At 48.9% G+C, this 230,686-nt stretch carries 207 protein-coding genes and 2 tRNA genes (1 of these 209 cut by a window edge); 96 read left to right on the top strand and 113 right to left on the bottom strand.

Translation table 11 applies throughout. The features are described 5' to 3' along the window. Window positions 1-398 (top strand): transposase (locus tag SPL68_RS13785; RefSeq protein WP_323815753.1); only part of this gene is annotated, 398 nt, incomplete at its 5' end. Window positions 399-548: 150 nt separating this feature from the next. Here the strand turns inward: SPL68_RS13785 and hisD are convergent. From hisD to SPL68_RS13810, 5 genes are all read right to left on the bottom strand, one after another. Beyond that, on the bottom strand, window positions 549-1,856 hold the full coding sequence (gene hisD / locus SPL68_RS13790) for a histidinol dehydrogenase (protein WP_323815754.1): 1,308 nt from the start codon (window positions 1,854-1,856) through the stop codon (window positions 549-551). A gap of 102 nt (window positions 1,857-1,958) precedes the next feature. Next, entirely contained in the window at window positions 1,959-2,594 is a 636-nt protein-coding gene (gene hisG / locus SPL68_RS13795) for an ATP phosphoribosyltransferase (protein ID WP_323815755.1), read from the bottom strand. 27 nt (window positions 2,595-2,621) lie between these two features. Continuing rightward, the gene (murA, locus tag SPL68_RS13800) at window positions 2,622-3,887 is read right to left on the bottom strand and encodes a UDP-N-acetylglucosamine 1-carboxyvinyltransferase (protein WP_323815756.1); all 1,266 of its coding nucleotides are present in this window, start codon (window positions 3,885-3,887) and stop codon (window positions 2,622-2,624) included. Between the two features lie 68 nt (window positions 3,888-3,955). After that, entirely contained in the window at window positions 3,956-4,210 is a 255-nt protein-coding gene (locus tag SPL68_RS13805; protein WP_323815757.1) for a BolA family protein, read from the bottom strand. A gap of 149 nt (window positions 4,211-4,359) precedes the next feature. Further along, window positions 4,360-4,992, bottom strand: a complete 633-nt coding sequence (locus SPL68_RS13810; protein ID WP_323815758.1) for an MlaC/ttg2D family ABC transporter substrate-binding protein — start codon at window positions 4,990-4,992, stop codon at window positions 4,360-4,362. Window positions 4,993-5,302: 310 nt separating this feature from the next. On the opposite strand from SPL68_RS13810, the gene SPL68_RS13815 reads away from it, so the two are divergent. The 11 genes from SPL68_RS13815 to yjgA all read left to right on the top strand — a co-directional run bounded on the left by SPL68_RS13815 (window position 5,303) and on the right by yjgA (window position 13,446). Beyond that, window positions 5,303-6,271 (top strand): KpsF/GutQ family sugar-phosphate isomerase, encoded by a 969-nt coding sequence (locus SPL68_RS13815; RefSeq protein WP_323815759.1) that lies wholly within the window; start codon window positions 5,303-5,305, stop codon window positions 6,269-6,271. Window positions 6,272-6,286: 15 nt separating this feature from the next. Next, window positions 6,287-6,847, top strand: coding sequence for a KdsC family phosphatase (locus SPL68_RS13820; protein WP_323815760.1), 561 nt, complete (start codon window positions 6,287-6,289; stop codon window positions 6,845-6,847). Window positions 6,848-6,849: 2 nt separating this feature from the next. Further along, entirely contained in the window at window positions 6,850-7,461 is a 612-nt protein-coding gene (gene lptC, locus SPL68_RS13825) for an LPS export ABC transporter periplasmic protein LptC (RefSeq protein WP_323815761.1), read from the top strand. Beyond that, window positions 7,448-8,050 (top strand): lipopolysaccharide transport periplasmic protein LptA, encoded by a 603-nt coding sequence (gene lptA, locus SPL68_RS13830; protein ID WP_323815762.1) that lies wholly within the window; start codon window positions 7,448-7,450, stop codon window positions 8,048-8,050. The genes lptC and lptA overlap by 14 nt, the downstream gene beginning before the upstream one ends. A gap of 5 nt (window positions 8,051-8,055) precedes the next feature. Continuing rightward, the gene (gene lptB / locus SPL68_RS13835; RefSeq protein WP_323815763.1) at window positions 8,056-8,781 is read left to right on the top strand and encodes an LPS export ABC transporter ATP-binding protein; all 726 of its coding nucleotides are present in this window, start codon (window positions 8,056-8,058) and stop codon (window positions 8,779-8,781) included. A gap of 201 nt (window positions 8,782-8,982) precedes the next feature. Continuing rightward, complete coding sequence (locus SPL68_RS13840; protein WP_323815764.1) at window positions 8,983-10,641, top strand: RNA polymerase factor sigma-54; 1,659 nt, start codon at window positions 8,983-8,985, stop codon at window positions 10,639-10,641. Window positions 10,642-10,816: 175 nt separating this feature from the next. Further along, a complete protein-coding gene (gene hpf / locus SPL68_RS13845; protein ID WP_323815765.1) occupies window positions 10,817-11,107 on the top strand; it encodes a ribosome hibernation-promoting factor, HPF/YfiA family in 291 nt (96 codons plus the stop codon). A 94-nt stretch (window positions 11,108-11,201) separates the two neighbouring features. Continuing rightward, window positions 11,202-11,651, top strand: coding sequence for a PTS IIA-like nitrogen regulatory protein PtsN (gene ptsN, locus SPL68_RS13850; protein ID WP_323815766.1), 450 nt, complete (start codon window positions 11,202-11,204; stop codon window positions 11,649-11,651). A 28-nt stretch (window positions 11,652-11,679) separates the two neighbouring features. Continuing rightward, window positions 11,680-12,549, top strand: coding sequence for an RNase adapter RapZ (gene rapZ, locus SPL68_RS13855; RefSeq protein WP_323815767.1), 870 nt, complete (start codon window positions 11,680-11,682; stop codon window positions 12,547-12,549). Between the two features lie 3 nt (window positions 12,550-12,552). Then, window positions 12,553-12,825, top strand: a complete 273-nt coding sequence (locus SPL68_RS13860; RefSeq protein ID WP_323815768.1) for an HPr family phosphocarrier protein — start codon at window positions 12,553-12,555, stop codon at window positions 12,823-12,825. A 102-nt stretch (window positions 12,826-12,927) separates the two neighbouring features. Then, window positions 12,928-13,446: a ribosome biogenesis factor YjgA gene (gene yjgA / locus SPL68_RS13865; RefSeq protein ID WP_323815769.1), complete on the top strand. Its 519-nt coding sequence runs from the start codon at window positions 12,928-12,930 to the stop codon at window positions 13,444-13,446. An 88-nt stretch (window positions 13,447-13,534) separates the two neighbouring features. On the opposite strand, the gene SPL68_RS13870 is transcribed toward yjgA, so the two are convergent. The 7 genes from SPL68_RS13870 to SPL68_RS13900 all read right to left on the bottom strand — a co-directional run bounded on the left by SPL68_RS13870 (window position 13,535) and on the right by SPL68_RS13900 (window position 22,631). After that, complete coding sequence (locus SPL68_RS13870) at window positions 13,535-17,674, bottom strand: YhdP family phospholipid transporter (protein WP_323815770.1); 4,140 nt, start codon at window positions 17,672-17,674, stop codon at window positions 13,535-13,537. Window positions 17,675-17,746: 72 nt separating this feature from the next. Then, window positions 17,747-19,216: a ribonuclease G gene (gene rng, locus SPL68_RS13875; protein WP_323815771.1), complete on the bottom strand. Its 1,470-nt coding sequence runs from the start codon at window positions 19,214-19,216 to the stop codon at window positions 17,747-17,749. Next, window positions 19,213-19,854: a Maf family protein gene (locus tag SPL68_RS13880; RefSeq protein WP_416377430.1), complete on the bottom strand. Its 642-nt coding sequence runs from the start codon at window positions 19,852-19,854 to the stop codon at window positions 19,213-19,215. The genes rng and SPL68_RS13880 overlap by 4 nt, the downstream gene beginning before the upstream one ends. Before the next feature lie 39 nt (window positions 19,855-19,893). Continuing rightward, on the bottom strand, window positions 19,894-20,382 hold the full coding sequence (gene mreD, locus SPL68_RS13885; protein ID WP_323815773.1) for a rod shape-determining protein MreD: 489 nt from the start codon (window positions 20,380-20,382) through the stop codon (window positions 19,894-19,896). Then, window positions 20,382-21,299 (bottom strand): rod shape-determining protein MreC, encoded by a 918-nt coding sequence (gene mreC, locus SPL68_RS13890; RefSeq protein WP_416377433.1) that lies wholly within the window; start codon window positions 21,297-21,299, stop codon window positions 20,382-20,384. The genes mreD and mreC overlap by 1 nt, the downstream gene beginning before the upstream one ends. A 52-nt stretch (window positions 21,300-21,351) precedes the next feature. Then, window positions 21,352-22,386, bottom strand: coding sequence for a rod shape-determining protein (locus tag SPL68_RS13895; RefSeq protein ID WP_323815774.1), 1,035 nt, complete (start codon window positions 22,384-22,386; stop codon window positions 21,352-21,354). A 47-nt stretch (window positions 22,387-22,433) separates the two neighbouring features. Then, window positions 22,434-22,631: a hypothetical protein gene (locus SPL68_RS13900; RefSeq protein WP_323815775.1), complete on the bottom strand. Its 198-nt coding sequence runs from the start codon at window positions 22,629-22,631 to the stop codon at window positions 22,434-22,436. Window positions 22,632-22,904: 273 nt separating this feature from the next. On the opposite strand from SPL68_RS13900, the gene gatC reads away from it, so the two are divergent. Genes gatC through cysZ form a run of 6 tightly spaced genes read left to right on the top strand, consistent with a single transcriptional unit; the run spans window position 22,905 to window position 27,813 of the window. Beyond that, the gene (gene gatC, locus SPL68_RS13905; protein WP_323815776.1) at window positions 22,905-23,192 is read left to right on the top strand and encodes an Asp-tRNA(Asn)/Glu-tRNA(Gln) amidotransferase subunit GatC; all 288 of its coding nucleotides are present in this window, start codon (window positions 22,905-22,907) and stop codon (window positions 23,190-23,192) included. Between the two features lie 39 nt (window positions 23,193-23,231). Further along, window positions 23,232-24,686, top strand: coding sequence for an Asp-tRNA(Asn)/Glu-tRNA(Gln) amidotransferase subunit GatA (gene gatA / locus SPL68_RS13910; protein ID WP_323815777.1), 1,455 nt, complete (start codon window positions 23,232-23,234; stop codon window positions 24,684-24,686). A 12-nt stretch (window positions 24,687-24,698) separates the two neighbouring features. Continuing rightward, complete coding sequence (gene gatB, locus SPL68_RS13915; RefSeq protein ID WP_323815778.1) at window positions 24,699-26,144, top strand: Asp-tRNA(Asn)/Glu-tRNA(Gln) amidotransferase subunit GatB; 1,446 nt, start codon at window positions 24,699-24,701, stop codon at window positions 26,142-26,144. 12 nt (window positions 26,145-26,156) lie between these two features. Beyond that, entirely contained in the window at window positions 26,157-26,453 is a 297-nt protein-coding gene (locus SPL68_RS13920; RefSeq protein ID WP_323815779.1) for a PA4642 family protein, read from the top strand. A 17-nt stretch (window positions 26,454-26,470) separates the two neighbouring features. Continuing rightward, window positions 26,471-27,070, top strand: a complete 600-nt coding sequence (gene rrtA / locus SPL68_RS13925) for a rhombosortase (RefSeq protein ID WP_323815780.1) — start codon at window positions 26,471-26,473, stop codon at window positions 27,068-27,070. Further along, window positions 27,067-27,813 (top strand): sulfate transporter CysZ, encoded by a 747-nt coding sequence (gene cysZ / locus SPL68_RS13930; RefSeq protein WP_323815781.1) that lies wholly within the window; start codon window positions 27,067-27,069, stop codon window positions 27,811-27,813. The genes rrtA and cysZ overlap by 4 nt, the downstream gene beginning before the upstream one ends. Before the next feature lie 32 nt (window positions 27,814-27,845). Here cysZ and SPL68_RS13935 read toward each other — a convergent pair whose 3' ends face one another. Further along, window positions 27,846-28,625, bottom strand: coding sequence for a DUF481 domain-containing protein (locus SPL68_RS13935; protein ID WP_323815782.1), 780 nt, complete (start codon window positions 28,623-28,625; stop codon window positions 27,846-27,848). 247 nt (window positions 28,626-28,872) lie between these two features. Here SPL68_RS13935 and SPL68_RS13940 point away from each other — a divergent pair, with 247 nt between their 5' ends. Both SPL68_RS13940 and SPL68_RS13945 read left to right on the top strand, forming a co-directional pair. Then, a complete protein-coding gene (locus SPL68_RS13940; RefSeq protein ID WP_323815783.1) occupies window positions 28,873-30,234 on the top strand; it encodes a hypothetical protein in 1,362 nt (453 codons plus the stop codon). Window positions 30,235-30,344: 110 nt separating this feature from the next. Then, complete coding sequence (locus SPL68_RS13945) at window positions 30,345-31,469, top strand: helix-turn-helix transcriptional regulator (protein WP_323815784.1); 1,125 nt, start codon at window positions 30,345-30,347, stop codon at window positions 31,467-31,469. Here the strand turns inward: SPL68_RS13945 and SPL68_RS13950 are convergent. The 4 genes from SPL68_RS13950 to rhlB all read right to left on the bottom strand — a co-directional run bounded on the left by SPL68_RS13950 (window position 31,466) and on the right by rhlB (window position 36,284). Continuing rightward, the gene (locus tag SPL68_RS13950; RefSeq protein ID WP_323815785.1) at window positions 31,466-32,719 is read right to left on the bottom strand and encodes a response regulator; all 1,254 of its coding nucleotides are present in this window, start codon (window positions 32,717-32,719) and stop codon (window positions 31,466-31,468) included. The genes SPL68_RS13945 and SPL68_RS13950 overlap by 4 nt on opposite strands. 83 nt (window positions 32,720-32,802) lie before the next feature. Next, window positions 32,803-33,612, bottom strand: coding sequence for a DODA-type extradiol aromatic ring-opening family dioxygenase (locus tag SPL68_RS13955; RefSeq protein ID WP_323815786.1), 810 nt, complete (start codon window positions 33,610-33,612; stop codon window positions 32,803-32,805). 60 nt (window positions 33,613-33,672) lie between these two features. Beyond that, complete coding sequence (locus SPL68_RS13960) at window positions 33,673-34,545, bottom strand: DMT family transporter (RefSeq protein ID WP_323815787.1); 873 nt, start codon at window positions 34,543-34,545, stop codon at window positions 33,673-33,675. A gap of 83 nt (window positions 34,546-34,628) precedes the next feature. Beyond that, window positions 34,629-36,284 (bottom strand): ATP-dependent RNA helicase RhlB, encoded by a 1,656-nt coding sequence (rhlB, locus tag SPL68_RS13965; RefSeq protein ID WP_323815788.1) that lies wholly within the window; start codon window positions 36,282-36,284, stop codon window positions 34,629-34,631. Window positions 36,285-36,628: 344 nt separating this feature from the next. On the opposite strand from rhlB, the gene SPL68_RS13970 reads away from it, so the two are divergent. Continuing rightward, window positions 36,629-37,324, top strand: a complete 696-nt coding sequence (locus SPL68_RS13970) for a type 1 glutamine amidotransferase (protein ID WP_323815789.1) — start codon at window positions 36,629-36,631, stop codon at window positions 37,322-37,324. Between the two features lie 37 nt (window positions 37,325-37,361). Here SPL68_RS13970 and SPL68_RS13975 read toward each other — a convergent pair whose 3' ends face one another. Both SPL68_RS13975 and SPL68_RS13980 read right to left on the bottom strand, forming a co-directional pair. Beyond that, complete coding sequence (locus SPL68_RS13975) at window positions 37,362-38,051, bottom strand: VIT1/CCC1 transporter family protein (RefSeq protein ID WP_323815790.1); 690 nt, start codon at window positions 38,049-38,051, stop codon at window positions 37,362-37,364. Window positions 38,052-38,093: 42 nt separating this feature from the next. After that, window positions 38,094-38,576 (bottom strand): DUF3465 domain-containing protein, encoded by a 483-nt coding sequence (locus SPL68_RS13980; RefSeq protein ID WP_323815791.1) that lies wholly within the window; start codon window positions 38,574-38,576, stop codon window positions 38,094-38,096. 188 nt (window positions 38,577-38,764) lie between these two features. On the opposite strand from SPL68_RS13980, the gene SPL68_RS13985 reads away from it, so the two are divergent. The 4 genes from SPL68_RS13985 to SPL68_RS14000 all read left to right on the top strand — a co-directional run bounded on the left by SPL68_RS13985 (window position 38,765) and on the right by SPL68_RS14000 (window position 41,407). Continuing rightward, the gene (locus SPL68_RS13985) at window positions 38,765-39,082 is read left to right on the top strand and encodes a hypothetical protein (protein WP_323815792.1); all 318 of its coding nucleotides are present in this window, start codon (window positions 38,765-38,767) and stop codon (window positions 39,080-39,082) included. A 14-nt stretch (window positions 39,083-39,096) separates the two neighbouring features. Beyond that, the gene (locus tag SPL68_RS13990) at window positions 39,097-39,726 is read left to right on the top strand and encodes a TetR/AcrR family transcriptional regulator (protein WP_323815793.1); all 630 of its coding nucleotides are present in this window, start codon (window positions 39,097-39,099) and stop codon (window positions 39,724-39,726) included. A 214-nt stretch (window positions 39,727-39,940) separates the two neighbouring features. After that, complete coding sequence (locus SPL68_RS13995) at window positions 39,941-40,264, top strand: hypothetical protein (protein WP_323815794.1); 324 nt, start codon at window positions 39,941-39,943, stop codon at window positions 40,262-40,264. A gap of 186 nt (window positions 40,265-40,450) precedes the next feature. Beyond that, window positions 40,451-41,407: an acyltransferase family protein gene (locus SPL68_RS14000; RefSeq protein ID WP_323815795.1), complete on the top strand. Its 957-nt coding sequence runs from the start codon at window positions 40,451-40,453 to the stop codon at window positions 41,405-41,407. A gap of 45 nt (window positions 41,408-41,452) precedes the next feature. Here the strand turns inward: SPL68_RS14000 and SPL68_RS14005 are convergent, their stop codons facing one another. The 4 genes from SPL68_RS14005 to SPL68_RS14020 form a co-directional block, all read right to left on the bottom strand. Further along, window positions 41,453-41,914, bottom strand: a complete 462-nt coding sequence (locus tag SPL68_RS14005) for a GNAT family N-acetyltransferase (RefSeq protein ID WP_323815796.1) — start codon at window positions 41,912-41,914, stop codon at window positions 41,453-41,455. A gap of 46 nt (window positions 41,915-41,960) precedes the next feature. After that, the gene (locus tag SPL68_RS14010) at window positions 41,961-43,064 is read right to left on the bottom strand and encodes a tetratricopeptide repeat protein (protein WP_323815797.1); all 1,104 of its coding nucleotides are present in this window, start codon (window positions 43,062-43,064) and stop codon (window positions 41,961-41,963) included. After that, the gene (locus SPL68_RS14015; protein ID WP_323815798.1) at window positions 43,064-43,891 is read right to left on the bottom strand and encodes a 3-keto-disaccharide hydrolase; all 828 of its coding nucleotides are present in this window, start codon (window positions 43,889-43,891) and stop codon (window positions 43,064-43,066) included. The genes SPL68_RS14010 and SPL68_RS14015 overlap by 1 nt, the downstream gene beginning before the upstream one ends. Window positions 43,892-43,999: 108 nt before the next feature. Next, window positions 44,000-45,157 (bottom strand): transglutaminase domain-containing protein, encoded by a 1,158-nt coding sequence (locus SPL68_RS14020; protein WP_323815799.1) that lies wholly within the window; start codon window positions 45,155-45,157, stop codon window positions 44,000-44,002. 504 nt (window positions 45,158-45,661) lie between these two features. Between SPL68_RS14020 and SPL68_RS14025 the strand changes: the two genes are divergently transcribed. From SPL68_RS14025 to SPL68_RS14035, 3 genes are all read left to right on the top strand, one after another. After that, on the top strand, window positions 45,662-47,062 hold the full coding sequence (locus SPL68_RS14025) for a CmpA/NrtA family ABC transporter substrate-binding protein (protein WP_416377434.1): 1,401 nt from the start codon (window positions 45,662-45,664) through the stop codon (window positions 47,060-47,062). A gap of 82 nt (window positions 47,063-47,144) precedes the next feature. Then, window positions 47,145-48,122 (top strand): ABC transporter permease, encoded by a 978-nt coding sequence (locus SPL68_RS14030; RefSeq protein WP_323815801.1) that lies wholly within the window; start codon window positions 47,145-47,147, stop codon window positions 48,120-48,122. A gap of 85 nt (window positions 48,123-48,207) precedes the next feature. After that, window positions 48,208-49,068, top strand: coding sequence for an ABC transporter ATP-binding protein (locus SPL68_RS14035; RefSeq protein ID WP_323815802.1), 861 nt, complete (start codon window positions 48,208-48,210; stop codon window positions 49,066-49,068). Window positions 49,069-49,162: 94 nt separating this feature from the next. On the opposite strand, the gene bdpA is transcribed toward SPL68_RS14035, so the two are convergent. The 20 genes from bdpA to ppc form a co-directional block, all read right to left on the bottom strand. Further along, window positions 49,163-50,680: a BAR domain-like protein A BdpA gene (gene bdpA / locus SPL68_RS14040; RefSeq protein WP_323815803.1), complete on the bottom strand. Its 1,518-nt coding sequence runs from the start codon at window positions 50,678-50,680 to the stop codon at window positions 49,163-49,165. An 85-nt stretch (window positions 50,681-50,765) separates the two neighbouring features. Further along, the gene (locus tag SPL68_RS14045) at window positions 50,766-51,698 is read right to left on the bottom strand and encodes a polysaccharide deacetylase family protein (RefSeq protein WP_323815804.1); all 933 of its coding nucleotides are present in this window, start codon (window positions 51,696-51,698) and stop codon (window positions 50,766-50,768) included. A 48-nt stretch (window positions 51,699-51,746) separates the two neighbouring features. Continuing rightward, entirely contained in the window at window positions 51,747-52,154 is a 408-nt protein-coding gene (gene gloA2 / locus SPL68_RS14050) for an SMU1112c/YaeR family gloxylase I-like metalloprotein (RefSeq protein ID WP_416377431.1), read from the bottom strand. Between the two features lie 227 nt (window positions 52,155-52,381). Further along, on the bottom strand, window positions 52,382-53,608 hold the full coding sequence (locus tag SPL68_RS14055) for an EAL domain-containing response regulator (protein WP_323815805.1): 1,227 nt from the start codon (window positions 53,606-53,608) through the stop codon (window positions 52,382-52,384). Then, window positions 53,605-54,651: a protein-glutamate methylesterase/protein-glutamine glutaminase gene (locus tag SPL68_RS14060; RefSeq protein ID WP_323815806.1), complete on the bottom strand. Its 1,047-nt coding sequence runs from the start codon at window positions 54,649-54,651 to the stop codon at window positions 53,605-53,607. The genes SPL68_RS14055 and SPL68_RS14060 overlap by 4 nt, the downstream gene beginning before the upstream one ends. A 76-nt stretch (window positions 54,652-54,727) precedes the next feature. Continuing rightward, a complete protein-coding gene (locus tag SPL68_RS14065; protein WP_323815807.1) occupies window positions 54,728-55,234 on the bottom strand; it encodes a chemotaxis protein CheD in 507 nt (168 codons plus the stop codon). Between the two features lie 5 nt (window positions 55,235-55,239). After that, window positions 55,240-56,061 (bottom strand): CheR family methyltransferase, encoded by an 822-nt coding sequence (locus SPL68_RS14070; protein ID WP_323815808.1) that lies wholly within the window; start codon window positions 56,059-56,061, stop codon window positions 55,240-55,242. Window positions 56,062-56,074: 13 nt separating this feature from the next. Beyond that, complete coding sequence (locus SPL68_RS14075) at window positions 56,075-57,703, bottom strand: methyl-accepting chemotaxis protein (protein ID WP_323815809.1); 1,629 nt, start codon at window positions 57,701-57,703, stop codon at window positions 56,075-56,077. Window positions 57,704-57,791: 88 nt separating this feature from the next. Continuing rightward, window positions 57,792-59,450, bottom strand: coding sequence for a methyl-accepting chemotaxis protein (locus SPL68_RS14080; RefSeq protein WP_323815810.1), 1,659 nt, complete (start codon window positions 59,448-59,450; stop codon window positions 57,792-57,794). Window positions 59,451-59,498: 48 nt separating this feature from the next. Beyond that, a complete protein-coding gene (locus SPL68_RS14085; RefSeq protein WP_323815811.1) occupies window positions 59,499-60,008 on the bottom strand; it encodes a chemotaxis protein CheW in 510 nt (169 codons plus the stop codon). After that, a complete protein-coding gene (locus SPL68_RS14090) occupies window positions 60,005-62,200 on the bottom strand; it encodes a chemotaxis protein CheA (RefSeq protein WP_323815812.1) in 2,196 nt (731 codons plus the stop codon). Before SPL68_RS14090 ends, SPL68_RS14085 begins: the two co-directional genes overlap by 4 nt. Before the next feature lie 10 nt (window positions 62,201-62,210). Further along, window positions 62,211-62,516 (bottom strand): STAS domain-containing protein, encoded by a 306-nt coding sequence (locus SPL68_RS14095; RefSeq protein ID WP_323815813.1) that lies wholly within the window; start codon window positions 62,514-62,516, stop codon window positions 62,211-62,213. Window positions 62,517-62,603: 87 nt separating this feature from the next. Beyond that, window positions 62,604-62,966 (bottom strand): response regulator, encoded by a 363-nt coding sequence (locus SPL68_RS14100; RefSeq protein ID WP_323815814.1) that lies wholly within the window; start codon window positions 62,964-62,966, stop codon window positions 62,604-62,606. A 9-nt stretch (window positions 62,967-62,975) separates the two neighbouring features. Next, window positions 62,976-64,229 (bottom strand): methyl-accepting chemotaxis protein, encoded by a 1,254-nt coding sequence (locus tag SPL68_RS14105; RefSeq protein WP_323815815.1) that lies wholly within the window; start codon window positions 64,227-64,229, stop codon window positions 62,976-62,978. A 260-nt stretch (window positions 64,230-64,489) separates the two neighbouring features. Continuing rightward, the gene (locus tag SPL68_RS14110) at window positions 64,490-66,622 is read right to left on the bottom strand and encodes a hypothetical protein (RefSeq protein WP_323815816.1); all 2,133 of its coding nucleotides are present in this window, start codon (window positions 66,620-66,622) and stop codon (window positions 64,490-64,492) included. Window positions 66,623-66,669: 47 nt separating this feature from the next. Then, the gene (locus tag SPL68_RS14115; protein WP_323815817.1) at window positions 66,670-67,341 is read right to left on the bottom strand and encodes a hypothetical protein; all 672 of its coding nucleotides are present in this window, start codon (window positions 67,339-67,341) and stop codon (window positions 66,670-66,672) included. Further along, window positions 67,331-67,795 carry a hypothetical protein gene (locus tag SPL68_RS14120; RefSeq protein WP_323816058.1) on the bottom strand — a complete coding sequence of 155 codons (465 nt, stop codon included), beginning with the start codon at window positions 67,793-67,795 and terminating at the stop codon, window positions 67,331-67,333. Before SPL68_RS14120 ends, SPL68_RS14115 begins: the two co-directional genes overlap by 11 nt. Then, the gene (locus SPL68_RS14125; protein WP_323815818.1) at window positions 67,758-68,258 is read right to left on the bottom strand and encodes a pilus assembly FimT family protein; all 501 of its coding nucleotides are present in this window, start codon (window positions 68,256-68,258) and stop codon (window positions 67,758-67,760) included. The genes SPL68_RS14120 and SPL68_RS14125 overlap by 38 nt, the downstream gene beginning before the upstream one ends. Continuing rightward, the gene (locus tag SPL68_RS14130) at window positions 68,255-68,698 is read right to left on the bottom strand and encodes a type IV pilin protein (protein ID WP_323815819.1); all 444 of its coding nucleotides are present in this window, start codon (window positions 68,696-68,698) and stop codon (window positions 68,255-68,257) included. The genes SPL68_RS14125 and SPL68_RS14130 overlap by 4 nt, the downstream gene beginning before the upstream one ends. 573 nt (window positions 68,699-69,271) lie before the next feature. Continuing rightward, window positions 69,272-71,887, bottom strand: coding sequence for a phosphoenolpyruvate carboxylase (gene ppc / locus SPL68_RS14135; protein ID WP_323815820.1), 2,616 nt, complete (start codon window positions 71,885-71,887; stop codon window positions 69,272-69,274). Window positions 71,888-72,705: 818 nt separating this feature from the next. Here ppc and SPL68_RS14140 point away from each other — a divergent pair. From SPL68_RS14140 to maoP, 3 genes are all read left to right on the top strand, one after another. Next, entirely contained in the window at window positions 72,706-73,893 is a 1,188-nt protein-coding gene (locus SPL68_RS14140) for a lytic polysaccharide monooxygenase auxiliary activity family 9 protein (protein WP_323815821.1), read from the top strand. 434 nt (window positions 73,894-74,327) lie between these two features. After that, the gene (gene rpsT / locus SPL68_RS14145) at window positions 74,328-74,597 is read left to right on the top strand and encodes a 30S ribosomal protein S20 (protein WP_062061190.1); all 270 of its coding nucleotides are present in this window, start codon (window positions 74,328-74,330) and stop codon (window positions 74,595-74,597) included. 301 nt (window positions 74,598-74,898) lie between these two features. Next, window positions 74,899-75,297, top strand: coding sequence for a DUF413 domain-containing protein (maoP, locus tag SPL68_RS14150; RefSeq protein ID WP_323815822.1), 399 nt, complete (start codon window positions 74,899-74,901; stop codon window positions 75,295-75,297). 95 nt (window positions 75,298-75,392) lie between these two features. Here maoP and SPL68_RS14155 read toward each other — a convergent pair whose 3' ends face one another. The 3 genes from SPL68_RS14155 to gntR form a co-directional block, all read right to left on the bottom strand. Then, window positions 75,393-77,756, bottom strand: a complete 2,364-nt coding sequence (locus tag SPL68_RS14155; protein ID WP_323815823.1) for a GH36-type glycosyl hydrolase domain-containing protein — start codon at window positions 77,754-77,756, stop codon at window positions 75,393-75,395. A gap of 83 nt (window positions 77,757-77,839) precedes the next feature. Then, window positions 77,840-79,462, bottom strand: coding sequence for an MFS transporter (locus SPL68_RS14160; protein WP_465038331.1), 1,623 nt, complete (start codon window positions 79,460-79,462; stop codon window positions 77,840-77,842). Window positions 79,463-79,528: 66 nt separating this feature from the next. Next, entirely contained in the window at window positions 79,529-80,569 is a 1,041-nt protein-coding gene (gntR, locus tag SPL68_RS14165; RefSeq protein WP_323815825.1) for an HTH-type transcriptional regulator GntR, read from the bottom strand. 151 nt (window positions 80,570-80,720) lie between these two features. On the opposite strand from gntR, the gene SPL68_RS14170 reads away from it, so the two are divergent. The 3 genes from SPL68_RS14170 (at window position 80,721) to SPL68_RS14180 (ending at window position 82,208) form a co-directional block, all read left to right on the top strand. Continuing rightward, window positions 80,721-81,290 carry a gluconokinase gene (locus tag SPL68_RS14170; protein WP_323815826.1) on the top strand — a complete coding sequence of 190 codons (570 nt, stop codon included), beginning with the start codon at window positions 80,721-80,723 and terminating at the stop codon, window positions 81,288-81,290. 106 nt (window positions 81,291-81,396) lie between these two features. Further along, window positions 81,397-81,690 carry a hypothetical protein gene (locus SPL68_RS14175; protein WP_323815827.1) on the top strand — a complete coding sequence of 98 codons (294 nt, stop codon included), beginning with the start codon at window positions 81,397-81,399 and terminating at the stop codon, window positions 81,688-81,690. Between the two features lie 53 nt (window positions 81,691-81,743). Then, window positions 81,744-82,208: a GNAT family N-acetyltransferase gene (locus tag SPL68_RS14180; RefSeq protein ID WP_323815828.1), complete on the top strand. Its 465-nt coding sequence runs from the start codon at window positions 81,744-81,746 to the stop codon at window positions 82,206-82,208. Between the two features lie 79 nt (window positions 82,209-82,287). Here SPL68_RS14180 and SPL68_RS14185 read toward each other — a convergent pair whose 3' ends face one another. Together SPL68_RS14185 and SPL68_RS14190 are read right to left on the bottom strand one after the other, a co-directional pair. Continuing rightward, window positions 82,288-84,171 (bottom strand): phytase, encoded by a 1,884-nt coding sequence (locus SPL68_RS14185; RefSeq protein ID WP_323815829.1) that lies wholly within the window; start codon window positions 84,169-84,171, stop codon window positions 82,288-82,290. 239 nt (window positions 84,172-84,410) lie between these two features. Next, window positions 84,411-87,263, bottom strand: coding sequence for a TonB-dependent receptor (locus SPL68_RS14190; RefSeq protein WP_323815830.1), 2,853 nt, complete (start codon window positions 87,261-87,263; stop codon window positions 84,411-84,413). A 244-nt stretch (window positions 87,264-87,507) separates the two neighbouring features. Here SPL68_RS14190 and SPL68_RS14195 point away from each other — a divergent pair, with 244 nt between their 5' ends. Then, window positions 87,508-88,443 (top strand): GGDEF domain-containing protein, encoded by a 936-nt coding sequence (locus SPL68_RS14195; RefSeq protein ID WP_323815831.1) that lies wholly within the window; start codon window positions 87,508-87,510, stop codon window positions 88,441-88,443. A gap of 5 nt (window positions 88,444-88,448) precedes the next feature. Further along, window positions 88,449-89,537: an AraC family transcriptional regulator gene (locus tag SPL68_RS14200; RefSeq protein WP_323815832.1), complete on the top strand. Its 1,089-nt coding sequence runs from the start codon at window positions 88,449-88,451 to the stop codon at window positions 89,535-89,537. A gap of 17 nt (window positions 89,538-89,554) precedes the next feature. Here SPL68_RS14200 and SPL68_RS14205 read toward each other — a convergent pair whose 3' ends face one another. Continuing rightward, on the bottom strand, window positions 89,555-90,340 hold the full coding sequence (locus tag SPL68_RS14205) for an AraC family transcriptional regulator (protein ID WP_323815833.1): 786 nt from the start codon (window positions 90,338-90,340) through the stop codon (window positions 89,555-89,557). Window positions 90,341-90,486: 146 nt separating this feature from the next. Between SPL68_RS14205 and SPL68_RS14210 the strand changes: the two genes are divergently transcribed. Then, window positions 90,487-91,704 carry an MFS transporter gene (locus SPL68_RS14210; RefSeq protein WP_323815834.1) on the top strand — a complete coding sequence of 406 codons (1,218 nt, stop codon included), beginning with the start codon at window positions 90,487-90,489 and terminating at the stop codon, window positions 91,702-91,704. A 141-nt stretch (window positions 91,705-91,845) separates the two neighbouring features. Here the strand turns inward: SPL68_RS14210 and SPL68_RS14215 are convergent, their stop codons facing one another. Continuing rightward, window positions 91,846-92,583: a lysozyme inhibitor LprI family protein gene (locus SPL68_RS14215; protein WP_323815835.1), complete on the bottom strand. Its 738-nt coding sequence runs from the start codon at window positions 92,581-92,583 to the stop codon at window positions 91,846-91,848. A 181-nt stretch (window positions 92,584-92,764) separates the two neighbouring features. Beyond that, window positions 92,765-93,691 (bottom strand): LysR family transcriptional regulator, encoded by a 927-nt coding sequence (locus SPL68_RS14220; protein ID WP_323815836.1) that lies wholly within the window; start codon window positions 93,689-93,691, stop codon window positions 92,765-92,767. Window positions 93,692-93,844: 153 nt separating this feature from the next. Here SPL68_RS14220 and SPL68_RS14225 point away from each other — a divergent pair, with 153 nt between their 5' ends. The 6 genes from SPL68_RS14225 to SPL68_RS14250 all read left to right on the top strand — a co-directional run bounded on the left by SPL68_RS14225 (window position 93,845) and on the right by SPL68_RS14250 (window position 101,126). Further along, window positions 93,845-94,102, top strand: coding sequence for a DUF2798 domain-containing protein (locus SPL68_RS14225; protein WP_323815837.1), 258 nt, complete (start codon window positions 93,845-93,847; stop codon window positions 94,100-94,102). A gap of 87 nt (window positions 94,103-94,189) precedes the next feature. After that, a complete protein-coding gene (locus SPL68_RS14230; RefSeq protein ID WP_323815838.1) occupies window positions 94,190-94,852 on the top strand; it encodes an SDR family oxidoreductase in 663 nt (220 codons plus the stop codon). A gap of 151 nt (window positions 94,853-95,003) precedes the next feature. Further along, window positions 95,004-95,996 carry a Gfo/Idh/MocA family protein gene (locus tag SPL68_RS14235; RefSeq protein WP_323815839.1) on the top strand — a complete coding sequence of 331 codons (993 nt, stop codon included), beginning with the start codon at window positions 95,004-95,006 and terminating at the stop codon, window positions 95,994-95,996. 65 nt (window positions 95,997-96,061) lie between these two features. After that, window positions 96,062-98,302 (top strand): DUF3857 domain-containing transglutaminase family protein, encoded by a 2,241-nt coding sequence (locus SPL68_RS14240; RefSeq protein ID WP_323815840.1) that lies wholly within the window; start codon window positions 96,062-96,064, stop codon window positions 98,300-98,302. 9 nt (window positions 98,303-98,311) lie between these two features. Next, on the top strand, window positions 98,312-99,763 hold the full coding sequence (locus tag SPL68_RS14245) for a tetratricopeptide repeat protein (RefSeq protein ID WP_323815841.1): 1,452 nt from the start codon (window positions 98,312-98,314) through the stop codon (window positions 99,761-99,763). Window positions 99,764-99,815: 52 nt separating this feature from the next. Beyond that, window positions 99,816-101,126, top strand: a complete 1,311-nt coding sequence (locus SPL68_RS14250) for an NAD(P)/FAD-dependent oxidoreductase (protein ID WP_323815842.1) — start codon at window positions 99,816-99,818, stop codon at window positions 101,124-101,126. Window positions 101,127-101,188: 62 nt separating this feature from the next. Here the strand turns inward: SPL68_RS14250 and SPL68_RS14255 are convergent, their stop codons facing one another. Next, complete coding sequence (locus SPL68_RS14255) at window positions 101,189-101,701, bottom strand: GNAT family N-acetyltransferase (RefSeq protein ID WP_323815843.1); 513 nt, start codon at window positions 101,699-101,701, stop codon at window positions 101,189-101,191. 329 nt (window positions 101,702-102,030) lie between these two features. On the opposite strand from SPL68_RS14255, the gene SPL68_RS14260 reads away from it, so the two are divergent. From SPL68_RS14260 to SPL68_RS14275, 4 genes are read left to right on the top strand one after another with little or no spacing between them, the layout of a single operon-like run. Then, window positions 102,031-102,684: a heteromeric transposase endonuclease subunit TnsA gene (locus tag SPL68_RS14260; RefSeq protein WP_323815844.1), complete on the top strand. Its 654-nt coding sequence runs from the start codon at window positions 102,031-102,033 to the stop codon at window positions 102,682-102,684. After that, window positions 102,681-104,546, top strand: a complete 1,866-nt coding sequence (locus tag SPL68_RS14265; RefSeq protein WP_323815845.1) for a Mu transposase C-terminal domain-containing protein — start codon at window positions 102,681-102,683, stop codon at window positions 104,544-104,546. Before SPL68_RS14260 ends, SPL68_RS14265 begins: the two co-directional genes overlap by 4 nt. Continuing rightward, on the top strand, window positions 104,543-105,430 hold the full coding sequence (locus SPL68_RS14270; protein WP_323815846.1) for a TniB family NTP-binding protein: 888 nt from the start codon (window positions 104,543-104,545) through the stop codon (window positions 105,428-105,430). Before SPL68_RS14265 ends, SPL68_RS14270 begins: the two co-directional genes overlap by 4 nt. A gap of 1 nt (window position 105,431) precedes the next feature. Next, a complete protein-coding gene (locus SPL68_RS14275; protein WP_323815847.1) occupies window positions 105,432-106,415 on the top strand; it encodes a TniQ family protein in 984 nt (327 codons plus the stop codon). On the opposite strand, the gene SPL68_RS14280 is transcribed toward SPL68_RS14275, so the two are convergent. The 8 genes from SPL68_RS14280 to SPL68_RS14315 all read right to left on the bottom strand — a co-directional run bounded on the left by SPL68_RS14280 (window position 106,412) and on the right by SPL68_RS14315 (window position 115,028). Further along, window positions 106,412-107,299, bottom strand: coding sequence for a hypothetical protein (locus tag SPL68_RS14280; protein ID WP_323815848.1), 888 nt, complete (start codon window positions 107,297-107,299; stop codon window positions 106,412-106,414). The genes SPL68_RS14275 and SPL68_RS14280 overlap by 4 nt on opposite strands. Then, complete coding sequence (locus tag SPL68_RS14285) at window positions 107,292-109,007, bottom strand: ORC-CDC6 family AAA ATPase (protein ID WP_323815849.1); 1,716 nt, start codon at window positions 109,005-109,007, stop codon at window positions 107,292-107,294. Before SPL68_RS14285 ends, SPL68_RS14280 begins: the two co-directional genes overlap by 8 nt. Then, the gene (locus tag SPL68_RS14290) at window positions 109,007-110,020 is read right to left on the bottom strand and encodes an HD domain-containing protein (protein WP_323815850.1); all 1,014 of its coding nucleotides are present in this window, start codon (window positions 110,018-110,020) and stop codon (window positions 109,007-109,009) included. Before SPL68_RS14290 ends, SPL68_RS14285 begins: the two co-directional genes overlap by 1 nt. An 8-nt stretch (window positions 110,021-110,028) precedes the next feature. Beyond that, a complete protein-coding gene (locus SPL68_RS14295; RefSeq protein WP_323815851.1) occupies window positions 110,029-111,084 on the bottom strand; it encodes a DNA cytosine methyltransferase in 1,056 nt (351 codons plus the stop codon). Between the two features lie 76 nt (window positions 111,085-111,160). Then, entirely contained in the window at window positions 111,161-112,858 is a 1,698-nt protein-coding gene (locus tag SPL68_RS14300; RefSeq protein WP_323815852.1) for a hypothetical protein, read from the bottom strand. 55 nt (window positions 112,859-112,913) lie between these two features. Then, window positions 112,914-113,948 (bottom strand): lipoyl synthase, encoded by a 1,035-nt coding sequence (gene lipA / locus SPL68_RS14305; RefSeq protein WP_323815853.1) that lies wholly within the window; start codon window positions 113,946-113,948, stop codon window positions 112,914-112,916. Window positions 113,949-114,067: 119 nt separating this feature from the next. After that, window positions 114,068-114,754 carry a lipoyl(octanoyl) transferase LipB gene (lipB, locus tag SPL68_RS14310; protein WP_323815854.1) on the bottom strand — a complete coding sequence of 229 codons (687 nt, stop codon included), beginning with the start codon at window positions 114,752-114,754 and terminating at the stop codon, window positions 114,068-114,070. 1 nt (window position 114,755) lies between these two features. After that, window positions 114,756-115,028, bottom strand: a complete 273-nt coding sequence (locus SPL68_RS14315) for a YbeD family protein (RefSeq protein ID WP_323815855.1) — start codon at window positions 115,026-115,028, stop codon at window positions 114,756-114,758. A 212-nt stretch (window positions 115,029-115,240) separates the two neighbouring features. On the opposite strand from SPL68_RS14315, the gene SPL68_RS14320 reads away from it, so the two are divergent. The 6 genes from SPL68_RS14320 to SPL68_RS14345 are packed head-to-tail and all read left to right on the top strand — an operon-like array spanning window position 115,241 to window position 122,351. Continuing rightward, window positions 115,241-115,918, top strand: a complete 678-nt coding sequence (locus tag SPL68_RS14320) for an RDD family protein (protein ID WP_323815856.1) — start codon at window positions 115,241-115,243, stop codon at window positions 115,916-115,918. A gap of 9 nt (window positions 115,919-115,927) precedes the next feature. Next, a complete protein-coding gene (locus tag SPL68_RS14325) occupies window positions 115,928-116,917 on the top strand; it encodes a stage II sporulation protein M (RefSeq protein ID WP_323815857.1) in 990 nt (329 codons plus the stop codon). Then, window positions 116,914-118,515, top strand: coding sequence for a DUF4129 domain-containing protein (locus tag SPL68_RS14330; protein ID WP_323815858.1), 1,602 nt, complete (start codon window positions 116,914-116,916; stop codon window positions 118,513-118,515). The genes SPL68_RS14325 and SPL68_RS14330 overlap by 4 nt, the downstream gene beginning before the upstream one ends. Continuing rightward, window positions 118,512-119,915 (top strand): DUF4350 domain-containing protein, encoded by a 1,404-nt coding sequence (locus SPL68_RS14335; protein ID WP_323815859.1) that lies wholly within the window; start codon window positions 118,512-118,514, stop codon window positions 119,913-119,915. Before SPL68_RS14330 ends, SPL68_RS14335 begins: the two co-directional genes overlap by 4 nt. Before the next feature lie 25 nt (window positions 119,916-119,940). Further along, window positions 119,941-120,984 carry an AAA family ATPase gene (locus tag SPL68_RS14340; protein ID WP_323815860.1) on the top strand — a complete coding sequence of 348 codons (1,044 nt, stop codon included), beginning with the start codon at window positions 119,941-119,943 and terminating at the stop codon, window positions 120,982-120,984. 20 nt (window positions 120,985-121,004) lie between these two features. Then, a complete protein-coding gene (locus tag SPL68_RS14345) occupies window positions 121,005-122,351 on the top strand; it encodes a DUF58 domain-containing protein (protein WP_323815861.1) in 1,347 nt (448 codons plus the stop codon). A gap of 4 nt (window positions 122,352-122,355) precedes the next feature. Here the strand turns inward: SPL68_RS14345 and SPL68_RS14350 are convergent, their stop codons facing one another. Then, window positions 122,356-123,171 carry an endonuclease/exonuclease/phosphatase family protein gene (locus SPL68_RS14350; RefSeq protein ID WP_323815862.1) on the bottom strand — a complete coding sequence of 272 codons (816 nt, stop codon included), beginning with the start codon at window positions 123,169-123,171 and terminating at the stop codon, window positions 122,356-122,358. Window positions 123,172-123,345: 174 nt separating this feature from the next. Between SPL68_RS14350 and SPL68_RS14355 the strand changes: the two genes are divergently transcribed. Continuing rightward, entirely contained in the window at window positions 123,346-125,037 is a 1,692-nt protein-coding gene (locus SPL68_RS14355; RefSeq protein WP_323815863.1) for a phospholipase D family protein, read from the top strand. A 39-nt stretch (window positions 125,038-125,076) separates the two neighbouring features. Here SPL68_RS14355 and SPL68_RS14360 read toward each other — a convergent pair whose 3' ends face one another. The 11 genes from SPL68_RS14360 to SPL68_RS14410 all read right to left on the bottom strand — a co-directional run bounded on the left by SPL68_RS14360 (window position 125,077) and on the right by SPL68_RS14410 (window position 135,701). Next, window positions 125,077-125,454, bottom strand: a complete 378-nt coding sequence (locus SPL68_RS14360; protein ID WP_323815864.1) for a YfeK family protein — start codon at window positions 125,452-125,454, stop codon at window positions 125,077-125,079. Window positions 125,455-125,559: 105 nt separating this feature from the next. Beyond that, window positions 125,560-126,303: a DUF805 domain-containing protein gene (locus tag SPL68_RS14365; RefSeq protein ID WP_323815865.1), complete on the bottom strand. Its 744-nt coding sequence runs from the start codon at window positions 126,301-126,303 to the stop codon at window positions 125,560-125,562. 91 nt (window positions 126,304-126,394) lie between these two features. Continuing rightward, on the bottom strand, window positions 126,395-127,609 hold the full coding sequence (locus SPL68_RS14370) for a D-alanyl-D-alanine carboxypeptidase family protein (protein WP_323815866.1): 1,215 nt from the start codon (window positions 127,607-127,609) through the stop codon (window positions 126,395-126,397). A 116-nt stretch (window positions 127,610-127,725) separates the two neighbouring features. After that, the gene (locus SPL68_RS14375) at window positions 127,726-128,625 is read right to left on the bottom strand and encodes a septal ring lytic transglycosylase RlpA family protein (RefSeq protein ID WP_323815867.1); all 900 of its coding nucleotides are present in this window, start codon (window positions 128,623-128,625) and stop codon (window positions 127,726-127,728) included. Window positions 128,626-128,647: 22 nt separating this feature from the next. Continuing rightward, window positions 128,648-129,667 (bottom strand): lytic murein transglycosylase B, encoded by a 1,020-nt coding sequence (gene mltB, locus SPL68_RS14380; RefSeq protein WP_323815868.1) that lies wholly within the window; start codon window positions 129,665-129,667, stop codon window positions 128,648-128,650. Window positions 129,668-129,698: 31 nt separating this feature from the next. Beyond that, window positions 129,699-130,853, bottom strand: a complete 1,155-nt coding sequence (gene rodA / locus SPL68_RS14385) for a rod shape-determining protein RodA (protein WP_323815869.1) — start codon at window positions 130,851-130,853, stop codon at window positions 129,699-129,701. After that, window positions 130,846-132,867 carry a penicillin-binding protein 2 gene (gene mrdA, locus SPL68_RS14390; RefSeq protein WP_323815870.1) on the bottom strand — a complete coding sequence of 674 codons (2,022 nt, stop codon included), beginning with the start codon at window positions 132,865-132,867 and terminating at the stop codon, window positions 130,846-130,848. Before mrdA ends, rodA begins: the two co-directional genes overlap by 8 nt. Before the next feature lie 44 nt (window positions 132,868-132,911). Then, the gene (gene rlmH, locus SPL68_RS14395; RefSeq protein ID WP_323815871.1) at window positions 132,912-133,388 is read right to left on the bottom strand and encodes a 23S rRNA (pseudouridine(1915)-N(3))-methyltransferase RlmH; all 477 of its coding nucleotides are present in this window, start codon (window positions 133,386-133,388) and stop codon (window positions 132,912-132,914) included. 6 nt (window positions 133,389-133,394) lie between these two features. Continuing rightward, window positions 133,395-133,727: a ribosome silencing factor gene (gene rsfS, locus SPL68_RS14400; RefSeq protein ID WP_323815872.1), complete on the bottom strand. Its 333-nt coding sequence runs from the start codon at window positions 133,725-133,727 to the stop codon at window positions 133,395-133,397. Between the two features lie 42 nt (window positions 133,728-133,769). Next, complete coding sequence (gene nadD / locus SPL68_RS14405) at window positions 133,770-134,408, bottom strand: nicotinate-nucleotide adenylyltransferase (RefSeq protein WP_323815873.1); 639 nt, start codon at window positions 134,406-134,408, stop codon at window positions 133,770-133,772. A gap of 39 nt (window positions 134,409-134,447) precedes the next feature. Continuing rightward, entirely contained in the window at window positions 134,448-135,701 is a 1,254-nt protein-coding gene (locus SPL68_RS14410) for a glutamate-5-semialdehyde dehydrogenase (RefSeq protein WP_323816051.1), read from the bottom strand. 237 nt (window positions 135,702-135,938) lie between these two features. Between SPL68_RS14410 and SPL68_RS14415 the strand changes: the two genes are divergently transcribed. The 5 genes from SPL68_RS14415 (at window position 135,939) to SPL68_RS14435 (ending at window position 140,500) form a co-directional block, all read left to right on the top strand. Beyond that, window positions 135,939-136,490: a glycine zipper 2TM domain-containing protein gene (locus SPL68_RS14415; RefSeq protein ID WP_323815874.1), complete on the top strand. Its 552-nt coding sequence runs from the start codon at window positions 135,939-135,941 to the stop codon at window positions 136,488-136,490. 115 nt (window positions 136,491-136,605) lie between these two features. Next, window positions 136,606-136,980 carry a PepSY domain-containing protein gene (locus SPL68_RS14420; protein WP_323815875.1) on the top strand — a complete coding sequence of 125 codons (375 nt, stop codon included), beginning with the start codon at window positions 136,606-136,608 and terminating at the stop codon, window positions 136,978-136,980. Window positions 136,981-137,051: 71 nt separating this feature from the next. Next, the gene (locus SPL68_RS14425) at window positions 137,052-137,729 is read left to right on the top strand and encodes a response regulator transcription factor (RefSeq protein WP_323815876.1); all 678 of its coding nucleotides are present in this window, start codon (window positions 137,052-137,054) and stop codon (window positions 137,727-137,729) included. After that, the gene (locus tag SPL68_RS14430) at window positions 137,716-139,296 is read left to right on the top strand and encodes an ATP-binding protein (RefSeq protein WP_323815877.1); all 1,581 of its coding nucleotides are present in this window, start codon (window positions 137,716-137,718) and stop codon (window positions 139,294-139,296) included. Before SPL68_RS14425 ends, SPL68_RS14430 begins: the two co-directional genes overlap by 14 nt. Window positions 139,297-139,552: 256 nt before the next feature. Beyond that, on the top strand, window positions 139,553-140,500 hold the full coding sequence (locus SPL68_RS14435; RefSeq protein WP_323815878.1) for a DegV family protein: 948 nt from the start codon (window positions 139,553-139,555) through the stop codon (window positions 140,498-140,500). Window positions 140,501-140,704: 204 nt separating this feature from the next. Here the strand turns inward: SPL68_RS14435 and SPL68_RS14440 are convergent, their stop codons facing one another. From SPL68_RS14440 to SPL68_RS14455, 4 genes are all read right to left on the bottom strand, one after another. Then, the gene (locus SPL68_RS14440) at window positions 140,705-143,425 is read right to left on the bottom strand and encodes a di-heme oxidoredictase family protein (protein ID WP_323815879.1); all 2,721 of its coding nucleotides are present in this window, start codon (window positions 143,423-143,425) and stop codon (window positions 140,705-140,707) included. A 331-nt stretch (window positions 143,426-143,756) separates the two neighbouring features. Then, a complete protein-coding gene (galE, locus tag SPL68_RS14445; protein WP_323815880.1) occupies window positions 143,757-144,785 on the bottom strand; it encodes a UDP-glucose 4-epimerase GalE in 1,029 nt (342 codons plus the stop codon). A 192-nt stretch (window positions 144,786-144,977) separates the two neighbouring features. Then, window positions 144,978-145,625, bottom strand: a complete 648-nt coding sequence (locus SPL68_RS14450; RefSeq protein WP_323815881.1) for a TorF family putative porin — start codon at window positions 145,623-145,625, stop codon at window positions 144,978-144,980. Between the two features lie 260 nt (window positions 145,626-145,885). Continuing rightward, the gene (locus SPL68_RS14455; protein ID WP_323815882.1) at window positions 145,886-146,884 is read right to left on the bottom strand and encodes a DMT family transporter; all 999 of its coding nucleotides are present in this window, start codon (window positions 146,882-146,884) and stop codon (window positions 145,886-145,888) included. Window positions 146,885-147,304: 420 nt separating this feature from the next. On the opposite strand from SPL68_RS14455, the gene SPL68_RS14460 reads away from it, so the two are divergent. The 3 genes from SPL68_RS14460 to SPL68_RS14470 all read left to right on the top strand — a co-directional run bounded on the left by SPL68_RS14460 (window position 147,305) and on the right by SPL68_RS14470 (window position 150,439). Then, window positions 147,305-148,549: a multifunctional CCA addition/repair protein gene (locus tag SPL68_RS14460; RefSeq protein ID WP_323815883.1), complete on the top strand. Its 1,245-nt coding sequence runs from the start codon at window positions 147,305-147,307 to the stop codon at window positions 148,547-148,549. A gap of 67 nt (window positions 148,550-148,616) precedes the next feature. Next, on the top strand, window positions 148,617-149,405 hold the full coding sequence (locus SPL68_RS14465; RefSeq protein ID WP_323815884.1) for a pteridine reductase: 789 nt from the start codon (window positions 148,617-148,619) through the stop codon (window positions 149,403-149,405). 68 nt (window positions 149,406-149,473) lie between these two features. After that, entirely contained in the window at window positions 149,474-150,439 is a 966-nt protein-coding gene (locus SPL68_RS14470) for a magnesium transporter CorA family protein (RefSeq protein ID WP_323815885.1), read from the top strand. On the opposite strand, the gene folK is transcribed toward SPL68_RS14470, so the two are convergent. Genes folK through tsaD form a run of 3 tightly spaced genes read right to left on the bottom strand, consistent with a single transcriptional unit; the run spans window position 150,440 to window position 152,360 of the window. Next, complete coding sequence (gene folK, locus SPL68_RS14475) at window positions 150,440-150,952, bottom strand: 2-amino-4-hydroxy-6-hydroxymethyldihydropteridine diphosphokinase (RefSeq protein ID WP_323815886.1); 513 nt, start codon at window positions 150,950-150,952, stop codon at window positions 150,440-150,442. Then, on the bottom strand, window positions 150,949-151,320 hold the full coding sequence (gene folB / locus SPL68_RS14480; RefSeq protein WP_323815887.1) for a dihydroneopterin aldolase: 372 nt from the start codon (window positions 151,318-151,320) through the stop codon (window positions 150,949-150,951). The genes folK and folB overlap by 4 nt, the downstream gene beginning before the upstream one ends. An 11-nt stretch (window positions 151,321-151,331) precedes the next feature. Further along, the gene (gene tsaD, locus SPL68_RS14485) at window positions 151,332-152,360 is read right to left on the bottom strand and encodes a tRNA (adenosine(37)-N6)-threonylcarbamoyltransferase complex transferase subunit TsaD (RefSeq protein ID WP_323816052.1); all 1,029 of its coding nucleotides are present in this window, start codon (window positions 152,358-152,360) and stop codon (window positions 151,332-151,334) included. 215 nt (window positions 152,361-152,575) lie between these two features. On the opposite strand from tsaD, the gene rpsU reads away from it, so the two are divergent. From rpsU to SPL68_RS14510, 5 genes are all read left to right on the top strand, one after another. Continuing rightward, the gene (gene rpsU, locus SPL68_RS14490) at window positions 152,576-152,791 is read left to right on the top strand and encodes a 30S ribosomal protein S21 (protein WP_133685095.1); all 216 of its coding nucleotides are present in this window, start codon (window positions 152,576-152,578) and stop codon (window positions 152,789-152,791) included. A 139-nt stretch (window positions 152,792-152,930) separates the two neighbouring features. After that, window positions 152,931-153,386, top strand: coding sequence for a GatB/YqeY domain-containing protein (locus SPL68_RS14495; protein ID WP_323815888.1), 456 nt, complete (start codon window positions 152,931-152,933; stop codon window positions 153,384-153,386). Between the two features lie 43 nt (window positions 153,387-153,429). After that, window positions 153,430-155,478 (top strand): DNA primase, encoded by a 2,049-nt coding sequence (dnaG, locus tag SPL68_RS14500; protein WP_323815889.1) that lies wholly within the window; start codon window positions 153,430-153,432, stop codon window positions 155,476-155,478. A gap of 149 nt (window positions 155,479-155,627) precedes the next feature. Further along, the gene (gene rpoD / locus SPL68_RS14505) at window positions 155,628-157,487 is read left to right on the top strand and encodes an RNA polymerase sigma factor RpoD (RefSeq protein ID WP_323815890.1); all 1,860 of its coding nucleotides are present in this window, start codon (window positions 155,628-155,630) and stop codon (window positions 157,485-157,487) included. A 146-nt stretch (window positions 157,488-157,633) separates the two neighbouring features. Beyond that, a tRNA-Ile gene (locus SPL68_RS14510) sits at window positions 157,634-157,710 on the top strand. Between the two features lie 8 nt (window positions 157,711-157,718). Here SPL68_RS14510 and SPL68_RS14515 read toward each other — a convergent pair. The 8 genes from SPL68_RS14515 to mrcB form a co-directional block, all read right to left on the bottom strand. Further along, window positions 157,719-159,302 carry an ABC-F family ATPase gene (locus SPL68_RS14515; RefSeq protein ID WP_323815891.1) on the bottom strand — a complete coding sequence of 528 codons (1,584 nt, stop codon included), beginning with the start codon at window positions 159,300-159,302 and terminating at the stop codon, window positions 157,719-157,721. Between the two features lie 208 nt (window positions 159,303-159,510). Next, window positions 159,511-159,936: a type 2 periplasmic-binding domain-containing protein gene (locus SPL68_RS14520; RefSeq protein WP_323815892.1), complete on the bottom strand. Its 426-nt coding sequence runs from the start codon at window positions 159,934-159,936 to the stop codon at window positions 159,511-159,513. Between the two features lie 12 nt (window positions 159,937-159,948). Further along, a complete protein-coding gene (locus SPL68_RS14525; RefSeq protein ID WP_323815893.1) occupies window positions 159,949-161,136 on the bottom strand; it encodes a DNA topoisomerase IV in 1,188 nt (395 codons plus the stop codon). Window positions 161,137-161,240: 104 nt separating this feature from the next. Next, the gene (locus tag SPL68_RS14530; RefSeq protein ID WP_323815894.1) at window positions 161,241-162,851 is read right to left on the bottom strand and encodes a methyl-accepting chemotaxis protein; all 1,611 of its coding nucleotides are present in this window, start codon (window positions 162,849-162,851) and stop codon (window positions 161,241-161,243) included. 223 nt (window positions 162,852-163,074) lie between these two features. Further along, window positions 163,075-163,410 (bottom strand): hypothetical protein, encoded by a 336-nt coding sequence (locus SPL68_RS14535; RefSeq protein WP_323815895.1) that lies wholly within the window; start codon window positions 163,408-163,410, stop codon window positions 163,075-163,077. A 25-nt stretch (window positions 163,411-163,435) separates the two neighbouring features. After that, entirely contained in the window at window positions 163,436-163,984 is a 549-nt protein-coding gene (locus tag SPL68_RS14540; protein WP_323815896.1) for an RNA polymerase sigma factor, read from the bottom strand. Between the two features lie 5 nt (window positions 163,985-163,989). Then, window positions 163,990-164,808, bottom strand: coding sequence for a DUF6249 domain-containing protein (locus SPL68_RS14545; RefSeq protein ID WP_323815897.1), 819 nt, complete (start codon window positions 164,806-164,808; stop codon window positions 163,990-163,992). Between the two features lie 261 nt (window positions 164,809-165,069). Continuing rightward, window positions 165,070-167,421, bottom strand: coding sequence for a penicillin-binding protein 1B (gene mrcB / locus SPL68_RS14550; protein WP_323815898.1), 2,352 nt, complete (start codon window positions 167,419-167,421; stop codon window positions 165,070-165,072). 232 nt (window positions 167,422-167,653) lie between these two features. Between mrcB and SPL68_RS14555 the strand changes: the two genes are divergently transcribed. Continuing rightward, window positions 167,654-168,655 carry an adenosine kinase gene (locus SPL68_RS14555; protein WP_323815899.1) on the top strand — a complete coding sequence of 334 codons (1,002 nt, stop codon included), beginning with the start codon at window positions 167,654-167,656 and terminating at the stop codon, window positions 168,653-168,655. A gap of 58 nt (window positions 168,656-168,713) precedes the next feature. Here SPL68_RS14555 and SPL68_RS14560 read toward each other — a convergent pair whose 3' ends face one another. Then, window positions 168,714-168,893, bottom strand: a complete 180-nt coding sequence (locus SPL68_RS14560) for a PLDc N-terminal domain-containing protein (protein ID WP_323815900.1) — start codon at window positions 168,891-168,893, stop codon at window positions 168,714-168,716. 283 nt (window positions 168,894-169,176) lie between these two features. Between SPL68_RS14560 and SPL68_RS14565 the strand changes: the two genes are divergently transcribed. Next, entirely contained in the window at window positions 169,177-171,354 is a 2,178-nt protein-coding gene (locus tag SPL68_RS14565) for a TonB-dependent siderophore receptor (RefSeq protein ID WP_323815901.1), read from the top strand. Window positions 171,355-171,413: 59 nt separating this feature from the next. Here the strand turns inward: SPL68_RS14565 and SPL68_RS14570 are convergent, their stop codons facing one another. The 6 genes from SPL68_RS14570 to hemA form a co-directional block, all read right to left on the bottom strand. Then, window positions 171,414-171,854 (bottom strand): DUF1294 domain-containing protein, encoded by a 441-nt coding sequence (locus SPL68_RS14570; RefSeq protein ID WP_323815902.1) that lies wholly within the window; start codon window positions 171,852-171,854, stop codon window positions 171,414-171,416. Between the two features lie 104 nt (window positions 171,855-171,958). Next, the gene (locus tag SPL68_RS14575) at window positions 171,959-172,519 is read right to left on the bottom strand and encodes a TIGR00645 family protein (RefSeq protein WP_323815903.1); all 561 of its coding nucleotides are present in this window, start codon (window positions 172,517-172,519) and stop codon (window positions 171,959-171,961) included. A gap of 83 nt (window positions 172,520-172,602) precedes the next feature. Beyond that, on the bottom strand, window positions 172,603-173,355 hold the full coding sequence (locus SPL68_RS14580; protein ID WP_323815904.1) for a HesA/MoeB/ThiF family protein: 753 nt from the start codon (window positions 173,353-173,355) through the stop codon (window positions 172,603-172,605). Then, on the bottom strand, window positions 173,352-174,212 hold the full coding sequence (gene prmC / locus SPL68_RS14585; RefSeq protein WP_323816053.1) for a peptide chain release factor N(5)-glutamine methyltransferase: 861 nt from the start codon (window positions 174,210-174,212) through the stop codon (window positions 173,352-173,354). Before prmC ends, SPL68_RS14580 begins: the two co-directional genes overlap by 4 nt. 105 nt (window positions 174,213-174,317) lie before the next feature. Next, complete coding sequence (prfA, locus tag SPL68_RS14590; RefSeq protein WP_323815905.1) at window positions 174,318-175,400, bottom strand: peptide chain release factor 1; 1,083 nt, start codon at window positions 175,398-175,400, stop codon at window positions 174,318-174,320. Beyond that, on the bottom strand, window positions 175,400-176,725 hold the full coding sequence (gene hemA, locus SPL68_RS14595) for a glutamyl-tRNA reductase (RefSeq protein ID WP_323815906.1): 1,326 nt from the start codon (window positions 176,723-176,725) through the stop codon (window positions 175,400-175,402). Before hemA ends, prfA begins: the two co-directional genes overlap by 1 nt. Window positions 176,726-176,915: 190 nt before the next feature. Here hemA and SPL68_RS14600 point away from each other — a divergent pair, with 190 nt between their 5' ends. The 9 genes from SPL68_RS14600 to ychF all read left to right on the top strand — a co-directional run bounded on the left by SPL68_RS14600 (window position 176,916) and on the right by ychF (window position 184,684). After that, window positions 176,916-177,449 (top strand): 3'-5' exonuclease, encoded by a 534-nt coding sequence (locus SPL68_RS14600; RefSeq protein ID WP_323815907.1) that lies wholly within the window; start codon window positions 176,916-176,918, stop codon window positions 177,447-177,449. A 66-nt stretch (window positions 177,450-177,515) separates the two neighbouring features. Continuing rightward, a complete protein-coding gene (locus tag SPL68_RS14605) occupies window positions 177,516-179,318 on the top strand; it encodes a tetratricopeptide repeat protein (RefSeq protein ID WP_323815908.1) in 1,803 nt (600 codons plus the stop codon). Beyond that, on the top strand, window positions 179,315-179,926 hold the full coding sequence (lolB, locus tag SPL68_RS14610; RefSeq protein ID WP_323815909.1) for a lipoprotein insertase outer membrane protein LolB: 612 nt from the start codon (window positions 179,315-179,317) through the stop codon (window positions 179,924-179,926). The genes SPL68_RS14605 and lolB overlap by 4 nt, the downstream gene beginning before the upstream one ends. Next, window positions 179,923-180,768 carry a 4-(cytidine 5'-diphospho)-2-C-methyl-D-erythritol kinase gene (gene ispE / locus SPL68_RS14615; protein ID WP_323815910.1) on the top strand — a complete coding sequence of 282 codons (846 nt, stop codon included), beginning with the start codon at window positions 179,923-179,925 and terminating at the stop codon, window positions 180,766-180,768. Before lolB ends, ispE begins: the two co-directional genes overlap by 4 nt. A gap of 30 nt (window positions 180,769-180,798) precedes the next feature. Beyond that, window positions 180,799-180,873: transfer RNA gene (locus SPL68_RS14620), tRNA-Gln, on the top strand. A 265-nt stretch (window positions 180,874-181,138) separates the two neighbouring features. Continuing rightward, the gene (locus SPL68_RS14625) at window positions 181,139-182,068 is read left to right on the top strand and encodes a ribose-phosphate pyrophosphokinase (protein WP_323816054.1); all 930 of its coding nucleotides are present in this window, start codon (window positions 181,139-181,141) and stop codon (window positions 182,066-182,068) included. A 106-nt stretch (window positions 182,069-182,174) separates the two neighbouring features. Then, on the top strand, window positions 182,175-182,789 hold the full coding sequence (locus SPL68_RS14630) for a 50S ribosomal protein L25/general stress protein Ctc (protein ID WP_323815911.1): 615 nt from the start codon (window positions 182,175-182,177) through the stop codon (window positions 182,787-182,789). 118 nt (window positions 182,790-182,907) lie between these two features. Then, window positions 182,908-183,519 carry an aminoacyl-tRNA hydrolase gene (gene pth, locus SPL68_RS14635; protein WP_323815912.1) on the top strand — a complete coding sequence of 204 codons (612 nt, stop codon included), beginning with the start codon at window positions 182,908-182,910 and terminating at the stop codon, window positions 183,517-183,519. 73 nt (window positions 183,520-183,592) lie between these two features. Continuing rightward, entirely contained in the window at window positions 183,593-184,684 is a 1,092-nt protein-coding gene (gene ychF, locus SPL68_RS14640; RefSeq protein ID WP_323815913.1) for a redox-regulated ATPase YchF, read from the top strand. Between the two features lie 78 nt (window positions 184,685-184,762). On the opposite strand, the gene tagF is transcribed toward ychF, so the two are convergent. Next, complete coding sequence (tagF, locus tag SPL68_RS14645; RefSeq protein WP_323815914.1) at window positions 184,763-185,359, bottom strand: type VI secretion system-associated protein TagF; 597 nt, start codon at window positions 185,357-185,359, stop codon at window positions 184,763-184,765. Window positions 185,360-185,458: 99 nt separating this feature from the next. Between tagF and SPL68_RS18445 the strand changes: the two genes are divergently transcribed. The 3 genes from SPL68_RS18445 to SPL68_RS14655 all read left to right on the top strand — a co-directional run bounded on the left by SPL68_RS18445 (window position 185,459) and on the right by SPL68_RS14655 (window position 188,892). Further along, on the top strand, window positions 185,459-185,608 hold the full coding sequence (locus tag SPL68_RS18445; protein WP_416377436.1) for an HNH/endonuclease VII fold toxin-2 domain-containing protein: 150 nt from the start codon (window positions 185,459-185,461) through the stop codon (window positions 185,606-185,608). A gap of 205 nt (window positions 185,609-185,813) precedes the next feature. Beyond that, on the top strand, window positions 185,814-186,809 hold the full coding sequence (locus SPL68_RS14650) for a beta propeller repeat protein (RefSeq protein ID WP_323815915.1): 996 nt from the start codon (window positions 185,814-185,816) through the stop codon (window positions 186,807-186,809). A gap of 610 nt (window positions 186,810-187,419) precedes the next feature. Further along, entirely contained in the window at window positions 187,420-188,892 is a 1,473-nt protein-coding gene (locus SPL68_RS14655) for a glycoside hydrolase 5 family protein (protein ID WP_323815916.1), read from the top strand. A gap of 82 nt (window positions 188,893-188,974) precedes the next feature. Here SPL68_RS14655 and SPL68_RS14660 read toward each other — a convergent pair whose 3' ends face one another. Together SPL68_RS14660 and SPL68_RS14665 are read right to left on the bottom strand one after the other, a co-directional pair. After that, window positions 188,975-190,687 (bottom strand): phosphoethanolamine transferase, encoded by a 1,713-nt coding sequence (locus tag SPL68_RS14660; protein WP_323815917.1) that lies wholly within the window; start codon window positions 190,685-190,687, stop codon window positions 188,975-188,977. Then, on the bottom strand, window positions 190,674-191,309 hold the full coding sequence (locus SPL68_RS14665; RefSeq protein WP_323815918.1) for a phosphatase PAP2 family protein: 636 nt from the start codon (window positions 191,307-191,309) through the stop codon (window positions 190,674-190,676). The genes SPL68_RS14660 and SPL68_RS14665 overlap by 14 nt, the downstream gene beginning before the upstream one ends. A gap of 269 nt (window positions 191,310-191,578) precedes the next feature. Here SPL68_RS14665 and SPL68_RS14670 point away from each other — a divergent pair, with 269 nt between their 5' ends. The 8 genes from SPL68_RS14670 to SPL68_RS14705 all read left to right on the top strand — a co-directional run bounded on the left by SPL68_RS14670 (window position 191,579) and on the right by SPL68_RS14705 (window position 202,674). Next, the gene (locus SPL68_RS14670; protein WP_323815919.1) at window positions 191,579-193,585 is read left to right on the top strand and encodes an LTA synthase family protein; all 2,007 of its coding nucleotides are present in this window, start codon (window positions 191,579-191,581) and stop codon (window positions 193,583-193,585) included. Window positions 193,586-193,681: 96 nt separating this feature from the next. Then, window positions 193,682-194,452: a co-chaperone DjlA gene (gene djlA, locus SPL68_RS14675; RefSeq protein ID WP_323815920.1), complete on the top strand. Its 771-nt coding sequence runs from the start codon at window positions 193,682-193,684 to the stop codon at window positions 194,450-194,452. 101 nt (window positions 194,453-194,553) lie between these two features. Next, a complete protein-coding gene (locus tag SPL68_RS14680) occupies window positions 194,554-195,720 on the top strand; it encodes a pectinesterase family protein (RefSeq protein WP_323815921.1) in 1,167 nt (388 codons plus the stop codon). A 23-nt stretch (window positions 195,721-195,743) separates the two neighbouring features. Then, window positions 195,744-196,733, top strand: coding sequence for an alpha/beta hydrolase (locus SPL68_RS14685; protein ID WP_323815922.1), 990 nt, complete (start codon window positions 195,744-195,746; stop codon window positions 196,731-196,733). 188 nt (window positions 196,734-196,921) lie between these two features. Beyond that, window positions 196,922-197,503, top strand: coding sequence for an RNA polymerase sigma factor (locus tag SPL68_RS14690; RefSeq protein WP_323815923.1), 582 nt, complete (start codon window positions 196,922-196,924; stop codon window positions 197,501-197,503). Then, complete coding sequence (locus SPL68_RS14695; RefSeq protein WP_323815924.1) at window positions 197,503-198,681, top strand: FecR family protein; 1,179 nt, start codon at window positions 197,503-197,505, stop codon at window positions 198,679-198,681. Before SPL68_RS14690 ends, SPL68_RS14695 begins: the two co-directional genes overlap by 1 nt. Window positions 198,682-198,783: 102 nt before the next feature. Further along, the gene (locus tag SPL68_RS14700) at window positions 198,784-201,819 is read left to right on the top strand and encodes a TonB-dependent receptor (protein WP_323815925.1); all 3,036 of its coding nucleotides are present in this window, start codon (window positions 198,784-198,786) and stop codon (window positions 201,817-201,819) included. A gap of 381 nt (window positions 201,820-202,200) precedes the next feature. Continuing rightward, window positions 202,201-202,674 (top strand): hypothetical protein, encoded by a 474-nt coding sequence (locus SPL68_RS14705; protein WP_323815926.1) that lies wholly within the window; start codon window positions 202,201-202,203, stop codon window positions 202,672-202,674. 4 nt (window positions 202,675-202,678) lie between these two features. Here SPL68_RS14705 and SPL68_RS14710 read toward each other — a convergent pair whose 3' ends face one another. From SPL68_RS14710 to SPL68_RS14745, 8 genes are all read right to left on the bottom strand, one after another. Next, entirely contained in the window at window positions 202,679-203,383 is a 705-nt protein-coding gene (locus tag SPL68_RS14710; RefSeq protein WP_323815927.1) for a hypothetical protein, read from the bottom strand. Next, a complete protein-coding gene (locus SPL68_RS14715; RefSeq protein WP_323815928.1) occupies window positions 203,380-204,036 on the bottom strand; it encodes a hypothetical protein in 657 nt (218 codons plus the stop codon). The genes SPL68_RS14710 and SPL68_RS14715 overlap by 4 nt, the downstream gene beginning before the upstream one ends. Before the next feature lie 249 nt (window positions 204,037-204,285). Continuing rightward, window positions 204,286-206,763: a TonB-dependent siderophore receptor gene (locus tag SPL68_RS14720; protein WP_323815929.1), complete on the bottom strand. Its 2,478-nt coding sequence runs from the start codon at window positions 206,761-206,763 to the stop codon at window positions 204,286-204,288. Window positions 206,764-206,865: 102 nt separating this feature from the next. Further along, window positions 206,866-207,861: a FecR domain-containing protein gene (locus SPL68_RS14725; protein ID WP_323815930.1), complete on the bottom strand. Its 996-nt coding sequence runs from the start codon at window positions 207,859-207,861 to the stop codon at window positions 206,866-206,868. Further along, window positions 207,858-208,391, bottom strand: coding sequence for a sigma-70 family RNA polymerase sigma factor (locus SPL68_RS14730; RefSeq protein ID WP_323816055.1), 534 nt, complete (start codon window positions 208,389-208,391; stop codon window positions 207,858-207,860). Before SPL68_RS14730 ends, SPL68_RS14725 begins: the two co-directional genes overlap by 4 nt. Window positions 208,392-208,535: 144 nt before the next feature. Further along, window positions 208,536-211,052 carry a TonB-dependent siderophore receptor gene (locus SPL68_RS14735; protein ID WP_323815931.1) on the bottom strand — a complete coding sequence of 839 codons (2,517 nt, stop codon included), beginning with the start codon at window positions 211,050-211,052 and terminating at the stop codon, window positions 208,536-208,538. 152 nt (window positions 211,053-211,204) lie between these two features. Then, complete coding sequence (locus SPL68_RS14740; RefSeq protein ID WP_323815932.1) at window positions 211,205-212,188, bottom strand: FecR domain-containing protein; 984 nt, start codon at window positions 212,186-212,188, stop codon at window positions 211,205-211,207. Then, complete coding sequence (locus SPL68_RS14745; RefSeq protein WP_323816056.1) at window positions 212,185-212,688, bottom strand: sigma-70 family RNA polymerase sigma factor; 504 nt, start codon at window positions 212,686-212,688, stop codon at window positions 212,185-212,187. Before SPL68_RS14745 ends, SPL68_RS14740 begins: the two co-directional genes overlap by 4 nt. Window positions 212,689-212,906: 218 nt before the next feature. On the opposite strand from SPL68_RS14745, the gene SPL68_RS14750 reads away from it, so the two are divergent. Both SPL68_RS14750 and fumC read left to right on the top strand, forming a co-directional pair. After that, window positions 212,907-213,275 (top strand): hypothetical protein, encoded by a 369-nt coding sequence (locus tag SPL68_RS14750; RefSeq protein ID WP_323815933.1) that lies wholly within the window; start codon window positions 212,907-212,909, stop codon window positions 213,273-213,275. A gap of 95 nt (window positions 213,276-213,370) precedes the next feature. Further along, window positions 213,371-214,756: a class II fumarate hydratase gene (gene fumC / locus SPL68_RS14755; RefSeq protein ID WP_323815934.1), complete on the top strand. Its 1,386-nt coding sequence runs from the start codon at window positions 213,371-213,373 to the stop codon at window positions 214,754-214,756. A gap of 130 nt (window positions 214,757-214,886) precedes the next feature. Here fumC and SPL68_RS14760 read toward each other — a convergent pair whose 3' ends face one another. The 6 genes from SPL68_RS14760 to SPL68_RS14785 all read right to left on the bottom strand — a co-directional run bounded on the left by SPL68_RS14760 (window position 214,887) and on the right by SPL68_RS14785 (window position 221,409). Next, a complete protein-coding gene (locus SPL68_RS14760) occupies window positions 214,887-217,370 on the bottom strand; it encodes a TonB-dependent receptor (RefSeq protein ID WP_323815935.1) in 2,484 nt (827 codons plus the stop codon). A 113-nt stretch (window positions 217,371-217,483) separates the two neighbouring features. Next, window positions 217,484-218,455 carry a FecR domain-containing protein gene (locus SPL68_RS14765; RefSeq protein WP_323815936.1) on the bottom strand — a complete coding sequence of 324 codons (972 nt, stop codon included), beginning with the start codon at window positions 218,453-218,455 and terminating at the stop codon, window positions 217,484-217,486. 6 nt (window positions 218,456-218,461) lie between these two features. Further along, window positions 218,462-218,998 (bottom strand): sigma-70 family RNA polymerase sigma factor, encoded by a 537-nt coding sequence (locus SPL68_RS14770; RefSeq protein ID WP_323815937.1) that lies wholly within the window; start codon window positions 218,996-218,998, stop codon window positions 218,462-218,464. Between the two features lie 48 nt (window positions 218,999-219,046). Beyond that, window positions 219,047-219,361, bottom strand: coding sequence for a DUF3325 domain-containing protein (locus SPL68_RS14775; protein ID WP_323815938.1), 315 nt, complete (start codon window positions 219,359-219,361; stop codon window positions 219,047-219,049). Further along, window positions 219,354-221,093 carry a PepSY-associated TM helix domain-containing protein gene (locus SPL68_RS14780; protein WP_323815939.1) on the bottom strand — a complete coding sequence of 580 codons (1,740 nt, stop codon included), beginning with the start codon at window positions 221,091-221,093 and terminating at the stop codon, window positions 219,354-219,356. Before SPL68_RS14780 ends, SPL68_RS14775 begins: the two co-directional genes overlap by 8 nt. A gap of 28 nt (window positions 221,094-221,121) precedes the next feature. After that, complete coding sequence (locus SPL68_RS14785; protein ID WP_323815940.1) at window positions 221,122-221,409, bottom strand: iron uptake protein; 288 nt, start codon at window positions 221,407-221,409, stop codon at window positions 221,122-221,124. 202 nt (window positions 221,410-221,611) lie between these two features. Between SPL68_RS14785 and moeA the strand changes: the two genes are divergently transcribed. Then, entirely contained in the window at window positions 221,612-222,841 is a 1,230-nt protein-coding gene (gene moeA / locus SPL68_RS14790) for a molybdopterin molybdotransferase MoeA (protein ID WP_323815941.1), read from the top strand. 43 nt (window positions 222,842-222,884) lie between these two features. On the opposite strand, the gene SPL68_RS14795 is transcribed toward moeA, so the two are convergent. Then, window positions 222,885-224,696, bottom strand: coding sequence for a catalase (locus SPL68_RS14795; protein ID WP_323815942.1), 1,812 nt, complete (start codon window positions 224,694-224,696; stop codon window positions 222,885-222,887). A gap of 230 nt (window positions 224,697-224,926) precedes the next feature. On the opposite strand from SPL68_RS14795, the gene SPL68_RS14800 reads away from it, so the two are divergent. Beyond that, window positions 224,927-225,049: a hypothetical protein gene (locus tag SPL68_RS14800; protein WP_323815943.1), complete on the top strand. Its 123-nt coding sequence runs from the start codon at window positions 224,927-224,929 to the stop codon at window positions 225,047-225,049. Window positions 225,050-225,159: 110 nt separating this feature from the next. After that, entirely contained in the window at window positions 225,160-226,116 is a 957-nt protein-coding gene (locus SPL68_RS14805) for a hypothetical protein (RefSeq protein ID WP_323815944.1), read from the top strand. Between the two features lie 36 nt (window positions 226,117-226,152). On the opposite strand, the gene SPL68_RS14810 is transcribed toward SPL68_RS14805, so the two are convergent. Continuing rightward, window positions 226,153-226,524, bottom strand: a complete 372-nt coding sequence (locus SPL68_RS14810; RefSeq protein WP_323815945.1) for a YidH family protein — start codon at window positions 226,522-226,524, stop codon at window positions 226,153-226,155. Between the two features lie 261 nt (window positions 226,525-226,785). On the opposite strand from SPL68_RS14810, the gene SPL68_RS14815 reads away from it, so the two are divergent. Continuing rightward, window positions 226,786-227,940 (top strand): MdtA/MuxA family multidrug efflux RND transporter periplasmic adaptor subunit, encoded by a 1,155-nt coding sequence (locus SPL68_RS14815; protein WP_323815946.1) that lies wholly within the window; start codon window positions 226,786-226,788, stop codon window positions 227,938-227,940. Window positions 227,941-228,037: 97 nt separating this feature from the next. Next, window positions 228,038-230,686: the 5' portion of a multidrug efflux RND transporter permease subunit gene (locus SPL68_RS14820; RefSeq protein WP_323815947.1), read on the top strand. Its footprint extends 426 nt past the window's final position; 2,649 of the gene's 3,075 nt are visible here — the first part of the coding sequence; the start codon lies at window positions 228,038-228,040; the stop codon falls past the right edge of the window.

Below are 230,686 nucleotides of genomic sequence, written 5' to 3' on the forward strand. Positions count from 1 at the left end.
ATCGCTTTCGCTGTCCCAATGGCAAGGCCTTGATGCGCAAACAAATGAATAAGGGCGCGATCATTTACGCAGCACAAGAAAATGATTGCCATGCGTGTCCGTTGAAATCGCAGTGCACGCAAGCCAGCAGGCGTTATCTCAATATACATACCCATGAAGATGCTTTTGTGCGTATGCAGGTTCGGCTGCAACAGCGACCGGAGATGATGAGTTTACGTCGTGCCATCGTTGAACATCCGTTTGGCAATCTCAAACAATGGATTTTCGGTAATGGCCGATTTTTATTGTGGGGATTAGCCGGTGCCGAAACCGAAATGGCGTTGGGTTGTATGACTTATAACCTGAAGCGGGCGATAAATATTTTGGGTGCTGAGAAAATGATGACATTGCTCGTCTGAGGGCGATGTTAAATCAGAAATGCGTGCCGTCTAAAAGCAAAAAATGCCCCGAGGTCATCGGAGCATTTTATCGACCAACAATGACTGTGGGTTTTGACACAGCCTCCAAAGCGCCCATTTTTATTTGCATCATTTCACCGTATTTTCGGATTAATCCAGAATTCGATATTCCGCAGAGCGAGCATGCGCCTCTAAATATTCACTACGCGCAAGCACCGATGCCGTTTTGGACAACTCCGATGCACCCGCCGCCGAACACATAATCACCGAGCTGCGCTTTTGGAAATCATAAACCCCCAGTGGCGATGAAAAACGCGCAGTGCCTGATGTCGGCAATACGTGGTTAGGGCCTGCGCAGTAATCCCCCAAAGCTTCCGGCGTAAAGCGCCCCATAAAAATGGCACCGGCGTGACGCACTTTCGGCAGCCAAGCTTCGGGGTCGGCAATCGACAACTCCAAGTGCTCAGGGGCAATGCGATTACTCACCGCGATTGCCTGCTCCATATCAGCCACTTTAATTAAAGCGCCGCGATTTTTTAATGACACGCTCGCGATACTTTCACGCGCCAACGTCGGCAATAATTTTTTAATCGATGTTTCAACCTTATCCAAATAATCTGCATCCGGGCACAACAAAATGGATTGTGCTTGCTCGTCGTGCTCAGCCTGACTAAATAAATCCATGGCAATCCAATCCGGATCGGTTAAACCATCGCACACCACTAAAATTTCAGAAGGGCCTGCGATCATATCGATCGCCACTTGACCAAATACCGCGCGCTTAGCGGTAGCAACATAAATATTGCCAGGGCCGACAATTTTATCAACCTTGGCAATCGACTCAGTTCCGTAAGCCAGCGCGGCAACGGCTTGCGCACCACCAATGGTAATAACGCGATCCACACCGGCGATTGCAGCAGCCGCCAAAACCATTGGGCTGATTTCGCCATCGGGCGCTGGCACCACCATAGTCAGCTCATCAACACCGGCAACCTTTGCGGGAATCGCATTCATCAACACCGACGATGGATAAGACGCTTTGCCGCCGGGTACATATAAACCCACGCGCTCCATGGCTGAAATTTGTTGGCCGAGCACAGTGCCATCGGCTTCGGTGTAACGCCATGAACTTTGCAATTGGTGCTGGTGATAATTGCGAATACGCTCCGCCGCCACTTCCAGTGCAGCGCGCTGCTCAGGAGTAATTTGTGTAAGCGCGTTTTGCAATTGCGCAGGCGTAATAACAAATTCATCAATGCTCTGCGCATTGCGGCGATCAAATTTATTAGTGAATTCGACTACCGCTGCATCACCGCGCGTTTTCACTTGATGCAGAACATCATCTACCACTGCGGCGACACGTGTGTCGCTGACCGATTCCCACGCGAGCAATTGATCCAACTTTTCGTTGAAATCACTTTGGCTGGCATCCAAACGGGTGATGATAGATTCAGACATGGAATTCTCTTTTCAAAAACTAAGGGGCAAAGATACAGAGTGGATAATGCCGCCGATCAATTGCAAATGCACATTGGCATTTGCAATTGGGGGCATAGAAAATTAATCCGCCGCAACTGCCTTGGCGATATGGTCGATGATGCTTTGAATTTGCACGTGCTTCATTTTCATCGAGGCTTTATTCACGATCAGGCGCGAGCTGATGTCGGCAATAAAATCGCGCTCTTCCAAACCATTCGCACGCAGGGTATTGCCGGTATCGACAATATCCACAATCTCATCGGCCAAATTCATAATCGGCGCAAGCTCCATAGCGCCGTACAACTTGATGATGTCGGTTTGGCGACCTTGGGATGCGTAATACTGCTTGGCGATATTCACATACTTGGTTGCCACACGGATACGACCTGCAGGTAGCGCTTCGCCTTTCACACCGGCAGTCATTAATCGGCAGCGCGCGATATTCAAATCGAGCGGCTCGTACAGACCTTCAGCGCCGTTTTCCATCAGTGTATCTTTGCCGGATATACCCATATCCGCCGCGCCAAATTGCACGTAAGTTGGCACATCGGCACCGCGCAGCAGTAAAAAGCGCACATTGGGCTGGGTAGTTTCAAACACCAGCTTACGACTTTTTTCCATATCTTCGAGCGGGCGAATATCCGCGGCTGCCAACAGTGGCAAAGTCTCTTCCAGAATGCGCCCTTTGGTGAGCGCGATGGTCAGGGTTTGACTCATTAGTTTTACCTTTTATGAACCTTGCTCTTATGAACCCTTTACGCGGCGCACACTGGCACCCAGGGCTTGGAATTTTTGTTCGATAGCTTCGTAACCTCGGTCGATATGGTAAATGCGGTCGATCAATGTCTCGCCATCAGCAACCAAGCCCGCAATCACCAAACTCGCCGATGCACGCAAATCTGACGCCATTACCGGCGCCGCTTTCAAACGATCAACACCGGTGACAATTGCGGTGTTGTGTTCAAGCTCGATATGCGCCCCCATACGGTTCAACTCAGCGACTTGCACCAAACGGTTTTCGAAAATCGTTTCGGTGATGTGGCTTACGCCTTCGGCAACCGCATTCATCGCCATAAATTGCGATTGCATATCGGTTGGGAATGCAGGGTAAGGCGCGGTTTTCAAACTGACTGCTTTCGGGCGCTTGCCGTGCATATCCAGTTCGATCCAATCATCGCCGATAGTGATGTCGGCACCCGCTTCTTGCAGCTTCAAAATCACCGCTTCAAGAATATCAGCGCGCGTATTGGTTAATTTGATTTTGCCGCGGGTCGCTGCTGCTGCCACCAAGTAGGTGCCAGTTTCGATGCGATCGGGCATCACTGCGTAATCGCAGCCGTGGAGTTTATCCACACCATAAATAGTCAGGCTGGAAGTACCTATACCTTCGATTTTCGCACCCATCGCCACCAGCATATTGGCCAAGTCGACAATTTCAGGCTCGCGCGCGGCGTTTTCCAGTACGGTCTTACCTTCGGCCAGAACCGCTGCCATCAACAGGTTTTCGGTACCGCCAACGGTCACCATATCCATCAGGAAATGGCAGCCTTTCAGGCGACCATTGGAGCGCGCGCGGATATAACCGCCATCGATCTCGATAGTTGCCCCCATCGCTTCAAGGCCACGCAGGTGAATATCCACTGGGCGCGAACCAATCGCACAGCCACCAGGGAAAGACACATTGGCTTCACCGTAACGAGCGAGCAGTGGCCCGAGCACCAGAATCGAGGCACGCATGGTTTTTACCAGCTCGTAGGATGCGGTGTAGGAGTTGATGGTGTTAGGGTCAACGATAACGACGTGCTCGCCCTGAATCTCAATAGTCAGGCCGAGGGTGCGCAGCAACTGCACCATGGTGGTCATGTCTTTCAAGTGCGGCACATTGCTTAAACGCACTTCGGAATCAGCCAGAATCGTCGCCGCCAACAAGGGCAGACCCGCATTTTTGGAACCGGAAATACGCAGCTCGCCAGAGAGCGGCCCGCTGCTGCTAATCAAAAACTTATCCATCACAACCCTGAAAACAAAGAAGGAAAAAGAGACCCGTGCCGGTTTATAACGGCATCAAACCAGAAAAATTACTGCTGTTGTTGCTGTTGCGCCCACTGCTCAGGTGTGAACGACTTGATGTAATCCACCGCGTGGATACTGCGATCAGCAAATTGCGCACTCAGGGTAGACAGCACTAACTGCTGCTTTTTGACGGGAGTCAAACCGGCGAAGGCCGGACTGACGATAACCAAGCCAATGTGATCACCCATAACGTCAACGGATTTCACATCGCAATCAGGGATTTGGCTTTCGATCAGCGCTTTGATTTGTTCAGCTTGCATAGAATTACTCAATAATAAAGGTGCAGCGATAAATAAGGCGCGAAGTTTACCGGAATGTCGCTCGTATCGCACTCAAAAAACCACCCCTGTAAAGCAAAACCCCCAGCACTGGCTGGGGGTTTTAAGGATTAGCTCACCGGCAATCTGATTTAGGCATCAGCCAACCAGTTGGCGATCACTTTATCGATATCGCCATTGTACTTCTTCAGACTAGCCTTGAATTGCCCACTGAAAGACTTTCCGAGATTGACGCCATTTAATACCACATTGATCAATTTCCAGTCGCCACTCTTTTCTTTGCGCATGGTGTAATCCAGCTTATGGGTAGCGCCTTCAACTGCTACTTCTTGCTTGACGACAGTGCGAGCAGGATTCACTTCATTAACACCAGCAATAGTGACTTTGCTATCAGCGTAACCAAGCACACCTTTGGCCAAAGACTTCACCATGCCATCTTTAAATACGCGCTGGAACTCTTTGCGCTGATCAGGAGTGGCCTGCTTGTAGGCCGGCCCCATTACCGAGGCTGCGATAAACGGGAAATTAACAACACCATCGAGCGACTCTTCAACTTGCTTGAAGTAGACATCATCGGCGGTCTTGCCTGCGTTTTTAGCTTTTACCAAGCCGAACAATTCTTGCGCAACAGACTCAACAATCGCCTTTGGTGACTGAGCTGCTGACTGGGTTGCAGCAGCGGGCGCTTCTGCCATCGCAACGGTAGAAAACAATAGAGATAAGCCGAAAAATGCACCAGATACTGTGGTGAGCAGATATTTCATCGTAAAACCTTCCATTAAGTGGTGGTCATTAAGTACATGCGGTCACCCTGCGATTGCCACGCAACCGGGTCAAGATAACCAAACCTCAGACAACGCGATTTCCTTATGGTGCCATTCTTTATCAATAGCTTATTGGACGTGGCAATTTATTGGGACGAAAACGCGGTCAGCAAATTTGCGGGGCGCACTATAGCACTCCACCGTTAGCGGGATAAGAATCCGGCAGGAAAAAAGACGTAAACATCCCTCGCCATCCCCTTACTGAAAGTTATAATGCCGGACTGAACTCCCCCAAGCTCTGGAACCGCCTATGACCGCGTTCGATTATGTCAGCTCCGCCCTACGCACCATCCGCCTCGAAGCGGACGCAGTAAGCGCCTTGAGCGAACGTATCGATGGCCAGTTTACCGCCGCTTGCGAGATGATCCTGAATTGCAGCGGCCGCATTATCGTCACTGGCATGGGCAAATCAGGCCACATAGGTAGCAAAATCGCAGCAACCTTGGCCAGTACCGGCACCCCCGCTTTCTTTGTGCATCCGGGCGAAGCCAGCCACGGCGATTTGGGCATGATCACAAAAAACGATATTGTACTGGCCATTTCCTACTCGGGCTCATCCAACGAAATCGTCACCCTGCTACCGCTATTCAAACGCGCGGGAATCAAGATCATTAGCATGACCGCCAATGCCCAATCCACTTTGGGCGAAGTGGCAGAAATCAATCTGGACATCAGCGTCGTACACGAAGCCTGCCCGCTCGACCTTGCCCCCACATCAAGCACCACTGCCACCTTGGTCATGGGCGATGCACTCGCCATCGCTCTGCTGGAGGCGCGCGGCTTTACTGCGGAAGACTTTGCCTTTTCCCACCCCGGCGGCGCGCTCGGACGCAAGCTCCTGTTGCGCCTCACCGATGTTATGCACAGTGGTGACAATATTCCGCGCGTATCGCCCGACACCCAAATGCTCGATGCACTCATGGTGATGTCCGACAAAGGCTTTGGCATGACTACGGTAATGGAAGGCGATCAGTTACTCGGCATATTTACCGATGGCGACCTGCGCCGCTGCATTGATCGCGGCGTTGATATCCGCACCGCCAAGGTTGGCACATTAATGAATACATCCCCCAAAATGCTGCGCGAAAACACCCTTGCCGCCGAAGCACTAGCACTAATGGAACAAGCAAAAATTAACGTATTACTGATTACCAACGAACAAAAAAAGCTGGTTGGTGTCGTAAAAATCAATGACCTGCTGCGCGCAGGGATTATCTGATCAATGGAAACCCGCATGACCTCTAACCTGCTCACACCTCAAGAAGTAAATCAACGCGCAGCGCAAATCAAACTACTATTACTCGATGTCGATGGTGTACTCACCGATGGCCGCCTCTACTTTGGCAACAATGGTGAGGAGTTTAAATCCTTCAGTACCCTCGACGGCCAAGGCATGAAGGCGCTGCAAAAAAGCGGTGTAAAAGTCGGCATTATCACTGGCCGCACCAGCCACTTGGTCGCGCGCCGCGCGAGTGATCTCGGCATCGAAATACTGGTACAAGGGCGCGAAGACAAGTGGGAAGCCTTGCAAGAGATATTACAAAGCCATTCCTATGAATTGAGCGAGATCGCATTTATGGGTGATGACTGGCCCGATCTGAGCGTAATGACTCGTGTAGGACTTGCGCTCACCGTGGCCAACGCTCATACGAGCGTGGCAACTCGTGCCCACTGGCAGAGCCGCGAGCGCGGCGGCGAAGGCGCTGTGCGCGCTGCTTGCGATCTCATCATGCAAGCGCAAGGTACTTTTGATGCAGCACTTGCGCCCTATCTAGCTAATCACGGCAAGGATTAGTCATGTCATTAATGCAGCGCATGAATAAAATCCACCAACATATACCAGCGCCTTGGTTGGTCGCTCTAGTACTGGCAATCGGTTACTTCGCCTTTTCTCTACGCCAAAAACCTGAGCTGGCCGAGCACAATTACAACACCAGCAGCTTCCCGCAGTTTTATATGGAAGATATTAAAACGCGCGAATTCGATCCCCAAGGCAAACTGCACTTTCAGCTGGAAACACCGCTTGCCACTCACTACCAGATTAATCCCGAAGGCCCAACCGCCGAGGATTACACACTGATCGCGCAGCCAAAAATGGCGTTTTACGATGTCGAAACCAACGCGCCCTGGCAGGTTACCGCCGAGACCGGCCGCAGCGAAACCAATGGGCACTTGCTGCGCCTAATCGATAACGTTTTGATTCAGCAGCAGACGCCAACACAGGGGTTAATTCAAATCACCACATCAGAATTACTGGTGCGCGCACGCGAACAATTCGCGGAGACCGACAAAGCTGTTAAGATGCGCAGCGCTAAAGGTCAGATAGATGCCATAGGTATGGATGCCGACCTGGCTCAGAGTCGGCTGCAATTAAAGTCCCAGGTTAAGGCTGTTTATGATCCCCGCTAAATTCCGTACTTTTTTATCCCCATTGCTGTTGGCGATGACGTCTGTAGTAATTGGCTACAGCACCACCACTCAAGCATTACCCGATGACAGAAACGAAGTCATTCGCGGCTCGGCCGACAACCTGACCGTTGACCAAAAAAATGGCGTCGCCACCTACACGGGCTCGGTAACAATTTCACAAGGCTCATTAAAAATTTCAGCCGATTCGATTGTGATTCACACCAACCCCGACAGCAGCGTGGAGAAGATGATCGCCACTGGTAGCCCTGCGCGCTTTCAGCAGCAACCCGATCATGATCAAGGCATAGTCACCGCTGCCGCAAAACAAATCACCTATACACCCAACAATGAACACCTGATATTGATTGAGGATGCGTCGGTCGAGCAAAACGGCGCAGTCATGAGTGGCCCGCACATTGATTACGATCTGCTTAAAGAAGTGATGAAAGCCGCTGGCACCAAGAGCACAACCGGTCAAGGTCAACGCATCGAAATTGTTATTCCGCCCAAGGGTGGCGACATCGAGATTATCCAGCGTGGCAACAAAGCCCCACGCTCCTCCCAATCATCTTCCAACGCTGCGCAATAATCTTTATGCCTAGTCTGCACGCACGCCACCTCGCCAAAAGCTACAAAAAACGTCAGGTTGTTATCGATGTGTCCATCACCGTAGAAAGTGGCCACATCGTCGGCCTGCTAGGTCCTAACGGCGCAGGCAAAACTACCTGCTTTTATATGATTGCAGGCTTGGTTCCTGCCGATAACGGCACTGTTTTTATCGATGATCTCGATCTCACCAATCTGCCAATTCATGGCCGCGCTCGCGCAGGCATTGGCTACTTGCCGCAAGAAGCGTCGATTTTCCGCAAGCTCACAGTGACCGATAACATCATGGCGATTCTGGAGACGCGCAAGGATTTGGATCGCGCGCAGCGCAACGAAAAACTGGAGTCGCTGCTGAACGAATTTCACATCACTCACATCCGCGACAGTCAGGGTATGGCACTGTCTGGCGGTGAACGCCGCCGGGTGGAAATCGCTCGTGCGCTGGCAACTGACCCTAAATTTATCCTGCTCGACGAACCCTTTGCCGGGGTTGATCCTATTTCGGTAAACGATATCAAAGAGATTGTTCGCCACCTGAAAGATCGCGGCATCGGTGTCCTGATTACTGATCACAACGTACGCGAGACACTGGATATCTGTGAAACAGCTTATATCGTGAGCGAAGGCCACATTATTGCCGAAGGCAATGCCGACACCGTACTGAGTAATAGCAAGGTGCGCGAAGTTTATCTAGGCGAACACTTCCGCCTCTAAAGCCAGAATTTCAAATGTTTGTGTGTTACCAAACACCGTTCAACAGCACCATAGGCAACACACAAACAACTTGACAAGTAACAATCTTTATTCATTAGGCACAAAGCTTGCTTAGCCGTATTGCTTGCGCGCCAAACCCTGACTAAACTCCACCTATCTGATGTTTTTCATCCTGCTTTATAAGGGTTTGTCGTTCACATAATGAAGCAATCTCTCCAGCTCAAACTCGGTCAACAGCTGACCATGACTCCCCAGTTGCAACAGGCTATTCGCCTTTTGCAATTATCGACATTGGACCTGCAACAAGAGATTCAGGAAGCGCTCGATTCCAATCCTATGCTGGAAGTCGAAGAGGGCTATGACTCTCCCAGCTCATCCACGGAATACGAAGGCAGCGAACAGGATCAGACGGATTACACGCGCCAATTGGAAATCGCCGCCGAAGCTGGAACCGACCACGGCACCGACTTTACCGCCAGCGAAAACTTCTCATCAGCTACTGACAACTACAACGAAAGCAATAACTACAACGACAGTGGCGACTCTTTTGGTGAAAGCGAAAGCTTCAGTGGCGATACCGAATCCTTTGGTGATAGCGATGTGTACGGCGAAGGCGACAGCTTCAGCGCCGACAGCGGTGACTGGAGCGACTCAATCCCAAGCGACCTGCCGGTAGATACCAGCTGGGATGATGTTTACCAAGCTTCTTCAAGCGGCAGCGGCAGTAATTACGACAACGAAGACAGCGATTTTGAAAGCCGTCGCGCCGCAACTGACTCCCTCTATGATCACTTGATGTGGCAACTGAATCTGACTCCCATGTCGGATCGCGACCGCATTCTGGCCATGGCCATTATTGATGCAGTAGAACCCAGCGGCATGCTCTCCATCAGCATCGAAGAAATCTTCGAAGGCATGGGCAGCGATTTGGAAGAGCTGGAGCTGGATGAAGTTGTTGCAGTACAAAAACTCCTGCAACAGTTTGACCCTTGCGGTGTGTGCAGCCAAAACCTGTCCGAGTGTCTGCTGGTGCAATTGCAGCAATTTGACCCCAAAACACCACTTCTAGACTCAGCCAAGCTGATCGTAAAACAGTATTTGCCGGTGCTTGGCAGCCGCGATTATCGCCAGTTAATGCGCCGCACCAAACTCAAAGAAGCAGAATTGAGTCAGGCGGTCGCGTTAATCCAAAGCTTAAACCCACGCCCGGGCGACATGATTGCCACCGGCGATACCGAATATGTCGTGCCCGATGTATTCGTGGAAAAGCGCGATGGCCGCTGGATTGTTGAGCTAAACCCGGATATCGCCCCGCGCTTACGGATCAATGCCGACTATGCCTCCATGGTCAAGCGTGCCGATTCCAGCAGCGACAACACCTTCCTGAAAGACAACCTACAAGAAGCGCGCTGGTTCCTGAAAAGCCTGCAAAGCCGTAACGAAACACTACTCAAAGTAGCGAGCTGCATCGTCGAAAAGCAGCGCGGCTTTTTGGATTACGGTCCCGAGGCGATGAAACCGCTGGTGCTGCACGATATTGCCGAAATTGTAGAAATGCACGAATCCACTATTTCGCGTGTGACCACCCAAAAATACATGCACACCCCACAGGGTATTTTTGAGCTGAAATACTTTTTCTCCAGCCATGTCAGCACCGATAGCGGCGGCGAGTGCTCATCCACGGCGATTCGCGCCATCATCAAAAAACTGGTGAGCGCCGAAAATCCCAAGAAGCCACTGAGCGATAGCAAAATTACTGATTTACTTGCGGAGCAAGGTATCCAGGTTGCGCGCCGCACCATCGCCAAGTATCGGGAATCGCTCAATATTCCACCGTCTAATGAACGCAAAACGATTTAATTAGCTCCCGTCAAATCACAACGGGAACTAAACATATGATTTCGGGTACGCAATGAGATAGCCCGTAGAAATCACAGGTTAGAACACCTATCAAAAGTTCGGATGAGAATGAATGGATGTATGCGAGGGTTGCGCAACCCGCAACCGTTTTTGTTTCTAGCGAGAGGAAGTTTCTATGCAAATAAATATCAGCGGTCACCACGTAGAAGTTACTGATTCGATGAGAGATTACGTTACCGGCAAGCTGGATCGACTGAACAATCACCACGACCGCATCACGAGCACCAATGTCATCTTCTCGGTAGACAAATTAATCCAAAAAGCTGAAGCCACTATTCATGTTAGCGGCAAAGATATATTTGCCGATGCAACTCATGAAGATCTGTATGCCGCAATTGATGCATTGGTCGATAAGCTCGACCGCCAATTGATCAAGCACAAAGAGAAGATGCGCAGCCACCGCTAACCCGCGGACGCTCACATCATTAATAGACCCGATGCCGCCACCCTTACCCAGGGTGCCGGCATTCCTTATTGAGAGATGCCCAGCATACCTTGCCATGCAAATTCAATCCCTGATTAGCCCCGGCCGCACCCTGTGCGGTATTGAAGCGGGCAGTAAAAAACGCGCTCTGGAAATTTTGGCCAATACCATTGCCCAGGATATTCCTGACATTGACGCCGACGAACTCTTCCGCAGTCTGATTGGCCGCGAACGCCTCGGCTCTACTGGCATTGGCCACGGCATTGCCATCCCCCACTGTCGCATCGAACACTGCAGTGGCACGGTTGGCGCCTTGATTACCTTGGCTGACCCAATCGAATTTGATGCTATCGATTCACAACCTGTCGATATTCTGTTTGCCATGTTAGTGCCGCAAGATGCGCACAGCGAACACTTGCAAACACTCGCTGCCTTGGCTGAAGCGCTGAACAAAAGTGACTATCGCCAACGCCTGCGTGCGGCAAGTAGTAATGAAGCACTGTTTGAAGCTGCACTTACCAATTAAATAGATTTTTCATTATCAGGATTTGCTTATGCATCTGGTGATTGTCAGCGGCCTGTCCGGCTCGGGGAAAAGTACAGCGCTTCACGTCCTTGAAGACGTGGGTTTCAACTGTATTGATAACCTGCCCGTTAGCCTCCTACCCGCATTAGTCGCCCAGATTCAAATCCACAAAGATGACCAACACCGCTTTGCGATTGGTATAGATGTGCGCAATGCATGGCAAGATTTGGCGATCTTCCCGCAGATGATTAGCACGCTCAAAGAGGCGCACCTGCCCTTCCAAACCCTGTTTCTGGATTCGCAGCCAGCGGTATTAATTCAACGCTTCAGTGAAACCCGCCGCAAACACCCGCTGTCTGACAAGCACACCAGTTTGGAGGAAGCAATCAGTGCAGAAGATGCACTGCTAGAGCCGATCCGTGACTGCGCCGATCAGGTAATCGATACCAGTCATCTTAATCTGCATGAATTGCGCGACTTGGTAAAAGAGCGCGTGGTTGGCCGCAGTGAATCGACCATGGCGATTTTGTTTGAATCCTTTGGTTTCAAACACGGCGTACCTGTTAATGCAGATTTGGTATTCGATGCCCGCTGCCTGCCCAATCCGCATTGGAAGCCCAGCTTGCGCCCACAGACAGGTAAGGACCAGGAGGTCATCGATTTTCTTGAAGAGCAGGTGACCGTGAAGGAGATGTACGAGGATATCGAGCATTATCTGGCCCGCTGGTTGCCGCGCTATCAGGCTAATAATCGCAGCTACATCACTATCGCTATTGGCTGTACTGGCGGACAACACCGCTCAGTGTACTTATCCGAACGCTTACAAAAACACTTCGACCAGATATTTAGCGATGTGCAGGTTCGTCATCGCGATATTAACAAACACAAAAAACACTAGATCATGTACACCGAAACTCTCGACATCATCAACAAACGCGGTCTCCATGCCCGCGCGGCCGCCAAGCTTGCAACTCTAGCCAACCAGTATCAGGCCAAGGTGCAGGCGCGTGTAGGCGAAGGCAACTGGGCCGATGCCAAAAGTGTGATGTCATTAATGCTACTGGCCGCCAGCCAAGGCACCCCTTTAGAAGTCAGTGTGGAAGGCGATGACGCCGAGGCTGCACTCTGCGCGATACGCGCGCTTATCGCCGACCGCTTTGAAGAAGGCGAATAAATCGCCTATTGTTTAACCAATGCCAGCCGCAAAGGTTGTTGTTCTGCACCAACTGCTCTAAGCTGCGCGCCCTTTTATTGATTCAGCATCGACAGCACTGCCATGGTTTACAACTACGACGATATCAATCCCGATGATTACATCCTGAGCAAATCGCAGGTCAAACGCGATATGCACGCACTACAAGCGCTGGGTGAAAGCTTTATCACCATGAATGAAAAGCAACTCGCCCAGATCCCGCTGAGCGAAGAGATGCTGGATGCGATTTATATCGCGCGCAAAATGCCACCCAAAGAAGCGCGCCGCCGTCAGATCCAATACATTGGACGCTTGATGCGCGAAGGTAATCACGAAGAAATTAAAGCTGCGGTGGACAAGTTGCAAAACCGCAGCGATCAATACGTGCATCGTCAACATCAGGTAGAGCGTTATCGCGACTTGCTGATTGAGGGCGACAAGCAAATCTTCCAAACACTTGTAACCTCTTGCCCCGGTATTGATGTTCAACACCTACGCCAGTTGATTCGCAGCGCGCAAAAAGAGCGCGAAGAAAACAAGCCGCCTGCAAGCGCACGTAAACTCTTTGGCTTTATTCGCGAAGCACTTGAAAGTCAGGATTAAAAACCTGCTGTTCAAATACCAAAAGGGCGCCATTGAGCGCCCTTTCTATTATTTGCTGTTGCTTGCTACTCATTCCTGATTTCCGCGGCTATTGATCAGGAGGCTTTTGCTCGGCAGCTTCCTCTTTATTTACGCTCTCACGCAGACTTTTTTCGCTTTCAAACAGGCGATCAAAACGCATTTTGGGATCATCCCAACTGCCGGTAATCGTGTAGCTGACACTGGTTGCCTGATCCACCTGCTTCTTGAACAGCTTGCTCACCACATAGATACCCGCCGCTGCAGGTAAACCTGCTGCCAGCACCGCATAGAAAGTCACATTGCCTGCTACCGGCAAAGTGGCTACCAAGCGGGTATTCAGGGTTTCTTTGCGCATATTGATGGTGCCCGCCATCTGCATGCCGCTGGACGGTGTTTGCACTACCAAGGGCTCTTCAAACACCAGAGTGCCCTGATTAAAACGCACCTTGCCCTTGATGCTGTCATAGGCGAGGCCGCTTTTATAGAGATCGGAAAAGTCAAAACGCAGGCGCCGCGCGAGGGTATCAAAATTCAGGATCGACATAAGACGCAATAGGCCATCGCCTGCACTGGCATCGCGTTTAAAGCGGCCATTATCGATTTGAATAGTCATATCGCCCCCAAGATTTACCAGAGCAAAATCCTGCGGCGAACCGGACCAAAACAGATCTGCGCGAAAATGTGCCGATTGGCTTTCCAGCGTATCCGGCTTATCCCACGCCTGCAAAACGGCAGCTAAATCGCCTGCACTCAGATCACCAATAAAGCGCGATTGCACCCCCACAGGCGTGTTTTGCCAAATTAATTTGGCGCCCGCCTCTGCCCCCTCAACGCCTTTGGCGCCACTAACCGTCACGCCGCGGATACTGCCTTGAATGTTATCGATCACCACTCCCTTGTCATCGGGGCGCAACAGGAGCGACCAGCTGCCGAAGTTGTCCTCATCCACCATCAAGGAGGCCACACTGATATTAGCCAAAGGTAGCTTGCGCGGATCAATCACCTCGACCGGTTTCGCAGGCTCTGTACCAACTTGTTCCTGCCCCAACATAGCCTTGGTCAGCGAGAGTCGTTTCAGATCGATCTCAAGGGGAAGATAGGTGCGCTCTGGCACCACAACCCGGCCGGACACCACGGCGTTATCCACATCCAGCTGCCAACCCGTCTGTACTGGCACTGCCACCACATTCAGATTTTCAAGGGTTGTCGAGCCTAGCTCGTATTGCCCCAACATAAGTTCTGCCCGGAACGGCAGACCCGCCACCTTTCCTACTACATCAGATTCGGAAGTAATTGAGGCATTGGCTTGGGATGTATTCGCTTGTGGCGACAGAGCATGAGCCACTGCCGGTGTCAGTTGCTCGCTATAGCTCAAGTAGCGCGCCTGCACAGCTTTCCATGCATCCAAATCTATCGATGGCAAAAAGCCGGAGACTAAAAATTGCGGCTGATCAGCCAGTTTGGCCTCACTTGCCAGAGCGATATTGGCATTGAGCAGACTGTTATTGCGCCCGCGATCTGTACGCAACAAGGCGTGTAGATCATTGTTGTAACGCACATCTATCTGCGCCTGACGCTCCTGCATCCAAAACTTGAATTCAAACGGTCGCTCGCTGCTAGCCGATTTGCCATAGGGCGCGGGTAAATCAACACTCACCCCCGCGAGATTGCTGCTAACCGTCACCTGCGCAAACGCGTCATCGGCGAACTCTTCGGCTGTCCCGGCGCTATTCATCGATTCTTCAGGGCTTAGCTCAACCAGATTTTTAGCGCGCGCAGGGCGATGATTTAGCTGTACCTGTGCGTGATAAGGCAGGCGACCATTCAGGAATAACACCTCGGGGCGCTGACTCCAGTAGGCGATCTTTTGCGCATCCACCGCCCCATTTACATCGACAAGGGTTTGGCTGTAAGTATCGAGTTTGCGTGTGCTCAACACCGCTTCGACTGGCTCATCAAACAGTTGCGCTTTGATGGTATCGCTGCTGATACCAGTCTCGCTGCTGTAGCGAATGTTACCGCTAAGATCATTCAGCGCCAGATTAAGGTTTTGCAGTTCAAACCGCGCTACATCCAACTTCACATCTACCTGCTGACGCCCGCCGGATGGCTGGCTTTCGCCAGTGCCAATAGGAATCTCCAAGTCCAGGGTAGCTTGCATCTCGCCCTGCATTGACCAGGAGTCCATGCTGCTACCCAAATACTGGCGCAACATGCCTTCGCGCAATACGCGGATGCCGTCACTCGCCGCACCGGAGATTTCACCATCCACCTGCAATAGAGAACCGCCGCCTTTGGCTCGCGGTGTCACATTCACCTCGGCATATTTCACCCGACTGGTGTGGATTCCGGCGCCCTGCACACTGGCTTCGACTTGGGTATCGGTAACCAGCAAGCGGCCATCCAACTGGGTCAACGCGGGCCAACCGGGGTGATAGTTAAGCTCTGCGTTTTCCAAATCCAGATACAGCTGATAAGTGCGCGCCATCGCATTCTTGGTATTAAGCGTACCGCGATAGACAAAACCCGCCTCGGTAGCAATACCCGGGTTCTGTTCACCGATGCTCTGCTTTAACCAGTTGCGCAGCGTTTGCGGGATCACCGCTGGTGTGTATTTTTGGTAGAGATTGGCGTTGAGCTGGCGCGCACCTATCTGTAAGTACAAATCGATATCGCCGCTATTGCGCTGCCAGGGAATGGATAGCCACATATAACCGCGCGCCAGCTCCTCACCTTTGCGAAACTCCAGCTGGCCACTATTGACGTAAATCTGATTATTTTCCGGCTGCAAGTGCCACGCGATCTGCCCTTGCGAGCTATCGAACTCCATAGGCGCATCATAGGTGGGCGAATAATGCATGGAGAACTGTTGATGGCTGTCGATATCGACAAAGCCGCCCTTCTGACCGGCTTGAACGTAACCATCAACACCGGTCAGCGCGGGTACTCCCATCCAGGCAGCGGATGCCACCTGTTTTAGATTAGCCTTTAACTGCCAGTCTTTAGGCTGCTGCAAAGGCAAGGTCAGCTGAATATTATTTAACTCACCGCGCGGCTTGAGCGTCTGAAACACCTCTTGGATTTTGCCTTTGCCAAGCACTCCGGCGCTGTCGAGCACACTGCTCAGACCGGCCAAATCCAGCTTATCCATACTGATATTGAGCGGCTTTTTAAACCCGGTAGACGCCACCGCTAAATTGACATCGGCGATTTTCTGCTCGTTCATCGCAGCAGTAATTTGCTGTAACCCTAACCGCCATTCACCGCCGGGCAACCAATAGCCGGTCAGTTCAGTAGAGAAATCATCCAGCGCCAGACGGCGCTCCCCCAAAGGCAGCGACAAGCGCTGTAAACCCAAGCGCCCACTCAGATCATAACCCTTGCCATCGGGGCGACTTTCAAACCAGATATTCGCATCCACCATACCTTCGCTCAGCAGACTGCCTTTGGCGCCATTTAGCAAAAACGCGCTAGTTGCCGCAATAGGCTCACTGGTGGGAAAGCGATTGAGATGCACATATCCCTTGCTGCGGAAGTTCTTTTGGTCGCGCGGGTCGCCCTTACCTTCCATAATCAAATAGACACTGCGCGCCTGCTCATCGACATCGACCTGCAATGCTAGACGATGGAAATCATCGGTGTTTTCAAGTAATAGATAGGGGGAGTCCAGCTGGATTTGATCGCCCGAAGCGAAGTGAAAACTGAGGTGACTGCTTTTGAATTCAATGCGAGTGGAAAGCAACAGCATGTCCAGCAGCGAATCCAGTTTGACACCCGGCTTATCCTGCTCGGTGCGTTTGGGCAAACCCTGAATATGCCAAGCACCTTCAGCAGTTTGCGCAAAGGTCATATCCACTTGATTGAGCGAGAGATTGCTCCACACCAAGCGAAAATTGGTGAGCGAGGCGAGAAGATCCAAGCGCAGGCGCGCCTGTTTTAGCGCGACTATCGGCTGCTCGGTTTGGCTGGTGATACTGAAATCCCGCACTACCAAACTGGGCTTTAGGCCATCCCAATCCGCCTGAATTTGGCCGATGCTGACCTGCGCATTGAGTTGGGAGGAAAAATAGCGGGCGATGCCCTGATTGTAGCCGTCTAACAAATGGGAAAAGCTACGCCCGGATTGCACCAGCACCGCTAATAAAATCAGGGTCAGGGCAATCAGGAAATAGGACCATTTCACCAATTTGCGTAACGCGCGTGTCATTGCGGCTATTTATTCCGGGTTCGGGGTTATCGGGCAAAACAATTGCGATTAAAAACAGATTCTTATCAAAAATCAGACCAACACAATATCGTATTGCTCTTGCTGAAAAAGCGCCTCAACCCTGAATTCAATGGTTCGCTTGATAAAAGCTTCCAAATCGGCCACATAAGCGGCCTCCTCATCCAGCAGGCGATCAACCACCAGCTGCGATGCCAATACTAAAAACTTCTCGTTGTCGTAGGTGCGCGCCATGCGCAGAATTTCGCGGAAAATCTCGTAACACACAGTTTCCGCCGATTTCACCTGACCGCGCCCCTGACAAACCGGGCATGGCTCACACAGCATTTGCCCGAGGGATTCGCGCGTGCGCTTGCGTGCCATTTCCACCAACCCCAATTCCGACACGCCAGTAATGCGGGTTTTGGCGTGATCCTTCTCCAGCGCTTTTTCCAAGGTACGCAAAACTTGGCGTTGATGCTCAGGATCTTTCATATCGATAAAATCGAGAATGATAATCCCGCCCAGATTACGCAAACGCAACTGGCGCGCAATGGCCGTAGCCGCTTCCAGATTGGTTTTGAAAATCGTCTCTTCCAGATTGCGATGGCCGACAAACGCGCCGGTGTTTACATCCACCGTGGTCATGGCTTCGGTCTGCTCGATAATCAAGTAACCATTGGACTTGAGCGGCACACGCGGTTCCAGCGCGCGGTGAATTTCCTCTTCTACGCCATATAGCTCCAACAGTGGACGATCACCACTGTAGAGGTCAATCAACTCAACCAGCTGCGGCGCGTATTGCGCGGCAAATTCCTGCATTTGCTGCCAGGTCAGGCGCGAATCCACACGCACGCGATCAATAGGCGCGCGGGTCATATCGCGCAGGGCGCGCAGATAGAGCGGCATATCGCGATGAAGTTCCGCAGGCACTGCAAGACCGGGCAACTTCGCACTTAAATCATCCCAAAGCTGGCGTAAAAACGGGATGTCCGCATTGATCGCCTCTGCATCGGCACCTTCGGCAACTGTGCGCACAATAAAACCGCCAGTGATGCCCTGCTCGGCTACCGCCGATTCTACCGCCTGCCGCAGACGCTCGCGCTCTGGCTCATCTTCAATGCGTGTAGACACACCTATGTGGCTGGAGTTGGGCATGTACACAAGGTAGCGCGATGAAAGGGTCAAATGGGTTGTCAGGCGTGCGCCCTTGGTGCTGATTGGATCTTTGGCGACCTGCACCAGCAGCGTCTGACCTTCGCGCACGAGGGTGCGGATATCCGGCACTTCGGCACGGCGCACCTCCCCTTCGGGCGGTTCGGGCATCATGTCAGCGGCATGGATAAAACCGGTGCGTTCAAGGCCGATCTCTACAAATGCCGCCTGCATGCCCGGCAATACTCGCACTACCTTGCCTTTATAGATGTTACCCACGTAGCTCTCGCCGTGGCTGCGCTCTATGTAAAACTCCTGTACCACTCCGTTTTCAACCAGCGCGACACGCGTCTCCACCGGGGAGACGTTAATTAGAATCTCTTCGCTCATGCCTCAACTCTCGACTCAACTCTGGCGGCCGTCCACCAAGGGATGTTGAATTCCTGCAGCAACTCCAAAGTTGCCTCAATTGGCAAACCAACCACACAGGAATAGCTGCCGCGAATCTCTTTTACAAACACCGCGCCCTTGCCTTGAATGCCATAACTGCCGGCTTTGTCTTGCGGTTCACCGGTTTCCCAGTAAGCGCTAATTTCTGCATCGCTCAGGTCGCGAAAAGTCACATCGGTGGTGGATACTCGCAATGCTTGTTGTACCCCACTGTGCAACGCCACAGCGGTAATCACTTGGTGAGTACGGCCAGAAAGCTGACGCAACATCTGCTGCGCATGGGCTTGATCGCGCGGCTTTTCGAGAATCTCGCCATCGAGCAAGCCCAAGGTGTCAGCGCCCAATACCGGGGCTACAGGCAGTTGCTGCTCTAGCAAGCGCGCATAACCCGCCGCGGCTTTTTCACGCGCCAAGCGCTGCACATAAGCGAGTGCTTGCTCGCCAACCATTGGCTGCTCTGGGATGCTGGCGGAGATAACAGCATGATTTACGCCGATCTGGCACAAAAGTTCACGCCTGCGAGGGGATTGGGATGCGAGGTAAAGATCGGGAGTTGCATCAAAAACCACTGTGACCACCCTGAACGCCCGATGGCGCGAAAATTAGTTATTGTGCACTTAGTGATGACGGTAGCGATGCGTCATACCATCCAGCCACCATGAACACAGCGGCCAGATAAGTGCGCTGGTCAAGGCAGGATACAAAAATTGAACGCCCGAGAGCGGCCGCCCAGCCATGCCCTGCACCCAGTTATCGGTTAGCTGGGCGATTCCCACCAAAATAAACACCCAAGCCGCTTGGCGCAGAATCGAAAAATTGCGCACTCGCTGATAGGACAAAATACAAATGTAGGCGACTATCACAAGCCCCAAGCTGTGCTGCCCAAAGGGCACACCTTCGAGCAGATCCTGAAATACGCCCAATGCACATAACAGGGTAAAACTCACGGTCGTTGGCATCAGGAAAATCCAGTAAATCGCCACCACCAACACAAATTCAGGCCGCCACCAGCGCATATCCATTGGCAGCGGATAAACCGATAACAACAGCGCCACTATCACACTAACAGCGATAGCAAAATAAAGATTGAGCTGCGGGCTGAGCATCAGCGCGCTCCGCCAACTGAACTGGCCGATGCTGATGCAGGCGCGTCATCAGCACCTGGTTCAGGTGAGCTCAGCGAGCCGGGCACGCTCGCCCTGTCGCGATTTTCAAATACCAATAATAGATGACGACTGCGATCCAAACGCGCCATAGGTTTGGCAATTACCGTCAAGAAGGCTTTGCCCGGGTCGCGCACGACCTGAAGCACTTCGGCCACCGGATAGCCGATAGGAAATCTATCACCCAAACCGGAACTGACCAGCAGATCGCCAGTGCGGATATCGGTATTGGCCGACACATGGCGCAGGCTCAGACTGTTCAGATCACCCGTACCTTCGGCGATGGCGCGCACACCATTGCGATTGACCTGTACCGGAATCGCGTGGGTCGAATCAGAGATCAACAGCACCGTACTGGATGTCTCACCCACCTCAATTACCTGCCCCATCAACCCAAATGCATCCAGCACTGGCTGGCCTTTAAAGGCGCCATCGACACTACCGCGATTGATAATGACTTTGTGGCTGAGCGGATTGGGGGAAACGCCAATTAATTCGGCGATCAGGACGGTATCTTGCAACATCTGGCTGGCATTGAGCAGCTGGCGCAGGCGCACATTCTCTGCCGCCAAGGACGCAAGCTGTTGCAATTTACGCTGATGAATTAACAACTCGGTTTTGAGCGCTTCGTTCTCCTGTTGCAAATCTGCGCGGGAGACAAAAGCATCTTTACTCCAGTCATTAACCTTGAGGGGAACATCGGTGACTTGATAAAAAGGCGCCACAACCTGCGCGAGTTTTTCACGCAGCGGTTCGAGGCGATTGGTATAAAGCCCAACCACTACCAGCACCATCATTATCAGAATGAAAACAAAGGCACGACTGGTGGCGGATGAGCCTCGGGCGAAGAGCGGTTTAATGGTGACTTCTCCTGTGGAGCTAAAGCCTACCCACGGCAGGCTTTACAACATATCAGGACGACAACAGATCAATATTGCGCTTGTCGTTCATCTCCAGCGCAATACCACCACCACGAGCCACACAAGTCAGCGGCTCTTCAGCAACAATAAAAGGAAGACCGGTTTCGTTGGACAGCAAGCGGTCGATATCGCGCAACAATGCGCCGCCGCCGGTCAGGACTACACCGCTTTCGGCGATGTCAGAAGCCAATTCCGGTGGTGATTGCTCCAGCGCGCTTTTCACAGCTTGAACAATACCAGCCAGTGGATCTTGCAGAGCTTCGAGGATTTCATCGCTGCTCAGGGTAAAGCTGCGCGGTACACCTTCAGCCAGATTACGGCCACGCACGTCGATCTCGCGAATTTCGCTGCCGGCAAATGCACAGCCAATTTCTTGCTTGATGCGCTCAGCAGTCGCATCACCAATCACGCTGCCGTAGTTGCGGCGCACATAGTTAACGATGGCTTCATCAAAACGGTCGCCACCGATACGCACAGAGTCGGAGTAAACCACACCGTTCAAGGAGATAACGGCGATCTCGGTAGTACCACCACCGATGTCCACCACCATAGAACCGTTGGCTTCAGAAACCTTCAGACCAGCACCAATCGCGGCCGCCATTGGTTCTTCGATCAAGCGAACTTCGCGCGCACCAGCGCCGAGGGCTGATTCGCGAATTGCACGCTTTTCTACTTCGGTAGACAAACAGGGAACACTGATCAGAACGCGGGGGGATGGGCTAAACCAGGAGTTTTCGTGAACTTTGCGAATAAAGTGTTGCAGCATTTTTTCGGTGACTTGGAAGTCGGCGATTACACCGTCTTTCAGCGGGCGAATTGCAGTGATGTTTCCCGGAGTACGGCCCAGCATACGCTTGGCTTCAACCCCTACCGCTTCAACAATCTTGGTGCCGTTGTGATGGCGAATTGCTACTACCGAAGGCTCATTGAGCACTATGCCGCGACCGCGCACATAAATCAGGGTATTTGCGGTACCTAGGTCGATAGAGAGATCGTTGGAGAAAGCTCCACGTAAAAGTTTCATCATGACGGGACGAGGCCTTAATAGAATGAGTTGAAATAGAATTCTTGTCGTTATCGACGTTTGATCAGCACGATCAGCACCAGATCAATATTTGCACCAAGACTTGCGACGGCGCGCAGCTGGCGTGAGTCATTTCCCTGAATAACAAACTCCACCTTCTGGCGAAGATTCCCTGCGAAATTTTGAGAAGCGCGCAGTATAAGTGAATTTTCGCTTTTTATCCGACCTAAATTGCGCTTAAAGTTCAATTTAATCGCTAATTTCGCCGACGTTTATTAACTGAATCACTCACTCAGGCTTGCGTCTATTTTTTGTGCGGACCCGCAACCAAAAACTCGTATTGGCGAGACCGACAAAATCCGCGGCACTCTATCAACCGCAGGGATTCAGGGCAAGGCGCAAATGTGATACCTTTGGCGCCCGTTTTTATCGAGATAGCGCGGTTTTGCAGCAATTCGCCGCCCGTTCACTCTCTGACGATTTTTAATTTTTCACCCTTATTCTGCTGGAGCTAATACCCAATGGCTGTAGACCGTTCCGATATCGCCAAGCTTGCCAAGCTGGCGCGTATCCAGATTACCGATAAAGCCGCCGATGAAGCGGCCAAAAGTATCTCCGATGTGCTGGCACTGGTTGACCAGTTACAGGCCGTTAACACCGATGGCGTATTGCCCATGGCTCACCCGCTCGATGCGGTGCAACGCCTGCGTGCAGATGTGGTGACCGAACCTGATCAGCGCGCCGCGTTTCAGGCAATTGCGCCAGCAACACAAGATGGTTTGTATTTGGTACCTCAGGTTATCGAATAACAATTTATTTCTTCCAAAGAAAAATCAGGATATTTCGCAATGCATCAATTCACCATTGCCGAGCTGGTAAAAGGTCTGCGCAACAAAGACTTTTCCAGTACCGAAATTACGCAACATTATTTAGACCGCATCGCGCGTTTGGACAAAACCTACAACAGTTACATCACCGTCACTAACGACATCGCGCTGCAGCAAGCTGCAGTGGCAGATGCGCGCCTGGCCGCAGGTAATGCGCCAGCACTTTGCGGTGTACCTATCGCGCACAAAGATATTTTTTGTACCACTGGTGTACGCACGTCTTGCGCATCAAAAATGCTCGATAAATTTATCGCCCCCTATAACGCCACCATCGTAGAAAATTATTTAAATTCCGGCGTGGTGATGTTGGGTAAAACCAATATGGATGAATTCGCGATGGGCTCATCCAACGAAACTAGCTGGTACGGCCCGGTAAAAAACCCTTGGGCAATTGATTGCGTTCCCGGCGGCTCATCTGGCGGTTCAGCTGCGGCAGTTGCTGCGCATTTAGCACCTGCAGCAACAGCATCAGATACCGGTGGTTCGATACGTCAACCGGCTGCACTCTGCGGATTAACGGGCATTAAGCCAACCTACGGTCGCGTTTCTCGCTGGGGTATGATTGCGTTTGCGTCGAGCTTGGATCAAGCTGGCATTTTGTCGCGCACTGCGGAAGACGCCGCGATTTTGTTAAACGATATGGCGAGCTTTGACGCGAAAGATTCAACTTGCGTTGAGCGCGATGTACCTGACTACACCGCTGATTTGAATAAGCCATTAACCGGTTTGCGCATTGGTGTACCTAAAGAATATTTCGGCGATGGTTTGAACCCGAAAACTGCCGCGCTCGTTGAAGATGCTATTAAAGTTTATGAAAGTCTCGGCGCAACTATTCACAGCGTCAGCTTGCCGCACACACATCTGGCAGTACCTGCGTACTATGTGATCGCACCAGCAGAATGTTCGGCCAACCTGTCACGCTTTGACGGCGTGCGTTACGGTCATCGCTGTGAAAACCCAACTGACTTGAATGATCTGTATATGCGCTCGCGCAGTGAAGGTTTTGGCGCAGAAGTGAAGCGCCGTATTCTCGTCGGCGCTTACGCATTGTCTGCCGGTTATTACGATGCCTATTACAGCAAAGCGCAAAAAATTCGCCGCTTGATTAAGCAGGATTTTGTTGATGCATTTGACAGTATTGATGTCATCCTTGGCCCAACTTCACCATCGCCCGCATTCCAATTTGGTTCAAAAACCAAAGATCCAGTAGCTATGTATCTGGAAGATATTTACACCATCGCGACTAACCTCGCGGGCTTACCCGGCCTCTCCATTCCTTGCGGATTGGTGGATAACAAACCTGTTGGCTTGCAATTGATTGGCAACTTCTTTGCTGAATCACAATTGCTCAATGCTGCACATATGTTCCAGCAAGCCACCAACTTCCACCAACAAACTGCCCCTGGCATTGAGTAAGGAGTCCTGTCTATGCAATGGGAAACTGTAATCGGGTTGGAAGTTCACGTACAACTTGCCACCAAAACCAAAATTTTCTCTGGCGCGAGCACCGCATTTGGCGCAGAGCCAAACACTCAAGCCTGTGCAATTGATTTGGCATTACCTGGCACTCTGCCGGTTGCCAACGAAGAAGCCTTTCGCTTCGCCACTATGTTTGGCTTGGCAGTGAATGCAGAAATCGGTAAGCGCTCGGTGTTTGAACGTAAAAACTATTTTTATCCTGACTTGCCGAAAGGTTATCAGACCACTCAGCTGGCCGAACCCATCGTCGGTGCAGGTTTTGTGGATTTGGAATTGGAAGGCGGCCGCACCAAACGTGTTCGTATTCACCACGCACACTTGGAAGAAGATGCGGGCAAATCTTTGCACGAAGATTTTGTCGGCATGAGCGGAATCGATTTAAACCGCGCCGGCACTCCGCTGATCGAAGTGGTTACCGAACCGGATATGCGCAGCGCTGAAGAAGCCGTTGCCTTCGCTAAAAAATTGCACTCTATCGTTACTTCACTGGAAATTTGCGACGGCGAAATGTCGCAAGGCTCAATGCGTTTTGACGTGAATATTTCAGTGCGCCCGAAAGGTACCGAAAAACTCGGCACCCGCACTGAAACCAAAAACCTCAACTCGTTCAAATTTATGGAAGAGGCGATTGAGCTGGAAGTTGAACGTCAGATTGATGTTTTGGAAGACGGCGGAAAAATTATCCAGGAAACTCGCCTGTACAACGGCGACACAAAAAAAGCACGCAGCATGCGCAGCAAAGAAGACAGCAATGATTACCGCTACTTCCCCTGCCCTGATTTGTTGCCAGTGATTCTGGATGATGAGTACATCGAAAACGTACGCAAACAAATGCCGGAGCTGCCAGAGGCCAAACGCGCGCGTTTTGTTGAGCAATATGGTTTGAGCAGCTACGACGCAGGCCAGATCACTATGGATAAATTCAGCGCGGCATTTTTTGAAGCATCGGCCAAAATATCCGGCGAGCCAAAACTCACCGCCAACTGGATTATGGCCGACTTGGGCGCTTATCTGAATCGTACCGAGCAACGCATTGATCAATCGCCAGTTACACCAGAATTACTTGCAGGCTTGGTAGTGCGCATTAAAGACGGCACCCTCTCCAGCAAAATCGCGAAGCAAGTATTTGAAGCGATTGCAAACGGCGAAGGCGATGCCGACACTATTATCGAAACCAAAGGCTTGAAACAGGTTTCGGATACTGGCGCGCTGGAAAAAATTATCGATGACATAATCGCAGCCAATACCGTACAAGTAGAAGGTTACCGTGCAGCACCGGAAGACAAGCGCGCGAAAATGCTTGGATTCTTTGTAGGGCAAGCGATGAAAGCATCAAAAGGCCAAGCGAATCCGCAAGTGTTGAATGAGCTTTTAGCGAAGAAATTAAACGGTTAAGAGATTGAGAAAATGAGCTTACGTAAAGACAAAGAAAAAGTCCTTGGCGAAACTTTCGACGATGCCCGTATCGCCACCTTTTTGGACTTTCCTGCTCCAGCAGGTGTTAACCCCGATTACCATTTGCTTGAAAAAGCCTATCGCGGCATGCTCGGCAGTAACTTTGCCACCTTCGTAAAACAATTTATCGAAGCAGGTAAAGACATCAACGCCGTTGGCCCCGAAGGCAAAACTTTTCTGCAAACAGTGAAAGCCCATCGCAATGGCGAAGAGTATGCCATCGCCCTGGAAGCCGCAGGCGCTAAGTAAGCTACTGGCGCAAACTGATGCTGCAAATTCTGCCCGCTAAAAAAGCAGCCCTTGGTGGCTGCTTTTTTTTAATCGTGTTGATGCTCCTGCTCAGTCTATTTGAGCAGCCTGTATTTTATCTGCTCAGTCTGGAGCCGGAAAAAGTAAGCCAAGGTGAAATCTGGCGTCTGCTTACCGGGAATTTTGTGCACTTTGGCTGGATACATACCGCCATGAACTGTGCAGCACTATTGCTCTGTACTCTGGCATTTTTTACTGAAGACTCACTCAAACAGCTTTCATTGTTATTACTCTGGTGCTGCGCTGCTGTCGGTATCGGAATCTATTTGTTCAACCCCGAATATTCACCCTATGCAGGATTATCCGGCGCCATTCACGGTTTGATGGTTGCTGGCTTGTTGCAGACACGCTCCTATCCCCTATGGATTCGCATTATTGCGCTCATTGCTGTTGCAGCAAAATTAGCCCATGAAAACAGCGCGAATTATGAAGCCACAGATTTGCAGGCGCTGCTGCCTGTCGCTGTGGCGGTGGAATCCCACTTGTATGGCGCAATTGCAGGTTTAACCTTTGCTGGCGCCGATTGGTTTATACAACGATTAAACAGGAAGGCATGATGCAAGGCTCACCAACTACCGCCATCAATTATTTTTTTGCGGGTGCAAGATTGATCATCAAGCCCGGTTATCGCCGTTTTATTTTGATTCCGTTGCTGATTAACCTGGTGATTTTTGTTGTCGTTACTGTTTTGCTATTTACCCTGTTTAAGGATTTTTTCGCATTGGCATTGGAGTGGTCGCCAAGTTGGCTGGATTGGTTCACTTGGTTACTGTGGCCGCTGGTAGCGTTTATTTTTTTAGTCGTTTACGGCTATAGCTTTAACATTATTACTAATTTTTTAGCGGCGCCATTTTTTGGTTTACTCGCGGAAAAAATAGAAACCGAATTAACCGGCATTGCACCGCCCGATGAGCCTTGGGGGCAATTAATTCCACGCACACTGCAACGCGAAGCAATAAAGCTTTGGTATTTTATTAGTAGAGGTGCATTGGTTTTACTGGTGTTTGTCCTGCTCTTTTTTATTCCCGGCGCCAATTTGTTAGGCGTAGTGATTGGCGCGCTATGGAGCTGCTGGTGTATGGCAGTGCAATATGCGGACTACCCCGCCGACAATCACCAATTAAGTTTTCGCACACTGCGCCGCCGCTTGAACAAACAGCAACTGACAAGCTATTCCTATGGCGGAATTATTTTATTCGGCAGTATGGTGCCGGTGTTAAATATTTTTGTAACGCCTATCGCCGTGGCCGGTGCAACACTTTATTGGATCAAAGAAGTGAAGCACCTACCTCCTCAATAGAAGAGGCAGATCTTAGATATTGGCGATAGCGATCAAAACGTCCACTGAATCGACGTTTGGTATTCAGTATTTACCTTATGGTTATTAATTGGTGGATCAACATCAAAATTTTGTGCAGGTTCACTATCGTAAGTCAGGTTGTACTGAATGGTGAGCGCAAGCCGGTGGGTGAGATCGATTTTTACACCTAACTCAGTTAATGCACGCAAATCAGAATATTCCCCTATACGCGGTTGGAAATAGCTTGTGTTCAGGAAAGATATGTTTTCAGTCATCTGGTATTTGTAGGTGTAGTAGGAATTAATCCTCCAAAACTCATTCTCTTCCTCGTAACTAACCAGATCCAAAACTTCTTTTTCATGGAAGGCACCCAGCCCCACGGTGAAAGAAAATACATCTACCTTTTGCCAGACTAAATAGCGCCCGCCGCCGCCCATCAGTGTGCGCGATTTCAGGTTGTCGAACTCATCTTGCTCCCATTGCAACAATCCCTCTACAGACCAGCGCGGGGTCATGATGTGTGTCCAGCGACCATGAATAAAGGTATTGTCGGTATCCTTAACATCGCGGGTAGAACCGTATTCGCCGTCAACAAGAAATAGGAACACCTCGTCGTGTATGCGGTATACGGCTTTAACCGTGCCATCGTAGTCCTTCTCCTCATCGTTTCCGGTCTTGCCATCCAGGCCTAATTTGACCGAGAGATCGAGCCCCTGCTCTGGCAGATTGGGTCGCTCGCTCTCAATATTGGAGATCGCACTTGCGCCAGTAGCTGCGCCCAACAAAAAACAACCTGTAATAAATTTATACATATCTGCGATCCTTTCAGCGTTACAAGTTTTTGATCGTTAATCTTCCAGGGCACTACCATCCACAGACATCAGCTTGGGTTTAGTGAATTGCCCTGTCTAAACAAACAACTATTCACCAGTTATAGCAGGTGCGGCGACACCTAATTAAAAACCGCTATTTCAATCATTTTATCTATCAAATGGTAGATGTCCATAATTCACCAAAAGGCAATTATAGACGCCAACTTCTAAATTAATGGGCCTCTCTATGAAACACACTTCACTCCTCTTTGCTGCCATTCCCGCTCTACTTGTCGCCTGCGGTGGCAGTGGAGGAGGCAAGTCGAACAGTAGCGATACAACATCCAGCTCCAGCACTATCACAAGTTCCAGTAGTATCAATTCCAGTGATGCCAGCCTAAGCAGTAGCAGCATTGCAACAAGCAGCGCCCAAAGCAATAGCAGCTCCGCCACCACTGCATTCACCCAAACCGGCTATTTGCTTGACAGCGCGCTGGCCAATGTCGATTACCAAACAGCCACGCGCTCGGGTGTGACTGGCACCAAAGGTGAGTTTTACTATGAGCCAGAGGAGGAGGTTAGCTTTAGTATTGGTGATATGCCACTTGGGCAGGTGACCGGACAGGCGATAGTCACCCCTTTAACACTTACGAATAACTCAAAAGATAGCCAAGCAGTACGCAACATGGCACGTCTGTTACAGACTCTGGATAAGGATAGTAACCCCGCCAATGGCATTACTATTACCAATTCCGCCAAAAGTGCGGCAGTCAGTCTGGATTGGAATTCCAACAGCACCAGTTTTGAAAGTGCAACACTGGGCTTAATCAGCAACGGAGGGCAGGATCAGCTGCCAAATGCGCTGATTGATGAAGAACAGGCTCTTGATCACCTGCAAGAGACACTCACTCAGATAGATAGCTGCCCGGGAGAGCGCCGCTATCAATTACAGGGCACAGATGTCGTCGTGCAATCATTGATAGAAGCGTCCGATGAAATTGAGCTATCACCCATCACCGGTACCCTGACCCTGAGCGAAGAAGTACTGGAAAATAATATAGGCACAGGCGAGCGCACCTGCATCATGGCAGCAACCGAAGGTTACAACTTTGATAGCAATAGCTGCCTGGTCTTTAGCGGCTCACTTACCTTTCTCCAGAGCCCTCCTGCCGTCAGCGGCACTATTGCGCGCAATAGCGCTACACTATTTTTTGCCCATGGTGGAGTAGGCTCGGAATATGGTCAGGAAGTTGTGGATGCCTACTTTTTTGCCCAGGCAGAAACACCCTGCGCTATTGAGCCGGTAGCGTCAGGTACTTATGAATTAAACGGTGTTGAGTACGTATTTGTAGCGGCTCAAGGCGAAGAAGAAGCAGCTTGGGAAGCCTATATTGTTTCTGCGGAAATGACCCTAAGTGACGACCAATGCACAGTTACCTCAAGCGAGGGCGATTGGAGCTGCAAGGTTGTCGGGAATAACTTTTATGGCTTGGGGGAAGCTCACGCTATTACGGGCACCATCACCAATAACAGCCTCACCTACGTCATCAAATACAATACTAACGATGGAGAATCATTCTACGGTTACGCCCATGGCGCGCGCCGCTAAGCAGTCTGATTTCACTGCGCCTAAAACAATTTGAATCTAATCAATCACTTGCATTAAAAGCTCAGGGAACTAGACTCCCCGTTAAGATAATTTTTAACGGGGAGTCACGTGTGAATGAACAGTTTTTAGATTTTATTGGCGATATATATGAAGCCTCTTACCGACCTGAACTCTGGGAATCTGTATTTGCCAACCTCTGCGCGCAAGTCAACGCCAAATCCGGCGGAATTTTTTTGTGGGATCATGCCAACGATATTCAGAGCATAGTTGCCTGCTACGGACTCCCCAAACTCGCGCAACTCTCTTATCGCTTTGGCCTGGCCAAGTACGATCACGCCTACAACCTTATGGTCGAAAAAGAAGTGGGGCAAGCCCAACATATTTTGACCCACCAAGAGATGCGAAAAACCAATCCGCTCTTTTACCGCTTTTTGCTAAAGCCCAATAATGTGGGCTACGTTTCTGGCGTCAACCTCCACAAAGATGAAGAGCTTTACATTGGCATGGCGATCCATCGAGGACTGGATGCCGAACCTTTCGGGAAGCAAGAGCTGGAAATCCTACAGCTGAGCTATCCACATTTTCAGCGCTCCATTCGCATCCAAATGGAGTTTCAGCGTATAAAACAAAAGCAGCAAAGTCTGAATGCCGCCCTGTCACACTTGTCGCTGGGCGTCGTCATTTTGAATAAGGATGGTTTAATTGCGCACTGCAATCCGGTCGCAGAAGCGATTATTGCTCCTCAAAAAGTATTGATGCGCAATCACAATTGCTTAGTCGCGCACTATCCCGAAGAGCAACAACAATTGCAGCAGTTGATCAATGATTTACTAAAAGCGGATCCACAAGATATAGAAACCCGCACGTGTGCACTGGCTTTACAGCACCCGGAACGGCAGATTCCACTGACGGTGATGTTAAACAAAATTGATGGTAATAACAGTTGGGTTAGATCACTGGAAGAACAACAGGGTATTGCCGTGTATTTATCCGACCCCTTAACCGCGCTGCAAACATCCCCCGAACGCTTAAAATCACTTTATCAACTCACCCAAGCCGAAGCCAAAGTCGCAATAAGCATTGCCAACGGTCTCGATCTGCAAGAGGTCGCTGAGTTTAACGGCACGACTATCGGCACAGTACGCAGCCAACTACGCCAAATTTTCACCAAAATGGGAGTCAACAAGCAGCAGGATGTAGTCCGGCTGCTATTGCATTCAGCGCAAGTGTATTAATCGCCATCATCCACAATCATATTGCCGCCAGCTTCTTTGGCGTGGCGCAAATAAATATTCGCGTGCGCAATTTGTTGATCAAGGCTTTGGCACATGTTGCTGGTAACGCCCGCGCTAAAATAAAAACGCATAACTTCACCATTTATCACGTAGTCTTCTCCAGCCAGCAGCTGTTTGACCTTACCAAGAAATGCCGCTGCCCTTTCATGATCAAGGCCGGGCATAAGCACATAAAAATCATCGCTATCGGCGCGTGCAAATAAAAATCGCCCGAGCATTGTTTGCAAACTGGCAGCAATATATTTGAGCGCGACATCGCCCCAAGCATTGCCGTGTTTTTCATTAATATCGCTAAAGTGATCGATATTAATAATTGCCATCGACAGCGGCGCTGCTTTTTCTTCGGCGTTTTTATACAGCTCTCGCGCCGCATTGAAAAAATAGGAGCGATGGTACAAACCGGTGAGATGATCGCGCTGGGCGTTGTAGGTGATCTGCTCCACCAGCTCAAGGGTTTCAATGTTGTGCGTAATGCGGCAGTAAAATTCTTCCGGGTGAAACGGCTTGCGCAAAAAATCATTGGCGCCGTGTTTAATAAATTTGGCCGAGAGCGCCTCGCTACTTTCACCTGAAACGCCAATCATAATCAGATCAGTTTTGTCGTATTTGTAACGCAAATTGCGCACCAATTCAAAACCATCCATTTTCGGCATGTTGTAATCGGTGATGAGCAATTTAACGTCGGGATTATCGAGCAGGACTTTAATCGCATCTACACCATCAATCGCTTCAACAACTTGAAATAAGTGGCGACGAAATAAGTTGGCCATGTGTTTGCGCGACATATCCGAGTCATCCACCACCAGCACTTTAATGTGCTGATTTTTTTCCAGACGACTGATCATGCCGATGGCTTTGTTATAGGCGTAGCGCCCTTCTTTGGTGACGTAATCGACTATGCCTTTGTTGAACAATTGCTCGCGGCGCTGCTCGTCGTAACTGCCGGTAAGCACAATGGTGGGGATTTTTTTGCTGAGTACAAAATCGACTACCTCGCCGTTTGGTGCATCGGGCAAATTCAGATCGACCAGTGCGGCAAAAAACTCTTCTTGTGCTTGATCATATAGAGCCATCGCCTGTGCCAGCGTCGCTGCGTATACGGCCTCATAAGGCAAGGAAGATGCCTGCACCAGATGGCGCATAATCTTCATTACCATTTCGCTGTCTTCAACTATTAGAATTTTTTTCATGGGGCTAACTCAAGGTTCATAAATACCCATTGAGTCTAGCCAACAATCAGAAATATGCGCCAAAACCGCCGAAGAACTGCGGTTTAACGCCAGATGTAGCCGGATATCGCCGTATTAAACAGCAGCCCGTTGAAATTTTGCTCAGCACAAAAGGATGCTTGGCTGGCCGCACCAAAACACACATGCAGTGGCAACAAGTGTTCTTCGCGCGGATGACAAAAACGCGCTTGCGGTGCAGAGATCCAATCGCGCAAACGATCTTCGCGCGCAGAATTAGTCAATTGGCTAGAAGTGAGTGTTTCCGTCAACCAATCATCAAAGGCTTCACTTTTGCCTTTAACGGCAGGATCGCCAGAGAAAAACGCGCGCATGTTGTGAAACGACATACCCGAGCCAACAATCAATACACCCTGCTCGCGCAGCGGCGCCAGTGCTTTGCCAACAGCGATATGTGCAGAAGGATCAAGCGAGGCTAGCAGAGATAACTGCACCACCGGAATATCGGCAGCGGGATACATCAACATCAGTGGCACAAAGGTGCCGTGATCGTAAGCGCGTTGATTGTCCAAGCGAGAATCTATCGACTGATTTTGCAGTAGCTGCTGAATATGCTTGGCGAGTTCAGGATTTCCGGGCGCGGGGTAAACAAACTCATAGGATTCCGGCGGAAAACCGTAGTAGTCGTACAACATCCCCGGCGCAGGAGAATGGGTGATGCTTACCACCTCTTCCTCCCAGTGCGCAGTCACCACCAAAATCGCGCTTGGGCGAGGCATGTCCGCCGCAAGCGATTGCATAAAATTCACCAGCTCGCGGTGATTGGCATCGCCCAGTAAAGGCATAGGGCCACCCCCATGCGGAACAAAAACGACCGGCATAGTTGATTCAGTCACTTAGGCTTTCCTCTGTTGGTGTTTGTGTTGGCGCTTATGTTGTAACGCTTAAGTCTTTAGCTACCGCAATTGGCTGGATGTTTTGTGCTCGCGCACTGATTCATAAATCGCGGCTGCCATAATAATCCCCCCGCCGATCAAGGTCGCGCTATCAGGATAAGTATGTAACACCGCGATTTCATATCCCACCGCATAAACTGGCTGCAAACAAGTGACAAGACTAACCGTTTTGGCTTTCAGGTAGCGCAGTGAATATCCCAATAGCGTATGGGTAATTGCAGTAAAACCAATGCCAAGGCTCAGCAGCAACCACCAATCATGATTGCTGGGCTCGTGCGGTGACAGCAAGAGCACTGGCGTCATCAGTAGCGCAACAACTAGCACCTGATAACTCATCGAGCGCGCTGCGCTTTGTTTTTTAAACCAATGCCCCAGTAATAGATTGCGCACAGCAAAGGTGAGCGCCGAAATTACGCCCCAGAAAACGCCTTGGGTGGTGTTATTGTCGATATCAAATTCGGGCACCAAACAAAAAATCCCGACCAGCACCAAAAATCCACTCACCACATCACGCAGATCCAGACGCGTGCGCTTGAGCCAAGGCTCCATAAATACCGTCACTACCGGATAGGCGTAGAGCGAGATCATGCCCACCGCGATACTCGATACCTGCATCGAATAAAAGAAGGTCACCCAGTGCGCCGCCAGCAGCACGCCGAGGATAAACATGCGCCCGAAATCGCGCACCGACTTCAAGCCAATATGGTATTCGCGCCACCAAACCCAGAGGAACAACACGATTGCCGCAATCCAGGTGCGATAGCCAGTAATGTCCCACGCCGGCAATTCGATCAGTTTGGAGAAAAGACCGGTCGCGCCCATTAAAAATGCGCCCAAATGCAGGGTTAACAAGGCAGATTTGGAAGAGGACATAACCGTTCCGGGCGATGATTACGCCCGGCAGGACACCGGGCGCTGGTCAGATAATGATTGTCAGGCGTTGCAATAAGAGACGATTAATTGCGCGGTCTACGGCTGCGGCTGCCGCCGGAGCGATTGCCGACCGAGCGATTGTTGTAGCGATCCTGAGTGCGCGCACGTGCAGGTGCGGGCAGGCTTTCAGGCGGTGTCAGCATCAAGCCTTCGGGCGGTTGTTCGCACTTGATTGGCTTACCCAGCAGGCGTTCAATCGGCTCAAGCAACAAAGCGTCATCTTCACAGGCGAAGCTAATAGATGTGCCGGTTTTGCCTGCACGACCGGTACGGCCGATGCGATGCACATAATCTTCCGGCTCTTCCGGCAGGGTGAAATTCACTACGTGGCTAATACCGCTGATATGAATACCGCGCCCGGCCACATCGGTTGCAACCAATACTTTCAGCTCACCGGATTTAAACGCATCCAAAGTGGCAACACGTTTGTTTTGGGCAATCTCCCCCGAGAGCAAACCGGCCTTGATACCGTGGCGCTCCAGTTTTTCTTGTAGATCGCGGCATTCATCGCGGCGGTTGGCAAACACAATCATGCTCTCGGCATGTTCTTGCTGAATCAGGTTGTACAGCAGCGTGTATTTCTCTTCGGTCGATACCAGATACACATGCTGATCAACGCGCTCATTGGCCACAGACTCAGGCTCGATCTCCACCGTGACAGGTTTGTATGTCCACTGCTCTACCAAGTTGCGCACATCGTCAGTAAAGGTGGCGGAGAAAAACAGCGTCTGGCGATCTTCACGTTTAGGCGTTTGGCGCACGATTTGGCGCACTTGCGGGATAAAGCCCATATCCAACATGCGGTCAGCTTCATCGATAACCAACACTTCCAGCTGGTCGAGATACACATCTTTATTGCCGCAGAAATCGAGCAAGCGACCGGGTGTTGCGACCAGAATATCCACCAAGTCGTCGTGCAGACGGCGCTGCTGCTTGGTGTAATCCATGCCTCCTACCAGCGTGTGAATTTTCAAATCGGTGTATTTGCACAGAGCTTTGGCATCCTCGGCAATCTGGATCACCAGTTCGCGGGTCGGTGCTATTACCAGCGCGCGGGCTTCACCGGCGTAGCGTTTTTCGGTGATAGGATTTTTGAGCAGATCATCGATGATGGCGGTTAAAAACGCCGCCGTTTTACCAGTACCGGTTTGTGCCTTGCCTACTACATCCTTACCTTGTAATGCGTGCGGCAGGGATTGCGCCTGAATCGGCGAGCAATACTTAAAGCCAAGGTCAGCAACTGCGCGCATGATCGGCAGCTCCAGATCCAGATCGTGGAAACGGGTTTTACCTTCAGCCGGTTCAACCTCAAATTGGGAAATATCCCAAGGACCATGATCAATCTTCGCTGGGCGCTTAGGTGCGCGATCTTGCGCGGGTTTAGACGCCTTGGGCGCTTTCTCTGCGCGGCTATTCTCAGTGCGACTGTTCTCTACGCTGTGATCTTTGTGTTCGCCTGAGCGCTGACCGCGACCTTGAGCATTGCTGCGATCCTGAGAGTTATTACGCCCTTGGGAGTTGTTGCGGTTGCGGGATTTGTTGCGACTATTGCGATCCGAATGGTTTTTGCTGGAAGAGGACTTGTCACTCGCAGGTTTGGCATGGGCATCTTTTTTTTCTGCAGGCGCCGCGCCCGAGCCAATCAACTTTTTAAAGAAATTACCGATCAATCTATTCACCAAATGTTATTACAGCCCGAGGCTTGAAGAGGAAGTCACGCAGACATCCCTATGGAAACACTGGCTTACGACCTTGGCGCGCCAGCGGAAGGAGTGCACAAATAGATGATTAATTGCACACAAAAACTGCGCCCGAGTATACACCAATCGTCAGACAATCAGCGGATTTGGCGCCATTGCGATGGAATTAATCCCCCTAAATGGCAAGATTTCTGCATAATCGCGCTGCTTTTATCGCCAAACTCTCGCTAACTATTGCCAAACTTCGATAAAAACCCCAAACGCACCATTTCGCTGCATCTATCTCTTAGCTCCACATACGCACAACACAAAGGAACCGCCCGATGAGAATTCACAGTTTGCAACATGTCCCCTTTGAAGACATTGGCAGTATGGCCAGCGATTTTGCCGCACGCGGCTATTCAGTCACCAGCACTCATTGGTATAGAGGTGATGCGGCACCAGCACTCGACAGTTTTGATGCGTTGATTGTAATGGGCGGCCCCATGGGCATTTACGATGAGGCGATTTACCCTTGGTTGGCAGATGAAAAAGCGCTGATCAAAAGCGCCATAGACGCAGGGAAAATTCTGCTCGGCATTTGCCTTGGCGCGCAGTTGATTGCCGATGTGCTGGGCGGCAAAGTGACGCGCAATACCTATAAAGAAATAGGTTGGCTGCCGCTGCAAATCACTCCTGTAGCGGCAACTCATCCACTCGCACAGGTTTTTACCCGCTACCCGGAGGTCTTCCATTGGCACGGCGATACCTTTGCCCTGCCGCCGGGCGCGCTGCATTTGGCCAGCAGCCACGGCTGTGCAAATCAGGCTTATGTATTTCAAGAGCGGGTCTACGGCTTTCAATTTCACTTGGAAACCACGCCTGCATCGGCGCAGGCGTTAATCGAACATTGCAGTGAAGATATTGATGGCTCGCGCTACACCCAATCGGCGCAGGCGATTCTGGCGAGTGAAGCAAAGTTTGCGCAGATCAATCACGCCATGAGTGAAGTGATCGATATCGTTTTTGCTGCACTATAAGAATCGCGCCGCAAAAACCCAGGTTAAAACGCTATTGTCAAAGCACTACGCCAAATAGATGCCCCGCAGCAGAGGTTAACGCCATAGCTGCCGCCCCCCAAAAACCGACACGCGCGGCGCCAATCCACAGATTGGCGCCGCCCACTTTAGCCGCCAAACCGCCCAGCAGCACCAACGCCAGTAGCGATACAGACACTATCGCAAACGACAGGTATTGCGCCGGGTGCAGCAATACCACCAACAGCGGAATCGCCGCACCTGCAGCAAAAGTCGCCGCCGAGGTCAGCGCCGCCTGTAATGGCCGCGCGCTGAACATATCGGTAATGCCCAATTCATCGCGCGCATGCGCCGCCAGTGCGTCGTGCTCGGTCAGCTGTTTCGCCACTTCGCGCGCAAGATCGCGAGTTAAACCGCGTGCGACATAAATTTCTTCCAGCTCGCGTAACTCACCCGCATGGTCGGTCGCCAGCTCATGGATTTCACGCTGCAAGTCTGCGGCTTCGGTATCCGCTTGGGAGCGAACCGACACATACTCACCCGCCGCCATGCTCATCGCACCTGCCACTAACCCGGCGACGCCAGCAAGCAAAATGGTGCTGGAATCCGATTGGGCAGCGGCAATACCCATCATCAAACTGGCAGTCGAAATAATGCCGTCATTCGCGCCCAATACCGCCGCCCGCAACCAGCCTGAATGATGTAAACGATGACCTTCTCGATGACGCATAAACTCAAAACCTTTTTGCCATTCTTGTATTAACTAACAGGCTTATTGATAAACCTGCCCCTGATGCTTTAACCAGCCGCCAACATGCTTTCCTCTTGGGTCATGGTGCGTCCAATGGATGACGCCGCCCTTGGCATTCCATTCGTATTCGCCATAAAACTCCAGCTGATCGCCTTCGCGTGCCTTGTCGATACGCGGTGCCAAATCAATATTATGGGCGATTAATAATGTGTGCCCAGACTCCAACTCCAGCAAAAATCGCTGATGACGACTGCCCTTATTATCATCCGGCAAAATTCTCACGATTCTCCCCTCGCCACCCAGCTGAACATTGGATCGCTCCGCGCGAAAAGCCTCCGCGATTAAAACATCACTACCAGCAACGCCCAGCTCATCGACAACCAGCGGCAAGTCATTGGCGTCAGCATCCTGCAATTGCGCTTTATCAAAGTAGTTCAAGCCTGCAACCAGTAGCGCAAAAACGACCAGCGCTAACAGTTGCTTGATTTTATTAGATGATTTCATAGGCCTCCCACAGTCTCGCGATCTTGTTAAAGCAACAAGATCGCCAATAGATGAATGGCGCGCAGCATAGCCCAGTCATTATTGACAGACCAGTTGGTCTGTTATTTAATAGCCACCGACCAACCGGTCGGTATTGTGTAATTTTCATCGCCGATCACACCAAGCATCGCCCCCAAAGAACTACACCCATGAAAGATTTATTAAGATCATCATTTCCACAGATGTCTTTACTGCAAAGCTTCCCGGCGCTTGAGCTGCGCTCACCCTGCTACCAAACCGATGCCCAACCTCTTGCATTGGAACTGCTGGAATACACCAACAAGGTTCGCGCTATTGCGCTAACGCTGTTTGTAATCGGGGTTATGGCGATCCTTGGCACTTTAGGTTTTGAGGTATGGCAAGCGCTTCAATCTGACTCCAACACCACCGGCTTCACGCGCGAGTCCCTGGTGAAGGTTTTGGATCACCTTCGCTGGAATGTCATGACCATCAATAAACTGAATTAAGCGCAGAGACAATTATGACCAGCGAACGCAATGCCGAACGCAGCCCAGAACAAACTCGCACCCGTATTTTGGAAGCCGCGCGCGAAGAGATTTTCCAAAACGGATATCAGGGAATGCGTATTGAATCCATCCTGCAAAAAACCAATCTGGCCAAGGGCGCGCTCTATCACTACTTTCCCAACAAGCTTGCACTGGGTTATGCGGTTGTCGATGAAGTATTAATGGGGCATTTTCAAAGTGTCTGGCAAGAGACCTTTCAGCAATCCAATGACCCGCTGATCACTCTGCAAAAGATGTTTTTAAATAAAGCCGAATCACATCAGAACTCGGAATGTTTTAATGGTTGCCCGCTCAATAATCTCAATCAAGAGATGGCGGCAATCGACACCGGATTTCACCAACGTTTGGAAAGTGTGTTTGAAGATATCAATCAAACCATCGTAGATTCGTTAAAGCAGGGGCAGCTAGACGGTATCGTCAGAAAAGAGATAGACCCCAATAAAATCTCCATGTTTATTTTCAGTTGTTATCAAGGAATTATGGGCACCGCCAAATGCATGCAAGCTCCCGAATTGCTCAAGGATTTGTTCGGTACCTTGAATGAATATATAGAAACATTGCGGGCACCAGTACGCACTAATTAAACAGATAAAGCAGTAAAACCCAAGGGCTTCACATGAAGCCCTTTTTTATTGAAGCAATCTCCCCTCCTCTCTCCTCCTACTCATTCTCCCTGCCAATCAGCGCAATTGTGCAAAAACTATGACACTGAGCCATAGCCGCGAACTCCTGTTGCGCGCCTGCATCTTACGCATGCCGGCAAATATTTATCTTCATCAATATAAACAGGAACAAACAATGCAAAAATTGATAAAAGCAGCTCAACTTATGGGAATTCTGGGTGTTTTATTTCACTCCTTCGCGACCCCTGTTTACGCCGCCGAACAACAGCGCCCACCGCGCGACGAACATCATCACGCCGGCCCACCAGAAGAAGCGCGCCTTGCATGCAAAGGGTTAAGTGAAAATGATGTCTGCTCATTTGCAGGCCGAAATGATGAATTAATCAATGGCGTCTGCAGCACACCGCCACAGGAGACTGAAAACGAAATGCTCGCCTGCAAACCCGATCACATGCCCGAAGGCCACAACATGGAACCGCCACCAGATAGAGAGGAATAACGCACCAAAGTAATGAGCACTGCGCTTAAAACGAACACTCCTTCTACCGCATTAGGTAAAAATTTTTCGATACACAGCAAACGTGTCATCTAAGCTCGCCACAATAGATGATAATTAGTGTAATTTTTGTTGGCATAAAAAGTGCCAGTAAAACTTTATCGAATAGCCTGCAGTGGGGGAGAGGTTTTGAATAGGAATATCGCACTGGATTTATTGAAACTGCTAATGGCCTTAATGGTTGTTGGTATTCATGCTGAAATATTTAAGGATATCAGTCTTGTATTGTCTTACTTTACCGCTTACGGCGTATTCCGAATTGCAGTGCCTGTTTTTTTATTGATTAACGGATTTTATTTTTTCCAAACATTAAATGAAAATAAAACAACTGTTTGGTTTAAGCGATTAATCATCCTCTATCTATTCTGGATGCTCGTTTATTCACCTATTTGGTTTCACCCTCCCGACCTTTCACTCCCAACAATCGCCAAATTAATAGCTCAGGTTTTATTAGGTTACTTTCATCTTTGGTATATCGCAGGTGCTATAGGCGCGGCTCTACTGCTATTCATCTTCAGAAATTGCAATACACCAACCTTAGTAGCATTGATTACTATTACTTACTTAATGGGTGTTGCTATTCAGTATGCAGGAAACTATCACCTCTTTGACAATTCGCAATTGGACTCTCTCGCCAATATCCCTTTTGTACATAGAAATGCCGTATTTTTCTCATTCCCTTTATTTTGCCTTGGTTTTCTTATCCGCAAATACAACATCCACAAGCGAGTTTCATTTAATGCAGCGCTAGCCTGGTGTTTTGTTGGAGTCTTGTTGCTGCTACTTGAAATATATTTGAACTATAGAGCGACAAATCGCGATGGAGGCTTCGATAATTATTTATCGCTGATAGTGGTATGCCCCGCTATATTTATTGTATTTATGCAAATTAATCTGTTGAGTAACACCAAGAGCATTGCTCTTTACGCAACAGCCATATTTTTTGTGCATCCACTGTTTTTACTACCCTTAGTTGAGCCATTAGCAGGGCAAGAAACATTGCTTACTATCATTGTTACTGCACTATCTGCTGCTGCAGCCTACTTTTTAATCATCCTTAATAAAAAAGTAAAATTTATCCTCTAACCATTCATCGAAAAACGATTGGTTTTACTAAACAATTGGAACGCATCAAACAAGGGCAATTTTCATTAAAGTCGCCTGACTACCGCGATAGGATTCCTGCGCGATAAATTCCCATCCAAGGCTTTGGTAAAAATGTGCTTGATCAGGCGTAAATAAATACAATGTGCTAAAACCCTGTGCACGCGCATCGGCAACAATTTGTTTTACCAACGCTGCACCTATACCACGCTTGCGATAAGCAGAATCGACATAGACACTCGCCAACCAAGGAGATAACTCCGGGTGGCTATCCATATCATTTTCAACCAATGCCGCAGTACCCAATACTTGCTCACCCGCAACACAAATTCGCATTAACGGCATAGCCAGATTTTTCAAATAGCGCTGCATTTTCACAATGCGGGTTTCAACCGTAGCTCCCGGATTTAAATAGCCCCACTCAGCTTGGTGCCAAGCAGCAATAACTGGAATATGCTCAGGAGCCTGAGCCAAATTGATAATTTTCATTTCATTCAAACCTGCACGAGATAAGGCAGAGCAACAAGGCTCGAAGTTAGCGTTTGCGCAAGCGCAACAGGGCTTGATTCTGATCGATCACAAAATCAAAGCGTCCCAGAATATCGATGCCCAACAGACCATCAAAGTGATCCATATTATCCATCGGCAAGCGCGCCAGCATATGCTTATTAAAAGTTACATTTTCAATCGTAAAGCTATCGACTAAAAACAGATAACTTTCAACCGAGCCGCTTGCAGTGTTGAGCTGAATGGGCTTGGGGGACTTTACCAAAGAGGGATGTTGATTAATAAAACCGGAAGTCAAACCGCTAATTGATGCGCCTGTATCCAGCAGCAACATAATTTGTTCACCTTCGACTTTAACCGGCACCAAAAACTGATTGCCAAAGCGCGTTAAGGTGACTGTCATTTCTGGTACAGAGTCATCTACTGCAGCAGAGCCTTCATCCAACTTTGCCAAAATACCTTCTGCACTTGTTCGGGTTTCTGGTTGATTCGCGGCCATAAGCGCGTGGTATTGCGCCTGTTCTTTGTCATCCTGTTTTAAATGCATTTTGGCTAGCTGCAGATGTAATTCGCCGTTAGCTGGAGTGAGCTTGATCAGATCATTAATCTGCGCCATCAACCACTCGTAACTCTCACCAAAAATAGAGGGGTTTTCAGTTAAACGAATTAAATATTTCGCCAAATAATCCAGTGCATTTTCTATTTTCTGCACATCAATTTCGGTATTGATGTAGCGAAACCAAATAGAAACCGACTCTTTATGCTGGCCTTGCTGTTCATAGACACGTGCTAACAACCAAAGCGCATCGGCGTTTTTAGGCTCTTGCTCCAGTAATTGATTTAATACCTGCGCCGCTTCGCCGTAGCTGCCATTGGCGATTAACTGATTCGCGCGCTCCAGAGGTGTTTGTGGGCGAGAAGGTAGGTATTCCTGTACGTTGGTATTAGGCACAGAGCTGACTTGTGATGGGCTAGATGGACGATCTAGAGCAGGTTGAACCGAAATAGATTCTGGCAAATGCCCAGCCATTTGCTGAGCATCTGAATTCTGATTGGCATGGCGATATTCACTGAACCCAAAACCCAGTGCAAAAGCGCCAAGCGCAACCAGAATTGTTTTTTTGTAGGACATCAATATTCCGCAGCAGGTTTATCAAGCGTTTTGATTTGGATATTTCGGAAAAACGTCTCAGCACCTTCGGATTGAATCTGCAACTTTCCACGCGTGAGTGGAACGTATTTTCCATCCACCAGATGACGAGAATTAAAACCACGGAAGACTTCGTGACCATTCACTTTATGGATCAGCGTCTTGCCATCGGTAATCACCTCCATAGTATCCCACTCGCCACTTGGATGCTCATAGTTACCGAGTTTTAATACGCGCGCGGCTATATCTTTGCGCAGCGGCAGTTTGGGATCATAGCGATAAAATTTCCAGTCGCCGAGATTGGTATCCCCCGCGTGTACATCTATGATGACACCATCCAAACTGTGGTAATCGCCGCTATCCCCCTCCTGAATTTGAAACTCGTGGCTGCGCATCCAGTGGGTGCTCTGTGCCCCTTGGGGGCCAACAGCAAAATAAAGAATGCCATTATCGCGCGGCGCATCCAAACGTGGAGGCCATTTTTTATCGCCCCATTTAACTTCAAATTTCAGGTGAAAATTTTCAAATTCTGCCGCGCTAGTCAACCCGCCCCACTCTTCACCGGAAACACGCAGCAAACCATCAACCACCGAAAATACTTTTTTCGGATCATTATTGATTCCACGTGGAGTGTGTTTTGAAACCAGATCATGAGCATTGGTTTCCGGTTGATAACTGACGTATGGCTCCCAACCACTCAAATCCTTACCATTAAACAGTGATTGCCACTCACCCTTGTCGACTGCGAATACTTGCCCGCTGGCGATCAAACCAAAACATAAACCTAAAGAAAGACCGATAAACTTCATTGCTGCTCCTCGCTGTAGTTTTATTAAAATGCTGTTAATCAACGCGCGCAGCCTAGAGCCAGATGATTTTGCAGTCCAGATATTCGCAGGACAATTACAGTCCTTTACTTAAAATCGAATTGTACTTAGCTGATAGAGTTTATCGCGCATCTGCTCAGCGCGTTTGGCGTCGCCTTGCTTGTCATAAATAGCGATGGCCAAACGATAAAACCGCGTTTCACCATCTTCTTTTTTTATGGCCTTTTGGATTAATAACGCTGCCTCATTCAGATCATCCTTCTCCAGCAATTCTTGCGCGCGCTTATACATATAGTAAGGATTGGCATTGCGATATTGGCGTACACGCTGCTGGTAATATTCACTCTGCTCTGCATTCCCCATATCCTGATACAAACCCGCAAGGTTATGCATGATGGTGTAATCGCGCGGATTTATTTTTAATCCATGTAAATAAATTGCTTCTGCTTCAGGAAATAATTTTTGTCTACGATAAAAACTGCCAAAATTACTCCAGATATAACTGGGCTTTTGGCTCATCAGCAACGCTTTGCGCAAATATAAAAATCCTTCGCGCGCATTTCCCTCCGCCGCCAATTCCATTCCACGATTGGAATAAAATTGCGCGGCAACAAGACTTTGGTCGATTACCCGCTGCTTGTAATTAGGGCGATAGCGGCGCATTTCCAGATCGACCACTATGTCGCTCACATCAGCAGTAGTTGCCACCTGCACCGCACTGAAATTGCGGCGCGGCATAAATACCTTGGCGTTGACGTGACGCATCAACAAATAGGTATCACTTGCGCGCATATCCCACATCGGTGGCAATATCACTTCATTCACTTCCGCATTAAGCCCAACGTGGCGTGCCAGAGCCACAAACAACAGCGTATAGCTAATGCAGTTGGCATGACGCGTTTCAAACGCATCAATCCCCGTAATGGTTTCATAAGCGCTGTAAGTAATTCCCCGACCACCCTCGGCCGTTTTACCGATAAGCGCTTTGTGCAATGCCTCGGCTTTGGCATCGGCTTGAGAAAGCGATGCAGTAGCAGCATCGGCAAATGCCTGCATCTCTGCAGTCAGACCAAACAGATTGGCGTTGGGCAGTTCTTCGGGCAAATAAGGGCGACCGAGAATCAACTCGCCCGACAATTCTTTCGCCAAAGGGCCGTTTTCCGACAAAAATGGGACTTTCTGCACCATTGAAGAACAGGCAGAAAGCAAAAAACAGAAAAAAATAATGCCAAAGCAGGGTAATTTCATCGTTATTAGGCTCGCTTTTGGTCACGCGGTAGATTGAGTATAGAAGTGAACCGCCCAGTTCGCGCGCCAGCCTTTCTTTCCTAAGACTGTGAGATATAAGCGTTTTTTCTTATTCCTCGCGCTACTGAATCAAACCGGAAGCACCGTCACCCACAGCGATTTTTAAACCTCAGCCCTTCCTTGGATTCCACCCGCGCAAAAAAAGTGCACATGATCCCCAGTTCGGAATTCTTTTACGCACGCAACTATTGCATTTGTTGGCACCAAAAAATCGCACCGCCATTTTTCATGTTTCAGCGATGTGCAAAAACAAAAAAATGATCGGGATAACCTAAAAATAGCTGCGCCAATAAAGTGCAAATCGGAGGTTGGCACAGTGTTTGAATAAGTCATTTTGTGTAAAGCCGATTTATATAAATGCCAACCGAACAGTTTCTGATTTTATTTTTTGATCGAATTTTCGTTTACAGCCAGGAGCCCGAGATGAAAGACACCACAACAAAAATGAAAAAAACAATCGCTGTATCAAGACCATCTTTATTGAGTAAGTTAATTAAAAATACCTTGGCATTTGCCGCAGGTTTCGCATTAGTCGCAGCAGCAAATGCAGAAACAGGCCCTGCTGAAAAAACTGAATTGAAATTTGGTTTTATTAAATTGACCGATATGGTTCCACTGGCTGTAGCCTACGAAAATGGCTATTTCGACGATGAAGGTTTGAGTGTAGAACTCGAAGCACAGGCCAACTGGAAAGTGGTATTAGACCGTGTGATCACTGGCGAACTTGATGGTTCACACATGCTCGCAGGCCAACCAATTGGTTCAACTATCGGCTTCGGTACCAATGCGCACATAGTGACTTCGTTTGTAATGGATTTGAATGGCAACGGCTTAACCGTAGCAAATGATGTATGGAAAAAAATGAAGAAAAATATTCCAGTCGATGCCGACGGAAAATTTGTTCATCCCATTAAAGCCGATGCATTAAAGCCCGTTATTAAAGCCACTAAAGACGCAGGCCAAACCTTTCCAATGGGCATGGTATTCCCCGTTTCTACCCATAACTATGAAATTCGTTATTGGCTGGCAGCAGCAGGAATTCACCCAGGTTTTTATGCGCCTGCAAAAGGCGATATCACCGGGCAGATCAAAGCCGATGTATTGCTTTCCGTAACACCACCACCACAAATGCCTGCAACTTTGGAAGCAGGAACCATTAAAGGTTATATGGTAGGTGAGCCTTGGAACCAACAAGCGGTATTCCGTGGAATTGGAGTACCGATTGTGACTAACAATGATATTCACAGTAACTTTACCGAGAAAGTATTTGGCGTAACCAAAGACTGGTCAGAGAAAAACCCCAACACGCACATTCGTGTAGTAAAAGCCTTAATCCGCGCAGCAAAATGGTTGGATGAAAACAGCAATGCCAATCGCCCTGCTGCAGCCAAAATGATTTCCGCTTCACATTATGTCGGCGCCGATTACAAAGTTATCGCTAACTCCATGACTGGCGTTTTTGAATACGACCGCGGCGACTTGCGCAAGCAACCCGACTTTAATGTGTTCTTCCGCTACAACGCTAACTTCCCTTATTACTCGGATGCAATTTGGTATCTGACGCAAATGCGCCGCTGGGGTCAAATCGCCGAAGCAAAACCAGATAGCTGGTACACCGACACTGCGAAAAAAGTATTTCTGCCAGAGGTTTATCGCCAAGCAGTTAAAGACTTGATCGACGAAGGAAAAATGGCAGCTACGGATTTCCCCGAACTGGATAAAACCGATGGTTTCCGCAAACCGGAAGACACCAAATTTATCGATGGCAAAACCTTTGATGCAAGCAAACCCAACGATTACCTCAAGCAGTTTGAAATTGGTTTAAAAGGTGATGAACAGATTTAACCATCAGTAATGTCGCAATCATATTAAAAATGATACGCCCGCTTAGTGTTTACAACAGTAAGCGGGCAACAGAGGAATGCATATGAATACCGCACTCGCTTCATTAAAAATCGATCAAATCAAAAGCATAAAATGGCGCGAATTGATCATTCAAACACTTATGCCACTTATTGGGCTGCTGTGCTTCCTAATGATTTGGCATTCAGTAGCGCCCAACATTAAAACTTCATTAGGTGACTTCCCCCAACCACAACAGGTCTTCGCACAATGGGGCAATTTGGTTGATGAATATCAATCCGAAAAAGATCGCGAAGCACAATTTTATGAGCGTCAGGAAAAACGCAACGCCGACTTGTTGGCGAAAGATCCAAACGCAAAATTGGATGAGCGTACCTTTAGCGGTCGCCCGACTTTTTTTGAAAAAATTGAAACCAGTTTAGTTACCGTGCTGTCGGGCTTTTTAGTCGCGACAGTGATTGCGATTCCCGTTGGCATAATGATCGGCCTAAGCCAACCGCTATACACAGCAATCAATCCACTCATTCAAATTTTTAAACCTGTATCGCCACTTGCATGGTTGCCGCTGGTGACCATTGTGGTAAGTGCTGTTTACGTATCTGACTCGCCAATGTTCTCCAAGTCCTACATTATTTCGCTGCTCACCGTGAGCCTCTGCTCGCTCTGGCCAACCATGATCAACACCGCTGTAGGTGTTGCAGGCGTGAGTAAAGATTTAGTGAATGTGAGCCGCGTATTGCGCTTGGGTTGGTTCACTCATGTAGTCAAAATCGTATTGCCCTCGGCAATTCCGATGATGTTTACCGGCTTGCGTATTTCATTGGGTATCGCCTGGATGGTACTGATCGCCGCCGAAATGCTGTCGCAAAACCCCGGCCTTGGAAAATTTGTGTGGGATGAATTTCAAAATGGTTCATCTGAATCACTGAGCCGCATTTGTCTCGCCATTTTAGTGATCGGTTTTATTGGATTCCTACTCGACCGTACCATCATGATGCTGCAAACCTACATTAACTGGGATAAAAGCGCGGTTGTTCGTTAATCGTTTTGCCCTCACCCCCTGCCCCTCTCCCGCAGAGAGGGGAGCTGACCTGAACATAAAATATTTTTTTACAGAGGACGCCACTATGAGCCAGATTCATTTGGAATTAACCAAAGTTGGTATTGAGTTTCCCACACCCAAAGGCCCTTTTTGCGCGTTGCAAAATGTGGATTTAAAAATCAAAAAAGGCGAATTTGTTTCACTCATTGGCCACTCTGGTTGTGGCAAGTCAACTGTTTTGAATATTGTTGCAGGCTTATACCAAGCCACTACTGGCGGCGTGGTGCTCAATGGCAAAGAAGTTAACGAGCCGGGGCCAGAGCGCGCCGTGGTGTTTCAAAACCATTCGCTGCTGCCTTGGTTAACGGCTTACGAAAATGTTGAGCTGGGTGTAAAACGTGTATTCAAAGGCAAAAAAAACAAAGCCGAAATGCATGAATGGATCGAACACAATCTTGAATTGGTACACATGACTCACGCCATGCACAAACGCCCGGACGAAATTTCCGGCGGCATGAAGCAACGCGTAGGTATCGCCCGCGCACTGGCGATGGAACCACAAGTCTTGTTGATGGATGAACCCTTTGGCGCACTTGATGCACTGACACGCGCGCATCTGCAAGACTCACTGATGGAAATTCAAAACGAATTGGGCAACACAGTAATTATGATTACCCATGATGTCGATGAGGCAGTGTTGCTTTCTGATCGCATTGTGATGATGACTAACGGACCAGCAGCCACTGTAGGTGAAATTCTTGATGTAAATTTACCGCGCCCACGCAATCGTTTGGAGCTGGCCGACGATGTTGAATACAACCACTATCGTTCGACCGTATTGCGCTTTTTGTATGAGAAGCAAAAGAAAGTGGAGTCTTTCGATGCCAAGCGCAATGAAAAAGCACTTGATAAAAACGGATCAAACAAAGCAAAAAGTGTTGCCTAAGGTGTGCAGCGCTTAATCGTTTAAACGACCTCTGTTCCTCGGCAAATTGGGGAGTAATCGCCCCGGTTTGCCGGGGCTTTTTATTTTAAATGAATTACATATAAGCTTTAGCAAACGCGGCTTTAGATTCCTGAATGTAATTGCGCACTTTTACTGCGTGAGATTCCCAAAGCGCGCGATCTTTATCATCACTAAATGGATTCTGTTCTTTAGCCACTGAACGATCAAACTTGTCGTAGAAGGTAATCACTGAAGATGCAATTTGATTGAATCTTTCTTTGAATACCTGAGTTTCTTCCATTGTCTCTGTGGCTTTCATCATAAACTGGACAAACTCAGTGTTAGAGCTTGAGTAGTTTTGATAGCTTTCTGCCTGCACAGTAAAGTAATTATTAATTTCCTCCAGTGCAGCATTGCGTGTTGGCTCGTCTTTACTTAGCACACGGCTGTAATTTTCCTGCCCGCGCCCCAAACCGCCAGCAATCAGCGATTCCTTTAAATGCTTATCCAAGTCTTTGCGGAACCTATCGACTTCACGCTGAATATCAATCAGGTCTTTATCCAGAGCAACCACGGTGTTTAATTCTTTTTCCACCTCACCCATAAAGCCTTCGGTTTTTTTGAAGGTTTGCAGGCCATTTTCTTCAGCAAATTTGCGTGATTTACGATCAATGCCCGCATTCTCGTAAGACACACGGTCAAAGGTGGTGGCAACAATGGTTTTAAACGGCTCAGAAAATGCCTGATAAGCCCCTGCAGTCATCACATTCAGACTTGCAGTTGCAATATCGCCCAAGGGCTTTAACAAGGATTCCATGCGTGATTTCTGAATGGGCGAGGCCACACGTTTAACATCGCTGACAATGCCTTTAAAGGTTTGATAACCGAGCGGGTTGGCCATTTTGCCGCGCTCGGATGTAGCCAACACCAAAGTCACACTGGCGTAAATCCCGTTGGCATATTCCAGATACTGACGCTGCACATCAATTTGCGCCGCATAGTTTTTACCGAGTGTACGCAGTGCATCTGCCTGTACCTGGTAATTTTTATCGTCGCGCAATTTACCCAGCACTTCGGCAATCACTTTTTCCTGATTTTTTTGCAGCGCAGTATCCAGCAGAATTTTTTCTACCGTAAAATCGTCCAGCCAAATCTGGCCGTTGCTGACTTCAAAATCCAAACGCAGATATTTTTTACCCGGGTCATCGATAGAAATACGTTTTGCGTGATATTCCGCTGAATCATTATTGCCTTTGATCTGACCGACTTGCACCCAGCCGCCATCACTATTCTGATTGGTTGCCACCAGAATGTTGATTTTATACTGCGTAGCAGGCGATGAAGTTTTAATCCAAAACTCCAGCGTGCCCTGCTCGCTCAAATTAACACGCGAACGCACCGAAGCTTCGCCTTGTTCGATTTGCAATGCGCCAGTGGCAGTACGCGCCTGTTCACCCACAAATGTAGCGCCGTACATCAACGCCCATTTTTTCTGGTCCGCACCGCTCTCAAATCCATTTTTAAATATCACTGATTTTTGCTGCGCAACGGCAAAGGATGCCGTCAAACTAACCGTCGTAAAAATCAATGTACTTGCGATTTTTTTAAACATGCTCATCTCGCCGTTTTTAAACATTAATCAATGAAAAACAATTTCCCAGCAACGATTTCCAATAGTCAATTGCTGAATACCAATGCTACTCAAGCAAGCCTGGAACACGCGCTTGTAAAAACTGATCCACCTCAACTTTTCGATCCCCTAGCACACGCGCATAAGCAACACGTTCATCGGGCAAGCGGGTAATCGAATTCAAATAACCATTTGCGCCCCAGCGATTAGCTGCAATGGGGTTGGCGACAGGATCATTCAACGCATCCTCTGCCGCAAGCATTGTCCAGCCCTGCTCAATCAAGCGATCAACCAATGCCACTATAAAGTACGCAGCCAAATCATTTTCCTGCAGTACCAACACTTGGCGCGGTGAGTAGCCCAGCAAGTTAAATGCTTTTGCATCCTCTTGTGCGAGCGCCTGACTAAAAATATCGACATAAGCTGCTTCCAGCTCTGCCATATTTACCGCGCGATTAGCGCGCACTTTTTTTACATAGAGCTGATTCAAATAGGCATCAACTCCACGCATGCTATTCACTCCGGTAAAGGCCGGAAAATAGCCGCGCTTTTGTAAAAAATCAGCCAATCCGCGCTGGATATTGGCATCGCCAAATTCGTGCAAATAGGAAAAATGCACGTGCTTTTTATAACCCTGATACCGACGCAAAATCTGATTCGCTTTGAGTATGCTGATCTCATAAGCATAGAGATCACTTTTACTCACCAGACTTTGCCCGTGACCGGCATTTACTAGCAAATGGCCTTTATCACTGTAAAGCGCCAAACGCGCCTTGCCTTTTTGATCAATACCACGGGTTTTAACCAAAAACATCGCCTGGGGTACACCCGCCACCGCCAAATTGCGCACCAACATTTGCGAGCGCGCCATTGCATCCATGGAAGTAGAATCTTGTAGCGTATTATCAAATGCAATTACCAACTCGCGTGCACTTGTGACGCTGGCATTCGTCATCCCGACAACTGCCAATAAACTAACTAGCCATAGTTTTTTCAGCACAGGTCATTCTCATTGAAGTTGTTGTTATATAAACATTATGTGAAGGTTTTATTCAGGTAATTCGTACAGTTCCAAGGGTAAACCATCGGGGTCCTGAAAAAAGGTAAAACGCTTCAAAGTATATTCATCAACACGAATCGGCTCTACTGCAATCCCGTTAGCGATCAAATGCTCAACGTAGCTATCGAGATCGCGCACCACAAATGCCAAATGGCGCAAACCGCAGGCTTCAGGGCGCGATGGACGTGCAGGAGGCTCCGGGAAAGAGAACAACTCTAACTGCGTACCATTCGGCAGTGCCAAATCCAACTTCCAGGAGGCGCGCTCAGCACGATAATGTTCGGCAACCACGGCCAAACCTAAAATCTGAACATAAAAGTGCTTTGATTTTTCATAGTCCGAACAAATCAAGGCTACATGATGAACCGCATCCAATACCGCTTGGCTCATTTTCATTCACTCTCTCTTCTGCTCAACACAATGTGTCTCAATCATCAACACGGCAGCTTAGTATAACGCCCGGATCAGCAAAGTGCGGAGTGCAGCCTGTGGCAATATGCTGACCGTTTTAAGCTGTATCTTATCTGAACAGCTCAGAGCCTCTTTTCCGCCTCTATTTCAATTCGCCCCAGATGAAATACTGTGCATAAAAAAATCCCGGACAAAGCCGGGATCTCATCTATTCATTTAGCTTCATGCTGCCGTCGCATTTGGCTTAAACCGGTTTTGATAAAGGCGAGTAAATCCTCGGGAAACAATGGTTTGGAAAAGTAATAGCCCTGCACCAGATCAACTTCCAAATCGCGTACGATCAAGAAGTCTTCCTCGGTTTCTACACCTTCGGCTACCGTTGCCAAATTCAGGTTTTTAGCCAGCTCGACAGTGCTGGTTAAAATCGTCAATTGTTGTGGGCGCGCAGCGGCGCGATGGATCAGCGAGCGATCAATTTTTAATTCTGTCGCAGGTACACGCGAAAGTTGCTGCGCGTTGGCGAAACCAGTGCCGTAATCATCGATGGCGATATGAAAGCCTTTCAAGCGCAACCGAGCCAGAGTGCGAATCGCACTGGCCAGCTCACCGAGCAAGGCATTTTCCGTTACCTCAAACGTAATTTCGGATGGCGCAATGCCGTGATCATCCGCAAGCTTGCACAGCCAATCCACCATGTCGGAATCCGCCAGTGACAATGGCGACAAGTTGAATGCGAGATTGAAACGCAAACCGTAATTTTGCCATTGGTATTTGTGTTCAAACGCGAGCTTCATTAAATGGCGGGTAAGCTTGTCGATCATGCCGTGGCGCTCAGCAAGCGGAATAAACTCGCCGGGAGAAATCATCCCCTTGGTTGGATGACGCCAGCGCGCCAAGGCTTCAACACCTTTCAGAATTAGCCCCTGCACTGTCAATTTTGGTTGATAGGCCAAAGTTAATTCACCATTGACAAGCGCCTGCCCCAGCTCCACAGCGGTAACCTCATTTTCAGGCACATCAACTGGCTCAGATATCTTGGCTTTTGCATCCTGAATAAAACGCGCCAAACTGCATTCGAGCGCATCGGGCAATAAGGGTTTTTGGAAGGTGCCCAACACATGCAGGCCGTCGGCTTCGGCCATAGTGCCGACACTGGCAATTAAAATGGGATCTTTAGCACTGAGAATAATCACGCTACTGGCATATTTTTTCTGTGCCATGAGCCGGATTAGCTCGACACCATCCATCACCGGCATTTCAAGATCAACCAGTACCACATCGACTGGTCGAGTACCCAAAACGTCCAAGGCATCTGCGCCATTGGCCGCATCATGCAGGTCACTCACACCAAGATCCTGGCACAGCTCTTTTGCATACTGGCGCTGGGTTAAACTGTCATCAGTGATCAATACACTTAATCTGGAGATAGCCGTGCTCATGCTTTGCCTCCCAACACGGCGGGGATTTGTGATAACGACATCACCTCTTTTGCAGCACCGAGGCTGATCGCCTCTTTCGGCATTCCAAAAACAACACAGGAGCGTTCATCCTGCGCGATGGTTCTACATCCCACTTGTCGCATTTCCAATAGGCCCCTTGCGCCATCGTCACCCATTCCCGTCATGATAATCCCCATGGCATTGCGCCCGGCGGCACGTGCCGCAGAGCGAAACAACACATCAACCGATGGGCAATGGCGATTCACACTCGGCCCGCGAAACACCTTAGCGATGTATTGCGCACCTGAACGCTGCACTTCGAGATGATGGCCACCTGGTGCGATAAGTACACGCCCGGGAATCAGACGATCGCCGCTTTCCGCTTCTTTTACATCCACTTCACACAAATCATCCAAACGCTTTGCAAAGGCCGCCGTAAATTTTTCTGGCATATGTTGCACCACAGCAATGCCCGGGCAGGTGCGCGGAATTTTGGTGAGAATTTCTTCCAGTGCCTGAGTACCGCCGGTTGAGGTTCCAATCACTATGATTGAGTCAGTGGTTGCGGTCATAGCAACCAAATCCGATGCAGGTAAAGGAGCTACTGTTTTTTTAGTATCTGGCGCTGCGGCGCGACGCGCTACATGCGCACCTGCAGCAGCACGCACGGTTTGCCAGAGCAAATGTTTTGCTTCGAGTAAAAAATCCTTAACACCTAATTGCGGCTTGGTGATGATATCAATCGCCCCCGCCGACAATGCCTGCAGAGTTAACTCGGCACCTTTTTCAGCAAGCGATGAGCAGATAATCACCGGCGTAGGTTTTTCATGCATCAGCTGGCGCAGAAAGGTCAAACCGTCCATGCGAGGCATTTCGATATCCAATACGATGACATCTGGCCATTTTTTTTGCATCTGCTGCTGGGCAAAAATCGGATCTGATGCAGTGGCATAAACGCTAATATCCGGCGCTTCATTAAGCACCCCGCTCAATACCTGACGCACAACTGCGGAATCATCTACAACCAATACATCAATTGCCATAAGCGCTCACTTTTTTGTGCGTTTTATTCTGACTAACACATCATTAATGATGCCTTATCAGTTTAGTCATAAACCTTCAGGAGTGATTCATTTGATAATGCTTTAACTGAATTTCACCGGTGGTAAGAATCAACATTAATGAGCGGGAGATAGAACCACCAACATCGGTCTGGGCAGGCTGGAGTTTTTCACGCCGCAACCATTGGCAAGCATAGGCGATATTGTCCTGACCTATGGATTTGGGCGAACGATACGCAAACATATCGCCGCCGCCAAACAACCCAAGCCGATACTCATTGATATCGGCATAAGCTTGCATAACTTTTTTCATCTGTGCCAAGGCATGAACGGCATAACGACAATCGCCAATAGATCCCAAGCTTTGTAAACTTCCACCGTTCCTTGAGGTTGGCATATTGGCGAGCAAATAGTGACACATGCCACCGATTTTCAGCCGAGGGTGCCACACTGTGAGCGCAACACAGGAACCCAATACCGTGTGCAAACGCTCATATTCAGCACCAAAATACCACTCACCCGGATGAATACTGTGCAGTGGTTTGATAATTGGCACTACAGCCATAAATATCAACGCCCGATCAGACGATAAATAGCAGGTTGGATAGGCGCAAACCGCGTACCTATTCCATGTAAACTTTCCGAGTGCCCAACAAACAAAATCCCGCCCGGTTTTAATTTATCGGCAATGCGGCTCAAAATTTTCTGTTTATTCTCATTTTCAAAATAAATCAGCACATTGCGCAGGAATATCAGATCAAACTTTCCGATATCCGGAAAATCCTCATGCAAATTCAAAGTGAAAAATTGCGTTGCCTCGCGCAGGTCAGCAGTAACTCTCACGTTGCCTTGTTGGGGGCCGATTCCCTTGCGACAAAAACGGCGCAAATATTCCGGCGGAATATTCTTGGTGCGCATTTCAGGATAAATACCTATCTTGGCCTGCTCCACCACAGTGCGATTCACATCAGAACACAGCAGCTCCCACTCACACTGACAGCGATCTTTTAACACCATCGCAATACTGTAAGGTTCCTCGCCGGTGGATGATGCGGCACTCCACACACGAAAATTATTGCCCGGTTTTAATGCGGGCAATATTTCCTGTTGCAGATAGTCAAAATGTTTTGACTCACGAAAAAAATAGGTTTCATTGGTCGTGATCAACTCCAACGCAAGGCTCAGCTCATTTTTGCCTTGCGGGCTTTGAATCAAACGATAGTAATCACCAAACCCCGTCACCTTGCAAGCTTGCAAACGCTTCCATAGCCGGTTGCTTAATAACGCCTTTTTCTGTGCAGGCAAAAAAATGCCTAATTTATCCTGAATAAGCTGTTGAAATAACTGAAACTCTTTTTCTGTCGGAATCGGCGTAGTACTTTCCATTTGCATGGTTTAGCTCTTGTTATGAATAACGCACAAAGTTTTTATCCAAATCATCGTCTTGAATTTTTTTATCCGCTTTTTTTCGCTGCGGAGCAGATTGGACGGAAGAAGGCGTTGAAGTTACAGCTCTGGTGTAAGAATTACGCGCATCATGTGTAGTTAACGTGAAATAACTTACAGCCTCCTGCAAGCGCAACGCCTGGGAGCTAAGCTCCTCTGAAGTTGAGCTCAACTCTTCTGCCGCCGCCGCGTTTTGTTGCATGGTCTGACTTACTTGGCCAATTGCGGCATTAATTTGATTGACGCCCGCAGTTTGCTCGGTAGATGCCGCTGCAATTTCTTGTACCAGATCAGCAGTTTTACGAATAGACGGAACCATCTCCTGCAGAAGTTTCCCGGCGTTATCAGCTTTGCTGACTGTCTCACCTGCAAGCGAACCAATTTCCTGCGCCGCCACTTGGCTACGCTCAGCGAGTTTACGCACTTCCGATGCAACCACTGCAAACCCACGACCGTGCTCGCCCGCACGCCCAGCTTCAATTGCTGCGTTAAGCGCAAGCAAATTAGTTTGATAGGCGATGTCATCAATCACACTGATACGGTCAGCAATTTTTTGCATTGCATCGACGGTGCTGGCCACAGCACTGCCTCCGGTTGATGCATCTGTCGCCGCTTTTTGAGCCATGCCATCGGTAATACTGGCATTCTCATTATTTTGCATAATCGATGCAGACATTTGCTCCATAGAAGCCGAGGTTTCTTCAACACTCGCCGCTTGCACAGAGGCGCCTTTCGCCAAGGATTGAGCCGTTGCGTTCACTTCTTCCGATGCCGATGCCAAGGCATCAGCCGAGCTGCGCACTTCACCTAAAATTTGCGAAAGTGAGTTGGACATTTCGCGAATCGCCGCCAACATACTGGAAGTATCACCCTGCTTTACATTGACATCCTGCGTTAAATCCCCCGCAGCAATTTTGGCCACTACCGCAGCAGCATAGTCTGGCTCACCGCCAAGCTGGCGCAGCAAATTGCGTGCAATAAAAAAACCGATCAAGGTAATTGCAGCCAAGGTTATGACCGCAATAATTACCGAAAGCGTGGCAGCATTTGCTTTGGTAGCAAGAGCAGCATTTTTGGCATTTTCAGCGAGCGTCAGGTTGTAAGCGACGTGTTCATTTAATGCCGCCGTCATATCGCGTGCGGCATCTACTGTGCCCTCCACCAAAGCCATGGCCTCATTTACCTGGTTTTTGTTGGCGGCATCTAAAATGGCTGGCATAAACGCCATAAAATTTTCCAGTTGTTTTTTATCCGCTTCAAACAACACCCTATCTTGTTCATCTGCCAGCAGTGTTGCGTACTCTTTAATACCATTATCGATATCTGTCTTCGCCTTCATTAAATCGGCTTCAATAGTTTCATTTTTTGAAGGGTCAGTATTTAGCACCATGCGACTTAAGCGAATGCGATATACGTAAACATTCCCTCTCAAGCTCGTTAGCACGCGCATACTGGGAATAATATTTTCATTTGTGTAATTGGTTTGATTAAATACTGAATTGATCTGCAATTGAGAAGATGCGGCAAGAACAATAATCCCCAACAATGCAGTAGCCACCAGCAGTATCATTTTTTTGGCGACGGTCATTTTTAACTCCATACTTTTTCACGAATTAAACAGGCTGGGCATTACACCAGCCCCATTATTTTTTGCAGCAAACCCAACAGGTTCATCACTAACCAAAACGCACAAAACTTCCATCAAGTTCATCTTCATTCATAGAGTGATTTTTAGTATTGGATGATTTCGGAGTCGTTTTTGATGCAGGTGGAGTTTTCTTAACTGATTTACCACTTTGATTATTACCCAGCTTGAAATAAGTCATGGCTTCTTGCAGCCGGATAGCCTGCGCACTCATTTCTTCTGACGTAGAACTTAATTCTTCTGATGCGGCTGCATTTTGCTGCATTGTTTGGCTGACCTGACCAATTGCGGCATTAATTTGCGCAACACCGACATTTTGCTCAGCAGAGGCAGCGGCAATTTCCTGCACCAAATCTGCTGTTTTGCGAATAGCGGGAACCATATCTTTTAACAAAATTCCTGCATTTTCCGCACGCTTTACGGTATCCAATGCAAGTGTGCCGATTTCTTGTGCAGCAACCTGACTGCGCTCAGCAAGCTTGCGCACTTCTGATGCCACTACCGCAAAACCGCGCCCATGTTCACCGGCACGCCCGGCTTCAATAGCGGCATTTAATGCAAGCAAATTGGTTTGGTAGGCGATATCATCAATAACACCAATTCGCTCTGCAATTTTTTGCATAGCCTCTACAGTTCCCATCACCGCATCGCCGCCAGTTGCTGCATCGCGTGCGGCGGTTTGCGCCATTCCATCGGTCACTTTTGCGTTTTCACTATTTTGCGAAATGGAAGCAGACATTTGCTCCATAGAAGCAGAGGTTTCTTCTACGCTAGCTGCCTGCACAGAGGCACCCTTGGCGAGAGATTGCGCGGTAGCATTAACTTCTTCTGAAGCAGAAGACAAGGCATCGGCAGAACTGCGTACATCACCGATAATGCCAGCCAATTGCTTGCTCATATTGGCCACACTAGCGAGCAGAGATTTGCTGTCTCCTTGTTTAAGTTGGATATCAACATTGAGGTAACCATCCGCAACCTGTGACACCACACTCGCCGTATACGCTGGCTCACCACCCAGCAAATTAAACATATTGCGAAAAATAAATACCATCACTGCGATAATAACCGCAGGAGCAACAACACAAATAATCAGCAGCAAGCGAAGAGTGTCGGCATAGATTTTTTCAGTCTTTTCGGATGACTCCTCTAAAAATAGATCGAACTCCAATAAGGTTTTTTCGGCCAGCTCTTCCATTTGTTTGCTAGTTTCGCGATCCATCCCGCTCACCATTTTATCGACGAGCTTTCCTGTCTCAGCATTTTCCTGATCAAACGACTGCAAGGCTTCACGGTATTTCACCCCCAATCCGGCATGCTCTTTTTGCAATAGCTCAATCGCATCCAGCGTTTCTTTGTTGTCTTTTTGCAACGCCATAGCGTTGGCAAGGCGAGCCTGAACCATTTTTTCTTCTTTATTGAAACCGTCCGCGTATTTCATAAATTGCTCAGGGTCATTCCCGCGCAGCAAAATATTTTTCCACTCTTGCACCTGCGTTTTGAACCCAATAGCCGCATTTTCAACCTCAGCCAAAAACTCAGCTCTCACCTGAACGGTTTTGGATGTCTCTGCTACCACTTTGTTATAGGAGCTAATCTGCAAATAAGCCGTTGCACCCAAAACAGATAAGCCAAGTACAATCAGAATACTGAGCAAGATTATTTTGAATTTTAACGTGAGTTGATTAAACATTTTTATTCTCGATTTAATTGATTAACGAGATCAATATTGTTGGGGAAATTACTGCAACTGGGCTTCGACCAGATGTGCCAGTTCCCGTATGGACAACGCACTATTGGCATCCAGCAGCACCACAAATTCGTCGTCCCGCTTGGCAATTCCCTGAATGAAATCAGCGCGAATATTGGCACCAAATGAAGGCGCATCCTCAATATTCTCATCATTCATCTCAATCACTTCACTGACCGAATCAGCGAGCAAACCCAACACATGATTTTGCTCATTATTTTGCAGCTCAACTACAATAATGCAGGTGCGTTTTTGCACCTCAATTGGCTTTCGCCCCAAACGCACGGCAAGATCAATAACCGGTACAACATCACCACGCAAATTGATTACACCACGTAAAAAATTTGGCATTAACGGAACTTCAGTGATGCCGCTGTATTCAATAATTTCGCGCGTTTGCGACAACTCCAAACCATAGTTTTCATCACCAATGCGAAACGTTAAATATTGTTTGATGACTTCAGCCGTTTGATTTTTTTTGGCTCTAGTGGATTGATTCATTCTTCTTGCTCCTGCGCACTCACAGTAAAGGCATTGTTGCGTATATGTTCGCGATTAATAGCGAAGCCAATTAATTGTTGAATATCCAAAATCAAGGCAACTGCGCCAGTCCCCAACAAACTGGAGCCGCCGATACCTTTGAGCGCCTGAAAAATAGGCCCCATGGGTTTTACAACGGTTTGTATCTCGCCGTGCAATTCATCCACCACTATGCCCGCACGCTTTTCACCAAACTGCACAACCACAATTTTTTCACGCCCATGTTCACCCGGCTGCAATGAAAATATTTCACGCAACCGAATATAAGGAACCTGATCGCCACGTAAATTAACGCAATTCTGTCCGCGTACATGATTTAGCGAATTCAGATCAACACATTCAAGAATGGTATTTTGAGGAACAATAAAATCGATTTTTTCGGCAGTGACATGAAACCCATCGATAATGGCAAGCGTTAAGGGCAAGCGAATACTGAAGCTGGTACCAATACCCACTTCACTTTCAATCTCAATTCCACCTTGCAGCTCTTCGATATTGCGCTTGACCACATCCATACCCACGCCGCGCCCGGATAAGTTAGTCACCTGTTCGGCCGTCGATAACCCCGGATGGAAAATCAATTGAAATAATTCCTGACGCGAGAGATGAACACCCTCTTCAATTAACCCGTTGTTTATCGCTTTTTTGCGAATGCGCTCTACATCCAGGCCGCCGCCATCATCGTGAATACCTATCACAATATTGCCTGCGTCATGGCGCGCAGTGAGTTTGATGGTGCCCGCATCGGGTTTGTTGCGCGATTGCCGCACCGCAATAGCTTCAATACCGTGATCCATTGCATTGCGCACAATGTGCATAAGCGGATCGTTGAGTTTTTCTACCATTGAGCGGTCAAGTTCAGTTTCAGCGCCTTCAATTTCCAGCTCAATTTCTTTGCCAATAGATTTGGCGGTATCGCGCACTACACGGCGAAATTTTTGGAAAGTATCACCAATAGGAACCATACGCAGAGTGAGCGCGGCATCGCGAATTGCTTCGGTAAAATTGCCCATTGCGGTGACCGCTTCAATCAGCGTTGAATTACCCATTTTGGATGAGAGCAAATCCACACGCTGACGATTGATAACCAATTCGCCAATCAAATTAATCAGAACATCCAAACGCTCGGCATCAACCCGAATAAAACGGTTCTCACCTGAACTCTTTTTCTCGTTATTTTTCTTTTGTTTATCCAGTGCTGCGTTGACAATCTCAACCGGCACAGCCTGTTCTTCAACTAAAATATCGCCCAACATACCAACCGCACCAGTGGTTTTTGCCTGATGCTTTTGTGTCGCCAATGCGGCATCCAATTCCTGAAAGCTGATGGCATGACTTTTTACTAAAATTTCGCCCAAACGCTGGGGATTTTCCGGCAGGGATTTAATCAGATTGACATAGGCATCAACATTGCTGCGCGGCGGAATAATTTTGATATCCGACTCATCGCGCACGAACATAAATGCATCTTCAATTTGCTGTTGAGTTGCACTACTGACCAGTGTTATCTCAAAACCGAGATACAATTGTTCCGGATCAAAATCATTAAACGGAGGTAAATGATCAGCCAAGGTAGTGATATGTGTTATCTCACCAAGAGTGCGCAGAAAACGCAGAATAGATAAAGGGTCCATACCGTTGCGCAGCAAATCTGGACCGAAGCGTACCGAGATATGCCAAGACTCATGATCGGATTCCGCGCTGGCACTCATTTGTTGCTCGCTCGCTTTTGTGGCAACAGCAGACTTAGCTGGATGCGATTCAGCGTCCAACCAAGGGCTTAGTGATTCAAGTAGCGCCTCACCCTGAGCGAGACATTCCGCATCATTTGTGCGTTCGTATTTTGCATTCTCAACCAATACCGATATGTGATCGCGGCAAGGCAATAAAATACTTAACAGATCGCCGCTGATAGTGATTTTCCCATCGCGCGCACGATCCAACACATTTTCAACAGTGTGGGTAAAACTGACGATATCATTCAGCCCAAACAAACCCGCTGAACCTTTAATAGTGTGCGCAGCTCGAAAAATTTCGTTGATGGTTTCCATATCCTGATCGCCATCATCCAGACGCAGTAATGCAGCCTCCATCGAATTGAGCAAATCATCTGCTTCTGCAAAAAACGTCTGTAAAGCGCCATCGAGATTCATAGTAAATTCCTTATGATTCCAAGGCAAATTGAGTGCTAACATCCAGCGCCGTCAACACGCTTTCTACCGACTCATTGCTTTTAGTAATAAATAATGGGCGACGAACAGACGCAAAAAACTTTTTTGCAAAGAGCAAGAGCTGAACACCGGCGGTATCGATTTCACCTACACTCGACAAATCCAGCGCGATTTTATCGGCCATTTTTTCGTAATCCGCAAATAGCTCATCTTTAACTTGGGTAACACAATAGATTGTCAGATCACCTTCAAAAATGAGCGTGGTGGTATCTTTGTTTTTTTTGCGCGAAATATTCATGGCCAATTAATCCTGAGATTTTTCAGATGTTCCTTAGATCAGCGATGTCCCTTAGATCAGCGATGCCCCTTAGATCAGCGATGCCCCTTAAATCAGCATGGAAACTGCTTGCAGCATTTGCTCTGGGCGGAAAGGTTTTACAATCCAGGCTTTGGCACCAGCAGCCTGACCTTCACGCTTTTTCTCTTCCGCACCTTCGGTGGTGAGCATAATTACCGGAGTAAATTTGTAATTTGGTTTTGTTTTCATTTCTTTCAAAAAGCTAATGCCATCCATATTGGGCATGTTCACATCTGAAATAACCAAATTGATTTTCTGACCATCCAACTTGGTTAGTGCGTCTTTTCCATCAACCGCCTCTACCACTGTGTAACCAGCACCACGCAGTGCTATACCCACCACTTGTCTTACACTTGCAGAATCATCTACAACAAGAATTACTTTGGACATTCACTACTCCTAGAAAAACGTGATTTCTGAATTGTTTGAGCCTTTCGCTTGGGCGTCACTTCCGCGATGCACATCAACCTGCTCTAAAGTGGTATAGGTTTTTTGCAGCGAACGCAGCCATTCGCCGGTATCGATTTCCACTACAGGCTCGCCGTGACGCAAACGGGTTTCCTGATCGGCAATAGCACCGACCAACTTCTCCATATCGTCGATAACGTGACCTAAAATTTGGCTTACGCGATCCTGAAATTGCAAATTGACCAGCACTTCTTCCACGCTGGTTTGCACCGCAGCACTTTCATGTTCCAGCACTTGCGCAGACTGCAAAATGTTTTCGCTGGAGTGCTGAAATTGTTCAAGCACCTGCGCAATAGAAGATTCGGATTGAGTAAGGCGAGTGTTGTCTTCTGCGGCATATTCAGCGGTGCGATCAAGCGTGGTTTGCAGAGCGGAATTCACTTGCTCGATACGGCGACCAATGCGTGCACCGGTTTCGCCTGAACGAGTTGATAGAGTGCGCACCTCATCCGCGACCACAGCAAAACCGCGCCCGTATTCACCAGCACGCGCCGCTTCAATCGCCGCATTGAGCGCAAGCAAATTGGTTTGCGATGCAATGCCCGCAACTTCAGCGCTCATTCCGCTCAATTCAACGGTGATTTTTGACAGGCCGGAAATTTCCGTGAGCAGCTCATCGCGCTGTTCAATTGCCTGACGTAAAGTACGAGTGATTTGGCTCAACTCATCATTGGCAAAATGAATCACACCGCCCAAACCGTTATCGCCTTTCATGCTACTCGCCGTAGACGATGAACTGGCAACTGCTGCTTGCAGGCGTTGATGAATATCGGAAAAACGACCGACCAATTCAGTGATGCTTTCTTCAAGTTGATGCCGTGCCAATTCAGTTTGGCGCTGCCACAAGGGGAGAATTTCTTTTAGTAAATGCTGATAGTTTTCCAGAATCGGGCGATACATTTGCGCGAGCTGCTGACCACCTCTGGCTTGTGTTAATTCGGCTTGAGCATCAGCTTCGCGCTTGGCAAATTGCATCGCCTGCATACCTGCAAGTATCGCTGCGACAACTATCGCAATCAGCAACAGGGCTTTCCATATCAGGCCAAGCTGTGCAAGCGACAGCAATATCAAACCAATCACCCCCATGACGGCAATAGCGCCTAACAGCAGACTATTTGATGATCCACGCTGTACGTGCAAAGCAGAGGCGGAGGGAATATTCCCGAAGAAAGGTTGGTTATTCATTGATGTTATCCGTCTGAGTCCAGCGCAAACACGCAGAGTGTTGTAAATAATTATCACTGCATGAAGTGCAATCGAGTGGTTTTACTAGGTATAGACGGCGTTTATATAGGTGTCAAAACAGCACATCTGAGTGAATCTACTCAGAAGCAAAGACGACAATAAATGAATTTTTTTAAGCAATTTTTTATGAAGAGATAAAAAAACGGCGCAGGGATTATTCATTCTCTGCGCCGTTTTCATGATCGATAGAATCAAACTGATTACAGATAGCGCGTCCAGAGCACTTTTGCTTCGGCGGTCACACCCGGAGTTCCGCCGCTCATATCGGGAATTTCATTGGGGGTATAGCCATCGGGCAAGTTAGTAACATCAACAGTGGTTGAACCACCGAGGTTGTTATCGGCATCACTCATCTGCAAACCAGCTGCTGAAATATAGCCGTAGATTGTGGTACTACCGCCGGTATTCAACAAATTGCCCGCCACAACCGTACCGTAAATAGAGTTACTTGCGCCCAGATTGATATAGCCGCCGGAATAAACAGTATTGGAAGTCGGGTTGGTCGCTGGATCATAACCACCTGCCAACATACCTATATTCCCCAAGGCATTAGGTGTGTAGGTGCCCGCACTATCGCAATAGTTGGTTGGATAAAGCGTAGCAAAATCATTGGTTTTTACGCTGATATCAAACTCGTTTTTGCAGACTGCATTTTTACGAACACTATCAGTGGGATTGGTTTTGTAAGCCGCTGCATAATTCAGTGCATAGCTAACAAATCTACCGCCGGTAGAAATATTGTGCGTCGCTACAAATGTGTTGTAGTAGATACCATTGGATAAATGCAAACTGCCTTTAAACCAGACCACGCCCGGCGGCATACTGTTACCGGCAATAGTTAATGTAGATATGCCACTCGTCGTGGCAACCGAAAAACAGGCATTGTTAGCGCTGTAACCATTACAAAAAGGCGCAACCGGTTGAGAGCAGACATTATTCACCACAGCCTTACACAAGTACTCGCGCGGGTTATTGCTATTACCTTTCACATAATAGGTATCGTCCACAATGCCATTTACATTTTTGACCGTCACCATTAAATGGCCGCCAATAAATTCAAAAGCATAGTTAGCCGATGCGCGTAATGGCCATGCATTTACTGTAGGCCGAGACAATTGCACTGGTGGCAACTTGTCCATTGGGATAATCACCGGCGCTGGATTGAGGCCGGGATGGTTGTTGCTTAAACCACCGTTATTACAACTTGTGATAGTTCCGCCAGCGCGAAGCGATGGATATGTTGGCCACCAAGCATTACCACAGGTGATATTGCCTGTCGCGGTAATTCCTGGCGCGGTAAAGCTCCCCGAAAGTGAAATATTCCCACCCGCCTCCAAACTGGTCGCCCCATTACCATTAGTCACTACGGCATTTTTGCTCACCTTGATGGTACCGTGAGTCACGCCACCACTTTTAACCTCAACATTGCCTCTGGCCTCAACCAGAGGAACACCGCCACCATTTAACACCACGTTGCCATTCGCATGAGCACCTTCTGCCGAGGTGCCGCCAGTCATGCTGAAGTTGCCACAGCAGGTCGCCGCCTTTGCGGTGATAGCGCCACCCGCAACCGTGCCGCCTTCATCAACTGGCGTTCCAAATGCATAAGCTTGTTTAACAGATGCACTACCAGTAAGCGTTATGTTGCGCCCCCATACTTCAGCCGCATCAATCGCAGAGCCGATAACAATATCGCCCGTTACACCCAAGCGCCCCAAACCAATACCGCTGACACTGGCACTTTCAGCCCTGAAGTCACCATCAACATTAAAGTTGGCGCCGCCGGGAACATTCAACGTAATCCCACCGCCCACGTTCAAATCGTTGTAGAAGTCTAGAATGCCATTGAGCTCAAAATGGTCTGGCGCGGTACCTGGCGTCACTTCATACACAACCTCCAATACCGATGATGACCTTGCTGCCTCAGCAGTGGCCTGAACCTGTGCGTTAATACGGTAAGGCATTGAAGGTGCAACCGGAGTGATAACGCCGGTGATAGTAACTGTCTGGGCAAGCCCTTCAGTGCCGGTAATTGTCCAGGGCTGATTGATATCCAGCACGTTCAGCTGCGCCGCACTCAGGGTTTGCAGATACTGACGCACCACATCGACCGCCGCCCACACCCCCGCCTGTGAATTCACCTGCGCATGCGCCACCAACTGGCGCTCCTGTGCACTGCGAACCGTATGTAGAGTGCCGAGCGATACAGTCACCAAACCCACGCCCACCATCAGAATTACCAGAATAGTGGCCACACCGCGCTGACTATGGGCGCGCGCCGCAGATAAAAGATGCGAACGTCGCTTTAGTGCAGTAATTAAAGAAGCTGTCATAAATGCTACTCAACTAACTCAATAGTGAAGCGATCAAAATTAATGGGTTAAATATTCGGCAAACAAAAGTTGTACACCAAGGGGGCATTAGGCGCTGCCACACTCGCATCGACAGCTGCACGGCGCGCCGCGTTATCGGCAGTCACAGTTACCATTTGATGGTTGGCGGCCTCGCCCATGCCGTAGGGAAAACAGCTCTGCACTGCCAGACTTAGCCCAATCGCCGGAAGACCTGCATTAGCAGCGGCAGACGCACGAAACTCCGCCAACACCGATGAATCATCCCAACCGGGAAGGCTCGACAAAACCCCGCTGGCGCTACAAGCCGCCGCCGGTAAGGTCAGCAATTGCAACTGGCGGCGGGTATTGTCTTCAAGATCCTGAATGCGAAAGCCGCGACAGGCGTAACTGCCACCATCGCGATAGCGCCAATAAAGGGTTTGCGGTGGGCCAGCAACCAATTGGATGTGCGTACCCGGATCAGTTGTTGCGATACCAAAACCGGCCGACTGCAGCTCCAGTTGCAAACTCAACATGGCCGAAGCCAACTGCCCGTCTTGCGCCGCATCGGTACGCGACTCAATCGAAACCTTAACCAGATTCTGGTAGAGCATCATTGCCGCAACAATGCTGATCATCGATAGCAGTAAACCCACCATCAACCCGACCAGAGTCATGCCTTTTTGGCGAGATATAAAAGAAGGAGCATTAGTTGCCATTGGCGACAGCTCCACCAACGCGCACCAAGGCATCACCCCGCCCAACTTCCAATACCAAGGGTTGGATGGCATCAACTGTTTGCTCCGCCAACGCAGAACCGCCAATCCGAATGCCATTGATCTTGGCTGGCGCCGTTGCACAACCTCTTACTGTCAAAGTCTGGGCTTCAGCCTGACCGGGCAGTGAGAGACTATGGCTGCCAGTGCACAAATCGGCGCCAGCATCGGAGCGAGTCATCAACATGGTGCGCATTTGGCTAACCGCCAAGCTGTTCAGTGTCATCTCATGCTGGGATGAGGTCATACGCGCGGTAGAGTGCATCACCCCGCCACCGATCAAGCTCAGAATCAACAAGCCAATCAGGGACTCGATCAACATGCCGCCCTTTTGCGATTCAGCAGATTTGTTCACAGATTTAGTACAAGCTAAGGGTGTCATGATCTTCAGTATCACTACCGGCTCCCGATATAACGGTAAACGTCAAATTAGTACCGCAACTGCCACAGTTGGCCGCGGTCGATGAGAGCAATCCTTTATTGGTAAAACAGCTACAGGTCCAATCGGCATCACCTAGTTTGATATCGACCGATTCAGGAATACGGGTTGACCAAAGCACAGCCGCAGCTGACACAGATGCGCAATCCACCGCAGCAGCACCCGCCACAGCCGTCACCAACTGTAAGTTGTTATCAGTCAGGCAGAGCGCACCCGCAGTTACATCACCCAATACGCCCGCCTCGTTACGCAGCGCAGTGGATTTGGCACTACCAACCGCCTGCTCCAGTGCGGCCAGTGTTTTGCTGACATCCGAGCTTCTCATCCAGGCGCCAGTGAAAGGCGAGGCCGCAAGCGACAAGAGGCCGATCAGCAGCACCACAATCATCACCTCAATTAAGGTCATGCCTGTCTGTTTCACAGCCAGTCTCCATTGCCGTATTTGCAATTTGATGCCGCTCGTACATTTTCATTGGTAAGCGTGATAATGCAGCCACTTTGACGACCGCTGCCCGATGCCTGCAAGGTATACGCGGTAGCGGTATTAACTGTCACCGAGTAACTAAAGTTGGTCTTGGCACTTGGAGTCCAGGCTTTAAACTGGTCTTCTAAACCTGCCGTGGTGTTGGTTGCCACAGTTGGATAAGACAAAGTGCGTTGATAACGATTTTCAAAATTCAGGCTCAGCGCCAACAAGTCCGCCTGCGCACTGCGCATCTCACTTTTGATGATGTAACCGTTGTACGACGGCAAAGCAATTGCAGCCAAAATAGCCACTACTGCCACCACAATCATCATTTCAATCATCGTAAAAGCGCTCTGACCATATGCCATAACCGCTGGACGCAGGGGTAACCTCATGGGTAATTCCTCACCACCACAATTAACAGAATTAAAGAGTGAACCCCGGGGGCGCATGCAAAGTTGCTGATTGGGGTTTATGGCAGATAAAGCTCCGCTGCCCAGTTTGGGTTAAACCAAACCGAAATTAGGTGCCATCCGTAGATGCCTAGGGGATCCTGGAAGAGTTCGAGACAGCTTCATGCCTAAAGCTGATTTGAGCGGTAGTTTTTGTTTTTAGCGACACTTCGAGATATGCGTCACATTTTTTATTCTAGTCTAATCTCAAAACTTGTCAAAACCAAGTCACACAGCGAAAAACAGATCAAATAATATACAAAACAAGTTTCTTATAACAAGCTTCAGCAAAAAACAACAAAAGTCATTTTTGGCGACACAAATCAGAATATAAAACCGGTAAATGAATGAGACGACAGCAGAGAGATGAAAAACCGGGGGAGATAACAAAGAAGAAAAATGCGACAAGCGGTAAAGAGATGGAACTGAACGGTGAAGAGATAGAACTGGGAAGAGATAGAACTATGAAGAGTCACTGCCGGCAAAAATGCCAGCAGTGATCAAGAGAGCAGGATATCAACCCGTATTGCGCATACCCGCTGCAATACCTGCCATGGTTACCTTAAGCGCACGCTCAAGATCCGGGCTGATATTTTCGCTGCTGCGATAACGCTTGAGCAATTCAGCCTGTAAATAGTTCAATGGATCAACATAAGGCTTACGCAGCTCCAACGACTGACGCAGCATAGGGTCATCAGTCAACAGCGCATCCTGCTTCTTCATTTTATTGATGAGTCCTTCAAGCGCTTCCAGATCGCCGCGCAGCTGCTGCCCCAAACCGCGGTATTCCACAGGAACCAGCTGCTCTTCATAGTAGGTGCAGATTGGGCCATCGGCTTTACCGATTACCATCTCCAGCAAATCGAGGAAGCTGGAGAAGAACAGCCAATTGCTAGCCATATCTTCCAGCAGAGCAGGCTCATTCTCCAGCGCATACTCAAACGCCTGACGCGCACCCAACCATGCAGGCAGATTCAAGCGCACTTGTGTCCAGGCAAACATCCAGGGAATCGCACGCAGACTCTCTACGCCGCCGGTAGATTTACGCTTGGCCGGACGACTACCCAGCGCCAAGAGGCTCAACTCTTGCTCAGGCGTCAGATTGCGGAAGTAAGGAACGAAGTCTTTGTGGCCGCGCACAACCGAACGATAGCCCTCCAGACTGGCAGTCCCCATACGCTCGATCAGATCGCGCCACTCGGGTTTTGGTGCTGCATTAGGCGCCATAGTTGCACGCAAGGTTGCCACCACGTAAGAAGACAAACTGCCAAAAGCAACACGTGGCAAGCCGAATTTGTAACGGATCATTTCGCCTTGCTCAGTCACACGGATACGTCCTTTAACCGAACCCGGTGGCTGGGATGCCATCGCCTTCTCAACCGGACCACCGCCGCGACCTACAGTACCGCCACGACCGTGGAAGAGCACCATGGATACGCCATATTTATCGGCCAAGGCCACCAGTTTTTCCTGTGCCTTGTATTGCGCCCAAGTCGCAGCGATCTTGCCTGCATCTTTCGCCGAATCCGAGTAACCAATCATCACCGTTTGTTGATGCGCAGAATACTGCTGATACCACTCCAGCTCCCACAGTCGCTCCATCACAATCGGCGCGCGGTCGAGGTCATCCAGAGTTTCAAACAGCGGAACAATGGGCATATTCCAGGTCATGCCGCACTCTTTCAGCAAGAGCGCAACGGCCAGCACATCAGATGGCTGCTGCGCCATAGAAATTACATAGTGCGACAGAATTTCGCGCGGCTCTTGTGCGATCACACGACAAGTCGCCAGAACCTCAGCCGTTTCATCACTCATCGGCCAGCTGTTTGGCAATAGAGGACGCTTACTGTTCAGTGATTCCAACAGGAATGCCTGACGCTCCTCTTCTGACCAGGCGCGATAATCGCCCAAGCCGAGGTATTGCACCAATTCATCAATAGCGCGCACATGGCGGTCGCCGTCTTGACGTATATCCAACGGCACCAGATTGATGCCAAAACAGTGAATGCGGCGGATAGTATCTACTAGCGGGCCGTTGGCGATGTGCGGCAAGCCCACTTCGTGCAGCGAGCGATAGCAGAGCATCAAAGGCGATAACAGGTCTTCGCGACTGGTAATCAAATCCACCGGGACTTCTACCGAGCGACCTTGCAAGCGCGCTTCTGCCCACTCCAAAGTCGATTGAATGCGGCGACGCAGATCAAACATCACATCGCGATAAGGGGTGCTGCTCTCAGGATATTGAGCGCGCAACTCATCGCTCGCCTCGCTCATACTCAGGTCACCACCCAAGCTGTAGACATCGCGCGAGTAAAGTTCGGCAGCCATCCAACGCCCCAACAGCAGAACTTCGCGAGTAATGCGATTGGTTACATTGGGGTTACCGTCGCGGTCACCGCCCATCCAGGAGTAAAACTTCACTGGACGCACATCAACCGGCAGGGATTCACCCAAATGGCGGTTACACATGCGATCAAGGTGGCGAATAAAATCCGGCACAGCCTGCCAAAGGCTGTTTTCGATAACCGCAAAGCCCCATTTGGCTTCATCTACAGCAGTCGGGCGAATGGTACGGATTTCATCGGTAGCCCAAATTTCTTCTACCAAACGATGCAAACGGCCACGCACCTTATCTTGCTCAAAGGTCAACAGACTGCCATTTTGGCGGTCAGCCAGCGTATCGACGATCTGATCATATTTACGGATAAGAGTACGACGAGTTACCTCTGTCGGGTGCGCGGTCAGCACCAGCTCGATACGCAGCTTTTTAATAATCTGCGCCAGCGCATCTTTACCGTGCTGGGCGGCCAACTCCTGAATCAGGGTTTGCAGACTATCGTCACGCTCGGCTTCGGCGCTGGAAAAGTAATCTTGATCGGCCAGATTGGCCAAATTCAAAAACTGGTTAAATGCACGCACGATTGGCAAGATATCGCGATCTTCCAAACTACTGAGCATTGCCACCAATGGCGCCGAATCACCGTTTTCTGCTTTGGTGATGGCTTTACCCAAACGGCGAATACCTTCCACTTTGGAGAACAGTTCCTCACCTTCGTGAGCGTGAATTGTCTCACCCAGAAGTTCCCCTAGCAGGCGGACATTTTCGCGCAGGGTTTCAGGTAGCTTTGACATGGGTATCTCCAACAAATCGAGGGATTAAAAAACGTACAGATGAATCACCAAAAGCGGGCGGTATTCTACGCCATCCCCTCTTTTATGGGTAGAAAATGGCGGCAGGATTCACGCACTGAATGATAAAAATTCGCATTATCGAATTATTCGGCTTTTTTTGCGGCCGCGCAGGTTACAAAGGTGCAGACCAGGATGCAAGCGCACCAACCCGGAGCGACATGAATGGCGGCAGAATATGCACAAATTTTACACGCTAGCGCATCCAAACCACGCCCTTATTCACACTCATCTTCACTCTACCCATCGCACCGACAGCAATAGACTGAAAACCATCTTTCTCACATTTGTTCCAGCAAATACTATGCCCGTGAACCAAAAAAGCCTGCCGAGCAACTCAATCTTTATCCACAGCGAATCAATCTTTATTAGCAATAAATCCCAGTTACTCACAAAAGCTGTGAATAACTCTGTGCATGAACTTGTGACAATCACCCCAAATCCCCATTAGGGCTGGCTCCACAAAAGTCGCTCAATTCATAAACAGCCATCGCGGAGCCAATTGTGAGGCATATCACAAGCATCGACACCGAATTCATCATCAGTACTTCGAGACAAATTTCCGTCGAAAAGTCGAACCGCAAATGCACTGAACTACGAAAAGTCAAACTAGCGTTTTACTTTCAGCGCCGTAGACTCGCCTCTGAATAAAAATTTCATCCGTTATTCCTGACGACATTTTTTATTCGGTCAAAAAATCCCAAAAAAACGTTGTTGGCGATTCCCACCAACACAGAGCTATTAATAAGTGGAGATCTAAAGTGAAAATAAACAACACTCAACCCCTTGGCACTGGTATTAAATCCCTGCGCGTGTTTGGCCTGTCCACCTTATTAGGTACCGCTGCGTTAATGAGCACAGTTGAAGTTAGCGCACACGGTTATGTATCCAGCCCTAAAAGTCGTGCTTTTTGGTGTACCAGTTCGCAAGGCGGTAATACCACCCCGGCGTGTATCGCCGCAGCCGCAGCAGGCAACGCCAGTCAATACGAACCACAATCGATTGGTATCGGCGGCGCCAACGACAACCACCAAAGCCTGATCCCGGATGGCAAGCTGTGTAGCGCCAACATGGGTGGCAACAACGGCCTGAACCTGGCGCGCAATGACTGGAATGCCACCACTGTAACTGCTGGTCCTTTGGCGTTTGTATGGATTAACACTGCCGCACACAAAACCTCTTACTTCCGCTACTACATCACCAAAGAAGGCTTTAACCCTGGCGCAGCACCATTGAAATGGTCTGATCTGGAGCAAATCCACCAATCTGCGCCAGCAGGCCAAGAAGCTGTTGCCACTCACATAGTCAACTTGCCACCGCGTACCGGTCGCCACATTGTGTACAGTATTTGGCAACGTGATGCGGTAAGAGATGCACCGGAAGGCTTCTATCAATGTATTGATGTTGTTTACGGCCCAAGCAACAGCTCTTCTTCAGTTGCTTCATCTGCTCCGTCTTCATCGTCTGTAGCCTCATCAAGCGTTTCTAACAACACCTGTGCTGGCTTGCCAACCTGGAATGCCGCCACCGTTTATACCCAACCACAACAAGTGCAGCACAACAGCAGACGTTACTCTGCTAACTACTGGACTCAAGGTAATGACCCAGCGCTGACCGCGGGTCAGTACAGTTACTGGTTGGATTTGGGCGCATGTAGCGAAGGCACCACTTCAAGCACTTCCAGTTCGTCATCATCGGCAGTGGTTTCAAGCTCAAGCAGTGTTGCGAGCAGCGTTGTAAGCAGCTCATCCTCTTCTGTAGCTACCGGCAACTGCAGCTCACCTGCTTTTGTTAACGGTTCAAGCTACGCAACTGGCGCGCTCGTACAAAACGTTGGTAGCGAGTACAAGTGTACTGTTGGTGGCTGGTGCTCACAGGGCGGCGCCTATGCTCCAGGTACTGGCTGGGCATGGACTAATGCCTGGTCACTGGTTCGCAGCTGTAACTAAGTGCGACCCCGCCCCCTCTATATTAGAAAGCAAACAGCGGCAACTTCGGTTGCCGTTTTTTATTAGAGAGAACCACTAGGGACCGCTTATCCACAAAAGCTGTGGATAAAATTGTGGATGTCCCTGTGGTAAGCGGCGCAAGCCCCAGAGCACAAGGGGTTTCAGAAGTTGATCAATATAAAATCACCCTTGATATCGCTCCCGAAATGCACCTTTATATGCGACCCCAGTGTTGCCAATAGAACATCCTGGAAGATAAAGGAGCGGCGACAAAGAGGAACAGATGTTTATTGCCAGATGATCTATGGATAGACAGCTTCTTTGGTTGACAAACAAATCGAACACGGCATAATGTCGCGTCCTTGAATCCCGACCCTATTTTCGGGTTTTTTATCCAGAATTTATCTTTTATCTAGAATCACAGGAGCACTAAGGTGGCAAATTCACCCCAAGCTAAAAAACGCGCGCGTCAAAATGAAAAAGCTCGCAAGCACAACGCAAGCATGCGCTCTATGGGGCGTACTTACCTCAAGAAAGTGCTGGCCGCTATCGCTACTGGCGACAAAGCAGCTGCTCAAACTGCTTACGTTTCAGCTGTATCGGTAATTGACCGTATCGCTGATAAAGGTCTGATTCACAAGAACAAAGCTGCTCGTCATAAGAGCCGTTTGAACGCCAAAATCAAGGCACTGGCAGCAGCCTAATAGCCATTTTGGTCTCAAATGTAAAAAAACCGGCTTGGCCGGTTTTTTTATGCCTGCAATTTGGTCAGCGTGATGTCTAAAGCGCCACAAAGGCTGTTTTTAACTCTATACACTGTCACAAAAACAGATTATCTTCGGCAGCAACTTTTGTTGGAAATCGTTTCTGACATTACAAAAAACGCTGGGCTTGGGGCTGTATCAACCAAAGATAAATCTGTATTAAAGAACACGCTGTATTAAGGATACGATTGTCTGCCGTTAGCGCCATCCCTGAAGCACATACTAATAATGGAGATACGTTATGCTGCCACGCGATCATTACCTGAAACAAACCTTTCAGGATGCTGTTAACTTTCCCGATGGATTTGAAAAAGGCGGCCTTTCCGATATTCAGGCACGCTTGGTGCGCAAACAAGGTGTGTTAGTAAATGCCTTGGCGATGGAAGAAGTTTCAGACCCTACCGTAGATGATCTGCATATTCTCAAAGTGATAGCAAACCAAAGCGCTCCCAAAAGCCCAATCGAACAAGCTTGGGTGAAATATCTCTCCATCGTTAAATCCCGCCAAGCATCTGCTCCCGCCAAAACCAGCAAAGCCAAAACCTCCAAAGCAAAACCAGCCGCCCCTGCTGCCGAGTCAGCCAAAGCCGCTGAGCCAACAAAAGCAAAAACCACGCGCAAAACAGCAAAGGCCGAATAGAACAAAACTCTTCCACCAAATACCAAAAAGGCGCATCCAACTGGATGCGCCTTTTTATTACCGGCGTTTTTATTGATCAGAAGTTGCCGCAAAAATTAATGCGGAATCAAAACATCAACCTTATAACTCTGCCCCACTTGAATGTTTTCGATACAGCCACCCTCAAGTAAGTCGCCATTGCAGCGCACCTGAATGCGATCAACATCTGCGCGCGCGATAGCAACATGAAATTCTGCACCGCGGAATTGTCTTATCGCTTTAGCCTCAGACCAAGCAGATGGCAGTTGCGGATTAATTCGCAGACCTTTTTCATCCCCCTGCAAACCGAATACACCTTCCACTAAGCAGCGATACACCCAGGACACAGTTCCGGTATTAAAAAGTTGCGATGACCGCCCCGCTGTACGCGGATACTGATAATAAGCGCCGCGATAATAATTGGGGATATACACCGGCAACTGGCCGCGCTGTAAATAATCCGCCTCACTTGGGCCGGGAATCATTTGCCTCAATAATTTATATGCACGATCTTTTTCCGCAATAGTGAATAAACTGTAGATATAAAAAATCGCCGCGTGATTGTAGACCGAACCATTTTCAGCCGAGCCGGGATGCTTTTGTGTCACTCGACCAACATCATCACGCATGGCAGTGTAAGCAGGAGCAAGCATGGTGACACCGTAAGGCGTTTCTAATTGTGCCTCCACTGCGGCGATCATTTTTTTGCGTTGCTCTTCATTTGCTGCGCCGCCGAGAATTGCCCAGCTTTGCGGATTTAAAAAGATGCGTCCTTCTTTATCTTTGCTGATTCCAAACACCACATCATCATCGGTAATGCCGCGCCCAAACCAATCGCCATCCCACAGATATTTATTTACCGCTGCATTGATTTCGTTTGCACCTGCGATAAATTCCCGCTGTAAATTTTTGTGTGAGGTTTTTTCACAAACATCCGCCCACAAATTGAGCGCGTATGCCGTTGCGACAGACAACCAGCCAGAAACCCCCTTACCTTTGTAACCCACCATATTCATAGGGTCGCACCAGTCGCCCTGTGCGATAAAACTCAAGCCGCGATAATCGCGCGATTGCAACAACCAGCGCATGGCATTGCTGATGCGCTCAAATACACTCAGAGTTTTGCCATCGTGCCCTGCAACAGACTCATTAAGTAATGCGTAATCGTTAGTTTCATCTAGATAAGTTTTTAAACAAACCGGCAACCACACACAGTGATCGGTATGCGGAATCTGATTGATGTATTTCAGCTCTGCACCTTCTACCAACAAGATGCCATCGGGCATAGCACCAGATGCTTCCTGCTGACTCAAGGCATGTAAAAATGCCGCGCGCGTTACTTCGGGCTTGATAAAGGTCATGCCCATATTGTCTTGCAGATAATTGCGCGTTTGCGGATCAGTAGTCAGACGATTTACGTCGCCGTGATAAAACACCTGCCGCGGCAACCAGTTGTTTACGAAATTATTCAGTTCGGCATCCGGTGTTTCAATTTGCAAACAACCGCTGCCGCTCGCAACATAAGCAGAATAGTCTGCACGCGCCTTGGCAAAGCCCTGCTCACTTAAATAGGTTTCGCGCACTTTTTTGATTTCGGCATCATCAAATGCCGGGCCGAAAACAAAGCGATACACCTGCTCGGCATTCGCCGCCAACTCCAGGCGATATTGCAAAATTGATGCAGGGGTTTCGTAACGTGCATCCCCGCAAGATAATTCTTCTTGCTGCAATCCAGATGGGTTGTGCAAACCGCCCTCACCTTCAAAGGTTTCCTGTTTTGTTTCCCATGCATCAGGTTTTTGTTCGTGCAAGAAAAAAGTTTTGTCTTTGAAGAATTTATTTTTAAAGTGATCAGCCACTTTCTGATAGGGCGTTACGCAGGTTGCAACAATGCCCCCCAAGTCCGCACGATACTCCGCCGACTGATTCATCCATGACATGTAGCCAACCGGGAAATAGGGATAAACGCTAATGCGGCGCGGGCGACCAGAGTGGTTAGTCACTTTTATATCCCACAGCTCAACCACATCCGCAACAGGCAATGACAGCGTCAACTCAACTTCAATACCAAGCGATTGTAGTGTCCAGCGCAAATCACTTTTACCCACAGAGAACAGATAATTTTCATAAGTGGCACGCACCGGCTCATAGGGCGCTGAAAATATTTCACCAGTTTCCTCATCCTTCACATAAAAAAAGCGGCCGGGATGATGTGCATAATATGGTTGCTCTGGCTGCATAAAAGTTTTTGCTTCCAGATTCGGTGCGTAGGCATATTTTGCTGGCTCAGGCTGCATAAATTGCGCAACAGCATAACCACGACAAGTGGATTGGATCATCATTCGCTGGTTCCACAAAAATCCTGCTGCGCGTGGCATAGCGGTAGGACTGTGTAATTCGTAGCGATCACCCGTATTGTCGGGGTTAAGTAATTTAGTCATGGGAAAGCCCTAAAAATATCGTAAGAAACAAATTGAGGCGCGCTGCATTCGCAGAGCAATGCAGCGCTTAGGGAAAATAAAAACTATTCGTGGCGAGCCTTAAGATCGAGCTGAATATTGTCCAACTGTTTGTCAGTAAGGTTGTAAAAAATAAGTGAAACGGCAGTAAGCAGCGCAAACATTCCCGGCACTATGGTTTGCATATATACGATGCTATCGAGCGATGCCCCCGCCTGCATTTGCCCAGCCTGATACCCCATCACCGCCAACACTGACAGCATAAGTGCCGAACCAACGGCGCTGCCAATTTTTTGCGAGAAAGTCGTAGCAGCAAAGGTCATAGCAGTTGCGCGCCGGCCATTTTTCCATTCGTTGTAATCCGCCACATCGGCGTACATCGCCCATGTAATTGGCGGTTTAAAACCCAACGCAACACTGATCAAAATATTCAGCGTAAACATCCACAAAATTTCTTGCGGCAGCTCTGCGCTATCTTGTTGATCACCATTAGCACTAGTGGAAACAACGCTAATCACTTGGCCTTTGGCATTTTCAAGATTTAGCTCAACGCCAGTTTCACTTAACGGAATACGCTCTTTGATGATCCAGAAAATTTTGTCGTGGCGCAGCCATTGATATGTTTCACCATCAGCTTGCGCTCGCCCCAACAGCGCTTGCGCATCCAGAGTCACTACTTCGTTAGTATTTATATCAACCACACCGTGGCGATCCGGTTTAGGCACAAAGGTAAATAGAATCGAAAGCACAGCTACGACACACATTAACCACATCATCAACTTGCGCTTATCGATATATTTGGTCACGGTTGATGCCATCATCGCCCCCACCATCAAGCCTGCCATTTGCAAACCTATGTAGTTGCCTAACAGATCAGGACGTTCAACAAAATAACGAAAATAATAAGCAGCAGAACTGCCGCGCAAGGTCATGGTGATCATAAACACCAGCGCCAAAACAAATAGCACCATCCAGGGGCGACAGGTGAATAAGTCTTTTAAATCTTGCAGAGGATTGGTTTTTTCCTGATTAGCTGCCGGCTGAACACGCTCACGCGTAGTCAAAAAAGTCACTACAAATAAACAGGATGCGATAACCGCGTAGACTGCCATCGTCAGCTGCCAACCTTTTGCAGAATAGCGATCACCATCACCAAAATATTCAGCAAGTTCTGGTGTGGCGGCACCAACGATGATGCTACTGAAATACGCAAAAAAGAAACGGGTACTGTTGAGTGTATTGCGCTCTTGCACATTACCGGTCAGCACCGCCGAGAGCGAGTTGTAGGGCATATTCAGCACTGTGTAGCAGAGCATTAACAAACTGTAGGTGGCGTAAGCCCAGATAAGTTTTCCGGTTTCATCCAGATCAGGCGTACTCATAGTGAGGACGCCAGCGCCCATCATGGGTAGCGCCCCCCATAATAAATAGGGGCGAAATTTTCCCCAGCGGGTATTGGTACGATCGGCGATACCACCAATTACAGGATCGGTAATCGCATCGATAATTTTGGTTACCGTCACCATAGTGGCTGCCGCTGCAGCGCCAATGCCGAATACATCGGTATAGAAGAAGACGAGATAGGAACCGATAATTGCCCAATAAAAATTAAACCCGGCATCCCCCAAACCATAACCAATACGCTCGCGCCAAGTCAGGCGCGCCAAGCGATCATTGTTATTGCGCACTTCATTATTATTGATAGTCAAAACAAAACCTCTCTACATTGCTAACGCGAATCAACCAGTAAAAGATCAATCGCGACTGCGACTGGTCGATGCGCGCTTTTTAATTTCGTAACCCAAATCTACTTTTTTCTCTTCAATGGGCTTGCCATTGAGCACACGGATGATCATCTCGGATGCTTTAACACCCATCTCATAGCGCCCAACCGCCACACTGGTCAGCGATGGGTTTACATGCTCTGCCGCATCCATATCGTTAAAGCCGCAAATGGCCAAATCCTGCGGCACATTGATGTTCATGCGCTGCGCTTCAAACAAAGCACCTAATGCCAAGTCATCGTTTGCGCAAAACACGGCATCTACTGCACCGTTGCTTGAAGCCATCAAACTTTTGAATAAATCGCAACCCACACCAATAGATGAAGGCTCAGGCGTAGTGAGCATGTGGTTTTTCTCAAACTTGCCCGCCTGTTCCAGCGCAAGCTTGTAGCCTTGCATCCGCTGCTGAACCCGCGGGTCCATACGCGCACCGATAAACCCAATGCGCTCATAGCCCTGCCCGAGCAAATGCTTCACCACATCGAAACCAGCGCGACCATGAGCAAAACCGACATTCATATCGATAGGCTCTGCCAGTAATTCCATAATCTGCACTATGGGAATTTGCGCTTTTTCCAGAAGGTTCTGGCACGCCTTGGTCTGATCGCCGCCAGTAATGATCAACCCCTCCGGCGACTGGCTCAGCAGCGTGCGCACCATCTTCTCTTCTTCGAGCGGTGAGTAGTGGGTATCCACCAGCAGCACCTTATAACCAGCAGCCCCCATCACCTCATAAATACCGCGCAACACCTCGGTAAATACGACATTGCTGAGCGACGGGATGGATACACCGATTACTCTGGATTTGGATGACGCAAGGGAACTGGCGTGCTGATTGGGGATATAACCGAGCGAATCAATGGCTTTTTGCACCTGAATACGCAGGGCTTCAGAGACCTTTTCGGGTTGGTTGATAACACGCGACACAGTGATTGCACTAACACCCGCTGCGTCTGCCACTTCCACCAGAGTGATTTTCTTGTCGGAACTTCTTTTTCTCGCCGTTTTCATAAGAGATATCTGCATGCTTATATTATTTTTTGCTAACATACCACAAGCAAAATGGTTGCGCTATCATACCCTTTGAGCGCACGGCATGCACGCCAGACCTCAGCTCTAACACCGATCCCAGTAGTAATTAGCAGTAACGAGATGTAAACAAATGCCACAGACACTTGCCCTATCCAACCCCGATGCCAGCACCAACCTGATCATTCTGATGGGCGTATCCGGCAGCGGGAAATCGTCCTTGGCCAAGGCATTGGCAGATCACTACGGCTACACCTATCTGGATGGCGATGACTTTCACAGTCAGGAAGCGCGCGACCGAATGGCTAAAGGGCAGCCGCTCACCGATGAAATGCGTCTGCCTTGGGTGGCACGTATGTGTGATTTTTTACGCAATGCGGCACGCAACCAGCAACATGCGACTCTTGCGTTTTCTGGCCTTAAACATGCTCATCGCAATGAGTTGCGCAAAGCAGGTTTGAAAACCCTTTTTTTGTTTCTCGATAGCGATAAAGGCACCATCCAAAATCGCGTTAATGAACGTGCAAATCACTTTATGGCGCCGAGCCTCGTGGATAGTCAGTTCGATAGTTTGGAAACTCCCAAGCAAGAAGCCGATGTTTTCCGCATTGATGTACAAGCCTTATTCGAACAAGTGCTCGCGCAGGCTATTGCTGTGATTGATCGGGAATTCCAACTTCAATCCGAAGCAGTGCCCGCCTGACAATTAACTTTTGTGGGCTTGGCATCTGCCACCACACCAGCGAGAATGTGAACTCTTAAGCCGGTTTTTGATCCAAAGATCAACATCACCCTATGGAGAATCACAGATGTCAGTGTCAAAAGTTATTCTTGTTAGTAGCCTTCTCGCACTCGCAACCAGCCTTTCTGCCTGCGCAGGCAAAACCCAATATCGCAATGCCTGTGACAGCGAAGTTTCAGCTGCTTGGGATGAATTATCCATTGCCAAAGCAGAAGGCTTCGGCGGTACAGTGAGCTATACCAAAGCATTAGGTTTGATTACCTCTGCGCGCACCATGCAGACCGTAGAAAATTTTGACAACTGCTACAACCAAGCCAAGGACGCTCGCTTTTATATTCGCGAATCGCGCAAGGGCCAGTAAATAAACTGGCAAAAAAATCAGTAAAAAGCCCAGTAAAAAGGCTACAAATTCCAATGGATAAAATTCGACTGGCAACCCGCACTGACCTTGCGGGTTTGCTTGCACTCTATCGCGAGCTACGCCCAAATGATCCCGAGTTATCTGCAGAGCAGGCAGAAGCAACGCTCGATGATATGCTCAACAATCCCAATATTGATCTCATTGTGGTAGAAGAAAACCAGCAACTTATCGCAAGCTGTATGTTGGGGTTAATACCAACACTCACCAATGGCGCGCGCTCTTTTGCAATGATTGAACATGTGATTACTAATAGCCGTTGCCGCGGCAAAGGTGTAGGAACGCGCATGCTCGGTTTTGCAATCGAACTTGCATGGAAAAAGAATTGCTACAAGGTGATGTTACTCTCCGGCGCGCAGCGGACAGAGGCTCACAGAGTGTACGAAAAGCTCGGGTTTCGCGGCGACGTAGAAAAAGGCTACGCGCTAAAGCCGGATTGGTATCAAATGCCGTGCAGTTAATTTTTTCATGAAAAAATTTTGAAAAAGCAATAAAAAACAGCGCAGATGAAGCGCTGTTTTTTATGGGGACCTTGATTAATTAATCCAACTTTAATGCTGTGCGTATTTTTTCCCAGCTGACATATTTAAAGTTTTGCGGCGCTTCCGGCATGACGTTATGGCCATCTTGAACTACTAACATACCCTCCGGGAATTGCTTGCCCATATTGACGTGAGTGACTTCAAGCCCGTCTGTTTCAGATACGCCATCGATTCCATTTTCCGCATCAAGATCAACACGAATAATGCCGCGAACTTGATAAGGCGCAACCGCATCGAGAATTACGTAGGTGTTATTGCCTTGGCTGGAAACCACCAGATAATTCTTTTGCTTACCTTGGTAAATTCCCACACCCTCAACATCAGCTACCAATACATCACCGGCGCGCAACACTAACTCAACTTGAGTACCTGAATCCGGTTCAGCACCAATCGTCCACAGAGCTTCATCCTCTTCGCCGACAAACAGGCGCTGATTTTTATCGTCAGCAACACAACCTTCTGGCTGGCTTTTTACAAAAAAGCTGCGCACTTTTTTGCCCTGCCACTGCCATTGGTTTTTGTTAGACGGATGCGCAACCGCCGTTAATTCAATCTGCTGGAACTCACCGCTTTTTGCATTGGGGATTGCATAGGTCACACCGGTAGCATTTTGGTACATGCAAAACCCGTAAATTTCTTCAAGATTAGTTGCAACACTGCCAGAAAAGCTGAGTTTTCCATTTTTAGGGTCGATAGTGTAAATCGCTAAACTATTGTCATCGCGATTGGTTGCCACTGCGATATCGACAACTTTTTTACCAAACTGAACACCATAGCGCACATCAACATTGTTGAGTTTTCCGGTGTTGAAATGCTGAACTTCTTTGCCTTGCAAATCGTACACAAACAAACCCTGCTGTTTATTAGTGCCAATAACCAAGCTTTTTTGCGGGCGTTTTTTATTTATCCAAATGGCCGGATCATCCGCCGCATCACCAAAACGCGCCATCACTTGGGTTTGCACATCGGCAGTGACGGATGCAATCGGATATACCGGTTTAGCCTGCGGCGCTACAGACCAGGGCAATTGCAGTTGTTGATGCACACCTGCACCTTCATCGTAAATCACCACATCCAACATTTTTGCTGCTGGATTGTAATTGGCAGAAATAGATTCTGCCTCTTCAATATTGTTTAGCGAAATCTGCTGCTGTAATTTGAATTCATGATTTGCGGTTGAGTACACCAATAAGGTTTTATCCTCAGGTACAACGGCCAACAAGCCTTGCGGAACAACGGCGATAGCTTCAGCACCAGACATCAGCTTCCCGTAAGGTGCAGCCATATCCACCACACTGCGACCCGGCGCAGTTTCAACCGATGCACCATAAGCCCAAACGCCGATGGATTCTTCTGAAATAAACAACAAATCTTGTGCATCATCCACCGCGCAAGCTTTGCTATTGGGCGATATGGGCAGGTTGCGTAAATGTTTGATGTGTTGATTGCCTTGTGTATCCAACAGCAACCAATGCTCAGCTGTGCCGCGCTCATCCAGCAAATAAACGGAAAGATTATTTGCGCTATCACGATTCAAACAGAGATTTTCAATTTTAAAAGAAGGAATAGGTAAGCGCAGTAATTCACGCAGCTCTCCAGTAGCTGTATCCAATGTAACTAAACCAGGTTGTTGTTCGGGCAAGAAAACTGTTGCTGCTACAAGCAGAGATTTTTGTTCGCCTTTTTTATTTTTATCTGCCGCCTGCGCAACGGTAACACCACTGCGCCAATCAAATAATTCCGCTGGTTGTGCCAGTGATGCTAAAGACTTCGCCTGCGCATCAAGCCATTGAACACCAGCGCTTTCGTCTAGCATCAGATAGGTTTTTTGTTTGGCATCAACTAAAGGGGCAACAGCAGTCCCAGAAAATGCGTTGTTCATTTTCACTATATTTGGCTGCTGGGCGGCAACGGCTAATGAACCCGAAGCAATTAAACCAGTTGCAAAAAGGCAGGATAAAACTCTTTTTTTACATGAAGACATTTTCTTAATAGTGCTGCGCATATGATAACTCTTATATCTTTTATCCAAGGGCTTGATAAAACATCGCCGGCATTAGTAGCTAATAATGTCGGCGATGACCACGCCATGCAGATTAATAAACCAAGCTTAAACTTTTCTTAAAATTGCATGAAAGTAATGCCTAGCTTATAGGTAGCGCCATAGCTTTCGTATTGCGCATTATATTTGCTGCTATTGACGTAGGAGTAGTAAACCTCGTCCGTCAAATTCAGCGCTTCAAAATGCAACTTAATGGATTCAGAGATGTAATAACGCATAGAGAAATCGAGCTGCAATTGATCATCAACATAGGCGTCATACTCCGCTTCCATCGGCTCAGTTACTTCCAACAAATAATTGGATTTATAGTTAGCCGATAAACGCATACTGATACGATCAGATTCATAGCCAACCATCAAGTTGGCAGATGTATCGGATTGGCTCGGCATTGGAATATCGCGCGGTACAAATTCACCATCGTCGTAACCGCCAATTTCAGCAGTTGAATCAACAAAGGTGGCATTACCACCAATCAACAAACCATTCCAAGGTGCAGGCAAACTGGTAAATTGTTTTGACGCAGCTAATTCGATACCAAAAATATCAGCTGTATTGCCGTTTACAAAAGTCACTGCGTGCTTGTGAGAATCGTATTCGGCAGTTCCAGCCAAATCAGTTTGATAAACAAAATTATCGATAGACTTATAGAATGCAAAAGCAGAAACCACACTGGCAACACCAGGGTAATGCTCAATACCCAAGTCAATATTGCTCGACTCCATTGACTTCAAATTTGGATTACCAAATTCTTCTTCAATATCACCATCATCCTCTTCAATTAAACGGCCGGGTGACAACTGCGCAAAACCGGGGCGAACAACTGAGTTAGTCCATGCAGCGCGCACTTGGGTTTTATCACTGATGCTGTAGCGAATATGCAGTGCCGGCAGAAAGTAGTCATCAGAATTTTCAAATGTCTGCACACTAACTTCATTGGTTTCGCTATCGTAAGAATTACCCTGCGCAGTGAATTCAGTATCTTCATAGCGCACACCTGTGAGGATACGCCAATTATTAATATCCACACGCCCCATTACATAGGCAGCGCTGGTATCTTCAGTTACCTCGTAGTCGCCGATACTACTTTCTTCTTCATCCAACTCGCTACCAACAATTGCCGACTTAACCATTGACGAATTAATTTTTTGTCCAAACCGGCCAAACTGATAATCCACTTCGCTGCCAGAAAATGCAGAAAGTGATGAATCACCACTAAAATCTTCAGCAACCCACACATCTACATCGTTGTCTTTTGAACGCTCAATACGCTTTACACCAAATTTGAGCTGCGCAGGATTAGAGCCAAGCTCCAAATCGCGAGTAAAGTCCAAATTGACCGCTGTGCTTTCATCATTGGTATTAACACTGCTTAGTTCTACTTCATCCAATTTATAACTGGCAGGCTGAAAATATTCATTAGGCGCTGTTAACAGAATTTTATCGGTATTGGTGTAAGCAAGGTCAAACGCATCATCGACAATCACATCATCATCGATTTTAAATACAGCACCACCAATGTTTTGTGGTTCATCTTCACTGGAATCGCTATAAGCCACACGGTAATCAATTGTCCATTTATCTAAACGGGTTTGGCCGCCCAACGAAGTAGACAGAATTTTTTGGGTTTCCGTGCGATCTTTTAATTCGCGCTGTACTTCAGCGGAATTAAATTCGCCTTCTGCTACCGAAGTGCCGTCTCTTTCTATTTCTCCATCGTCATTTTCTTCTTCCTCAAAAAATTCGATGACGTTAGCCAAGCGAATTTCTGAGTCAGTGTATTCGCTGTAGAGATTGCGCCAGTACAAGTCGGTATTGTCACTAGGTTTATAATCCAGATTCAGGGTTACACCTGAGCGTTCGCGAGTGATGGTGTAATCGCGCTGCTCCAATTCTTCCAAGCGCCCTTCGCCATCATCAAAGTCCCATGCGCCACCAGTTTCAACGTTATCTGAACCAAATTTACGTTTGAACGAACTCACACCAAAGGCGATACCAAAATTATTTTCATCGCCGCCCAAGCTAAATTGATTGCTTGCGGTTAACGCGCCTTTTGGACTTGTCTCTTCAGTATTTTCATCGTAACTGCCTTCCGCGGTCAGCTGATAAAAAAATCCGTCGCGATCAAATGCCGACAAACTTTGTACATCAATACTGCCGCCCAGAGAGTTGGCATCCATATCCGGCGTCAGAGTTTTAGTAACGGTTAGGTTTTCCAGCAAGTCCGATGGAATCACATCCAGCGCAACCGCGCGGCGATCTGCATCCGGGCCTGGAACACCCACACCGTTAATTGTTACCGCATTAAAATCCGGCCCCATACCGCGTACACGCACATAGCGACCTTCACCCTGGTCGCGCTCAATCGACAAGCCCGGCAAACGCTGCAAAGATTCAGAAACATTAGTGTCGGGGAATTGGCCAATCGCATCGGCCGATACCGCAGTCAAAATATTATCTGCACTGCGCTGCTTGTTGAGCGCTTTGTTAATGCCCGCCGCCTGACCAACAACAATTACGTTTTCCACCAAACCGGAAACACCGCTCAACTGAAAATTTTCGCGCGTGATTTGCTGATCCTGAACCACGATGGCGCGTTGCATATCATCGGCACCGATATAGCTAGTAACCAATGTGTAGTTGCCCGCTTTTACATCGAGAAATACATAGCGTCCATCGCGTTGGCTCACTGCTTCACGATTCAACTCGGCGATGCGTACTTTTACGCCCTGTAATGCAATGCCTTTTTCAGTGGCTTTAATTTGACCTTCAATGCGGCCATCCGCCAAGGCATGTCCGGCGATACCGGCAACCACCAAGGCCATTGCAGCTTTGGCAAATACTGCTTTCGTTGGTTTTTTATTAGATAGCTTTTTAGTTGATAATTTTTTTGTTGTTGGCAATTCAGATTTCACGGCTAGCTCCCATAGAGTGATGTGTGCTTTAAACGCCGCCAAAACTAAGTTTGTGCAATGACACTTTTGTTACAAGCACGCACGCCGTCACTAAATAGCCTGAGCTAATTTGCCTCCTGCAAATCAGCTCAATCTGTTTTTGAGGTTTTTACCTGATTCGCATAATCGCCACACACCTGTCATGTAAATGTCACAATTATTTGTTATCCGTGCAGCACGTTTATATCTGCCGCTACGAATGCCTATGTTAAAACATCACAAATGGAAGCTATTTTTTGTCGCCATGGGCGCAAACTGCGTATTGCTCAGCGGTTTAGCGATTGCCGATATCAAGCTCTGGAACGAGATCAACTGGCTGGATGTTTTCAGTGAAGGCGGCGCTGCCGTTTTGGCGTTGGTGTGGCTGTTATTGATTTTGCACAGCCGCCCGGCTGGCCGTGTGACGCAATTTTTAAGCCTGGGATTAAGCTGCATTTTTATCGCCGGTTTTCAGGATGCGCTGGATGAGTTTTTACAATTCCCTGCGACGATTAAATGGGATCACTGGATTGAATCGGGGCTGATGCCGATTGGTTTGGTATTTCTCACACTGGGGATTTACCACTGGCATAAAGAGCAGCTCAGCATTAGCGAACAATTGCGCAAACGCGAACAACTTTTCCGTGAGCATCGCAATTTGGATTTCACCACCACCTTAAATGGTGCAGACTATTTGCGCAAACAGCTAACACAAGCTCTGGCTGCACAACACAACTCAGATTCTGCTTTGGCATTACTATTAATTGATGTGGACAATTTTAGCGAGATTAATCGCCGCTACGGCCATCAACAGGGCGATCATTTATTACAGGCGTTAAGCGAACTTATTCTGCTCAATATTCGCCGCAACGATTTATTGTGCCGTTACGCAGGCGACCGTTTTGCGCTGGTGCTGCCCAATACCGGAAAGCTGGTTGCCGAGGCAATGGCACAGGAACTTAGTGCCGCTGTGAAAAACTTTGCTCACAAAACCCATGCACAAGGTGAAAGCCTATTTCACACAGTTAGCATCGGCATTGCTTTAACTAGCCCAAACAGCACCAACACTGATAGCGCGAACGAATTGATCGAGCGCGCGACTCACGCCCTCTTGCGCGATAAGGAAAATCGCAACAAAGACAAATTCGCTTGCGCGGCTTGAGCATCATGCCAATGCACTCTTTTATCACTGCCGAGCTTATCAGCCCCGAGCACTACGCACCTGCCGCTTACTACGAAATAGATACTGCGTTTATTCCAGCGCACCAATGGCCGCTGAGTTTGATTGAGCTTGCGCTCAGCCGTGGAATTGAAGAGCACAAGCTGCTGCGCTCAACAGGGATTTTCCGTGAGGATATTACGCGCAAAGATTTGCTCTTATCACCGCAGCAATGTTTTCAATTAATTGAAAATGCACAGAAACATTGTTCGCAGCACGACATTAGTTTCTTGCTCGGGCACAGATTATTTACCGACAATCTCGGTGCAGCAGAAATTGCACTGGCAAATGCGCGCAGCCTGCAAGAAGCACTGGACACACTCATTGAGTATCAACAACAACTCTGCCCGCTGCTGACGCCCAGATTGAATTACGAGCAGGATCGCCTGGTGATTTATTGGCAAGACGCTTGCGGCGCAAGTAATTCACACACATTTTTATTAGAGATGATGGCTACCGCATTGAGCGCATTAGGGCGCTGGCAAACAGGCGCATCATTACCTTGGCAATTGTATTTCACGCAGGCCACTACCGCGCATATCGAACAATACCAAGTGCATTTACCTGCGCAAGTTCACTTTAATGCACCGGTAAATGCTATGGCGATTTCTCGCTCGCAGTTACATACGCCGTGGAAAAAATCGGATGAAAACCTGGCGCGAGCTGCGCGCGAAAAATTAGCATTGCAATCACAGAGTTTAGCTTGTCATGCAAATGGCTCAGCCCAAGGTTTTTTAGCGGAAAGCTATAACTATCTTCATAACAATATCCACCACGCTCCCAACCTTGAGCAAACGGCAGCAGACTTTGGCATGAGTAGCGCGAGCTTTAAACGCAAATTAAAAAAGCATCAGAGCCACTTCCAAGCGCAATACGATCTGGTGCGCAGGGACTTGGCCATTATGTGGCTGAATCAAGGTGGATTAACGCATGAAGAGGTCGCGCAAAAATTGCATTTTTATGATGCAGCCAATCTGCGTCGTGCATTTAAAAAATGGACAGGTCGCCTGCCACAAGCCATTACATTGATGGACTAATGACCGTTTACAGATAGCTATCGCGCTTGCGAATTAAAAAAATGATTCGGCGTTACCCCGGTATTGCGTTTAAACATGGCCGAAAATGCGCTGGGGCTGGAGTAGCCAAGAAAACTCGCAATACGCGCAATAGTTTCACCGCGGCCTAACCTGCCAATCGCTTCCGCTAATTGCACTTGCTGCGCCCACTGGTGATATTTCAAACCTGTTTCTTTGGGAAATAAACGAATCAATGTGCGCGCGCTGGCACCGGCAATATCGGCCAATTCTTCAATAGTGCGACTGGTGCCGGGCGAATCCAATACTAATTGGCAAACACGCTGCAAACGTCGATCTTGCGGCCAGGGGATTTCTATCGCCTGTGTTGCTGCGCGGTCGATTTCCATCAAAATCAATGCAACCAAATGTTCGCCGCGCCCCGGAATCGGATACTCCGCAGGCTCTTGCAGCAAGCCCAAAATCAGTTCGCGCAGCAACCCTGAGACTGAAATCGCGCGGCACTCGCTGCCAAGCGATAAAGGAATATCGGCACTCACATAAACTGTGCGCATCTCCAGGTCGCTCATCATAAATGAATGATGCTCAACGCCCGGAGGCACCCAAAGTGCGCGATGTGACGGGATGGTCCAGACACTATTTGGCGTGCGCACGCGCATCACCCCCTCCACGGCATAAAGCAGTTGCGCGCGCGGATGGCTGTGCGAGGCAATTTCATCGCCATTTGCGTAGTGCCCGCTCCAGGCCACTATAGGGCGCGGCACATACTGCAAAGCCTCGGGGCTGCGCTGTTCAATGATGCTCATTAGTGTCTCCGCATCGTCTTTGTACTATTTCGTTTGCGACCAACTTGTCACTTATTCGACAGTTTATGTCATTTCTGCTTTTTTCTGCGATTTATACTGTGCAGCTTCCAGCGACTTTTGTAAAACCCACGGAGATATCCACAGAAATGAGCCAGATGGAGCCCATTCCCCAACAAACTCTCACACCGGTTGAGTTTGACCCCACCAAAACCGTGTTGCCAATTATTGGCGCGGTGAGTTTTGTTCATTTGATCAATGACTTGATTCAATCGGTGTTGCCCGCAATTTACCCGATGCTGAAAACCGATTACGCATTGAGTTTTACCCAAGTTGGCTTGATCACCCTCGCCTTCCAGATAACGGCGTCGCTGTTGCAACCGGCAATCGGGCTTTATACCGACAAACATCCCAAACCTTATTTATTGCCATCGGGAATGCTGTTCACCTTGGTTGGCTTAATCATGCTCGCATTCGCCAATAGCTTTGCCTGGTTATTGATTGCCTCTGCGGTAATTGGTTTGGGTTCATCGGCATTTCACCCGGAAGCATCGCGTGTTGCGCGCATGGCATCGGGCGGGCGCTTTGGTTTTGCGCAGTCATCTTTCCAAGTTGGTGGCAATGCGGGCGCAGCACTCGGCCCATTGTTGGCGGCGGCGATTATTATTCCGCGCGGACAAGGCGCAATTGGTTGGTTCACTCTGTTTGCCATTGTCGGCTTTGCGGTTTTATTCAGCGTCGCTCGCTGGACTATTCGCACGCGGGCATCTGTTAAGAGCGGTAAAAAACATTCGCACTTTGCACACCTGTCGCGCAATCAAGTCATTGGCGCAATCGCGATATTAGCGTTTCTTGTATTTTCCAAATACATCTACATGACCGCATTTAGCAATTACTACACCTTTTATTTGATGGAAAAATTTTCCACCTCCGTTAGCGAGGCACAATTATTTTTGTTTTTATTTTTAGCGGCAGTCGCAGTAGGCACTTTTGCTGGCGGACCGGTTGGCGACAAAATTGGCCGTAAAGCAGTAATCTGGATTTCCATCCTCGGCGTTGCACCTTTCACGCTGCTTCTGCCTTACTGCAATTTGTTTTGGACAGCGGTGTTATCGGTAGTGATTGGATTGGTTTTATCTTCGGCGTTTTCCGCGATTATCGTATTCGCACAGGAACTGATGCCAACAAAAATCGGCATGATCTCCGGTTTATTTTTTGGTTTTGCCTTTGGGATTAGCGGAATTGCAGCGACGCTATTAGGCGCACTGGCAGATGTAACAAGCATCCAACACGTATTTGATTATTGCGCGTATTTACCGTTGCTGGGTGTAGCGACTATTTTGTTGCCGAAGATGAGGAAAGATTAATTATTTTTGTAGGTTGGGCAGCCATGCCCAACACTTTGGTGATTGAATAGATTTGTTGGGCATGGCTGCCCAACCTACATTTGAATTTTTTTGATTGATTTTCATGCGTACGATTACGCTGCGCTAATCGTACCTACACTCTTACTTTTCCCCACATGCTGCTGTGGATTTGTACTTAGAAACTTCTACATACATAGAGCCATCAAATCTATAATATAAGCGGCTCCCATCATAGTTTGATGATATATATTTGTACTCTTTAGAATGCTCAGCATCTTTATGCTTACAGTCATTTGGAACATCGTCTACCAAGTCAAAACTTGACCCGCTAATGTAGCCTACATAGAAGTTACAATTGCTAATTTTTAAGTAAAGCCTGAATTCATTGTTATTAGCTGTCCAACTTCCATTTGTAGAAAGATCACTAATTCCATCCCCGTTTAAGTCTCCAATTTCCTTCATGGAACCTCCATCCGCATACTCTCCATGTTTTTCCATGAGGTTGGCATTTGAGCATGAATCAACATCCAAGCTAACTGAATCAATACCATTGAGTTTTAATAATTTTTCGAGTTCTACTACTCTTTGTAAATAGCTGTGAAATATACAAACCGTATTGTTTAAACATTTATTTCTTTTTTTAATCCAGTTAATCTGATTTTCTTTAATGTTGCTCACTGAGGAATTCTTTAGAATTTGATATTTACTGGACAGCTCAATATCCAGTTGAGCCAGTTGATAATTTTCACATATCTCTCGCTCAGTTTTATTGCCCGCCTTAGTGCAATCATAGCTAGTCTCAAATAATTGAGGCTCAAATGACATTGAGTTTTGCCCAATAAATAATAGAAGCAATATTGAAAATCTTAATGGTTTCATATTCATACCTAACAGCAGATTAAAAGACCAGAGTCCTTATTATTAAAATCATTATTGAAGAATATCTCCTCAATAATGATTAAAATTTCATTGTTGGGGTTCGCAAGCTCACCACCAACCTACCAACAAATATCACCTATTAACAGACAACTCCATTACAAAGCATAACCACGCTTTGCAATCACAACGCCCTCCACTCCGCAGGCAATGCTTCCACTAAATAATCCATAAGCGCGCGTACTTTTGGAGTTAATTGATGGCGGTCGCGGACGCAGGCGTAGATATCCAGCGGCTCTATTTCCGCATCAAAGCCGGTGCATTCATCGCAAGTAAACAACTCGACAAGCTCGCCGCGCTGCAAATAATCATTGGCTACAAACGCAGCTAAACGGGTAATGCCACCGCCTGCAACGGCGAGCCGTGCGAGTACATCTATATCATCGCTGATAATTGCCGCGCGTACTTCTGCATCAAAACGCACACCGTTTTCGACAAAGCCCCAACGTAAAAAACGCCCGTCGGCGGCGAGGCGAAATACCAAACAATCATGCTCGCGTAAATCTAGCGGCGTTTTCGGCCGACCAGCGCGCGCGATATATTCCGGTGATGCGCAAAAAATTGTCGGCACTGTGGCAATCTTGCGCGCGACCATGCCATCGTCCAATTGCTGTTTGATGCGAATGCTCACATCCACCGACTCCTGCACATGATCCACGCGTCGATCAGTTGAGGTGAGTTCAATTTCCAAACGTGGGTAACGCTGATTAAATGCGGGAATCAAGGGCGCCAACACATGGCGGCTGAACGCAGAGGTAGAGGCGATGCACAAACGCCCCTGCAACTCTTGCTGTACATCAGTCACGGCCGAGCGCGCCAGCTCCAATTCGTGAATCAGCAGCGATACTTTGTCGTAGTAGACCTTGCCTGCATCGGTCACGGCCAAACTGCGCGTGGTGCGGGTGAGCAAACGCACGCCGAGATAAGTCTCCAAACGCGCAATATTCTGGCTGGTCGCCGCTGCGCTAATACCCACCCGCCGTGCCGCCGCTGCAATACTGCCGCCTTCAACAGCCCGCACAAAACACTCGATTCCCCGCAGAGTATCCATAGCCTTTGCTTCCGAATAACAAAATCAATTAGTAAGTTTTACTTAATACATTAAATACCACCGCCAATCTACTGCCAACCGCAAGGCTCACTTAAAGTGCCACCAACAGCCGTTATCCAGACCGTTTTCGGTTCATACCCAAGGAGAATCTCCATGCAAGACACATCGATTGCCAGTAACAGCAAAAAGCTGCATCCCAAGTTTATGCCCGTGGTTTTTGCGTTTTATATGTCGCTAATTATGGCGTTTTTGATGTCGCTGATTATTGTTGCAGCCAATAGCGGAGTGAGTGATGACTACTTGGGCAATGTGCTGCACGCCTATCGCATTGCGATGCCATCTGCTTTTGCATGTATTTTGGTGGTGCGGCCACTGGTGATGCGCTTGGTGAAACTCACGGTAAAAATTTAACCTGCAATGGAGGTAAATCCGCTAGGCTTTCACTCGTCTATTTAATGCAAACCGCCATTGAACACAAATCGCTAAGGAGCTAACACCATGAAAACTGCATTAATTACCGGCGCTAATCGCGGCATAGGTCTGGCGCTATGCAAAACCTATCTCGCACAGGGTTGGCAAGTGATTGGCTTATGCCGCACGGCATCGCCGGAATTAACTGAATCTGGCGCGCGCGTAATTGCTGGGGTCGATGTGACCGATACCCAAGCGCTCGCGCAGCTTGCAGAAACGCTGAAGGGTAAGTCGATTGATTTGCTGATCAACAACGCGGGGATTTTCCTGAATGAAACCCTCGGCGATATCGATTATGACAACATCCAACAGCAATTCCTGATCAACGCAGAAGCACCGCTGCGCGTCACTGAAGCCCTGCTCGGCAATTTAGCAGCAGGGGCGAAGATTGCGTTTATTACCAGCCGTATGGGTTCCATTGCCGATAATACCTCTGGCGGCTACTACGGTTACCGTATGTCCAAAGCAGCACTCAATGCTGCAGCTATGTCGCTCACGCGCGATTTAAAACCGCGCGGAATTGCGGTGGCGATTCTGCACCCGGGTTATGTACAGACAGCGATGGTGGGCTTTGGTGGCGACATTTCTGCCGATGAGTCTGCTCGCCGCCTTAACCAACGCATCGCCGAACTGACGCTGGAAAACAGCGGTAGCTTCTGGCATTCCAATGGCGATCTTTTGCCTTGGTAATCGCCCTATCAGCCTGTCAGTAAAACCCCCATATTTTCTGCATTAATCTCCCCCCGCGGCTCACCCCACGAGCCGCGCTTGCGTTACACTGCCAACACTCTAATTACGACTATAAACCGCTCTAGCCACAGATATCAGCATAGGTAGCCTCATGCCCAAACTCCGTTGGGGGGTGCTCAGCACCGCCAAAATCGGCCGCGAAAAAGTAATCCCCGCCCTGCAAAAATCAGCTCATAACCAAGTAGTTGCTATCTGCTCACGCGATGCACAAAGCGCGCGTACCGCTGCCGATGCGCTGGGCATTGAGCGCGCCTACGGCAGTTACGATGAACTGCTCGCCGACCCGGATATAGATGCCATCTACAACCCGCTGCCGAATCACCTGCACGTAGACTGGTCGATCAAAGCGCTGCAAGCAGGAAAACATGTGCTCTGCGAAAAACCGCTTGGGTTAAATACGGCTGATGCGCAGCGTTTGGTTGATGCCGCCAAAGCGCATCCGCAACTCAAGGTGATGGAAGCGTTTATGTATCGCTTTCATCCGCAATGGCAGCTGGCAAAGCAGCTCATCGACCAAGGGCGCATCGGTAAGCTTTACACAGTGCACTCGCACTTTTCCTACAACAATCGCGAGCCAAACAACATTCGCAATAAAGTGGATATGGGCGGCGGCGCGCTGCTGGATATTGGCTGCTATTCCATTTCGCTTTCGCGCTGGCTGTTTAATCAAGAACCTACTGAAGTGCTCGGTCAAATTACGCCTATGGCCGGTGAAGAAGTGGATTGCCTGACCTCGGGGTTAATGACATTTCCCGAAGGCAGCGCGAGTTTTACCTCGGCCACTAAAATTGAGCCCGTGCAATATGTAGAAGCGATTGGCGATGAAGGCAGCCTGTACCTCGCGCGCCCCTTTTACAACGATGACAGTGAACCCGTGCAACGTATTGTTGTAACGCGCAATCGCGAGCAGGAAATTATTGAAGTGCCCGACCACAATCACTACAGCGCTATGGGCGATGCATTTGCACTCAGCATTTTTAATGACACACCAGTACCAACACCATTGGTGGATGCCATCGCCAACATGCAAGTAGTCGATGCGATTTTTACCAGTGCCGCTGAACGCCGCTGGGTTTCGCTCTAATAAAAAATAGCGACCAACAAAAATCGCCGCGATTTATAAACTGTGTAACGTTTTGGAGAGAATGCGTGACAGATTGTTTAATCAGTAGATGTATGCCCTGGGTGCTCGCCTTTGGGTTATTACTCAATGCAATCAGCGTACAAGCAGCAGACAACGCGGATGAAAAAATCCAACGCATTGCTCCACCATTAAAAACCCTGCTGCGCGATCTGGATAAAAACAGCACCAGTGAAGCGCAAGTGTTGCTGCGCAAAACCAATATCCATATCGACGAGCAGTTGATGAGTCATGCTATTTCTTATGTGGCGGTTTACATCAATAGCGATGAAGCGGTGCGCGACTACAGCCAGATCAGTGTGAGCTTTAATAGTTTTTACGAAGACATAGCCTTGGAGTTCGCCAATGTGCGCACGCCCGATGGCAAGATGGACAGCATCAAAGCCGATGCTACCCAAATCCAAAGCCCAACCGACGAAAATTTTTATCACGACCGCAAAGAATTATTATTTTCGCTGCCGAATGTGCGCAAAGGTTCTGTGATTGAATTTCAGTATCGCTATACCGACACCAAAAAAATGGTGCCCAATCAATGGTTCGACAGCTTTAGTTTTCACTGGTGGGAAGATCGCGCCGCAGGGCAAGGTACACGCGCCGACCCGACCGCCACCAGCGAAATTCAAATCACCGCGCCCAAGGCTATCACCCTTGCCAGTAACGATACTGAACGCTATCAGATCAAACAAAAGCGCAGCACCAAAGGCGATGAGCAGACCATCACCTGGACCGGAAAAAATCTCGCCAAGATTGAATTGCAAAACGCCATGTCGCGCGAGCACAGCTACGCACCCTATTTGCGCGTAGCTACCACAGCGCAATGGAATGATGTGGCGCGCTGGGCCGATGGTTTGATTGAACCGCATTTGGTGAGCGATGCAAAACTCGATGCGCTTATCTCTGAAATTAAAAAAACTGCACTGACGCCCGAACAAAAAACCAAAGCGGTTTATCGCGCGATTCAAGATCGCGTGCGCTATGTATTTGCCCACGTAGGCCGCGGTGGCTATGAGCCGCACGATGCAGCAGAAGTGCTAAGAAATGGTTATGGCGATTGCAAAGATCAATCTGTACTGGCGGTTATGCTGTTACGCAAATTAGGCATTAATGCAGATCCAGCGTTAATCGTAACGCGCGGGCGCGGCATACCGGACATGCAAATTCCCGGTATCAGTTTTGACCACATGATTGTGCACATCCCTGCACAAAATGGCCTGCAAGAAATGTGGATGGATACTACCGGCGAGACAAGTTTATACCCCGGCTTTTCGGTGGGGATTGAAGGTCAGCCTGCGCTGATCGTAAACGAAAAGACCCAAGCTATTAGCGTGCTGCCAACACTCTCACCGCAAGAGCACTTTGCTGATCTGGAATTAGTATTTGATAAATTTGAAGAACGCGATGTACAAGCCAGTTTCAAATTGCATTTCGGCGGTTTATACGAACAGCGCTTGCGCAGCATGTGGCAATATTCCAGCGAGCGAGAAAAATACTTTCGCGAATTATTTGGCCAAATTTACAACTCTGCTGAAGTGACTGAATTTACCGCAAGCAATGCAGATAATTTATGGCAACCCTTTACCGTTAGTGGCCGCTTTAAATTCGCCAATGTGTGGGGCGGTAAACAAGAGCCTATCAATTACAGTTTCAGCATTACCCAGCTGACCAATTTATTTGCCGATTTACGCAACCTACACACAGCACAAGATCGCAAACAGCCCTACGTGGTAGACCCTGGTTACACACTGCGCTCACGTATTGTATTTGCCAACCCCGACGCTAATCACCACCTACGAGTAAAAACTCAGGGGGAAAATATTGATAATGCCTATTACACACTTATCCAAACAGGAACTCAGAATAAGAATCGCTATGTCGTAACTCAGGCTCTCACGGTAAAACCGGTCAAAGTTGCTTTACAGGATTACGCTGATTTTTATCAAAAGACCAATGAGCTACTGGAATCCAATGATTGGCTGTTGAGTTACGAGTACAACAAAACTGCGGCTGAACTCACTGCCTTGGAAAGCAATGGCAAAACCGATGCAGCGAGTTTGATTGCACTCACCAAATTGCACATCAAATCAGGAGACTATGCAAAATCATTAAGCACCGCACAACAAGCTGTAAAAGCCGCACCTAACAAAGCCGAGGCTTATTATGTGTTGGGCTTGGCGCAGGGTTATAACCAGCTATTGCCAGAGGCCGATGCCTCTTTCAAAAAAGCTGAAGCCCTTGGCTACAAACTCTGAGGCGAATGCATGACTTTATTCACTCAGACAATAGCTGTGCGCAAACTGTTTTCTACAAGGCTAGTGTATTCAGCAATGCTGTCCTCCACGCTGCTGTTATTAAGCGCATGCAGCCAACAACAGCTCATTCATAAAAGCAAGCAGGCTGATACTGTCGCGACCAGCCAAAGTGAAGCAGCAGAAATCGCCGCGCTTGAAACACAAATAGATCAATCACCAAACAATGCAGAGCTGTACTACAAACTCGGATTGGCCTATCTGGTTTTGGATGAAAAAAACACCTCGCCATACAACCGCGAACAGGCAATTAAAAATTTCCGCAAAGTATTAACTCTGGTTCCCGGTAACCCGGCAACACTCAAACTTATGTACAACATTTATTATGAAGATATGGTTGCGGGCAAGGAAAAAGCCTTTGTCAATGCGAGCAACATTTACAACCAGCTAACCGCCAGCGCGCAGCTAGAAGTGAATGCGCCATCACTGGGTGTATTTTTGCACCGTTATTTAGCGCAAAAAAAATCGGGTAAACAAAATCGTACTGAGCTGTATAGCGCGTTGCTCGCAGCGATCCATGAACAACCAGCGAGCGACAAGGCGTATATCCAACTGGCGAAAATGTATCGCGAAGAAAATTACTTTCCACTTGCACTCGCCACGCTAAAACTCGGCACTGAGAAAATTACCGACTCAGGTGATTTGTACGAAGCCATCGCCAACACCTATGAGGCGCGTGCCGAAGCCAGCGGTTGCAACTATGAAGACACCAACTATCTACCGAATGCCATTCAGTTTTATCAACAAGCCGTTCCACTCACTTCTGACAGCGCTACACTGCACTACGCACTAGCGCGTTTGTATTTGGATCAAAACCTTTATCAACTGGCACTGCACGAATCCAGCATTCTGGTGGAGCTGGAACCCACTGCAGAAAATATCGCCTTTAGCGCACAAAATTATTCGTCTGTCGGGAAAGAGGAACACGCCCAGCAATTATTGACGCAAGCCAAAGCGAAAGGGCTTGCCACTAGCGATTCAGCCTTCCATGAAATTTATATGAACTCAGGCGATTGGCTAAAAGCGGCGCAGGGATTTACCGACTATCTACAAGCGAAACAAAGCATCAGCGTTTATGACTTCATCAAAGCCGACATTATTGGCCAGCAGGCCAATGTCGATTTTTCATCGCTAATCGAGCAAAAAGAATTGAGCTTTAGTAGCGAGTGGGAAGCAGCCGTCTATGCTTATTGGACGGACCAAATGACACGCGAACAACTTCAGCAAGAAACATCCAATCGCTGTGAGCGCACCGAATTCTTTTTTTATGCCGGCTATCGCGATTATCAAGTCGGAGATAATGCGGCTGCGAAAGCAAGTTTTTCCGCAGCGCTGCAACAGAATACTTACCGCTTTATCGAGCGGCCCTTAGCGCGTCACTTTCTGGATACACTAGCTAACTGACCTTAACGCTAAACAATGAGAAAGAATTATCAACTTACCTGCAGGTATCATCATGCAAACGCAAACTAACCCACCGCGTATCGTGATTGTCGGCGGCGGCGCTGGCGGACTGGAATTGGCGACTAAACTGGGCGATAAACTCGGGCGCAAAAAGAAAGCCGAGGTCACACTCATCGACCGCAACACCACACACTTATGGAAACCACTGCTACACGAAATTGCCGTGGGTACTATGGATGAAGATGTAGATGCGGTGAGCTATCGCGGCCACGCCAATGCGCATCACTTTTTCTTTCGCGTCGGCAGCATGATGGATCTCGACCGTGAAAAACGCGAAGTCGTTCTGGCACCAATGAAAGATGAAGACGGCGTAGAGTTTTTGCCATCCACGCGCATCCCTTACGATTATTTGGTGCTGGCACTGGGTTCAATATCTAATGATTTCAACACGCCCGGCATCAAAGAAAATTGTATTTTTCTCGATAGCCCCGGTCAGGCGCACAGATTTCACACCAAACTATTAAATAAGTTTTTGCATATTCAACGCGTCAGCGGTTCCAGCGAGCATGTGCATATCGCAATTGTGGGCGCAGGCGCGACAGGCGTAGAGCTTTCTGCTGAACTGCATCACGCAGTGCATGAAATTCACAACTACGGTTTTGATGCGGTTTCTAACGATCACCTGCACGTAACGCTAGTAGAAGCAGGCCCACGAATTTTGCCTGCATTGCCTGAGCGCATTTCCGGCGCAGCGCATGGCGAGCTGGTAAAAATCGGTGTGGATGTAAAACTCAGTACCATGATCACCTCTGCCTCCAAAGAAGGCTTGCACACCAAAGACGGACAACTCATCGCCGCTGATATTATGGTCTGGGCAGCAGGTATTAAGGTTCCCGATTTCATGGCAAATATTGCGGGGCTTGAAACCAATCGCATCAATCAATTGCACGTAAATGAATTTTTACAAACCACACGCGACGACACTATTTTCGCCATTGGTGACTGCGCACAATTTGTAAATCCAGACGGCAGCCGCGTACCACCGCGCGCGCAATCCGCGCATCAAATGGCGAGCACTTGCTACAAAAACTTACTCGCCACGCTTAAGAACAAGCCCATGCAAGCTTACAAATATGCCGACCACGGATCGCTCATCTCATTGGCAAGCTACTCTACCGTGGGAAATTTGATGGGGAATTTAAGCAAAGGCAGTATGTTTATCGAAGGGCGTTTGGCGCGCATGGTTTACATCTCACTTTATCGCATGCACCAAATCGCCATTCACGGATTAATCCGCACCGGATTAATTATGCTGGGTGGAAGATTGAATCGCTGGTTGCGCCCGCGATTGAAGTTGCATTGATTGCTAATCCCCCTGCCCCTTTTTCAAAGGGGGTAAAAGCAACTGACAATAGGATCTAGTTTTTACAGCTCCACCCGCATCACATTGACTTGCCGCCCACCCAAACGGGTGAGGCGGATAATTTCCCAGCCGCGTTTTTGGTAGTAATCCGTGTAATCAGTCGCGGACAGCCACAATTCTTCCAGCGCTAAACTCAGCGCGTAATTTTTTGCGGCATCAATCAATGCATTGCCAATGCCCTGGCGACGAAACTCTTCCAATACAAATAAATTACTCAACCAAACGGGCGATTCGCTCGTGACTTTGGGCATGCGCTCGCTGCTGCGATAGGTGTAATTTACAAGACTGACGCAACCAACCAGTTGATTGTTGCGCAAAGCGATAAGTGTTTTAGGGATGGAGTTTTGCTGAACATGCAGCACTAAACGCTGCTGACGTAAAGCGAGCGAGGATTTAACGCCCTGACGCTCGCATTCCTGATGGTGCCATTGTGCAACCTGCGCAAATAATGTTGGTTTTTGCTCAAGCAGAAAAATATCAGGGGCGATAAAAACGGTAGAACAAGATGAATTCACGATAATCCAGTATCACAAATAAGTGGGATAAATTTTTAATCCTAATCAGCACCAGAATTTTACTTAACAAAAAAACCGGCACTTAGTAGATGACCCTGATAGGTACAAAAAACTCCCGACTAGCGGGAGTTTTTTTGTGACGCAGTATGAATAAAATAATCAGGCTTTTTTGGTTTCACCAAACCATTTTACTGACAATTCCAACGGTAGATTGTACTGTATAAGCTGAATATGCATATTTTTACACCGGTAATGGCTACTGGTTAACAGCGCTCCACTATACCGGTTTCTATTATCTACCGCTACGATGGACTGGTTTGGGTGTCATTATGCCTGTACGCAAAATAACCAAAAATTATCGCAATGTTACTGGCATAGCTGCCCATCGAAAGGCAGATGGGCAAGCTATGTTCGAATCCACTTTGGAGCGTGATTTTATCACGCTACTTGAATTTTCCCCTTCTGTTCAGAAGTTTGAAGTGCAGCCATTAAGGCTCGACTGGCAAGACGATCAGGCAAAAGATCGCACCTACACCCCCGACGTACTGGTGAGCTATGAATTGGCCGGTAAAACACATCAGATACTCTATGAAGTTAAATACCGAAGCGAACTGAGAGAAAAATGGCCGGAACTTCATCCTAAGTTCCGTGCAGCAGTGAAGTTTGCTCGAATCCAGGGATGGAAATTCAAGATCATCACAGAAACCGAAGTTCGAACTCCTTTACTGCAAAACGCAAAGTTTCTTTTACCATTTTTAAAACAAGGAGCAAATGAAGAAGAACATATGGACTTACTTGACCTTCGCCTCAAAGAGCTGAAAGAGTCCACGCCTACCAAGCTAATACAATCTATTTTTCACGATGAATGGAATCAAGCAAGTTTGCTGCCTTCCCTTTGGTACATGATTGGTTCATTTCAAATTGGCGTTGATATGAATACCAAGTTAACCATGGATAGTCCTATCTGGAGACTACAACAGTGAAATCAGGTCACGCTTTTATAAACTTACAACCAGGCATTCAGGTTCGATTTAAAGGGAAGTCGCACCATATCAAACACATCATCGATTTGAATGAAGTATTACTATCTGATGATGAAAGCAACAATATTGTTCACGCCACTATCGGTGAACTTGAACCAGTCAATTTGCCATCAAACAGGCCTGAATTAGTACAAATTCCAGACAAAGAGTGGGAAGAAGCCAATCGCCGATTGGACATTATCAAGCCATTGCTTTCTTTATCGAATAGAAGCCGAGAAGATGTGGCAGAGCGAGCAAGTAATTTTAATTTGCACACAAACACACTTTATGAATGGATAAAAAGATATGAGTCCACGGGACTAATAACCGATCTTATTCCTCGTGCACGAAGCGATAAAGGGCTTAAAAAAATTGATCCTGAAATCGAAACAATTATTAAAGCAGTAATTGAAAATGAATACCTTACAAAGCAAAAAAAATCTCAACAAACGATATGCAATGAGGTTCGCAGTCGCTGCCTAAACGCAGGAATCACACCACCACACAACAATACTATTAGAAATAGGATTAACTCTCTATCAGCAGAACAAGTCACATCATCAAGGCGGGGATCTAAACGAGCGGCAGAAATATACTCCCCCATTAAAGGCAGTTTCCCTGGCGCTGATTGGCCACTCTCTGTAGTGCAAATTGACCACACACCACTGGATATTATTCTAGTAGATGATATCCACCGACATCCTGTAGGTCGTCCCTGGATAACACTCGCGATAGATGTATTCAGCCGAATGGTAGTTGGTTTTTACGTATCGTTTGATCCGCCAGGAGCATTATCAACAGGACTTTGTTTAGCAAATGCTATTTTGCCAAAAGATTCCTGGTTAGCAAAACATGACATTAAAGGTGAATGGCCTTGCTGGGGACTTCCAGCAAAGCTTCATATCGATAATGCACGCGAATTTAGAGGCAACATGCTTCAACGTGCCTGTATGGAATATGGTGTCGATATCGAGTGGCGACCAGTTGCAAGGCCTCACTTTGGCGGCCATGTTGAACGCTTATTGGGAACATTTTCCAAAGAAATCCATAACCTTCCTGGAACAACATTTTCCAACATTAAAGAGCGTGGCGACTATGAGTCATCCAAGCACGCAGCGCTTACTCTATCTGAGTTTGAAGCTTGGTTTATAACATTGGTTGTGGATGTTTATCATCAACGTCGGCATTCCGGTATCAACATGACGCCGATGGAAAAATATAGGCAAGGAATCTTTGGCGATAAAAATTCACCAGGTAGAGGATTGCCATCAAAAATTACCGATGAAACTCGCTTACGTTTGGATTTAATGCCGTTTGAGGAAAGAACAATTCAGGATTATGGTGTGGTTATTGATGAAATCCATTATTACCATGACGTTTTACGCAAATGGATAAATGCACCTGATCTCGAAAAACCAAAATATAAACGTAAGTTCATGTTTCGCCGCGATCCACGAGACATTAGCATCATCTGGTTTTACGATCCTGAACTATATAGTTATTTCCCTATACCCTATAGAGATACGTCTCATCCAGCGATTAGCGTGTGGGAACTCCGAGAAGCAAAACGGCGAGCAGAAGCGGATGGCAACAAAAATATTGATGAGCGTGCGCTATTTGAAGCATATGACCGTATGCGCGAAATAGAAATTCAAGCGCAAGCAAAAACATTAACCACCCGTAGAATGGAACAGAGAAGGCGCAACAATAAAAATGCATTTTCAATTGATGCAGATGTAACGCAAAACTTTGAGCATCAGGATGATAAAATTAACTCAATTCCCGAAATTTTACCTTTTGATGACATGGATGATTTGTCATGAAACATCTGAATGAAGCCGCCGCAAAGTTGCTCGACTTGAATAAAGATGAGCGCATAGAAAGAATACGCGCAGCGAGATGGATTGGTTATCCATCTGCCAAAAAAGCATTGGACAAGCTGGAGGATTTGCTAACCTATCCAAAATCACATCGGATGCCAAATTTACTTATCGTCGGAGATACGAATAACGGCAAAACAATGCTGGTTAAAAGATTCTGCTCCCTACATGAACCAAGTGATAATCCATTAGGTGATGGAATCGAAGTGCCTGTTTTATATATTCAAGCACCGCCAGTGCCCGATGAGGGCAGATTTTATAATGCCATCCTTGAAATACTGTTTGCCCCATACAAACCTAACGACAGAGTAGATAAAAAGCAATTTCAAGCAATCAAGATATTAAAACAAGTTGGGCTAAAAGTTCTTATCGTTGATGAAATACATCATATTCTTGCGGGGAACCTAAACAAACAGCGAGCGTTCTTAAACGTAATTAAATACCTAGGCAACGAATTACAAATATCCATAGTTGGCGTGGGCACTAAAGATGCATTTCGCGCGCTGCAAACAGATCCTCAATTGTCAAATCGATTTGAGCCAATCGTATTGCCTCGCTGGAAGTTTGACAGCAACTTTCTGAGGTTACTTGCAAGCTTTGAAAGAATGCTACCACTTGAGCATTCTTCGACATTACATGAAACAAATTTAGCAACTCAGCTATTTTCAATGAGCGAGGGATACATTGGCGAACTTTCGCGATTACTAACTGAATCAGCAGCCTATTCAGTTGAACATGGCCAAGAAAAAATAGATCTTAAAGTTCTTCAATCCATTAATTGGACATCGCCTTCAGATAGAAAACGCCAGATAGATAAAGCCGGTTGATATGCTCAGCGGAAATTATTGGCCCGCACATCCACACCCTTTAGAAGATGAATTATTTTCCTGCTGGATAGTAAGACTAATTCACGCCAATGGACTAAAGCTACAAACATTTTGTGATAGAGAATTAAATAAAAATTGGCAGTTGTGGAATAGAGATATTGACCGCATAGCCCCCGAATGGCTTGTTAACACCTTAAGTCAAAAAACAGGGGCAACATTGCAGGAGGTTATGAATAGTACCTTACTAAGTTACCAAGGCATTTTGTTTAATAACGTCAGAAGATGCGGCGAATTAAAATGGGTTATGCCATTGGGAATATACCACCGCACTCGAAAAAATTTTGGTCTGCAATTTTGCCCACTTTGCCTTAGAGAAGATCAATCACCATACTTTAGGAAGACTTGGAGGCTAGCGCTATTTACATACTGCTTAAAGCATCAATGCATGCTCCACGAAAAATGCCCGGCATGTGGAAGTGCAGTTATCTTTCAAAGGACAGAACTAGGAAAACCCAAGGTTATAGACCGGGTTGAACTGGATAAATGCTGGAAGTGCAACTTTTGTTATGGCGATGCGAAAATTAATAAAATAGAAATTTCAATCCAAAACAAGCTAAATAACGAATTACAAACTTTATCACATACAGAAAGCATTGAATTTTTCAACATCTTACATCATTTTTGCAAAATGATTTGCTCAGTTAGCCTCGCCAGAAAATTGGAAAATTTCATATGCAAAGAAGGAAATATAGAAAAATTGGACTTATCCGAAGGCCGAATATCTTTTGAAAGGAGATCTCTTTATGAACGGCACTACATATTAACGCTATGCAACTGGCTAATCGATGACTGGAGAGAAAAAGTACCATTTGCAATTATTAAAAAAGCTGTCAGGTATAATCATCTAATTAAAGATTTTCAAGATGCGCCGCTACATTATAGTGACGCCCTTAAAAAATTTAATAGGAAAATAAAAAGTAACTAAACTACGCCAGTTTGAATATTATCCAGATTAATCCCATGAGAATATTTTTCGTTATAAACTTTTACAGGAACATCAACAAGCCCGATTTCTGGATACTTTTTATTTAATTTAAACATCTCGACTGCAAGTATTTTAGGCCCAAAAGAAGCCATTATGATATTTTTAGACTCTGAATATTTCGCTATTTGACACTCCATAGCTAGATATCCGTGATCCTCACCAAACGCATCCACCTCAAAGTGCTCTATCTCTTGATAATTCAAGTTTTCTTTATGCTTTTTGATATTTTTATCAATATTGTTTAATTGATTCCCCACCTGAACACCTAACAACAACTTCTCAGGCTCATAAGATCTAATTAATTGATAAACCCGATCAACATCGAAGCCAGACTGCACTATAAGAATAGAGCTTCTGTCAGGAAGATAAATTCCTGAATGCTTGAAAATAAGTCGTGGCGATAGAGGATCATCAGTTAAACATTGACACTCTTCGTATGAAGCAGGACTAAAATAGCAATATGTAACATTGTTTTTATTAGCAGTTAAAAAATGTAGCAAATACCATATTAAGTATCGCGGCATGGTACTAATATCCAACAACACTTTTTTATTCTCTATTTTTTGTGTTTTAAATAATTCCTTAATCGACCCCCAAGTTGAGACATCATCAAACGCTGAAACATAATGCATCAGAAAATCTTTATTTTTCAGAGGCAATTTTGTAAGGAAATCCTGAGAAGGAGATTCCACTCTATGCTTAAATTCAGAGACGCCAAACAGAAGCATATTTTCAATTGCATGTGTTTTGCAACTATGCTCTATCCCCTCAGAGAACCTTTCCTCCCAGCTAGTGCACGCAATCAAATAATCATAGCTACTCATCAAATAGTCCTGCTTGAATGGTATTCTCGCCTGAGGCAAGCGAATCAGGAATAGGCGTTTTATTTATAGCTGCATCGAGCAAGTATCTAGCCTGAATGGATACGCGAGCATGTTGACCTACTGGATCAAGTCCTCTAGAAGGCCATAACATTTTATTTGGAACATAATAATCTTCAGACTCCCCTCTATCTTTTGCTGTGCCCGACCTCACATATAAAAGCTGAGCCCTCCTGGCAATATCGAGTATAGGCATAAGCTGATCCATAATTTCTTTAGACTTTGCGGAGATAGTAAATGCTATCGCCCTAGGCTCTGAGCAATTAGGATTAAGCAACCTACCTCTAAATAAATGACCTAAACAGGTAAATAAATTTTCAACATACTGCCCTTCATGAGCCAAGCAACCGATTTCATTATCGATCCCATCTCTTAGCCTCTTCCAATAACTTTCACTCAACCGCAACAAAACATCCGTCTGCACCGAAGGGGATATTTCGGTAACTTCTTCTAATTCCCCACATTTTGACAGCATGTCATCATACATAACAAAACATGGCTCTAATAAATTTCTAATCACACCCGACGATATATTTACAATCGTATCAAACCCCGAATACGGAGGCCTGTTAGCCTTATGAGAGCGATTACGAAAATAGATAGCTCTACCATATTTATATACAAAATCAGCTATGGACTTTTTATTTTGAGCACCGTATTTTTTTTCCGCAATAATCCTTGCTTCATTTTTTGCATCTTCCATATCATCAATCATAGATGAATTAAAGGGAAAGAAGTCTTCCGGTGTTTTATCAATGCCGATTAGCTCAAGTCTCTTGCTAATAATTTTTCTTGCCAACTGACCATAAGCAGAATCATCATTTTGAAAAGGCTTCTCAATATCTACATGCACATAATCATGCCCCGGCAGAATAGCTCCACCTGATGATGTAGACAAATCATAACCAGGCGATTTTGCTGCTGATATTTTAAAACTAAATGAAGAATTATCTCGAAACGCAATCCAGCTATTAACTATGGTTCTTTGATATTTATTTAAATCATGAGCATCATCTAGCATCAAAACGAAATGCGCCTCATTAAACACCTTTCTTTCTTTAAGAAGATCTATAAAAGGCACGATGATGGATGTAAAACTATACGTATCATCATAAAAGGAGTTTGAATCAAAACGGTTTATCTCCTTCTGAGTATCAATAAATTTTTTCGTTATAAATCTTTTTAACTGCAAAATTGGGTTGTTGTCAGAGGGAAACTCTCCACTAAAAATATATGAAAGATCCAATGCTAAACTTTCATCTTTTAGAAAAATTTCTTGATTATCCAACTTGAGCAAAGAATCGACAATTGCCATAGCAACCGATAATGATAGGTAGTGCTCTGAGATAACAGCACCCTTGAAGTCATCAAGAAGCAAATATTCTCTTTTAAATATCAAAGGAGTTATGCAGGATACATAGACCGGTAAAAATGTAACCTTATTCCCCAGCTTCAGCTCTTCATTGGCCTTGCCTAACATAGATAATCGATTGAAAAGCAACGTCATGGTCTTCCCACAACCACGCTCTCCCCAAAAGAAAACATTCCGCTTGGACTCAATAAATCTGCTATAGTTATGATCTGGAATAAAAATTCTCTTTAACAAATCATTTGACAGATTGCTTGCCGCATTAAAAACAAACGGATTCATCACTCCTGCGCCTCCGCAAATATTTCATCTGAAATCGCATTGAGAACATCATCAATAGATAAATCGTTCCTGTAATTCAAAAATGAATTTGTGTCAGGGTGGCCAGGCACAACAAGATCATTAATTAATAATGGCTCTAACTGAAAATCAAGCTGATAATCATCTTTATGAAATTTGAAGACCACCTCCATTTGTTTGATTTTTTTAAAATCACCACGGTAATGGTTGTAATATTTCCTTTCCTGATCCAGCTTAGAAATTCTTCCGTAAGTAAAATTCAAAAGATCTTGCAAATCCGACCTAAAGTCATTTCGATTAATCTGGTCAATAACGATATTAAACTCATAATTAATAATGATTCTTTCACCATGAGAATCAATTCCTATGTTCGTAATGCTTGCGTACTTGTGATAGATCGAACTTGCCGATGCGATCTTCCCTTCCTCCTGCATAAAAGCAGACGTTCGTTGCGGCCCTTCAGCAAGCTCATCAGCAAAACGAACTACCGCAGCAATTGCCTGGAAACGTACGGGCAGCCCTTGAATATGTTCTAATTCAGCGAGACCTTTCAATGGATCACTTCCAGTTTTTCCTGTGTGAGCTCTACCTGCATCAGCTATTAATTTTGACTCGCGCGAATTCACACCAGAAAACAAATCTGAGAAAAGCTTTTTTATAACTTGGCTAATATTTAAATTATGCTTACTTCTACCGTAAAAATTTCCCACGTCGTGAAACAAGCACACTTGACATAAAAAGTACAATTCTAAGCCAGATAATGTATCCAAATCACTTGAGATCAGCATATATGCATTATCTAACACATTCTCTATATGCCTTTCGCTGTGATCAGTTAGCCCAGGATCTACTGCCCTTATCCATTCTAAAACTTCGGGGCCAAGCTTGCTTTTAGCAGAAAAATACCTTGCCCTGAATGCCTCTGCTTTATCAGATTTAAACTGCTTTACCAAACCATCAATCATGGCCTGTTCTAAATTTAAATATGTAGCCACAATTAATCCTAGCTTTGTGAAATTAAACTATTAAAAATTTTATACGCGAGCATAGGGGGAACAGCATTACCAACTTGCTGCTGCTGAAATCCAATTGATCCCTTAAACTCAAAACTATCGGGAAAGGATTGTAATCTAGCAGCCTCCCGAACGGATAACCCTCTATTTTGAGTTGGATGTATCAACATATTCTTCCTGTAATTTCCTATAACTACTGAAGGCTCATTCGCACACAACCTGCGGTAAATACCTGTATGACATCTGGATTTGTCCGCATAATTTCCCATCAGATGGTCGGGTATATTTTCCCAATTGCCGCCTTGGGGTATATGTGAGTAGCGTTCAACAATTATGCCATTATTTCTCGTAACCAAATGATTGCTGCAACTTGTAAGTTTCCCGCGAAGTTTTTTGATGTAGGGATTTGATGCTGCTTTGGCGTATGGCAACTGACATATTGACGCACCATTCTCTAAAGTTGGTAGATCATCCAAAGCCATTTCAACCGTTATAGGTTCTTTGTGTGTTTTTTTGGGGAATTTATATTTAACGCCATGTAAATTTCCCACAATAAAAAAACGCGCTCTTTTTTGTGGAACGCCATAATCAGCTGCATGTAAAAGTTCTGCGCTAACGGTGTATCCCAATTTTTCAAATTCTTTCATTATTTGATCTACGAAAATACCGCCTTCCGTTTCCAAAATTCCGCGCACATTTTCAAAGACCAGCCAATCAGGCTTATAAGCCTTAACAACACGCACAAATTCTTCGAACAACCAATTGTTATCATTTTCCACAGAACGAGTTCGTTGGTTGGATGTTGAGAACCCCTGACACGGTGGGCCACCGAAGACAACTAAACCATTCTTTTTAATTTTGCCTAAATCAATGGGTTTGAACTTCCTTATGTCGTCGGCAAAAACTCCATATTTAGGTTTATGGTTATGCAAATAGGTGTCTGCCGCATACTTATCAGCCTCCACTACAACCTGCACATCGATACCTGCCATTCTGGCCCCCAGGGACATTCCGCCAGCCCCCGAGAAAAGGTCAATACCTATCATTTTTTCACTATCCGCAACCGTTTTATTAGACGCAGCGTAACTCACACGCAGCGATTGTCAATAGGCTTGACCAGGGCTAAGCAAGAGCATCTTTGACGGCACGGCAATAGGAAGGAATATCCGGCCAAGTATGCTTCAAAAGCTCAATTTTTATAGCGCCAACCGTGCTTTTGACATGCTCCCACCGTCCCTGCTTTTTGGCCAATAACAGCAGTAACTCTCTGACCTGGAGATCGGATAATCGACTACCATAAATAGCAGATATAACAGCCAAGCGAAATGACTCGCCATTACGCCACTGAAATTCAATTAGGCAAGATTGGCGACCTTGATATGAGATATCTGCGACCAAGACCTTACGCCTGAGCCGAAGATCGGAATCTAAGTAGCTCCACTGACGCATACCCTTGGGCTTTCTTAAAGGGATATAAGATATTGAGTCGGACTGAGGGCGAAGGGAGGCAATGCATCTTCCACTATTGAGAGCAGTCACCATCAACCTAAATGTATCGAAACTAGCAGGCAAAGGCTCTTGACGCTCTTGCGTACCCTGGATGTTTACTGGCCTCACGTTATTGTTGTTATGCTCGCCATCACCAGTACCCAATTCATCGACCGAACCATCAATGCCAATAACTTTTCCAGCACTAATGTAATTACAAAGATCTTTTTCGACCTTTTCTATTTTTACTTCACTCAGCGCACCAAACCGAGACGAAGGTAAAGAAATAGCCTGAGGCTGATAATCAGCATCAGGCTCATCATCACTTTGCAATTCATCATCTGCCTCACCTAAATCTTTTGGCTTTTTTTTGGGATAAGCAGGTGTTTTCAATTCATCAGGAAGATCCGTTTCTTCGTTTGCTTTATCGGCATTGTTATCCCTATCAAATGTTATAGCTTTATAGGGAAACTCCCCCGAACATTTGTTAATAGCAAAAACTATATATCGCCATTTTTCGTCCGTTACTCTCATTCGCTTGGCGCGGGTAAACAAGGTTGTTGTACCTTCAAATGGAAAAGAGGATTCGGGATGTAGCCATTTCAACCCTGCAATTGACTGCCGAAGGGTAGAATCATGAACTAGATTTGCACCATTACGTGCGATTGAATCAAAAATAATTCTTGCAATAAAATACCCGTCTTCATTGCTGTAATCTCTCCGCAACCTGAGGGATACGTGCTTATTTATAGGGTCAATACAGGTTAATTCGGGATTTATAATAGAACCAATATCGTGACGAAAATTACCAAAGAATATGGCTTTAGATAGTTTTGATGATACTGCGTAATACGCCCGGATAATCTCAATGACCGGAATAATAATACCGAATGGATCATCTTTCAGTTTTATAGCTAAGCAGTTTGCGTACAGACCAACGCCCACTCTATGAAACTGTGCCTTAATTAAGGTATCACCATCAGTTTTAAAATCTGACCGGACTAATTGAACAGTTTGAGAGTTTATCTGGAGGTTGCTAAATATTTCTTCAGTGCCTGCTACCTCTGGAATACATCGACGATTTTTCCAAAGCGAGCCGATTGAGATTGCAGGTAGCTGACCAACACCAACGGTAATAGTTTGGCGATCTTCATGTTTTACAGCTGAAATAGCAGCAAAGTCCTTTGCCCCTTCAACCAGCGGACTAATAATGACCTGCACTTTTGGTTCTGAAGGGACTTGCGGGTTGCGCTCGATGCTGCCAAACCAATCTACTCTCCAGATACGGCCATCATCCGGAAACTCCTTAATTTTTGGAATTGCCTTTCCCATGGCAGCCCCCTTACTCAGTAGTGTTTATCGTTGTTATGGTACAAATTAGCGTTGTTTAGTTGCGTTTAGCAAGGGAATTCACATTTACATCTTCGCCGTGGGCTTGTTTATCGGCGTGGTATGAAGAGCGAACCAGCGGGCCACAAGCGGCGTGCTTAAAGCCCATCTCTTCAGCAAGTTTGGTGTATTCCTCAAACTCGTCGGGATGAACATAGCGCTGCACAGGCAAGTGATCTTTGGATGGCTGCAGGTATTGGCCAATGGTGAGCATATCGATGTCGTGATCACGCATGTGTTGCATCACTTCGATAATTTCTTCTTTGGTTTCACCGAGGCCGACCATCAAACCGGATTTGGTTAATACATCCGGGCGACGCGCTTTATATTGCTTGAGTAATTCCAGCGACCACTCGTAGTTTGCACCCGGGCGCGCCTGGCGATACAAACGCGATACAGTTTCCATATTGTGGTTGAACACATCGGGCGCTTCTTTTTCCAGAATATCCAATGCGATATCCATACGGCCGCGAAAATCCGGCACCAATACTTCTACTTGCAGCTTTGGACTTAATTCGCGCGCTTCGCGGATACAGTCAGCAAAATGCTGGGCACCGCCATCGCGCAGATCATCGCGATCCACCGAGGTAATTACCACGTATTTCAAACGCATCTCGGCGATAGCTTCGGCGAGTTTGCGCGGCTCGTGTTCGTCGAGCGGATTGGGCTTGCCGTGGCCAACATCGCAGAAAGGACAGCGACGGGTACAGATATCACCCATGATCATAAAGGTCGCGGTGCCACCGCTGAAACATTCCCCCAAGTTCGGGCAGTTAGCCTCTTCGCACACCGATGAAAGTTTGTTTTTACGCAGGATGGATTTGATGCGCTCTACGTCTGGCGATGCAGGAATACGCACGCGAATCCAATCCGGCTTGCGCTGCAAGTCATCGCGATCAGTGGCAATCACTTTTACCGGAATACGCTCAACCTTGTCGGCATCGCGCAGCTTTTCGCCTTGCTTGTAGCGCTCAGTGCGCTTGACCGGCTGGAGTTCGGGAACAAAGGTAGATACGGGTGGTAGATCTGACATAAAGAAACTCGTTAAGAAACTCTTTCATTGGCCTCGTCGGAGGCACAGAGGGAGTCGGGTGAGGGATTTTGCGACCGTGCGCCGCCATGGATGGCGGTGCCGAGCCTCCAGGGATGGATTTACGGCGTGTCGCACAAGCCCTTACCCGGCTCCCGACCAGATTTGATGGCGCGCATTGTACAGGTTTCGTAGCCCAATTTCCGCGCAAATTCCGTAACAAGTTGGTCTTGAACCTGCGCAATAGAAGGGGGATTGGGTATAAGGTCGCGGATTTGGGTCATCGCCAAGCCCTGATAACCACAGGGATTGATGCGCCCGAAGGGAGATAAATCCATATCCACATTCAACGCCAGCCCATGAAAACTGCAACCACGACGCACGCGCAGGCCGAGCGAAGCGATCTTATCGCCATTTACATAGACGCCCGGCGCATCAGGTTTGGCGGCCGACTCAATGCCGTAATGCGCCAAAGTCGCAACGATGGTTTGCTCGATACGCGTTACCAGCTCGCGCACGCCGATGTTCAAACGGCGCAAGTCCAGCAGCGGATAAGCCACCAGTTGACCGGGGCCGTGATAAGTCACTTGACCACCGCGATCCGTTTGCACTACCGGAATCTCGCCGGGAAACAACAGATGCTCTGCCTTGCCCGCCTGCCCCTGGGTAAATACTGGCGGATGCTCCACCAGCCAAAGCTGATCGGCTGTTTCGGGAGTGCGCTGATTAGTGAAATCACTCATCGCCTGCCAGCTGGTTTGATAATCCTGCTGACCGAGGTTGATGACCTCCAAACTCAATTGACTCAAGTTACATCACCATCTTGATGCTGCGATTGAGGCGTAAATCCTCATGGATAGCGGTTAGCTGCTCAACGCCGGTGGCAGTAATCCATACGGTCAGCGAGTTATAGCGGCCTTTGCTGCTCTCTTTGATGGTGATGCGCGCTTGATCAAACCCCGGTGCATGGCGCTCGATGATTTCTACCACATAGGTGTGCAGCTCAGGACTGGCCTCGCCTAGCACCTTGATTGGGTAGTTTTCGCAGGGGAATTCAATTTTTGGGGGTTCTTGCTGGGACATATCGTGATAAACCTATAGACGGAACCAGAAACGGCACCTGTAAGCGAGGCGCAAATTATAACGCCTAGATGGGGGCAAAATCCCGCTTCACAAGCACTTAAAGCGGCCTTATCTGCTATTCAGCGCCAGCCTTATCCGCTATTCTCGCCCCTTGTTTGATCGCCGCAAAAATATAATTTACGCGACACATTTGCCGCATAAGGACTGTTGGTTTGCTACTCGATACCCGTCAATCGCTCGAAACTCCTGAAGGCGCCCTGCTTCCGCTCACTCCCGCTGGATTTGGCGTGCGCGCTTTGGCGCAAACACTGGATATTCTGATCCGCTACGGCATAGTCACAGTGCTGATGATTGTGCTCTCGCTGCTCGGGCGCATGGGCACTGGCTTGGGTTTGATCCTGATGTTCTTGCTCGAATGGTTTTATCCCGTCTTTTTTGAAGTCACCCGCAATGGCCGCACGCCCGGTAAAAAGTGGATGGGCATTCGCGTAGTGAATGACGATGGAACACCGATTACTTTCGGCCCATCGCTGTTGCGAAACCTTTTGCGTTTTGTCGATTTCCTCCCCGTGTTCTACCTCACCGGTATTATCGCCAGCCTGTGTAATCGCCAGTTCAAACGCTTGGGCGATTTGGCCGCAGGCAGCATCGTCATTTACGAAGTTCCACCTGCGCGCGAGCCAAGTTTTGAAGTGCGCGGCCAATTGCCTGTACCTGCTGATTTTTCTACCGACGAACAACGCGCGCTGCTCGCCTTTGCCGAGCGCAGCAAACATTTATCGGCTGAGCGCCAAAGTGAATTGGCGACGATTTTATTGCCGGTGATTGATAGTAAAGATCCAGTGATTGCCATCAAACAAATGGCGAATACCATGATCGGCAAGCACTAGGAGCAGGCGATGAAACAGGGACAATTCGAACAACTGTACCAACCGCTTTGGCAAGTGATGGAGCTTGAGATTATCGAGCTGGAAAAGCCTAACGGCCGCCTTAAAAGCAAAGAGCTGGCAAGTTTCGCTAGCCGCTATCGCCGCCTTTGTCATTTTCACGCGCTCGCTAAAGATCGCCACTACTCAAGCCACTTGGTCGACAAACTGGGCGACTTGGTCGTGCGCGGCCATCAACAACTTTATCGCCGCAAGCAGCCATTTTTTCAGCAGCTCATCAGTTTTATCGTTGCCGGATTTCCACGCTTGGTGCGCGAGCAACAAAAATATATTTGGTGGGCGACGGCACTACTCTATGTACCCGGCCTGCTGATTTATTTGGCGATTTTGTGGCAACCGGATTTGGTCTACACCATCACCTCGCCCGATCAAGTCAGTTCATTTGAGCAGATGTATGACCCCGCCAACCGCACACTCGGCAGCGCGCGCGAATCCGATACCAATGTGCAAATGTTTGGTTTTTATATCAGCAACAATATCAGCGTTGCCTTCCGCACTTTTGCCTCGGGGATTTTATTTGGCGTCGGCTCAGTGTTTTTTCTTATCTATAACGGTTTATTAATGGGCGCAGTCGCCGGCCATTTAACCAATGCCGAATTCACGCAAACATTTTTTACTTTTGTCATCGGCCACGGCAGTTTTGAATTAACCGCAATTTGTATCGCTGGTGCTGCGGGTTTAAAACTCGGTTATGCGCTGCTCGCACCGGGTAATCTCAGCCGCAAAGATTCGCTGATGCGCGCAGGCCAAGTTGCCATCCAATTGGTGTACGGCGTTATTCTCATGTTGGTAATTGCGGCATTTATTGAAGCCTTCTGGTCATCCAACAATATTCTTATGCCCTGGCAAAAATATTTAGTAGGCGGATTTTTATGGGCGCTGGTGATTGGCTATTTAGTCTTTAGCGGTCGCCATTTGCGCGGTGAGCGAGGCGCAGGATGAATCTGGATCAAGTTACCATTGAGATTCGCCCACGCAGTGCATGGGAAGCCGTCGACTTAGGATTATTGATGACCAAACGCTGGTGGTTGCCGATGATGAAAGTCTGGCTGCTGGTTAGCTTACCCTTATTTGCCATCACGCTATTAATTCCCGAGCGCTGGTTTTGGTGGGGCGCGCTTTTGCTCTGGTGGATGAAACCCTTATTAGAGCGCCCCTTGCTGCACATCCTAAGCCGCGCCGTTTTTAATGATTTGCCCAGCACTGGCAGCACCGTCAAATTGTTCCCATCACTTGCAAGTAAGCAATGGTTTTCAAGCCTGACCTGGAGGCGATTCAGCCCAAGTCGCTGCATGGATTTACCCGTGTTGCAACTGGAAGGATTGAGCGGCGCCCGCCGCCAAAATCGCCTGCAAGTATTGCATCGCGAAGATTCATCGCCCGCTGGTTGGCTCAGCTTTATCGGCTTGATGCTGGAAATTTTTTTATGGATCGGCATGATCAGTTTTATTTGGGCGTTGATTCCGCGCGAGATTAATATCGAATGGGCTAATTTCTTTTTTGATCAGGATTCCTCGCAATTGCATCTGCTGCAATTATCGCTTTGGTATATCGCACTCAGCCTCACAGCTCCATTTTATGTCGCCTGCGGTTTTGCACTCTATTTAAACCGACGCATCAAATTGGAAGCTTGGGATATCGATATTGCGTTTCGCCGTATTGTGAATAAACGTAGCGGGCAACAGGCCATAGCATCATTAATACTAGCGCTCTGCTTGGGCTTAAGTGTTTTTACGATAGATGCCAAGCGCAGTGCATTTGCAGATGAAAACCTGCCGGCAATAGAAAGCACATCAATAAAAGAAAATTTTGAATTAGATCCAGCTGATGAAAAACCACTAGGTGAATTCACCGAACTTGATCGTACTCAAGCACAAAGCGCAATCAAATCGGTAATGCAGCAACCGGAATTCAGTCGCAAAGAAATCCAGCGGAAATTAAAGCTTGATGATCCAGAGGAACCATCGAATTTTTGGAAAAAGTTTTTTAAGTTTCTATCCAATTTCGAAGGCTTTTTAGCGGCCGCCAGCCTGTTGGAAATTCTGCTTTGGGTTGCGGTTATCGCACTGATTGGATTTGCACTTTATCGCTATCACCATTGGCTCGCTGCACAGTTTGTACGCATCACCCCAGCACCTGCTCCAAAAGCAAAACCTACAACACTATTTGGTATGGATGTCACGCGTGAGTCGCTGCCGGAAGATATCAGTAGCCATGCACTCGCTCTGTTACAAGCGGGCGATGTACGCGCAGCATTAGCCCTGCTCTATCGCGCCAGTTTATTTCATCTGATCCACAGCGGCGTGGATATTCAGGATGGTCACACCGAACAAGAGTGCGCGGATTTAATGCGCGAATATTTTGTTAACAATACCAATGCGCAAGCGCGCATCGCTTACTTTGCAACGCTTACTCGTGAATGGCAACGATTGGCTTATGGCCACCTGACACCCAAGGCAGAACAAGCACAACACCTGTGTGCAAATTGGAATAGCTGCTGGCTAGGACAAGGTACAGACAAAAAAGGAGCTGCAAAGTGAGCAACGCAGCAAAACCACTAACCGCCACGCAACGCCAATTAATTATCGCAGCCTTAATCGCTGCATTTATCGGCCTTGGTTACTGGTGGTACACCACACTGGAATGGGAAGAAAAGGAAATCGATTTGGGCTATTCCAAAGAAGCCAAACAAAACGATTTTCTCGCCGCTGAAATTTTCCTACGCAAACACGGCGTTCGCGCAACCAGCGTTAAAAATCTGAGTCTGCTCGACCAGCACAGCTGGCGCAATCTGCAACTCGGCCAACAGGACACGATTGTTCTTATCAACGGTTATAAAACTCTTACTTGGGAGCGCTACGACGCACTTTATGATTGGGTGGAAAATGGCGGGACACTGATTACCTCAACACAAAATCCTTTTGTCGGCGCTCATACCGACAAAGAAGATGTTCTGCTGCAAGATTTTAATATCTCACTGGAACCAGAAAAATTTGACTCGGACACACGCGACTTTTTAGAAAAATTGTCCGATGAAATTGGTGATCCAAAGAAAGATGATGCAGAGGGTGAAGAAGTAGGAGAGGACAAGCGATTATCAAATAGCGATAAGAAAAAAGATAAAGCGGACAAAAAAGAAGAGCATCCTGAAAATTATTATCGCTGCTCCCTCGAAAATGAATCAACTCCCATAACCTTTGGCGAAGAAGAAAAACCTCTAAGCTTTGACTTCAGCCGTCATGCGCCATTTATTTACCATGAGTATGGTGAAGATGATGACTCTATTGATAACAATTCTGTAGATGACAATTCCGTAGATGACAAAGAGACAATTGAAGACAATCGCGAACACCTGGTGTATTTCGATATAGGCGAAGGCGCAATCACTATCACTAGCGACAATATGATCTGGTCAAATCAGCGCATCGATTGTCACGATCACGCTTACGGCCTTTGGCGATTAATTAATCCCAATGGTCGTGTTTGGTTTTTAATCAATCAGGATGCGCCGTCGCTTGCCAGTATTTTATGGCGTAATGCGCGCTATGGTGTCATCGCAGGCTTTGCTGCACTGCTGTTGTGGCTTTGGGCAAAAAGTTTGCGCTTCGGCCCGGTCTTCACGTCTGAAAAAACCGGCCGCCGCAGTCTAGCCGAACATATTTATGCAAGCGCCATGTTGCTCTGGCGCAAAAACGAGCACCCGCAGTTACTCGACATTATGCGCAACGATATTCTTGCGCGCATGGATGAACAGCATCCAAATCTGGCACAAGCAACCCAAGAAGAACGCGCTGTATTTTTGCAAGAATTAACCGGAATTGATGCAACTGATATTCAGAAGGCTTTATTTTCACTCGCGATGCGCAACCCACAGGATTTCTCCCAAGCAATCGCACACTTACAAACGATTCGTAAAAGCTTACACGGCAGTAATCTGTAACCAGATAATTTTTAGGAAATAAAACATGACTGACTTCAATATCCACAACGTAAATATCAACAGCGAAAATATCGAGCCAAATAAAGCAGCAGATGCTGACGAAAGTTTGCACAATCGTTTACAGCAAGCCAGCACTATTGCGAACAGCCTGCTCAATGAAATTAAAAAAGTATTGATTGGGCAAGATGCTGTTATCGAACAGGTATTAATTGCGCTGATTGCACGCGGCCATGTATTGATCGAAGGTGTTCCCGGCTTAGGTAAAACCTTACTGGTACGCAGCCTTGCCAAATGTTTTGGCGGGCAATTTTCGCGCGTGCAATTTACGCCCGACTTAATGCCCAGCGATGTGACCGGCCACGCTATGTTTAATATGGCCAAACAAGAATTTGAAATTCGCCGCGGCCCCGCGTTTACCAATTTATTACTGGCTGACGAAATTAACCGCGCACCAGCCAAAACCCAGGCCGCGCTGCTAGAGGTAATGCAGGAAGGCCAAATCACTATTGAGGGCGAATCCTTCAAAACCGGTGAACCGTTTATGGTGCTGGCAACACAAAACCCGATTGAGCAAGAAGGGACTTATCCATTACCCGAAGCCGAACTCGATCGCTTTATGCTGAAAATTATTATTGATTATCCAAATGAAAACGATGAGCAAGTAATGCTGCGCCAAGTGTGTTCGCAGGCGCAAGGCGGTTTTGGTTTGGAGCAGGTTCGCACTTTATTAAAACCATCGCATCTACTCAGCTTGCAAAAGATCGCCGAGCAAATCACAGTTGATGAGCAAATTTTGCAATACGTGGTAAAACTGGTGCGCGCCACGCGCACTTGGTCAGGTATTGCACGCGGCGCAGGCCCGCGCGCTTGTATTGCTCTGCTCTCTGCCGCGCGCGCTTATGCACTAATCAATAACAATTCATTTGTCACACCGGACGATGTGAAAAAAATGTTTATACCTGCATTGCACCACCGGATTTTGCTATCGCCCGAATTAGCGATTGAAGGTGTTGCTGCTGAGCGAATTTTGCAAAATATTTTGCTTCACGTCGAAGCGCCCAGACACTAATGTCCGGTTCAAAAAACACCATGCGTAGAATTTGGATTCCCAGCCAACGGCTGATCATCGGCTTTGTACTGCTTGCTGCCTTGATTTTTTTCAATGCGTTTAGCGCACATTATTTTGAATCTAGCCTTGGCGCACTTCTGCCCAATGCACTTTTTTTAGTTGTCGCTACAGTGGCAGCGTTGGACTGGCTGTTATCGCGCCGTTTACCACCGGTAGAAATTACCCGCGAATTGTCCGGCAATCTCGCCGTGGACAAATGGACAGAAGTAAAACTGCGCATTCAGCATCGATTTACTCAGGCTACCCGAATTCATATTTTTGACGGGGTACCTACCACCACGAATTACGACAACTTACCACTACAGATTGAATTACAACCCGGTATGGTAAGTAATAACCACTACCAATTGCGCCCGCTGGTGCGCGGTGAACTGCAACTGGATAAAACCCACATACAATTTTCCAGCCCCTTAGGTTTGTGGCATATCCGCTATTGGGCTGGCGAAGTCAGTCACGCAAAGGTGTATCCAGATTTTGTCGCTATCGCCAACTACGCCATTCTCGCCACGGAAAATCACACCAGCCAAATTGGAATTAAAAAGAAACAGCGGCGCGGTTCAGGAATGGAGTTTCACCAACTGCGCGAATATCGTCAGGGCGATAGCTTGCGACAGCTGGATTGGAAAGCGACATCGCGCCGCCAAAAATTAATTGCGCGCGACTATCAAGATGAACGCGATCAGCAAATTGTATTGATGATCGACAGCGGCCGCCGTATGCGCACCAAAGACGATGAACTCAGTCATTTTGATCACGCACTCAACGCCATGTTGCTGGTGAGTTATATCGCCCTGCGCCAAGGCGACAATGTTAGCCTGATGAGTTTTGGCGGCGATGCAAGTAACAAACACCGCTGGATTTCCCCGCAAAAAGGAATTGAACGCGTCAATGTTTTGTTGAATGGCATTTACGATTTGCACGCGCAGCAATCGACCGCAGATTACATTAGCGCCGCAGAAAAATTAGCGGTACTGCAACCCAAACGTTCACTGGTTATTCTCGCCACCAACTCGCGCGATGAAGACAGCACTGAACTATTGCTCGCCGTTAATCTGTTGAAAAAACGCCATTTGGTGATGGTCGCCAACATCCGCGAACAAGTACTCGACCAGCTCGACAACACGCCCGTGCAAACCTTCGACGATGCACTCAACTACGCCGGCGTGCGCCGCTTTTTGCACGAGCGCAGCGAATCCCACAAAAAACTCACCGCCTCCGGCGTCTACTCCATCGACTGCACCGCCAACGAATTAGCAGTGCGTGTAGCTAATGCCTATTTGGAAATTAAAAGTGCGGGAGTGTTATAAAAAATCAGCTTCTTTCAGGAGGTGTCAACTCCAGCGTGACAAAAATAGGATTGTGATCAGAGGCAGTGGATGCCCTGCTTTTACTTTTAATTATTTTAATATCGCGAATAAAAAAACGGTCAAGTGAAGACCCAAAAACCTGTTTCCGCACTCCCTCCTGAAATGCCACTTCAGTCAGGTTTGCGCTATTGGCAATACGCGTCAGCGCATTAAGCCTACGGTCACTCCAGGTATTAAAATCTCCGCCAAAAATAACCGGGCCACTATATGCGAGAAATATTTTTTGCATCGCATTTAGCTGTTCCTCGAAAATTTTAGTGCGCAGCGTAAAGTTTATTGAATGTATATTGGCCGTTAACAATAGAGTCCCATCTATATCCAGCAACATAATATTCGTAGCTTTTGGAGTCCTGAGCCAAGGCTCGGTATGCAAATAACTGCATCTAGCAACTATCGGATAATCACTGAGCGTTAAGACACCGGAATTAAAATCCTGGGTTCGGTAACCCATCACAAAGGATGAAAAGGGCTTACTATTGAGCAATTCCTTATGTTCCAACGCCTCCTGCAAAAACACTATATTGTTCTCTAGGCTATACCCCTTCAGCTCTTCAACTGCTGCCTGATTTTGTAGCTTATGAACGTTCCAGCTCAACACATTGATTGTTTTTGTCCCAGTGTTTTTGTGTTGCTGTTCCGCCGAATTGATAGCAGATGCACAGTCCTCCGGAGTTAGCTGTAATGCAGGAATGGTCCGTGCAAAGACGGATGTGCTAATAACCAACAACCAGACCATTAGCAGATGGCGAAACAAGTTCATTTTGACTACTCTGAATACGGAAAATAGCGATGTTTTGCTAGTGCGCGCTGGGACAAAAGTGCGCCCGCCATCTTATCTTGATTATTTTATAGGCAACAGCCGGTTCAACTAACTATATTCAACTTAGAAACTGTAAAAACCCTAATCCTTTATATAAGGGCGAGGAGACCCCATATGGCTATTCAATTCGCTTGCCCACCCCAGGAGCAGCGCATCAAGAAACTGTTTTTCACCTTTACAGGTGGCACCAACACAACAGTTCTCCCATTGTTTATATTCTTGATGTTAGGTTTATCTGGATGCCAATCTTTACCGGAGCGAAGCAGCTTGAATATAGAGCCCGACAGCCCTGTCATAGACCAAACATTTGTTGCGGCCACAACTCTGGCCAAAACAGCCCAAACCCTTTCGCAACAAAACCCTGAAAAATCCGGATTTTTCGTTCTGGCAGATGGTATCGAGGCCCTATCCGCCCGATTGCACCTAATCGACGCTGCGGAAAAAGTGATTGATGTCCAATACTACATTTGGCATGACGATTCAGTCGGCAAGGTTATGCAATATCGTCTTTTGCAGGCCGCTGATCGCGGCGTGAAAGTACGCTTGCTACTTGATGATATGGATACTGCGGGGAAGGATGATCGCCTGCTCGCACTAGACCAACACCCCAACATTCAGATACGCACATTCAACCCATTTCCAAATCGGAATTCTCGCTGGAAAGATTTTTTAACTTCCGGGGTGCGTGTCAATCACCGAATGCACAACAAATCTATTACCGCAGACCGCAGTGCATCCATTCTCGGTGGCAGAAATATCGGCGATGAATATTTTAATGCATCAACGCTGGTCAATTTTGCAGATGTTGATGTACTCACATTAGGCAAAGCCGCCGAAGAGGTAGCCGATTCATTTGATTTATATTGGAATAGTGAAAATGCTTATCCACTCACTGCAATTGCCCACGCCAAAGATGGCAGCGTAGAAACACTGGAAAGCCTTGCTGATATGTACAAAACATTTTTAGCGGCTGCCGGTGAAACGCCCTATAGCGACTCGTTAAAAAACGCAAAATTTAATAGCTATACATCGTTTGAACAAATTCCGTTTCATTGGAGTGAGTGGCAACTCGCCTATGATTTGCCATCAAAAATGAGCACCGATTCCATAACATCTGCAACACACTTGGCGCCACAACTGGCAGCTATTGCCAAGAATGCGACATCAAGCATCACTATAGTTTCACCCTATTTTGTGCCAGGAAAAGATCTGACAAAACATTTAACAGATTTAGTTAGCAAGGGGATTCATGTCCGTATTTTGACAAATTCGCTCGCGTCCAATGATGTCGCATTGGTACATGCAGGCTACTTACGCTATCGAAAAGGTTTGGTAAAAGGTGGGGTAGAACTATACGAACTAAAACCAAAAACCACACAACTTATAAACAGGCCTGAAGGCGTATCCACATTAAATACAACTCCCTCTGGAACATCGAATGGCCAAGAGAAAAAAAGCCCTTGGTATGCAGGCTCAAAATCCAGTTTACATGGCAAGTATTTTGTCTTTGATAACGCCGAAATGTTTATCGGATCATTTAATTTGGATGGGCGGTCAATCGAGCTGAATACGGAACTGGGAGTTTATTTTGTAGACCGCGATTATGCGAAAATGCTGGATGATATTTTTTCTAAAAATGCCCCACGCAATGCTTACAAAATCCAGCTATCGGATAAAGGAAAAGTGGAGTGGCATGGCATTGAGGACGGTAAGCCAGTCGTACATACCGCTGAACCTAACACCAGTACCTGGACTCGCTTCAGCACCCGCCTCTTATCTTTTATAGTGCCCGAAAAACAATTGTAAACGGCACATGTTAGGCAACATTCTTAGCGGTAGGGGAAATCAAGGCTTGGGATTGCTTGTTTCCCTATACGCCGCCAACTCCTTTTCAAACCAGAGCGCACTATTGATATCTGCTTGCCCTTCACATTTTACGATGTAAGGTTTTCCAGAAATACTACTTTCCGTAGCTGCTTTTTTAATAAAGCTTTCAGTATCGGTCAGCATTTTTTTGCGCGCGAGATAATTATATTTTTTCCTGATATGCGCTGCTGCCTCGGCAGCTGAATGCCATGAGCCGTTACGGTTGAACTGACAGCCAGAGTTTTCCAAAAACACAAGAAGGTGCTCGATCTCCTGCGTTGTCGTACTGGAAACATCTTCTGCACGACTTAACAGGCTGCACATCATCAAGCTACAAATAAGAATAAGCTTCATCATTTTACTGATCTCCAGTTGTAGTTAGGGAGGATGCTAGTAAAAGTATATCCCCTTTAGCAAAAAAGGCAGCCGAAGCTGCCTTTTTGGGTGTTAATCAAGTATCGATTATTGTGGTGTTTCAGATCGCATTTCAGTTGAATCAGTTTCTGATGACGCATCATCCTCTACCGCTTCGACGACTTCATCATCAACAATTTCTTCTTCTGGTGTTTCGTAAGAGATGCCATCTTCCAGCGCTTCATCGCTGAACAGAGTATCGTCCACTGCACCATCTGTAGTGTATTCAGATGGGTAGCCAGAATCATCCTGGGAATCATAAGACGATTCAAAACTCTGCGCACGCTGCACATAATCTTGATACGCAGGCAGAGCGATCGCGGCAAGGATACCGCCAATAAAAAACAATGCCACAAAAGATAAAGCCAATACCCAGTGCCAGGTTTTATTGGGAGGTGTTTGCAAACCGTAATTATTGCGCCCCTCTGTTCCTTTGAAGAAAATCAGTAGAACAAGCAGATAAATATTGGCGAGTGGAATTAAACACAACAAAGACATCCAACCAGTTTTATTTAAGTCATGCAAGCGCTGAATCATCAAAATAAAACTGAATGCAATCATGGCAATATAGGCAATAACGCCCAACACAATAGCAACGGTAACTGAGCCATAAAAGCCCAGCAGACCAATCACAAAGAACACGGCAAACATTGCCAAAGTGAACAGCATTGAATGCGCCCAATAACGCAGGCGGTTAATACGCGAGGAGGGCGAGAAAAATTTGACTTCCTCGACTGCATTGTCGTCGGTAGTCAGTTGACCTTCTGGTGTTTGATAGGGATTAGTTGACACACAAAACTCCTTTAATTGTTATAAACATTCCGGGTGGTTGCTTACGAATTGCCGCGTAAGTTGTGCAACCACCAGCAGAATGATTCTAACGTCAACTAAACATATTGCGGAAGAATAATTTCAAATTATCCAGCAAGCGTGCGAAGAAACCGGCTTCTTCAACAGGCTGCAATGCCACTATGGGCGTGTTCACCAATAATTGGCCATCCAACTCTACAGTCAAATTGCCCAGCTCCTGACCAGCAACAATAGGCGCTTTGATAATTTCATTCACATGCATTTTGGCTTGCAGCGATTGTTCGCGACCTTTTGGTAAGGTCAGCACTATATTGTTAGGAATTCCCAATGCTACTTCTTGTGCTTTACCAGCCCATACACGAGCAGTGCTGACTTGCTGGCCAGCTTGATACAGCGGAGTCGTTTGGAAATAACGGAAACCATAAGCCAATAATTTTTGTGTTTCTGCGGCGCGCGCACTTTCGCTTGCGGTGCCCATCACAACAGCGATAAAGCGAGTGTTTTCGCGCTTGGATGACGCCACCAAACAATAACCTGCTTCTTCAGTATGGCCAGTCTTGAGGCCATCCACAGTTTCATCGCGATTCAACAACAAATTGCGGTTGGGCTGGCGAATATTGTTATAGAAAAAGTATTTTTCTGCGTAGAGCGGATAGTGACTTGGGTGATCATTAATAATAGCGCGAGCAAGTACTGCTAGATCTTTTGCCGTAGTCAAATGCCCTTCTGCTGGCCAACCAGTAGAATTTTCAAAATGGGTATTAACCATCCCCATACGAGCGGCCGTTTGATTCATCAAATCGACAAACGCATCTTCATTGCCTGATACAAACTCAGCGAGCGCAACTGTTGCGTCATTACCCGATTGAATAATGACGCCGCGCAGTAAATCGATAACCGATACTTGCGTACCTTCACGTACGTACATACGCGACCCGCCCATCTTCCAGGCTTTTACGCTGATATTCACCATCGCATCTTCAGAGATGCGTCCTTTTTCGATTTCATCCACCACCAAATAGCTGGACATCATTTTGGTCAAACTTGCAGGCGGTAAACGCTGCTCTGAATTGCTTTCAGCAACAATGTTGCCGGTTGTTGCATCAACCAAAATAAAACCCGTCGCCGCCAACTGCGGTGCAGCTGGAATGACTTGTGGTTTTTGTTCAACCACTTGCCCCGGTGTGGGGGTTGGCAATGTTGAGGTAGGAACAGGCAAGGAAGGCTGCTGTGCAAATGTAAAACTGGAGCTTGCCAACATGACGCTGACCAGGAATTTTTTAATCATGGCAATAAACACTCTGCAAAACGAAAATGAACGACAACATGAAAATGATAAAAAAGTTTAACACTACCCTAAGGGGGTGAATCAAACCTGAATATCACCCATTCGCTGCCGGCGTATTACTGATAGACCACATGGGCCTCAAATATTTTGATGCGCGCCAACTGATTGCGCGCATCCTGCAAACTTTTTGCATCGGTAAACGGGCCTACACGCACGCGATGAATTTGTTTTGGTTGCATCGATGAATTAATCGTAACCGGAAACGTTAATTTGCTGCCGACACTGGCAGCAAATTGTTGCGCTGAGGCTTTTTGACCAAAGGCACCTACTTGCAAATAGGTGCCTGCAGGTAGCGCAGGTTCTTTGTGCGCAACTGCTTTGCTATCAGCGCGACGCGGAATAGGCGCAGCATCATTCGGAAGCGCGATTTCCACTTCGACACGACCTGTGCCGGTTTTATGAATGCCGATACGTTGAGCAGCTGCATAACTTAAATCGATGATGCGCCCCTTGTGAAACGGACCGCGATCATTAATGCGCACCACAACGCTTTTACCATTATCCAAATTAGTTACGCGTACATAAGAGGGAATCGGCAGCGTTTTATGTGCGCCGGTCATGGCATACATATCATAGCGTTCACCGTTGGAGGTATTGTGGCCGTTAAATTTATTGCCGTACCAAGAGGCGTAACCACGCTCGCGATAAGAGCTTTCATCTTCAATTAAATGATAGGTTTGGCCGAGCACAGTATAAGGATTGCGGTTGCCGGCTTTAGTACGCGTTTCATAGCGCGGCACCGCATCGGGAACATGCGACAGATCTATATCTTCACTGGGACCAAAATCCTTGTCGTGTTGATAGCGTCCATCATTGGGATTGTAGGGCGCGTCAGATTTGGCCGCAGGTTTTTGTTTATTGCCCGAGCAGGCAGCTAAAAAAATACAGCCAACTAACATCAGCAGGATATTTATTTTTTGCAATTTGCTTACAGTCGCCGCTCGGGTTTTTAGCATTGTTAATATTCGCTCTCGTTATTTAATTTTTGGCTTTTTGCATTGCTTGTTTGATTTCCAAGCTCAAATCGTACACTGCCATTGCATACATAGGGCTGCGGTTATAGCGGGTAATGGTGTAGAAATTCTGCAAGCCTAACCAATATTCCAAGCCATTAGCGCCATCAAATTCCAGCGCTATCACCGGAGTTTTATTAGCCAATTTTTGTGTCGGCGCGATACCGGTTTTTTTCCAGTCTGCAACACTGATTTCAGGCTGCACCACCTGATTAAATGCGCTATTCGACAGCACAGCTTCGCGCGCCTTGGTCAAGGTAGCGGGAACCACAACGGTTTTACCGGTTTGCCAGCCGTGTTTTTTGAAATAGTTGGCGACACTACCGATGGCATCGGTAGGGTTATTCCAAATATCGGTAAAACCATCGCCATTGAAATCTACCGCGTAGTTGCGATAACTGGATGGCATAAACTGGCCGTAACCCATAGCACCGGCGTAGGAACCTTTGAATTCCAACGGATTGTGTTTTTGCTCGCGAGTAAGGATAAAGTAGTTCACCAATTCAGAGCGGAAAAAAGGCGCGCGCGGCGGGTAATCAAATGCGAGCGTGGTAAGCGCATCTATCACATACCAACTGCCAGTATTTTTGCCGTAGTTGGTCTCGACGCCAATAATCGCCACAATAATTTCTGCAGGAACGCCGAATTCTTTTTCAGCGCGAGTCAATGCAGCGCGATGTTCATTCCAAAAAGCTACGCCATTAGTGATGCGCATAGGCACGATAAAAATCGGGCGATACTCTTTCCAGGTTTTGGATTTTTCTGCCGGGCGCGCAATCGCATCCAAAATTGGCTGGCGCTTTTGCGCTTTACTCAGAATCTGATTAATTTCAGCTGCAGTAAAACCGTGTTTTTGTACCATTTCATCGACAAAATCAGCGGCGAGTGGATGCTGACTGTAGTCGGCAGCAGCGCTGAGGCTCACCCCCATACCAACCAATAAGCTCAAGCAACTTTTCGTAAAACGACGGCAGAGAGACAACATAAAACCTCGTGGATTATTTAGATTTCAGGGTTTACGCTCGCGGCGTCATTACCCGTTTTTTCTCGGTTGAGATGGCCATTAACAAACCAAACCCTGCAAAGAGCGCCACAATAGCAGTACCGCCCTGACTGATCAGCGGCAGCGGCACCCCCACCACCGGCAACATGCCCGATACCATTCCCATATTGACGAACACATAGACAAAAAAGGTGGAGCTAACCGCAGCGGCCAGCAAGCGGCCAAAACTATTTTGCGATTTCACGGCGATCATCAACCCGCGCACAATCACCATCGCGTAAATCGTCAACAACATGATTACGCCGAGCAAACCAAATTCTTCCGACATCACCGCAATAATAAAATCGGTATGCCCTTCTGGCAGAAAGTCCAAACGCGATTGCGTGCCTTCCATCCAGCCTTTACCCGACAACCCGCCTGAGCCGATAGCAGTTTTGGATTGGATAATATTCCAGCCGGTGCCCAGCGGATCTTGCGTTGGATCAAGCATGGTCAGTACCCGCTGACGCTGGTAATCGTGCAGCATAAAATGCCAGATTGGCCAGAGACTGGCGGCAAAGATAGCGACCGCAGCAAGGATATAACGCCAGAGCAGGCCTGAGAAAAACAGCACCATAATGCCCGAGGTAGCAACCAAAATTGAGGTTCCCAAATCCGGCTGTTCGATGATCAAGGCGGTAGGTAAGCCGATCAGGCCCAACACCACCATCACCTGCATAAAACGCGGCGGCATAAAACCTCGACTGAGATAAGCCGCAATCGCTATTGGCATCGCCAACTTCATAACTTCTGATGGCTGAAACCGGAAACTACCAATCTGCAACCAGCGCTGCGCGCCCATAGAAATGTCGCCAAAAATAGTCACCGCGAGCAACAGCAAAATTCCACCAACATAGGCAAAGGGCGCCATACGCCGCATAAATTCCACTGGAATCTGCGCCACCACAAACATGGTGACATAGGCGATCATAAAAAACGTGGCCTGCTTTTCAACACTCGGCAGATGGTGGCCACTTGCGCTGTAGAGTACGGTCAAGCCTACCACCGTCAACAACAGCAATAACAGCAGCAGGAAAAAATCGATATGCAGCCGCTCAGCAAGACGCGCGCGGCGGCTAAACGCACTCGCGGCCTCGGGCATGCGCCGCAGAAAATCTTGTTTACTCATGATGAATTCCGCTCGACGAAGATGCAGCTGAGCTAGCCGCTTTTGCCGCTGCCTCAGCAGCCTTGGCTGCGCGCACCGCTTTGCGCTCGGCGATATAATTGTTGGCGCGCTTGATAATGGCGGCGTGATGGAAGCCCAGCGGCGGGACAAATTCGTCCTCTTTGAGGTAGTAGCCCAATAGATAGGCATCGGTCATGGCGCGCGCCACAGGCGCCGCCTGACTGGAACCACCTTCGGCGTTTTCCAGCATCACCGCTACTGCAATTTGTGGATCTTCAAGCGGGGCAAAAGCGACAAACAAGGCGTGGTCGCGATGGCGCTCTTTTAACAGCGCCGAGTTGTACTTGGCGTTTTGTGCGATGGCAACTACCTGTGCCGTACCCGATTTACCCGCGATACGGTATTCCGCATTTTCACCCACGCGTCTAGCAGTACCGCGCGCGCCGTGCATTACTTCGGCCATTCCTTCAAAAATCGCATCCCAGTATTCGGGTTTCATTTCGATTTTGTCTTCAATAATCGGTTCATGCACTTGATCGCCGATCTTCTGAATAAATTGCGGGCGATAACGCACTCCACGGTTAGCGATGGTAGAGGTCATCACTGCCAGTTGCAGTGGCGTAGCTAACATATAGCCCTGCCCAATCGACACGTTGACCGTATCACCCGGGTACCAGGCCTGACCTTTGGCCGCGCGCTTCCATTCACGCGAAGGCCATATTCCTTTGCGTTCACTGGGCACATCGATCCCGGTCAATATGCCCAAACCGAAATAGTGACCATACTCACTCATACGGTCGATACCCATCCGGTTGCCCAAGTCCCAGAAATACACATCACAGGATTGCGAAATACCGGTTTTAAGGTTGACCTGACCATGCCCACCGCCAGTGACCTTGAGGCTCCAATCGCGCCACAAACGAGAAGCGCCGGGAAGCGAAAAGACACCGCGATCAGAGATAGTGCGATTTACATCGGTAAACCCTTCTTGCAAGCCAATCAACCCGATGACCGGCTTGACCGTAGAGCCCGGTGGATACTGTGCCTGCAAGAAACGGTTAAATAGCGGCGTGTCTATATCTTCATTCAGACTTTTGTAGCTGGCGTAACTGATGCCAGTTACAAACAGATTAGGGTCAAATCCGGGGTAGCTCACAGCAGCCAGTACACCGCCGGTTTTTACATCAATCGCCACCACCGCACCGCGACGGCCGCGCATCACCGCTACGGCGGTTTCTTGCATGCGGGTATCCAAATTCAGGCGTAAATCACTGCCCTGTTTAGGGTCGATGCGATCCAATACCCGCATCACGCGGCCACGCGCATTGGTCTCAACGTTTTGGCTGCCCACTTGCCCGAGCAATACGTCTTCGTAACTTTTTTCGATGCCGATTTTGCCAATCGCGTGAGTACCGGAATAGCGCTGGACTTGTTCTGGCGTAAAGGATTCCAGTTCTTTTTCATTGATGCGGCTGGTGTAGCCGATCACATGGGCAAACATATCGCCGTGCGGATAATTGCGCACCAGCTCTGCATTCACCTCTACCCCATCGAGCAAGTGTTGGTTGACCGCGAGACGTGCAATTTCATCTTCAGTAAGGCGATAACGCAGCGGAACCGGGTCGAGTTTATGGCGGCGTTGTTTTTGCGCTTTATAAAATTTACCCAAGTCCTGCGGAGTGATTTCGATGAGGGTCTTTAACAACTCGATGGTGTTGTTTAACTCGGTTTCATTGGCGCTCACGACCGAGAGAGTAAAACTCGCCTTGTTGTCAGCAAGCAGTTCGCCGTTGCGATCAAAAATCAAACCGCGCGTGGGTGGCACAGGCTGTACATGAACGCGATTGCGGTCAGATTGGGTGGCGTATTCTTCGTAATTGACGATTTGCAAATCGTAATAGCGATAGAGGAGCGTGCTGGTCAGGGTGAGCATAAAAGCCGCCATCACCAGTACGCGATTGCGAAATATTTTTGCTTCGCGCTGGTGGTCTTTAAACTGCTGGGCTTCTTGCATTATCGGGCCGATAAAAAATCAGGTTGAAGTTGATGGAACAAAAATTATTTATGGTATGGATGGTTTTGCAAAATGGTACAGGCGCGGTAGAGCTGCTCAATCACCAGAATACGCACCAGCGGATGGGGCAATGTCAGCGGCGATAGTGACCATTTAATTTTCGCCAATGCCGAGCACTCGGGCGCTAAACCATCGGGGCCGCCAATGAGCAGCGAATAATTATTGCCACTCATTTTCCAGCTCGACAAATTTTCTGCCAGCTGCTCAGTGCTCCAGGGTTTGCCTTTGACTTCAAGGGCGATGACTTGTTCATCTTTACCGCCCTTTTCGATCATGGCCAACATGGCCTCGCCTTCTTTTTCCATCGCCTTGGCGATATCGCTGTTTTTGCTGCGCTGGGCGAGCGGCAATTCCACCATTTCCACAGTGACATCGCGCGGCATACGCTTGGCATATTCCGCGTAGCCCGCTTCAACCCAGTCGGGCATTTTAGTGCCCACGGCGATAATTCTGATGCGCATGAAAAATTAAGCGCGGCTCGCCGGCTTCATCGACCAGAGTTTTTCCAGCTCGTAGTAGTCGCGCGTTTCCTGTTGCATTACGTGTACAACGGTATCGCCGTAGTCCACTAACACCCAGTCGCCCACTTCCAAACCTTCAACACCAAGCGCGCGGAAACCGGCTTTTTTGGTTTCTTCTACCAAATTTTCAGCCAGTGAGCGCGAGTGACGGCTGGAGGTACCGCTGGCGATAATTAATGTATCCATTACATCGCTCAGTTCATGCACATCGAGTGTGACAATGTTTTTGCCTTTGAGGTTCTCAAGGGCGTCGATGATGGCTTTGTTTAAATCTGACATTCAGTTACCTATTAATAACAATTTCAAAAAATAAAATCAGCACTACGACTGATACAAGCCCTGCGCACGAATGTAATTCCATACGGCGTCGGGCACTAAAAATTGCGGTGATTCACCCGCACCAATTTGCGCGCGAATTTCGGTTGCCGATATCGGCAATAGCGCAGGCGATGTGATTACCACCGCACCCGCTGGCGCCGCAGCGATAACATCGGCATCAGCGCGATGACGACGCAGTAAATCCGCTACCGCACCCGACTCGGGTAATTGATAACCCGGACGTTCAACAACAACTATATGCGCAAGGCGAACCAGTTGTTTCCATTCATACCACTGGTCGAGCGAAGCAAAACTATCCATTCCCATACACAAACAAATACTGGTGTGTTCACCTAACTCGGCGCGCAACTCACACAAGGTGTCGAATGTGTAGGAAGGTTTATCGCGTTTTAATTCGCGGGTATCAATATTCAGATCAGCACAGTGTTGAAGCGCCAATTCCAGCATCTCTACTCGCTGCTCTGCACTTGCCCCCGGTGTCGCGCGATGGGGTGGCAAATAGCAGGGCAGCAAACGCATTTCATCTAGCTTGAGCTGCTGCTTTAACTCCACTGCCATGCGCAAATGGCCGATATGAATCGGATCAAAAGTACCACCGAAAATCCCTACACACTTGCGCATAAGCTCATCCCCTTTGCAAAAGGGGAGGCCGGGAGGGGATTAAGCACGTACGTGCCCATCGCCAAACACAACCCATTTTTGCGAGGTCAGCCCCTCAAGACCAACCGGACCGCGCGCGTGGATTTTGTCGGTAGAAATGCCAATTTCGGCACCCAAACCATACTCAAACCCATCGGCAAAACGGGTTGATGCATTGACCATTACCGAGGCGGAATCCACTTCGTTAATAAAGCGGCGCGCGCGGGTGTAGTCTTCGGTCACGATTGCATCGGTATGTTGCGAACTGTATTGGTTGATGTGTGCCATAGCTTCATCCAAACCAGAAACCACTTTGATCGACAAAATCGGCGCGAGATATTCAGTCGCCCAGTCTTCGTCAGTCGCTACATTGGCCTTGATGACATTGCGAGTTTTTTCATCGCCGCGCAGTTCCACGCCTTTCTCGGTGTAAGCAACGGCCAAGCGCGGCAGGATTTGGGCCGCAACGGTTTCGTGCACCAGCAGGGTTTCCATCGCATTACACACACCGTAGCGATGGGTTTTGGCGTTCATGGAAATAGTGAAGGCTTTGTCCAAGTCGGCTTTATCGTCGATGTACACATGGCAAATACCATCGAGGTGTTTGATCACCGGTACTTTGGCATCGTTGCTGATACGTTCGATCAGACTTTTGCCGCCGCGCGGAACAATCACATCCACAAATTGCGGCATGGTGATCAACTCACCTACTGCAGCGCGATCAGTAGTTTCGATCACTTGCACTACATCGGCAGGTAAACCGGCAGCTTTTAAACCGGCCTGCAAGCAATTGGCGATAGCACGGTTGGAGTGAATCGCTTCACTGCCGCCACGCAAAATCGCCGCGTTGCCCGACTTCAAACACAGACTCGCTGCATCGATAGTCACGTTAGGGCGCGATTCGTAAATAATCCCCACCACGCCCAGAGGCACACGCATTTTGCCCACTTGAATGCCGCTTGGGCGATAGCTCATATCGGTAATTGCACCGCAAGGGTCAGCCAAAGATGCCACCTGACGCAGACCTTCGATCATGCTGTCGATACCCGCTGGCTTTACCGTCAAGCGGTCGAGCATGGCCGAATCCAGACCATTTGCTTTACCCGCAGCCAAGTCTTTTTGGTTTTCAGCGACCAAGGTGATACGGGATTTATCCAGTTCATTAGCAATCGCCAACAACGCTTTATTTTTCAGCGCAGTGGGCGCGGCGGCAATAACACGGGAGGCAATACGCGCTTTGCGGCCTACTTCGGCCATGTACTCTTTGACGTTCAATTCAGACATGAAACAACCTGTGCGGACAATTCAGAAAAAATGGCCGCGATTATAACCCGAATTGTCGCCGATCTTCTCGGTTCTTTTGTTCGATTCAACTGGAAACTCTTTGGCTCAGTTTGAGAAAAGGCGCACAGGATTCGCCATCTGGATTTCAGTTTTCGTTCAGATAAAAAGGCTTAGTCTGAATTCAAGCCCGACAAACGGGACGCATCTTCAACCACACGAGAGCAGATCATGAAAAGCCTACTTTTAATCAGCACTTTGGCCAGCAGCCTGTTGCTGGCCAACACAGCTCTGGCTGATCGCGACCATCATCACTACAAAAAGCACAAAAACCACCGCTCCTATGAAGTGGTTGAATACACCGAATATGCGCGCGTGGTATCCAGCCGCCCGATTTATCGCACCGTCGCAGTAGAAGTTCCGGTTGACTCCTGCCATGTTGAAACTGTGGCCTATAGCGAGCGTCGCGGCGGCGACTCCTTTAAAGGAACAGTAGTTGGCGGCCTGATTGGCGCAGCGATAGGCAAAGAAATTGGCAACAGCGGAGGGGCAACTGCCGCTGGCGGATTGATTGGCGCCGCGATTGGCAATGACATAGGTAGCGACAGCCGCAGAGTGACTCGCTATGAAGATCGCGAAGTCTGTAGCACTCGCTACCGCACCGAGTACGAACGCCAGTTGGTTGGATACGACGTAACCTACCGCTACGATGACCGGATTTATCACACCGAAACCCGTCAGCACCCCGGAGCAAGAATTGTGCATGTAAGAGGTCGTCACTAGTCGCAAATGAGCAAAGGTCAAATTGACCTTTGCTCCAACACGGGCGATAGTGAAGACATACTATTCACCGGACCGCTATTTGTTGGTTATTTGAGCGATTTTGTTGGAATTTGCCATGTTGTACTTAAAACATTTGCACCTGCCCCGCTTGATAGCAGCTGCCCTGTTAATTGGGCAACTGGGGCTTGTTCATACCCATGCGCAACAGACCAATAAACCCTCCAACGACCTGTTTGGCAACAGTCTGAAATTGCCATCCAGCGAAGCAGATAAAAACCTGATCGATCCCGATACCGTAACCACTCCCGAGCCAGAAATTTCACCCGCTGAGGCAGCGGAAGTCGTGCGCAAAAAAGTCGGTGGGCAAGTTATGAGCGTCAACACTCAACACCGCGAAACAGGTGTCGTTTATGGCGTAAAAGTGCTGAATGATGGGCGCATGCGCGTCATTCATGTGGATGGCAACACTGGCCGCTTGCTCAAGCAATAACATGCAATCCCAATCAGTAAAAACAACTTATAAATCACACTACAAGTCACCGTTAAGTTCAGGAACAGCCCATGCGAATTTTGATCGTTGAAGATGAAAAGCCCCTGCGCGAGCAAATTCTTAGCCTTATGGCGACCGAAAAATATGCCTGCGATGCCGCCGCCGATGGCCGTGAAGGGTTATTCCTCGGCAGCGAATACGACTATGATCTGGCGATTATCGACTTGGGACTGCCGCTGCTGGATGGCACCCAACTAATTCGCGAGCTGCGCAGCAAAGAGCGCAACTTTCCGATTTTGATTCTGACCGCACGCGGCAACTGGCAGGATAAAGTCAGCGGCCTTGAAGCCGGTGCCGATGACTACCTCACCAAACCCTTTCACCCCGAGGAGTTACGCGCGCGTATCCACGCCCTACTGCGCCGCGCTAGTGGTCATGCCTCGCCCGTGTTGCGCTATGGTCCGATCACTATTGACACCAGCGCCAAGCGCGTCCACCGCGAAGAAACCGAAGTGGAACTGACCAGTTTTGAGTACAACACGCTTACTTATCTCGCACTGCATGCGGGCAAAAACATCTCCAAAAGCGAACTGACTGAACACTTGTATGCACAGGATTACGATCGCGATAGCAACGTGATCGAAGTATTTGTCGGCCGTTTGCGCAAAAAACTCGACCCGGACGGCGCCTTGAATCTGATCAGCACCCAACGCGGTCTGGGTTACAGGTTCAACCTTGACAAGCAGTAAGACGCTCAAACATTACCTTATCGATATTCGCAGCCGCCTGACTCGTACAGGCGCGCAGCTTGGCGCTCGCCTTGCACCCCTGAAATCCCGCCTTACCCGGCTTGGAAACCAACTCGGCACCTACTTTGTTCCTGTCAGCCGCCGCCTTGCCCCGATCACACAGCGATTAGAGACACTAGGCGACCGCTTCTCATCGATTGCTGCGCGACTGCTATTGGCATCCGCACTGTTGTTGCCGCTGTTTCTGGGCTTGACCGGCTACTTTCTCAATCGCGCTTTTGACAATAGCCTCGAAGTTGCCGAGCGCTCGCGCCTGCGCGGTCATATCAACCTACTGATGAGTGTGGCCGAACCTATCACCAAAAATTCGCGCATTCACAGTTTGCGCATGCCGGTCACATTGGGCGATTCCGACTTCGAACACCCCAACTCCGGCCTCTACAGCTACATTTTTGATAACAACGCCAAACTGGTATGGCGCTCCAATTCAGCGGCACTAAGCGAGCCACCGGTGTTCAAAAATATCGCCAAAAGCGATACCACCGGCAAAATGCTGTTTAGTACCAAGTATTTGAACAACGAGCTGCACTTTTTTGTGCGCTATACCGTCAAGTGGGAGGATGCGCGCGGCAACCCTACCCCTTTTCACTTTGTGGTGGCGCACCGCGCCGATGAATTCCTGGCTGAACTCAAAGCCTATCGCACCGAACTCTGGCGCTGGCTGGGTGCAGCTGGTTTCTTTTTGCTGATTGCGCAGACATTGATTTTGCGCTGGGGTTTACGCCCGCTGGGCAAATTGGCACATGCGCTCAAGGCAATGCAAAGCGGCGACACCAGTAATATCGAGGGTGAACACCCTCAGGAATTGCAGCGTATTGTGGATAACCTCAATCAAGTGCTGGCGCGCGAGCAGGCACTGCGCCAGCGCTATCGCAACAGCCTTGCCGATCTCGCCCACAGCTTGAAAACGCCACTTGCGGTGCTGCAAAGCAAGCTGGTCGAGGGCGCAGAATCCGACAGCGATTTACAGCACATCGCCAGCGAGCAGGTAGCGCGCATGAATCAGGTGGTGACCTACCAACTGCAACGCGCCGTATCCAGTCAGCAAAAAGGCACCTTCCGCCGCACCCAGATTGAACCCATCGCCCAGCGCTTATTTACCGCACTGCAAAAAGTTTATGCCCATAAGAAGATGGATCAGGAACTGGATTTAGCGCCTAACACAACAGTATCAGGCGATGAACAGGATGTGATGGAGCTACTGGGCAATCTGCTCGAAAACGCCTTCAAATACGGCCGCAAACAAGTGCGGATGCGCTCGTTTATCGACGAAACCCAATTGCGCATTGAGATTGAAGACGACGGCCCCGGTGTACCAGAAGATCAAACCGAGCGGATTCTGGAGCGCGGCCAACGGCTGGATACCAGCATCCCCGGCCAAGGTATCGGCCTTGCGGTAGCGGCGGAAATCATTCAAAGCTATGAAGGCACCATTAGCATCCATCGCTCAGAACTGGGCGGCGCGCGTTTTAGTATTTGTTTCCCTCGTATTTCTTCCGACGCTTAATCTTCTTACTTAATAACTCTTTGCAGACTTTCGCCCTCCCTTTGTAAGCAATGGCTTACAAGCTGCCATCCTAACCTCACAGCAAAAGCAGCAATTCCGCACAAATCGCACTGATTTAAGCGACTACAACCAAACCTCCCCAAGCCCGATACTGACACCATCAGCTCAACTGCCGCACACCAATAGCAGCAGAAGCGACAGGAACAATTCGTCAGGACGACACCCACAAGATGTGCCCATTCACCGGAGAAAAACCATGACATCCAGGACGTGCATTGCGGTCGATTCCACCTGCGACCTGCCGGCAAAATTTATCCAACAACACAATATTGAAGTGCTGCCCATCTACATCAACCACGCAAAGGGGCAGCAAATGGATTATCGCGATCCACAAACCATGCTGAACTTCTACAAAACCCACTCGCGTGAGATCTACGGCTTGGCGCAATCCGATCCGCTTTCGGTCAATGACATGACCAATATCCTCAAAGAGCGCCTGCTGCCAAAGTACGACCTGGTGCAAGTCGTCACCATCAACAGCAAAAAAAGTGATGTGTTTAAACGCGTTTCAGAAGCAGCGCTGGTGAATGAACCCAAATTCCGCGAGATTGAAAAAAACGAAGGCCGCGCGCCTTTCCGTATCCGCCTGTACGATTCCATGTCCATGTTTACCGGCCATGCACTGCTGGTGTACGAACTGGTAAAACGCATCAAGACCGAAAATATGCCGCTCAATAAATCGATCCGCGAAATCGACAATATGCGCGATCAGGTATATGGCTATCTGATTCCGAACGATTTGTCCTACATGCGCGAACGCCGCCATCTGCGCAAAGGCGACAACAATATTTCCTGGATCAACTTCAAGCTGGCGAGCGCACTCAACCTGCGCCCGATTGTGCAATTGCATCGCGGCACAACCAATAAAATCGATACCGGCCGCGGCTTTTTGGGCGCATTGGAAAAACTGTTTACTCACGTCAAAAAACAAGTCGAGCAAGGGCTAACCAGCGAAGTAGTGGCGATGAGCTACGGCGGACTCTTGGAAGAGATCAAAGATGAACCGATTCTGGTGGAGTTCCGCGAATTCTGTAAGAAGCACAATATCAAAACCATGCTCTCGATGATGAGCATGACTGGTGCGATTAACGTAGGGCCAAAATCCTTTGCCCTGTCATTTGCTACCGATAAAGATTTGGTTTGATTTTTAATTGTGGAACTTCCAAGGATGGACTCCGGTATTTCATCGGAGACCGTATGCAGCATGGATGCTGCATTCGAGCCCACAGGGAAGTGTTTACGGCGAGTCTCCGAGGGAATACCGGAGGCCAGCCCTCGAATGAACACCAAAAAAACAAAACTCCCGCCAGTTACCTGACGGGAGTTTTTGTTTTTAGCATCGCAATAATTAAAGTGATTCGAGGAATTTAATCAAATCGCTGCGCTGTGCTGCCGATGCGGCACGGTAGGCATTCTGACTAACGGATGCTTCTCCGCCGTGCCACAGAATCGCTTCATTAATGTTGCGTGCGCGACCATCGTGCAGCAGGCGGCTGTGGCCATTTACTGCTTCGGTTAAGCCCAAGCCCCAGAGCGCAGGAGTGCGCCATTCGCGGTTCAAACTAGCGCTGTTGGTCAAGTTATCCGCCAAGCCTGCGCCCATATCGTGCAGCAGCAAATCGGTGTAGGGCTTGATGGTTTGGCCGCGCAGTTCCGCCAATGGGTGGCCGTAGTCAGTGGTCATGCTCGGCGTATGGCAGCCGCCACAGCCAAGGTTAGTAAACACTTGCTCGCCGCGGGTGACATCGGCGTTATTGACCGTCTCTGGGCGACGCGCAGGTGCACCTAGTGCCTGCATATAAACCGCAACCAGATTAACGCGCGCATCACTCAACTCCACACCATTAGGGCCGGCATTGCGACAAGCCGTTTGGTTGGCTCCGCAGGCTGGGCCCTGCAGCATGGTGGTGCTCACGCCAATGTCTTCATGCAGAGCATCGGCAGTGAATTGCTCCAGTGTCGGGATAGTCGCCTTCCAGCCAAAGCGGCCAATGCGCTGCTCACCGGTTTTCAAATCCGTCACCTGGTTAGCGCGGCCAGAGATGCCATCGCCATTGCTGTCGTTAGGATCGTGACGTTGCAACAACGTCGCCTCAGGCACAGCTTCCAACAAGCCCAAGCCGACAATGGTTTGCGCCATACGGGGCGAGAAGAAATTCACTGCGCCGCCCGCCTGATCCAACACCTGTACCGAATAATTTGGCGATTGCAGTTGATAAGGCGTGCCATCGTTAAAGGTGCCATTGACGGTAGAGTAATTCACGTTAGTCATCGCTTCAGCAGGTACACCACCATTGCGCGATTGCGGCTGCAACACTTTACCGAAATAGGCATGGGGCAATGCATTACCAGTTGCACTGGTTTGACCGGAGCTGACTTTCACCGCCATTGAGTTCGGCAGCGCACCGTTCACTGGCGCCGCACCACGGCCATTGTTCACGTGACAGGCCACGCAAGAATTGTTGATCGTCAGACCAGTAGACATGTTCGCCAACTCCGGGAAGTTCGGGTTGCCCGACTCAAAGTGAGTGCCATCCACAAAGCTGGTGTGGAAAATCCGGCGGCCGTTCAAGAAGCCATTGTGGGTTTCCCAGCGGGTATTCAGCGCTTCGCGGAAGAAGGATGTCCACTGGTACTCATGGCGTTCAACCACAAACGCACTTGCCGCGCCCGGCGTGTATTCCAACACTTGGTCGGTGTAGGTTTGACCGTTTTCGGTGTAAGTCACAGTCGCGTTGTTGGCCGGGTTGTTTATCAAGTACGACGGCTTTTGGTAGCCCTTGGCGATGGCTTGTGGCGAGCGAATCGGCATATAGCCTTGGCCACTGGAATCCACCAACACACCGCTGGTGCTGATCACATTCTCTGGCGCAACACCTTTAAACGCGCGCACTGGCGGCGCAGTCGCTGCACCACCGGCAGACAGCTTGGCATTCAGGTCATCGTTATTAACGATATACAAACCAGGGCTGCCGAGCTTGATGCGGAAGGTATCGGTGTAATACACACGCTGGGCGCTTACACGCGGGTCCGTCTCGGTAAAGCCGAGCCATTGCTGGAACTCAAAATCGTAGAACTCCCCTACTCGCAACGTCGTTTGACCTTCGCGCTCACCTGGCACAAAGCGGGTGCCCACACAGCGCCAGCGCTCACCTTTACCGGTCGCCGGGTCAGCGGTGGCGATACGGGTAAAGCCGCCGTTGTCACCAAAGTAAGAGCGGTAAGGGTTGAACAGGCTCTTGCGGCAGCCGATATCGTTGAAGTTGGCGTACTCAGGCTCGTAGAAAATCTCAACGCGCGATTCGCCTTTGGGCGTGTGGTCATGCACTTCAAATTTGAAGGTGCGATGCTCGTGATAAAACGCCGGGAAGGTATAGAAAATACTTTCCGCTTCATGGCGTGAACGGGCGCGGCCGCTGCCGAAGGTAACAATGGTGCCGTCCGGCTCTATGCGCCAATTGCGCGATTCCGCTTGCGAAAACTGATTGGGAAACAAGGGGTTATAGGTCAGATTAGCAGGTGGATTGGGTGCGCTGGATGCGCTGGATGCACTCATCGCACTACTACTGGCGCGGCTGGACAGGCTACTGGACGAACTACCGACCGCAGAACCAAACACCCTCAACTCCCAAATCGAATAGCCCCATTGATTACCCGCACTGCGCTGGGTCGCATAAACCCGCACATGGCGATACACACCACTCACCGTCAAGGTATCGGTACGGTTGCCAAAAGTGCCGCCAGTACGGCTGGCGATGGTCGTCCAACTCGTCCCATTTGTGGATGCCTGCACCTCGTAATTAGCGGGATTGGCCGCCTCCCAATCGATTACTACCGATGACAGCTGATATGTCGCCCCCAGATCGACACTGATCCAGGAGGGGCTAACGCCGTGAGCCGATTCCCAACGCGTACCGCCATTGCCATCGACCGCATCCAGCGCTGGCGTGAGCGCGGTGCTGGCGGTGACGGATTTATTGAGCGCAAGGTTGGTTTGAGCCAAAAGCGAATGACTAACAAAAAACGTGCAGAGCAGGATTAGCATCCGGCTCAGGTTGATGATGTGCATAATTATCTCCACTAGGTTCCCTGTCGGTCGGCCTATCGCGCCGGGATCTTATTGTTATGAACTGCGCTGACCGAACACGGGAATGAGCTGATTGTATTGACTTGCCGTTATTAAAAGGTGTGTCGCATTGCTAACACAGCCGCAGCATCGGCCATCAACCGGAAGGGTTCTTCTCACTTTTGGAGAAACGCGCAAAGATGGGGCATCTCACTTGTGATCGTAAAAAGTGAGAGGGAATTGTGCCTATTAGGTCACACTGGATGCGTGAAAAAGACAACGGCCGATGCTATCGCTAGTATCGGCCGTTGTTTGAATCATCGCTCAGGATTGATCAGGCGTTATAGCCATTCGGGTTTTGCGACTGCCAGCGCCAGGCATCTTGCATCATGCGCTCAAGATCGTACTTGGCCGTCCAACCCAATTCGGCTTTTGCTTTCACCGGATCGGCATAACAGCTAGCGATGTCGCCGGCGCGGCGCGGTACGATTTTGTATGGCACAGCGCGGCCGCTGGCAGTTTCAAACGCCTTGACCATCTGCAATACCGAGTAACCGCAGCCAGTGCCGAGGTTGTATGGGCGGCAACCTGCGCCAACCTTATCCAAACCTTGCAGCGCCGCTACGTGGCCGTGAGCTAAGTCGACTACGTGGATGTAATCGCGCACGCCGGTACCATCAATGGTTTCGTAGTCATCGCCAAATACACTCAGCTCTTTCAGCTTGCCAATCGCCACTTGCGCCACATAAGGGAGCAAATTATTGGGGATTCCGGCTGGATCTTCGCCGATCAGGCCGCTTTCGTGCGCACCAACCGGATTAAAATAGCGCAGCAAAGAAATATTCCACTGGCTTCCCGGCGCCTTGGCGATGTCGGTCAGGATTTCCTCTACGATCAATTTGCTGCGGCCATAAGGATTGGTAGCCGAAGTCGCGAAGCTTTCATCGATAGGCACAGAAACAGGGTCGCCATAAACGGTGGCCGATGAGCTGAAAATCAGCTTCCACACACTGAACTCTTCCATCACCTCAGTGAGCGAGAGCGTGCCCGCCACGTTGTAGCGGTAGTATTTCATCGGGATTTGATTGGACTCACCCACCGCTTTCAAACCAGCGAAGTGCATTACCGCTTCAATCGAGTGCGCGTGGAACACCTCACGCAATGCGTCTTTGTCGTTGATATCCGCCTTAAAAAACACTGGCTCCACGCCGGTGATTTTGGCTACGCGCTTGAGCGATTCGGCGCTGCTGTTGCACAGGTTATCGACGACTATCGGCAAGTAGCCGCTGTTAATGAGTTCAACACAGACATGGCTGCCAATAAAACCGGCACCACCAGTAACAAGAATAGGAGAGCGAGACATGCGAGATTCCTTATAAAGAGATAAGCCATTGCCGTAGGCGCACTGAATTCAGGCGTCAGTATAACGGCTGACGAAGAATCTTTTATTAAATCATATAATTATTATTTTATTAAGCAATCAGAAGAAAAATGCAGATAACAAAAAGGCAAGCCGAAGCTTGCCTTTTTGTGAACAGTTTTAGTGAGCTAAAACTTATTCGATTGGCAGAGACAGAGATACAACGAACTTGCCATCATCTTCTAAACCTTCGATATCGCCATCATCAACAATTTGGCCAATCATGAAGCTCAACTTGTCATTGTATTTGTAAGTCAAATCCAAGTGAGCAACGTCATCTTCGTGCAAACCGTATTTGATGCCGAATTTTTCAAAGTTCAGTTCTGCAGTCACGTAGTTGTAATCGTCGTAACCAACACCAATTTCTTCTGCGTTAGCAACGTTATCGTAATAGGTCACTTTGAATGGACCAACACCTGCACTTGCGTAAACTTCAGCGAAGTCGCCTGGGCCTACATCCATTTCAGCGTAGTTGTAACTGATATAACCAGCGCCCAAAGATACTGGACCCAAATCGATAGCGTAACCCGCATACAGGTCGTACTCAGTACCCCAAGTAGCATCACCAGAAGAGGTCCATGCACCTACAGTAAAACCTGCAACACTGTAGTTCACATCAGCAGAAAGTGCTGGGTCGCCATTACCCAAATCATAACCACGCCAGTAGTACATGTTGGCAACGCCAACCGATGCAGACACTTCTGCGTAAGCAGCTGGAACAGAGAAACCAGCCATAGCAGACAGAGCAACAGCACCGGCGATTAATTTTTGTTTCATCTTCATGAGTTCTTCCTCTTAATGGTCTTCACTAGTTAGTTTTGTTGCAGCTATTGATCGATCACATTAGCTTGATCTGGATATTGCAGTTACCAAGCCAGTTTTGTTTTTTACTTTAAAATCAAACTGTTACAAATTGAATACAAGATTGCATACTCAAAATGAAACTGGCGACAGCACAAGCATGGTGCACAAAATCCAATCTCGCCACAGACCATTGCACTAAAAAGACGCATCAACTCACATCTAAACAATCAACCAAAAAATTACTTGAAACGAATCACGTATTCTTTAATTTTTTGCAGCTCCTGTTGCACGCTAGTGCCATCTTCATAGGCTGGCGGCTCAATCATTTTGCGCAACAACCACGCATTAAATGAGGCGACAGCTGCACGTATCGACCAAGGCAAATACAGCAGTAGCGCAAGCAACACTGTCATCACTCCAAACAAGGTTTGCGACGACAATTGTTCATCCGCCAACAGCTTGCCCAACACAATCGCCAACACCGGTGTCATCAAGGTGATAAGCGATACCGCGCTGGCCGACATACGCTGCAAGATAAAGAAAAACAACGCAGCGCCTACCAGAGAACCCATAATCGCGAGATAAAGAATTGCCCCTGCCGATTTAGGCGATACCTCCCGCGGAATCACACCATCGGTTAACCACCAGATCACCAATAGCGCAGGCAGAGAAAAAATCAGCGCGCCAGTCGCCTGCTGAAATGCATTGATCGACACAGCCTGTTGCTGGGTTAATTTTTTCACCCACACACTGCTTAAACTGAATAGCATGCAAGACAATAAAATGGCGCCTATGCCATAAAATGCACGCAGATCAAATTGCAACTGATGATAAAAAATAACAACCAGTCCGATCAGTGCTAACACCAACGCCAACACACGTTTTACCGTGAACGGATTTTGTTTAAGCAGCAACAAAGTCAACAACCCTGTCGCAAAAGGCGAGAGCGCAAAAATCACCGCCACCAATCCCGATGGAATAAATTGCGCCCCCCAATACACCACAGGCATATTTGGGAAAATACCAATCGATGCTGCAAAAAAAATGCGCGCATGCTGCCAATAGGTTGCGAGGGATTTTTTCAATAGGCCATGCAGCAGCAGCGCAACGGCTAATGCAATCGCCATGCGCGCCACTACGGCAAACATAAATGTGAGACTATCGCTACTCCATTGAATAGCGAGCGGAGTTGTTGCCCATATGAGCACAACAGAAAAATACGCAAATAACACGGCCACGGCATAGCTCCTTATTGCTCCTTGAGCAACCAACGAGAGAATGACCGCAGCAAAATTTCGGCGCGCTGCCAATAAAAACTCAGCGCATCAAAAGTAAAAAACTGAAACCCGAAAAACAAAAAAGGCCGCAGTTTTTATGCTGCGGCCTTTGTTTAGAAAAATTAATACTAATCAACAAATTCCGCCAAGCAGCACGCACAGACCACAAACCAAATCATTGGTCGTAGTGCTCGTGCGTGCTGCTTGGCGGTATAAATTGAGTACATAATTAATTGATCTAAGGTTATACGATTTTGGAAAAGTGAAGCGAGCGTAATTCACTTTTGAAAAGGCGACAAGTTATTTTTGAATTTTTTATCGATTCAATTCATTTATCGATTCGCCTATACTCAAAACACGATTTTCTAATGACAAATTCTTATGAAAACCTATCTGGTCGGCGGCGCTGTCCGCGATAAATTATTAGGCAGAACCGTTACCGAACAAGATTGGGTTGTGGTTGGCAGCAGCCCGGAAGAAATGCACAAACGCGGCTTTACTCCCGTCGGCAAAGACTTCCCAGTTTTTCTTCACCCTGACACCAAAGAGGAATACGCCCTCGCCCGCACTGAGCGCAAAACCGGACAAGGTTATGGCGGCTTCAGTTTTTATTGCGGAGAGGATGTCACCCTCGAAGACGATCTTATCCGCCGCGACCTCACTATCAACGCCATGGCCGAAGATGAAAACGGCAATATCATCGACCCTTACAGCGGTCAGGCAGACCTTGATGACCGCCTGTTGCGCCATGTGTCGCCCGCGTTTGCGGAAGATCCTGTGCGCATTTTACGTATCGCCCGTTTCGCCGCGCGCTACCACACTTATGGTTTCACCGTCGCCGATGAAACCATCGCACTCATGCGCACTATGGTCGCCAATGGCGAAGTAGATCACTTGGTTGCAGAACGCATATGGAAAGAAACTGAGCGAGCACTGGGAGAACCAAACCCAGAAGTTTTTATTGAAGTGCTGCTCGATTGCGATGCACTTGCACGCTTGTTTCCTGAAATTGATGCGCTTTTTGGGGTGCCGCAAACGGCAACTCATCATCCTGAAATCGACACAGGTGTTCACACCATGATGAGTTTGCAGCAAGCAGCAAACTTATCGCTCAGCACCTGTGTACGTTTTGCCACACTGCTGCACGACTTGGGCAAGGCACAAACGCCACCAGAAGAGTGGCCACGCCACATCGCCCATGAAGAGCGCAGTTTGCCGCTCGTCAAGCAATTGTGTGAGCGCATAGCAGCCCCCAAAGACTACAAAGAATTGGCTTTGATGGTTGCACAGTGGCATACCCACTGCCATCGCGCATTGGAATTAAAACCGGCGACTGTTTTAAAAGTATTGCAATCAAACGATGCTTTTCGTCGCCCTGAACGCTTTGAGCAGTTTTTGCTTTGCTGCGAAGCGGATGCACGCGGACGCACAGGTTTTGAAACACGCGACTACCCGCAAGCGGATTATTTTCGCCGCGCATTAGCCGCTGCACAAAAAATCGATATGGCAGCGATTCAAGCACAGGGATTCACCGGCAAAGCATTTGGCGATGAGGTTAATCGCCAGCGCCTACAAAATCTGCTTCAATTAACAAAATCAGTTCAATTAAAAACTAATGACGCATAATTAATACGCGCCTGGATACGCACCTAGCTGAAATAGCAATATAACTCATATAGCACCGAGGTGAACTATGTCCGCATCAACCACGACAATTGCGACAACAAATACAAAAAAAGTAGCGCTGGTTACTGGCGCCGCTAAACGCATAGGCGCAGAAGTTGCACGACAATTACACAAAGCAGAATTCAATGTGGTGATTCACTATCATCACTCACAAAAAGCGGCACAAACGCTGGTAGATGAATTGAATGATGCACGCGAAAACTCGGCAATTTGTATCGCCGCCGACCTCAATAATCTAACACACGTTAATAAATTGGCAGCGCAAGCGCAGCAACACTGGCAACGCATGGATTTACTGGTCAATAATGCATCCAGTTTTTATCCAACCCCCATTGGCGAAACCAGCGAAGACGATTGGAACCAGCTGATCAACTCCAACCTCAAAGCACCTTTTTTTCTGGCGCAGGCATTATCTCACCCCCTTAGCAAACATCACGGCTGCATTATTAATATTGCCGATATTTACGCTGAGCGCCCGCTTAAAAAACACAGTGTTTATTCCATAGCCAAGGCAGGCAATGCAATGCTCACCAAAACTCTTGCACAGGAATTGGCACCTCTTGTTCGCGTGAATGGTATAGCGCCAGGCGCCATTCTCTGGCCAGATGATTCCAACAAAAAAGTAGAGGACAAATTGTCCGATGACAATAAAGAAAAAATGCTCGCTAAAATCCCGCTACAACAACGCGGACACGAACAGGATATTGCGCGCACCATTTTATTTTTAGCCACACAGGCACCTTACATTACCGGCCAAATCATCACAGTCGATGGCGGGCGCTCTATCACCTGTTAATCACCCTAGCGATTAATTTTCAAACCAATTAATCGCCAAGCCAATTAATCAAAAGGCAGTCACAATTTATGATTAGAGCGCAATTACTGACGGATACAGGAGAATGGATTAACGGAGGCGAAGAGTTAATCACGCGCTGGCGCGCCGACAATAGCGGATATATTTGGATTGATTTAATAGGTGAAGAGCCACAAACAGAAAAAGCATTTTTATTGTCAATGGGCTGCCATCCGATGGCGATTGAAGATGCGCAGCGGTTTCGCCATCCACCCAAAACTGAAACCTTCGATGACTACACCCTTATCCTCTACCGCGGCATAACCGAGTTCAACAAAGACCTCACCATCCAACAAATGACCATCGCGTTATTTGCTGGCGAGCGCTGTCTGATTAGCTGCCATCCACGCCATTCAATGGGTGTTACTCACTACTGGGAAAGCGCGCAGCAAGAAAATTTATTGGTCAGCCCCGGCCTGCTCGCCTCGCGCATTATGCGCTTTTCAGTTGGACGCTATCTGGAAGCTATTCTGGCTTTTGAGCCATCTCTTAACGAACTGGAAGATGCGATACAAGAAAAACCCAATGACGACATCATGCGCGAGATCATCAGCTACCAATCGCGATTACGCAAACTCAAACGCATTTTCAGCTACCACGAAAAGCTGGTGACTAATTTACTCAAAGAAATTCCACAGCGATTAATCGATGAAGACGGCGATATAGAACACGCACTACAAGATTTATTCGAGCGCTGCGAACGCTTGCACGGTTTATGCACTATGTACTATGAAATTTGCGGTGATTTGATTAACGGCTACCTATCAATCAGCTCGCACCAACTCAATAATACGATGAAAGTGCTAACGGTACTCACCGCGATTTTTGTTCCGCTCACTTTTATTGCAGGCATCTACGGCATGAACTTTGACAACATGCCCGAATTGCATACACCCTATGGTTATTTTTATGCACTGGGCGCGATGCTGGTAATTGCGATAGGGTTTGGTGTTTTTGCGTACAAGAAGTGGCTTTAATCAGGATTTGGAAATCGCTTTCCCATTCCACTCAAAATCAATCGACCACAAGGACTGCGAAGCCTGATCATATTCAGCCCAGAGTTGTTGATAGCTTTTTTGCAATTGCGGATGCAAAAGCTGCGGTGCAATTTCTGCCAAGGGCAAAAGTACAAACGCGTTTTTGGTAATTTCGGCGCGCGGCAATTCCACCCCGCTCTCGACGCCAACAAAATCGCCGTAAGTCAGAATATCTATATCCAGCGTGCGCGGGCTAAATTTAGGGCCGTTACGCTTGCGACCATTATCATCTTCTATTCGCTTTAACTTTTCCGATAACTCGGTAATGGATAACAGTGTTTCTGCACCCACCACCAAATTAAAAAAGTTGCTGCCATCAAAGCCGACAGATTTGCTTTCATAGACTGATGAAATCTGCAGCTCACCAAATAGTGCACACAACGCATCCAGCGCCGCCACAATATTTTTATGGCGATTCACGTTGCTCCCTAAACTCAAATAAATCGCCGTCATTCAGACTTGGCTCCTGGTTTTTCTCCGCGCTCAATAATCAAGCCCACATCGCGCGCGCCGCGAATTGCTCCCGGCTTACTTAAACGCAAGCGTAACCAAGGCACAGAAAATTCCGAGCGAATCATTTGCGCAATTTCTTCTGCCAAGGTTTCTACCAGCAATGCATTACGGTTTTCCACATAGGCAATCAATCGTTTGGAAACTGCTTTGTAGTTCAATGCAAATTGAATATCGTCTGTTTCGGCAGCTTTGCGAATATCGCTCGCCATTTCCAAATCGATACTCACTGTTTGGCGCACCTCGCGCTCCCAGTCGTAAATGCCAATAATGGTGTCGATGCGAAGATCGCGGATGTAAACAATATCCATAAATATTTCTTTTAAAGAGGAGAAAGTGTATTGAGTGGCCAGCGCGCTTTGACATTAATTGCCAAACCTTCGTGTTGATCGGCAAGCAGCCTCTGGCAACCAGCGTAGGCGATCATGGCGCCGTTGTCGGTGCAAAATTCATGGCGCGCATAAAATACTTTTGCGCCAATTTTTGCGAGCTCGGAATCCAAATCGGCGCGCAGCTTTTTATTCGCCGAAACTCCACCGGCGATAACCAGCGTTTTCATACCGGTTTGCTCAAGTGCACGCTTGCATTTAATCACCAGCGTATCCACCACTGCCGATTGAAAAGCATTGGCAATGTCGGCGCAGGTTTGATCATCAGGCAAACCGTTTGCCTGCTTATTGGCATTGACCGTGGTGAGAGTCGCGGTCTTTAAGCCGCTGAAACTGAAATCCAAACCGGGGCGATCAACCATCGGACGCGGAAATTTAAATCGCCCTTCATTACCCTGCTCAGCAAGCTTGGCGATTTGCGGGCCGCCAGGATAATCCAAGTCGAGCATCTTCGCCGCCTTATCAAAAGCCTCGCCCGCCGCATCGTCAATCGACTCGCCTAGCAGCTCGTATTCGCCTATCGCATCTACCTTGACCAGCTGGGTATGACCGCCCGATACCAGAAGCGCGACAAATGGAAACGCCGGGGGATTGGCCTCCAACATAGGCGCAAGCAAATGCCCCTCCATATGATGCACACCAATAGCCGGAATATTCCATGCATAAGCCAGTGAACGCCCCATAGACGCCCCCACCATTAATGCACCGATCAACCCTGGGCCAGAGGTATAGGCAATTGCATCTATATCCTCAGCGGTGGAACCACTAGCGGCCATCACCTCATTAATCAGCGGCAATAGTTTGCGCACATGATCGCGCGAGGCCAGCTCCGGCACTACGCCGCCATACTCCGCATGAAGTGCGATCTGGCTATATAAGGTATGCGCCAGCAAGCCGCGCTCGCTGTCATAAACCGCTACACCCGTCTCATCGCAAGATGTTTCCAAACCCAGTACACGCATAACAACCTCTAACCGCCACGACATTCGGGCGGCAATGACCAACACAGGGCGGATATGATAAAGGCTGAACTCATGAAAACCCAGCACCATCATTCGCTCAAGGTTGCGACTGCCATAAGAAGCGTATAGAATCCGCACCCCTCGGATACTTCGCCGTGTTTACACGTGAACATGTATCCATAAGACATCATTTATTAGCTTTTAAAGGTAACAGCATGCCTTCAGTAAAACTTAAAGAAAACGAACCATTTGACGTAGCTCTGCGCCGTTTCAAGCGCGCTTGTGAAAAAGCAGGCATTTTGGCTGACGTTCGCGCTCGCGAATGCTACGAGAAGCCAACCACTATTCGTAAGCGTGACGCCGCTGCCGCTGTTAAGCGTCATGCAAAAAAGGTACAACGCGAATCTAAAAAGTTTACCCGTCTGTACTAAGTTATTTGCTGCCACCAATGCTGGTAGCCAAATAGATTAGTTTGACCGGTTCCACTCGTTAGCCTGTTTGCATCTGTCATCTAACGAGTTGAGCGTTCCACTCCTGTACCCAAATTGATTACTCAATAACCGGTGAATCATGAGTCAACCAACGCTAAAAGACCGCATAAATGATGCCTTAAAGACCGCGATGCGCGCGAAAGAAAAAGAGCGCGTCGCGGTTTTGCGTCTTGCGATGTCTGAATTCAAAAAAATCGAAGTGGATGAGCGCATCGAAGTTGATGACGCCCGCGCCTTGGCCGTGCTCGACAAAATGGTCAAGCAGCGCCGCGACTCCGAACAGCAGTACACCAGTGCAGGCCGCACCGAGCTAGCCGAGCAGGAAGCCTATGAAATCACTGAGATTCAGGCATTTCTTCCTGCTGCGCTGACCGCCGCCGAACTCGACGCCATTATTAGCAAAGCCTTGAGCGATGCAGGTGTGACCGAAGCGCGCGACATGGGCAAAGCCATGGGTTTGATCAAGCCACAGGTTCAAGGCCGCGCCGACATGGGCGAAGTCAGCAAACTGCTTAAAACCAAGTTGAGCAATTAATCGCCAACTGCCAGCGTCTAGCTATCCCCTTAGGCGACCCCCCATGGCCGGACTTATCCCGCAAAGTTTTATCGATGACATGCTCGACCGCCTCGACATAGTCGATGTGGTCGATAGTCGCGTAAAGCTGCGCAAAACCGGCAAAAACTACAGCGCCTGCTGCCCTTTCCACGACGAGAAAACCCCCTCCTTTACAGTAAGCCCCGAGAAACAGTTCTATTACTGTTTTGGCTGCGGTGCGAGCGGTAATGCACTGGGTTTTGTCATGGATTACGAGCGACTCAGCTTCCCCGAAGCAGTTGAGTCCCTCGCCCGCCTTACTGGCCTTGAAGTTCCACGCGAAGTACAGACCGAAGCACAGGAAAAGCGCGAGCAGGAAAAGCGCAGCATCTACACCCTACTGGAAAAAGCCGATGACTTTTACCAGCAGCAACTGCGCCATCACCCCAGCAAACACCTCGCCGTCAATTACTTAAAAAATCGTGGATTGGATGGCAAAACCGCCAAAGCCTATGGTGTCGGCTTTGCCCCGCCCGGCTGGGACAACCTGCTTAAAGCCCTTGCCACCAGCAACGAGGACAAACATCTTCTGATCGAAGGCGGCATGCTGATTCATCAGGAGCAGGAAAAGAAACTCTACGACCGCTTCCGCCATCGCATTATGTTTCCCATTCGCGACACTCGCGGGCGGGTAATCGGCTTTGGCGGGCGAGTATTGGGCGACGACAAACCCAAGTATCTCAACTCACCCGAAACACCAGTCTTCCACAAAGGACAAGAGCTTTACGGCCTCTACGAGGCGCGCCTCGCCTATCGCGAATTGCCCCGCCTGCTGGTAGTTGAGGGCTACATGGATGTGGTCAGCCTCGCCCAATTTGGCATTGGCTATGGCGTGGCCACGCTCGGCACAGCCTGCGGCCCAGACCATCTTGATCGCGCCTTTAAATACACCAGCGAAGTCGTGTTTTGTTTTGATGGCGATAAAGCCGGACGCAGCGCCGCTCATCGCGCCCTGGAAGCATCAATCGAATGCATGACCGATGGCCGCACAGTGAAATTCCTGTTTTTACCCGAAGGCGAAGACCCAGACACACTGGTACGCCAAATCGGCCCAGACAAATTCGAGCGCATGATCGAGCTGGCCGTTCCATTTGAGGATTACCTGTTTGATGCGGTAGCCGAAGGCTTGAATATTCGCACCATGGAAGGCCGCGCCACTTTCAGCAAACGCGCCGCCCCCTTGCTAGAACGGCTACCTAAAGGCGTATTTCGCGAATTGATGTTTGAAAGCCTGGCAACCCGCACCGGCCTTAATCGCAACATTTTGCAGGAGCTGATTCAGGATCAGCAGAACAAAGGCGAGCCGCAACCACTTTTTTCTGCCCCGCAGATAACAGCCGCACCAGAGGAATCACCCCCTAAAATTGCCTTGCCGAGAAAAACCGAGCCGGAATGGGATTATCCCCCCATCGCCAATTACGAAGATTACGGCGACTTTCCGCAGGAATTACCCCCACCGGATTATCATGAGTTTTATGAAGAGCCTCGCACGCAGCGCCAAGCCCTCAATAAGCCATTTCAACCGGAACTTCAGGCTCGTGCCGCCAGCAAATACCTGATGCCACCAGCACGCAAGGCGCTGGCACTACTCCTCACATATCCCACACTCGCGAGCCTTGAAACCAATCACGATGAATGGTTAGCGAAAGATACCGATCTGGACTGCTTGATGCTCGGGCGCCTACTCAAAGTGCTGCATGAGCGCCCGCACTACAATCTTTCACACTTGATAGGCTATTGGCGCGGCGTTTATGGCACCGAGGATACCGAGCGATTGGCCGCCGTTGCGGGACACGATTTACTTCAAGCGGCAAATGCCCTTGCTCAGACACGGCAAGACAAGCCAGCCAAAGCAGATTACGACAATCAGGCCGCATTTAGTCACGCCATGGATAAGCTGCGCCAACAGCAAAACCAGAAAAAAACAGCTGAATCCTTGGCAAAACTCAAAAATACCGACTTTACTCAACTCACCAAAGAAGAACGCAATCAACTGGTTCGCGCAGCCTTGGCAGCAAAGTTACAGCAATAAACACTTGATCTGATCAAAAAAAGCCCAATCTAGTCATAACTCAGCGAAGAATGTGGCCTCACCAAGCATCCGCCTAGAATCCACTCAAGCAAGTGGAGTATAATGTCGGGCTTTGCATTTCACTCACCAGGTTTCAAATAGGGTTTCGAATGTCTGAAGACGTCCAACAGCAACAATCCCGTATTAAAGAACTGATCGCTCGCGGTAAAGAACAGGGCTACCTGACTTATGCCGAAGTAAACGATCACCTGCCCGAGGACATTTCTGATCCGGATCAGGTCGAAGACATCATTCAGATGATCAACGACATGGGTATCCGCGTCTATGAAACCGCCCCCGACGCCGACACCCTGTTAATGACCGATGGCGACTCTGCTGCGGATGAAATCGCCGCTGCCGAAGCCGCTGCCGCTCTGGTTGCCGTAGAAACCGAAACCGGTCGCACCACCGACCCAGTGCGTATGTACATGCGCGAAATGGGTACGGTTGAGCTGCTGACTCGCGAAGGCGAAATCGTTATCGCCAAGCGCATCGAAGAAGGTGTGCGCGAGCTGATGCACGCCATCGCCTACTGGCCCGGCGCTGTGCAACAAGTGCTCGACGAGTATGCACTGGTTGCCAAAGAAGAACGTCGCCTTGCCGACGTAATTATCGGCTGGCTCGATCCGGTAGAAGATATTCCCTCTGCCCTCACTGAATCCGAGGACATCCCCGTCGCAAATGGCGCCGCCAAAGAAAATAAAGATGACGAAGATGAAGATGAAGAATCCGGTGACGACGAGGAAGAAGCAGTTTCAGGCGTAGACCCTGAAGAGGCGCGCGTACGTTTTGAAGAGCTGCAGAAACAGCAAGACAAAACTAACAAAACTCTCGCCAAATACGGCTACGGCAGCAAACAAGCTGAAAAAGAACTCTCGACCCTTGGCGATCTGTTCAAATTCTTCAAATTACCTGCACGTCAATTTGACCCGATTTACACCAAAGCGCGCGACATGCTTGACCAAGTGCGCCAGCAAGAGCGCCGCATTATGGATCTGTGTACCCGCAGAGCCCAAATGCAACGCAAAACCTTTATCAAAGAGTTCCCCGGCAACGAGACCAACGAAGCTTGGCTGCCTGAATTTTTGAAAGGCAAGGTTGATAACGCCGAGAAACTTGAGCGCGTATTACCCGACGTACAAACTGCGCAGCAACAACTGGCTCAGATTGAAACTGAAAGCAATCTCAGCCTTGCTGCAATCAAAGACATCAACCGTCGCATGTCGATTGGTGAAGCACGTGCACGTCGCGCCAAAAAAGAAATGGTTGAGGCCAACCTGCGCCTGGTAATTTCTATCGCGAAGAAATACACCAACCGCGGCCTGCAATTCCTCGACCTAATTCAGGAAGGCAACATCGGCCTGATGAAAGCGGTGGATAAGTTTGAATACCGTCGCGGCTACAAATTCTCCACCTACGCAACCTGGTGGATTCGCCAAGCGATCACCCGCTCTATCGCCGACCAAGCGCGCACCATTCGTATTCCGGTACACATGATTGAGACCATCAACAAACTCAACCGTGTATCACGCCAAATGCTGCAGGAAATGGGTCGTGAACCCACTCCGGAAGAATTGGGCGAGCGCATGGAAATGCCGGAAGATAAGGTTCGCAAAGTACTGAAAATCGCCAAAGAACCTATCTCCATGGAAACACCAATTGGCGACGATGAAGATTCACATCTGGGCGACTTTATCGAAGACACCACCATTATTTCTCCGGTGGAGTCAGCGACAATGGAAGGCTTGATGGAAGCAACGCGCGAAGTACTCGCCGGCCTCACCGCCCGTGAAGCAAAAGTACTGCGTATGCGTTTTGGTATCGACATGCACACTGACCACACTCTGGAAGAAGTGGGCAAACAATTTGATGTAACGCGCGAGCGTATCCGCCAAATCGAAGCCAAAGCCTTGCGCAAATTGCGCCATCCATCGCGCTCGGATCATCTGCGCAGCTTCCTGGACGACTAATTGTTCAAATAGCAAACAAAATAAAACCCGCAACTGCGGGTTTTATTTTTTTAAGGCAATACAATAAGTTATCAACTATAGCCACACACAAAACTTGCCTCTATAATGTGCATCCCTGTCGCAAGGCAGCTGTAATTTTCCTCTTGGGGCCTATAGCTCAGTTGGTTAGAGCATCCGACTCATAATCGGCAGGTCACTGGTTCAAGTCCAGTTGGGCCCACCACTTTTCCCTTAGTAAATCCCTTGGCTGCGCAGATAATCATCGTAGTTACCATGAAAATCGATCAAACCGCTTGGTTGCATATCGATGATTCTGGTTGCGAGTGAGGATACAAATTCGCGGTCGTGACTAACGAAAATCAAGGTACCGGGATAATTTTCCAGCGCGAGGTTTAATGCCTCGATCGATTCCATATCCAAGTGGTTGGTTGGTTCGTCCATCAACAATACGTTGGGATTAACCAAGCTGAGTTTGCCGAACAGCATTCGGCCTTTTTCACCACCGGATAGCACTTTCACGTTTTTCTTCACGTCGTCGTTTGAGAACAACATGCGACCAAGCGCGCCGCGCACCAATTGTTCGTCACCTTTGGTCCACTGTTTCATCCAGTCAAACAGATTGCTGTTGTCGGCGAAGTCAGCGGCGTGATCCTGTGCGAAGTAGCCGATCTCGGCCTGCTCTGCCCATTTAACGGTGCCAGCATCGACCTGCAGATCGCCGTACAAACAGCGCAACAAGGTGGTTTTACCGGCGCCGTTGGGGCCGATAATCGCAATGCGCTCACCCGCTTCTACTTGCATACTTAAATCGCTAAATAGAGTGCGATCAAAACCTTTGCTGATGCCTTCGAGCGTAACCGCTTGGCGATGCAGTTTTTTGTTTTGCACAAATTTGATGTAAGGGCTGACACGGCTGGATGGTTTGATGTCATCCAACTGGATTTTATCGATTTGTTTTGCGCGTGAGGTTGCCTGCTTGGCTTTGGATGCGTTAGCAGAGAAGCGGCTAACGAAAGCTTGCAGCTCGGCAATTTGCGCTTTCTTTTTCGCATTTTCGTTGAGCAATTTATCGCGCGCTTGCTCCGAGGCCATCATGTAGTCGTCGTAGTTGCCCGGATAAATGCGCAGCTCGCCGTAGTCCAAGTCCGCCATGTGGGTACACACGGAGTTCAGGAAGTGACGGTCATGCGAGATGATAATGATGGTGCTGTTGCGCTGGGTCAGCACGCCTTCCAACCAGCGAATGGTATTGATGTCGAGGTTGTTGGTCGGTTCGTCGAGCAGCAGTACGTCTGGATCAGAGAACAATGCCTGCGCGAGCAACACACGCAACTTCCAGCCCGGCGCTACGGCGCTCATGGGGCCAAAATGTTGCTCGATAGGAATATCCAAGCCGAGCAGCAATTCACCCGCGCGCGATTCAGCGGTGTAACCGTCCATCTCGGCAAAGGCAACTTCCAACTCGGCAACACGCATGCCGTCTGCTTCGCTCATTTCTGGCAGCGCATAAATGCGGTCGCGCTCGGCCTTCACTTCCCATAATTCGGTGTGCCCCATGATCACCGTATCCACCACCGAGAACTCTTCGTAGGCGAATTGATCCTGCTTCAACTTACCCAAACGAAGATTGGGTTCCAGCATCACCTGCCCTGCGGACGGCTCAAGATCGCCCCCGAGGATTTTCATAAAGGTGGATTTACCGCAACCGTTGGCGCCGATCAGGCCGTAGCGGTTGCTGTTGTTGAATTTGACGGATACGTTTTCAAAAAGCGGTTTAGCACCAAATTGCATGGTGATATTGGCGGTGGAGATCACGGGTAATTTCTCTGCGAATGAGCGATAAAAAAGGCATCCACGAGGGATGATTGGCTAAAGTTTGACTAAATCTTGTATAAAAAGGCGCGCATTTTAGCCCATTTCGCCCGCCAAGCGGGATTTTTATGCCAGATAAAACAATGCCCGCACTAGGCGGGCATTGTTAAAAAAGGTCAAACCAGAGCACAAACTGCGAAGGCTGAATCGATCAGGGCAGCTTGAATACCACTTTTACACTGGCATCTACCGCGCTGGCATCCACATAGCCGACCATAGCGGGGTTAGCGGCTACAGCTGCTTTTACTGCGGCATCATCACCCACATCTTTGGGCGGTGTGCCTTTGCCGGTAAACACCAGCTGCGACCAGTAGGCTTTGTATTGGCTCGCGTTTTTCTTGCACACACCTTCATTGAATTTATCGCGCACGGCTGAGCCTTCGTTTTGGTTTACCGGCGTTGCAGCAGAACCATTGGGGAAGCTTTTGCTTTTGCCGAGAAACAGGCGCGACACATCGTCTTCCGTCAGCGAGTCAAAGCCAGCTGATGGATGAACAATTACCGCAACCTCTGCCCACACCAGATTGGTTAAACCCAGCATCAGTACAGTGGCCAACACATTCAGATATTTTTTCATGATGGCCTCCACTTAAAACACAGTTTGCAATGCGACTGAAAACACTTTCTGGTCGCCTTGGTTTTTGTCATCCACATCGTCGATCTGGAATTTCAGCGCAGTACCGGTGGTGACATCCCAACGCGTACCAATACTCACCACATCGCGATCAACCGCCTGAGATTCGGCAACAGCTTGCAAGGCACCAATTAGCGGCGCAGTTTGTTGTGATACCGGAATGCCGGCTTCTGGATGCGCAGCGTCATCGCGCGATTGTGAACCAGTCAAATGCACTAACCAATCACCAAAACGCACACCGCCCATTACATAGCCGCGTTTGTTTTTAGCGAGCAATGTATTTTCAGGATCGAATTCCACATACTCGATTGCCGCGACAAAACGACCGGTATCGATATTCAAACCGATTTCAGCAAAGGTCGCTTTATCGTCATCCACCAATAAGTTATTGGCGTTGCTTTCAAAACCGCTATTGCTCAATGCCGATGCAAATGCGCCCAAAGTACCAAACACTGGCATGGTGATACCAGTAACATCAATCGACAAATCCGCTTGGTGGTAGGCCGCGCGAAGTGTCCACCAATCTTTTCCGATGGTACCCGCAATCCCCATTTGGTTGCGGGTTTGCGCCTCCTCCATAGTACCGTCATTATCCAAGTCCAACTCGTCGTCAAAGCCGCCGAAATACGCTTGGAAACTGGTATCAAAAATACCGAGAGTTGCAGTGGTGTAAAAATCCACGCCGTTCACATTGTTAAATGGCAGGTAATAGACTTCACGCGGTGGGCTGATCCAAGCATAGGCGTAGCCGACATCGAGAAAATCGGAATACATATAAAACGGCGTGCGCAAACGACCTGCGCGAATTTTGCTATTTTCCGTCGCCTGCCAGCTCAAATAAGCCCATTCAGCATCGACTTCATAATCGTTTTCACTGCGCGCAGTCAGCTGCACAGTCGCGGTTAATTTTTCCGAGACATTGCCAGAGATTTGAATCCCCAGCAGATTGTCATCTAGCGTGAAATCTTCTTCGTCATAACCACCGTAACTCAGGCTGTTTTCATCATCGACCATACCGCCGCCGACCGATAAAAAACCGGACAAATTCAGATCAGCCGCCTGCGCCAAAGGCGCAGCTGCAACTAGCGCAATAGTGAGCGCAAGCGTGTGTGGTGTTGTACGAATCGAACTCTTAGTTTGCATTTTGAGTAACACTCCTATTTAACGCACCATCTGTGCTTATAGATCCCGACATGATATTTTTATGTATTGAACTGCAACATAAAAAGAATAAAACCTGACCGACATTAAACGCGGAATTGACTGGCCACTTTACGCAACTGATGACTGATGTGATCTATATCATGACTGATTTCATCCAGCTCATTTGTACTTGTGGTAACCAATTGAGTACTGCTGTATATGCCATTGACATGATTGGAAACCTGCGCAAATGTGGTTGTTTGCTCTTGTGTTGCAGCAGCAATTTTTTCGTTAAAAGCACTGATAGTTTCTACATTATTTAAAATAGAATTGAGCACTTCACCCGATGCACGCGTCTCTTCCACGCCGCGATTTGCGCGCACCACACTGCCCTGCATTGCGGTTACGGCACTAGCCGAGACTTCGCGCAATTCGCCAATCACTTTATGAATTTCTTCTGTCGCTTGACGTGTACGCACCGCAAGGCCGCGCACCTCATCTGCCACCACCGCAAAACCGCGCCCGTGTTCGCCCGCACGCGCTGCTTCAATCGCTGCATTTAACGCAAGCAAATTGGTTTGCTCTGCAACTGTTTGAATCGTGTTTAACAACTGACCGACATCGGTTGAAAATTCTTCAAAGCGATTAACCACATCGGCAGCACTGCGCACTTCATCGGCAAGTGTGCTAATCGTTGCAACGTTTGCTGCGAGCGTCTGCTTGCCACGCGCGGCGGCACTACTAGCATCCTGTGCTTGATGCGATGCATTTACTGCAAACTGCGCGATGTCATTGACGGTATTCAGCAAGTCGTCAATAGCTTGCCGCATGCTTGATATAGCATCCGCCTGCTCTTTTATACGAACCAAATTTTGTGAGCTTGAATTGGTGAGGCGCGACGCGACTTGCGCTAAACCGCCTACATCTTGACTGACATTGCCAAAAGAGCCGTGCAGCTTTTCAACAAACGCGTTGAAGTTATTAACCAAATGGAGGATTTCATCGTGGCCGGAATAGTGAATACGCTTGGTTAAATCGCCCGCGCCCGATGCCATTTCTTTGAGCGATGCAGTGACTTCATTAATACTCGATGTAATTGAGCGGCCGATTAAAGAGCTGACAGTTAACAGCGCAATTACCGCACACACCGAAACAATTAACACGACGCCTGCAGCGCCTTTTGAATCATCGATAGTTGCGCGAATCGAATCATTAAAATGAGTGGAGGTTTCCGTTTTCATTTGCGAGAGCGCAGCGCGTAAGGACTTTAAGGTTTCTGCATTAGCCGCCGCTTCAGCGCCAACTTTTTCAAAATCCACCGTGCCACCAATAAAACTTTTGGCGATTCGTACCGAAGTGGTAAACCAACTTTCAAGTTGTGCATCCAGCGCTTTTGCTTGCACGGAAAGATCGCTGCTTAAATGGGATAATTTTTCGAGATTTTGACGAATTTCCTGATAATGCTTATCCGCATCTTCCAGCGCTTGTTCATCACCCGTAGTGACAGAACTGTTGATTTGCTGCTCCATCAACAAGAGCGCACCTAAATTGACAGTGGTTAACTCAAGGGTGGGATAAATTCGCTGTTCAACTTCGGCCAAGCGACTGCTGTTTGCGCGCTCAACCCACATGGAGTAGCCCTGACTAATAACAAATCCCAGCAGAGCAATGGTTACCAACAACATTAATTTTTTTGCGATGGTCAAGCGGAGCATTGGCCGTGCCTCAATAACTCAATGTTTTAATAATCCTTTGGGTATAGCAGTCGCCCATTGAATGAGCAAACAGGATAAGAGTTTTAGCGACAGAGGAGTGAGAGTAGAACTACTTATAAGCGCTAACTGCGCTTAAAAAAAATCGCCTAATTATTTTTAGCAATTAGGCGATGAATTCAAAAGTGGTGCGAGTTGGTCGATTAATACTAGCGCGATAAACAAATCACATCAGTGAAGATCGTTTGAGCAATAGCGATAGCGGAATCGCTAACACCGCCAAAGTCATGCCCATCGCCAACGCGATCAAGCTGTGCAAATCTAACGTCAGCACCCATGCGTAGGCGGGTTGAATAATGCTATGCAGCGGGAATTGTTTTAACACCAGCAATGCAATAAATGTCACCGGAAGCCAAATAATTAAACGCTCCAGCCAAGGGTTCAGGCGCTTGGGCGCAGGCAAACTTGCCATGACTTGCGCACTAAAATCACCATCGTCGAGATAGTCGCTGGAATTGCGCAGCTGCTGCCGCAAAAAATCATCAAATTGGTTGTCGTTCATCTCACGACCTCACTTAATTGAACGTTCATTCAGGGAGGGCGTCCTGCCAGGATGCCAAAAGAGCCTGCAACTTTTGCTTGCCGCGCGCAATGTGGGTTTTCACCGTTCCCAGCGGAATCCCCATGATGCTGGCCGCCTCTTCGTGCGAGAAACCATCTTCATAGCATAGCCGAATCGCCAGCTGCTGGCCGGGGCTAAGGGTTTGCATAGCGGCTTCCACATCTTTTTGCGCGTGATACTGCGTTACGCTGCAGCGCTCAACTTCGATATCTTCATTTTCATCGAGTTCACACCATTCGACCTTTTTCGCGCGCCAGCGGTTGGCGGCGATATTAAAGGCGATGCGATACAGCCAGGTAGAAAACTTGGCCTCTGCGCGAAACGCGCCCAGCGCAGCATAGGCTTTCATAAAAGCCTCCTGCGCCAGATCGTCCGCGAGGTGCGTATCGCCGTTGCACAGGCGTCTTGCCCAGATGCGCAACGGCGACTGGTAGCGCAAGACCAACTGTGCAAATGCATGTTGGTCCTTGCGGCTAACCACCCGCGCGATCAGTTCCTGATCGGTAAGGGACATGTGGATTAGTCCTGCGCGCCAGCCTGTGTATCAGTCGGCGTCGCGGCCAATGGGTCTGCGCTTGGCCGGTTCAGATGCCAGATCAGCACTTGCGATATACCCAATCCAATCCAGATAAAACCAATCGCACCAATCTTTATCCCAAAGGCGATAGTCAAAAAAACCAGCCAGCCTGCGCCCAAACAAATATTGCGAATGCCCTTGGCTTGATTGCCACTGTCATCGGCACTTTTGGGTTCATCACCACGCAGCAGTTCAATGGGAATATCGCGCCCGTTAGCCAGCAGTTTGTCGATATTCATATTGATGTCGCGCTGACGACGGCGTTTAGAGCCGAACAGAAACATTAGCAGCATGATCATCAAAATGATCGGACCACCGACAAAAAACAGAATTAACAAGATTGGAATCAACAGCGCCAGATTCGCGGTATTTTCATTTACCTTGCTGTTCTCAAATACCTGACTCAGGTTTCTCTCCCAATTTTTGTCCCAATCGTGATGGTCAATGGCTTGGGTAGCCGCGTGTTGCGCCTGCTCAGCCTGTTGGCGCGCATGCTCATGCTGCTCGCGCACAAAATCTTGCTGTTCACGCGCAAAGTCCTGCTGCTCTTGCAGCCACTGCTGGTGCTCGCTGGAACCTGCGGATGTAGAGGTGGAAGCGGAGGTTGATGAATCAATTTGAACCTGAACAGGGGTGGAACCGTCTGTGGTTACCACAGTGCCTTCCAGTTCAGCGGCGTAAACCACAGGTACTGCGCTTAAACATAAGCAGGCGATACCAAGGGTGCCGAACAGCTGCGGCAAACGAAAAAGAAATGTCATGGGATAAGCCTCTCAGGAAAAATCCGGGCAGGATTAGATCAATATTGCCCCCAACTCACAACTAAGACACAGTCTAGTGAGCCTTGGATTCACCCGAGAAGTTTATTTTCGCGCCGAGCAGAATTAATGAATCCCTCCCAGCCTCCCTTTGGCAAAGGGAGGAGCTGCAGCCTCATCTTAAGAGAAGGGCTCAATTCCCCCCTTTGCCAAAGGGAGGCAGGGGGAGCTTACAGGGTTAACTGAGAGGTGTTAGGCCAGAAGTTAGTGAACTAACTTCTGCCAAAGACTTTTGATGGGATTTTTACCGGCGAGATTGCAATCCACCGACTCCAACGGACGGAAATCATCGCGCAGCGGCAGCCAGACAGCGCCTTCGCAGGTCTCGGCGCTGAGCTTGCCAGTCGCGGCATCCAGCCAATCAAAACTCACGCCGACCGGAGGCGTTTGCTCCAAACTGCGCGTCGGCATGTGTTTCATAAAATCCGACCAGACCTGCAAGGCACCACCGGCACCACTTAGAGGGGTGGCACTGTTGTCATCGCGCCCCAGCCAAACCACCGCCAAGTGCTCGCCACTGAAACCGGCAAACCAGCTATCGCGCTGATCATTGGTAGTACCCGTTTTACCGGCGAGGTCGATGCCCGAGGGAATCTGGTTATAGGCGCTGCGCCCGGTACCTTCACGCATAGTACGCTGCATGGCGTATTGCAGCATAAAGGTGGATTCGTTGGAGAAGCGCTGTTCCAGCTCCAGCGGATAGCGCTTGAGTGGCTTGCCGTCGGCAGCAAGCACATCGCGGATCGCGTGCAGCGGCGTGTAAACCCCTTCAGCGGCGATGGTGTGATACATGCCCGCAATCTCCATCGGCGACATATCAATCGAACCAAGCAACATGGATGGCAACTCCGGCACATCGCCTTCATAGCCAGCGCGCTTCACGGTTTTAGCGACGCGATCCAGCCCCAGCGTCATGCCCAAACGCGCGGTGGATTGGTTGTAGGAATAGGCGAGACCTTTGTAGAGGGGAATATCACCATTGCTTTTTTTGTCGTAGTTTTGCGGTGCCCACCATTTGCCACCGGATTTATAACTCACCGGCGCATCGCTAATGATGGTGCCCAGGTTGTACTCCTGCGGAATTTCCAGCGCGGTCAAATACACAAACGGCTTGAGCAGTGAACCGACCGGACGCTTGGCATCAAGCGCGCGATTAAAGCCAGTGAAGCGCGGATCTTTGTCGCCCAGCAACGCGAGAATTTCACCACCGCCAACCGAGGTGACCACCATGCCGCCCTGCACGTTTTTGGTTTTGAATTGCTTTTCCAACTGCTCCACGCGCAACTTCATGGATTTTTCTGCCTGACGCTGCACCATGGGCGACAGCGTGGTGAAGATGCGCAAACCTTCGCTGCGCAGATCGCTTTCGTTGTAATCCTCATTCAGCTGACGCTTCACTAAATCCATAAATGCCGGATAAGTGGTGGTGCGCGCCTCGCCTTGTGCAACTATGCCAAGCGGCGCTTTTTGAGCAGTTTTTAATTGAGCATCGGTAATTAACCCTTCTTGATGCATCACCCCCAAGACTACATTGCGGCGCTCTTTGGCGCGCTCAGGATTGCGCCACGGGTTGTAGTAAGACGCGCCTTTTACCACGCCAACTAACAATGCCAGTTCGTGCGGCTCCAACTCATTTAATGGCTGACGGAAATAATGCTGCGCGCCCAAAGCAAAACCGTTAATGGAACGCGCCCCGCTCTGCCCTAAAAAGACTTCATTGATGTAGGTTTCCAGAATTTCCGACTTGCTGTAATGCACTTCCAGCAACACCGCCATAATCGCTTCAGGAATTTTGCGGCGCAGAATGCTCTGCTCGTTGGTGAGATAAAAATTCTTCACCAGCTGCTGGGTAATGGTACTGCCGCCTTGGCGCACGCCGCCGCGAGTGGTATTTACCCAAGCAGCGCGCAGAATCGCCATGGGTGATACACCGTGATGTTCAAGGAAGTTTTTATCTTCAACCGCAAGCAGGGTTTCGCCTAACAATGGCGGCAAATCCGCAAGGCGCACCAGCAGGCGATCCTCTTTATCGGCCGGATAAAACCCGCCAATCTCCTCCGGCTCCATGCGCACCAGCGGCAAATCGGCACCCGCCAAATCGATCAAACCGGCCACGCTGCCGTTATTCACGCGCAACATAAATTTGCGCGCGGGTTCGGTTTTATCCCAAAACGCAAAGCCGCGGCTGTGGATGTGATAGACAATCTCGTTAGAACTGGCGCTGACTTTTTTCAGCACATGGCCAGGAGTGTTGGCATTGTTTTCAAAGCGATAACCCAGCGCGCGCAACTCCTGCTCAAACAGCGAAGGCGTTAGGGATAAGCCCTGATACAACTCCAGCGGACGCGCATAAACACGCGCCGGCAAAGCCCATTTTTTACCTTCAAACTTTTCGCGCACTACCGAATCCAGATACAGCGTCCAGATTCCCATCAGCGCTACCACTAACAGCAAACCATAAAAAATCCACAAGCGCGCCAACGCCCAACCACGGCGGGAAGGTGCAGAGGATGAAGATTTGGGAGCGCGACGATTGCTAGAGCGGCGTTTAGTCATAGGCGATACTTACTCATGAAAAAGCGAATAAAAAGATGAATCAGGTGCAAAAAATTTGGGCGCCAGTGTAACCGCCACCCCCTGTTAATGCGAGGCGAAATCCCCACCATTGAGCGACGCGACACAAGTGATAATTAAGCGCAGCCCGCGCTTTTGCTTTATCCCGCAGGATGAATTTTGCATAATGCCGCGCAAATTCATTCTTCTATTTACACAAAAGGTTATCCAGCTGATGAGCAAGCAATATCACATCTATGGCATAGGCGCGGCTTTGGTCGATACCGAAATTACCCTCACCGACAACGACCTCACCACTATGGCCGTGGCCAAAGGTGTGATGACGCTAGTGGATGAAGCGCGCCAGAATGCACTGATTGATTACTTGCAAGATCATTTGGTCGCATCACATCGCGCCAGCGGCGGCTCGGCGACAAACAGTATTGTCGCCGCCGGTTATTTTGGATCGCCCAATTTTTACTCCTGCAAAGTCGCCAACGATGACAACGGCAACTTCTATATGCAGGACATTCGCGCCGCAGGCGTTGCAACTCCCGCGCACGTGGTTCCGCCCGCAGGCATCACCGGCAAATGCCTCGTCATGATCACACCTGACGCTGAACGCACTATGAATACCTTTCTCGGCATCAGCGAAACCCTATCGGTAAATGAATTGGATACCGCAGCCATCGCCCAATCCAACTACGCCTACATCGAAGGTTACCTGGTCACATCGACAACTGGCCGTGCCGCCGCGATTGAATTGCGCAAGCAAGCCGAAGCCAATAACACCAAAACTGCACTGAGCTTATCTGACCCGGCGATGGTGCAATTTTTCCGTGACGGTTTGGTGGAAATGATTGGCAGCGGCGTGGATTTAATTTTCTGCAACAAAGATGAAGCAATTGGCTTTACCCAAACGCAGACCATCGAACAAGCCTGTGAAGCGCTCAAGCAATACTGCAAACAATTTGCAATTACCTGCGGCGCAGAAGGCGCGCTGGTTTTTGATGGCGAGAGCTTGATTAAGGTTGCAGGTACTCAGGTAAAAGCCATCGACACTAACGGCGCAGGCGATATGTTCGCCGGTGCGTTTTTGTATGCAATCAACAATGGTAAGGATTTCAAAACCGCTGCCGAATTTGCCAACCGCGCCGCCGCCAAAGTAGTATCGCAATTTGGCCCACGTTTGAAACCGGAGCAACACGCGGAATTAAAAGACGGATTTTTTAACTAGATAATGGCTCGGAGTGAACGCAATTTGGCGCTCACTCCGTTTCTGAGCTGAAAGCTGATCAGCCCTTGGGGCCAAAGAGAAACCACAGAATAAAGCCGAGGAACGGCAATACCAGAAGCACAACCACCCACAGGACTTTCGTCCCCGTACTGGCGCCACTCTGTACAGTTTTGATTACCGCATAGACGATACAAATCAATAATAGAAAACCAAGAATCCCGCCTGTTTCTACACTCATATCCTTCTCCTGTTTAGTTAGTTACACCGTTTATTACAGTGCAACATCTGCACCAACGCAAATCGCAATAGACAATATCTATCAACTGCCAAGGCATCTAAATAAACATTCAATTTCCTTTGCTAATGATAATTGTTGTTATTTGTGACAAAATGCGCGCCCTAAGTCGGCATATATTCAGATCGACACAGAGTGAGAAACCTATAGGAATCAAGCTATAAGCAAAAAACACGCAGATTCGAAACCCTATATCGAAACACACACAAATTATCTGGAGTGCCTTATGAAGTTCAAACTCTTACCCCTTTCTGCCGCTGTATTGCTTGGTCTTCACGCGCAAGCCGGTTTGGCACAGGGCACTGCCAAGGACGCAACCAAGAAAAACGCGAATGAAACTGAAGAAGTTGTCGTAACCGGCAAGTACAGCGTCAGCCAAACCAAAGCGCTGGATACCGCAACCGGCTTGGGTCTAACCATCGCAGAAACACCACAATCAGTATCGGTTTTGACCTTTGAGCGTATGCAAGACCAGAACATCACCAGCATTTTGGAAGCCGTTAACAACGCTGTAGGTGTGACAGCAGAAGAAACCGACAACGTGCGTAACGGCTTTTATTCACGTGGTTTTGCGATTGATAGCTATCAAATCGACGGCGTTCCTACCTCTTGGTCATTGGGTGGTGACTCAGGCGAAACCGTTGCCGATACCGTGATTTACGAGCGTATTGAATTCGTACGCGGCGCCACTGGCTTGATGACCGGTGTAGGTGACCCTTCCGCCTCTATTAACTTGGTACGTAAACACGCCAGCAGCAAAGAGTTGACTGGCTATTTGGATGTGGGTACCGGTAGCTGGGATAAAAGAACCTTCGCCGCTGACGTAGGCACTGGTTTAAACGAGAGCGGCACCGTGCGTGCGCGCTTAGTTGGCCGTTATCAAGGTGGCGAATCTTTCGTTGACTACTACGAAGACGACAAGAGCACTTTATACGGTGTGCTGGAAGCCGATTTAACCGACGCCACCTTGGTGCGTGTAGGCGCGAGCTATCAAAACAATGACCCAACATCCACAGTATGGGGTGTATTGCCAGGTTTCTTCTCCGATGGCACCCGTCCAGATTGGGACGTTTCCAAAACCACCGCAAGAGAATGGAACCGTTGGGAATCCACTAACACCAATTACTTCGTTAGCGTCAATCACACCTTTAACAACGGGTGGGAATTACTCGCCAATTACAACAACTTGCACTACGAAACAGAAGCGCGCCTGCTCTACGTTTATGGCTCATTGGATAAAGCAACCGGTGCAGGTTTGAACGCCCAACGTTATCGCAGTGATGGCGAGTCAAAGCAAGACAGTTACGATTTTCAGTTAAAAGGTGATTTCAACCTATTCAACCAAAGCCATGATTTTGTAGTAGGTGCCCTGCGTGCCGATCAATCTGCAAAAACCTTTACCCAGCTTCCTCTGGGTGGCGACATGAGCGGCGGTTACGACAGAGTTCCAGTAACCAATTTCTACGAGTGGGACAGCCTTGATCTGGATGAGCCAGAGTGGGATACCACACGCACGCAATCACAAGGCAGCGAAACTGAGCAAGAAGGTTATTACGCGGCTACTCGTCTTTCTGCGACAGACAAACTCAAATTTATTTTGGGTGGACGTGTAGCAACCTGGAAGCGCAATGGTTTTGACTGGAGTGGTATTGTTGATTACGGCGTTGACGACGAGTTTATCCCCTACGCTGGCGCACTCTATGATTTAACCGATGCTCACCGCATCTACGCCAGTTACACCGAAATTTTCAAACCACAAAATAATCGCAATGCCGATGGCAACTTCATTGATCCTCTGGTTGGCGAGAGCGCGGAAATTGGTTTGAAGAGCCGCTTCCTGGATGACCGACTGCAGACTACTGTTGCCTACTTCGATATCCAGCAAGACAACTTGGCTCAGCTGGACAATACGTTTACAGGAACACCAGAGCAAATGTATGCGTACATCGGAGTTGAAGGCGCGCAGAGCAAAGGCTTTGAAATTGAAGTGGTTGGTCAACCAATAGACGGCTGGAACATCAGCGCAGGCTACACCCAATTCACTATCGAAGACGCTAATGGCAATGATCTGAACACCGACAATGCAACCAAATCACTCAAGCTATTTACCTCTTACGAATTCGGCGGTGCGCTTGATAAGTTGATGGTGGGCGGTGGTGTAAATTGGCAAAACGAAACCTACTCCGCAGGCATTAATCCTGCTGGGCAACCTGATCGCCTCACTCAGGAAGCCTATGCACTGGTTAGTCTGATGGCTCGCTACAACATCACCGATGATCTGAGTGCGCAATTCAATGCCGCTAACGTAACGGATGAAAAATACTACTCACAAGTAGGCTATTTCAGCAGTTACCGCTACGGCACACCGCGCAACTACACCATCAGCTTGAACTACAAGTTCTAATCTTCAAACGCTCATGCTGATAAACCGCAGGTCATGCAAATGGCCTGCGGTTTTTTTCATTAATGCATAACGCTCGGCAAAAACGACAACAACCACTTACCATCCATTACCAACCAGTCAAACCACAAAATCTGGTGCGATGCGACAATCAACCAGAACACTAAGCGAAACGATACTTTTTTGGTTTTATGGCGAAATTGCTGCTGCGCGATAAAAGCCCCCGGCCAGCCGCCGACAAATGACCACAAATGCAAATTCGCCTCAGGGATACGCCATTCATTGCGTTTAGCGCGGCGCTTGTCATCCCAATAAAAATAATAGGTAAGAAAACTAGCACCCACGTAAACCAATATCGCCCAAGGCGCTTGGTAATTAATCGCCAAATCAACCGTTCCCGCGACAGGCAGAATCAACAACACCAACAAATAATGCCAAGGAATGGAATGTTTGCGGCGGCGATTATGAGCCGAACCAACCGCACGGGATTTTTCTGAGCGCATAAAAAAACTCTCTGGTGAATACCACGCAAAAAAATAGGCGACCAATTGGCCGCCTATTTCTACAAACTGATTTTTTATCAAACTCTTTTTTACCGCGCCATAAATTAATGCTTGGCTTTATTTGCGGAGCTAACGCGCTGCATTAACAAATCGGTGTAAGCGATGCCGATAGCAGAGGCGATGAAGGTCATGTGAATGATGGTCTGCCACATTACGCCTGCTTCGGTGAATTTTGCACCTGGCATACCGATGTTTCCAGCTTCAATAAACGTCTTTAACAGATGGATTGACGAGATACCGATGATTGCCATCGCCAATTTAACTTTAAGCACAGTGGCATTAACGTGGCTCAACCATTCAGGTTGGTCGGGGTGGCCATCCAAACGCAAACGCGACACGAAGGTTTCATAACCACCGACAATAACCATCACCAACAGGTTGGAAATCATTACTACATCGATCAAGCCAAGTACGATCAGCATAATTTGCTGCTCGCCGAGCGTGTTTACATCAAAAACCAGATGAGTCAGCTCTTTCAAAAACAAAAACACATAGGCGCACTGGGCGATGATCAGCCCCAGATACAAGGGCAATTGCAACCAGCGCGAGCTGAAAATAAGAGCCGGTAAAAAACCGGTTTTATACGGAGACGGAACTTCACTCATCGGAACACCTTTGCGTAAATAAAAAGTAAAATTTCAAATTGAATGGCGCCAATATAAGGATGCCATCGCAAAAAACAAGTGCTTTACACTGCCTTACTCTGGCCGCAAACCGGGCAGTTGTGATCTTTGGGTAATTTCAATTCGCGCCACTGCATATGGCGCGCATCCAGCAGCAACAAACGCCCGGCGAGGTTAGTGCCAAAACCGCAAATCAGTTTGATAGTTTCGAGCGCTTGCATGGAGCCAATCACACCAACCAGCGGCGCGAGCACACCATTGGCAGCGCAGGTCAGATCATCCGAATCTTCTTCATACAAGCAGCGATAACAAGGGTTGGATTCCTTGCGCGCATCGAACACAGCAACTTGCCCTTCAAGGCGAATCGCCGCACCTGAAACCAGCGGCACTTTTGCAACGACGCAAGCCGCGTTGATCGCAAAGCGCGTGGCGAAATTATCGGTGCAATCTACAACCACATCAGCCTGCTGCACTTGCGCGGCGAGATTATCGGCATTCAATACTTGCTCGACGCACTCAATGGTAATTTCAGGGTTTAACTCCTGTAACGACAAAGCAGCCGATGCCGCCTTGTTCATACCGATACGCGAATTAGTATGCGCAACTTGTCGTTGCAAATTGGTTAAATCCACCGCATCAAAATCGGCCAACACCAAATGGCCGACACCGGCCGCAGCGAGATACAAAGCCACCGGCGAGCCCAAACCACCCAAACCAATAATGAGCACGCGCGCGGCTAATAATTTTTCCTGCCCGTCGAGATCGACATCGGGCAACATGATTTGGCGCGAGTAGCGCAGCAGTTGTTCGTCGTTCACTGTGACTCCGTTTTTCTACCGAGACTGACGCGCTCATTGCCGCCCAGATCGCGGCGGGTTTCTACCTGTTCAAATCCGTTTTGCGCAAACAATTTGCGCACGGCTTCGCCCTGATCATAACCGTGTTCCAGCAGCAGCCAGCCATCGATGCTCAGATAATTTTTACTCTCGCGGATAATCAATTCAATATCAGCCAAGCCGTGATTATCGGCAATCAATGCCGAGCGCGGTTCAAAGCGCACATCGCCCTGCACCAAGTGCGGATCTTGCGGATCTATATAAGGTGGATTGCTGACAATCACATCAAATAATTGTGTAGAAATCTGTGCAAACCAATTGCTCTGCACAATGCGTACATTTTCAAAACCCAAGTGCTGGCGATTCTGTTCCGCGAGCGCAACAGCATCAGCCGATTGATCCACCCCCAACAAATTCCAGTGCGGTTTTTCACTCGCCAGCGCTAATACAATCGCGCCGGTTCCTGTGCCTAAATCCAAGCAGTGGCGCTGGGTTTCGGGTTCATCCTGCGCAAATAATTCGAGCGTTAGTTCGACTAATAATTCGGTATCCGGGCGGGGAATCAGCGTGGAATTATTAACGATTAATGGCAGCGACCAAAATTCGCGCTGACCAATAATATGCGCTACTGGCTCGCCGTTTTTGCGGCGCGCGAAGAAATCGTTAAACACATTTTCTTGCTCGGCGGTGAGAGTTTTATCCGGCCAAGTGAATAACCAAGTGCGATTTTTTTGCAGGATATGACAGAGAATTAATTCGATATCGAGACGCGCGGAATCGCTGATTGATTCCAGCTCAGGTGCCAATTGCAGGCATTGTGCAACGGTGATGTTGCTCATAGAGAAAGGCCACGTAGGTTGGGCAGCAATGCCCAACAAAATTTCATTCGGGAGAGCGATGTTGGGCATTGCTGCCCAACCTACATTGGTACAAAGACTTAAAAATTAATCCGCAATCGCCGCCAATTGATCGGCTTGGTATTCATGTGCAAGCGGTTCAACTACCGGGTTTAACTCGCCTTGCATAATTGCATCCAAGGAATACAAGGTGAGGTTGATGCGGTGATCGGTCACGCGACCCTGCGGATAATTGTAAGTGCGGATACGCTCGGAGCGGTCGCCTGAGCCAACCAGACTGCGGCGCTCATCGGACAGCGATTTATGCGCTGCATCTTCCTGCGCCTGCTTTAATTTGGTTGCCAGTAAACTCATCGCGCGGGCGCGATTTTTATGCTGTGAACGCTCGTCCTGACATTCAATCACCAAGCCGGTGGGAATGTGCACAATACGAATCGCCGAATCAGTTTTGTTTACGTGCTGACCACCGGCGCCGGACGCGCGGAAGGTATCGATACGCAAATCCGCTTTATTGATATTTACCTCTTCCAACTCATCCGCTTCCGGCATCACCGCAACGGTACAAGCCGAGGTGTGAATGCGCCCTTGGGATTCAGTTTCCGGCACGCGCTGTACGCGGTGCGCACCCGATTCAAATTTTAATTTTGAATAAACACCTTGGCCGGATACCAACGAAATAATTTCTTTAAAGCCGCCGTGCTCGCCTTCATTTTGGCTGAGCACTTCTACACGCCAGCCTTGATTTTCAGCGTAGCGCGAATACATGCGAAACAAATCACCCGAGAAAATCGCTGCTTCATCGCCACCAGTACCGGCGCGAATTTCGAGGTAACAGTTTTTCTCATCGTTAGGGTCTTTGGGCAGGAGCAACTTTTGCAGTTCAAGCTGCATAGGCTCAAGTTGCTCTTCGCACTCTTTTAACTCTTCTTCAGCCATTTCTTTCATATCGTCGTCGCCGTCCACCAACAGGTGTTTGGCTTCTTCGATATTGGCAAGCAGCTGCAAATAGCCTTGATAGCCCTGCACCACTGGCTCAAGTTCTGCGTACTCTTTGGAAAGATCGCGGAATTTGCTTTGATTGCTGATGACATCGGCATCCGACAACATCGCGCTCACTTCTTCGTAGCGCTCTTTAAGGCGTTCCAGTTTTTCTAAAATCGACGCTTTCATTATGGCTCACTTGCTTCACTGCCCGATTCGGCAGCAGGGTTAACAGAATGTTCGGATGTAGTTGATGCATCAGCTGTAATCGTGAGCGCAAATAATTCATGCGCCACCTGAATCACATGATGGCGCGAACTTGCGCTCGCTTCTTTTAATACGGCAGTTGGCGAATGGATTAATTTATTCGTCAGGTTGCGCGCCAACTGTTGTAAAACCTGCTCGGGATTGGCGCCACTGTGCAAATTGCGCAGCGCCTTTTCCAATTCCTGATCGCGCAACTGCTCCGCTTGGCTGCGATAGGCTTTTACCGTTTCCACCGCATTGAGCGCGCGCTGTTGGCGCAAAAATAATTCAACACCTTCGGTAATAATTTCTTCGGCTTGATCTGCCGCGGCAACGCGCGATTTTTTATTTTCGTCGATCACCGCATACAAATCATCGACGGTGTAGAGATACACATCATCCAGCTCGCCGACTTGCTCTTCAATATCGCGCGGGACGGCGATATCCAACATAAACATCGGCTTGTGTTTGCGCTTTTTCAGCGCCGACTCAACCGCACCTTTACCCAACAGCGGCAATTGGCTCGCAGTGGAGGAAATCACTATGTCGGCGCGATGCAATTGCTCGGGAATATCCGCCAGCAAAATCGCCTCAGCTTTAAACTCACGCGCCAAACGCTCAGCGCGGTCGAGGGTGCGGTTGGCCACAATAATCTGTTTGATGCCCTGCTCTGCCAGATGGCGCGCTACCAGCTCGATAGTCTCGCCCGCACCAATTAAGAGCGCGGTATCTTGTTTGAGGTCGGAAAAAATTTGCTGCGCAAGGCTCACCGCTGCATAGGCAACCGAAACCGGGTTCTCACCAATCGCCGTTTCAGTGCGCACGCGCTTGGCGATATTAAATACCTGCTGAAAAGTGGCGTGTAATTCTGCGCCCAAGGTGCCCGCTTCTTTCGCTACCGCAAAAGCTGACTTCATTTGGCCTAAAATTTGCGGTTCACCCAGCACGAGTGAATCCAGGCCACCGGCAACCTTCATCATATGGCGCACGGCTTCCTGATCCTGATAGCAGTAGTAGCTTTTGGCCAGATCCTCAGCGTTGATCGCGGTGTGATCGACCAGCCACTGCTGGATCGCCTTGGCATCACCTTCACTCGCGGCATAGATTTCGGTGCGATTGCAGGTGGAGAGTATGGCCACTTCGGCCAATCCCGCTTGGGCGCAAGCCTCTTGCATCGCGCCCTGCAGACTCTCAGGCGCGAACGCAACCCGCTCGCGCAGGGCGAGAGGCGCTGTGGTGTGATTGATACCAAAGGCTAACAGGGTCATGGGTTGAGCTAATAATTGTATGGCGCGCGTAATGGCACGGGTTTTGGATGGCGGTATTGTCCGGTCACGGAAGGGGCATGACAAGAGGCAAATTCTTAATCCTGCCATAAAGAAAGGTTATTAACCCAAGACATCGAATGCTGGCAGCAGCATCTATACTCAATCACAAGCGCAAAATCAGGATTGTTTTATGCGTAAACCCGGTATCCCCACCATTATTGATATTGAAGCCTCAGGCTTTGGCTCGCGCAGTTATCCGATTGAGATAGGCGTGGTTAAAGCCAATGGCGACCGCTACTGCGCGCTGATCGAACCGCCACCGGAATGGGATCACTGGAGCGAGAGCGCTCAGGCCGTACACGGTATTTCACGCCACTTGATCGAATCGCGCGGACGCAAACCGCGCGACATCTGCCTCGAACTTAACGATTTTCTCGGCACATCCACCGCTTATAGTGATGCCTGGACACACGATAGCCCTTGGCTGAACCGCCTGTTTTTCGCCGGGCGCATCAACCCCAGCTTTCACCTCAGCCCGATTGAGATAATCGCCACCGAAGATCAGCTAATGCTCTGGGATCGCACCAAACAGCAACTGGAAAAACGCCTCGACATCAAGCGCCATCGCGCCAGTGGCGATGCCTACTTAATCCAGCAGACCTTTGTGGAAAGCCGCCGTTTACTCGATACCCAGCCGCCCAACATGCGCCGCGTCGGCGGTTAAGCCACAAACACAGGATCTTTTCACAGCTAAACACTGTCGCACTGTTTATCGCTCCTGTTCGCGTTTATGATGTCCAGCCGCGCAAACCTGCGCCAAGTCTATCGACCATTTATACCGACCACTTATCGGCCGCGCATGATCAAACACCGCCCCATCATATTGTCGAGCATGACCCTTTACTGGGTATTGAGCGGTTGCAGCCTGCAATCGGCGCGCACTGTGGCGGCGTCTGAGCTGGCGACACCCGAGATGGCGCCGGAAGTGATCATCCACACCCCAGCCAAGCCCTTTGCAACCGAAACCCTCTACTCGCTGCTAACTGCAGAGTTGGCGGGCAGCCGCGCCCAGTATGATTTGGCGCTCAGCAACTATGTGCAGCAGGCGCGCGAAACCCGCGACCCGCAGGTTGCCGAGCGCGCTACCATGATCGCGCGCTATCTGGGCAATGACACAACGGCGATGGAGATGGCGCAAATTTGGGTAAAAGCCGCACCCAATGATAAGGACGCGCTGGCCAATATCGGCATGGCACATATCCAGCTTGGCCAATTGCGCGAAGCGTTTGAATATTCGCGTCGATTAATGGAGTTGGGCGAGGAATCCCTGTTTCAAACCATCGCCAGCCAAGCCGCCAAACTGAACGATAGCGACCGGGTAGCGCTGCTGAACGATTTTGCCCCCCAACTGCAAAGCCATCCGGAAGACGAGCAACTGCTGGTCGGCAGCGGAATTTTGCTGCAGCAGCAAGGGCGCTATGACGATGCAATGAACCTCGCCCATCGCGCACTCAAACTGCATCCGCGCAGCATTCCCGCTGCGGTGCTTGAGGCAAACCTGTTGCATCAAATCAAACGCGATCAGGAAGCCCTCGCCAAAATGGCCGCGCTGTTGGAGCTATACCCCGACAACGTGGGCTTGCGCCAGCAATACGCGCGCATCCTGATTCACCACGATATGGGCTTGGCGCAGGAGCAATTCATCATCCTCACCCAACAGCTACCGGGCAATGGCGATATTTTGCTGTCGCTGGGGATAGTCGCGCTGGAGCGCAAAGACATAGAAACGGCACAGTGGGCATTTGAGGAGCTGCTGGATCGCGACTTGCACATATCCACCGCGCACTATTATTTGGGGCGCATGGCCGAAGCGCGCAATGATCTGCCCGAGGCAATCATCAATTACCTGCAAGTCGATGACGGCAATGATTTCCTGCCGGCGACTATCAGTTTGATCGATATATTTGTGCGCCAGAAAGATTTTCTCAGCGCCCAGCAACATATGAATCGCCTGCGCCTGCGCTTCCCCGATCAAAGCGAAGCGCTCTATGTGCTGCACGGACAAACACTGGAGCGCCACAAGCATCTGCCCGAAGCTGATGCAGTGTTCACTGAGGGACTGACCAACTTCCCCAGCAGCACCCGCCTGCTATTTGCGCGCGCCATGCTCAACAACCAGCGCAAACGCCTCGCCGCCACCGAGCGTGACCTGCGCCAAATTCTGAAACAAGAGCCAGATAATGCCGCCGCGCTTAACTCGCTGGGCTATATTCTGGCCGACCGCACAGACCGCTATGCCGAGGCGCAAAGCCTGCTGGAGCAAGCCCTGCAACTAAAACCCGACGATGGCGCCATAATGGATTCCATGGGCTGGTTGCTGTTCCGCACCGGCAAATACCCCGAGGCACTGGAATATTTGCGCAACGCATTTGCCGCCAGCCCTAACGCAGAAATCAGCGCCCACTTGGGGGAAATCCTGTGGGTACTGGGCAATCAAGAAGAAGCACTCCAAGTCTGGCGCGACGGCCAAAAGCTATCCCCCAATGACCCGGTGCTGCTGGAAACCCTCAACCGCCTTAAGGCCGATTTATGATCCACCGCTATCTGCTGCCGATATTGGCGCTGCTGCTCATCAGTGGCTGCGCCCACCGCGGCACTTTCACGCCCCCGCAAGATGTACTGGAGCACCAGCGTCAGGTGCAGGCGATCAACAACTGGCAGCTCAACGGCAAACTGGGTATTCGTACCCAGAACGACAGCGGCAGCGCCAGTGTGAAATGGGTGCAAAACACCGCTAATTACCAGATCAACCTGAGTGGGCCGCTCGGGCAGAAAAGTATGATCATCACCGGCACCCCCGATAAAGTCCGCCTTGAGCAAACCGGCGAAGCCGCACAAGAAGCCAAAACCGCCGAAGCGCTCATCAAAAAAACGGCGGGCTGGACCCTGCCCGTCGCCCAACTCGCTTACTGGGTGCGCGGTGTGCCAGCGCCCAAACTGCGCATCACCCATCTGCAACAAAATGACAGCGGGATGATCGACCAACTCACCCAAGGCGATTGGAATATCTACTACAGCAACTATCGCGACCACGATTTCAATGGCGCGACCTTGCCGCTGCCGGGGAAGATTACGGCTGAATATCAGGATGTGCGCCTGATTCTGGTTATTCGCTCCTGGCAGTTAGGAACCGCTCAATGACCAGCCTGACCTTACTCTCGCCCGCCAAGCTCAACCTGTTTTTGCATATCACCGGCCGCCGCCCTGACGGTTACCACAACTTGCAAACCCTGTTTCAGCTACTCGATTACGGCGACACACTGACATTTACTCCGCGCAGCGACGGCCAATTAACGCTCTCTCCAGATTTACCCGGTGTCGATTTTGAGCAAAATCTGATTATCAAAGCCGCGCGTGCGCTTGAACCTTATAAAGCTGCGATGGCGGGCGTGGATATCCAACTGGAAAAATATCTGCCGATGGGCGGCGGTATTGGTGGAGGCAGCAGCAACGCCGCCACAACTTTGGTGGCGTTGAATCATTTATGGGACTGCAATCTGACCAAAAAAGAATTGCAGGCGATAGGTTTGCGCCTCGGTGCCGATGTTCCGGTGTTCATAAATGCCCAAACAGCGTGGGCTGAAGGCGTTGGCGAGGAGCTTGAAGCTATCAAAATGCCACCAAAATGGTTTTTGGTTGCTCAACCTGATTGCCATGTATCCACTGCTGAAATATTTTCTAACAAAGATTTGACAAGAGATACTTCGGCCATTAAAGTGGCGGCCTTCCTTGAGCGGGGCGGTAAAAATGACTGCGAAGCCTTGGTGAGAAAGCTCTATCAGCAAGTCGATAACGCACTCATCTGGCTACAGAAATTTGATCGCAACGCGAGAATGACGGGAACCGGAGCCTGCGTTTTTGCAAGCTTTGAGACGGCAGAAGAAGCACTTTACGTGCTGGCAAAATTGCCTAAAGATCTGCCCGGTTTCGTAGCAAAAGGTGTAAACCAATCACCGCTCTACGAACTGCTTCCGTCAGACTAATCAAGTACGTTTTCGATTTTTCGAAAATATAGGGGCGTCGCCAAGTGGTAAGGCAGCGGGTTTTGATCCCGCCATTCGTAGGTTCGAGTCCTTCCGCCCCTGCCATCTATTTTTAAGTCATTGTTTCAGGTGTGTTCACAATTTACTCCGCACCATCAACACGAATCTTTTACAATGACCAATCTGAATATTTCTCAGCCAATACTTATCTCTCTACCTTATCCGGAAAAATTTCCTAGGGTAAAAAACTCTGCTTTGCGCAGACAGACTATATACAGACAAAAAGTATCGGCTCTGGCGATTTACCAGCACAACCACTCCAGCCATCATTATTTACCATCACCAAAAGGTATCTGACGTGACTGACTTAATGGTCTTTACCGGCAACGCAAACCCGGCACTCGCGCAAAAAATTGTTGACCAACTGGGTATGCCACTGGGCAATGTTTCGGTTTCACAATTTTCGGATGGAGAAATCGCCGTCGAACTGCACGATAACGTGCGCGGTCGCGATGTATTTGTGGTGCAACCCACCTGCGCCCCGACCAATGACAACCTGATGGAATTAATCGTAATGGTGGACGCATTGCGTCGCGCCTCTGCTGGCCGGATCACCGCAGTAGTCCCCTACTTCGGCTACGCCCGTCAGGATCGCCGCGTTCGCTCCGCACGCGTACCCATCACCGCCAAAGTTGTGGCCGATATGATGGTAGGTGTAGGTGTTGACCGTGTACTCACCGTTGACCTGCACGCCGAGCAGATTCAAGGCTTCTTTGATGTGCCAGTAGATAACGTCTACGGCTCGCCAGTACTACTGGAAGATATTGAACAGCAAAAATTTGAAGACCTGATTGTGGTATCACCCGACATTGGTGGCGTTGTACGCGCACGCGCGGTAGCCAAACAATTAGGCATAGATCTGGCGATTATCGATAAGCGCCGCCCACGCGCTAACGTTGCCGAAGTGATGCACATCATTGGTGATATTGAAGGCCGCACCTGCCTGCTGGTAGATGACATTATCGACACCGCTGGCACCCTGTGCAGCGCAGCCAAAGCCCTGAAAGCTCAAGGCGCCAAAAAAGTGATCGCCTACTGTACCCACCCGGTACTTTCAGGCATCGCTATCGACAACATCAACAATTCCGAGCTGGATCAATTAGTCGTCACCGACTCAATCCCGCTCAGCCAAGCTGCCAAAGATTGCCCGCGCATTCGCAGCCTGACACTGTCAAGAATGCTCGCCGAAGCTATGCGTCGCCTGAGCAATGAAGAATCCCTGAGTGCAATGTTCCGCTAAGGCGGTCATTACTCTCGGTAAACTGCCACTGCATATATCGCACAGTGGTTATTGAAACCCGGTAGATTCTGGTCGCGGATCTACACGGAAAATTGAGGACGGAAAAATGTCTGAAGACTTTAAATTAGATGCAACTGCCCGTAACGACTTGGGGAAAGGTGCGAGCCGCCGCCTGCGTCGTTTGGCTGGTCAAGTTCCTGCTGTAATTTACGGCGGCAACGTAGCTCCAACTAGCGTTTCTGTTACCGCTAACGAGCTGATGAAGCACTTGGAACACGAAGCTTTTTACTCTCACATCATCAGCTTGAATGTTGACGGTACTGCTCAGGACGTAATCCTGAAAGACGTACAACGTCACCCATCCAAGCCAGTTGTGTTGCACTTGGATTTCCTGCGTGTAGACAAATCTACCAAGGTTCACACTCACGTACCTTTACACTTCATCAACGAAGCTACCTCTAAAGGCGTGAAAATCCAAGGCGGTAAAGTGGTTCATAACTTGACCCAATTGGACGTAATCTGCTTGCCACAACACTTGCCAGAATTCATCGAAGTTGATGTTGCGGCAATGGAAGTTGGCAGCATCCTGCACATCACCGACCTGAAATTGCCTGGCGGCGTTGTTTCTGCCGACCTGCAAAAAGGCGATGACCACAATCTGGCTGTTGTTACCATGCAGAAGCCAAAAGGTGGTGCAGACACCGAGACCGAAGAAGCTTAATTTTCTTCTGTTCCTGTCGAAAAGGGTTGGATCTTCGGATCCAACCCTTTTTTTATGGCGACTATAAAGGGACAATGCGCGCCGAACGCACTGTCAAAACGAACACACAGGAAAGATCATGGCCAATACCGAGATTCAGCTTATAGTCGGGCTGGGTAATCCCGGCAGCGAATACGAGCGCACCCGTCATAACGCCGGGCAGGATTTTGTCGAAGAACTCGCCCGCACTTTGGGTGTATCGCTCGTTAACGACAACAAATACTTCGGCCTGACTGCACGCGCCAACTATCAAGGCCGCGACCTGCGCCTGCTCATCCCAACCACTTATATGAATCGCAGCGGGCAATCCGTGGGCGCTATGGCGAACTTTTTCAAAATTGAGCCAGCCGCAATTCTGGTTGCTCACGACGAGCTGGATCTCGCCCCCGGCGTTGCGCGTTTTAAACAAGGTGGTGGCCACGGCGGTCACAATGGCCTGCGCGATATCATTGCCGCTCTGGGCAACAATCAGAACTTTCCGCGTTTGCGTTTGGGGATTGGTCATCCAGGTACCGCGGCGATGGTCGCCAATTTCGTGCTGAAGCGTGCGCCAACCAGCGAACAGGAATTAATTGATGATGCCATCGCCCGTGCCGTCAAATTCGCACCTGACGCCCTCAAAGGCGACTGGAATACGGCGATGAAAAACCTGCATACCGATCCGAAAAAACCTGACACACCGAAAAAATAAGCAGGGCACAAGTTTCGACCAAGCCTGTATAATTGCGGCCTTTTCTTTATTTGCACTTTAGTGGATACATATCATGGGTTTTAACTGCGGCATCGTCGGCCTGCCCAACGTCGGCAAATCAACTCTGTTCAACGCCCTGACCAACGCCGGTATCAGCGCCGAAAACTTCCCTTTCTGCACCATCGAGCCTAACGCCGGTATCGTGACTGTACCCGATCCACGTCAGGACATGCTCGCTGAAATCGTAAAACCCGAGCGCGTTGTCGCAACCACTATGGAATTCGTTGATATCGCTGGCCTGGTCGCAGGCGCATCGCGCGGCGAAGGCTTGGGCAACAAATTCCTCGCCAACATTCGCGAAACCGATGCCATCGCCCACGTGGTGCGCTGCTTTGATGACGACAACGTGATTCACGTTGCCAACGGTGTAAACCCGGCTGCCGACATTGAAGTGATCAATACCGAACTGGCGCTGGCCGATCTGGAAGCGGTAGACAAAGCCATCAACCGCTACGCTAAAGCCGCTAAAGGTGGCGACAAACACGCGGTTGCGATCAAAGCGTTACTGGAAAAAATCCAACCACATTTGGATCAAGCCAAACCACTGCGCTCTTTCCCATTGGATAAAGAAGAAGTCGCACTGCTCAAAGAAATTAATTTGCTCACCCTCAAACCCACCATGTACATCGCCAATGTGTCTGAAGATGGTTTTGAAAATAATCCGCATCTGGATGTAGTGCGCAAAATCGCTGCAGAAGAAAAATCCGTAGTCGTACCGATTTGCAATAAACTGGAAGCTGACATCGCCGAGCTTGAAGGCGATGACAAAAAAGAATTCCTCGATGAAATGGGCATGGAAGAACCAGGCTTGAACCGCGTTATTCGCGCCGGTTATCAATTACTCGGTCTTCAAACTTACTTCACCGCTGGCGTTAAAGAAGTACGCGCCTGGACCATTCCTGTTGGCGCAACCGCACCCCAAGCGGCCGGTGTTATTCACACCGATTTTGAAAAAGGTTTTATCCGCGCAGAAACCATCGCTTACGAAGACTTTGTGCAATACAAAGGTGAACAAGGTGCAAAAACCGCCGGTAAAGCGCGCAAAGAAGGTAAAGATTATGTCGTTCAAGATGGCGATGTAATGCACTTCTTGTTCAATGTATAACACCTAGCCTGATTATATCCAAGAAGTGGCCGCAATCGCGGCCACTTTCAATTCAGGACAAGCTAAGTCAATTGCAAATTAACCTGCCCTACCAAACAATTTGATAAAAAAATCCACTCCAACATCCGCAGAGCAATCTAACATTTCCGTTCCATCTGCCCGCCAATAACAGCCGAATTTTTCTTTTGTGTTAAAAAAATTAGTTGCACCACCACACGGCTCAATGAGCGATATTAGCTCGCCAGAATTCAGTCCCTGCAAAATATAATCGGGAATATCATCGGACAAAACTTCACGCTCCAGCAGACAGGGCAACAACGAAGCAATCTTTGCCAAGTAACTATTGCGGAGCTGGATATCTGCAACCGCATCCCGATTAAAAAATAGGATAAAAGGAAAATAGCGCCCCACTTTATCTACGCTAGGCATAATAGCGCCACACACCGCCTGCTCACCAAACACGCCTGCTGGCAAAATAAAATTCCATACAGGTGCAGAAAGATAAGCATCCAGCCAATCAGGATCAGAGTCACGCAACATCGACAGACCTGCACTCAGCCATCGATCAATTTGACGGTGCTGGGTAAAATCCAGATTGCGCACAATAAAATCACCTACCCATGGCAGCTTTCTGTAAAAAGAAATTGAAGTTGGCGAGAGCACAGTTTTACTCACAAACTAGCGCCGAGCAGGGCAAGAAAAATTTGCCAACTCCGCCAGATAAAATGGATTGTTTACACTGGTTGCCGTAACCTCCAGCACTACTTTTTGGCCATGATAAAAGAAGCAGGATGTGCTAACTACAAACACTCTGAAGCACCTACTGTGTGTGTTGAAGGAGGCAAGGACAATGGCAGCCATGGGCGCGTACATGACGCAATGGATGGAGCATTAGAAAAAGCTTCAGAAAAGGGAAAGTCATAAATGACAAGATTTCTTTAGGTGATGCTCTCGATGCAGCAGCTGTTTCGCACATGAAAGCATTCCCATTATCTCTGTGCAGCAAAAAATGCATGCGCTCGCAACTTGATGACTACTACAAAAATGCATGTAATCAATCAAATACTCAGTTAAGCGCCAAAGATAAAAATGGTGCCCCAATTAAACCAGATACAGGAGTTGTCTTCTAATGCGAAAACATTCAGTACTATCTCAACAGCAATGGGAAGATACGATAAAAGGTTTCGATATAATTGACTGCACGTTTTTTGAAGAAAACAAATTTTTGTTAGTAGTTAAAGAAAACATACCCGACGAAGAATATGATGTACTAAAAGAAAGCACTAGAGAAACTAGGGGAGTTGCAATTATATTTTCTTCCATCGAAATTAAGTGTGGTACTTATGGAGTAGGAGGTCTAAGGTTCCCCAGAGTTTGCACCGCACAAAAACCCGAACTGCGAGGAATTTTATCTTCCAGGCAAAACGATGGTTTGGTTTTTGCTGTTGGCAAAGGAGGCATTAAAGAAATAGAACACATTACCCCCGAAGGAAAACCAGGCCCCACAACAAGCTGCAACACCAGAAAACTTAAATGCATTGACGGGTGGGCCTATGCCGTTGGCATGGGACGCCGAGTTTTTAAACGAATAGAAAAAAACCGGTGGATTCCAATATTGGAGGGATTAAGTTGGCCAGAGCAAATGGATTATATGGACATGGGTTTTCAAGACATCCACGGCCCCAATGAAAACAACATGTACGCCGTTGGCGGCTGTGGTGACGTATGGCATTACAACGGTGAAAAATGGGAATGGTGTGATTTTCCCAGCAACGAACAACTTTCCTGCGTATTAGTTGCACCCGATGGGGTTGTTTATATCAGCGGTGAAGGCGGCAATTTATGGCGCGGCAGCATGCACACATGGGAGAAAATTTATACCGGTGACTCCAGTGTGCTGAATAAAGATTTGGTTTGGTACAACAACCAACTATGGGTTAGTTCCGATTACCAATTACGCGTATGGAACGACAAAGAATTATTACGACCTACTCATAACGGCGAACAAATTATTGCATCAGGCAACATGGATGTTTATGAAAACCTACTGCTAATTGCTGATTTGGATACCGCAAAACTGTTTGATGGAAATGAGTGGCATACCATTGTAAGCCCTTATAGTTAAGGATATTAAATATGAATGAGCGAGCAACCTCTTTACAATCTATAGATAAAGATGCGAACGAAATATCCGTAGCTGACCTGTTACGATCACTACGTCAAAACAATCAAAAAACTTAGTTGAAAAATATCACATACAAGGAAGCCTTTTTTATTATCGAATACGACAGCCACAACATTGAACTCATTTCGACATACCATGATTTTTTGCGAGTGGTATTAGCAACTAAAAATCAATAAAAACAGAAAACCATTAAAGATCCAATTTTAGACAATGCCATTTCACAGCAGCTATGGAAGATGAAATTACTCTCGCCTCTTTTCGATCACAACTTAACTCTTTCTTAACACCCCCTTAACACCTTCACTCCTTACAATTACCCGTAATTTTTGGTATCTTTTCCCAGTTGAGCCAACTTTTCAACGACAACAATAAGCTCGATCTATAGCGAATAGACCTGCCAGCTGTAGCGAGCAATTAAACACACTAAAACACATCAGCAAATTTCTTTTTAATCACCATCATGTGGTCACTCGAATGCGATTGACTCCACGGCATTTTTACAATCCACGTTCTGTAAAAATAGCTTGATAACAATACGGAGAATTCTGTTGTGAAATATCTAGCTCTATTGTTTCTTTTCATCACCGCCAGCATGCAGTGCTTGGCGCTCGACAACTTCATCACTCGTAAAGACCATCAATTACTGGATGGCGAAAAAGAGTTTCGCTTTGCGGGCATACACTTTCCTGAGTTGCATCGCATTGAAGATGACAGCCAAGGCGTTTGTAAACTTGATCCAAGAGGTTGGGGGCAGCATTTCAAGTGGCCGACAGCTGATGAGCAGGAAAACTGGATTAAATCGCTGGTGTATACCGGCCATAAAGCCATGCGCGTTTATGTGTTATCGATTGAGCAGGAATCCGATCATCTGTGTAATCGCCAAACGCATATCCTGAAACCGCTTAATCCAAATGACATGCCGCGTTTGAATCCAGTGGCGATGGAGTCTTACGACCGCATGATCGCACTGAGCGATAAATACAACCTGCGTTTGATTTTGCCGTTTGTTGACCACTGGCCTTGGTGGGGTGGCCGCGAACAACTCGCTGCATTTTATGGTGAGAAACCGGAAGACTTTTACAACACCAACAGTAAAACGTTTAAAGCCTACCTCAGTATTATCGAGCAGGTGTTAACACGCAAAAATTCAATCACTGGCCGCGAGTATCGCGATGAAAAAGCGATTATGGCGTGGGAAACTGGCAATGAATTAAAAGACACCACTGCCGATTTTTTACAACAAACTGCAGCGCTGATTAAAAAACTGGATAAAAATCATTTAGTGGTCGACGGCACTTACACCAAGATCAATGAGTTCGCATTAAATGATCCCAATGTGGATATTATTTCCAATCACTATTATGAAAACGTCGGTAACTTATCGCCTGAAACGGTTAAAAAAGATTTAACCCAAATTGGCGGCAAGAAGGTGTATTTGTTGGGTGAATTCGGTTTATTGGATTCAGGCAAGCTCAATGAAATTATGACTGCTGCAGTAGAAACCGAAGTAAACGGAGCAAAAACTGCCGGTGCTTTTATTTGGGGTGGACGCGGTCATCGCCACGATGGCGGTTTCTATTGGCACTTGGAGCCAGCCAACAACAAGACCTATAGCTACCATTTACCCGGTTTCCCTGAGGGCGATGAAAACGAGGAGATAACCGTCGTTAATCTGGTACGCCTCGCCATAGCGCGCATGAATGGCGAAAGCAAAATCAAACCATTACCCGTGCCTGAAGCGCCGATACTAAGAGAGATTTTCTCGGTTGATAATATTCACTGGCTGGGCGCACCAACAGGACAACACTATATTGTTGAGCGCGCGACCAGCGCTAAAGGCCCATGGAAAACCTTGAGCAAAAATATCTCTGACGGCAAAAATAAATTTAATCCGCTAACGGATACGCTTTTCTCTGATTCAAGTAAGCTTAAATCTGGTCAGCGTTATTTTTATCGAATTAAAGCAGTGAATGAATCCGGCACATCACAGCCGTCAAATATCCGCTCAATAATCGCTAATTAATCTGCCCAAAGCAGCACACAACCTACTGGATAGTCAGATCTTTCAATTCGATCTGATTATCCAGCCAAACTAGTCACATCACTTAGCTCCGCTCAATACAAGACGCATAGATATCCAGCTTCGGCTGATAATATTTCGTTTTTATATCCAGCAGCCCCAAAAACGAATGAAAAATATTATCCTGAGTAAATTCACGGTCTTTTAACTTCATCAAACACTCTTTGTTTAGCGCCCGGTCGCGATAGAAGCTCGATGAAGCCCAAAAAATAAATGGAACCTGCTTTTGATTATCTGGTGCAAACGCATAAGGCATACCGTGAAGGTATATATTGTTTTCCCCAAGCGACTCACCATGATCGGAAACATATACCATCACTGTGTTATAGGCTGCTTGTTGCGCCGTCAGCCAGTCGATTACTCGCCCAAGAAAATAATCTGTGTAATGAATGCTATTGTCATAGGCATTGATCACTTCTTCTCTTGAACAGTCCTGCAAGCGATTACTACTGCATACCGGCTGAAAAACTCGCATGGAATCCGGATAGCGCTGATCATATGCCGGACCATGACTGCCCTTTTGATGCAGCACAATAAATTCATTTCGCCCGGTTAATTTGCTCGATAAATTATCCAGCAGCGCCTCATCAAAACATTCACCGTCTTTACACAGATCAGCTGATAGCAGTTCATTAGACGACTCATAAGGCACACGATCACATACGCCTTTACAACCTGAGTTGTTATCGCGCCACAACACATCGACGCCGGCAACGCTAATAAAATCCAGCAAACCATGTTGCGATTTTGCTTTTCTCGCACTGTAGTCAGCGCGCGGCAATTCAGAAAACATACAGGGGACTGATACGGCAGTAGACGTACCACAAGATGAAAAATGACTAAAGTTCACTATATCTTTTTGCGCAAGCATGGGGGTTGTATTGCGCTCATAACCATTAATACCAAAATTGGCAGCGCGTGCTGTTTCCCCCACAACAAACACCACCAGCAGCGGTTTTGTCTGCTGAGTAGTACCCGCACCTAAATGCGCATCACGGCTAATGGCATCCATCACCAAAGGACGCTGAAGACTTTCGTTAGCCAATCCAATTGCCGCATTGACAAAACCCAGTGGATTAGCCAAAAAGCGTACATTTTTGTGGTTGCGGAAAAACGAGCTGTAATAATCCGACAAGCTTAAAATAACGATTACCGAGATAATTAATGTAATAGCCCCAGGAATTATTCGCCACCGAACTTCATGCCAAAAACCGCCCCAGCGAATACGTGCTTTAGCAACCAATATGGACGGCAATACACCAAGAAAAATCACATAGCCAATTAAATGAAAATTAACCAATCCCTCAACTTCATCTATATCTGTCTCCCACGCATTTCTTAGCATCTCTTTATCAATCGTCAGACCATAAGCGTCCATAAAATACGCAGCAAATGAGCCTCCCACTAATAACAAAATTGCCAGAGGTTTAGCGAGATAAGGAATACAGAGCGCATTGATAAACAAGAATGTTAAAAGCCATAGCAAAGGCGCAAGGCTCAATAAAAAAACTACCGCACTTAAAGAGTCCAGCGGCTGAGTATTCCATGCAGCCCCAAAAAAGGATTTATTAAAAAGCAGAACAAATGCAATGGAAATTCCAGCAGAGAAAAAATAACTGGGCAACTGAATATTGAGTAAATCTAAACGCCGACGCACCCAAGCAGGCAACAACGGCGATTCATGAGACTCAACAAACTGTGAATTGTTTACTACCTGCAAATTATTAGAAAGATTCATAGGGCTTCAATATCAGTTGATAACACACCAGAGAAACCATCCAGCAAACGCCGAACGACCAAAGATCATGGGAGAGAAAATGTGCGCCGCGCAGCTGTTGGGAAACACCAAACAATATTCCTAAAAACAGCGCAAAACCTAATGCAAACCAACGCCATCTGGATTGGGAATGAAGCCCGACAAAATAGAGCGCGACCCATGCAAAACCTGCACTGGCATGACCAGCAGGAAAACATTGACTGCCATTGCGAACATATAGCTGTTCGAGTAGCGAGAGATAATCCAGCGTGCCACCGTAGCGAGCAAAATCCCAAGGGCAGGAAATATGACTAAGGGTTTTACCGATACTGACAAAAAGTGAGCCCAAACCTGCGGCAAGCAGTAAATAACTTAAACGGCGCGTCCAGACGTGCAGAGAGGGGGAGAAAAACGAGGCCAACAACAAAAGAAAAACAATAACAAGAAGGAAGATGGAAAAGTATTTCCCGCCTAAGTGAATCAATACCGCAGTAAACCACGCATCTTTTAAGCTCCAGTCATAGCCTTCCCATTGGTATAAATGATCAGCCACAACTTGATCGACATTAAACACATCGATAATCAAAGTAAGTACAATCAACATTACCAAAAATTGAGCGACGAAATAAAAAGGATTCCTTTCAAGTAGGTATTTGCTTATCTGCATAAAATAACAACCTGAAGTCTGCGCTTTAGTAGAACAAACACTCATACTACGAACTGAAAATTAAGAAAAACTTAAGTATTGGACGACATAAGGCCAAGATAGATATGCAAGAGTTTGGCTGCAGACAAAGGAGGAACCTACCTTAAGAAAACCTTAAGTTTTGGTTGTTAGGCTGCTGTTCATCGTTAAATTAGGCCGGCCTAACAATGTTAAAACTCAATAATTTATTGCCACGCCCTGCCACTTTTGGCCCTTATATCTACCTTGTGCGCATGGCTTTCCTTTCCTTAATTATTTTAAGTATTAGCCGAGCAGGACTTGTAAGCTGGAATTATGAGCGAGTGGTTGCGACAGGAAGTTTGTTGTCGATTTTTATTCAGGGTATTCGCGCCGACATTATTCTTATTAGCTTGTGGCTGTTTCTACCAGTATTAACCGTGCCGCTTTTTGCTTGGCAGCGCTTGCAAAAGTTTTGGTTTAACTGGACTTTTATCTGGTCGCTAATAGGCATAGCCACCATTTTATTTATGGAATTTGCTACGCCAGCTTTTTTGATGCAGTTCGATACACGCCCCAATCGAATTTTTATTGAATACTTAATTTATCCAAAAGAAGTTCTATCAACCCTGTGGCAAGGTTTCAGATTGCCGTTTATCAGCGGATTACTGTTGACTGGTTTATTGTCTTATTTGTTTTATCGAATTCTTCACTTACCCGCTACACAATTAACCACTTGGTCACCCATTAAAAATTTGCTTATCTGGCCATTGGTTGTTGTCATGGTATTTATGGGGATTCGCTCTACCACTCATCATCGCCCGGCCAACCCTGCATTTTTTGCGATAACCGGCGACTCTATGGTGAACTCGCTGGTCATCAACTCAAGTTACTCAGTGCTCTATACGCTCTACAGCATGAAGCACGAAGCTCACTCCAGTGAGATTTACGGGAAATTGGCAACCAACGAAATGCTGGAATACAGCCGTGACTGGCCCTGGTTAAAACACTATCAATTTAACGATCCCGAGTTCCCAACCCTGCACCGGCAACAAGCAGCGATTACGAGAGAAAAACCGCTCAATCTGGTTATTATTTTGCAAGAAAGTATGGGCGCGACTTTTGTTGAATCCCTCGGTGGCATTAATGCCACTCCAGAATTGGAAAAACTTGCACATGAAGGTATTTGGTTTGAGCGTTTGTACTCCACCGGAACGCGATCAGTGCGCGGTATTGAAGCGGTTATTTCCGGTTACTTACCCACCCCTGCGCAGAGCGTGGTGAAGTTATCCAATAGCCAACACAACTTTTCGACCATTGCATCGGCACTTCAAACAGAGGGGTATCACACCCAGTTTATTTATGGCGGCGAAGCGCACTTTGACAATATGCGCGGTTTTTTTACCGGCAATGGATTTACTGATATTGTCGATCTTGCGCGCATTAAAAATCCTGCTTTTGTCGGCAGTTGGGGCGCAAGCGATGAAGATCTATTCAAGACCGCACAAGAACAATTGGAAACGCTGCATCGCTCACAAAAACCTTTTTTTAGTTTGATTTTTACTTCAAGCAATCATGAGCCATTTGAATTTCCCGATAACCGTACACCACTCATGGAGCAACCAAAAAACACCGTAAACAATGCGGTTAAATATGCAGACTGGGCGATGGGGCATTTTATTGAACAAGCTAAAAAAAGTGATTACTGGAAAGACACCTTATTTCTGATTGTTGCCGACCATGACAATCGCGTTTATGGCAATAATTTAATTCCAGTTGAAAAATTCCATATCCCCGGTTTGATTCTCGGCGCCGATGTAAAACCCTCGCGCATAGCCACCTTAAGCAGCCAAGTGGATTTAGCGCCGACGCTACTATCCATAATGGGTGTTTCAGCATGTCATCCGATGATAGGGCGCGATCTTGCGAGTGACTGGACTAGCCCTGGGCGTGCCATTTTGCAGTTTGAAAATTATTTTGCGCTGATGGAACCCGATAAACTCACCATTTTAAAACCAGACCAAACTGCTCTCACCGCACACTACAACGAGACTGAAAAAAAGCTAACACTGGCAGATGCAGCATCGGCACGCGATGCAAAACGCGCGCTCGCCAATGTCCAGCTTCCATCTTATCTCTACCGCGAAAAACGCTACCCCGGCGCGTCTGAATGCACCTTTAAACCCACAGCCAATATCGCCCAGCAATCGCATTAAACCGCAGGACACATCTAAAAGGCATAAACACCTAAAAATAGACGCAGGCGGAATAATTGGATTAGGCTAATACCCCCGACTTCTGGTGTATTAACCATGCCCGACAAACGCCAATCTATTCGCGATGCTTTTTTAACGGCGGCGTTTCGCTTTTTGGGTTACGTCGCCCACTGCGATGGCGCGATCAATCGCAGCGAAATTAACCGCCTCAAGGTTCATATGAAAAAAATGAACCTTGCGGAAGATGAGCAGCGCAAAGCGCTACAACTGTTTAAATCCGCCACCATTCCCGGCTTTAATGCACGCGAAGCGCTCAAAGAGTTTCGCGCAGCAACTACGCCCAAGCTCATCCAAATTCTATTGGTACATCTAATTGCTATGGCGCGCTCCGATGGTTATTTAATGCAAAAAGAGCTGCACGCAATTCAGTGGATTGCGCGTGAGTTGGGCTACAAAAGTATTGCGTTTAGTCACATGCTGAAAATGATTTACGCTCAGGATCAGATCGCGCTACGCCGCAATCCGCCCAAACCTGTTGCCGATACTTACAGCGCTAGCGGCAACTCCTACAACACAAGCTCGACGCACCACGCGAATAACAATACTAACGATAGTGCCTATGATGCAGCCGCAAGTCAGGATCAGGATTTACACAAGGCGTATAAGATTTTGGGCGTAAGTGTGGGAATGACTGAAGATGAAATCCGGCGCGCTTATAAAAAACTCGCCAGTCAGCTCCACCCCGACAAGCTTATGAGTCAGGGGTTGCCGCAAGAACAGCTCAACGCCGCACTGGATAATTTTAAACGCATCCAAGCGGCTTATTCATTTATCAAAAAGCATCGCTCGCTCTACGCAGCAAATTAATAATTTTTGAATTCACTGGCGGATTTTTGTTTGCCAGTCGTCATCTTGCTAGCCCCCAAACCCTAAAAACAACAACAATCCAATAAACCGGAGCGCGCCCGATGCGAATAACAATACCGTTAATTTTATTGACCAGCCTCTTTTGGCTATCCGCCTGCAACCAGAAACAATCCCCAGCAACAGACACTGAACTTGTTGCGACTGAATTTGATGCACCTGAGTTTGATGCAATTGTCGGTGGCACTTCACCCACTGCATTTACCACACTTCAAGCCGCGCTGGACGCAGCGCCTGCGGATGAATCCAAACGCTACCGGATATTGTTAAGTGCGGGCGATTACAACGAAAAACTCACTATCACCCGCGCCAATCTGGAAATTCGCGGCTCAGGCGCGCGCAAAACCCGCATTTATTTCGATGCCTTCGCGGGCAACTCGCGTCACTATCGCGCCGACAACTGGGGCACACCCGGCTCGGCAACTGTGGCGATCAATGCGCACAACATCCACCTTGCCGACCTCACCATCGAAAACACCTTTGACTATTTAACCAACGATGGAAAAAAGACGCGCAATGATCCAACTGCAGCCGATGACAGCCAAGCCGTTGCGCTCTTGCTGGATACCGGCAGCGATAAAATTAGCCTGAGCAAAGTGATTTTGAATGGCTATCAGGACACACTTTTTGTGCATGGCAAACGCGCGTATTTTTACAAAACCACCATTAGTGGCAATGTGGATTTTATTTTTGGTCAAGGCAACGCGGTATTTGAGCGGAGCATTATTGTGAGCCGCCCGCGCAACAGTATTTTTGCGGAGAATGAAATTCACAGTTTTATCACTGCACCCTCAACCAATATCGCCAGCGAATACGGCCTAACGTTTATTGATTGCCGCCTGACACGCGAACCGGGTGTGCCCGATGGCAGTATCACCCTCGGGCGCCCTTGGCACCCGACCACCAACTTTCCCGATGGTCGCTACGCCGACCCAAATGCAATCGGCAAAGCCGTGTTTATCCGCACCTTTATGGATAGCCACATCAATGCGCAGGGTTGGTCGAGCATGCCCGGCACCGCGCCCGACGGCACCAAGAGCCGGATTTTTACGCCGGAAGAATCGCGCTTTTTTGAGTACCACAGCAGCGGCCCCGGCGCGGCGATTAACAGCAAGCGGCCGCAGCTGAGCGATCAACAGGCGGCGACATTTACGCTGGAAAATATCTTTCAGGATTGGCAGCCGCCACGTGAACAGAACACAGCACCATAATTAATAAGTTCAGGTACAAGACCATGAAATTTCCATCGCTGATTACTGCGTTGCTGGCACTAAGTACCATCAGTGCCTGCTCCAGCATTGCTACACCGAAATTTGAAAACACTTACACGGCGGAAAACCGCTACGCGCAGGATGTGAAAAGCTTTCCCAATATTCAGGGCATCGCCAGCACTGCGGTGCCAGATACGGTGATCGAACACAAAAACCTGACTTACGTGCGCTATGGTTCGCGCGAGTTGCAATTGGATTTGTACATCCCAAAACAACCGGCCAACAGCCCAAGCGATAAGCGCACGCCCGGTGTAGTGCTGGTACATTGCGGCGGCTGGCAAGCGGGCTATCGCACCCACTTAACCCCTATGGCGATAGAGCTGGCCAAAGCCGGTTATGTCGCCGCCACTATCACTTATCGCTTGGCGCCAGAAGCCAAGTACCCGGCAGCGGTTAATGACGTTAAGGCGGCACTTCGCTGGCTGCGCACCAATGCCGATCAGTATCACGTTGACCCAACCCGTATCGCCGTGGGCGGCTCTTCGGCGGGCGGGCAAATTGCCAGCCTTACCGGCATGACCAACGGCCTACAGCGGTTTGATCCTCAGGCGCAGCAAAGTCAGGTATCGAGCGATGCCCAGCTGATTTTAAATATCGATGGCCTCTCCGACTTTACCTCCGCCGAAGCGCGCAAATTTGAAGATGTGCCCGGGCGTTCAGCCGCAGCGCTCTGGTTTGGCGGGCAATATCTGGAGAAACGCGACCTCTGGCACGAGGCATCGCCCACTTATTACGTGGGCGAAAGCAGCCCACCGATCCTGTTTTTGAATAGTTCCCAAGCACGCTTTCATGTGGGCAGGGACGAGATGACAGCCAAAATGGATATCTACAAGATTCCCCACAAGGTCGTCACCCTGGCCGATGCACCCCATACCTTCTGGCTGTATGAGCCCTGGATCAAACCAGCGGCAGCTGAAGCTGTCGCCTTTTTGCAGGCGCAATTTGCACCTTAAAGACGAATCACTCCTTCTCTATTTATCCGCTGTACGCTTTCGCCCACCACATTAAGCGACCCGCCAGTGCTATTCTTTTTGGAGCGACTGGCGGATTTTTTTCTGCCAATCGTCATGGTACAAAGCCCGCCAAACCCCGGTTAGGACGGGCGCTTGACCATATAACGATAATAGGCGCAAGAAGACTTATGACGACCACCGAGAGTCTGGAGAAGGTATACCTGTCGATTAGAGGCGGGTTGATGCGCGCGGTATCGCGTTTGGTGCCACCCAAAGAAATCGAAGACATAGTGCAAGAGACCTATGTGCGTATCTGTGCGGTCGAGAAAACCGAGCAGATTTTGCATCCGCGTTCATTTTTGTATCGCACTGCGCGCAATCTGGCGCTGGATCATTTGAAGCGCGCCGAGACCAAAACCAACATCAGCATGAATGATGAAAGTCTCGACTGGGATGCAATTGGGGAGGATCTGGATCAGGTTTATAACCAAGTATCCGCCACTCAGGAATTTGAACACTTTTGTGAAGCGGTGCGTCATCTTCCGCTTCAATGTCGCAAGGCCTTTGTGTTGAAAAAGGTCTATGGGTATTCGCAAAAAGAGATAGCCGAACACTTGAACATCAGTGAGAACACCGTTGAAAAGCACATCGCCATGGGCTTAAACCGCTGCCGTCAATTTATGCAGATGCAGCAAGCGCCGACCAGCGCCAGCAAAGTTTCTGGCGCCGCCAGAGATTTGAGCAGCACTCAGAGCCGGGAGATAAAGTGATGAGCAACGTCTACCCCTTCCAAACGGAAAACCAGATTTACGAAGAGGCGAGCCTCTGGGTGACACGCCTTGAGCGCGGCTTAAACGATGCCGAAACCGAAGCCCTGCGCCAATGGTTGAGCCTGAGCCCCAAACACAAAGATTGTTTGATGGAGATGGCCAATCTGTGGGATCGCATGGATCGCCTTTCCGTCTTGTCCGAACTCTTTGATCGCCCCGCTGCACAGACAGCAGGTGCGCAGACAACGGGAGCGCAAACAACAGGCGCGCAATCTTCATCAGCCAAACATCATTCCGCGCGCACTTGGGCGATTGCGGCTTCGGTATCCGTATTTGCGATTGCACTCGGGTTATGGCTGCCCAGCATTCAAACGCAAACACCGTCATCAAGTACACCCATTGCACAGGCGATAAATTCCGAGCCTAGCGATTCACTTGAAACATCAAACACACTTTATGAAACCGGCGTAGGCGCACACTCCACAGTGAACTTGCCCGACGGCACCAAAATGCTACTTAACACCAGCACCCAAGTGTCGGTGACTTATAGCGAGCACGAGCGTTTATTGGTGCTCAAAAAAGGCGAGCTGATGGTAGAAGTTGCGCACGATAAAACGCGCCCGCTGCGCGTGCAGATCGGCGAGAAATTTGTCGAGGCGGTCGGCACTGCATTTAATGTGTATCGCAAAGATGATCAAAATTTTGATGTGATAGTTACCGAAGGGCGCGTGCAGGTTAAACCTGTCGCACTCAAATTTTCTGACACCACAACCGATCCGACTCGCAGCGATCTTAAATCTGCCGCGATTCAGGAACTCAGCCGCGGCGAAAAATTAACGGTACGCGCAAGTCTGCCCTCTGCAATTGAAACTATCGCTTCCGCCATTATTCAGGATCACCTTTCATGGCGCGATGGCAATGTCGTCTTTCGCGGCGAAACGCTACAAGATGCACTCGATGAATTAAGCCGCTACACATCCGATGATTTTAAAGTGGTTGATTCGCGCATTAACGATATTCGCATCGCCGGTTTATATAAAGCAGGCGACACCGAAGGTTTATTATTAGCACTTAAAGAAAATTTTAATATCGCCAGCCAGCGCAATGCAGAGGGGGTATTTGAGCTTTCGCTGCAAACTCCTCAACAACAATCTCAACAGCAATCGCTACGACAATAATTTTTACGAGAAATTAAAAAATATGTGTAGCGAGTATGGAGGAAAAATAACGCTAAATCGTCTTTGGTATAGCGGCTCACAACCGCGTTGGAGAAAGTGGAATTGAATCGATTTGGAATTGCACTGACGGCATCACTCACTGCATTTGTTTATCAAGCAAATGCAGAAAGTAATGACCTTGCCCAAAACATTCAATTCAACATCTCCGACAATAGAGCAGACATTGCGCTCACCGAATTTGCGCAGCAATCCAATCTGACCATTATTGTTCCCTACGACAAAGTGGTCGGCATTAAAACGCACAAACTGGTGGGCACCTATTCAGTAATCGATGCAGCTACTACGCTTCTTGAAGGCTCGGGGCTTTATCTTGCAGTGAATAACAATGGCCAGCTCTTTATTCGTACTAATAACGATTTAGAGGGGAAAGCTTCCATGCTTAACAAAAATAAGTTCAACAAAAATACACTATCAACCGCTGTAGTACTCGCCATATCGTCGCTCGCCACGGCGCAAACACTCGCACAGGATTCACAAGCCGGCAGCGTAGAAGAAATAACCGTAACGGGTTATCGCGGTTCACTGTTAAAAAGTCTCGATGAAAAACGCAATTCGATTAATGCCAAAGAAACCATTATTGCCGAAGACATTGGCAAGTTTCCCGACTTAAACATCGCCGAAGCCATTCAACGTGTACCAGGTGTTGCCATTTCGCGCGAAGGCGGTGAAGGCCGCAACATCACGCTGCGCGGCTTCAGCCCGTCATTTACCCGCACCACCTTAAACGGCATGGAAGTACCAGCGGGCAGTGACGGTTTGGACTCAGGCGGCGTAACGATTAACGCCGGCCGTGCATTCGACTTTAACGTGTTTGCCTCTGAATTATTTAATCGCGTTGATATTCAAAAAACCACGACCGCATCTATGGAAGAGGGCGGCATCGCCGGTACTGTCGATTTATACTCTGCCAAGCCATTTGATTTTGATGGCTTCAAAATGGCAACCTCGCTGCAAAATGGCTACAACGATCTGAGCAAAGAAAACGATCCGCGCCTCGCGTTTATGATCAGCGATAAATTTTTGGATGACAAACTGGGCGCATTATTTTCGGTCGCCTACTCCGAGCGCACCGTGCGCCAGGAAGGTTTTGGTACTGTGCGCTGGACGACTCCGATTGCCACTAACGACCTCTACCCTGCCAGTGCCAATCCAACAATTAATGGCGATATAGCTGCGGACGATTGCCAACTTAACGGCTCCTCGGTTGCAGCGATTAACTGCTTATGGACTCCGCGTTTACCGCGCGCCGATTATTTTGGCAATGATCAAGAGCGTTTAGGGGTAACCACCTCGCTGCAATATCGCCCCACCGATACCGCAGAAATTACGCTCGATATTTTGCACTCGGAATTATCTAACACACGCGTTAACTACAACTCAATGGAATGGTTTTTAACGCACAACGAAATCACACCGGTAGACGTTACTGTCGCTGCTGATGGCAAGCGTATGATCGCCGCGACTTTTGACGATGTTGAATCCTGGATTGAAAGCCGCGATCAAACCTCTGACTCTACGTTTGATCAGTATGTATTGTCGGGTGAATTTGATCTGAGCGATGACCTGAAATTAAATGCAATGATCGGTAAGGCAGTGAACGAAGCCGACCGCGAAGAAGTGCGTTTTTATTATGTGTCTGACTCGCATCGCTACTCTTACGATTTCAGCAACAACGCCAATATTCCCGAAGTTTCCTGGGGCGATGATTACGACTATTACGACCCCGCAAATTATCAGGCAACTACCGCAAACAATCGCTCCAACTATGTCAAAAAAGATAACCTGACGTCCAAAGTCGATTTGACCTTCTCGCAAGATCGCTACTCGATTGAGGCCGGCCTTGCTTATAGCGACCGCAAAGTAGAATCGCGCGAAGGTGTAGGTGAATATCCTGCAGCATTTTCTGCGGTGGGCTATACAAAAATGTTGCCAGTATCTGATTTTGGTAAAGGGCTCGACGGCAACTTAACACCTTTCCTCGTTGCCGATTTTGATGCAATTTATCGCGATAATCGCATTTCCAAATCCTATACCGACGACTTGGCACAAGCCTGGATTGTGGGCGAAGAAACGCTCGCTGGTTACGTTGAATTGAATAACAATTTCGATGTGGGCAGCATGCTGCTGAAAACCAACTTTGGTGTGCGCGCGGTAACCACCGATGTCACCTCACAAGCATGGATTAATGGCGACTCGGTTGAAGTAAAACGCGATTACATTAACTTCCTGCCATCGATGAACTTTTCATTGGATGTCACCGATGATGTAGTCACACGTTTGTCTTACGGCAAATCCATGACTCGCCCTGACTTGGGTTCATTGAATATCGCAGGCCCAAGCTTTGGTTACTCCACGCGCACTGTGAGCAACCTCGGCAACCCAGGCTTGAACCCTTACGAATCAAACGACATCGACTTGAGTGCGGAGTGGTATTTCGCGGAAGAGTCATTGCTCGCAGTGAATTACTTCTACAAAAACGTCACCACTTCGCTGAAGACCGACATTGTTGAAAAACAAATCGATCCAGAATATTGGGATGCGATTTACAACGATCCTGAATACGATCCAGCTTACAACGCTGACCCAAGTCAAGTGACTTACACTCACTATATTCCGGTGAATGACAACGAAGGTTTTGATGTAAAAGGTTATGAACTGATTTATCAACAAACCATGAGCTTCTTGCCCGGTTTCCTCTCGAATTTGGGCGTAGTGACCAACTACACCCACGTGACCGCAGAAGACATGACCGGCCTGTCAGAAAATTCCTACAACATGACCGTGTTCTACGAAGTGGACGATTACGGTCTGCGCGTTTCAGCTAACAATCGCGATGATTATCTGCTGAGCAGCCCGGGCGGCAATGGCCATGTAGCGGAAATGAAATACGGGCCGACCCATATCGACTTTTCATCCTTCTACAACTTCAGCGACAACATGACCTTCACGTTTGAAGTAATCAATCTGACCGATGAAGAAGAGCGCATCTATGGCACCGGCGACGGCACTATGGATTTAACGCGCGAGTTCAACCACACCGGCAGACAATTCTTTGTTGGCGTGCGCTACTCAATGTAACCCATTTACATAAAGGACTGCGTAGTAGGTAATTGTTTCTAGTCTGAAACAACGTAAGTGCAATACTCGTCTATTCCCAAGTAACATCATGGCGGTTCACCATGCCGCGAGGAGGTCATTTGACCTCCTTTTTTTTGCGCGATGATTTAGCTCCCCACAACGACCATCTGCTACTATTACAAGCACTACAAGCGACAGCAGTACAGAGCCACAATAAAAATCAACAACAATAAAACTTTTTCCTTACCAAAATACACATGAATTCATATCGCAGTGTTCAGGTATTTTTCGGGTGATCACCACCAAATGCCTATCCATTTTTTAGTTTCAGCAAGACGCTGTCTGGTGTGTTTCTGCCAGATGTTGCTGCTGCTCGCTCCAATGTCTGCGTACGCATCCAAGGTGTATTTGGCACCGGGGCTGGAAATGACCTTGCCCAGCGCACTCGCATTGGATGTGATTGAACTGCAAGACCAGTATCAAGGCTCGATCTTGGTCGGTGAGGTAAATAACACAGCGGGATATTTTATTGCCGCAAGCAAAGCCAATGCCTGGGAAAAAAATGCGGTGCTCTGGAAACGGCTGGAAAACGGCATTCGCCTGCAAAGTGATAACGATGATTTTGCGCTGCTCAAACGCGGAAGTTTTTATACCCATGACAACAATCTGGTCTGGTTCCGCGCCTATGAATACAAAAGTGCGGAACAGACGCATCGTCAGGTCTACTTTCTGATCAAAAACCAATTTACGGTTTACTGGATCACACTAACCATGACCGATCCAGTCAGCATCGATTTAACCATCCCCATCACCACTACCCTGATCCAGCGCGCGCGGATTGTTCAACCCGACTAGCTCCTCACTCCAGCATTTCACTGATAGCTAATTGTTCCAACCGTTCAAAAATAATCTCTTCCCTACCTGCATCGTTATCGGCTGTAGATTGCACCAAATAGTTAATGTCAGACATCGCCAGTAGTTGGGTAAATTCTGTAGATAAATAGGCTTTCAACTCTGGAGCAGCCGCCTTTACTTCGGCTAGCAACTCTTCGCGGCCATCCACTAAATTCAATATATCTTCCATGTCGCGACTGACGAGTAAATCGCCGTTGCCACGACCTTTGAAGGCCTCGAATTTGGTGGCGAGAAAGTAGCTAGGTGTTACTAAACGGATAATGATTCCGTTATCCATTGGATAGGGCTGCGCAGTTGCTAGTGCATCGCCATACCATCGGTTTGAGTAGCCTAATACATTTTCATCATCAGGCATAAAGTCCACACACAAACTGCCCAAACGGAAACGGCAATTCACTTCATCCTCCATTGATATTTTGAAACCACGTGCAGTCACCTGTTCACTGAATCTATTCCACTCGGGGTAGCCCAATACATGAATAATTAAGTCTACGTCATCGGTGTAGCGTACTTTTTCCTTGGTGAACTCGTCGGTAATGTGCAGGCCAGTGGTACAGCCACCTACAAACGCAACCTGGCTTAATAAATCGCTGCCAAGATGTTGCGCTACCTGTTGAATCATAAAACGGTGGGCGTTGTAACGGCTCATAATTGCAATTCATCATCTAATAACTGAACAGCCAACTGGGTTTCGCGCGCATTTCCCAGTCGAATGGCGTCAACTAGCGCGAGCAATTTGTAAAGCTCAGGATCTTGCTTAACTGCTTTGGGGACTGATTTGAAAAGGGGCAGGATGGATTGACCTTTTTCTTTTCCGGTAGGGTCTGGCCACACATTGATAACATCGCCAGCTGTCATTAACTTCCCGGCCATAACTGGAGCAGCTAACGATGTAGGTATACCGCGCACGATTTTCCCTGGCTCGGCAGGAAACACATACTTTAACCCATGCACAATAAACTCTTTGAGAGCACGGTTATTTGCTCTTGGGAGTTTTACCTTGCGGTCTAACGATGCCAAACCTGCATTAACTGAACGCTTTAGCGATGCGCTGATTTCGCTTTTGCTAATACCAGTCATTGCCTCAAGATTTCTGACGCTGTAGCGATCCTTAGCATGAATAATTAATGTTGTATCAGGTGAGTCATCACTCTGCTCCCATCCCTGCCACGAACCACTGGACCAGTTCTCCTGTACTGAGGACAACAAAACGCCGCTCTCAAGACCAAGCTGCAACTCATGCTGCTCCAGCTTGTATAAGGACACCAATTTTAAAAGGAGTAGGATATCTTGACTCTTCATAGTTATCACTATAGCTATCGTCCTTTGTTTAAGGACAGAGGACGAAGATTCACCTTCCATCATCACCCCAGCAACAACATTTACACTTATTAACAAAGCATAATTTAAATCCTGTATAACCGCCCCTCCACATATGACATGACACTCTAGTGAGTCACGGGAGCGATACCGTATGGATTTAAAGGCGCAGCTACAGAAAGTACGAGAAGGGAGGAAAGCCGTCCTTGGCAGATTGTTAAGTTAGTACGGTTAGAATTGACCGCGCAGCGTCACAGTGGCATTGCGCGGGGTGCCGTACCAGTTACCATCGCTGGGTCGGCCCAGTGTGGCGTAGTAGCTTTTATCGAATAGATTGTTGATGTTCAGCGCCAGATTCCAGTTATCGCTAATTTCATAATTCACATGTGCATCCCAAACTGCATAACCGCCTTGCTTGATTTCGAACGGTGGTTGAGTCCAACCTGCGTCGGTCATCTCCCAATAGGTTCCGGTGTTTGCATGCTCACTTTTTGCGGTCACACCACCACCTATAGTCCATTGCGATAAATCGCCCGGCAGAGTGTAGTCAGACCAAAGTTTGAAAATATGCTTGGGCGTCAGCTCGCTATAGACCACATCGCTCTGCTCGTTTTCATTGCGGTTGTAGGTGTAACCGGCGAAGACTTCCCAACCCGGCGCCAGCTCACCCGACACTTCCAGATCCACACCTTCGCTAACAATTTCGCCCAACGGCAACCAGAAATTACTGCCCTCACCGTAGCGCATATCCTGAATTGCCTCACCATCGCGCTCGATGCTGTAAAGAGCAACCGATAGATTCAAAGCACCGTCCAACACGCTGCCCTTGGCGCCCAACTCATAGTTGCGGCCTGTGATGGGGTCTAGTTTTGTCGGATCTTCAGCCGGGCCAGCAAAATAGTTTTGCGGCTTGTAGACCTCAGTAAAGCTAGCGTAGGTAGTCCAGTCGGGGGTCAGGTCGTAGGTGAAAGCGGCATAAGGGGTGAAGATGCCATCTTCGCGCCAGCCATTTTTTTCGCTTTCAATGAGATTACCGGTTCCGTCAAACAACTCATAGGAGCTGTAATCGCGGTAATTGGCATAACGCCCACCGAGGATGAGATGGGTATTGTCAGACACTTGCAAATTCAACCGGGCATAACCGCCCTTTTGCTCGGCTCCCCACGCTGGCCAACCGTGGTTATAGGTGCCTACCGTAGGAGCAGGCAACTCCAACCTGGGAAAGTCATCAATGCCAACTTCACCATCAGGAAAATCCACCTCGAAGTTGTTGCGCATCTGCTTACCATGACTACTGCGTGAATCAATGCCTGCAACCAGTTTGTGCACATAACCCCACGCCTGAAAACGGCCAGTGACACTCAAGTCCACTGCATCGGAATGATTGCCATCATCTTCAGAGAAAGCGCCGGGTTCCCCAAACAACCCTGTCGCTTTATCAACTGGACCACGAAGACTTAGCTGTATGTAGTCAAAGTCATAACGTTGCTTCATACCGCTGAGCTTGGCAGACCAGTCATCATTAAATTCATGCTCGACGGTGAGGAAGGTCTCTTTAACTGTGGTATCGCGCGTGGCCCAGTCCACGTTCAAGGCTACATCGCGCGGCAAGCCTAATTGACTGCTGTCATCAAAGGTTGGCAGGCCGTTCATCCAGGTAACGCCTTCTACATTTTGATGACTGGCTCCGCCGCTGATAGTGGTGGAGTCGGTCAGGTCAAACTCCAGAATGCCGTAGATAACCTGTTTTTCTTCATCTGCAGGGCTATAGAAAAACTCGCGGTCTTGCCACACACCGACCACACGGCCGCTCAGCTTGCCATCCAGCGCGATGGCACCGCCTATATCGCCTTCAATGCGCGCGTTATCCCAGCTGCCATAAGCCAGCGAAACAAAGGAGCGCAATTCTTCCGTTGGGCGCTTGCGCGCGAGGTTGATGGTGCCGCCCGGCTCGCCTGCGGCCGAAAACAGGCCGTCGGCACCGCGCAGAATTTCAACGCGATCATAGATAGCCAAATCAAAATCCGGCCGATAGGTTGATGTGTATGAGGTGCCCAGACTATCAACTTGATAATTGTCGATCACAAAACCGCGCGAGCGGAATTCGGAGTTACCCATGCCATCGGTAGTGGCGACTATGCCCGGCGCCTTGGCTAACGCATCGCTCATCATGGTCAGGTTCTGGTCTTCAATCAGCTTGCGCGTTACAACCGTTACCGACTGTGGAATCTCTTTGAGTGACTCAGCGCCACGAACAATGCTGGCGGTTTCAGTTGCATAGCTATAGCTAGTGTCGTTTTCAGCCGCAGCGGTCACCTTCACTGCTTGCAATTTGCCCGGTTCAGCTCTGGGAATTGACTGCAGTCGGTAACCTGTACTTGACTCAACCGCCTGCAATCCTACTCCTTGTAAAGCTTGGCTAAACGCCTGCTCAGGCGTGAGCTCGCCTTTAATCGCGGGGGCATTCAAACCTTTGACCAGTTGCGGGTCGATTACGATCACCTTGCCGGCTTGGCGGGCGATGCGAGTGAGGGCTGCATCCAGCGCACCGGCGGCTAGGTCATAGTTGTAGGCTACGGAAGCAGCAGGGGCAGCCGCGAAACCGGGCATTGCCATACCGCCCATCGCCAAGGCTATAGCGAAAGATAGGGGCTTTAGAAGTCGCTGGGAGGCAGCGGTTGAGCTAGAAGTTGTGCTGAGCGCGCGCATGAACAGGAGGTCTCCGGGTGTGTGTTAAATGAGGTTTCCGGTTCTATGTGCAATGAGAAAGAAAAAGTGACAGGGGCAAAACGAAATATTTTTGATGACGGATTAAGAGGCAGACTCGCGCTTGTCGATACTCACCCAGTAACCTGTGTTGTACTTCACCTCGATAGGCAGGACTTGCACCAGCGCAGCGAGCGTCTGGTCACTTTTATCTAGCGAAAAGCTGCCGGTCACACGCAATTGCGCCGCTGCGGGCGATACGCGCAACACGCCGGGGCGATAATCGCGTAAGGCGATGATGAGTTCGGCGAGTGGCCGGTCGTGCAGTTCGATAAAACCATCCACCCAAGCGCCGATACTGCTCGCCGCAATGGTTTCTAGCGTTATCCCTGATGCGCTAAAGCGCGCACTGGCGCCCTCATCCAACGCTTGTTGCTCATCTTTATGGGTTAACAGCAACGCCGATTTCATCGCCGACACCAAGCTGCTGCCTTTATCCTGCCGTACCAGTAAGCGGCTATCGTCAGCAAGAGCGCCTGCGCAAACACTGCCTTCAGCGGTAATGATTTCAAAGGGGCGATAACTGTCGGGCGCAACGGTTGCGATGAGTTCACCCGAGCGCAAACACAGCTGCCGTACATCGGGTTTAAAAACCCAATCCACCACTGTGCGTGCATTAAGTATCAACTCACTGCCGTCGGGCAGAGTGATGTTTTTGCGCTCGCCAGTGCCGGTCGCGGCATCGGCCAACAAGCCTGTCGCCGGTTGGTAACGGTTCATCACCAACCCACTTGCAACTGCAAACATCCCTAGCCCCAAGGCACTGCTTAACAGGCGGCGGCGCCCTTCTAATTGCAATGGGGATTGCGAACTGGCCTGCAATAAACGCGCGTTGGTTGCGCGGGCATCCACAGGCAGGCGATTAAATAAATTGAGCGATGACTCAAGGCGCGCGGCGGCAGCCTCATGGCGAGCATCCTGATTGCGCCACTGCTGATAGGCAGTGAAATCGGCCGGGCTGGCATCGCCCGAACCCAACTGCACCATCCATTCAATGGCTTGCGCAGCTATGGGGTCACAGGGCAATAACAGTTTGCTCATACGCCCTCCCCTGTACTTTCACCTGCGCTTTCACCTGCAAGACTGGCGGCATAGCAGCGGGTCAACGCCTGCGCCATATACTGGCGCACACGGCTTGCGGAAACGCCCAGCTCGGCCGCTATCTCGGCGTAGGTATAGCCTTCCAACTGACTCAGCAAAAAGGCGCGACGCGCTTTGACAGAAAGGCCATCGAGCAAAGCATCTATTGCAAACAGGGTTTCCAACCAGATTGCCCGCTCTTCTTCCGAGGGTGAAAGCGCCGCCGGCAGCACCGCCAGTTCTGCCAGCCACGCCCGCTCCAAATCGCGCCTGCGCCAGCTTTCAAACACCAACCGGCGCGCAATAGTCAGCAAATAAGCGCGCGGCTGCTCGGGGTTACAGGGGCGAAGAAGCAATTTAAGGAAAGTATCCTGAGCCAACTCCGCCGCCTGCTGGCCGCAACCGAGTTTTTTATGCAACCACACCCGCAACCACGAGTGATGGTCGCGGTAGAGCGTTTCGGTTAGAGAGTGAGAGTTCGAGATAGACATGGACACATGGCAATCTGTTTAAAGATGCGCCATGCTGTCACAAATGGGAATTATTCGCAACAAGCACATGTTACAAATAACTTCAGAAAACCTCCCCCCCACACTTACACAGGGGGGGAAGTTAATCGACGATAAACCCGGAAATTAGAAACGCGCGCGCAAGGATAGTTTTACGTTGCGCGGCTCACCCCAGTAAATACCGTTGTAGAAGCCCACATTGGAGTAATACTTTTTATCGAACAAGTTATCGACATTCAGATTGGCGCTGATCGAATCGGTAAATTGATAGTTGAAATACAGGCTCGCCAGTGTGTAAGCATCCTGCTCGATTACGCCATCACCCACCGAATTAGCCGGTGCGCCACCCCAAGTGTTGGTTATTTCACTTTGCCAATTAAGTGATCCACCCACACTCAGGTTTTCCGCGCCCTGCCACCAGCTTCCCGGCAAGGTATAACCGGTAGCTAATTTCATTTGGTGTTGCGGCACGTTGGTCAATTCGCTGGCGATGGCTGAGCTAATACTGTTCACATAGGTATAGCCGTAGGAAATATTCCAGGTGTCGGTCACCAAGCCAATCGCCTCTATCTCAAAACCTTCCACCTTCAAGCCTTGACCGCTCGCGACATAAGCGGTGAGCACCTCAAAATCGTCCGGTGATGCGCCATTGGCGATAGCGTCTTGCACCATCAGGTTATATTCAAGGTCGGCGACAGCGAGGTCGTCTTTTTCTGACCAGAAAGCGGCGAGCGTAGTGAGCAACCTGCCATCATTCCAATCGCTTTTCACTCCCAACTCATAGTTGATGCCGGTTTCCGGGGCGAGGTAGTTGTTATTGCGATCCTTGCGACTGGATGGGGTAAACATATCCGCGTAGCTGGCATAGGCAGTAAATCGCTGATTGATGTCAAACGTAAGACCGACATAAGGCGTGAGCGCATCCTGCTCGCGCGGATCTCCATTCAACGTTTTGGGCGTGGTTGCAGTCCAGTTTTTGGCTTCATATTCATAGTCCGACAAGCGCACACCAACGATCAGGTTTAGCGGATCGCTTAGGCTGAAACGCGCTGTGGTGTAGAACCCGTAGATATCGGTTGTATTGACGCTGCCGCTGCCATTTTTCACATGAGTAGGCTTGGGGATATCACCTTTCCATACTCGGTAATCCGGAATCTGCGCCGAGTATTGCACATCGGTCGTAACGTTTTGGTTGGTGTTTTCCGAGGTAAAACCGCTGTAACCAGCGATTAATTCATGGGTACGACCAAACAGTTGGAATGGGCCGGTCGCATATAGGTCGAGGTTCAATTTCTCGTTTTCACTGTAGGGCCAGATGCCCGTCCACAGCGATAAGCCAGTTCCAGTCGCCGGGTTGGGGAAGCCACTACCACCATAGGCGACCATCCAATCCGATTCGGACTCGGTGGTAGTCACTACGCCTTTAAGTAACCACTCGTTGTCAAACTCATGCTGCAATTCAGCAAACAAGGTTTTGTCGTTTTCCCTGATGCGGCTCCAATCTGCGGTCAAGCTGAAATTGCGCGGCATATTGGCAAGGCTGCCATCGCTGTTCCAGTAAGGCACAGCGCCCCAAGTAGAGCCAGTCGGACTGTTTTCTTGATATTGGTAACCCAGGGTTGCCGTGGTGCTGGAACCCAAATCAGCCTCAACAATAATCATGCCGACGGTGCTATCAAGATGGTAAAAATCCATATAGGACTCTTCATCGGTATCAGCCAACATGGCGCGCGCGCGGATGCTTCCGCTGCTATTGAGCGCCGAAGATACATCGGCCTCAAGGCGACGATGATCCCAGCGGCCAACACTCACCCCCAGATTCGCCTGGAATTCCGCCGTCGGGCGCTTGCGCACCATGTTGATCGTTGCCGATGGGTTGCCGGTCGCGCCCATCAGGCCAGTCGCGCCCTTAATGACTTCAATCCGATCAAAGAAAAAGTTGTCGAGGCGCGGGCTGTTATCGCCCATAGGCAAACCATCAATCTGGCGGCTGGTAATCGCAAAACCACGTGCGTAATAAGCCGAGCGCTCACTATCCAAACGCGTGGTGTAGACACCGGGTGTGGCGTTAAGGATATCCTCGATATTTTCCAATCCGCGTTTATCCATTTGTTCACGAGTGATAACGCTAACCGACTGCGGAGTTTCTTTGATGTCCAGGGTTAACTTGGATGCCGAACGCGACTCTTTCGCGGCGTATGAGCCGGTATTCTCAGTCACACCTGAGTAATCAACAGCCGCCGAAACCTGCACCGCCTGCAATTTCCCCATCTCTGCCTGTGGGATTTTCTGCAAGGTAAACGTCCCATTTGCCTGCTGAACTGCTTGCCAGCCGCTGCCGCTGAGCAATTGCGCAAAACCAGTGCTAACCGAGTAATTGCCTTGCAAACCTTGCGATTGCAGACCGCGCGTAACATCGGCATTGGTAGAGAGGGAAACGCCTGCTTGGGCGGCGAATTGGGTGAGAGCTGCGGCGAGTGAACCAGCCGGGATATCAAATGATTGCTGTTGTTCTTGTTGCTGCCCTTGCGCAAAAGCAGTTGCCGGAAGCAATGTGGCGATGGCACTTGTGCCAATAATTCCGGCGAGTGCCATCTGGAGGGCGGCGCAGCGGAGAGTGAAGACGGGTGTGTGGTTAGTCATGTGTGTTTCCCAAAAGCGGTTAGTGTAATTAGCGAAACAGTCAGGGCGGAAAATTGCCCGGTTTCATCGTTTAGCCGAATAGCACTGCCAAAATGGAAACCCCTTGGAGAAAAAAATCTTACCGCCCTCACCCTAACCCTCAGGAGAGGGGACTATTGGCGCGCCATCACGCGCGTCCAAATACCTGCAAAACGCTTGATTATTACGGGATGGGATAGCGCAATACCCTCCAGTACATGATCGATATCGCCCAAGCGGTAAGCACCGGTAACGCGCAGTTCGGCGACCGCTGGGTCGCAATCGATGCGGCCGCGCTGGTAGCGCGAAAGTTCGTTAAGGAAATCATCGAGGCGCTGATCAACCGCCACCAGCATGCCGCGAGTCCATGCCAACTGACTGGTATCGGCGCCGTTTGTAGGAGTGATTTGGGTGGCAGTAAAAGTAGCGGAATTGCCCGCATCAACCCGCAAGCGGTGATGACCGGCCTGCGGGCGGATATCTACCGCGTGCTCATAGACAGACACTCGCGTGGAATCGCCATAAATCCGCACCCCGAAGCGAGTGCCCAGGGCGTGGATACGGCCTTGGGGAGTATCCACAAAAAAGGGGCACGCGGCGGAATCCGGTGCGGTTTGCACCAGTATTTCACCCTTGTGCAAACGCAACAGGCGCTGGTGCGAATCGTATTTCACATCCAACGCGGTAGCCGTATTCAGGTCGACACGGCCACCATCAGCCAATTGGATTTGTCGGTGCTCGCCCGCTGCGGTGCGGTAATCTGCAAACCATACACCTTGGCGCAGTTGGTCATATGCGCCCCACCCCATTCCGGTGGAGCCCGCTATTACCAGCAACCCGCGCAACACTGTGCGCCGATGCAATTGTTGCTCACGGCTTGCATTCAGGGCATTGAGCGATGGTGCCTGCGGCAAACCGCCCAATTGCCGATCCATACGCTCGACCAAACCCCACGCGCGTCGGTGTTGCTCACTCGCGGCCAGCCACTGTGCATGAGCCACCTCAGCCTGCTCGGTCGCCTCGCGGTTTATCGCCGCATCAAACCTGAGGCGCACATGCCAATCGGCCGCAGCTTCCAGCACCGCGCGGGATAACACAGGGAAATGGCTACTACTCATCGCCCGGCCACCAATAACAAACATTCAGTAAACGCGCGCACCAAGTGCTTACGCACTGTCGGCAGGGAGATATTCAAGCGCTGGCCGATTTCCACCTGCGTCAGCCCTTCCAGCTGCGCCAGCAGGAACACCGAGCGGGTGCGGGAACCAAGCTGGTCAAGCAGGCGATCCAGCTCCACCAGCGTCTCAATAATGATGGCCTGCGCTTCTAGCTCAATCGATTCCGGTTCAAGCTGCACCGCAAGCGCTTCCAAATATGCCGACTCAACCGCCTGACGGCGGAACATATCCACCATCAACCCACGTGCGATAGTTGCCAAGTAACCGCGCGCCTCGCTGATGCTTTGCGTACGGCCACACATCACCCGCACAAAAGTATCCTGCGCCAAGTCGGCCGCGCGCTGGCTACAGCCCAATTTACGGCGCAGCCAATCCTTCAGCCAGGGCTGATGGTCGCGGTAGAGAGACTCGGTTAGTGAATGAGAATTGGTGATGGACATAGACACATGGCGATCTGTTTAAAGATGCGCCATGCTGGCACAAATGAGATTTATTCGCAAAAAAGAATAAAAGGCATTTCCCATAAATTCTCAACCATTGTATTTATCCTTTCCTATGAATGATAATGAATAGCATTAACATGTGAGAACAAATTCTCTAAGCTATCACATTCAATTGCCCTGATGTTATACCGCCGCAATCAGGATCGAGGTTTTAGATGCAAGCGCACACAGCAGGAACTGAAAATCTGTCGCAACTCCGGAGCAAAATCCGCCGGGGCGAGGAGCCTAACAATCCATTGTTGATCTCTCGCTGGTTGGCGCAGGAGAACAGTGCGCATCAAGCCGCTTGCTCGCGTGAATATCTGCGTCAGTGCTATGAAAGCCAATTCACGCTGCTGCTGGAGACGCTGGTTGATGAGCTGATCCCCGCCCACTGGCGCTGCCTATGCCTCGACAATATCCATCGCCCGCTGCAATCGCTAAAGCAAATTTCCGATACCGCCCAAAGCAACAGCCAAATCCAGCGCCTCGCACGCGAGCTGGCGGTGCAAAGCCACTATGTGCGCCACAGCCTAAAGTTCTGATCCGCGCTAGGCTTTAATTAATCCATTTTTCACGGGCGCTGAAACGACACGGGCGCCTTTACCTCAACCACAAATGATTGAAATAAGGTTCTGCCATGAAAACCAGAAGTGAACGCGATACCTTTGGCCCGATTGATGTTCCCGCCGAGCGCCTGTGGGGCGCGCAAACGCAGCGCTCGCTGCAAAACTTTGATATTTCCGGCGAGCGCCAGCCGTTGGAAATTATCCGTGCACTAGCGCAGGTTAAGCGCGCATCCGCCAAAGTGAATTGCGCCTTGGGTTTACAGGATGCAAAAAAAACCGAAGCGATTATCGCTGCGGCCGATGAAGTTATCGCAGGCAAACACCCGAATGAATTTCCATTGGTGGTTTGGCAAACCGGTTCCGGTACCCAGACTAATATGAATTTGAATGAGGTCATCGCCAACCGCGCGAGCGAAATCCTCGGTGACCCACGCGGCGATACGCGTTTGGTGCACCCGAATGACGATGTAAATCGCAGCCAATCCAGTAACGATGTTTTCCCCACCGCAATGCACGTTGCCGCGGTAGAAGCGCTGACTAATAACCTGTTGCCAGCGATTGCAAAATTGCGTGCGACGCTGGAAAACAAAGCGCGCGAGCTTGATGAGATTGTCAAAATCGGCCGCACCCATTTGCAAGATGCAACACCGCTCACACTCGGGCAGGAAATTTCCGGGTGGGTTGCGCAATTGCAACACGGCGAAAAACACGTGCGCACTGCACTGCCGCATTTGTGTGAACTTGCATTAGGCGGCACTGCCGTAGGTACAGGTTTAAATGCCCCCAAAGGATATGCCGAGCAAGTTGCCGCAGAACTCGCACAATTAACCAACCTGCCCTTCGTAACTGCACCCAATAAATTTGAAGCGCTGGCATCTTGCGATGCTTTGGTTCACGCCCACGGTTCGCTAAAAACTCTCGCGGCCAGCTTGATGAAAATTGCCAACGATGTGCGCTGGTTAGCAAGCGGCCCCCGCAGTGGTATTGGTGAAATCAGTATTCCGGAAAATGAACCGGGTTCATCCATCATGCCCGGCAAAGTAAATCCCACCCAAAGCGAAGCCTTAACCATGCTGGCGGCACAAGTGATGGGGAATGATGTGGCGATTAATATCGGCGGCGCATCGGGCAATTTCGAATTAAATGTTTTCCGGCCGATGATCGCGCATAACTTTTTACAAAGCGTGCGCTTGCTGGCCGATGGCATGCAAAGCTTTAACGATCACTGCGCAGTGGGCATTGAACCGAATCGCGCGCGCATCGATGAATTGGTTGAGCGCTCGCTGATGTTGGTAACCTCGCTGAATACACACATCGGTTACGACAAAGCCGCGCAGATCGCGAAAAAAGCGCACAAGGAAAATACCAGCCTGCGTGAAGCGGCACTGTCACTCGGCTATGTCACTGCCGAGCAATTTGATGAGTGGGTAGTACCAGCGAAGATGGTTGGAAAGTAGTACCAGCGAAGATGACTGGAAAATAGCGCCGTCAAAAATACTCGGCCGATAATTTGTTGTTAATCCTCAGACTCAAAACGCTACACAAGATAAAACGCGCGCTTAGAGTCTGAGGATTTTCGCTTAACCTTTACCAGTTATGAGTGAAACCCAGTTTTAGTACTGTGCCACTCGCAGGTAAATGACTGGTGTTGCTACTGCTGCGCAACAGCTGACTATATTGTGGGTAGTAATAGGTATTAAAAAGATTTTCTACACCTACATCCACTTTCGACACTTCGCTTATTTTCCACTGTGATATTAAATCCACAACAGCATAGCCTTCGGTATCTCTACGCCCAAAACTCGCCACACCATTTAAGCGATAGTCTTTGCCTTTAAACGCGGTGAGCTGCAAGCGGTGATTCCATTTTTCAGACGGACGATACTCACCATACGCAGTGAACTTTAAGGGCGGTATGCGATTGCCGGGCATATCTTGATACTGCGCGGAATTTTGCGGGCGCTCCTCGCCTTTCATCCAGGTCATGGTGGCGCCGGTGGCCCAACTATCGTCACTTGAAAAATAATCGACACTGCCTTCAAGCCCATAAATTCGCTCTTTGGTACGCGCAAGTCGCAGCCCATTATTAAAACTTTGCACTCCCCCCAAATCTGATCTGGATTCAAATACACTTAAGTTTGCCAAGGTGCTGCTCCAGCGACCTCGCCACCCCAGTTCAGTTGTATCGGTTTTTACCGCTTGTAAATCTGAATTGTCGATATTAAATGCAGGCGTGGCATTGCGAACTTGCAAACCGATATCGGGCAATTGAAAGCCTTGATTAAAAGATGCATAAAGCTCGTGCGCTTTTGTCAGCGTATAAACACCACCTGCGTTGAAAGTCCAATCATCGTAATCTATAGCGCCGCCCACAACTGTGGCAGGACTGCTCAAGCGCGATTGAGACAATGGAATAAAGTCATCGAAACTCGCCTCTGCAACATCAAAGCGAGCACCGGCTTCAAGCGATAATTTTTCAGAAAACCGATGCTCCAATTGTGCAAACACACCGGAAGTTTCCGTTGTTACTTCCGGCATATAAATAATTTTTCCTATTTTTTTAAACACCAAACCGCCACTGGCGTCATAAAGCTGGGGATCAAAAATATCCAGCGGCATATCGGTAACTTCATTGTGAATATCGCCACCCCAGACCAACTGGGTAGATTTACTTTCACCTATGGGCGACTTGATCGTCAGCCGTCCACCATAGACTTCGGAGTTTTGCATCGACTGATCAACATTCGCACCGCGCACTGACACATTGCGCGCATCAAATGGAGCAAAGCGCGTAAAAAAATCACGATAATAAATTTGCGCAGCAAGGGAGCCACCTAAAATATTGCGATGCTCATAATCCAATCCAAGCATGGTGTTTTCCACCGTGTTTTGCTCTTCCAGTTCAAGCCCCTTAAGCGCGCGGGCAGGGACACTATTAGGAGGGAGCGCTGCTACACTTGGGTCGGTTGCGAACTCGGTATCTTGACTGAGATCGTAATAACTCGCGGACAATTGCACTCGCTGGTTTGCATCAATTTTAAAACCCAGTTTTGCCGCAGCAGTGTAAATAGTTGAATCAAACATATCGCCTTGGCTAGGCTCAGGCGCAATACGATTGCCTTTTGCATCATACGAACCGCCCACATGGCGAGCGCCCAAATTAAGCGTGTAATCAACTCGTTCTTTGGCGCCCGCTGTGTAATGCTGAAGCTCACCGCCTAATCCTGATACCGTCAATTCTGATAAGGGCACAATGCCAGTGACTGTTGTTTGCGCCACGCTTTCGCCGGCGGGTTGTCTGGTGCGAATGGAGATAATGCCGCCCGTGGCGCCGCTGCCATAAATCGAACTACTGCCGCGCACTACTTCAATTTGCTCTACGTTGGCTAAATTAATATTGGCAAGATTTCTGGATGAACCACGATTAGTGTTGAGTGGAACACCATCGACAAGAATTAATGCTTCTCGCCCACGCAAAGTTTGTCCATATTCAGTGATGGTTTGCGTGGAGCCTGCCATCCCGGCAATTGCCTTACCTAACAAATCCGCTAAATCATTAGAGCCCTGACGCAATTTATCCAGCTCTTCTTTTTCTATAAGTGTTATCGAGCGCGATGGTTCAACAATTTCACTTTCTGTACGCGCAGTCACCACAACCTTTTGCAATGATTCAGTCGCAACAGGAACAGGCTTTTCGCGAATGGTATAACTGTTTGCATCCAGTTTAACGATTTGCAAACTCGTGTTTTCCAATAACCGGGAAAACCCTTCATCGACAGAAAAAGAACCGGAAATTCCGGCACTGGTAAGCCCCGCTAAACGAGTACTATCTAGCATTAAATTTACACCTGCCTGACCTGCAAACGCTAACAAAGCCGATTCCAGAGATCCCCCTGTAATACGATAGGTTTTTATTGCCTGTGCAGCCTCTGGCGTTTGAGCGAATGCAGCCGGTACTGCCACAGTCGCAAGCCCCAGACTGGCACAAGCGATCAGCACCGACTGAACCGCAGCATTGCGGATATGAATTGGCAGAGGAAAAAAGCGGGAAGAATTAGCGTATTCAATCATCTGTTAGATCCATGTCAAAAGTCATTGAGTGTTAGCTTCAAAAGACATGACAGACGAAATCAAAAAACAGGACACTGAAAATACAATTTATAAAAATTATTTTTTAACTGCGATTAACGAGGATTAAGCGTAACCCAGTAACGCGAGCGGTAATTCACCGTTACCGGCAATAGGTTGGTAAGCAAGCGCAAAATACTGTCAGTGTCAGACAAGTGAAAAGTACCCGTCACCGTTAACTTGGCCACCTCAGGATTGCAGCGCAGCACGCCGACACGGTATCGGGAGAGTTCATGAATAAACTCGCCAAGTGGCATAGACTGCACATAAAGCACACCTTTGCGCCAGGCATCTATTCCCGTGTGAATCGGCCGCGATGGTTCAATTTTGTGAGCGTCAAAAAATAACTGCTGCCCCGCCGCCACAACGACTTTAGCCTGAGTATTGCGAGTAATAACTTCCACCGCGCCCTCAAGCACCGACAGCCGAGTTCCGCGCTCACTGTGCTGCACAATAAATTCAGTGCCCAGTGCGCGCATACGGCCACTGTTTGTTTCAACCAGAAATGGACGCTGAACAGCATAGATATCTGGCGCGGTTTTGATAAAAATCTCACCCGCAGAATGCGTTAGCAAGCGCCGAGTACTATCGAAAATCACATTCAACTCAGACGCCGTGTTCAGCGTAACCTGACTGTTATCGGCCAATATAATCTCGCGTCGCTCACCCACGGCTGTACGATAAAAATTTGGCTGACTGGTTCGATAAAATTCCATACCACACCAGGTTGCAGATGGCACCGCCATTAACGCAGCGATAGTGCGGATAAGCCGGCGCCGCGTCGCTTGCTCACGCGCTCGACCAAGCACCGGCATTCCCAATTGCGGATTTATATTGCCAAACTGACGCCCCAATAATTCAGCGCGCCGCCAAACACGTTGGTGTTCAACATCTTGTTGCAACCACATGTTTAGCGCGGATTTTTCTGAATCAGAAAACGAACCACTGTGCATTCGCGCAAGCCACTCAGCGGCTTCATTGATCACCCGCTCGCTAACCTTGCTGTCATGTGAATTATTTATATGCATTGCAGGTTACGACTCTGCACTTAACGCAAGACTTAAACATTGGCGAAAGCCTTGCGCCATATAACGGGTGATGGTGCGCACACTGACATTCAATCGAATTGCAATTTCTTCGTAAGTCAAACCTTCCAATTGGGACATCAGAAAGGCACTGCGAACCTGAACCGGCAGAGCGCCCAGCAGAGCATCTAACTCATACAAGGTTTCCAGCACGATAGATTGATCTTCAAGGGAGGGAACTAACGGCTCGGGCAAACACGCAAGGGCCTCGTTAAAGGCTCGCTCAAGAGATTGGCGATCATAATGATTAATCAATAAACGCTTGGCGATGGTTCTTAAATAGGCTCTCGGCTCGCGCACTTCCAGCGACAGATCGACGCGGGACTTCATCCACACGCGCAGAAAAGTATCCTGCGCCAGATCTGCCGCGGTTTCGGAGCAGCCTAAACGTCCACGCAGCCATGCGCTCAGCCACGAATGATGGTCGCGGTAGAGAGTTTCAGTGAAGTGGGGATTAGGTGGAGGCATAGCAGCATGACGATCCATTTAACAATGCGCCATGCCGTTACACATGAGACTTGCTCGCAGTAACAACTAGCGCAATGGCCAAAAGATTCGCAGCAATTGCGGGCGCCATGACAGCATCATGCCGACCGATGGCGCTGCCGCCGCAAGCAACATCAGCCATACCAGCACCGCCATTGAGGGGCGGTCGGCCAGAAAGCAGAGGATCGCGGTCATCAGCAGCCCCGCCCAGCCCATCGCACGCAGCACTTGCGCGGGATGATTGGCGGTGTTGCGCCCTTGCTGCACTTTTTTCCAGTGCACATCCATCGCCAAAGCGAGCCAGGCAAAACTGGCCAAGCCCATAACAACGGCAAGAATTAACAGAATCCAGGAATCAACCATTTTTAGTCTCCACTGCCAATTCAGCACTCGCCAACTGTTCGCGAGCCAAAACTTGCTCACGCGCGGCGCGGCGCGGATTAACTTCTACCGGCGCATCTGCATGTTGCTTTAACTTGCGCGCAGACCAAATGGCAATAACTGCCGTCGCGAGCAAGCTCAGATCAACACCTGCGACCGCCCAATAGGTATCGGTAAAAATGGTTTTGATCAGGTTGTCGCCCGTAGTTACCCAGTTGAGGATAACCGCAGCCACCGCGAGCAGTGCGATCACCCAGCACTGTTCGCGCCACGCCGGATTGCTCATCGCCTTGGCGACAGGTGCACTGCGCCAGCCAGCGTGGATTAACGCCGCCAACCACGACCACCAGAAAATATTCATCTCCCACTGACCTTTGCCGACCAAATCGGCGGGCAGCAGGCGGTTGCCGACCAACATCGCAATACTCGCGATCACCATGCCGGTCACAGTGGTAACGGCCAGAGCATCTACCAAACGCGCGCCTTGGCTGTTGAGTTTGGCATGCTGTTGCTTGCGTTTTTCGACGAAGAAAATAAAACCGGTGGCGATACAAATGCAGCCGAGCAAACCGCCAATCACGTACAACCAGCGCAGCATCCAGTGTTCAAAATGCTGCAAGTGCAGACCAGTGAGGAATTCGTTGATTTCAAATACCGCTGCTTGCGGCGGTTCTTCGCGCAACACTTCACCGGTGCTGGCTTTAAAGTGAATAGGTTCGCCGACCAAGGCAACGCGGTCGCTACCGGCGCGATAAATACTCACATAGCCGTTTTCATCATTGAGGTGATCAGCGAACACATAGCCCACCTCGCCCGCCATATCGCGTGCGGCCCAGCGGCGTTTGGCTTCGGCGATCATGGCATCCACAGAGGCGATAGGCGCATAAACACCAGCAGCTTCATGAGGCAAACCGGTGCGTTCAGATTCCAGAATCTCATGCTGATCGTGCAGCGGTTTAAGCATTGAATGACTTACCGGAAAATAAATTCCCGCAAAAATGATCAGCCCGGTCAGCGCAAAAAAGAAGTGAAATGGCAGCGCCACTACGCCGCTCATATTGTGCAGATCGAGCGTGCTGCGCTGGATGCGTTTTTCGCGGCGGAAGGTGAAGAACTCTTTGAAAATCCGGCGATGCATAATCACGCCCGTCACCAATGCAGCCAGCATCATCAAGGCCGCCAATCCGACAATCCAGTAACCGAGATTGCTCCAGTGGAAATTCAGGCTGTAGTGCATTGGATAAAACCAGCGGCTGCCGATTTTTAACGCATCGTCAGGAATCGCTTCGCCAGTGCGCGGGTCGATAGTAGCCCAGCCGTGCACGTGCATATGATCATCTGATTTATCTTTGGGTTTATTGGGGATGCTGAACTCGCCGCCAATCTGCAACACCGGATCACGATGAGTGGTATAGGCGTAGAAGGATGCCATAGGCATGGTTTTAGGGTCAGGCAAATCGCCAATTACACGCTCGGCGGTCCGGGCCATATCAACCGGATGAGGCTCGAGTTTTTTATACACATCCATCAGCAGATTATCGAAGGATGGCATGGGTTGCGGCTCAAAGCGGGTTTTCGGGATCGACCAGCGGTCGATCTCGCGGTCAAATACCGAGAGCGCCCCAAAGAAGAAACAGGCCATCAACACATAGCCCAACACCAAACCAAACCAGGTGTGCACCCAGGTCATGGAAACACGGAAACTGTTATGCATTTTCTACCTCCTACCCTAACCCTTTACCCTATCCAACCAAGGAGCGCTGTAACAGCAGCGCCACGCCGGTCATAACGGCCGCGCCACCCACTAAAACTACCCAAACTTTCAGCATGTTTTTCGCTGCAAAAGACCACAGAAACAAGCACAGAAAGAGCAGAAATGCCAGCAGCATCACGCCATGTTCAGCTGCGTGAAAACTCACACCCATAGCCGCCAATCCGGCAATGCCTATGGCACAGAAGCCCCAGGTAAAGGCGTAACCGCCGAGAATACCAGCAGCTATTCGATTAATAATGGGAAGAGATTGATTCATCGAGTTATTCCAGAAATCGGTCGATAGATGATCAGATAATGCATTTGTCACTGTGAACGATGCATTTTGCAGGTGGCACATGTTTACACAAATGAGACACATTAACAATTAAGAATATTAATGATGAACTCCAGTCTTACCGATAAAACGCTAAATCGAGGCATACTAACGGTCTGCTTATCAAAGAATTACCAGAGAAGTTATGTTCATGGATCACTGCGCCCAACCTCAATTGCTTCCGCTTGATGACGCCCTTGCCCGCCTGCTTGGCCAGCTCACCCCCTTGGCCGAACAGGAGACTATCGATCTCGCCAGCGCGCTGGATCGCGTTTTGGCGCAGAACATCAACGCGCCCATCAATGTGCCTGCGGGCGATAACTCGGCGATGGATGGCTACGCCCTGCGCGCGCAGGATTCATCTTCTCGCTTGCAATTGATTGGCGAATCACTCGCGGGCCATCCATTTTCCGGCGCAATCCAATCAGGTCAGTGCGTGCGGATCATGACTGGCGCGCTGATTCCCGCTGGCGCTGACACTGTGGTGATGCAGGAAAAAGTACAGGGCGATGGCGACGGCATTTTGCTGGCTGAGCCATCGCCAGAAGGCAATAACATTCGCCGCGCGGGTGAAGACATCGCCCTCGGCAGCCAAGTGTTGGCAGCGGGTCATCGCATTAACGCGCTGGATATCGGCCTGCTCGCCTCCCTCGGTTTGGCGCAATTGCCAGTGGTGCGCAACATTCGTGTCGCTCTACTCACCACCGGCGATGAACTCTTGCCGCCCGGCGCGACGCCAGAGATTGGGAAAATCTACGACAGCAACCGCCCTTTATTGCGCGCGCTCTTGCAGCGTTTGCCAGTTGAGCTGATCGACTTGGGCTTGATTGCCGACAACCCCGAGGCGCTGCGCAAAGCCTTTGCTCGCGCTATGACTTTGGCGGATGTGGTCATCTCTACCGGCGGCGTTTCGGTGGGCGATGCGGATTACACCAAAACCATTCTGGCAGAGCTGGGTGAAATTGATTTTTGGCGAATTGCGATGAAACCGGGCAAACCTTTTGCCTTTGGCCGATTAGGCAGCGGCTGGTTTTTTGGTTTGCCGGGCAATCCGGTATCCACGGCGGTGACTTATCACCAGCTGGTGGTGCCTGCGCTGCGTTTGTTGTCAGGCGAGGTGCCGCAATCGACCGACGCTCAAACCGCTATCGCCAGTCAGGCACTCAAAAAACAACCGGGGCGTACGGATTTTCAGCGCGGCATTTATCGCCATGCCAATGGGGTGAATACAGTGGTGAGTGCAGGCTTACAAAGCTCGGGGGTATTGAGCGCAATGTCCAAGGCGAATTGTTACATTCGCCTTGAAGCAGAGCGCGGCGCCGTTGCGGCGGGTGAAACTGTCACCATCATTCCATTTGATGGGTTTATCCGTTAACTCTTTAAGCAACAATTTTTTAGGCAACAATCTAAGCAACAATCTAGGCAACAATCGCATTCATATCCGGGCGCTCATTGAAACGATGCTGCGCCACGGCGGTCATAACGGCATTCACAAAATCCTCTGTCGGTGTTGCAGGACCAGAGGTGATTACTCCCGGCCCTTTAAATACATCCGACAACACCGCTGAGCGCGCAGCGCGGGTAATCAACATACCGCCTTCGTTACTCGCCGCTATCGCTTTACCGTGTTTGTAGGCCTCCTTAACAAACAGGATCGCATTGGCATCCTTACACAAGGCTTCCAAACTGCGCGCGCCGCCAGGAATATAAACCGCATCGAACATCACCGAGCCAACAGTCGCGAGGCTGTGATCCACCTGCATTGCCTGCCCTTCGCTGCAAGTCACAACACCAAGGCGCGATGAAATCAGTTTTACGCTCGCGCCTTCGGCCGTTAATTGCGCTTGCAAAACTTCCAAACGCTCGCGCTCAAAACCATTGGCAACCAGCACCGCAACACAGCGGCCGGTGAGGGTATTTTTGCGTTGATGCAATAGACTGAGCGCAGGCTCGACTGAATCCGTATCCAGCCTAAGATCCTGTACAGATTCCACTTCAGCTGCGGCCACAACAACGGATGACAGGGTAATGCCCAATCCTTTAGCAACTCGCAACGCCAGCACTTCATCGATATGAACCAAATGCGACACCATGCGCTCGCGTATTTCCGGCGCAGTGACTTTGGCCAGCTCAATGCAAAATGCCTCGACCAGATGATCTTGCTCCCACTCGGATTGACTGCGCCAGAAGAGCGCCGCCTGTGCGTAGTGTTCGCCTTGGGAATCAGACTCGAATAATGAATGCAGAGGCTCATCATCCAGCTCGATACCCGGCACCAGATTTTGTGGATGAAAGTTCATGCGCGGCAAATCGGAAAAATGACGCTCAGGATTTTTATTGAGCGTGAGTTTGCCGATAATTTCTACCGGAACTTGAGACTCAGGAATTAATTTGGTCACATCCTGCAGCTCTGCGGCGAATTTGTCGCAGTCTTCGTCTTGCAACACTTGCACCCCCAACTCCCACTCAGGGTATTGCCCTTGCTCAATCAATTCCCATAACTGGCGGCGATGAAAATCTGCATCCTTGGCCGATAGTTTCACCGCTTCATCCCACACCTGCGAATAGGCGCCCTGCACTGGTCGCCAGTGAAATTTCACCCAGCTTGTCCGGCCTTGTGCATTTACAAAACGGAAGCTGTGAACACCAAAACCGGGCATGGTGGCAAAACTGCGCGGCAGTGCATGGTCGGACATGGCCCACAAGGTCGCATGCAGGGATTCAGGCGCAAGGGAGACAAAGTTCCAGAAGGCATCGCGCGCGGAAGCGACTGACTGGCGTACTGAACTCATGGCTGCTGAATAAAACACATCGGCAAGATGCGTATTTTGCTGGCCGTAGAGCACTGGAATATTGCTGCCGACCAAATCGAAGTGACCTTCCTCAGTGAAAAAGCGCACCGCAAAACCGCGTGGATCGCGCAGGCAATCCTGTTCGCTGCGCACACTGCCCAGCGTGGCAAAACGCACCACCACCGGAGTGACGGAATTGATGTTCTGTAAAAAATCCGCCTTGGTGATATCGCTTTGGGATTGGTAGAGCGTGAAAATACCGTGCGCCAGGCTACGGGTATTAACGCGCGACTCAGGCATGCTTGCACAACCTGAGTAAAGTTTATTGGCATATAGCAATTGATAATTGATATCCCGCCCATCAACCGACGCTGGCGGCTGCGATAGCGGATTTAAGATTGCATTGATTGCCTGAATATCGCCCTTGAAATTTGCCATTTTAACTATCCTCGTAAAAATCATTCGCCGCCTGAAAAGGCCATCTAAAAAATCATTTGGTACCGCAAAAAAATTAATTTCACAGCACAAAAAATTGCACCTGATTCACCACTACGAGTTAATTAGTATTATGGTTTGCTCGATTCTGCACATTGATGCGACACAACATCAATTGCAGCAGTTGCTGAATTCTTTTAACTAAAAACAATGACAAAAAAATGAATACAGATATGAAAAAAACCGCTGTAATTCACGCATTGAAATTACTAAAAACTCGCAGCAGCCTATTACCCGCCAGCAAGGCACTCTGTGCGTTTACGCACACAAAAATGCGCCCGGTAAAGCAGCTGTAATATTATTGACATGCATCACACTGGCTGGATTGCCACTTGGCGCCTATTCACTGATTTCCAGATTTGACCTACACTCATCTGACGCTCCTAATAATAATCGGACTTTCGGCATGCCAAGATTTATCCCAACTCTGCCCCAAATTCTGGCCCGAACTCTGCCCCAAATTCTGGCGCTAACCCTGTTTAGCCTCAGTACACAGATACAAGCCCAAACTCCGCTTGTACAACAAGCCCCCTCATCCGATGCCACCCAAACGCTGGTTGTCAGTTACAAGCAACCCGACTATGGCGACCTTCGCCGCGAGACCTATGAGCAGAAGTTGATTAAGCTGGCGCTGGAGAAAACCCAGGAGAAAGTCGGCGCGATTGAACTGGTGCCAGTCAATGTGATTTCACGCACTCACGCCATTGCCTCGCTCAGCCAAAATCTCTACCCGAATTTTGTGATGTCGCTCAGCTATGAAGACACCTTGGTCGCCAGCGGCAATCTGATTTACATTCCCATTCCTATCGAACTGGGCGCGCTAAGCTATCGCATTTGTTATTCGCATAAATCGCTGATCAGCGAAGTGCGTAATATAGAAACTCTGGAACAACTCAAGCCCTACAAAGTCGCTGTAGGCGCCGATTGGCTGGATGGAAAAATTTTGCAGCACCACGGGGTGCAGATTGTGAAGGGCGACAATATCACCGGCCTGTTTCGAATGACTCAAGCCGGGCGCGCCGATTTGTTTTGCCCCAACCCATCGGAATATTTTCACGAGTTGGAAAATGCCAAGGTCGCCGATTTGCAATTGGATAATCAGCTCGCACTTTATTACCCGCTGCCGAAATTTTTATTCACGCACAAAAGCAATCAGGCACTGCTTGACCGCATTCAGCTGGGCATGGAAATGGCGTATCAAGATGGATCTTATTTACAGCTTTGGAAGGCGACACACGGAAAGAATCTGGCGCGCGCAAAATTGAACGAGCGCCATTTAATCAAGCTGGATAATCCGTTCATCACCAGCTTGCCAGCCAGTTATGAACGCTATCTGTTTGATCCGTTGCAGAGCGCACAATAAATATCGGCAATAAAAAACAGAAATTAAAACCGGCAATTAAAAACGATCTGAACACAAGGCGACAATCAACACTAACGCCAGCAGCCCCAGCACCACATTCACGGCAATGCCCCAGCGCGCGTTATATCCCTGCGGAAATTCAAATGGCGTGAGGGTGCGCAATACCCGCGCATACTGTAGCGATGCATAAAATGCGATGATCGCACCCAGCAAAATAATCGCCACCCCCAACCAAAACGTCATAATCGATTTGAGCGACGGCTCAGGTTCAGGCACAAATACCTGATGCAGTAATCCCGCCCGCTCCACCACAAAACCAAAGCCAATCAGCGCCAGACTGGTTCTATTCCATGCCAGGAGCGTGCGCTCGGCGGCGAACAATACACGCGGATCTTTCAGATCAGACATACACAAAACTCCTTTAACTGTGATCGTAAAAATACAAACCTAAGATAAGGTTTGAGCAGCAGAATATTCCTATCGCGCAAGCCTGCAAACACGCATTTATTTGCACGACCGTAACCAAACGTCGGGAAATGTAAAAACCATTGCGGGCTTATTCCTTGCATACTAGCCTCACGGCTTAATGCGCCAAATCTACTTATTGTCAGATTATATACAGCGCTCTAATAAAAACGGTTTCAATTTAATCAACTAACGGATGTATTCATGTTTGCTTCTGTAAATCGCCTGTCGCGCGCTCAGCGCTGGTTAGCGGGTCTTGCGCTTATTGTGGTGTTGTTACTGGTGTGGTTTTTTGGTTTTCGCACACCGGAAAATAAACAGCCCCCGCCACCCAATCCCTGGATGGGGCCAACCCCTGTGCATGTGGTGCAAGCGACCAAAGAAGATTTAAAAGTACACATTAAAGCCATCGGCAGCGTTATCCCACTCAATACCGTGACTGTGCGCAGCCGGGTGGATGGCGAGTTAATTCGCATTTTGTTTGATGAAGGCCAACAAGTAAAAGCCGGCGATTTACTCGCCGAAGTCGATCCCGCCAGCTACAAGGTTCGCCTCGCCCAAGCTGAAGGCACCATGCAAGAAACCAGCGCGCAATTAAAACGTGCACAAGAAGATCTGCGCCTTTACGAGCGCTTGATTAAACAAAAAACCATCGCCCAACAGCAGTTTGATCAGCAAAAAGCGCTGGTTGAGCAGTTGCAAGGCACACTTAAAAATCACAGCGCGCAGGTGGATGACGCGCGCTTGCAGCTCTCTTACACCCGCATCACCGCGCCCATCACTGGCCGCTTGGGCTTGCGCCGTGTGGATGTGGGCAACCTCGTCAACGCGGGCGATAACAACGGCATAGTCACCATCACCCAAACCCAACCGATTGCCGTGAGCTTCACCATTCCGGAGAACCAATTGGTCGCCGTGCGCGCGGCGTTTAGTGCAGCGAATGAGGCATCCAGCGCCTTGGCGGTAGAGGCTTGGGATCGCAGCGAGCAGAGCTTACTCGCGACCGGCAAACTCACCACGCTCGATAACCAAATCGACACCGCCACCGGCACTCTGCGTATGAAAGCGCAATTTGATAACGCTGACGACGGCCTCTTCCCCAACCAATTCGTCAACGCCCGCCTGCACCTGAATACGCTCGATGGCGCTGTGACCATCCCGATTGATGCGGTGCAATACGGCTCCAAAGGCACCTATGTGTATGTAGTGGAAGACGGTAAAGCCAAGATGCGCAGCATCAAACTCGGCGCACTCGAAGGCGCACGCACCTCGATTATTGAAGGCTTAAACGAAGGCGAGCAGATTGTCCTGGAAGGCATCGACCGTCTTTGGGAAGGTAAAGATGTGAAGGTGATGTAGGTTGGGCAGCTATGCCCAACATTTACGCCCCGAAAAAAGCCTTGGTGTTGGGCATTGCTGCCCAACCTACGAAGCACCTTTTAAATAGAGATAACCAATGAGTTTGTCCCGCCCCTTTATCCTCCGCCCGGTCGCCACTTCGCTGGTGATGCTGGCGGTATTGCTGATCGGTATTTTGAGTTACCGCTTGCTGCCGGTTGCTGCCTTGCCGCAAGTGGATTACCCGATCATTCAGGTTTTTACCTTTAACCCCGGCGCCAGCCCCGATGTAATGGCGCGCACCGTGACCGCGCCGCTGGAGCGCAGCCTGGGGCAAATTCCCGGTCTGAAGCAGATGTCATCCACCAGCTCCACCGGAGCATCCATCATCACCCTGCAGTTTTCGCTGGAAGTGGATTTGGGTGTAGCTGAGCAGGAAGTGCAATCGGCGCTTAATAGCGCCAACAACCTGCTGCCCAATGATCTGCCCACGCCGCCCATCTACCGCAAAGTAAACCCCGCCGATGCGCCGATTATGACCCTCGCCGTCACCTCCGCTAGCTTGCCGCTGCCGGAAGTCTATGACTTGGTGAACTCGCGCATGGCGCAAAAGCTCGCGCAGCTTCCTGGCGTAGGCATGGTGACGCTCGCAGGCGGGCAGCGCCCGGCGATTCGCATCAAGGTCAACCCCAATGCGCTGGCCAATACTCAAATCAGCTTGGAGCAGGTGCGCAATGCCATAGTCGCGGCCAACACCAATCAGCCCAAAGGCAGCTTCGACGGTCAATACCGCTCCACTATGCTCGACGCCAACGACCAGATGCGCTCCACGCAGGAATATCGCGACTTGCTAATCAGCTGGAACAACGGCTCGCCGCTGCGTTTGGGCGATTTGGCGACAGTCGAAAACGGCGCTGAAGACCGCTTTCTCGCTGCCTGGGCAAATGATCAACCGGCGGTACTGATCAACATCCAACGCCAACCGGGCGCTAATGTGATCGATGTAGCCGATAGCGTACAGGCGTTATTACCGCAGCTCACCGCATCCCTGCCCGCCGCGGTGAATGTCGCCACTATCAGCGACCGCACCCACAGCATCCGCGCCTCGATTCGCGATGTACAAAAAGAGCTGATCTTTGCGATCTGTTTGGTAGTTGCGGTGACGCTGGTGTTCCTGCGCTCAGTGCCCGCTACCATTATCCCCAGCCTCGCGGTGCCGCTGTCGCTGATCGGCACCTTCGCGGCCATGTATTTTCTCGATTTCTCGATCAACAACCTCACACTCATGGCTCTCACCATCGCCACTGGTTTTGTGGTGGATGACGCCATCGTCATGCTCGAAAACGTCGCGCGCCACCGCGAAGAGGGCGAGTCGCCGCTTAACGCCGCACTCAAAGGCGCGGGCGAGATTGGTTTCACCTTGGTATCGCTCACTATCTCGCTCATCGCCGTGCTGATTCCGCTGCTATTTATGGGCGACTTGGTTGGGCGGCTGTTTCAGGAGTTTGCGATTACCCTCGCAGTAGCGATTGGCATTTCGCTGCTGGTGTCGCTCACCCTCACCCCCATGATGTGCGCGCGCATGCTCAAAAACGCCCCAAGCCACAATGAGCGCGACTTTATGAGCAACCTGATCGAAAGCTACGGGCGCGGTTTGGACAAAGTGCTGCAACACCCGCGCACTGCTATGGCGGTGATGCTCGGTACAGTCGCGCTCACCGCCGGCCTTTACCTTGCAGTGCCGAAAGGCTTTTTCCCGATTCAGGACAGCGGTGTGATTCAGGCGGTGACCGAAGCGCCGCAGGATATTTCCTTCCAGTCGATGAGCGAGAAGCAGCAAATCCTCGCCGAGCTGATTCTGCAAGATCCGGAAGTAGAAGGGCTTTCGTCGTTTATCGGCGTCGATGGCAGCAATATCACCCTCAACTCTGGCCGCATTCTTATCAACCTCAAAGCGCACGGCGAGCGCGATGCCAGCGCGGGCGAGATTATCGAGCGCTTGCAGGAGCGCATCGCGGGTGTGACCGGCATTACCGCCTGGTTTCAGCCGGTGCAGGAGCTGAGCATCGAAGACCGCGTCAGCCGCACTCAGTATCAATTCAGCCTGACCACGCCGGACTCCGCCCTGCTCGACCAGTGGGTGCCGCGCGTTCTGGAGCGCTTGCGTGCGGAACCGGCGCTGGCGGATATTGCCTCTGACCTGCAAAGCCGCGGCCTGCAGGCTTATGTGGAAATTGACCGCGATGCCGCTGCACGCCTCGGTGTGCGCGTGAGCGATATCTCTGCCGCGCTGCAATCCGCCTACGGCCAGCGCCAAATCGCCACATTGTTTACCCAAGCCAATCAATATCGCGTGGTGATGGAAGTTGATCCAGATTATGCGCAAGGCATGAAAGCACTGGAGAACACCTACGTCGCCAGCAGTTCCGGCCAGCCGGTCCTGCTCAGTACCCTCGCCAAAATCAGCCAGCGCCCTGCGCCCTTGCTGATCAATCACCAGAGCCAATTTCCCTCCACCACCATCTCGTTTAACTTGGCGGGCAACGCCTCGCTCGGTGAAGCAATCGATGCGATTGAGGCGGCCCAGGCCGATCTGGATTTGCCCGCATCGCTGGAGTTACGCTTTCAAGGCGCGGCCGAAGCCTTCCGCGCCTCGCTCACCAATACGCTCTGGCTGGTGCTGGCGGCGATTGTGACCATGTATATCGTGCTGGGGATTTTGTACGAGAGCTTTATCCACCCGGTGACGATTCTGTCCACCCTGCCT

The sequence above is a fragment of the Cellvibrio chitinivorans genome, from assembly GCF_035117775.1.
GTDB classification, from domain to species: Bacteria; Pseudomonadota; Gammaproteobacteria; order Pseudomonadales; family Cellvibrionaceae; genus Cellvibrio; species Cellvibrio chitinivorans.

Coding starts and splice junctions, on each gene's coding strand:
- murA (WP_323815756.1), bottom strand. CDS start 3,887: ATGGATAAGTTTTTGATTAGCAGCAGCGGGCCGCTCTCTGGCGAGCTG.
- SPL68_RS14330 (WP_323815858.1), top strand. CDS start 116,914: ATGAATCTGGATCAAGTTACCATTGAGATTCGCCCACGCAGTGCATGG.
- SPL68_RS14285 (WP_323815849.1), bottom strand. CDS start 109,007: ATGAATCCGTTTGTTTTTAATGCGGCAAGCAATCTGTCAAATGATTTG.
- SPL68_RS13920 (WP_323815779.1), top strand. CDS start 26,157: ATGAGCTTACGTAAAGACAAAGAAAAAGTCCTTGGCGAAACTTTCGAC.
- SPL68_RS14600 (WP_323815907.1), top strand. CDS start 176,916: ATGCGTAAACCCGGTATCCCCACCATTATTGATATTGAAGCCTCAGGC.
- SPL68_RS14420 (WP_323815875.1), top strand. CDS start 136,606: ATGTTGTACTTAAAACATTTGCACCTGCCCCGCTTGATAGCAGCTGCC.
- SPL68_RS14760 (WP_323815935.1), bottom strand. CDS start 217,370: ATGATTGAATACGCTAATTCTTCCCGCTTTTTTCCTCTGCCAATTCAT.
- SPL68_RS14130 (WP_323815819.1), bottom strand. CDS start 68,698: ATGAGGTTACCCCTGCGTCCAGCGGTTATGGCATATGGTCAGAGCGCT.
- SPL68_RS14345 (WP_323815861.1), top strand. CDS start 121,005: ATGCGTAGAATTTGGATTCCCAGCCAACGGCTGATCATCGGCTTTGTA.
- SPL68_RS14295 (WP_323815851.1), bottom strand. CDS start 111,084: ATGATAGGTATTGACCTTTTCTCGGGGGCTGGCGGAATGTCCCTGGGG.
- SPL68_RS14465 (WP_323815884.1), top strand. CDS start 148,617: ATGTCCGCATCAACCACGACAATTGCGACAACAAATACAAAAAAAGTA.
- mrcB (WP_323815898.1), bottom strand. CDS start 167,421: ATGACTAAACGCCGCTCTAGCAATCGTCGCGCTCCCAAATCTTCATCC.
- SPL68_RS14765 (WP_323815936.1), bottom strand. CDS start 218,455: ATGCATATAAATAATTCACATGACAGCAAGGTTAGCGAGCGGGTGATC.
- SPL68_RS14375 (WP_323815867.1), bottom strand. CDS start 128,625: ATGCTAAAAACCCGAGCGGCGACTGTAAGCAAATTGCAAAAAATAAAT.
- galE (WP_323815880.1), bottom strand. CDS start 144,785: ATGTCTCGCTCTCCTATTCTTGTTACTGGTGGTGCCGGTTTTATTGGC.
- SPL68_RS14770 (WP_323815937.1), bottom strand. CDS start 218,998: ATGGATCGTCATGCTGCTATGCCTCCACCTAATCCCCACTTCACTGAA.
- SPL68_RS14720 (WP_323815929.1), bottom strand. CDS start 206,763: ATGCGCGCGCTCAGCACAACTTCTAGCTCAACCGCTGCCTCCCAGCGA.
- SPL68_RS14805 (WP_323815944.1), top strand. CDS start 225,160: ATGCCAAGATTTATCCCAACTCTGCCCCAAATTCTGGCCCGAACTCTG.
- SPL68_RS14650 (WP_323815915.1), top strand. CDS start 185,814: ATGCGAAAACATTCAGTACTATCTCAACAGCAATGGGAAGATACGATA.
- rlmH (WP_323815871.1), bottom strand. CDS start 133,388: ATGCGCATCAGAATTATCGCCGTGGGCACTAAAATGCCCGACTGGGTT.
- SPL68_RS14350 (WP_323815862.1), bottom strand. CDS start 123,171: ATGAACTTGTTTCGCCATCTGCTAATGGTCTGGTTGTTGGTTATTAGC.
- SPL68_RS14775 (WP_323815938.1), bottom strand. CDS start 219,361: ATGGTTGATTCCTGGATTCTGTTAATTCTTGCCGTTGTTATGGGCTTG.
- SPL68_RS13860 (WP_323815768.1), top strand. CDS start 12,553: ATGTACACCGAAACTCTCGACATCATCAACAAACGCGGTCTCCATGCC.
- SPL68_RS14205 (WP_323815833.1), bottom strand. CDS start 90,340: ATGAGCATCATTGAACAGCGCAGCCCCGAGGCTTTGCAGTATGTGCCG.
- fumC (WP_323815934.1), top strand. CDS start 213,371: ATGAAAACCAGAAGTGAACGCGATACCTTTGGCCCGATTGATGTTCCC.
- SPL68_RS14085 (WP_323815811.1), bottom strand. CDS start 60,008: ATGAATCAATCCACTAGAGCCAAAAAAAATCAAACGGCTGAAGTCATC.
- SPL68_RS14100 (WP_323815814.1), bottom strand. CDS start 62,966: ATGTCCAAAGTAATTCTTGTTGTAGATGATTCTGCAAGTGTAAGACAA.
- rpoD (WP_323815890.1), top strand. CDS start 155,628: ATGTCTGAAGACGTCCAACAGCAACAATCCCGTATTAAAGAACTGATC.
- SPL68_RS14690 (WP_323815923.1), top strand. CDS start 196,922: ATGACGACCACCGAGAGTCTGGAGAAGGTATACCTGTCGATTAGAGGC.
- SPL68_RS14745 (WP_323816056.1), bottom strand. CDS start 212,688: ATGTCCATCACCAATTCTCATTCACTAACCGAGTCTCTCTACCGCGAC.
- SPL68_RS14340 (WP_323815860.1), top strand. CDS start 119,941: ATGACTGACTTCAATATCCACAACGTAAATATCAACAGCGAAAATATC.
- rrtA (WP_323815780.1), top strand. CDS start 26,471: ATGCTGCAAATTCTGCCCGCTAAAAAAGCAGCCCTTGGTGGCTGCTTT.
- SPL68_RS14315 (WP_323815855.1), bottom strand. CDS start 115,028: ATGTCCCAGCAAGAACCCCCAAAAATTGAATTCCCCTGCGAAAACTAC.
- hemA (WP_323815906.1), bottom strand. CDS start 176,725: ATGACCCTGTTAGCCTTTGGTATCAATCACACCACAGCGCCTCTCGCC.
- SPL68_RS14520 (WP_323815892.1), bottom strand. CDS start 159,936: ATGAAAAAATATCTGAATGTGTTGGCCACTGTACTGATGCTGGGTTTA.
- SPL68_RS14795 (WP_323815942.1), bottom strand. CDS start 224,696: ATGGCAAATTTCAAGGGCGATATTCAGGCAATCAATGCAATCTTAAAT.
- cysZ (WP_323815781.1), top strand. CDS start 27,067: ATGATGCAAGGCTCACCAACTACCGCCATCAATTATTTTTTTGCGGGT.
- ispE (WP_323815910.1), top strand. CDS start 179,923: ATGACCAGCCTGACCTTACTCTCGCCCGCCAAGCTCAACCTGTTTTTG.
- SPL68_RS14570 (WP_323815902.1), bottom strand. CDS start 171,854: ATGCGCTCAGAAAAATCCCGTGCGGTTGGTTCGGCTCATAATCGCCGC.
- SPL68_RS14300 (WP_323815852.1), bottom strand. CDS start 112,858: ATGGGAAAGGCAATTCCAAAAATTAAGGAGTTTCCGGATGATGGCCGT.
- SPL68_RS14035 (WP_323815802.1), top strand. CDS start 48,208: ATGAGCCAGATTCATTTGGAATTAACCAAAGTTGGTATTGAGTTTCCC.
- SPL68_RS14280 (WP_323815848.1), bottom strand. CDS start 107,299: ATGAGTAGCTATGATTATTTGATTGCGTGCACTAGCTGGGAGGAAAGG.
- SPL68_RS14495 (WP_323815888.1), top strand. CDS start 152,931: ATGAGTCAACCAACGCTAAAAGACCGCATAAATGATGCCTTAAAGACC.
- SPL68_RS14060 (WP_323815806.1), bottom strand. CDS start 54,651: ATGGCAATTGATGTATTGGTTGTAGATGATTCCGCAGTTGTGCGTCAG.
- SPL68_RS13995 (WP_323815794.1), top strand. CDS start 39,941: ATGCAAAAATTGATAAAAGCAGCTCAACTTATGGGAATTCTGGGTGTT.
- moeA (WP_323815941.1), top strand. CDS start 221,612: ATGTTCATGGATCACTGCGCCCAACCTCAATTGCTTCCGCTTGATGAC.
- SPL68_RS14185 (WP_323815829.1), bottom strand. CDS start 84,171: ATGAACAACGCATTTTCTGGGACTGCTGTTGCCCCTTTAGTTGATGCC.
- lptB (WP_323815763.1), top strand. CDS start 8,056: ATGCCTAGTCTGCACGCACGCCACCTCGCCAAAAGCTACAAAAAACGT.
- SPL68_RS14530 (WP_323815894.1), bottom strand. CDS start 162,851: ATGCTCCGCTTGACCATCGCAAAAAAATTAATGTTGTTGGTAACCATT.
- SPL68_RS13820 (WP_323815760.1), top strand. CDS start 6,287: ATGACCTCTAACCTGCTCACACCTCAAGAAGTAAATCAACGCGCAGCG.
- nadD (WP_323815873.1), bottom strand. CDS start 134,408: ATGCGCAAGTGTGTAGGGATTTTCGGTGGTACTTTTGATCCGATTCAT.
- SPL68_RS13990 (WP_323815793.1), top strand. CDS start 39,097: ATGACCAGCGAACGCAATGCCGAACGCAGCCCAGAACAAACTCGCACC.
- lptC (WP_323815761.1), top strand. CDS start 6,850: ATGTCATTAATGCAGCGCATGAATAAAATCCACCAACATATACCAGCG.
- SPL68_RS14660 (WP_323815917.1), bottom strand. CDS start 190,687: ATGAATCTTTCTAATAATTTGCAGGTAGTAAACAATTCACAGTTTGTT.
- SPL68_RS14435 (WP_323815878.1), top strand. CDS start 139,553: ATGACATCCAGGACGTGCATTGCGGTCGATTCCACCTGCGACCTGCCG.
- SPL68_RS14075 (WP_323815809.1), bottom strand. CDS start 57,703: ATGACCGTCGCCAAAAAAATGATACTGCTGGTGGCTACTGCATTGTTG.
- SPL68_RS14030 (WP_323815801.1), top strand. CDS start 47,145: ATGAATACCGCACTCGCTTCATTAAAAATCGATCAAATCAAAAGCATA.
- hisD (WP_323815754.1), bottom strand. CDS start 1,856: ATGTCTGAATCTATCATCACCCGTTTGGATGCCAGCCAAAGTGATTTC.
- prmC (WP_323816053.1), bottom strand. CDS start 174,212: ATGAGCAACATCACCGTTGCACAATGCCTGCAATTGGCACCTGAGCTG.
- SPL68_RS14685 (WP_323815922.1), top strand. CDS start 195,744: ATGAAATTTCCATCGCTGATTACTGCGTTGCTGGCACTAAGTACCATC.
- prfA (WP_323815905.1), bottom strand. CDS start 175,400: ATGAAAGCGTCGATTTTAGAAAAACTGGAACGCCTTAAAGAGCGCTAC.
- SPL68_RS14355 (WP_323815863.1), top strand. CDS start 123,346: ATGGCTATTCAATTCGCTTGCCCACCCCAGGAGCAGCGCATCAAGAAA.
- rpsU (WP_133685095.1), top strand. CDS start 152,576: ATGCCTTCAGTAAAACTTAAAGAAAACGAACCATTTGACGTAGCTCTG.
- SPL68_RS13840 (WP_323815764.1), top strand. CDS start 8,983: ATGAAGCAATCTCTCCAGCTCAAACTCGGTCAACAGCTGACCATGACT.
- mrdA (WP_323815870.1), bottom strand. CDS start 132,867: ATGCAAGAAGCCCAGCAGTTTAAAGACCACCAGCGCGAAGCAAAAATA.
- mltB (WP_323815868.1), bottom strand. CDS start 129,667: ATGTTGTCTCTCTGCCGTCGTTTTACGAAAAGTTGCTTGAGCTTATTG.
- SPL68_RS14630 (WP_323815911.1), top strand. CDS start 182,175: ATGTCTGAAGACTTTAAATTAGATGCAACTGCCCGTAACGACTTGGGG.
- SPL68_RS13960 (WP_323815787.1), bottom strand. CDS start 34,545: ATGTCCTCTTCCAAATCTGCCTTGTTAACCCTGCATTTGGGCGCATTT.
- SPL68_RS14095 (WP_323815813.1), bottom strand. CDS start 62,516: ATGAATATTTCGCGCAAAAAAAACAAAGATACCACCACGCTCATTTTT.
- SPL68_RS14785 (WP_323815940.1), bottom strand. CDS start 221,409: ATGAATCAATCTCTTCCCATTATTAATCGAATAGCTGCTGGTATTCTC.
- SPL68_RS14225 (WP_323815837.1), top strand. CDS start 93,845: ATGCAAGACACATCGATTGCCAGTAACAGCAAAAAGCTGCATCCCAAG.
- rodA (WP_323815869.1), bottom strand. CDS start 130,853: ATGAGTAAACAAGATTTTCTGCGGCGCATGCCCGAGGCCGCGAGTGCG.
- SPL68_RS14815 (WP_323815946.1), top strand. CDS start 226,786: ATGTTTGCTTCTGTAAATCGCCTGTCGCGCGCTCAGCGCTGGTTAGCG.
- SPL68_RS14200 (WP_323815832.1), top strand. CDS start 88,449: ATGCCAATGCACTCTTTTATCACTGCCGAGCTTATCAGCCCCGAGCAC.
- SPL68_RS14415 (WP_323815874.1), top strand. CDS start 135,939: ATGAAAAGCCTACTTTTAATCAGCACTTTGGCCAGCAGCCTGTTGCTG.
- lolB (WP_323815909.1), top strand. CDS start 179,315: ATGATCCACCGCTATCTGCTGCCGATATTGGCGCTGCTGCTCATCAGT.
- hisG (WP_323815755.1), bottom strand. CDS start 2,594: ATGAGTCAAACCCTGACCATCGCGCTCACCAAAGGGCGCATTCTGGAA.
- SPL68_RS14090 (WP_323815812.1), bottom strand. CDS start 62,200: ATGAATCTCGATGGCGCTTTACAGACGTTTTTTGCAGAAGCAGATGAT.
- SPL68_RS14270 (WP_323815846.1), top strand. CDS start 104,543: ATGAAACATCTGAATGAAGCCGCCGCAAAGTTGCTCGACTTGAATAAA.
- SPL68_RS14680 (WP_323815921.1), top strand. CDS start 194,554: ATGCGAATAACAATACCGTTAATTTTATTGACCAGCCTCTTTTGGCTA.
- hpf (WP_323815765.1), top strand. CDS start 10,817: ATGCAAATAAATATCAGCGGTCACCACGTAGAAGTTACTGATTCGATG.
- SPL68_RS14010 (WP_323815797.1), bottom strand. CDS start 43,064: ATGTCCTACAAAAAAACAATTCTGGTTGCGCTTGGCGCTTTTGCACTG.
- pth (WP_323815912.1), top strand. CDS start 182,908: ATGGCCAATACCGAGATTCAGCTTATAGTCGGGCTGGGTAATCCCGGC.
- SPL68_RS14780 (WP_323815939.1), bottom strand. CDS start 221,093: ATGCATAACAGTTTCCGTGTTTCCATGACCTGGGTGCACACCTGGTTT.
- SPL68_RS14055 (WP_323815805.1), bottom strand. CDS start 53,608: ATGAGCACGGCTATCTCCAGATTAAGTGTATTGATCACTGATGACAGT.
- ychF (WP_323815913.1), top strand. CDS start 183,593: ATGGGTTTTAACTGCGGCATCGTCGGCCTGCCCAACGTCGGCAAATCA.
- SPL68_RS14155 (WP_323815823.1), bottom strand. CDS start 77,756: ATGACTAAATTACTTAACCCCGACAATACGGGTGATCGCTACGAATTA.
- SPL68_RS14715 (WP_323815928.1), bottom strand. CDS start 204,036: ATGAAGAGTCAAGATATCCTACTCCTTTTAAAATTGGTGTCCTTATAC.
- SPL68_RS14460 (WP_323815883.1), top strand. CDS start 147,305: ATGAAAACCTATCTGGTCGGCGGCGCTGTCCGCGATAAATTATTAGGC.
- yjgA (WP_323815769.1), top strand. CDS start 12,928: ATGGTTTACAACTACGACGATATCAATCCCGATGATTACATCCTGAGC.
- SPL68_RS14025 (WP_416377434.1), top strand. CDS start 45,662: ATGAAAAAAACAATCGCTGTATCAAGACCATCTTTATTGAGTAAGTTA.
- gntR (WP_323815825.1), bottom strand. CDS start 80,569: ATGAAAACGGCGAGAAAAAGAAGTTCCGACAAGAAAATCACTCTGGTG.
- SPL68_RS13975 (WP_323815790.1), bottom strand. CDS start 38,051: ATGCGTCATCGAGAAGGTCATCGTTTACATCATTCAGGCTGGTTGCGG.
- SPL68_RS14665 (WP_323815918.1), bottom strand. CDS start 191,309: ATGTTGATTGTACTTACTTTGATTATCGATGTGTTTAATGTCGATCAA.
- SPL68_RS13815 (WP_323815759.1), top strand. CDS start 5,303: ATGACCGCGTTCGATTATGTCAGCTCCGCCCTACGCACCATCCGCCTC.
- SPL68_RS14170 (WP_323815826.1), top strand. CDS start 80,721: ATGCCACAGACACTTGCCCTATCCAACCCCGATGCCAGCACCAACCTG.
- tsaD (WP_323816052.1), bottom strand. CDS start 152,360: ATGCGTGTACTGGGTTTGGAAACATCTTGCGATGAGACGGGTGTAGCG.
- SPL68_RS13805 (WP_323815757.1), bottom strand. CDS start 4,210: ATGCAAGCTGAACAAATCAAAGCGCTGATCGAAAGCCAAATCCCTGAT.
- SPL68_RS14625 (WP_323816054.1), top strand. CDS start 181,139: ATGGTCTTTACCGGCAACGCAAACCCGGCACTCGCGCAAAAAATTGTT.
- SPL68_RS13940 (WP_323815783.1), top strand. CDS start 28,873: ATGAAACACACTTCACTCCTCTTTGCTGCCATTCCCGCTCTACTTGTC.
- rapZ (WP_323815767.1), top strand. CDS start 11,680: ATGCATCTGGTGATTGTCAGCGGCCTGTCCGGCTCGGGGAAAAGTACA.
- SPL68_RS14065 (WP_323815807.1), bottom strand. CDS start 55,234: ATGGCTGTAGTGCCAATTATCAAACCACTGCACAGTATTCATCCGGGT.
- SPL68_RS14360 (WP_323815864.1), bottom strand. CDS start 125,454: ATGATGAAGCTTATTCTTATTTGTAGCTTGATGATGTGCAGCCTGTTA.
- SPL68_RS18445 (WP_416377436.1), top strand. CDS start 185,459: ATGATAAAAGAAGCAGGATGTGCTAACTACAAACACTCTGAAGCACCT.
- SPL68_RS14735 (WP_323815931.1), bottom strand. CDS start 211,052: ATGACTAACCACACACCCGTCTTCACTCTCCGCTGCGCCGCCCTCCAG.
- maoP (WP_323815822.1), top strand. CDS start 74,899: ATGCTGCCACGCGATCATTACCTGAAACAAACCTTTCAGGATGCTGTT.
- bdpA (WP_323815803.1), bottom strand. CDS start 50,680: ATGTTTAAAAAAATCGCAAGTACATTGATTTTTACGACGGTTAGTTTG.
- SPL68_RS14725 (WP_323815930.1), bottom strand. CDS start 207,861: ATGAGCAAACTGTTATTGCCCTGTGACCCCATAGCTGCGCAAGCCATT.
- SPL68_RS14545 (WP_323815897.1), bottom strand. CDS start 164,808: ATGACATTTCTTTTTCGTTTGCCGCAGCTGTTCGGCACCCTTGGTATC.
- SPL68_RS14235 (WP_323815839.1), top strand. CDS start 95,004: ATGCCCAAACTCCGTTGGGGGGTGCTCAGCACCGCCAAAATCGGCCGC.
- SPL68_RS14110 (WP_323815816.1), bottom strand. CDS start 66,622: ATGACAGCTTCTTTAATTACTGCACTAAAGCGACGTTCGCATCTTTTA.
- folK (WP_323815886.1), bottom strand. CDS start 150,952: ATGACGGCGATTTATTTGAGTTTAGGGAGCAACGTGAATCGCCATAAA.
- SPL68_RS14005 (WP_323815796.1), bottom strand. CDS start 41,914: ATGAAAATTATCAATTTGGCTCAGGCTCCTGAGCATATTCCAGTTATT.
- SPL68_RS14800 (WP_323815943.1), top strand. CDS start 224,927: ATGAAAAAAACCGCTGTAATTCACGCATTGAAATTACTAAAAACTCGC.
- SPL68_RS13980 (WP_323815791.1), bottom strand. CDS start 38,576: ATGAAATCATCTAATAAAATCAAGCAACTGTTAGCGCTGGTCGTTTTT.
- SPL68_RS14810 (WP_323815945.1), bottom strand. CDS start 226,524: ATGTCTGATCTGAAAGATCCGCGTGTATTGTTCGCCGCCGAGCGCACG.
- folB (WP_323815887.1), bottom strand. CDS start 151,320: ATGGATATTGTTTACATCCGCGATCTTCGCATCGACACCATTATTGGC.
- rsfS (WP_323815872.1), bottom strand. CDS start 133,727: ATGTCAGATTTAAACAAAGCCATCATCGACGCCCTTGAGAACCTCAAA.
- SPL68_RS14565 (WP_323815901.1), top strand. CDS start 169,177: ATGAAGTTCAAACTCTTACCCCTTTCTGCCGCTGTATTGCTTGGTCTT.
- SPL68_RS14710 (WP_323815927.1), bottom strand. CDS start 203,383: ATGAGCCGTTACAACGCCCACCGTTTTATGATTCAACAGGTAGCGCAA.
- SPL68_RS14440 (WP_323815879.1), bottom strand. CDS start 143,425: ATGCACATCATCAACCTGAGCCGGATGCTAATCCTGCTCTGCACGTTT.
- SPL68_RS14670 (WP_323815919.1), top strand. CDS start 191,579: ATGTTAAAACTCAATAATTTATTGCCACGCCCTGCCACTTTTGGCCCT.
- SPL68_RS14070 (WP_323815808.1), bottom strand. CDS start 56,061: ATGCAAATGGAAAGTACTACGCCGATTCCGACAGAAAAAGAGTTTCAG.
- SPL68_RS14450 (WP_323815881.1), bottom strand. CDS start 145,625: ATGAAGATGAAACAAAAATTAATCGCCGGTGCTGTTGCTCTGTCTGCT.
- SPL68_RS14540 (WP_323815896.1), bottom strand. CDS start 163,984: ATGTCCCTTACCGATCAGGAACTGATCGCGCGGGTGGTTAGCCGCAAG.
- SPL68_RS14115 (WP_323815817.1), bottom strand. CDS start 67,341: ATGGCAACTAATGCTCCTTCTTTTATATCTCGCCAAAAAGGCATGACT.
- gatA (WP_323815777.1), top strand. CDS start 23,232: ATGCATCAATTCACCATTGCCGAGCTGGTAAAAGGTCTGCGCAACAAA.
- SPL68_RS14740 (WP_323815932.1), bottom strand. CDS start 212,188: ATGAGTAGTAGCCATTTCCCTGTGTTATCCCGCGCGGTGCTGGAAGCT.
- ppc (WP_323815820.1), bottom strand. CDS start 71,887: ATGTCAAAGCTACCTGAAACCCTGCGCGAAAATGTCCGCCTGCTAGGG.
- SPL68_RS14605 (WP_323815908.1), top strand. CDS start 177,516: ATGATGTCCAGCCGCGCAAACCTGCGCCAAGTCTATCGACCATTTATA.
- SPL68_RS14695 (WP_323815924.1), top strand. CDS start 197,503: ATGAGCAACGTCTACCCCTTCCAAACGGAAAACCAGATTTACGAAGAG.
- SPL68_RS13950 (WP_323815785.1), bottom strand. CDS start 32,719: ATGAAAAAAATTCTAATAGTTGAAGACAGCGAAATGGTAATGAAGATT.
- SPL68_RS14245 (WP_323815841.1), top strand. CDS start 98,312: ATGACTTTATTCACTCAGACAATAGCTGTGCGCAAACTGTTTTCTACA.
- gatB (WP_323815778.1), top strand. CDS start 24,699: ATGCAATGGGAAACTGTAATCGGGTTGGAAGTTCACGTACAACTTGCC.
- SPL68_RS13870 (WP_323815770.1), bottom strand. CDS start 17,674: ATGACACGCGCGTTACGCAAATTGGTGAAATGGTCCTATTTCCTGATT.
- SPL68_RS14260 (WP_323815844.1), top strand. CDS start 102,031: ATGCCTGTACGCAAAATAACCAAAAATTATCGCAATGTTACTGGCATA.
- SPL68_RS14750 (WP_323815933.1), top strand. CDS start 212,907: ATGCAAGCGCACACAGCAGGAACTGAAAATCTGTCGCAACTCCGGAGC.
- SPL68_RS13985 (WP_323815792.1), top strand. CDS start 38,765: ATGAAAGATTTATTAAGATCATCATTTCCACAGATGTCTTTACTGCAA.
- SPL68_RS14210 (WP_323815834.1), top strand. CDS start 90,487: ATGAGCCAGATGGAGCCCATTCCCCAACAAACTCTCACACCGGTTGAG.
- SPL68_RS14325 (WP_323815857.1), top strand. CDS start 115,928: ATGAAACAGGGACAATTCGAACAACTGTACCAACCGCTTTGGCAAGTG.
- SPL68_RS14230 (WP_323815838.1), top strand. CDS start 94,190: ATGAAAACTGCATTAATTACCGGCGCTAATCGCGGCATAGGTCTGGCG.
- mreD (WP_323815773.1), bottom strand. CDS start 20,382: ATGCTCAGCCCGCAGCTCAATCTTTATTTTGCTATCGCTGTTAGTGTG.
- SPL68_RS14730 (WP_323816055.1), bottom strand. CDS start 208,391: ATGTCTATCTCGAACTCTCACTCTCTAACCGAAACGCTCTACCGCGAC.
- SPL68_RS14015 (WP_323815798.1), bottom strand. CDS start 43,891: ATGAAGTTTATCGGTCTTTCTTTAGGTTTATGTTTTGGTTTGATCGCC.
- SPL68_RS14250 (WP_323815842.1), top strand. CDS start 99,816: ATGCAAACGCAAACTAACCCACCGCGTATCGTGATTGTCGGCGGCGGC.
- SPL68_RS13895 (WP_323815774.1), bottom strand. CDS start 22,386: ATGATGAAACTTTTACGTGGAGCTTTCTCCAACGATCTCTCTATCGAC.
- lptA (WP_323815762.1), top strand. CDS start 7,448: ATGATCCCCGCTAAATTCCGTACTTTTTTATCCCCATTGCTGTTGGCG.
- rng (WP_323815771.1), bottom strand. CDS start 19,216: ATGAGCGAAGAGATTCTAATTAACGTCTCCCCGGTGGAGACGCGTGTC.
- SPL68_RS14220 (WP_323815836.1), bottom strand. CDS start 93,691: ATGGATACTCTGCGGGGAATCGAGTGTTTTGTGCGGGCTGTTGAAGGC.
- SPL68_RS14425 (WP_323815876.1), top strand. CDS start 137,052: ATGCGAATTTTGATCGTTGAAGATGAAAAGCCCCTGCGCGAGCAAATT.
- SPL68_RS14575 (WP_323815903.1), bottom strand. CDS start 172,519: ATGAGTGAAGTTCCGTCTCCGTATAAAACCGGTTTTTTACCGGCTCTT.
- SPL68_RS14535 (WP_323815895.1), bottom strand. CDS start 163,410: ATGAACGACAACCAATTTGATGATTTTTTGCGGCAGCAGCTGCGCAAT.
- SPL68_RS14080 (WP_323815810.1), bottom strand. CDS start 59,450: ATGTTTAATCAACTCACGTTAAAATTCAAAATAATCTTGCTCAGTATT.
- dnaG (WP_323815889.1), top strand. CDS start 153,430: ATGGCCGGACTTATCCCGCAAAGTTTTATCGATGACATGCTCGACCGC.
- djlA (WP_323815920.1), top strand. CDS start 193,682: ATGCCCGACAAACGCCAATCTATTCGCGATGCTTTTTTAACGGCGGCG.
- SPL68_RS14525 (WP_323815893.1), bottom strand. CDS start 161,136: ATGCAAACTAAGAGTTCGATTCGTACAACACCACACACGCTTGCGCTC.
- SPL68_RS14705 (WP_323815926.1), top strand. CDS start 202,201: ATGTCTGCGTACGCATCCAAGGTGTATTTGGCACCGGGGCTGGAAATG.
- lipA (WP_323815853.1), bottom strand. CDS start 113,948: ATGTCAGATCTACCACCCGTATCTACCTTTGTTCCCGAACTCCAGCCG.
- ptsN (WP_323815766.1), top strand. CDS start 11,202: ATGCAAATTCAATCCCTGATTAGCCCCGGCCGCACCCTGTGCGGTATT.
- gloA2 (WP_416377431.1), bottom strand. CDS start 52,154: ATGAAAATGAGCCAAGCGGTATTGGATGCGGTTCATCATGTAGCCTTG.
- SPL68_RS14275 (WP_323815847.1), top strand. CDS start 105,432: ATGCTCAGCGGAAATTATTGGCCCGCACATCCACACCCTTTAGAAGAT.
- SPL68_RS14105 (WP_323815815.1), bottom strand. CDS start 64,229: ATGAATAACCAACCTTTCTTCGGGAATATTCCCTCCGCCTCTGCTTTG.
- SPL68_RS13935 (WP_323815782.1), bottom strand. CDS start 28,625: ATGTATAAATTTATTACAGGTTGTTTTTTGTTGGGCGCAGCTACTGGC.
- SPL68_RS14215 (WP_323815835.1), bottom strand. CDS start 92,583: ATGAAACCATTAAGATTTTCAATATTGCTTCTATTATTTATTGGGCAA.
- SPL68_RS14195 (WP_323815831.1), top strand. CDS start 87,508: ATGTTAAAACATCACAAATGGAAGCTATTTTTTGTCGCCATGGGCGCA.
- SPL68_RS14175 (WP_323815827.1), top strand. CDS start 81,397: ATGTCAGTGTCAAAAGTTATTCTTGTTAGTAGCCTTCTCGCACTCGCA.
- gatC (WP_323815776.1), top strand. CDS start 22,905: ATGGCTGTAGACCGTTCCGATATCGCCAAGCTTGCCAAGCTGGCGCGT.
- SPL68_RS14470 (WP_323815885.1), top strand. CDS start 149,474: ATGATTAGAGCGCAATTACTGACGGATACAGGAGAATGGATTAACGGA.
- SPL68_RS14020 (WP_323815799.1), bottom strand. CDS start 45,157: ATGAAATTACCCTGCTTTGGCATTATTTTTTTCTGTTTTTTGCTTTCT.
- SPL68_RS14180 (WP_323815828.1), top strand. CDS start 81,744: ATGGATAAAATTCGACTGGCAACCCGCACTGACCTTGCGGGTTTGCTT.
- SPL68_RS14555 (WP_323815899.1), top strand. CDS start 167,654: ATGAGCAAGCAATATCACATCTATGGCATAGGCGCGGCTTTGGTCGAT.
- SPL68_RS13810 (WP_323815758.1), bottom strand. CDS start 4,992: ATGAAATATCTGCTCACCACAGTATCTGGTGCATTTTTCGGCTTATCT.
- SPL68_RS13970 (WP_323815789.1), top strand. CDS start 36,629: ATGAGAATTCACAGTTTGCAACATGTCCCCTTTGAAGACATTGGCAGT.
- SPL68_RS14560 (WP_323815900.1), bottom strand. CDS start 168,893: ATGAGTGTAGAAACAGGCGGGATTCTTGGTTTTCTATTATTGATTTGT.
- SPL68_RS14370 (WP_323815866.1), bottom strand. CDS start 127,609: ATGATTAAAAAATTCCTGGTCAGCGTCATGTTGGCAAGCTCCAGTTTT.